The sequence below is a fragment of the Streptomyces chryseus genome, from assembly GCF_014650755.1.
Taxonomy (GTDB): domain Bacteria; phylum Actinomycetota; class Actinomycetes; order Streptomycetales; family Streptomycetaceae; genus Streptomyces; species Streptomyces chryseus.
Window position 1 is genome coordinate 1 of record NZ_BMVO01000012.1, and the last position, 199,182, is coordinate 199,182.

Annotated in this window: 178 protein-coding genes, 2 tRNA genes and 2 pseudogenes; 105 read left to right on the forward strand and 77 right to left on the reverse strand. The window is 71.7% G+C overall.

Going from position 1 to position 199,182, the window contains the following annotated elements:
- Window positions 1-86: 86 nt before the first annotated feature.
- Window positions 87-1,076: a type IV toxin-antitoxin system AbiEi family antitoxin domain-containing protein gene (locus IE185_RS18880; RefSeq protein WP_229843593.1), complete on the reverse strand. Its 990-nt coding sequence runs from the start codon at window positions 1,074-1,076 to the stop codon at window positions 87-89.
- Window positions 1,077-1,520: 444 nt separating this feature from the next.
- Between IE185_RS18880 and IE185_RS18885 the strand changes: the two genes are divergently transcribed.
- From IE185_RS18885 to IE185_RS18895, 3 genes are all read left to right on the forward strand, one after another.
- On the forward strand, window positions 1,521-2,117 hold the full coding sequence (locus IE185_RS18885; protein WP_189715599.1) for a hypothetical protein: 597 nt from the start codon (window positions 1,521-1,523) through the stop codon (window positions 2,115-2,117).
- Between the two features lie 73 nt (window positions 2,118-2,190).
- Entirely contained in the window at window positions 2,191-3,891 is a 1,701-nt protein-coding gene (locus IE185_RS18890; protein ID WP_138899082.1) for a polymorphic toxin-type HINT domain-containing protein, read from the forward strand.
- Between the two features lie 176 nt (window positions 3,892-4,067).
- On the forward strand, window positions 4,068-4,442 hold the full coding sequence (locus tag IE185_RS18895) for an immunity protein CdiI family protein (RefSeq protein ID WP_138899081.1): 375 nt from the start codon (window positions 4,068-4,070) through the stop codon (window positions 4,440-4,442).
- Window positions 4,443-4,532: 90 nt separating this feature from the next.
- Here IE185_RS18895 and IE185_RS18900 read toward each other — a convergent pair whose 3' ends face one another.
- Window positions 4,533-5,048, reverse strand: coding sequence for a DUF192 domain-containing protein (locus IE185_RS18900; protein WP_189715601.1), 516 nt, complete (start codon window positions 5,046-5,048; stop codon window positions 4,533-4,535).
- 159 nt (window positions 5,049-5,207) lie between these two features.
- On the opposite strand from IE185_RS18900, the gene IE185_RS18905 reads away from it, so the two are divergent.
- The 3 genes from IE185_RS18905 (at window position 5,208) to IE185_RS18915 (ending at window position 7,914) form a co-directional block, all read left to right on the forward strand.
- Window positions 5,208-6,014: a prepilin peptidase gene (locus IE185_RS18905; RefSeq protein WP_138899299.1), complete on the forward strand. Its 807-nt coding sequence runs from the start codon at window positions 5,208-5,210 to the stop codon at window positions 6,012-6,014.
- Between the two features lie 213 nt (window positions 6,015-6,227).
- The gene (locus tag IE185_RS18910; protein ID WP_138899300.1) at window positions 6,228-7,346 is read left to right on the forward strand and encodes a baeRF3 domain-containing protein; all 1,119 of its coding nucleotides are present in this window, start codon (window positions 6,228-6,230) and stop codon (window positions 7,344-7,346) included.
- A gap of 172 nt (window positions 7,347-7,518) precedes the next feature.
- Window positions 7,519-7,914 carry a winged helix-turn-helix transcriptional regulator gene (locus IE185_RS18915; RefSeq protein WP_138910037.1) on the forward strand — a complete coding sequence of 132 codons (396 nt, stop codon included), beginning with the start codon at window positions 7,519-7,521 and terminating at the stop codon, window positions 7,912-7,914.
- 359 nt (window positions 7,915-8,273) lie between these two features.
- Here IE185_RS18915 and mgrA read toward each other — a convergent pair whose 3' ends face one another.
- Window positions 8,274-9,311, reverse strand: a complete 1,038-nt coding sequence (mgrA, locus tag IE185_RS18920; protein WP_138895771.1) for an L-glyceraldehyde 3-phosphate reductase — start codon at window positions 9,309-9,311, stop codon at window positions 8,274-8,276.
- Between the two features lie 169 nt (window positions 9,312-9,480).
- On the opposite strand from mgrA, the gene IE185_RS18925 reads away from it, so the two are divergent.
- The 5 genes from IE185_RS18925 (at window position 9,481) to IE185_RS18945 (ending at window position 15,264) form a co-directional block, all read left to right on the forward strand.
- Window positions 9,481-10,242, forward strand: coding sequence for an isoprenyl transferase (locus tag IE185_RS18925; RefSeq protein ID WP_138895772.1), 762 nt, complete (start codon window positions 9,481-9,483; stop codon window positions 10,240-10,242).
- Window positions 10,243-10,547: 305 nt separating this feature from the next.
- Window positions 10,548-11,870, forward strand: coding sequence for an RNA 5'-3' helicase PhoH2 (gene phoH2, locus IE185_RS18930; protein ID WP_138895773.1), 1,323 nt, complete (start codon window positions 10,548-10,550; stop codon window positions 11,868-11,870).
- 417 nt (window positions 11,871-12,287) lie between these two features.
- Window positions 12,288-13,034, forward strand: coding sequence for an aggregation-promoting factor C-terminal-like domain-containing protein (locus IE185_RS18935; protein ID WP_138895774.1), 747 nt, complete (start codon window positions 12,288-12,290; stop codon window positions 13,032-13,034).
- 128 nt (window positions 13,035-13,162) lie between these two features.
- Window positions 13,163-14,533: an AI-2E family transporter gene (locus tag IE185_RS18940; RefSeq protein ID WP_138895775.1), complete on the forward strand. Its 1,371-nt coding sequence runs from the start codon at window positions 13,163-13,165 to the stop codon at window positions 14,531-14,533.
- Window positions 14,530-15,264, forward strand: a complete 735-nt coding sequence (locus IE185_RS18945) for a hypothetical protein (RefSeq protein ID WP_138895776.1) — start codon at window positions 14,530-14,532, stop codon at window positions 15,262-15,264. The genes IE185_RS18940 and IE185_RS18945 overlap by 4 nt, the downstream gene beginning before the upstream one ends.
- A gap of 62 nt (window positions 15,265-15,326) precedes the next feature.
- Here IE185_RS18945 and IE185_RS18950 read toward each other — a convergent pair whose 3' ends face one another.
- Both IE185_RS18950 and IE185_RS18955 read right to left on the reverse strand, forming a co-directional pair.
- Complete coding sequence (locus IE185_RS18950; RefSeq protein ID WP_138895777.1) at window positions 15,327-15,860, reverse strand: alkyl hydroperoxide reductase; 534 nt, start codon at window positions 15,858-15,860, stop codon at window positions 15,327-15,329.
- A gap of 5 nt (window positions 15,861-15,865) precedes the next feature.
- The gene (locus IE185_RS18955; RefSeq protein WP_093799289.1) at window positions 15,866-16,420 is read right to left on the reverse strand and encodes a peroxiredoxin; all 555 of its coding nucleotides are present in this window, start codon (window positions 16,418-16,420) and stop codon (window positions 15,866-15,868) included.
- A gap of 141 nt (window positions 16,421-16,561) precedes the next feature.
- On the opposite strand from IE185_RS18955, the gene IE185_RS18960 reads away from it, so the two are divergent.
- A complete protein-coding gene (locus IE185_RS18960; protein WP_138895782.1) occupies window positions 16,562-17,545 on the forward strand; it encodes a LysR substrate-binding domain-containing protein in 984 nt (327 codons plus the stop codon).
- A 108-nt stretch (window positions 17,546-17,653) separates the two neighbouring features.
- Here the strand turns inward: IE185_RS18960 and IE185_RS18965 are convergent, their stop codons facing one another.
- The 3 genes from IE185_RS18965 to IE185_RS18975 form a co-directional block, all read right to left on the reverse strand.
- Window positions 17,654-18,178: a PadR family transcriptional regulator gene (locus IE185_RS18965; RefSeq protein WP_138895778.1), complete on the reverse strand. Its 525-nt coding sequence runs from the start codon at window positions 18,176-18,178 to the stop codon at window positions 17,654-17,656.
- A 160-nt stretch (window positions 18,179-18,338) separates the two neighbouring features.
- Complete coding sequence (locus IE185_RS18970) at window positions 18,339-18,596, reverse strand: type II toxin-antitoxin system antitoxin (RefSeq protein ID WP_138895779.1); 258 nt, start codon at window positions 18,594-18,596, stop codon at window positions 18,339-18,341.
- Window positions 18,593-19,522, reverse strand: a complete 930-nt coding sequence (locus tag IE185_RS18975) for an SPFH domain-containing protein (RefSeq protein ID WP_138895780.1) — start codon at window positions 19,520-19,522, stop codon at window positions 18,593-18,595. The genes IE185_RS18970 and IE185_RS18975 overlap by 4 nt, the downstream gene beginning before the upstream one ends.
- A gap of 254 nt (window positions 19,523-19,776) precedes the next feature.
- Here IE185_RS18975 and IE185_RS18980 point away from each other — a divergent pair, with 254 nt between their 5' ends.
- Entirely contained in the window at window positions 19,777-22,083 is a 2,307-nt protein-coding gene (locus tag IE185_RS18980) for a transglycosylase domain-containing protein (RefSeq protein WP_189715603.1), read from the forward strand.
- A gap of 88 nt (window positions 22,084-22,171) precedes the next feature.
- Here IE185_RS18980 and IE185_RS18985 read toward each other — a convergent pair whose 3' ends face one another.
- The 3 genes from IE185_RS18985 to IE185_RS18995 all read right to left on the reverse strand — a co-directional run bounded on the left by IE185_RS18985 (window position 22,172) and on the right by IE185_RS18995 (window position 26,462).
- Window positions 22,172-24,022, reverse strand: a complete 1,851-nt coding sequence (locus tag IE185_RS18985; protein ID WP_138895867.1) for an ATP-binding SpoIIE family protein phosphatase — start codon at window positions 24,020-24,022, stop codon at window positions 22,172-22,174.
- A gap of 262 nt (window positions 24,023-24,284) precedes the next feature.
- On the reverse strand, window positions 24,285-24,959 hold the full coding sequence (fomD, locus tag IE185_RS18990) for a cytidylyl-2-hydroxypropylphosphonate hydrolase (protein ID WP_138895866.1): 675 nt from the start codon (window positions 24,957-24,959) through the stop codon (window positions 24,285-24,287).
- 99 nt (window positions 24,960-25,058) lie between these two features.
- Window positions 25,059-26,462 carry a class II fumarate hydratase gene (locus IE185_RS18995; RefSeq protein ID WP_138895865.1) on the reverse strand — a complete coding sequence of 468 codons (1,404 nt, stop codon included), beginning with the start codon at window positions 26,460-26,462 and terminating at the stop codon, window positions 25,059-25,061.
- A 106-nt stretch (window positions 26,463-26,568) separates the two neighbouring features.
- On the opposite strand from IE185_RS18995, the gene IE185_RS19000 reads away from it, so the two are divergent.
- Window positions 26,569-28,092: a ricin-type beta-trefoil lectin domain protein gene (locus tag IE185_RS19000; RefSeq protein WP_138895864.1), complete on the forward strand. Its 1,524-nt coding sequence runs from the start codon at window positions 26,569-26,571 to the stop codon at window positions 28,090-28,092.
- A 64-nt stretch (window positions 28,093-28,156) separates the two neighbouring features.
- On the opposite strand, the gene IE185_RS19005 is transcribed toward IE185_RS19000, so the two are convergent.
- On the reverse strand, window positions 28,157-29,833 hold the full coding sequence (locus tag IE185_RS19005) for a fumarate hydratase (protein WP_138895863.1): 1,677 nt from the start codon (window positions 29,831-29,833) through the stop codon (window positions 28,157-28,159).
- A 150-nt stretch (window positions 29,834-29,983) separates the two neighbouring features.
- Between IE185_RS19005 and IE185_RS19010 the strand changes: the two genes are divergently transcribed.
- Together IE185_RS19010 and IE185_RS19015 are read left to right on the forward strand one after the other, a co-directional pair.
- On the forward strand, window positions 29,984-30,664 hold the full coding sequence (locus tag IE185_RS19010; RefSeq protein ID WP_138895862.1) for a DUF1707 SHOCT-like domain-containing protein: 681 nt from the start codon (window positions 29,984-29,986) through the stop codon (window positions 30,662-30,664).
- 91 nt (window positions 30,665-30,755) lie between these two features.
- On the forward strand, window positions 30,756-31,124 hold the full coding sequence (locus IE185_RS19015) for a WhiB family transcriptional regulator (protein ID WP_138895861.1): 369 nt from the start codon (window positions 30,756-30,758) through the stop codon (window positions 31,122-31,124).
- An 86-nt stretch (window positions 31,125-31,210) separates the two neighbouring features.
- Here IE185_RS19015 and glpX read toward each other — a convergent pair whose 3' ends face one another.
- Window positions 31,211-32,242 (reverse strand): class II fructose-bisphosphatase, encoded by a 1,032-nt coding sequence (gene glpX / locus IE185_RS19020; RefSeq protein WP_138895860.1) that lies wholly within the window; start codon window positions 32,240-32,242, stop codon window positions 31,211-31,213.
- Between the two features lie 161 nt (window positions 32,243-32,403).
- Here glpX and IE185_RS19025 point away from each other — a divergent pair, with 161 nt between their 5' ends.
- A complete protein-coding gene (locus IE185_RS19025) occupies window positions 32,404-32,928 on the forward strand; it encodes a DUF4245 domain-containing protein (RefSeq protein WP_138895859.1) in 525 nt (174 codons plus the stop codon).
- 92 nt (window positions 32,929-33,020) lie between these two features.
- Here IE185_RS19025 and IE185_RS19030 read toward each other — a convergent pair whose 3' ends face one another.
- From IE185_RS19030 to IE185_RS19045, 4 genes and pseudogenes are all read right to left on the reverse strand, one after another.
- A complete protein-coding gene (locus IE185_RS19030; RefSeq protein WP_138895858.1) occupies window positions 33,021-33,611 on the reverse strand; it encodes a malonic semialdehyde reductase in 591 nt (196 codons plus the stop codon).
- A 151-nt stretch (window positions 33,612-33,762) separates the two neighbouring features.
- Window positions 33,763-33,975: an exodeoxyribonuclease VII small subunit gene (locus IE185_RS19035; protein ID WP_138895857.1), complete on the reverse strand. Its 213-nt coding sequence runs from the start codon at window positions 33,973-33,975 to the stop codon at window positions 33,763-33,765.
- 63 nt (window positions 33,976-34,038) lie between these two features.
- The gene (gene xseA, locus IE185_RS19040; RefSeq protein WP_138908454.1) at window positions 34,039-35,247 is read right to left on the reverse strand and encodes an exodeoxyribonuclease VII large subunit; all 1,209 of its coding nucleotides are present in this window, start codon (window positions 35,245-35,247) and stop codon (window positions 34,039-34,041) included.
- A 9-nt stretch (window positions 35,248-35,256) separates the two neighbouring features.
- A pseudogene (locus IE185_RS19045) lies at window positions 35,257-36,631 on the reverse strand (APC family permease).
- An 87-nt stretch (window positions 36,632-36,718) separates the two neighbouring features.
- On the opposite strand from IE185_RS19045, the gene IE185_RS19050 reads away from it, so the two are divergent.
- Window positions 36,719-37,708 carry a 4-hydroxy-3-methylbut-2-enyl diphosphate reductase gene (locus IE185_RS19050; protein WP_138897954.1) on the forward strand — a complete coding sequence of 330 codons (990 nt, stop codon included), beginning with the start codon at window positions 36,719-36,721 and terminating at the stop codon, window positions 37,706-37,708.
- A 95-nt stretch (window positions 37,709-37,803) separates the two neighbouring features.
- The gene (gene ppgK, locus IE185_RS19055) at window positions 37,804-38,544 is read left to right on the forward strand and encodes a polyphosphate--glucose phosphotransferase (RefSeq protein ID WP_138897955.1); all 741 of its coding nucleotides are present in this window, start codon (window positions 37,804-37,806) and stop codon (window positions 38,542-38,544) included.
- Window positions 38,545-38,649: 105 nt separating this feature from the next.
- Here the strand turns inward: ppgK and IE185_RS19060 are convergent, their stop codons facing one another.
- On the reverse strand, window positions 38,650-39,243 hold the full coding sequence (locus IE185_RS19060) for a DUF6542 domain-containing protein (protein ID WP_138897956.1): 594 nt from the start codon (window positions 39,241-39,243) through the stop codon (window positions 38,650-38,652).
- A 228-nt stretch (window positions 39,244-39,471) separates the two neighbouring features.
- On the opposite strand from IE185_RS19060, the gene ychF reads away from it, so the two are divergent.
- Complete coding sequence (ychF, locus tag IE185_RS19065) at window positions 39,472-40,560, forward strand: redox-regulated ATPase YchF (protein ID WP_138897957.1); 1,089 nt, start codon at window positions 39,472-39,474, stop codon at window positions 40,558-40,560.
- 123 nt (window positions 40,561-40,683) lie between these two features.
- Here the strand turns inward: ychF and IE185_RS34010 are convergent, their stop codons facing one another.
- Complete coding sequence (locus tag IE185_RS34010) at window positions 40,684-41,205, reverse strand: RNaseH domain-containing protein (protein WP_170198382.1); 522 nt, start codon at window positions 41,203-41,205, stop codon at window positions 40,684-40,686.
- A 58-nt stretch (window positions 41,206-41,263) separates the two neighbouring features.
- On the opposite strand from IE185_RS34010, the gene IE185_RS19075 reads away from it, so the two are divergent.
- Window positions 41,264-42,682: an ATP-binding protein gene (locus tag IE185_RS19075; RefSeq protein ID WP_189715609.1), complete on the forward strand. Its 1,419-nt coding sequence runs from the start codon at window positions 41,264-41,266 to the stop codon at window positions 42,680-42,682.
- A gap of 329 nt (window positions 42,683-43,011) precedes the next feature.
- Here IE185_RS19075 and IE185_RS19080 read toward each other — a convergent pair whose 3' ends face one another.
- The 3 genes and pseudogenes from IE185_RS19080 to IE185_RS19090 form a co-directional block, all read right to left on the reverse strand.
- The gene (locus IE185_RS19080; RefSeq protein ID WP_138899298.1) at window positions 43,012-43,593 is read right to left on the reverse strand and encodes a Uma2 family endonuclease; all 582 of its coding nucleotides are present in this window, start codon (window positions 43,591-43,593) and stop codon (window positions 43,012-43,014) included.
- Between the two features lie 406 nt (window positions 43,594-43,999).
- A pseudogene (locus IE185_RS19085) lies at window positions 44,000-45,250 on the reverse strand (serine hydrolase domain-containing protein).
- A 132-nt stretch (window positions 45,251-45,382) separates the two neighbouring features.
- Entirely contained in the window at window positions 45,383-45,997 is a 615-nt protein-coding gene (locus tag IE185_RS19090; protein WP_138898324.1) for an antibiotic biosynthesis monooxygenase, read from the reverse strand.
- A 251-nt stretch (window positions 45,998-46,248) separates the two neighbouring features.
- Here IE185_RS19090 and IE185_RS19095 point away from each other — a divergent pair, with 251 nt between their 5' ends.
- Window positions 46,249-47,322, forward strand: coding sequence for a class I SAM-dependent methyltransferase (locus tag IE185_RS19095; protein ID WP_138898325.1), 1,074 nt, complete (start codon window positions 46,249-46,251; stop codon window positions 47,320-47,322).
- 56 nt (window positions 47,323-47,378) lie between these two features.
- Here the strand turns inward: IE185_RS19095 and IE185_RS19100 are convergent, their stop codons facing one another.
- Window positions 47,379-47,810 carry a nuclear transport factor 2 family protein gene (locus IE185_RS19100; RefSeq protein ID WP_138898326.1) on the reverse strand — a complete coding sequence of 144 codons (432 nt, stop codon included), beginning with the start codon at window positions 47,808-47,810 and terminating at the stop codon, window positions 47,379-47,381.
- Window positions 47,811-47,948: 138 nt separating this feature from the next.
- On the reverse strand, window positions 47,949-49,202 hold the full coding sequence (locus tag IE185_RS19105) for an MFS transporter (RefSeq protein WP_189715611.1): 1,254 nt from the start codon (window positions 49,200-49,202) through the stop codon (window positions 47,949-47,951).
- Between the two features lie 113 nt (window positions 49,203-49,315).
- Here IE185_RS19105 and IE185_RS19110 point away from each other — a divergent pair, with 113 nt between their 5' ends.
- Window positions 49,316-49,828, forward strand: a complete 513-nt coding sequence (locus IE185_RS19110) for a MarR family winged helix-turn-helix transcriptional regulator (protein WP_138898332.1) — start codon at window positions 49,316-49,318, stop codon at window positions 49,826-49,828.
- Window positions 49,829-49,921: 93 nt separating this feature from the next.
- Here the strand turns inward: IE185_RS19110 and IE185_RS19115 are convergent, their stop codons facing one another.
- Window positions 49,922-51,094: a pyridoxal-phosphate dependent enzyme gene (locus tag IE185_RS19115; RefSeq protein ID WP_138898333.1), complete on the reverse strand. Its 1,173-nt coding sequence runs from the start codon at window positions 51,092-51,094 to the stop codon at window positions 49,922-49,924.
- A gap of 252 nt (window positions 51,095-51,346) precedes the next feature.
- On the opposite strand from IE185_RS19115, the gene IE185_RS19120 reads away from it, so the two are divergent.
- From IE185_RS19120 to IE185_RS19145, 6 genes are all read left to right on the forward strand, one after another.
- Window positions 51,347-52,918 (forward strand): S8 family peptidase, encoded by a 1,572-nt coding sequence (locus tag IE185_RS19120; RefSeq protein ID WP_138898334.1) that lies wholly within the window; start codon window positions 51,347-51,349, stop codon window positions 52,916-52,918.
- 339 nt (window positions 52,919-53,257) lie between these two features.
- Window positions 53,258-54,010, forward strand: a complete 753-nt coding sequence (locus tag IE185_RS19125) for a GntR family transcriptional regulator (RefSeq protein ID WP_138898335.1) — start codon at window positions 53,258-53,260, stop codon at window positions 54,008-54,010.
- 316 nt (window positions 54,011-54,326) lie between these two features.
- Complete coding sequence (locus IE185_RS19130) at window positions 54,327-54,506, forward strand: SPOR domain-containing protein (protein ID WP_138898313.1); 180 nt, start codon at window positions 54,327-54,329, stop codon at window positions 54,504-54,506.
- A gap of 43 nt (window positions 54,507-54,549) precedes the next feature.
- Window positions 54,550-54,969 carry a (deoxy)nucleoside triphosphate pyrophosphohydrolase gene (locus IE185_RS19135; protein ID WP_138898312.1) on the forward strand — a complete coding sequence of 140 codons (420 nt, stop codon included), beginning with the start codon at window positions 54,550-54,552 and terminating at the stop codon, window positions 54,967-54,969.
- 158 nt (window positions 54,970-55,127) lie between these two features.
- On the forward strand, window positions 55,128-55,556 hold the full coding sequence (locus tag IE185_RS19140) for an ATP-binding protein (RefSeq protein WP_138898315.1): 429 nt from the start codon (window positions 55,128-55,130) through the stop codon (window positions 55,554-55,556).
- 189 nt (window positions 55,557-55,745) lie between these two features.
- A complete protein-coding gene (locus IE185_RS19145; RefSeq protein WP_373303742.1) occupies window positions 55,746-58,265 on the forward strand; it encodes a SpoIIE family protein phosphatase in 2,520 nt (839 codons plus the stop codon).
- Between the two features lie 50 nt (window positions 58,266-58,315).
- Here the strand turns inward: IE185_RS19145 and IE185_RS19150 are convergent, their stop codons facing one another.
- The 7 genes from IE185_RS19150 to IE185_RS19180 form a co-directional block, all read right to left on the reverse strand.
- A complete protein-coding gene (locus IE185_RS19150; RefSeq protein ID WP_138909513.1) occupies window positions 58,316-59,026 on the reverse strand; it encodes a PspA/IM30 family protein in 711 nt (236 codons plus the stop codon).
- A gap of 86 nt (window positions 59,027-59,112) precedes the next feature.
- Window positions 59,113-61,182, reverse strand: a complete 2,070-nt coding sequence (locus IE185_RS19155; RefSeq protein ID WP_189715648.1) for a TPM domain-containing protein — start codon at window positions 61,180-61,182, stop codon at window positions 59,113-59,115.
- A 130-nt stretch (window positions 61,183-61,312) separates the two neighbouring features.
- Window positions 61,313-62,158, reverse strand: coding sequence for an arylamine N-acetyltransferase family protein (locus IE185_RS19160; RefSeq protein ID WP_138896846.1), 846 nt, complete (start codon window positions 62,156-62,158; stop codon window positions 61,313-61,315).
- Window positions 62,159-62,239: 81 nt separating this feature from the next.
- Entirely contained in the window at window positions 62,240-63,010 is a 771-nt protein-coding gene (locus IE185_RS19165; protein WP_138896845.1) for a succinate dehydrogenase/fumarate reductase iron-sulfur subunit, read from the reverse strand.
- The gene (locus IE185_RS19170) at window positions 63,007-64,983 is read right to left on the reverse strand and encodes a fumarate reductase/succinate dehydrogenase flavoprotein subunit (RefSeq protein ID WP_138896844.1); all 1,977 of its coding nucleotides are present in this window, start codon (window positions 64,981-64,983) and stop codon (window positions 63,007-63,009) included. The genes IE185_RS19165 and IE185_RS19170 overlap by 4 nt, the downstream gene beginning before the upstream one ends.
- A gap of 21 nt (window positions 64,984-65,004) precedes the next feature.
- Window positions 65,005-65,832 (reverse strand): succinate dehydrogenase subunit SdhC, encoded by an 828-nt coding sequence (gene sdhC, locus IE185_RS19175; RefSeq protein WP_138896843.1) that lies wholly within the window; start codon window positions 65,830-65,832, stop codon window positions 65,005-65,007.
- 59 nt (window positions 65,833-65,891) lie between these two features.
- Window positions 65,892-66,185: an Rv0250c family protein gene (locus tag IE185_RS19180; protein WP_138896842.1), complete on the reverse strand. Its 294-nt coding sequence runs from the start codon at window positions 66,183-66,185 to the stop codon at window positions 65,892-65,894.
- A gap of 303 nt (window positions 66,186-66,488) precedes the next feature.
- On the opposite strand from IE185_RS19180, the gene IE185_RS19185 reads away from it, so the two are divergent.
- From IE185_RS19185 to IE185_RS19240, 12 genes are all read left to right on the forward strand, one after another.
- On the forward strand, window positions 66,489-68,822 hold the full coding sequence (locus tag IE185_RS19185) for an ABC transporter family substrate-binding protein (RefSeq protein WP_138896841.1): 2,334 nt from the start codon (window positions 66,489-66,491) through the stop codon (window positions 68,820-68,822).
- Between the two features lie 315 nt (window positions 68,823-69,137).
- Window positions 69,138-71,009, forward strand: a complete 1,872-nt coding sequence (gene typA, locus IE185_RS19190) for a translational GTPase TypA (protein ID WP_069927112.1) — start codon at window positions 69,138-69,140, stop codon at window positions 71,007-71,009.
- Between the two features lie 465 nt (window positions 71,010-71,474).
- Window positions 71,475-73,091 carry a peptide ABC transporter substrate-binding protein gene (locus tag IE185_RS19195; protein WP_138897165.1) on the forward strand — a complete coding sequence of 539 codons (1,617 nt, stop codon included), beginning with the start codon at window positions 71,475-71,477 and terminating at the stop codon, window positions 73,089-73,091.
- Window positions 73,092-73,215: 124 nt separating this feature from the next.
- Window positions 73,216-74,145: an ABC transporter permease gene (locus IE185_RS19200; protein WP_138897166.1), complete on the forward strand. Its 930-nt coding sequence runs from the start codon at window positions 73,216-73,218 to the stop codon at window positions 74,143-74,145.
- A complete protein-coding gene (locus IE185_RS19205; RefSeq protein WP_138897167.1) occupies window positions 74,138-75,079 on the forward strand; it encodes an ABC transporter permease in 942 nt (313 codons plus the stop codon). The genes IE185_RS19200 and IE185_RS19205 overlap by 8 nt, the downstream gene beginning before the upstream one ends.
- A 15-nt stretch (window positions 75,080-75,094) precedes the next feature.
- On the forward strand, window positions 75,095-76,153 hold the full coding sequence (locus IE185_RS19210; protein ID WP_138897168.1) for an ABC transporter ATP-binding protein: 1,059 nt from the start codon (window positions 75,095-75,097) through the stop codon (window positions 76,151-76,153).
- A complete protein-coding gene (locus IE185_RS19215; protein ID WP_138897169.1) occupies window positions 76,146-77,297 on the forward strand; it encodes an ABC transporter ATP-binding protein in 1,152 nt (383 codons plus the stop codon). The genes IE185_RS19210 and IE185_RS19215 overlap by 8 nt, the downstream gene beginning before the upstream one ends.
- A 185-nt stretch (window positions 77,298-77,482) precedes the next feature.
- A complete protein-coding gene (locus tag IE185_RS19220) occupies window positions 77,483-79,105 on the forward strand; it encodes a peptide ABC transporter substrate-binding protein (RefSeq protein ID WP_138896467.1) in 1,623 nt (540 codons plus the stop codon).
- A gap of 42 nt (window positions 79,106-79,147) precedes the next feature.
- The gene (locus tag IE185_RS19225) at window positions 79,148-80,071 is read left to right on the forward strand and encodes an ABC transporter permease (protein WP_138896459.1); all 924 of its coding nucleotides are present in this window, start codon (window positions 79,148-79,150) and stop codon (window positions 80,069-80,071) included.
- Window positions 80,064-81,044: an ABC transporter permease gene (locus IE185_RS19230; RefSeq protein ID WP_138896460.1), complete on the forward strand. Its 981-nt coding sequence runs from the start codon at window positions 80,064-80,066 to the stop codon at window positions 81,042-81,044. Before IE185_RS19225 ends, IE185_RS19230 begins: the two co-directional genes overlap by 8 nt.
- 11 nt (window positions 81,045-81,055) lie before the next feature.
- Window positions 81,056-82,066: an ABC transporter ATP-binding protein gene (locus tag IE185_RS19235; protein WP_138896461.1), complete on the forward strand. Its 1,011-nt coding sequence runs from the start codon at window positions 81,056-81,058 to the stop codon at window positions 82,064-82,066.
- Window positions 82,059-83,120 (forward strand): ABC transporter ATP-binding protein, encoded by a 1,062-nt coding sequence (locus IE185_RS19240; RefSeq protein WP_138896462.1) that lies wholly within the window; start codon window positions 82,059-82,061, stop codon window positions 83,118-83,120. The genes IE185_RS19235 and IE185_RS19240 overlap by 8 nt, the downstream gene beginning before the upstream one ends.
- A 194-nt stretch (window positions 83,121-83,314) precedes the next feature.
- On the opposite strand, the gene IE185_RS19245 is transcribed toward IE185_RS19240, so the two are convergent.
- Entirely contained in the window at window positions 83,315-85,444 is a 2,130-nt protein-coding gene (locus IE185_RS19245; protein WP_138896463.1) for a S9 family peptidase, read from the reverse strand.
- Window positions 85,445-85,611: 167 nt separating this feature from the next.
- On the opposite strand from IE185_RS19245, the gene IE185_RS19250 reads away from it, so the two are divergent.
- From IE185_RS19250 to IE185_RS19265, 4 genes are all read left to right on the forward strand, one after another.
- Window positions 85,612-85,806, forward strand: coding sequence for a hypothetical protein (locus IE185_RS19250; RefSeq protein WP_138896464.1), 195 nt, complete (start codon window positions 85,612-85,614; stop codon window positions 85,804-85,806).
- A 24-nt stretch (window positions 85,807-85,830) separates the two neighbouring features.
- On the forward strand, window positions 85,831-86,712 hold the full coding sequence (gene mshB, locus IE185_RS19255; protein WP_138896465.1) for an N-acetyl-1-D-myo-inositol-2-amino-2-deoxy-alpha-D-glucopyranoside deacetylase: 882 nt from the start codon (window positions 85,831-85,833) through the stop codon (window positions 86,710-86,712).
- Complete coding sequence (locus IE185_RS19260) at window positions 86,709-87,083, forward strand: DUF6113 family protein (RefSeq protein WP_138896466.1); 375 nt, start codon at window positions 86,709-86,711, stop codon at window positions 87,081-87,083. Before mshB ends, IE185_RS19260 begins: the two co-directional genes overlap by 4 nt.
- Before the next feature lie 167 nt (window positions 87,084-87,250).
- Entirely contained in the window at window positions 87,251-89,263 is a 2,013-nt protein-coding gene (locus IE185_RS19265) for a peptidoglycan binding domain-containing protein (protein WP_189715613.1), read from the forward strand.
- On the opposite strand, the gene IE185_RS19270 is transcribed toward IE185_RS19265, so the two are convergent.
- Window positions 89,260-90,930 carry a phytoene desaturase family protein gene (locus IE185_RS19270; protein WP_189715615.1) on the reverse strand — a complete coding sequence of 557 codons (1,671 nt, stop codon included), beginning with the start codon at window positions 90,928-90,930 and terminating at the stop codon, window positions 89,260-89,262. The genes IE185_RS19265 and IE185_RS19270 overlap by 4 nt on opposite strands.
- Complete coding sequence (locus tag IE185_RS19275) at window positions 90,927-91,910, reverse strand: ACP S-malonyltransferase (RefSeq protein WP_170198387.1); 984 nt, start codon at window positions 91,908-91,910, stop codon at window positions 90,927-90,929. Before IE185_RS19275 ends, IE185_RS19270 begins: the two co-directional genes overlap by 4 nt.
- A 285-nt stretch (window positions 91,911-92,195) precedes the next feature.
- Here IE185_RS19275 and IE185_RS19280 point away from each other — a divergent pair, with 285 nt between their 5' ends.
- The 5 genes from IE185_RS19280 to IE185_RS19300 all read left to right on the forward strand — a co-directional run bounded on the left by IE185_RS19280 (window position 92,196) and on the right by IE185_RS19300 (window position 95,745).
- A complete protein-coding gene (locus IE185_RS19280; protein WP_138898027.1) occupies window positions 92,196-92,471 on the forward strand; it encodes an acyl carrier protein in 276 nt (91 codons plus the stop codon).
- Window positions 92,464-93,696 (forward strand): beta-ketoacyl-[acyl-carrier-protein] synthase family protein, encoded by a 1,233-nt coding sequence (locus IE185_RS19285; RefSeq protein ID WP_138898028.1) that lies wholly within the window; start codon window positions 92,464-92,466, stop codon window positions 93,694-93,696. The genes IE185_RS19280 and IE185_RS19285 overlap by 8 nt, the downstream gene beginning before the upstream one ends.
- On the forward strand, window positions 93,693-94,829 hold the full coding sequence (locus IE185_RS19290) for a beta-ketoacyl synthase N-terminal-like domain-containing protein (protein WP_138898029.1): 1,137 nt from the start codon (window positions 93,693-93,695) through the stop codon (window positions 94,827-94,829). The genes IE185_RS19285 and IE185_RS19290 overlap by 4 nt, the downstream gene beginning before the upstream one ends.
- Before the next feature lie 95 nt (window positions 94,830-94,924).
- On the forward strand, window positions 94,925-95,329 hold the full coding sequence (locus IE185_RS19295) for an FAS1-like dehydratase domain-containing protein (protein ID WP_138898030.1): 405 nt from the start codon (window positions 94,925-94,927) through the stop codon (window positions 95,327-95,329).
- The gene (locus tag IE185_RS19300) at window positions 95,326-95,745 is read left to right on the forward strand and encodes a MaoC/PaaZ C-terminal domain-containing protein (protein ID WP_138898031.1); all 420 of its coding nucleotides are present in this window, start codon (window positions 95,326-95,328) and stop codon (window positions 95,743-95,745) included. Before IE185_RS19295 ends, IE185_RS19300 begins: the two co-directional genes overlap by 4 nt.
- 73 nt (window positions 95,746-95,818) lie before the next feature.
- Here the strand turns inward: IE185_RS19300 and IE185_RS19305 are convergent, their stop codons facing one another.
- From IE185_RS19305 to IE185_RS19320, 4 genes are read right to left on the reverse strand one after another with little or no spacing between them, the layout of a single operon-like run.
- Window positions 95,819-96,262 (reverse strand): ester cyclase, encoded by a 444-nt coding sequence (locus tag IE185_RS19305; protein ID WP_208766370.1) that lies wholly within the window; start codon window positions 96,260-96,262, stop codon window positions 95,819-95,821.
- A 44-nt stretch (window positions 96,263-96,306) separates the two neighbouring features.
- Entirely contained in the window at window positions 96,307-97,011 is a 705-nt protein-coding gene (gene fabG / locus IE185_RS19310; RefSeq protein ID WP_138907366.1) for a 3-oxoacyl-ACP reductase FabG, read from the reverse strand.
- Window positions 97,012-97,015: 4 nt separating this feature from the next.
- Window positions 97,016-97,717, reverse strand: coding sequence for an HAD family hydrolase (locus tag IE185_RS19315; protein ID WP_229843594.1), 702 nt, complete (start codon window positions 97,715-97,717; stop codon window positions 97,016-97,018).
- Window positions 97,714-98,706: an AfsA-related hotdog domain-containing protein gene (locus tag IE185_RS19320; protein ID WP_138897051.1), complete on the reverse strand. Its 993-nt coding sequence runs from the start codon at window positions 98,704-98,706 to the stop codon at window positions 97,714-97,716. Before IE185_RS19320 ends, IE185_RS19315 begins: the two co-directional genes overlap by 4 nt.
- A gap of 144 nt (window positions 98,707-98,850) precedes the next feature.
- Here IE185_RS19320 and IE185_RS19325 point away from each other — a divergent pair, with 144 nt between their 5' ends.
- Window positions 98,851-99,492: a MerR family transcriptional regulator gene (locus IE185_RS19325; RefSeq protein WP_138897050.1), complete on the forward strand. Its 642-nt coding sequence runs from the start codon at window positions 98,851-98,853 to the stop codon at window positions 99,490-99,492.
- Window positions 99,493-99,540: 48 nt separating this feature from the next.
- Here IE185_RS19325 and IE185_RS19330 read toward each other — a convergent pair whose 3' ends face one another.
- Window positions 99,541-100,170 (reverse strand): class I SAM-dependent methyltransferase, encoded by a 630-nt coding sequence (locus tag IE185_RS19330; RefSeq protein WP_170198352.1) that lies wholly within the window; start codon window positions 100,168-100,170, stop codon window positions 99,541-99,543.
- Window positions 100,171-100,432: 262 nt separating this feature from the next.
- Between IE185_RS19330 and IE185_RS19335 the strand changes: the two genes are divergently transcribed.
- From IE185_RS19335 to IE185_RS19355, 5 genes are all read left to right on the forward strand, one after another.
- Window positions 100,433-101,074: a DedA family protein gene (locus IE185_RS19335; RefSeq protein WP_138897049.1), complete on the forward strand. Its 642-nt coding sequence runs from the start codon at window positions 100,433-100,435 to the stop codon at window positions 101,072-101,074.
- A 122-nt stretch (window positions 101,075-101,196) separates the two neighbouring features.
- Entirely contained in the window at window positions 101,197-102,630 is a 1,434-nt protein-coding gene (locus tag IE185_RS19340) for an MFS transporter (protein ID WP_229843595.1), read from the forward strand.
- A 51-nt stretch (window positions 102,631-102,681) separates the two neighbouring features.
- Window positions 102,682-104,892, forward strand: coding sequence for an MMPL family transporter (locus IE185_RS19345; RefSeq protein WP_138897047.1), 2,211 nt, complete (start codon window positions 102,682-102,684; stop codon window positions 104,890-104,892).
- Complete coding sequence (locus IE185_RS19350; RefSeq protein WP_189715617.1) at window positions 104,889-105,821, forward strand: hypothetical protein; 933 nt, start codon at window positions 104,889-104,891, stop codon at window positions 105,819-105,821. Before IE185_RS19345 ends, IE185_RS19350 begins: the two co-directional genes overlap by 4 nt.
- Window positions 105,818-107,005, forward strand: a complete 1,188-nt coding sequence (locus IE185_RS19355; protein WP_138897439.1) for a lactonase family protein — start codon at window positions 105,818-105,820, stop codon at window positions 107,003-107,005. Before IE185_RS19350 ends, IE185_RS19355 begins: the two co-directional genes overlap by 4 nt.
- A gap of 76 nt (window positions 107,006-107,081) precedes the next feature.
- Here the strand turns inward: IE185_RS19355 and IE185_RS19360 are convergent, their stop codons facing one another.
- From IE185_RS19360 to IE185_RS19395, 8 genes are all read right to left on the reverse strand, one after another.
- Complete coding sequence (locus IE185_RS19360) at window positions 107,082-107,777, reverse strand: 4'-phosphopantetheinyl transferase family protein (RefSeq protein WP_138897440.1); 696 nt, start codon at window positions 107,775-107,777, stop codon at window positions 107,082-107,084.
- Window positions 107,774-108,559, reverse strand: a complete 786-nt coding sequence (locus tag IE185_RS19365) for an AfsR/SARP family transcriptional regulator (RefSeq protein ID WP_170198362.1) — start codon at window positions 108,557-108,559, stop codon at window positions 107,774-107,776. The genes IE185_RS19360 and IE185_RS19365 overlap by 4 nt, the downstream gene beginning before the upstream one ends.
- A 67-nt stretch (window positions 108,560-108,626) precedes the next feature.
- Window positions 108,627-109,586, reverse strand: a complete 960-nt coding sequence (locus tag IE185_RS19370) for a UbiA family prenyltransferase (RefSeq protein WP_170198363.1) — start codon at window positions 109,584-109,586, stop codon at window positions 108,627-108,629.
- Window positions 109,587-109,698: 112 nt separating this feature from the next.
- Entirely contained in the window at window positions 109,699-110,367 is a 669-nt protein-coding gene (locus IE185_RS19375; RefSeq protein WP_138897443.1) for a response regulator, read from the reverse strand.
- Window positions 110,330-111,220, reverse strand: coding sequence for a sensor histidine kinase (locus tag IE185_RS19380; RefSeq protein ID WP_167518947.1), 891 nt, complete (start codon window positions 111,218-111,220; stop codon window positions 110,330-110,332). The genes IE185_RS19375 and IE185_RS19380 overlap by 38 nt, the downstream gene beginning before the upstream one ends.
- A 502-nt stretch (window positions 111,221-111,722) precedes the next feature.
- Complete coding sequence (locus IE185_RS19385) at window positions 111,723-112,343, reverse strand: MerR family transcriptional regulator (protein WP_138897445.1); 621 nt, start codon at window positions 112,341-112,343, stop codon at window positions 111,723-111,725.
- Between the two features lie 143 nt (window positions 112,344-112,486).
- Window positions 112,487-113,320: a transglutaminase family protein gene (locus IE185_RS19390; protein ID WP_189715619.1), complete on the reverse strand. Its 834-nt coding sequence runs from the start codon at window positions 113,318-113,320 to the stop codon at window positions 112,487-112,489.
- 17 nt (window positions 113,321-113,337) lie between these two features.
- Complete coding sequence (locus IE185_RS19395; RefSeq protein WP_138897591.1) at window positions 113,338-114,333, reverse strand: GNAT family N-acetyltransferase; 996 nt, start codon at window positions 114,331-114,333, stop codon at window positions 113,338-113,340.
- 141 nt (window positions 114,334-114,474) lie between these two features.
- On the opposite strand from IE185_RS19395, the gene fdxA reads away from it, so the two are divergent.
- Together fdxA and IE185_RS19405 are read left to right on the forward strand one after the other, a co-directional pair.
- On the forward strand, window positions 114,475-114,795 hold the full coding sequence (gene fdxA / locus IE185_RS19400) for a ferredoxin (protein ID WP_018089397.1): 321 nt from the start codon (window positions 114,475-114,477) through the stop codon (window positions 114,793-114,795).
- A 105-nt stretch (window positions 114,796-114,900) separates the two neighbouring features.
- Entirely contained in the window at window positions 114,901-116,001 is a 1,101-nt protein-coding gene (locus IE185_RS19405) for a bifunctional succinyldiaminopimelate transaminase/glutamate-prephenate aminotransferase (RefSeq protein ID WP_138897590.1), read from the forward strand.
- A gap of 71 nt (window positions 116,002-116,072) precedes the next feature.
- On the opposite strand, the gene IE185_RS19410 is transcribed toward IE185_RS19405, so the two are convergent.
- Window positions 116,073-116,516 (reverse strand): ATP-binding protein, encoded by a 444-nt coding sequence (locus tag IE185_RS19410; RefSeq protein WP_138897589.1) that lies wholly within the window; start codon window positions 116,514-116,516, stop codon window positions 116,073-116,075.
- Window positions 116,517-116,805: 289 nt separating this feature from the next.
- Window positions 116,806-117,774 (reverse strand): heavy metal transporter, encoded by a 969-nt coding sequence (locus tag IE185_RS19415; protein WP_138897588.1) that lies wholly within the window; start codon window positions 117,772-117,774, stop codon window positions 116,806-116,808.
- An 85-nt stretch (window positions 117,775-117,859) separates the two neighbouring features.
- Here IE185_RS19415 and dapE point away from each other — a divergent pair, with 85 nt between their 5' ends.
- The gene (gene dapE / locus IE185_RS19420) at window positions 117,860-118,939 is read left to right on the forward strand and encodes a succinyl-diaminopimelate desuccinylase (RefSeq protein WP_138897587.1); all 1,080 of its coding nucleotides are present in this window, start codon (window positions 117,860-117,862) and stop codon (window positions 118,937-118,939) included.
- Between the two features lie 69 nt (window positions 118,940-119,008).
- Window positions 119,009-119,758: an LOG family protein gene (locus IE185_RS19425; protein ID WP_189715621.1), complete on the forward strand. Its 750-nt coding sequence runs from the start codon at window positions 119,009-119,011 to the stop codon at window positions 119,756-119,758.
- Between the two features lie 111 nt (window positions 119,759-119,869).
- On the opposite strand, the gene folP is transcribed toward IE185_RS19425, so the two are convergent.
- A complete protein-coding gene (gene folP / locus IE185_RS19430) occupies window positions 119,870-120,730 on the reverse strand; it encodes a dihydropteroate synthase (RefSeq protein WP_138908493.1) in 861 nt (286 codons plus the stop codon).
- Window positions 120,731-120,836: 106 nt separating this feature from the next.
- Here folP and IE185_RS19435 point away from each other — a divergent pair, with 106 nt between their 5' ends.
- Window positions 120,837-121,217, forward strand: a complete 381-nt coding sequence (locus IE185_RS19435) for a DivIVA domain-containing protein (protein ID WP_229843596.1) — start codon at window positions 120,837-120,839, stop codon at window positions 121,215-121,217.
- A 50-nt stretch (window positions 121,218-121,267) separates the two neighbouring features.
- Complete coding sequence (locus IE185_RS19440; RefSeq protein ID WP_138897917.1) at window positions 121,268-121,822, forward strand: DNA-3-methyladenine glycosylase I; 555 nt, start codon at window positions 121,268-121,270, stop codon at window positions 121,820-121,822.
- On the opposite strand, the gene chcB is transcribed toward IE185_RS19440, so the two are convergent.
- Entirely contained in the window at window positions 121,807-122,607 is an 801-nt protein-coding gene (chcB, locus tag IE185_RS19445) for a 2-cyclohexenylcarbonyl CoA isomerase (protein WP_138897914.1), read from the reverse strand. The genes IE185_RS19440 and chcB overlap by 16 nt on opposite strands.
- 314 nt (window positions 122,608-122,921) lie before the next feature.
- Between chcB and IE185_RS19450 the strand changes: the two genes are divergently transcribed.
- The gene (locus IE185_RS19450) at window positions 122,922-123,089 is read left to right on the forward strand and encodes a DUF3117 domain-containing protein (RefSeq protein WP_003966491.1); all 168 of its coding nucleotides are present in this window, start codon (window positions 122,922-122,924) and stop codon (window positions 123,087-123,089) included.
- Between the two features lie 105 nt (window positions 123,090-123,194).
- Here the strand turns inward: IE185_RS19450 and IE185_RS19455 are convergent, their stop codons facing one another.
- Window positions 123,195-123,860 (reverse strand): O-methyltransferase, encoded by a 666-nt coding sequence (locus tag IE185_RS19455; protein WP_138897913.1) that lies wholly within the window; start codon window positions 123,858-123,860, stop codon window positions 123,195-123,197.
- Between the two features lie 139 nt (window positions 123,861-123,999).
- Here IE185_RS19455 and sigE point away from each other — a divergent pair, with 139 nt between their 5' ends.
- The 5 genes from sigE (at window position 124,000) to IE185_RS19480 (ending at window position 129,081) form a co-directional block, all read left to right on the forward strand.
- Window positions 124,000-124,779 (forward strand): RNA polymerase sigma factor SigE, encoded by a 780-nt coding sequence (gene sigE, locus IE185_RS19460; protein ID WP_189715657.1) that lies wholly within the window; start codon window positions 124,000-124,002, stop codon window positions 124,777-124,779.
- Entirely contained in the window at window positions 124,776-125,735 is a 960-nt protein-coding gene (locus IE185_RS19465; RefSeq protein WP_138897912.1) for an anti-sigma factor family protein, read from the forward strand. The genes sigE and IE185_RS19465 overlap by 4 nt, the downstream gene beginning before the upstream one ends.
- A 94-nt stretch (window positions 125,736-125,829) precedes the next feature.
- Complete coding sequence (locus tag IE185_RS19470; RefSeq protein ID WP_189715623.1) at window positions 125,830-127,650, forward strand: S1C family serine protease; 1,821 nt, start codon at window positions 125,830-125,832, stop codon at window positions 127,648-127,650.
- Window positions 127,651-127,801: 151 nt separating this feature from the next.
- On the forward strand, window positions 127,802-128,281 hold the full coding sequence (locus IE185_RS19475; RefSeq protein ID WP_138897671.1) for a sec-independent translocase: 480 nt from the start codon (window positions 127,802-127,804) through the stop codon (window positions 128,279-128,281).
- 119 nt (window positions 128,282-128,400) lie between these two features.
- The gene (locus IE185_RS19480; protein ID WP_138897672.1) at window positions 128,401-129,081 is read left to right on the forward strand and encodes a hypothetical protein; all 681 of its coding nucleotides are present in this window, start codon (window positions 128,401-128,403) and stop codon (window positions 129,079-129,081) included.
- A 108-nt stretch (window positions 129,082-129,189) separates the two neighbouring features.
- On the opposite strand, the gene IE185_RS19485 is transcribed toward IE185_RS19480, so the two are convergent.
- From IE185_RS19485 to IE185_RS19495, 3 genes are read right to left on the reverse strand one after another with little or no spacing between them, the layout of a single operon-like run.
- Window positions 129,190-130,323: an Mrp/NBP35 family ATP-binding protein gene (locus tag IE185_RS19485; protein ID WP_069930473.1), complete on the reverse strand. Its 1,134-nt coding sequence runs from the start codon at window positions 130,321-130,323 to the stop codon at window positions 129,190-129,192.
- A 43-nt stretch (window positions 130,324-130,366) separates the two neighbouring features.
- A complete protein-coding gene (locus tag IE185_RS19490) occupies window positions 130,367-130,954 on the reverse strand; it encodes a DUF1003 domain-containing protein (protein WP_138897673.1) in 588 nt (195 codons plus the stop codon).
- The gene (locus IE185_RS19495; protein WP_138897674.1) at window positions 130,944-132,245 is read right to left on the reverse strand and encodes a magnesium transporter MgtE N-terminal domain-containing protein; all 1,302 of its coding nucleotides are present in this window, start codon (window positions 132,243-132,245) and stop codon (window positions 130,944-130,946) included. Before IE185_RS19495 ends, IE185_RS19490 begins: the two co-directional genes overlap by 11 nt.
- A 173-nt stretch (window positions 132,246-132,418) precedes the next feature.
- Here IE185_RS19495 and IE185_RS19500 point away from each other — a divergent pair, with 173 nt between their 5' ends.
- On the forward strand, window positions 132,419-133,180 hold the full coding sequence (locus tag IE185_RS19500; protein ID WP_189715625.1) for a hypothetical protein: 762 nt from the start codon (window positions 132,419-132,421) through the stop codon (window positions 133,178-133,180).
- On the opposite strand, the gene IE185_RS19505 is transcribed toward IE185_RS19500, so the two are convergent.
- Window positions 133,177-133,692, reverse strand: coding sequence for a hypothetical protein (locus IE185_RS19505; RefSeq protein WP_138910047.1), 516 nt, complete (start codon window positions 133,690-133,692; stop codon window positions 133,177-133,179). The genes IE185_RS19500 and IE185_RS19505 overlap by 4 nt on opposite strands.
- 176 nt (window positions 133,693-133,868) lie before the next feature.
- Between IE185_RS19505 and IE185_RS19510 the strand changes: the two genes are divergently transcribed.
- Entirely contained in the window at window positions 133,869-134,807 is a 939-nt protein-coding gene (locus tag IE185_RS19510) for a DMT family transporter (RefSeq protein ID WP_189715627.1), read from the forward strand.
- On the opposite strand, the gene IE185_RS19515 is transcribed toward IE185_RS19510, so the two are convergent.
- The gene (locus IE185_RS19515) at window positions 134,785-135,900 is read right to left on the reverse strand and encodes a magnesium and cobalt transport protein CorA (protein ID WP_138899214.1); all 1,116 of its coding nucleotides are present in this window, start codon (window positions 135,898-135,900) and stop codon (window positions 134,785-134,787) included. The two genes, IE185_RS19510 and IE185_RS19515, sit on opposite strands and share 23 nt — an antisense overlap.
- 462 nt (window positions 135,901-136,362) lie before the next feature.
- Between IE185_RS19515 and IE185_RS19520 the strand changes: the two genes are divergently transcribed.
- A complete protein-coding gene (locus tag IE185_RS19520) occupies window positions 136,363-136,947 on the forward strand; it encodes a suppressor of fused domain protein (protein ID WP_138897819.1) in 585 nt (194 codons plus the stop codon).
- Window positions 136,948-136,960: 13 nt separating this feature from the next.
- Here IE185_RS19520 and IE185_RS19525 read toward each other — a convergent pair whose 3' ends face one another.
- On the reverse strand, window positions 136,961-138,193 hold the full coding sequence (locus IE185_RS19525; protein WP_138897818.1) for an MFS transporter: 1,233 nt from the start codon (window positions 138,191-138,193) through the stop codon (window positions 136,961-136,963).
- A gap of 157 nt (window positions 138,194-138,350) precedes the next feature.
- Here IE185_RS19525 and IE185_RS19530 point away from each other — a divergent pair, with 157 nt between their 5' ends.
- From IE185_RS19530 to IE185_RS19540, 3 genes are all read left to right on the forward strand, one after another.
- Window positions 138,351-138,989, forward strand: coding sequence for a DUF6758 family protein (locus IE185_RS19530; protein WP_138897817.1), 639 nt, complete (start codon window positions 138,351-138,353; stop codon window positions 138,987-138,989).
- 99 nt (window positions 138,990-139,088) lie between these two features.
- The gene (locus tag IE185_RS19535) at window positions 139,089-139,955 is read left to right on the forward strand and encodes a PHP domain-containing protein (protein ID WP_138897816.1); all 867 of its coding nucleotides are present in this window, start codon (window positions 139,089-139,091) and stop codon (window positions 139,953-139,955) included.
- Window positions 139,956-140,019: 64 nt separating this feature from the next.
- Window positions 140,020-140,625, forward strand: coding sequence for a MarC family protein (locus IE185_RS19540; protein ID WP_138897815.1), 606 nt, complete (start codon window positions 140,020-140,022; stop codon window positions 140,623-140,625).
- A gap of 98 nt (window positions 140,626-140,723) precedes the next feature.
- Here IE185_RS19540 and IE185_RS19545 read toward each other — a convergent pair whose 3' ends face one another.
- Complete coding sequence (locus tag IE185_RS19545; RefSeq protein ID WP_167519084.1) at window positions 140,724-140,876, reverse strand: DUF8834 family protein; 153 nt, start codon at window positions 140,874-140,876, stop codon at window positions 140,724-140,726.
- Between the two features lie 202 nt (window positions 140,877-141,078).
- Between IE185_RS19545 and IE185_RS19550 the strand changes: the two genes are divergently transcribed.
- Entirely contained in the window at window positions 141,079-141,996 is a 918-nt protein-coding gene (locus IE185_RS19550; RefSeq protein ID WP_138897814.1) for an NYN domain-containing protein, read from the forward strand.
- 36 nt (window positions 141,997-142,032) lie between these two features.
- Here IE185_RS19550 and IE185_RS19555 read toward each other — a convergent pair whose 3' ends face one another.
- Window positions 142,033-142,872: an alpha/beta fold hydrolase gene (locus IE185_RS19555; protein WP_189715629.1), complete on the reverse strand. Its 840-nt coding sequence runs from the start codon at window positions 142,870-142,872 to the stop codon at window positions 142,033-142,035.
- 82 nt (window positions 142,873-142,954) lie between these two features.
- Window positions 142,955-144,958, reverse strand: a complete 2,004-nt coding sequence (locus IE185_RS19560; protein WP_308432782.1) for a DEAD/DEAH box helicase — start codon at window positions 144,956-144,958, stop codon at window positions 142,955-142,957.
- A 474-nt stretch (window positions 144,959-145,432) separates the two neighbouring features.
- On the opposite strand from IE185_RS19560, the gene IE185_RS19565 reads away from it, so the two are divergent.
- Entirely contained in the window at window positions 145,433-146,173 is a 741-nt protein-coding gene (locus IE185_RS19565) for a ferritin-like fold-containing protein (protein ID WP_069930471.1), read from the forward strand.
- Window positions 146,174-146,189: 16 nt separating this feature from the next.
- Here the strand turns inward: IE185_RS19565 and IE185_RS19570 are convergent, their stop codons facing one another.
- The 4 genes from IE185_RS19570 to IE185_RS19585 all read right to left on the reverse strand — a co-directional run bounded on the left by IE185_RS19570 (window position 146,190) and on the right by IE185_RS19585 (window position 148,229).
- Complete coding sequence (locus tag IE185_RS19570) at window positions 146,190-146,456, reverse strand: hypothetical protein (RefSeq protein ID WP_138896380.1); 267 nt, start codon at window positions 146,454-146,456, stop codon at window positions 146,190-146,192.
- A 303-nt stretch (window positions 146,457-146,759) separates the two neighbouring features.
- Complete coding sequence (locus IE185_RS19575) at window positions 146,760-146,987, reverse strand: DUF3107 domain-containing protein (RefSeq protein ID WP_189715631.1); 228 nt, start codon at window positions 146,985-146,987, stop codon at window positions 146,760-146,762.
- 179 nt (window positions 146,988-147,166) lie between these two features.
- Window positions 147,167-147,805: a TetR/AcrR family transcriptional regulator gene (locus IE185_RS19580; protein ID WP_069930470.1), complete on the reverse strand. Its 639-nt coding sequence runs from the start codon at window positions 147,803-147,805 to the stop codon at window positions 147,167-147,169.
- A 196-nt stretch (window positions 147,806-148,001) separates the two neighbouring features.
- The gene (locus tag IE185_RS19585) at window positions 148,002-148,229 is read right to left on the reverse strand and encodes a hypothetical protein (protein WP_138896378.1); all 228 of its coding nucleotides are present in this window, start codon (window positions 148,227-148,229) and stop codon (window positions 148,002-148,004) included.
- Between the two features lie 115 nt (window positions 148,230-148,344).
- On the opposite strand from IE185_RS19585, the gene IE185_RS19590 reads away from it, so the two are divergent.
- The 7 genes from IE185_RS19590 (at window position 148,345) to moeZ (ending at window position 157,179) form a co-directional block, all read left to right on the forward strand.
- On the forward strand, window positions 148,345-149,310 hold the full coding sequence (locus tag IE185_RS19590) for an alpha/beta fold hydrolase (protein ID WP_138896377.1): 966 nt from the start codon (window positions 148,345-148,347) through the stop codon (window positions 149,308-149,310).
- 8 nt (window positions 149,311-149,318) lie between these two features.
- Entirely contained in the window at window positions 149,319-150,698 is a 1,380-nt protein-coding gene (locus IE185_RS19595) for a DUF3152 domain-containing protein (protein ID WP_138896376.1), read from the forward strand.
- A 220-nt stretch (window positions 150,699-150,918) separates the two neighbouring features.
- Complete coding sequence (pelF, locus tag IE185_RS19600; RefSeq protein ID WP_138896375.1) at window positions 150,919-152,601, forward strand: GT4 family glycosyltransferase PelF; 1,683 nt, start codon at window positions 150,919-150,921, stop codon at window positions 152,599-152,601.
- Between the two features lie 64 nt (window positions 152,602-152,665).
- Window positions 152,666-154,030: a hypothetical protein gene (locus IE185_RS19605; protein ID WP_138896374.1), complete on the forward strand. Its 1,365-nt coding sequence runs from the start codon at window positions 152,666-152,668 to the stop codon at window positions 154,028-154,030.
- Between the two features lie 144 nt (window positions 154,031-154,174).
- The gene (locus IE185_RS19610) at window positions 154,175-155,185 is read left to right on the forward strand and encodes an SDR family oxidoreductase (protein WP_138897880.1); all 1,011 of its coding nucleotides are present in this window, start codon (window positions 154,175-154,177) and stop codon (window positions 155,183-155,185) included.
- Window positions 155,173-155,937 carry a spherulation-specific family 4 protein gene (locus IE185_RS19615; RefSeq protein ID WP_138897881.1) on the forward strand — a complete coding sequence of 255 codons (765 nt, stop codon included), beginning with the start codon at window positions 155,173-155,175 and terminating at the stop codon, window positions 155,935-155,937. Before IE185_RS19610 ends, IE185_RS19615 begins: the two co-directional genes overlap by 13 nt.
- A gap of 63 nt (window positions 155,938-156,000) precedes the next feature.
- Window positions 156,001-157,179, forward strand: a complete 1,179-nt coding sequence (gene moeZ, locus IE185_RS19620; RefSeq protein WP_138897882.1) for an adenylyltransferase/sulfurtransferase MoeZ — start codon at window positions 156,001-156,003, stop codon at window positions 157,177-157,179.
- 138 nt (window positions 157,180-157,317) lie between these two features.
- On the opposite strand, the gene IE185_RS19625 is transcribed toward moeZ, so the two are convergent.
- The 5 genes from IE185_RS19625 to IE185_RS19645 form a co-directional block, all read right to left on the reverse strand.
- Window positions 157,318-158,118, reverse strand: a complete 801-nt coding sequence (locus tag IE185_RS19625; protein WP_138897883.1) for a ParB/RepB/Spo0J family partition protein — start codon at window positions 158,116-158,118, stop codon at window positions 157,318-157,320.
- A complete protein-coding gene (locus IE185_RS19630; protein WP_208766388.1) occupies window positions 158,118-158,885 on the reverse strand; it encodes a nucleotide-binding protein in 768 nt (255 codons plus the stop codon). The genes IE185_RS19625 and IE185_RS19630 overlap by 1 nt, the downstream gene beginning before the upstream one ends.
- Before the next feature lie 107 nt (window positions 158,886-158,992).
- Window positions 158,993-160,600, reverse strand: a complete 1,608-nt coding sequence (locus tag IE185_RS19635; protein WP_189715632.1) for an alpha/beta hydrolase — start codon at window positions 160,598-160,600, stop codon at window positions 158,993-158,995.
- A gap of 109 nt (window positions 160,601-160,709) precedes the next feature.
- On the reverse strand, window positions 160,710-162,272 hold the full coding sequence (locus tag IE185_RS19640; protein WP_138896149.1) for an alpha/beta hydrolase: 1,563 nt from the start codon (window positions 162,270-162,272) through the stop codon (window positions 160,710-160,712).
- 124 nt (window positions 162,273-162,396) lie between these two features.
- Entirely contained in the window at window positions 162,397-164,991 is a 2,595-nt protein-coding gene (locus tag IE185_RS19645) for a lysylphosphatidylglycerol synthase transmembrane domain-containing protein (RefSeq protein ID WP_138896150.1), read from the reverse strand.
- A gap of 242 nt (window positions 164,992-165,233) precedes the next feature.
- On the opposite strand from IE185_RS19645, the gene IE185_RS19650 reads away from it, so the two are divergent.
- The 5 genes from IE185_RS19650 (at window position 165,234) to nudC (ending at window position 176,067) form a co-directional block, all read left to right on the forward strand.
- Window positions 165,234-165,647 carry an MGMT family protein gene (locus IE185_RS19650; protein WP_138896153.1) on the forward strand — a complete coding sequence of 138 codons (414 nt, stop codon included), beginning with the start codon at window positions 165,234-165,236 and terminating at the stop codon, window positions 165,645-165,647.
- A 350-nt stretch (window positions 165,648-165,997) separates the two neighbouring features.
- Window positions 165,998-169,585 carry a UvrD-helicase domain-containing protein gene (locus IE185_RS19655; RefSeq protein WP_229843598.1) on the forward strand — a complete coding sequence of 1,196 codons (3,588 nt, stop codon included), beginning with the start codon at window positions 165,998-166,000 and terminating at the stop codon, window positions 169,583-169,585.
- Between the two features lie 68 nt (window positions 169,586-169,653).
- On the forward strand, window positions 169,654-173,511 hold the full coding sequence (locus IE185_RS19660) for a UvrD-helicase domain-containing protein (protein WP_189715634.1): 3,858 nt from the start codon (window positions 169,654-169,656) through the stop codon (window positions 173,509-173,511).
- Window positions 173,512-173,521: 10 nt separating this feature from the next.
- Window positions 173,522-174,922, forward strand: a complete 1,401-nt coding sequence (locus IE185_RS19665; RefSeq protein WP_138897846.1) for a dipeptidase — start codon at window positions 173,522-173,524, stop codon at window positions 174,920-174,922.
- A 170-nt stretch (window positions 174,923-175,092) separates the two neighbouring features.
- Window positions 175,093-176,067, forward strand: a complete 975-nt coding sequence (gene nudC / locus IE185_RS19670; protein ID WP_138897849.1) for an NAD(+) diphosphatase — start codon at window positions 175,093-175,095, stop codon at window positions 176,065-176,067.
- Between the two features lie 108 nt (window positions 176,068-176,175).
- Here the strand turns inward: nudC and IE185_RS19675 are convergent, their stop codons facing one another.
- A complete protein-coding gene (locus IE185_RS19675; RefSeq protein WP_138897847.1) occupies window positions 176,176-176,430 on the reverse strand; it encodes a mycoredoxin in 255 nt (84 codons plus the stop codon).
- A gap of 152 nt (window positions 176,431-176,582) precedes the next feature.
- Between IE185_RS19675 and IE185_RS19680 the strand changes: the two genes are divergently transcribed.
- The 5 genes from IE185_RS19680 (at window position 176,583) to IE185_RS19700 (ending at window position 180,450) form a co-directional block, all read left to right on the forward strand.
- The gene (locus tag IE185_RS19680) at window positions 176,583-178,769 is read left to right on the forward strand and encodes an ATP-dependent DNA helicase UvrD2 (RefSeq protein WP_189715636.1); all 2,187 of its coding nucleotides are present in this window, start codon (window positions 176,583-176,585) and stop codon (window positions 178,767-178,769) included.
- Window positions 178,770-178,967: 198 nt separating this feature from the next.
- Window positions 178,968-179,246, forward strand: coding sequence for a hypothetical protein (locus IE185_RS19685; RefSeq protein ID WP_138897850.1), 279 nt, complete (start codon window positions 178,968-178,970; stop codon window positions 179,244-179,246).
- Between the two features lie 158 nt (window positions 179,247-179,404).
- On the forward strand, window positions 179,405-179,782 hold the full coding sequence (locus IE185_RS19690; RefSeq protein WP_138904456.1) for a WhiB family transcriptional regulator: 378 nt from the start codon (window positions 179,405-179,407) through the stop codon (window positions 179,780-179,782).
- Window positions 179,779-180,102, forward strand: a complete 324-nt coding sequence (locus IE185_RS19695) for a putative WhiB-interacting protein (RefSeq protein WP_138899603.1) — start codon at window positions 179,779-179,781, stop codon at window positions 180,100-180,102. The genes IE185_RS19690 and IE185_RS19695 overlap by 4 nt, the downstream gene beginning before the upstream one ends.
- A 120-nt stretch (window positions 180,103-180,222) precedes the next feature.
- Entirely contained in the window at window positions 180,223-180,450 is a 228-nt protein-coding gene (locus IE185_RS19700) for a hypothetical protein (protein ID WP_138899604.1), read from the forward strand.
- Window positions 180,451-180,493: 43 nt separating this feature from the next.
- On the opposite strand, the gene IE185_RS19705 is transcribed toward IE185_RS19700, so the two are convergent.
- Together IE185_RS19705 and IE185_RS19710 are read right to left on the reverse strand one after the other, a co-directional pair.
- Window positions 180,494-181,957 (reverse strand): ABC1 kinase family protein, encoded by a 1,464-nt coding sequence (locus IE185_RS19705; RefSeq protein WP_189715638.1) that lies wholly within the window; start codon window positions 181,955-181,957, stop codon window positions 180,494-180,496.
- Window positions 181,958-181,999: 42 nt separating this feature from the next.
- Window positions 182,000-183,145 carry a ThiF family adenylyltransferase gene (locus IE185_RS19710; protein ID WP_189715640.1) on the reverse strand — a complete coding sequence of 382 codons (1,146 nt, stop codon included), beginning with the start codon at window positions 183,143-183,145 and terminating at the stop codon, window positions 182,000-182,002.
- Window positions 183,146-183,371: 226 nt separating this feature from the next.
- On the opposite strand from IE185_RS19710, the gene IE185_RS19715 reads away from it, so the two are divergent.
- The 4 genes from IE185_RS19715 (at window position 183,372) to IE185_RS19730 (ending at window position 187,135) form a co-directional block, all read left to right on the forward strand.
- Window positions 183,372-183,947, forward strand: a complete 576-nt coding sequence (locus tag IE185_RS19715; protein ID WP_138899458.1) for a M48 metallopeptidase family protein — start codon at window positions 183,372-183,374, stop codon at window positions 183,945-183,947.
- Window positions 183,948-184,054: 107 nt separating this feature from the next.
- Entirely contained in the window at window positions 184,055-185,668 is a 1,614-nt protein-coding gene (locus tag IE185_RS19720) for a TerD family protein (protein WP_189715642.1), read from the forward strand.
- Between the two features lie 11 nt (window positions 185,669-185,679).
- On the forward strand, window positions 185,680-186,360 hold the full coding sequence (locus tag IE185_RS19725; protein WP_138895832.1) for an AIM24 family protein: 681 nt from the start codon (window positions 185,680-185,682) through the stop codon (window positions 186,358-186,360).
- A 19-nt stretch (window positions 186,361-186,379) separates the two neighbouring features.
- On the forward strand, window positions 186,380-187,135 hold the full coding sequence (locus IE185_RS19730; RefSeq protein ID WP_138895833.1) for an AIM24 family protein: 756 nt from the start codon (window positions 186,380-186,382) through the stop codon (window positions 187,133-187,135).
- A gap of 71 nt (window positions 187,136-187,206) precedes the next feature.
- Here the strand turns inward: IE185_RS19730 and IE185_RS19735 are convergent, their stop codons facing one another.
- Window positions 187,207-187,728 carry an NUDIX hydrolase gene (locus IE185_RS19735; protein ID WP_138895834.1) on the reverse strand — a complete coding sequence of 174 codons (522 nt, stop codon included), beginning with the start codon at window positions 187,726-187,728 and terminating at the stop codon, window positions 187,207-187,209.
- A complete protein-coding gene (locus IE185_RS19740) occupies window positions 187,725-189,185 on the reverse strand; it encodes a zinc-dependent metalloprotease (protein ID WP_138895835.1) in 1,461 nt (486 codons plus the stop codon). Before IE185_RS19740 ends, IE185_RS19735 begins: the two co-directional genes overlap by 4 nt.
- A gap of 191 nt (window positions 189,186-189,376) precedes the next feature.
- Here IE185_RS19740 and IE185_RS19745 point away from each other — a divergent pair, with 191 nt between their 5' ends.
- From IE185_RS19745 to IE185_RS19760, 4 genes are all read left to right on the forward strand, one after another.
- Window positions 189,377-190,510 carry an SDR family oxidoreductase gene (locus tag IE185_RS19745; RefSeq protein WP_138895836.1) on the forward strand — a complete coding sequence of 378 codons (1,134 nt, stop codon included), beginning with the start codon at window positions 189,377-189,379 and terminating at the stop codon, window positions 190,508-190,510.
- Window positions 190,511-190,590: 80 nt separating this feature from the next.
- On the forward strand, window positions 190,591-191,052 hold the full coding sequence (locus IE185_RS19750; protein ID WP_138895837.1) for a molybdenum cofactor biosynthesis protein MoaE: 462 nt from the start codon (window positions 190,591-190,593) through the stop codon (window positions 191,050-191,052).
- A gap of 140 nt (window positions 191,053-191,192) precedes the next feature.
- The gene (locus tag IE185_RS19755; protein WP_167518880.1) at window positions 191,193-191,363 is read left to right on the forward strand and encodes a hypothetical protein; all 171 of its coding nucleotides are present in this window, start codon (window positions 191,193-191,195) and stop codon (window positions 191,361-191,363) included.
- Window positions 191,364-191,462: 99 nt separating this feature from the next.
- Complete coding sequence (locus IE185_RS19760) at window positions 191,463-192,551, forward strand: YlbL family protein (protein ID WP_138895838.1); 1,089 nt, start codon at window positions 191,463-191,465, stop codon at window positions 192,549-192,551.
- Window positions 192,552-192,583: 32 nt separating this feature from the next.
- On the opposite strand, the gene IE185_RS19765 is transcribed toward IE185_RS19760, so the two are convergent.
- Complete coding sequence (locus IE185_RS19765) at window positions 192,584-193,141, reverse strand: PPA1309 family protein (RefSeq protein ID WP_167518879.1); 558 nt, start codon at window positions 193,139-193,141, stop codon at window positions 192,584-192,586.
- A 136-nt stretch (window positions 193,142-193,277) separates the two neighbouring features.
- Between IE185_RS19765 and IE185_RS19770 the strand changes: the two genes are divergently transcribed.
- The 4 genes from IE185_RS19770 (at window position 193,278) to IE185_RS19785 (ending at window position 198,961) form a co-directional block, all read left to right on the forward strand.
- Window positions 193,278-196,205, forward strand: a complete 2,928-nt coding sequence (locus IE185_RS19770; RefSeq protein ID WP_138895841.1) for a UPF0182 family membrane protein — start codon at window positions 193,278-193,280, stop codon at window positions 196,203-196,205.
- Between the two features lie 42 nt (window positions 196,206-196,247).
- Window positions 196,248-196,321: transfer RNA gene (locus tag IE185_RS19775), tRNA-Met, on the forward strand.
- Window positions 196,322-196,534: 213 nt separating this feature from the next.
- Window positions 196,535-198,757: a tetratricopeptide repeat protein gene (locus IE185_RS19780; RefSeq protein ID WP_189715644.1), complete on the forward strand. Its 2,223-nt coding sequence runs from the start codon at window positions 196,535-196,537 to the stop codon at window positions 198,755-198,757.
- Between the two features lie 130 nt (window positions 198,758-198,887).
- Window positions 198,888-198,961: transfer RNA gene (locus IE185_RS19785), tRNA-Met, on the forward strand.
- Window positions 198,962-199,182 lie beyond the last annotated feature (221 nt).

The window sequence follows — 199,182 nt, forward strand, 5'->3', positions numbered from 1 at the left end:
TGAAGCGCCAGGGACGGCCCGAGAACCACCCCGCCGAACAACCAGTGGTACGCCCCCACCCACCCCCCCCAGAAGCAACCCGCCGTTCACCCGGCAAGTTCGTCCCCGCTCCTCGCCAGTGTCAGCGCGTGGCGGATGTGCTCGATCATCGTGTCCGGGCGCAGGTAGACGTCCATCGCCGTGAACCGCAGAGACCGGCGGATGAGTCGGCACAGGATGAGTTCGTTGTAGCGGCGTACGTCTCGATCGTGGGCCGCTCGGTCGCCGTGGTACGCGTAACCCTCGATCTCCACTGCCACGCCCTCAGCCCGGAACAGGAAGTCGACCGATCGGCGTCTCCCACCCAGCGGCCTCACCTGCGCCTGAAGCTCAGGGTGCAACCCCGCGTCGTGCATGTGCAGGCGGGCGACGGTCTCGGCGGGCGAACCGCTCCTGCGGTCCGCCAGCGCGAGCAACGCACGTCCTCTGCGCACGCCCCGCTGTGGGCCTGCCTCCAAGGCGGCGGCCACCGCGCCGAGGTGCGTGAACGCGGGGCGGTTCGCCTGCGGGTCGGCCGCCGACGGGCGGATGGACACCGCGGACTCGACAGCGACCAGCGCCTCCTCCCTGGGGCTCGACCGCAGCAGGTCCGCGAGCGTGCGAGTGACCTTCGTGACGCGGACGTCCGAGACGTACGTCGTGGATTCCTCGGGCAACAACGACCGGTGCACGCGCGCATGGGGCAGCGGCACGGCCGACTTCTCCGCAGGGGCCGTGAACTCCAGTCGGCCACCCGCCTGATCGTTCGCCGTCGTCCACGGCAACTCGATCTCGTGCAGCCACGCGGCAGTCCGGTGGCTAGCGGCCCATCGTGGGTGCGCCAGCAGAATCGCCCGTAACCACACCATCCGGTCCACCACCACTGCCGGCTCCGTCCAGCATCCCCGACGCACCTGCGTCCACCCCTGCCCTCTCAGCGCGCGGCGAATGCGGGACGGTGACCACCCCAGCCGTACGGCTTGGCGTGTCAGCAGCACGCCGCCCTGGCGGTGCGCCAGCGCGGTCAGTGCGGCCATCTCCCCGGTTGTGCGTGTCATGTCGTCGAGCGTCCCAGGCACCTCCCAGGTCCGCGACCCCTGTGGATAAGTCACGCTGCGGCGCCAATTGGGTCCGTGGGCCCAGGCCAGGGCGCCCCGGTCGTTGTTACCGTGCGATCAGTAGTCGTACCCGTACTCGTACCCGTACCCGTACTCGTTGGTCAGCGGTCATACGCACAGGAGCGGTGAGGCGTGAAGGCACGTTCGGTACGTTCAATCCCTTCGGCACGTCGAACGGCTGCCGCCGCCGCAGCAGCGGCAGTTCTGTGTCTCACCACCGCGTGCGGTGGTGAACCCGCCAGCAGTGACGGCAAGGGCAGCCGAGCGAATCCACGCACATCCACACCCGCCCCTGCCTCGACCACCTCCACCACCTCCACCTCCACCTCCCCCACCCCCACCCCCACCCCCACCAACAAGCCCGTCATCAGCACCGGAGTCACCTTGACCGAGGGCGAGTTGAAGAAGGTCGCCCTCACGAGCCGCGACGTACCCGACTTCTCCGTCACGCCGATGCCGCTGCCGATGCCCACACCGACGCAGGGCTCCCACGCAACAGGCACCGAGCGCGCCGAGCAGCCCGAGTGCCAGCCGCTCGCCGCCGTCATCAACGGTGCCCCCGAGCCGGCCCCCTCCGCCGCCGTACACCGCACGCTCATGAGCAAGAAGGAAGAGAACAGGGACGACCAGACGGTCGTCACCGAGATCCTCACCTCGTACCCCAAGGGCAGAGCCGCTCAAGTCCTCCAGGGCGTCAGCAAAGCAATCCGCGCATGCGCCGACGGCTTCAGGACCACAGGCGGCGGCGACGGTCCCTCCACCTACACCGAGGTCAAGCCGCTGCCCGCGCCCAAGGCCGGGCAGGAGGCCCTGGCCTACCAAGTGACCGGGGCTTTCGATGGCCCCGACGTGCCGCTCGTCTTCCAGCTCGTACAGACCGGGTCGACGGTCGTCATCCTTTACGCCGCCAACTACATCGACGGGAAGACACCCGAGATCCCCGCCCTGATCGCCACGGCCCAGGCGGCCAAACTCCCTTGACGCCCGGTATTTGAGCCCGGGTTGGGCCCGTGGGCCCATGCTCGTCAACCACCCGTTCCGTACGGTCGCGGGCATGGCACCCCACTTCGGCCGACCCCGCAGGCGACGTCGCCAACCACGCACCGAGGCGCGCTTGTTGGGGCTGCGCAAGGCGCAGTCGGGGCAGACGACGCTGGAGTACGCGGCTCTGGTGCTGGTCGTCGCCGCCATCGTCGGTGCGCTCGTCGCCACCGGCCTCGGGCAGACGATCGCCCAGCAGGTGGGTGCGGCGGTGTGCCGGGTCACGGGGGCCGGCGACTGCGAGGGCGGCGATCCACAGGCGGGAGACCGCGACGGCCAGGGTTCCGGCGACGGGGACACCGACGGAGCGGGCGACAGCGACGGGGACAACGCCACGGACGCCGACGCCGACGCCGACGCCGACGCCGACGCCGACGCCGACGCCGACGGCGACGGCGACGCAACAAAGTCCCCCGAGCAGATCGCGTACGAGAAGGCCCTCAAAGAGCTCCAGGACGCCAAGAACGCCGAGCAGAGCGACGCCGAGAAAGCCGAACAAGCCGAACAAGCCGCAAAGGAACTCGGCAAGATCCTCGCCGAGGAGCTCGGCATCACCGACGCCGTCGACTGTGTCACCAAGGGCGACGCCGGGGCGTGCACGGACACCCTCATCAACGTCCTGACCAGCCTGATCGGCGGAGCCGTCGGCAAGCTGGCGGCGAAGTACGGGGCGCCGTGGAAGTGGAAGAAGGCCGCCGAGCTCATCCGGAAGCTGAAGAAGCACGGCGACGATCTGTACGACGGCCTCACCGGCATGGTGAAGAACCGCAAGCGCGTCAAGGAGGCCCAGGACAAACTCGCCGACGCCCAACGGAAGCTCGACGAGAAGAAACCCGACCAAGCGAAACCCGATGAACCAAAACCCGACCAGCCCGACAAGAAGCCCATCACGTGTGCCGGCGCCCACAGCTTCCTGCCCGGCACCCCGGTGCTCCTCGCCGACGGCTCCCGCGCGCCCATCGAGACCGTGCGCGTCGGCGACCGCGTCACCGTGACCGATCCCGTCAGCGGGGTGACGACCAGCCGCCGGGTCACGCACACCATCACGACGTACGACGACAAGCACTTCACCCGTCTGACCGTCCGGACCCCCGCGGGGCTCCGGTCCGTCACGGCCACGGACACGCACCCGTTCTGGCTGACCGGCGCCGGTGCACACCGTTGGGCCGACGCCGGCGACATCAGGCCCGGGGCGAGTCTGCGTGCCTCCGACGGCAGTGCCCTGCCCGTCACGACGGTCGCGCACCACACCCGCCGGCAGACGACGCACGACCTCACCGTCGCCGGGATCCACACGTACTACGTCGGTGTCGGGAGCCGGAACGCCCTCGTCCACAACAACGACTGCGTGGACAAGGAACTCCTCGACGAGATGAAGGAGACGGGCGTCAAGTTCGACCCGGAGAAGGTCATCAGGGCCGAGCGCAACGCCGATGGGAAGATCGTGTTCCTGGAGGAGGGCAACTCGCGGGCCGGCCTCAAGCACATCCTCGAAGAGCACGCCGATGATTTCGAGCGGAGCGGAATCGCCCGGGAGGACATTCCCGATCTCGTGATGCAGGCTGCCACCAAGGGGAAGAAGGTCGGTACGCAGGGCAAGGGGGACGGTCGGCCGATCTACGAGGTCGAGTTCAAGGGACAGAAGCGAAGGGTGGCGGTGACGGTGGGGAACAACGGATTCGTCGTCGGCGCCAACCCGAAGAGCGCGGGCTGACGGTCGACGGGTCAACGGTCGACGGGTCGACGGGTCGACGGGTCGACGGGTCAACGGTCGACGGGTCGACGGGTCGACGGGTCGACGGGTCGACGGTCGACAGGTCAACGGTCGACGGGGCAACAGGTCAACGGGCCGGCGGGTCGGACGAATGGGCGACGGGTATGAGTGCGGAAGTGCGAGCAGCGACCGAATCAGCACGAGCATCAGGACCGGAGGTCGTACGTCAGGTGCGGCTGGCGGCCGACTACGACTGTCACCCGGTGTGGGTGCGCGGCAGCGACGGCATCAGCGACAACGTCGCACCCGGTGACCTGCCGGTGGATCAGGGCCTCGCGGAGGACCTGGAGCGCTGGGGGGACGCGTACGACGCGACACTGAACCGCGACGACCCCGTGACGTCCGGCTTCCCGACCCCGCAGGACGAGGCGGCGTTCGCCGAACGTGGCGCGACGCTCGCGCGCGAGCTGGCGCGGCAACTGGGGGCGGCCTGGCGGGTCACGTACTACGACCCGAGGCTCTCGGAGGACGTGCCGTACGGGCCGGAGTAGCAGGGGCGTGCGGGGAAGGCGTCCGCTCGGGTGAACGCCGTGACGGACTGCGGGCGCGCCCGGGAAGCGAGAGCGGCCCGGCGTCACCCGTCACGGCTCCCCGCCGTCCCCGTCGTCCCCGCGGACCTCACCCGCGTCCCCCACACGCGCCTGCCCACGTGCCGCCACGCCCGCCTGCCCACGTGCCGCCACGCGTACCCCGACCCGCACGCCCCGCCGCACGCCCCACTTCTCCAGCGCCCCCGCCTCCGCCTCCAGCACGTGGCGTGCCCGGAGGCGGGGCAGGCCCAGGCGGCCCGGGGGCATCCTCCGTACCGCGACGACCCGGAAGTCACGGTCCAGGTACGCCACATCCAGCGCGAAGCGCATCCCGAACGTGTGCACGCTGCTCGCCGGGGTCAGCAGCATCGTGCCCGTGATTCCGTCCCGCCCCAGCAGCCCTCGTGTACGGGCTCGCCTGGACGCCGCGATCTCGACCGGTACGGCCAACGGCGCGCGGCCCCGAGCCGCCTCACCACCTCCGCCCACCCGACCAGCCGCGCCACCCTCACCACCCCGACCGACCTCCACCGTCAACGTGCCGGTTTCGTCCACCCATCGCCCCATCCCTCGACGGTAGCCCTGCCCCAGCCCCACCCCCATCGGTGTCCCCCACCCCATCGGCGTTCCCACCCACCCCCCGGCCCCCTCGGTGGGCTCCCCCTGGGCCCTCCATAGGCCCACGGACCCATGCCCCCGCCCCCGCCCCCGCCTAGGCTCCCTCACGTGTACGTCACGCTGATCGCGGCTGCCGCCCTCTGGGGCGCCGCCACCGGACTGCTCGTGCCCCGCGCCGCCTACCGGCTCGCCGTCGAGCCGGAGGAGGCGTGGCGTGCGGCGTGCCCGGCCGGGCATCCGTTCGCCGGGCCGGCGCGCGGCTGGCTCGGCACGGCGCGCTGCGCGCGGTGCGCGGCGGTGGTGGGGGTGACCGCGTCGGTACGTACTCCGGACGGCGCATCGCACCACCGGTCCGCCCCGGCGCCGTACGCGCCCACCGTGCGCCCGGCTGCCGTCACCGCCGTCGTGTGCGTGCTGCTCGCCGCCGCGACCGGGGTGCGGCCCGAGCTGGGGGTGTGGCTGCTGCTTGCGCCGTTCGGGGTGCTTCTGGCGGTCGTGGACCGGCGCGTCCACCGGCTGCCCGACGTACTGACCCTGCCGCTCGCCGGCGCGACCGCCGCCCTGCTCGGCCTGGCCGAGCTGCTGCCCGGGGACGGCGGGTCGTGGCCGACCGCCCTGCTCGGCGGCGTCGCCCTCGGCGGCGGTTACTTCCTCCTCTTCCTCATCAACCCCAACGGCATGGGCTTCGGCGACGTGAAACTGGCCGTCGCCCTGGGGACCGCGCTGGGTTGGTACGGATGGCCGGTGTTCTTCGCCGGGGCTTTCGCAGGCTTCCTGTTCGGCGCGGCGTACGGCTTCGGGCTCGTCGTCCTGCGACGCGCCGGGCGCAGGACCGCGATCCCGTTCGGCCCCTTCATGATCGCGGGGACTCTGGCGGGGCTGGTGCTGGGCGCACTCGCCACTTCAGCCGTCTGAGCGCGCGCGCCGACCACGCAATCGTGAGAAGTTGCCATGAGACGTGTGTAACGCGCGCAATGCAGGCAATGCTCGCAGTGAACGCACGTACGTACACAGGCAAGCACGCACACCCGCATACACCTAAGCAGCCACGCAAGCACGCACGGGCAGGCGCCACAGCAAGCCGCCTGCCCGCGATCCACAGCCGCAGTCGCAGCCAGGAGTGCACGAATGACGCAGCCGACCCGCCCCACCCCGGAACTGCTCGCCGAACTGCGCAAGCCCCGCCCGTATCCGGCGGTGTCGGTCACGCTGCCCACACACCGGCACTGGCCGGAGAGTCAGCAGGACCACATCCGCCTGCGCAACCTCCTCACCGAGGCCGAGAAGCGCCTCGGTGAGGACCCCGAGGTGTCGAAGGCCACGGCGTCCGCCGTGTCGCAGCAACTCGCCGCCGCGGCGGACGCGCTCGACCCGGAGTACTTCGGTGACGGGCTCGTCGTCTACGCCTCGCCCGAGGAGCACCGGAGCTTCCTCGTGGGCGGGTCCGTGCCCGAGCGCATCGTCATCAACACGACGTACCTCACCCGCAACCTGGTCGCCCTGGCCGCGCGCGAGCGGGAGTACCTGGTCCTCGTGCTCAGTACGGGCGAGGTGCGGCTGTGGCGCGGACGCGGCGAGGAGGTGACCGAGGACGTCGACTCGGGCTACCCGGTCATCACCTCGGGCGCCGAGCGCGACGGAGCGCCCAGCCGTGACGGCGGCCAGTGGGCGAGCCAGGACTTCCGCAACATGCTCGCAAAGGCGGACCGGAAGCTCACCGCCGTGCTCCAGGGAAACCGGCTGCCGGTCGTCCTGGTCGGGCTGCCGCAGCAGGTCGCGGCGTACCGCGAGGTCAGCCACCACGGTCAGGCGCTCGCCGCCGAGCTGGAGTCGGGCGGACTGCTGAACACCACGCCCGCGGAGATGTCCGCCCAGCTGGCGCCGGTCCGCCAGGCCCTCGCCGAGGCCGACACGGCCCGGGCGATGCGCGGCCTCGACGAGGCGCGCAGCGGCAAGCGGTACTCGGCGGGCGTGCAGGACGTGTGGCAGGCGGCGTGGGAGGGGCGCGTGGCGCTGCTCGTCGTCGAGGAGGGGCTGCGGGTGACCGCCCGGCCGGAGACGGTGGAGGGCGCCGAACGGGCGACGCTCACCCTCCAGGCGCCGGGGGAGGAGAGCTCGCCGGGTATGGAGGACGACATCATCGACTCGGTGGTGGAAACGGTGCTGTCGGCGGACGGCGAGGTCATCTTCGTACCGGACGAGTCCCTGGCGGACGCGCACGGCATCGCGGCGGCACTCCGCTACTGACCCTTCGGCGGGCAGAGACAGCCGCGCGGGGCCGGGGAACACCCCGGCCCCGCGCGGCTTCCCCTGCCCCCATCACCCCAGCCCTCACCCCACGGCGGCCTGACGACGTGCCGGGCCGGCCCACGGGGCCGACCACGACCCGGCTGCGCCGACAGCCGCTCCCGTACAGTCGATGCCCCTTGGCGACAGCCGGTACGGACCAGAGGAGTTGGCAGTGAGCAAGGACACCGGGCCTTACGTCTGCGGTCTCGACGCCGCGATGGACGTGGTCGGCGGCAAGTGGAAGGCCCTGATCCTCTGGGCGCTGCACGACGGGGGCACCCTCCGCTTCGGGCAGCTCAAGCGCCAGGTGCCCGGTGTCAGCGAGAAGATGCTGATTCAGCACCTGCGGGAGCTGGAGGCGGACGGCATCGTCCACCGCGAGGTGTACCGGGAGGTCCCGCCGCGCGTCGAGTACTCGCTCACCGAGATGGGGGAGGCACTCAACACCGCTCTCGGCCCGCTCGGCGCCTGGGCCCATCAGTACATGGATCAGATCCTGGCGGCCAAGCAGCGCGACGTCGCGTAAGCGGAGCGTCAAGTCCGGTCCCCTCGCCGGGTTAGCTCTTCGGGGGGACCGGGGGCGGTCCGCAGAAGCGTATTTTCCCTAGTGCCGACTGGGCTCAGGGGGTGCATGCAGGACCCTTGGAAAAATCACGGACGACTTTCGGAGCGGCGTGGGCGCCAGCACCCTTTACGAAGGGTTATGGTGGAAACCCCCCCTCGGGCCGGTCCGTATCCCCCCCACGGACCGGCCCGTTTTTTGTGCCGTCACACCCGAGCCAGGCCCCCGAGCCCGGCCCTCAAGCCAGGCCGAGCCCGGCCCCCGAGCCAACCCCGGCCCTTGTGCAGGCCTCAAGCCAGGCCCCGAGCCAGGCCCCCGACCCCTCAGCCCCGCCCGGCCCAGATGTTCGTTCCGGCCGTGTCGATCGCGAAGGTGTCGATCTCCTTCAGCTCCTCGTCGGACAGCGCGGGCCCGCCCAGCGCCGCCACGTTCTCCTCCAGCTGCTTCACGCTCGACGCGCCGATCAGCGCCGACGTCATCCGCGGGTCGCGCAGCACCCAGGACAGCGCCAGCTGGGCCAGCGACTGGCCGCGCCGCCGCGCGATGTCGTTCAGGCCGTTGAGGCGGCGTACGACCTCGTCGGACAGCAGGCCGGGGTCGAGCGACTTGCCCTGCGTGGCACGCGAGCCCTCCGGGATGCCGTTCAGGTACTTGCCGGTGAGCAGGCCCTGGGCCAGCGGCACGAAGGAGATGCACCCCATGCCGGCCTCCTCCAGCGTGTCCAGCAGGCCGTCGTCCTCCGTCCAGCGGTTGATCATCGAGTACGACGGCTGATGGATCAGCGCCGGTACGCCCATGTCCCGCAGCAGCCCGGCTGCCTGGGCCGTCTGCTCGGCGCTGTACGACGAGACGCCGGCGTACAGCGCCTTGCCCTGGCGCACCGCGGTGGCCAGCGCTCCCATCGTCTCCTCGAGCGGGGTCTCCGGGTCGAAGCGGTGCGAGTAGAAGATGTCGACGTACTCCACGCCCATCCGGGCGAGCGAGGCGTCGAGCGAGGACAGCAGGTACTTGCGGGACCCCCACTCGCCGTACGGGCCGGGGTGCATCAGGTAGCCGGCCTTCGTGGAGATGATCAGCTCGTCGCGGTACGGCGCGAAGTCCTGCGCGAAGATCTTTCCGAAGTTCAGCTCGGCGGAGCCGGCCGGCGGGCCGTAGTTGTTGGCCAGGTCGAAGTGCGTCACGCCGAGGTCGAACGCGCGGCGCAGGATCGCGCGCTGGGTGTCCAGCGGGCGGTCGTCGCCGAAGTTGTGCCAGAGGCCGAGCGAGACGGCGGGCAGCTTGAGCCCGCTGCGGCCGGTGCGCCGGTACTCCATGGAGTCGTAACGGTCACCGGCGGCGAGGTACGAAGGGGAATCAGTCACATTCCTCTCCTTATCACGGACTTGTGACCGACCGGGTTGGGCCGCCGAGACGCCCGCGCAGTAGTGTGGCCGCTTCGGGACCGCACGTGTCCGGCTGGGGGAGCCGCGCGTGCCGCGTATTGGTCCCAGGGACGTACCGAACCCGCACGACGCCACGAGGTGAGACCCAGTGAACCTGCGCGACCTGGTGTACAGGCTCTACGCACGCCGGGTGGAAGGCCGCCTCGATCACGACCAGGTGCCCAAGCACATCGGCGTGATCCTCGACGGCAACCGGCGCTGGGCCAAGGCTTCCGGCGGCACCACCGAGCAGGGCCACAAGGCGGGTGCGAGCAAGATCCAGGAGCTCCTCGGCTGGTGTGCCGAGACCGACGTCGAGGTCGTCACGCTCTGGATGCTCTCCACCGAGAACCTGGACCGCGCGGAGGCGGAGCTGACGCCGCTGCTCGGCATCATCGAGGGCGCGGTCCGCGACCTCGCCGCCGACGGCCGCTGGCGGGTGCACCACGTCGGGACGCTGGACGTCCTGCCCGCCCGTACGCAGGCGGTGCTCAAGGAGGCCGAGCAGGCCACGGTCGGCAACGAGGGGATACTCGTCAACGTCGCCGTGGGCTACGGCGGCCGCCAGGAGATCGCCGACGCCGTGCGTTCGCTCCTGCTGGAGCACGCGCAGAAGGGCACCTCCCTGGAGGAGGTCGCCGAGATCGTCGACGTCGAGCGCATCTCGGAGCACCTCTACACGCGCGGCCAGCCCGACCCGGACCTGGTGATCCGTACGAGTGGCGAGCAGCGGCTCTCGGGCTTCATGCTCTGGCAGAGCGCCCACTCGGAGTACTACTTCTGCGAAGTCTTCTGGCCCGCCTTCCGCAAGGTCGACTTCCTGCGTGCCCTGCGCGACTACGCGGCCCGCCACCGGCGTTACGGGTCCTGACGGGGGCCGCTCTCGGGGCCGCTGACGGGCCGGGAGAAGTTCCGCCTCACGACGTGTCATATGCCATGGCATGGCAGCGGGTGTTCGAGGGAATACCCCTTCCAGGTCGACGTCCGGTCCACGGACGCCGTATCTCAGTGAGCGGCAAGTCCGCTCGCCCGGGAGGCCCGTTGCACCAGGACGACCACGCGCTGAGTGTGGACGAAGCGGAGGGCCGGAGTTCGGCCCGCGCATCGTGGCCGAGTCCGGTTCCACCGCTCGCGACGCCGTCGCACCCGACCTCAGCCGAGGGGGTACGTCCTTCCGTGGTGACCAGTACAAAGCGCCGCATGCCCGACAGGCGCACTTACGTTCTCGACACCAGCGTCCTGCTGGCCGACCCGAACGCCATGACCCGGTTCGACGAGCACGAGGTCGTGCTCCCGATCGTCGTGGTCACGGAGTTGGAGGCCAAGAGGCACCATCCGGAACTCGGCTACTTCGCCCGGCAGGCCCTGCGCCTGCTCGACGACTGCCGCGTGCGGTACGGACGTCTCGATGCCCCCATTCCCGTGGGCGACCTGGGCGGAACGGTACGTGTCGAGCTCAACCACTCCGATCCCGGCGTGCTTCCGGCCGGCTATCGATTGGGGGACAACGACTCAAGGATCCTGGCGGTGGCGCGCAGCCTCCAGGCCGAAGGGTTCGACGTCACTGTCGTGTCGAAAGACCTGCCGCTGAGGATCAAGGCGTCCTCGGTCGGCCTGCTCGCCGAGGAGTACCGCGCCGAGCTCGCCATCACCGACTCCGGCTGGACCGGGATGGCGGAACTGTCGCTCACGGCCGAGCAGGTGGATCTGCTCTTCACCGAGGAGACGGTGTACGAACCGGCCGCCGCCGACCTTCCCGTACATACGGGCCTGGTGATCCAGTCCGAGCGCGGCAAGGCGCTGGGCCGGGTCACCGCCGAGGGGACGATCAGGCTCGTACGCGGCGACCGGGAGGCCTTCGGCATCCACGGGCGCAGCGCCGAGCAGCGGATAGCGCTGGACCTGCTCCTGGACCCGGACGTCGGGATCGTCTCGATGGGCGGCCGGGCCGGCACCGGCAAGTCGGCGCTGGCGCTCTGCGCGGGTCTGGAGGCCGTGCTGGAGCGCCGGCAGCACAAGAAGGTGATGGTCTTCCGGCCGCTGTACGCGGTCGGCGGCCAGGAGCTCGGCTACCTGCCGGGGTCCGAGTCCGAGAAGATGAGCCCCTGGGCGCAGGCGGTCTTCGACACGCTGTCGGCCGTGGCGGGCCGCGAGGTGATCGAGGAAGTGCTGGGGCGCGGCATGCTCGAAGTACTGCCGCTCACGCACATCCGGGGCCGCTCGCTGCACGACGCGTTCGTGATCGTGGACGAGGCCCAGTCGCTGGAACGGAACGTCCTATTGACCGTTCTGTCCCGGATCGGGGCGAATTCGCGTGTGGTGCTGACCCATGACGTCGCGCAGCGCGACAACCTGCGGGTCGGCCGGTACGACGGTGTGGTCGCCGTCGTCGAGAAGTTGAAGGGCCATCCGCTCTTCGCCCATGTCACCCTCACCCGCTCGGAGCGGTCGCAGATCGCCGCGCTGGTGACCGAAATGCTGGAGGACGTGCACCTCTGACCCCATAGCGGTCTCCCATCTGATCCCATAAGGGGACAAGGGAGTTGGCGCCGTCCGGCAGGACGCAGAATCCTAGCCGGGCGGCGTCCTGCTGCGCTCATGCTTCCGTAAAACTTCTGGTGTAGACGGCGTGTGAGCTTTCCCACGCAACGAAGAATTGCTTCGTGGCGTCTGCTTCGGGCAGAGTCTTGCTTCCGTCAGGCCCCGCATACGGCACACCCGCATCTTCAGGGATGCAGCACCACACAACTCAACAGCCGTCGCCGTATGCCGCCCGAGTTACCACGCGGCGCTCCCGCAAAGGAGTTGCCCACCGGGTCCGCGCCTCCCGTGACCTAGCGTTAGGGGGAGGCCAGTGCCAGGGGCACGATTGCGTCCGCGAGGTCACCCGAGCGGGCACTGCTGGAAGGAAACCGTGTGAGCCGGATTTCGGTCCGGGGATTCGCCGTGGCTTCGGCTACCGCGGTCACCACTGTCGGCGCCGTTGTGGGCGTCGCCTCGGGCGACACTCAGCCCTCGAACGACAACTTCGAGGCGACCGCAGCCGACACGACGCTCCTCGCAGACATCCCTGCCGGCCAGCAGGCCCAGGTGCAGACCGCGTCCCTGACGCAGCAGGCCGACGCGCAGGCCTACGCCGCCGACGTGACCGCGAAGAAGTCCGCGGAGGAATCGGCCCGTCTCCAGGCCGCCAAGGACGCCAAGTCCAAGAAGGAGGCCGCCGAGGCGAAGGCCGAGGCCGCCGCCGAGGCCAAGGCGAAGGCGAAGGCGAAGGCCGAAGCCGAGGCGAAGGAGCGCGAGGAGGAGAAGCAGGCCACGGCCAGCCGCTCCGCCACGCGTGACGCCTCCAGCTTCGCCGCCAAGGGCTCGTACACCGTCGCCGAGGTCCAGGCCATGGCGCGGCAGATGGTCCCCGGCGACCAGTTCCAGTGCTTCAGCAACATCGTGAACCACGAGTCCACGTGGAACTACCAGGCACAGAACCCTTCGTCCGGTGCCTACGGCCTCGTGCAGGCGCTGCCCGGCTCCAAGATGTCGTCCGCGGGCGCCGACTGGCAGACCAACCCGGCCACCCAGATCAAGTGGGGTCTGAACTACATGGACGAGCGCTACGGCAGCCCCTGCGGCGCGTGGTCGTTCTGGCAGGCCAACAACTGGTACTAGGTCCCAGCGGTCGTTCGACTTCGCGGAGCCCCTCACCGTCCTACGGTGAGGGGCTCCGCGCGTGTACCGTCGGGGGAGGGTGTCTCCCCGGGGGGAGCGAGAGTGCGACGGGGAGAAGAGAGAGCGACATGTCTACACAGCAGCCGGGGCCGCAGCCGGGGCCGGGATGGCTCAGCCGTACGGGCGCGAAACTCACCCGCATGGGAGAGCTGCTGAACGAGCGCCGTGCCGCGGCCGAGGCGGAGTCCGCCGACGGAGTGGGCGTCCGGGGCGTGGCGTCGTACGGACCGGGCGCCGACGGCGGCGGCATCGACCACGTCCCCGCACCGCCCTCCTACGCTCCCGCCGTGGCCGCGCGACCCGAGCCCGTCGACGCCGTTCCGTGGGGGATGCGCGTCGCGGCCGAGGCCGGCTGGCGGTTGCTCGTCCTGGCGGGCACGCTCTGGGTCCTGATGAAGGTCATCAGCGCCGTACAGCTGGTGGTCCTCGCCTTCGTCGCGGCCCTGCTCGTCACCGCGATGCTCCAGCCCACCGTCGCCCGTCTGCGGCGGGTCGGGCTGCCGCGCGGGCTCGCCACTGCCGTCACCGCGGTCCTCGGCTTCGTCGTCATGGGGCTGGTCGGCTGGTTCGTGGTGTGGCAGGTCATGGAGAACCTCGACAACCTCTCCGACCGCCTCAAGGACGGCATCGAGGAGCTCAAGCGCTGGCTGCTCAACAGCCCGTTCCATGTCACCGAGGACCAGATCAACGACGTCGCGAAGAACCTGAGCGACGCGGTCGGCACCAACACCGAGGAGATCACCTCGGCGGGCCTGCAGGGCGTCACGGTGATGGTCGAGTTCCTCACCGGGATTCTGCTCGCGATGTTCTCGACGCTCTTCCTGCTGTACGACGGGAAGCGCATCTGGCAGTGGACGCTGCGGCTGGTGCCCGCGCAGGCCCGGCCCGGCGTCGCGGGCGCGGGGCCGCGCGCCTGGCGCACGCTCACCGCGTACGTGCGGGGCACAGTGATCGTCGCGCTGATCGACGCGATCTTCATCGGCCTCGGCATCTGGTTCCTCGACGTACCGATGGCCGTGCCGCTCGCCGTCTTCATCTTCCTGTTCGCCTTCATCCCGCTCGTCGGCGCGGTCATGTCGGGCGCGCTGGCGGTCGTCGTGGCGCTGGTGACGCAGGGGGTGTTCACGGCGCTGATGGTGCTGGCCGTCGTGCTGGCCGTCCAGCAGATCGAGGGCCATGTGCTCCAGCCGTTCATCCTCGGCCGCGCGGTGCGGGTGCACCCGCTGGCCGTCGTCCTCGCGGTCGCGGCGGGCGGCCTCGTCGCCGGCATCGGCGGCGCGGTGGTCGCGGTGCCGCTGGTGGCGGTGACCAATACGGTGGTCGGCTACCTGCGGGCGTACAGCATGGAGACCGCTCTGCGCGCGGCTCCCGAGCCGGGGCCCGAGGTGGTGCCGCAACCGGCCGCGGCCCAGGGTGAGACGGTGGCGGTACAGGAGTGATCTCCGAGCCGGAAATGGTGGGCGACTCCGCGGCGTGGCCGCAGTCCGAGACCGCGACGAGCGAGGACCGCTCGCCCTCGCCGCGCGGGCGCAGGCCGTGGCTGTGGGCCGTGGGCGGCGCGGTGACGGCCTCGGCGGTGTGGGCGGGCGGGCTGTACGCGTACGGACCGGGCGCCGGCGTCGACACGCGCGGCTACCGGGTGGCCGAGGGCCTGTGCGCGAAGGTGAAGCTGAGCGCCCTGTCGGCGGACCTCGGAAAGCGGGCAGAGGATCCGGCGGAGATGGTCGACGAGCACAGCGCCCTGGACAAGATCATGTGCGGCTACCACTTCGAATCGACGGCGAAGCAGCCACCGGGGGTCTCGGTGCAGTACAAAGTCGAGGTCGTCCTGGAGACGCACAAGAAGACCGACCCGGAGCCCGAGTTCGAGGCGCTGGTCAACCAGCCCAGCTGGTTGGACGGGCTGCCGCCCCGGCCCGAGGAGGTGCCCGCCCTCGGTGAGAAGGCGTTCCTGACCGGCATGGGCGAGGACGAGGACCCGCGGCTGCGGGTCCTGGACGGCGGAGCGGTGCTCTCCCTGGAGGTCGGCGCCGAGGTCGGTTACGACGAGGACTACTACGAGGAGCAGGGGGCGGACATGGAGGACATCACTCCCGACCTGTCGGCGATGCCGCCGCTCATGGTGGAGGACATGCGGGAGCTCATGTCCGTCTTCAAGGGCACGTCCTGACGCACGCGCGAGGGGCCCCGCGGACGCGATGTCCGCGGGGCCCCTTGTCTGCGTACTGCCTGCTACTCGGCCATGAGGGCTTCGGAGTCGATGGTGACGCCGACGGCCTGGATCACCGATGCGATCTTGACCGCTTCCTGGATGGTCTCGCGCTCGACGCCCGCCTTGCGCAGGACCTGCTCGTGCGAGTCGAGGCACTGGCCGCAGCCGTTGATCGCGGAGACCGCGAGCGACCACAGCTCGAAGTCGACCTTCTCGACGCCCGGGTTGCCGATGACGTTCATCCGCAGACCGGCGCGCAGCGTCCCGTACTCCGGGTCGGAGAGCAGGTGGCGCGTGCGGTAGAAGACGTTGTTCATCGCCATGATCGCGGCGGCGGACTTGGCGGCCTGGTACGCCTCGGGCTTGAGGTTGGCCTTCGCCTCCGGCTCCAGCTCACGCAGCACCCTGGGCGAGCGCGAGGCGATCGCACAGGCCAGGACGGTGCCCCACAGCTGCTGCTGCGGGAGGTCGCTGTTGCCGATGACCGAGCCGAGGTTCAGGCGCAGGTCCTTGGCGTAGTCCGGTACGGCGGACTTCAGTTCGTCGAGTGCCATGTCAGTCACTCACCCGACAGCAGGGCGACGGGGTCGAGGGTGTTCTCGCCCTTGGTCCAGTTGCACGGGCACAGCTCGTCCGTCTGGAGCGCGTCGAGGACCCGGAGGACCTCCTTGGGGTTACGGCCCACGGAACCGGCGGTCACCATCGTGAACTGGATCTCGTTGTTCGGGTCGACGATGAAGACGGCGCGCTGCGCGAAGCCGTCCTCGCCCTCGATGCCGAGGTCACGCATGAGCTCGTGCTTCGAGTCGGCCAGCATCGGGAACGGCAGGTCGGTCAGGTCCGGGTGGTCCTTGCGCCAGGCGTGGTGCACGAACTCGGAGTCACCGGAGAAGCCGAGGACCTGCGCGTCGCGGTCGGCGAACTCGTCGTTCAGCTTGCCGAAGGCGGCGATCTCGGTGGGGCAGACGAAGGTGAAGTCCTTGGGCCACGCGAAGACGACGCGCCACTTGCCCTCGTAGGACTTGTGGTTGATCTGCTCGAACTCCTTGCCGGCCTCGAGGGAGACACAGGCGGTGAGGTCGTACGTGGGGAACTGGTCACCAACAGTGAGCACGCGCGCTCCTTGCAGAGAGGGAAATCCCGATTCAGGGGTTTCCTGGGGGTTGGACGGATCCCCACAGTGACACAGGAAGCATTGATCGCAGAAATAGCTAGACTGGCTTGATCCGATCGGAGGTGGTTATCAGTGGCCAGTGTGAAGGGGAACGGCGTCAGCCCCGTCGTCGGCGTCGGCGGCACCAGGGGCAAGCAGCCCAGTCTGTCGCAGCTGCGCGCGTTCGCCGCCGTGGCGGAGTACCTGCACTTCAGGGACGCGGCCGCCGCGATCGGCATGAGCCAGCCGGCTCTGTCGGGGGCGGTCTCCGCGCTGGAGGACGCGCTGGGGGTGCAACTCGTCGAGCGTACGACGCGCAAGGTGCTGCTGTCTCCGGCGGGGGAGCGGCTCGCGGTGCGGGCGCGGGCCGTGCTGGACGCGGTGGGCGAGCTGATGGAGGAGGCGGAGGCGGTACGGGCGCCCTTCACCGGGGTGCTCAGGATCGGGGTGATCCCGACCGTGGCGCCGTACCTGCTGCCGACGGTGCTCACGCTCGTGCACGAGCGGTATCCGGAACTGGATCTCCAGGTGCACGAGGAGCAGACGTCGTCGCTGCTGGAGGGGCTGGCGGTGGGACGGCTCGACCTGCTGCTGCTCGCGGTGCCGCTGGGGGTGCCGGGGGTGGCCGAACTGCCCCTGTTCGACGAGGACTTCGTCCTGGTGACGCCGCGGGATCACTGGCTCGGCGGCCGGGAGGACATCCCGCGCGACGCGCTCAAAGAGCTGCATCTGCTGCTGCTCGACGAGGGGCACTGCCTGCGGGACCAGGCCCTCGACATCTGCCGGGAGGCGGGCCGTACGGAGGGTGCGCCGGTCACGACGACGGCGGCGGGCCTGTCCACGCTGGTGCAGCTGGTGGCGGGCGGGCTCGGTGTGACGCTGCTGCCGCGCACGGCGGTGACGGTGGAGACGGAACGCAACGACCGGCTGGTGACGGGGTACTTCGCCGACCCGGCGCCGTCGCGTCGCGTGGCGCTGGCGATGCGGACGGGGGCGGCGCGTCAGAGCGAGTTCGAGACGTTCGCGCAGGCGCTGCGGGAGGCGATGCGGCGGTTGCCCGTGCGGGTGGTGGCGGGCGGCAGGTGAGCGGCCGGGGTCACGCCCGTCGTACGGGATGCTCCCGGAGCGCGGCGTGACGATCCCGGCCCGGCAGCGGGGCGGCGTCGGCTTGGCCGGCGTGGCGACCGGCGGCCGTCATGCGCGTACCTCCGAGGCGAGCCTGTCGAGGCGCCCGGCGGCGAGTTCCAGCCAGCGCACGTCGGCTTCCAGGTGGAAGAGGGCGTGTTCGCACAGGAGCTGGTCGGCGAGATCGCCCCGGCGCTTGCGCTCGGTGAGGGCGCGCATCAGGCGCATGTGCTCGGCGCGCTGCGCGTCGAGGAGGCCGGTGGCGCTGCGCCCGGTCAGGAGCGCGAGGACGACCTTCGTGTAGAGCGTCGACTGGAGGTACGGCTCGGGCTTCTCCGGTCGCGCGAGCCACTGCTCGACGTCGGTGACGCCGGCTTCGGTGATGGCGTACCGCTTGCGCTCGGGGCCGCCGCCGGATTCCACGCTGTCGACTTCGACGAGGCCGTTCTTCAGGAGGCGGGACATGGTCGCGTAGACCTGGCCGTAGTGGAGGGGGCGGTCGTGGCCGAACCTGTCGTCGAAGGCGCGCTTGAGGTCGTAGCCGTGGCGGGGGCCGGATTCCAGCAGCCCGAGGAGGGTGTGGCCGATTGACATGTGGCGCACAGTATACAAGAGGTATACATGCGGTGCATAGCCGGCCGGTGGGGGACCGCGTTGCGTGCGACCGGTCGGCTTCGAAGGCCAGGAGCGCGGGACCGCGTGAGCGTATGCGGCGGGCCGCCGCCCAGGCGGGTACCGGCCCGCCGCATACGCCCTACTCCTCCCCGGGCTCCGGGGGACCGGGCGGCGCCTTGGGGGGGCGTCCGCGCCGGGCGATCGGACCGGCGCCGCCCGGGAGCCGGCCGGACTCCGACAGTGCCCGGCGCAGTACGAACTCGATCTGCGCGTTCGCGCTGCGCAGCTCGTCCGACGCCCACCGGGCCAGCGCGTCGTACACCGCCGGATCCAGCCGCAGCAGCACCTGCTTGCGCTGCTGCGGCGGCCGCTTCCGCTGCGGGGCCTCGTCCGTCACTGGTAGAGCGTGCCGGTGTTGAGCACCGGCTGCGCGGCCCGGTCGCCGCACAGCACCACCATCAGGTTGCTCACCATCGCCGCCCGGCGCTCGGAGTCCATCTCGACGATGTCCTGCTCGGTGATCCGGTTGAGGGCCATCTCGACCATCCCCACCGCGCCCTCGACGATCAGCTTGCGCGCCGCGACGACCGCCCCTGCCTGCTGCCGCTGAAGCATCGCCGAGGCGATCTCCGGCGCGTACGCGAGGTGGGTGAAGCGGGACTCGATGATGTGGACGCCGGCCGCCTCGACCCGCGCGTGCAGCTCGACCGCGAGCTTCTCGGTGATCTCCTCGGCGTTGCCGCGCAGCGACAGGCCCTCCTCGTCGTGGGCGTCGTACGGGTACTCGATCGCGATGTGGCGCACGGCGGCCTCCGTCTGGGTGGAGACGAACTCCAGGAAGTCGTCGACCTCGAACGTCGCCTGCGCCGTGTCCTCGACCTTCCAGACCACGACCGCCGCCAGCTCGATCGGGTTGCCGTACGCGTCGTTGACCTTGAGGATCGCCGTCTCGTGATTCCTGATCCGGGTCGAGATCTTCGAGCGGGTGGTGAGCGGGTTGACCCAGCGCAGCCCGTCGGTGCGGATGGTGCCGCGGTAGCGCCCGAAGAGCTGGACGACGCGGGCCTCACCCGGCGCCACCATGTTGAGACCGCACATCGCGAGGAACGCGGCGAAGGCGACCACGACCCCCGTGACGATCAGTGCGACCTTCGGGCCGGTCGTCGCCATGGTGGCGCCGGTGGCGACGAGGCCCGCCCCCGCGAGCAGTCCCAGCAGTCCCAGCAGCAGCGCCAGGCCGCCCCCGATGCTGTGGGCGGCCCTTTCGCGTACGCGTGGAGAGGGCATCTCGGGCAGGTCGGCCGGTGCGGATGTGCTGGTCATGGACATGGGTCCCCCGGTTTCGTGCGGTGCGATCGTGGTTCGACCGCTCTAGCAAAGTGATATCACTTTTTCGGCGTCCGTAAACCCGTGCGAGCCCTCTGGCAACCCTGGAGCCCTCTCGTGAGTCGGTTCCAGAGAGACGGGTGCTGATTGTCACGTACGGAAAAAACCGGATCAGCAGTCCTTTGTCCGCAGGTGCGGTGTTAGCTTTCTGAGCTGACATCCGGGGGCTCGATGAGCGGAGTTACGGAGTAATGGGCCGAGCAGAAGCGCGAAAGGACCGGAAGCGCGGTGCGCGCCGGGCGAAGAAGGCAGGAGGCATACGCCGCTTCTTCACGTGGAAGAAGGTGCTGGGCACCTTCTTCGGGCTCTGCCTGCTCATGATGGGCGTCTTCGTGGCCCTGTACATATGGGTCCCGGTGCCGGCCGCCAACGCCGAGGCGAAGCTGCAGAGCAACGTCTACAGGTACAGCGACGGCACGATCATGGCCCGGTCCGGCCACGTCAACCGTGAGATCCTTCCGCTCGCCAAGATCCCCAAGGACGTCCAGACCGCCTTCGTCGCCGCCGAGAACCAGAACTTCTACAAGGACTCAGGCGTCGACTTCAAGGGCACCGCCCGCGGTCTGCTCAACACCGTCACGGGCAAGGGCAAGCAGGGTGGCTCGACGATCACCCAGCAGTACGTCAAGAACTACTACCTGACCCAGGACCAGACGGTCACCCGCAAGCTCAGGGAGCTTGTGATCTCCATCAAGGTGGACCGGAAGTACAAGAAGCAGGACATCCTGGCCGGGTATCTGAACACCAGCTACTTCGGACGCGGCGCGTACGGCATCCAGGCCGCGGCCCAGGCGTACTACCGCGTCGACGCCGAGAAGCTGAGCGTCGAGCAGGGCGCGTACCTCGCGGCACTCCTCCAGGCGCCGAGTCAGTACGACTGGGCAGTGGCCAGCGACACCAGCAAGAAGCTGGTCACGGAGCGCTGGAACTACGTACTCGACAACATGATCGAGATGAACGAGCTGGACCAGGCCGAACGCGACGGCATGACGTTCAAGAAGCCGAGGGCTCCCAAGGGCGCCGCCGGCATGGAGGGCCAGACCGGTTACATGGTCGACGCCGCGAAGGCCGAGCTGAGGAAGCAGGGTGTCAGCGAGGCCGACTTCGACGCGGGCGGCTGGACGATCACGCTCAACATCGACAAGAAGCGCCAGAAGGCCCTGGAGAAGGCGGTCGAGCGGCAGCTGGAGTCCAAGCTCGACCGCAAGAAGAACAAGGTCGACGCGACGCTCCAGGCCGGCGCGACCTCGGTCGACCCGAAGACCGGCAAGGTGGTCGCGATGTACGGCGGCCAGGACGCCACGAAGCACTGGACATCGAACGCCACCCGCTCCGACTACCAGCCCGCCTCGACGTTCAAGCCCGTCGTCCTCGCCGCCGCCCTGGAGAACAACTCCAAGACGCAGGACGGCAAGCCGATCACCCCCAGCACCATCTACGACGGCACCAGCAAGCGCCCCGTGAAGGGCAGCACCACCCCCTTCGCCCCGCAGAACGACCTGGGCAGGAGCTTCGGCCCCATCTCGGTCCAGCAGGCCATGCAGAACTCGGTCAACTCCGTCTTCGCGCAGATGCTCGTGGACGTCGGCGCGCCGCGCGTGAAGGAGACCGCGCTCGACATGGGCATGGAGGACAAGGGCGGCTTCGACGAGCGTCCCGCCATGTCGCTCGGTGTCATGGGCGCCAGCACGATGGACATGGCGAGCGTCTACGCCACGCTCGACAACCACGGCAAGAAGGTCACGCCGAGCATCGTGAAGTCGGCCGAGCACAAGGACCGCGAGGGCGGCCGGGTCGACCTGCCCGAGCCGACCGAGGAGCAGGTCATCGACCGCTCGACGGCGGACAGCGTGACCAAGGTGCTCACCGGAGTGGTCAAGAGCGGTACGGGCACCCGGGCGAGCAACCCGAACTACAACGCGGCCGGCAAGACCGGCACGTCGGAGAAGAACCGGTCCGCCTGGTTCGTGGGCTACACCCCCGAACTGTCCACCGCCGTGGCCCTGTTCGGTGAGTCCCCGGACGGCGGCAGGCAGGTCTCCCTCACCGGTACGGCCAACGCCGGCCGCGCCAGCGGCGGCGGCTTCCCCGCCATGATCTGGTCGGACTACACCCTCGGCGCCCTCGGCGGCGGCTCCGACGCCGACTTCGACCTGGAGATCGACCCGGACGACGCCTACGTGCCCCCGCCGAGCGACACCCCGGACCCGACCCCCACGCCGAGCAAGACCCCGACCACCCCGAGCAAGACCCCGACGACGCCGAGCACGCCGCCGACGACGCCGTCCACCACCCCGCCGACGACGCCGCCCACGACGCCTTCGTCGTCCCCGCCGCCGATCACGATCGGCCCGCCGGACCCCGGCGGTGACACCGAGGGCTCCGACGGCGGAGCGGACGGCGGCGCCGACGGGGGAGCCGACGGAGGGGCCGACGGCGGCGCGGACGGGGGTGCGGACGGCGGCCTCGACAGCGACCTCGGGCCGCCCCGCCCCTGACCGGTACGGCACACGACCGCGGCGGGCACCCCCTCGGAGAGGGTGCCCGCCGCGGTGCGTACAGACCGGCTGAAGGTGCCTGCGGAAGCTACGGGCGCGTCGCCAGCTCGAACCAGACCACCTTGCCGGACGACAGGCGCGTGGCGCCCCACCGTCTCGCCAGCCGGTTCACCAGGAACAGGCCGCGCCCGCCCTCGTCCGTGTCCCGCGCCCGCCGCTGTCTCGGCAGCTGCGGGGCGTCGTCGCCGACCTCGCAGCGCAGTACGTCCGTGCGCAGCAGCCGCAGGGTCACGGGCCGCTCGGCGTACCGCACCGCGTTCGTCACCACCTCGCTGACCAGCAGTTCCACCGAGTCGCTCAGCTCCTCCAGGTCCCAGCGCGCCAGCGCGCGCCGCGCCAGCCTGCGGGCCCGGCCGGGCGCCTGCTCCTCCGGCTCCAGGAACCAGTACGCGACGTCGCTGGGCGCGATGCCGTCGAAGCGGGCCGCGAGCAGCGCGATGTCGTCGTCCCGGTCACCGGGCCCGAGCATGTCGAGTACGTCGTCGCACAGGGCCTCAAGGGGCGGGGAGTGATCCGGTCCCGTCAACTGCGCCGTGGCCGCGAGACGTTCGCGCAGCTGCTCTATGCCCGTCCACACGTCCCGCAGCCGGGACTCGACGAGCCCGTCGGTGTAGAGCAGCAGCGTGGCGCCCGCCGGGGCGTCCAGCTCGACGGCCTCGAAGTCGACCCCGCCGACCCCGATGGGCGCGCCCGGCGGCACCCGCAGCACCTCGGCGCGACCGCCGAGGTGGAGCAGGATGGGCGGCGGATGGCCCGCGTTGGCGATGGTGATCCGGTGCGCGACCGGGTCGTACACCGCGTACAGGCAGGTCGCCATGCGGTCCTGGCCGAGCCGCTGCGCCTGCTCGTCGAGGTGGTGCAGCACCTCCTGCGGCGGCAGGTCGAGGCCGGCCAGGGTCTGCGCCGTCGTCCGCAGCTGGCCCATGATCGCGGCCGAGGTCATGGAGTGGCCCATGACGTCGCCGACGACCAGCGCGACGCGGCTGCCCGGCAGCGGGATCGCGTCGTACCAGTCACCGCCGACGCGCGCCGTCTCGGCGGCCGGCAGGTAGCGGGAGGCCAACTTGACGCCGGTCGGCTGCGGCAGTGAGTCGGGCAGCATGGTGCGCTGGAGCTCGTCGGCGATGTACGCCTCGCGCCCGTACAGCACGGCCTTGTCGATGCCGAGGGCCGTGTGCGTGGCGAGCTGGGCGGCGACCAGCAGGTCGTTCGCCTCGAACGCGGGACGCTCCGGCCGGCGCAGGAACACGGCCGCGCCGATCACGCGGCGCCGGCCGCGCAGCGGCGCGAGGATCGCCCGGCGCCCGGACGGCAGGCTCATGGCCTCGCCGAGCAGCTCGGACAGGGCCACCCGCGCGGACGACGTGTCGCCGAACACCGGACGTACGCCCCTGAGCACCTCGGCCAGCGCGCCGCCGCTGCGCACCTCGCACAGCTGCGGCGCGGGCAGCGGCTCGACCTGGAGGTCGATCTCCTCGGCCCCCTCGTCCGCTAAACGCAGCCGGTCGGTGCGGCGCAGGCGCAGCATGAACGGTACGGCGGGGCGCTCGTCGCCGACCGGCAGCGGGTCGCGCAGATAGACCAGGATCGCGTCGGTGAAGGTCGGCACGGACGCCCGGCACAGGCCGAGCACGATCTCGTCGAGGTCGATCCCACGAGCGATCCGCCGCGTCGCCGCGCCGACGAACCGCAGCCGGTCGCCCTCGCTCCTGGCCGTCGCGGCCGGCTCCGGGGTCCCGTCACCCGCGGCCGGCACGGGAGCGGGCATGGGGCTCGGCACCGACGGCGGAACCTCCTCCTGCCGCGGCCGGGTGCGCTCGTGCGGCCTGGCGACCAGGGGCTGCCGGCCTTCGTGCGAGGTGGACTGGTGCTCCGTCACGCGTGGGGTTCCGTCCGTCCGGGGAGCTTGTGCGATGCAATCGCTTTGTGTGGCGATATACCCGCTCTGCGGGCGGCCTCGACAGGGCGGTGGCCCCCGAACCCGGCGGACTTGCTCTCCGGCACGGCTCCACCCCCCTGTGATGACATACGGTCAGGTTCAGCGCCCGGACCGCCAGTTGCCTGCGGTACCGGTGCGCTCAGTGCGCTCAGTGTTGCGGAAGGCGATCCTACGTTTGACCCATGGGGGCCTATCAAGGGTCTCACGGAGCCGTGTGAACAGGAGTGCGGTCCCAGTCATCCGGCAGCCGGGGAACGGCCCATCGCGGATCGGGCCGCCAGTTCTCCCAGCCGTCGCGGAACGGCGCGCCCCACGCGGTGATCAGGCCGACCGCCGCGCGCCCCGCCTCACGTACCCGCCCGGCCTGTTCCTCGCTCAGCAGCCCCACCCGGCGCGCCTGCTCGAACTCGTCCTCGTCGAGCCAGTTCCAGGCGCGGTCCGGGTGCACGGAGATGTCCAGGAAGTGGTCCTCGGAGTCGACGCCGCCCGTCCAGCGGGTGCGCGGCTCCTCCAGGTTCACGTACCAGTTCTTGAACCGCCAGCCGGGCTCCCAGAACAGCCACACCGACCAGGGGTCGCCCGGCCGCGCCAGCTTCAGCACGCCGGTGCCCCACCACCGCGAGGTGGTGGTGGTCCGGGGCGCCGTGTACCGGGTGGCGAGAGGCTCCTCGTGCACGGGCTTGCCGTCCGCGAGCACCGGCCGGACGCACTGGGTGCCCGGCGCCATCCACACCGCCAGCAGTTCGTCGGTGTCGCGCACGACCGTGACGGGGCGGCAGATGTGGATCCGGTCGTCGGCATTGCCGCGATAGCGCCAGAGGATGTGGTCCCCCGGCGCCCAACGCGCCCTGCCCGCACCGCCCGCCGTATCTGTCATGAGCAGATCTTAGGAGTACCGGCCACGGACTGCTGCGGCCGAGGTCACGGGTGCGCCGTCGCCGGACCACCACCTGGTCACAGCCGGGTCATGCCCAGCTCACGGCCGGGTCATGCGCAGCACGTCCAGCGCTTCGTCGAGCTGCTGCTCGGTCAGGTCGCCCCGCTCGACGTACCCGGACTCCAGGACCACTTCGCGGATGGTCTTGCGCTCGGCGAGGGACTTCTTGACGACCTTCGCGGCCTCCTCGTAGCCGATGTACTGGTTGAGCGGGGTGACGACCGACGGCGACGACTCGGCGTACTCACGCGCGCGTTCGACGTGCGCGGTGATCCCGTCGATCGTGCGGTCGGCCAGCAGCCGCGAGGCGTTGGCGAGCAGCCGCACCGACTCCAGCAGGTTCTTCGCCATCACCGGGAGCATGACGTTCAGCTCGAAGTTGCCCGCCGCGCCGGCCACGGCGACCGTCGTGTCGTTGCCCGTCACCTGGGCCGCGACCATCAGCACGGCCTCGGGAACGACCGGATTCACCTTGCCTGGCATGATCGACGAGCCCGGCTGGAGGTCGGGAAGGCTGATCTCGGCCAATCCGGTGCGCGGACCCGACGCCATCCAGCGCAGGTCGTTGGAGATCTTGGTGAGGGAGACCGCGATCGTACGGAGCTGGCCGGACGTCTCGACGAGTCCGTCCCGCGCGCCCTGCGCCTCGAAGTGGTCGCGGGCCTCGGTGAGCGGCAGTCCCGTGGTGCGGGCGACCTCGGCGATGACGGCGGCCGAGAAGCCGGGCGGGGTGTTGATCCCGGTGCCCACGGCCGTACCGCCCAGGGGGAGTTCCGCCAGGCGGGGGAGGGAGGCCCGCAGGCGCTCGACGCCGTACCGCACGGCTGCGGCGTATCCGCCGAACTCCTGGCCGAGGGTGACCGGCGTGGCGTCCATCAGGTGCGTACGACCGGACTTGACCACGTCCGCGAACTCCGCCGCCTTGCGCTCCAGTGCGGCCCCGAGGTGGTCGAGGGCGGGGATCAGGTCGCCCGTCACGGCGGCGGTCGCCGCGATGTGGATGGACGACGGGAACACGTCGTTGGACGACTGCGAGGCGTTGACATGGTCGTTGGGGTGGACCGGGCGGCCGAGGCGCTCGGTGGCGAGCGTGGCGACGACCTCGTTCATGTTCATGTTGGAGGACGTGCCGGAACCGGTCTGGAAGACGTCGACGGGGAAGTGCTCGTCCCAGCGCCCCCGCGCGACCTCCTCGGCCGCGTCGCGGACCGCCTGCGCGATGTCCTTGTCCAGTACGCCCAGTTCGGCGTTGACCAGGGCGGCAGCCGCCTTGATGCGGGCCAGGGCCTCGATGTGGGCGCGCTCCAGACGTTGTCCGGAGAGGGGGAAGTTCTGCACGGCCCGCTGGGTCTGGGCGCGCCACTTGGCGTGCGCCGGCACCCGTACCTCGCCCATCGAGTCGTGCTCGACCCGGTACTCGCCCTGCTGTTCGTCGCTCGTCATGATCACGTACCTCCTGGAGAAGTTGAGCACTTGTCTTGTTCTGCGTATTCCCAAGTCGCCTACCGGCCAGTAAATACCGGGGGTAACAACAAACCGGGGAGGCGCAATGCAGCGCACACGGCTCAGACTTCGCTCTGCGGTCGCGGCCGCCGCCGCACTGGCGGCGGCCATGGGGGGCGGCCTGGTGGCGACGGCCCCCGCCACCGCCGCCGACAGGGCCGCGTCGGCTTCCGCACCGCTTCCGGCCGAACTGGAGGCCGTACGGGCCGCCGAGGCCGTGAAGCTGTACGGCAGTCCGGCCGAGCGGCCGATGGACCAGCGCAAGACCGGGCTCATCTCGCTCGGCGACAGCGAGATCTCCGGTGAGGGAGTCGGCACGTACGAACCCGGCACCAACGGGCCCGACAACTGGTGCCACCGCTCGCCGGACGCCGCGATCCACCGCACCGGCATCCCGGCCGACGTCACGTACAACGTCTCCTGCTCGGGCGCGTACACCGGAAACATCCGGATCGGCGGGAGCAAGCAGTACGCCGACGAGCTGGTCCAGAGCGACAACCTGGCCGTGAAGGCCCGCAACACCCGCATCAAGATGGTGCTGCTGGTCGCCGGCGCGAACGACGACCTCCAGTTCGGGCCGGTGATGACCGACTGCGTCACGCGCTGGCTGACGTTCCAGGGTGCCTGCGCGCCCAAGTACGCGCCCGGCTGGCAGGCCCGCGTCGACGCGCTCGTGCCCAAGGTCGAGCAGACGGTCCGCGACCTGCGGACGGTCATGCGCGACGCCGGGTACGCCGACGGCGACTACAAGATGGTCGTGATGGGCTACCCGAGCCCCATCGGCCCCGACGTCTACGACAACCCGAACTTCCCCGGCAAGATCCCGGGCGGCTGCGCGGGGTACGACTCCGACGCGGCCTGGGGCCGCGACACCGCGGTCTCCACGTTCGAACGCGGGATGCGCAGGGCGGCGGCGAACACGGCCTCCGTCTACCTCGACAACTCCCGCCTCTTCCACGGCCACGAGGTCTGCATGGACGACCCCTGGGCGCGCGGCCTCTACATCGACCTCTCCAAGCCCGGCCTGCCGGACTCGAACTCGGTCCGCCAGTCCTTCCACCCGAACATCCGCGGCCACGCGGCCTTCGCGTCCTGCCTCACCCAGCTCTACGGCTCCACTGTGCGGGAAGCGAGCTGCGCGGACCCGGCGAGCACCGGAAAGCCGGTGCTCTTCGCCGGGGCGTGGGACGACGCGTACAAGCCGCTGAGGAACGAGGGGACGGGGACCTGCGCCGACGTGCCCGGGGCGGCGACCCGCAACGGCACGGCGGTCGGCGGCTGGGACTGCCACGGCGGCCGCAACCAGGGCTGGTGGTACGACACCGCGCAGAAGTCGGTCCGTACGGAACTGACCCACGACCGGTGCCTGGACGTGCCCGGCGCCAAGTACCAGGCAGGCGCGGGCCTGGTCCTGTGGAACTGCTCGGGCGCGGCGAACCAGCAGTTCGTGCGTGACGGGTCCACGATCCGCCCGGCGGCCTCCACGGGCCTGTGCGTGACGCTCGCGGCGGCCAAGGACCCGCTGCGGCTCCAGCCCTGCACGGGAGCGGCGAACCAGCGGTTCGCCTGAAACCGGACGGCGCCTGTCCCCGTACGCGCGCCGCGCACGGGGACAGGCGCCGTCGTGCCGCGGCTCAGGCCAGGCCGGGACCCCGGACCGGGATCGAGGTGAACGTCGGGGCCGGGGCCGGCTCGGTGAAGAAGTCGTTGCCCTTGTCGTCGACCACGATGAACGCGGGGAAGTCCTCGACCTCGATCCGCCAGACCGCCTCCATGCCGAGCTCCTCGTACTCGACGACCTCGACCTTCTTGATGCAGTCCTGCGCGAGCCGCGCAGCGGGGCCGCCGATCGAGCCCAGGTAGAAGCCGCCGTGCGTCCCGCACGCGTCCGTCACCTGCTTCGAGCGGTTGCCCTTGGCGAGCATGACCTTGGAGCCGCCCGCCGCCTGGAACTGCTCGACGTAGGAGTCCATGCGGCCGGCCGTCGTCGGGCCGAAGGACCCGGACGCGTACCCCTCGGGGGTCTTGGCCGGACCGGCGTAGTACACCGGGTGGTCCTTCAGGTACTGCGGCATCTCCTCGCCCGCGTCCAGCCGCTCCTTGATCTTCGCGTGCGCGATGTCACGGGCGACGACGAGCGGTCCGGTGAGGGAGAGGCGGGTCTTGACGGGGTACTTGGTGAGCTCGGCGAGCACCTCGTCCATCGGCCGGTTCAGGTCGATCTCGACGACATCGCCCTCCTCGGAGAGCTGCTCGTCGGTGGTGTCCGGCAGGAAGCGCGCCGGGTCCTTCTCCAGCTGCTCCAGGAAGACGCCCTCGGCGGTGATCTTCGCGACGGCCTGGCGGTCCGCCGAGCAGGACACGGCGATCGCGACGGGCAGCGAGGCGCCGTGGCGCGGCAGGCGCACCACGCGCACGTCGTGGCAGAAGTACTTGCCGCCGAACTGCGCGCCGATGCCGATCCGCTGCGTCAGCTCGAAGACCTTCTCCTCCAGCTCCTTGTCGCGGAAGCCGTGGCCGGTCGGGGAGCCCTCGGTGGGCAGCTCGTCCAGGTAGTGCGCGGAGGCGTACTTCGCGGTCTTGAGCGCGAACTCGGCGGACGTGCCGCCGACGACGATCGCCAGGTGGTACGGCGGGCACGCGGCCGTACCGAGCGAGCGGATCTTCTCCTCCAGGAACTTCATCATGGAGGTCTCGTTGAGGACCGCCTTCGTCTCCTGGTAGAGGAAGGACTTGTTGGCGGAGCCGCCGCCCTTCGCCATGAAGAGGAACTTGTACGCGCCGCCGTCGGTCGCGTACAGCTCGATCTGCGCGGGCAGGTTCGAGCCGGTGTTCTTCTCCTCCCACATGTTCAGCGGGGCCATCTGCGAGTACCGCAGGTTGAGCTTGGTGTAGGCGTCGAAGACGCCGTGCGAGAGGGCTTCCTCGTCGCCGCCCTCGGTGAGGACGTTCTGGCCGCGCTTGCCCATGACGATCGCGGTGCCGGTGTCCTGGCACATCGGCAGGACGCCCGCCGCAGCGATGTTCGCGTTCTTCAGCAGGTCCAGGGCCACGAACTTGTCGTTCGAGGACGCCTCGGGGTCGTCGACGATCCGGCGCAGCTGGGCCAGGTGCGCGGGCCGCAGGTAGTGCGAGATGTCGTGCATCGCCTCGGCGGCCAGGGTGCGCAGCGCCTCGGGGGCGACCTTGAGGAACGTACGGCCGTCGGCCTCGAAGGTGGAGACACCCTCGGCGGTCACCAGGCGATAGGGCGTGGTGTCCTCTCCCAGGGGGAGCAGATCGGAGTACGCAAACTCTGGCATTTCGGCCATTCCTCAACTCGGCAGACGGCAACTGGCCTCCATTGGCGCAGCCCGTCCACCAGCGTAAGACTCCCGCCGGGCGCCGGGTCTGTGAGGTAAGGCTCAGTTGGCGCACGCGCGCACTAGTCGCGATCTATCGCGTTTGGGTACGCTGGGGCGGTGGACCTCGAGAAGCACGCCCAGCAGCAGCCGCCCGCCCCGCCGTTGCCGGCCGAGCCGGCCCTCCGCGCGTCCGACGCGGACCGCGACCGGATCGCGGACATCCTGCGCGACGCCGTGGCCGAGGGCAGGCTGACCGCCGAGGAGCACGCCGAGCGCGTCGAATCGGTCTACCGCGCCAAGACCGTGGCCGAACTGGAGCCGCTGGTCCAGGACCTGCCCGCGCCCGGCGGCGGCGCCCGGCCCGCGCCGGCCCCGGCGGCGTACGACCCGGTCGATCCCTCGGCGCCGGCCGCGGCGGAGAACCTGGTCGCCGTCTTCAGCAGCTCGACGCGCAAGGGGCGCTGGCGGATCGGCCGCAGGACGAACGCCTTCGCGCTCTTCGGCAGCGTCGAGATCGACCTGACGGAGGCGCTTTTCGGCCAGCGGCTCACCGTGATCAACGCGACCTCGCTGTTCGGCAACGTCGAGGTGCGCGTCCCCGAGAACATCACGCTGCGCGGCGGCGGTACGGGGATCTTCGGCAACTTCGAGGTCGACACCCTCGAAGCGCACGACCCGGAGGCTCCGGTCGTGGTCATCAACGGCTACTCGGTGTTCGGCAACATCGAGGCCAAGCCCAAGCGCGGGAAGCGCGTCGCGGACCTCCACGGTCGCGTGCGCAAACACCTCGGGCACTGACGCGTTCGAAACCCTGTGCATAGGCGCGCGCACAGCGGGTAGGGACTGCTGCATCGCTGCTCGCTCCCGAAGCCGTCGTCAGGAGTAGACCGTGCTGCATCCGCCGCATCAGTCCCTGCAGGTCGCCGCCGTTCCGTCGCAGCGCGCGCCGGCCCGGGAACAGGCCGGCCCCTGGCACTCGGAGGCGGTGTGCCGCCGCGACGAAGCCGGGCTCTTCTTCGCACCGTCGAAGGAGCCGACGGCCGCGCGGCTGGCCCGGGAGGAAGCCGCGAAGCGGGTGTGCGCGAGGTGCCCGGTCATGGTCGAGTGCCGGGAGCACGCCCTGCTCCAGCCCGAGCCGTACGGCGTCTGGGGCGGCCTGACCGCCGCCGAACGGCGGGTGGTGCTGGCACGGCGCAGGCGGCGCGAGATGGAACTGAAGGCATCCTCGCCCGGCGGCCGGATCGCCGCCGCCGGCTGACGCGAGCGAGACAGGAAGCGAGAAAGAAAAGGGGCGCCCCCGCCGCACGGCCGGGCCGCCCCTTTCTCGTTCCGCTACGGTCCCGCCTACTTCGCGCGGTCGAAGTCGATGGCGCTGTAGGCGCGCAGCTTCGACAGGCGGTGGGTCGAGTCGATCTGGCGGATCGTGCCCGACTTGGAGCGCATCACCAGGGACTGCGTGGTGGCGGTCTCGGAGCGGTAGCGGACGCCGCGCAGCAGCTCGCCGTCCGTGATGCCGGTGGCGACGAAGAACACGTTGTCGCCGCTGACCAGGTCGTTCGTGTGCAGTACGCGGTCCAGGTCGTGGCCCGCGTCGAGCGCCTTCTGACGCTCGGCCTCGTCCTTGGGCCACAGCTTGCCCTGGATCGTGCCGCCGAGGCACTTGATGGCGCAGGCCGAGATGATGCCCTCGGGGGTGCCGCCGATGCCCATGAGCAGGTCGACGCCGGTGCCCTCGCGCACGGCCATGACCGACCCCGCGACGTCGCCGTCCGAGATGAACTTGATGCGCGCGCCCGTCTCGCGGATCTCCTTGACGATGCCCTCGTGGCGGGGGCGGTCGAGGATCATCACGGTGACGTCCTCGGGCGCCGAGTGCTTGGCCTTGGCGACCCGGCGGATGTTGACGGAGACGGGGGCGTTGATGTCGACGAAGTCGGCGGCCTCCGGGCCCGTGACGAGCTTCTCCATGTAGAAGACCGCGGACGGGTCGAACATGGTGCCGCGGTCGGCGGCGGCCAGCACGGCGATGGCGTTGGGCATGCCCTTGGCGTTGAGGGTGGTGCCGTCGATCGGGTCGACGGCGATGTCGACCTCGGCCCCGGTGCCGTCGCCCACGCGCTCCCCGTTGAAGAGCATCGGGGCTTCGTCCTTCTCGCCCTCACCGATGACGACGATGCCGTTCATCGATACGGTCGAGACGAGCGTCCGCATGGCCTTCACCGCTGCGCCGTCCGCGCCGATCTTGTCACCGCGGCCGACCCACCGCCCGGCGGCCATGGCGGCGGCCTCGGTGACCCGGACGAGCTCCAGGGCCAGGTTGCGGTCGGGGGCCTCGGGCGAGACCTCGAGCTGAGACGGAAGATGGTGCTCGGTCATCGGAGCGCACCTTTCTGTACGGCGACGGCCGGAGTGGAGAGGGTGGTGCCGACTCTATCGGTACGTCGACAAAATGAGCAGAGGGGGGCACGTATGAGCGGCATATCGGGACGAGATGCCCCTCGCGCGGGGCGTCGACCGGCATGGGGGACCATGGGGGCGTGGCAGGTATGAAAGGCAAGCAGACGGTCCGGGACATGGTGCTGTCGATGGCGGCGATCGGCGTCGTCGTCGCCGGTGTGTACACCCTCGTCCCGCACGACGACTCGGCGGACCCGGTGAAGCCGGTCGACTACCGGGTCGAGCTCATCACGGCCCGGCGCGCGGCGCCGTACCCGGTGGCCGCCCCGGTGGGGCTCCCCGAGACGTGGAAGCCGACGTCGGTCTCGTACGACCGGCAGGAGTCCGACGCCTGGCACCTCGGGTTCCTCGACCCGGACCGGGAGTACATCGCGGTCGAGCAGTCGAGCGGGCCGGTGGAGAAGTTCGTCCACGAGGTCAGCCAGAAGGCGACGAAGACCGAGAAGACCCTGCGGGTGGGCGACGAGACCTGGCAGCGCTGGGAGGGCCCGAAGTACGACGCGCTGGTGCGCGAGGAGAAGGGCGCGACGACCGTGGTCACGGGGACGGCGTCGCAGAAGCGGCTGGCCGAGATGGCCGGGGCGCTGGAAGCGAAGAAGTCCTGATCGACGCTTGTGCGACATCGGCGCTCGTACGTACGACGAAGCCGCCGCACCCCGAGGGTGCGGCGGCTTCGTCGTACGTACGACCGGCTCGATCAGACGGTGGTGATGACGTCGTCGTAGGACAGGCGAGGGGAGCGCGGGAACCACGCGTCGTCGCCCGGCTTGCCGATGTTGACGATCATCAGCGGGGTGTGGTCGTCGTCCAGGAACTCCTTCTGGACGCCGGCGTGGTCGAAGCCGGTCATCGGGCCCGCGGCCAGGCCGGCGGCGCGGACGCCGACGATGAAGTACGCGGCCTGCAGGGCGGCGTTGAGGCCGGCGGCGGACTCACGGGCCGGACGCGTCGAGAAGAAGATGTCGCGCGCCTGCGGGAAGTGCGGGAAGAGGTCCGGCAGCTCGTGGTGGAACTCGTTGTCGGCGGCGAGGATCGCGACCAGCGGGGCGGCGGCGGTCTTCGCCTGGTTGCCCTCGGCCAGGTGCGGGACGAGGCGCTCGCGGGCCTCGGGGGTGCGGACCAGGACGATGCGCAGCGGCGTCTGGTTGAACGCGGTCGGGCCGAACTTGACCAGGTCGTAGATCGCCTGGACCTGCTCGTCGGTCACCGGCTCGTCCGTGAACGTGTTCGCGGTGCGGGCCTCGCGGAAGAGGAGGTCCTGGGCGGCGGGGTCAAGTACGAGAGACATGCGGTTTGCCTTCCGGGCGGCGGCGGGGGATCAAGCTATGACCTCACCGTAGGCGAAAGTAGGTTAACTTTCAACTAAAGCGGGACTATGGTGTCTCGCCTCACAGCGACCGAGTGCCCCCGCGTATTCCCGCGCGCCGCCAGAGAGCTCCTCAACTCCCCTCGGCGAGCGACGCGTCCAGGCGGGCCCTGGCCCCGTCGAGCCAGCGCCGGCAGACCTTCGCCAGCTCCTCGCCGCGCTCCCAGAGCGCCAGCGACTCCTCCAGCGTCGTACCGCCCGCTTCCAGCCGTCGTACGACGTCGATCAGCTCGTCCCGGGCCTGCTCGTACCCGAGCGTCGTCGCTGCTTCGTCCGTTTCTGCCATGTGATCCACCTTAGGTAGGAGCGGGAAAAGACTGCGGCCGGGCGACCCCGGCCGGTGGCGGTGTCACTCCGCGACGCGCACCGCGAACTCGCCCTCGGCCACCCGCGCCCGCAGCCCGTCACCGGCCGCGACCTCGTCGGGGGAGCGGACCACCCCGCCGTCCGCCCTCTGGAGCACCGCGTACCCCCGCTCCAAAGTCGCCGCCGGGGACAGAGCCACCACCCGGGCCCGGGTGTGGGACAGCTCGGAGTCGGCGCGGTCCAGCAGGTGGCCCAGCGTGCGCCGGCTGCGCGCCACCAGGGCGTCGAGCTCCGCCGCGCGGTCGTCCACCATCCGCTGCGGCCGCTCCATCACCGGCCTGGCGAGCGCGTGCGCCAGCCCCCGCTCCTCGCGGTCCAGCAGCCCCCGCACGGTCCGCAGCGCCCGGTCGCGCAGCAACTGCACGCGGTCCAGCTCCTCGCCGACGTCCGGCACGACCTTCTTCGCCGCGTCCGTCGGCGTCGACGCCCGCAGGTCCGCCACCAGATCGAGCAGCGGCGAGTCCGGCTCGTGCCCGATCGCGGAGACCACCGGCGTACGGCAGCCGGACACCGTCCGTACGAGCTGCTCGTCGGAGAACGGCAGCAGGTCCTCGACGCTGCCGCCGCCCCGCGCCACGATGATCACGTCGACCTCCGGCAGGTCGTCCAGCTCCTTGACGGCCTGGACGACCTGCGCGACGGCGCTCACCCCCTGCACCGCCACGTTGCGCACCTCGAAGCGGACGGCCGGCCAGCGCCGGCGCGCGTTCTCCAGGACGTCGCGCTCGGCCGCCGAGGCCCGGCCCGTGACCAGGCCGATCCGCTGCGGCAGGAACGGCAGCGGCCTCTTGCGGTCGAGCGCGAACAGCCCCTCGCCCGCCAGCGCCTTCTTCAACTGCTCCAGCCGCGCGAGCAGTTCGCCGATGCCCACGGGCTTCATCTCCGTCGCCCGCAGCGACAGCTGCCCGCGCGGCGCGTACCACTCGGGCTTCGCGTGCACCACGACCCGCGCGCCCTCCGCCACCACGTCCGCGATCGGGTCGAAGACCTGCCGGAAGCACGTCACGCCCACCGAGATGTCGTGCGAGGGGTCGCGCAGCGTCAGGAAGACGACCCCGGCGCCGGGCCTGCGCGAGATCTGCGTGATCTGTCCCTCCACCCACACCGCGCCGAGCCGGTCGATCCACCCGCCGATCAGGCGCGAGACCTGACCGACCGGCAGCGGGGCGTCCGCGGACGTATTCAGAGCCATGTACGAAGGCTAGCCGTCGGCACTGACACCGTGGCCGGTCCGACGCCCGCGCTGCACGGCCACCACGACCAGGCCCACCCCCAGCCACGCCGCCCCCACGACCTGCGCCGTCCCGGACGCCTCCACGATCACCGCGACCGCCACCGCAGCGCCCAGCACCGGCAGCAGCACGTGCCGCCACCACACCGGCAGCCCTTCCATGCGCCGTACGGCGAACCAGCTCACCACCGACGCGTGCAGCAGCACGAACGCCGTCAGCGCCCCGATGTCGACCACCGACACCAGGTGGTCGAGACCGTCGTCGCGCCGCGACGCCCACACCGCCGCCATCAGCGTCACCACGGCCGCGAGCCCCAACGCGAGGCGCGGCACCCCCGAAGCGGCGTCGACGTTCGCCAGGACGCGCGGCAGCCGCCGCTCCCTGGTCATCGCGAACAGCAACCGCCCGGCCGCCGCCTGCCCCGCCAGCGCCGCGAACGCCGCGCCGACCGCCTTGCTCACCGCGACCAGATCGCCCAGCCAGGTCCCGACCGAGGCGTCGACCGCGTCGTAGAACGCCGTCCCCCGCTTCCCCGGCGCCGCGGCCAGCTCCGCGGCGGTCACCGGCTGGAGCAGCGCCGCCAGATAGGTCTGCGCCACGAAGAGGAATCCGGCCAGGGCCAGACAGCAGAGCACCGCCCGCGCCACCTTCGCGGAGCCCCCCGTCACCTCCTCCGCGAACGACGCGATCGCGTCGAACCCGAGGTACGACAGCACCGCCACCGACACCGCGCCCAGCGCCGCCGCGAGCGAGAAGCCGCCCAGGGAGCCGTCCGCGGACAGCGGCGACAGCCAGCCTCGCCGCGCGCCGTCCTGCGCGAGCACCACGACCGCGGCCACCACGAACACCAGCAGCACCACGATCTCCATGGCCAGCACCGCGAAGCCCACGCGCGCGGCCGCCCGTACGCCGTACATGTTCAGCCCGGTCGTCACCACCACCGCGAGCGCCGTCCACACCCACGGGGGAGACGGACGGCACGAGCGCGTGCATCGCGATGCCGGAGAAGAGGTACGCGACGGCCGGGATCAGCACGTAGTCCAGCACCGCCATCCACCCGGCGACGAACCCCGGGCCCTATCCGAGCGCCTTGCGGGCGTACGCGAAGACCGAGCCCGCCTGGGGGACCACCCGGACCATCTGGGCGTAACTGAACGCGGTGAACGCCATGGCGACCGTGGCGACGACGTAGACCAGCGCCACCGCGCCGTGCGACTTGGCGTCGAGCGTGCCGAAGACGCCGACGGGCGCCATCGGGGCGATGAACAGCAGCCCGTAGACGACGAGATCCCGGAATCCGAGGCTCCGCCGCAGTCCCGTCGTCTCCGTCAGGGTCTGAGCCATCGCGCCTCCGCACGTCGGGATACGTAGGGCCAGGCGATCAGTCTTGATCACGGAGGCGACCTTTGGCGTCCGTGGCGCGGCCTTACGATGGGGAACATGACTGCTACCGCCGCCCGTCGTGTCCTTCTCGCCGCTCCCCGTGGCTACTGCGCGGGCGTGGACCGTGCCGTGATCGCCGTGGAGAAGGCCCTGGAGCAGTACGGGGCGCCGATCTACGTGCGGCACGAGATCGTCCACAACAAGTACGTCGTGCAGACCCTGGAGAAGAAGGGCGCGATCTTCGTCGACGTGACGGCGGAGGTCCCCGAGGGCTCGATCGTCATGTTCTCGGCGCACGGCGTCGCGCCGACCGTGCACGCGGAGGCCGCGGAGCGCAAGCTCGCGACGATCGACGCGACCTGCCCGCTGGTCACCAAGGTCCACAAGGAAGCGGTCCGCTTCGCCAAGGAGGACTACGACATCCTCCTGATCGGCCACGAGGGCCACGAAGAGGTCATCGGCACCTCCGGCGAGGCCCCCGACCACATCACGCTGGTCGACGGCCCCGAGGACGTCGCCAACGTCTCCGTACGGGACGAGTCGAAGGTCGTCTGGCTGTCCCAGACCACGCTCTCCGTCGACGAGACGATGGAGACGGTCGACGCGCTGAAGCAGAAGTTCCCCAACCTGCTCTCGCCCCCGAGTGACGACATCTGCTACGCCACGCAGAACCGCCAGATCGCGGTGAAGAAGCTGGCCGAGGACGCGCAGCTCGTCATTGTCGTGGGCTCGAAGAACTCCTCCAACTCGATCCGCATGGTCGAGGTCGCCCTCGACGCGGGCGCCCCCGCGGCGCACCTGGTCGACTTCGCGGACGAGATCGACGAGGCATGGCTGGAAGGCGTCACGACGGTCGGCCTGACCTCCGGCGCGTCGGTTCCCGACGTGCTCGTCGACGGCGTACTGGAGTGGCTGGCCGAGCGCGGGTACGGCGACGTGGAGACCGTGAAGACAGCCGACGAGTCGATCACCTTCTCGCTGCCGAAGGAGCTGCGCCGGGATCTGCGCGCGGAAGCTGCGCGCCTCGCCGGCACGTGACGTCCGGCTCCGAGTAGCGACGCCAGGCCCTCGGAAAGCGACGTCCGGCACGATCTCCGCCGCCCCGGCCGGTGCCACACCGTAACGTTGTGTCCATGAACGTGTTCGGAGTGGACATCGGCGGATCCGGCATCAAGGGCGCTCCCGTGAACCTGGAGCGCGGCGACCTGGCGGAACCGCGGCACAAGGTACTGACCCCGCACCCGGCCACACCGGACGACGTGGCCGGGTGTGTGCGGGAGGTCGTCGGGAACTTCGGCTGGAACGGGCCGGTCGGCATCACCTTCCCCGGTGTGGTCACGGACGGGGTGACCCGTACCGCGGCGAACGTCGACAAGGGCTGGATCGACGTCGACGCGCGGGCCCTGCTCGGGGACCGCCTGGGGCTGCCCGTCACCGTCCTCAACGACGCCGACGCGGCCGGTGTGGCCGAGATGACGTTCGGCGCGGGCGCGGGCCGCAAGGGCGTGGTCTTCCTGCTGACGTTCGGTACGGGCATCGGCAGCGCGCTGTTCATCGACGGCAAGCTCGTCCCCAACACCGAGCTCGGCCACCTTGAGCTGAACGGCCACGACGCGGAGAAGCACGCCTCCACGAAGGCCAAGGAGGACGAGGACCTGAGCTGGCAGCACTGGGCGCACCGGGTGCAGAAGTACCTGGCGCACGTCGAGATGCTGTTCTCGCCGGAGCTGTTCATCATCGGCGGCGGGGTCAGCCGCAAGGCCGAGAAGTTCCTGCCGCTGATCGAGGGCGTCCGCGCCGAGATCGTCCCGGCGCAGCTGCAGAACAACGCGGGGATCGTCGGCGCGGCCATGGCGGCGGGCGCGAGCAGCTAGCGCCGCGCCGCAGCCGGTCCACCGGCTCGGCTGCTCCACCGGCCTGGCTGGTTCGGCTGATCCACCGGGCCCCTGCTCCGCCAGGCCGGCTGCCCCGGGGCTCCGCTACTCCACCGGGTCCGGGGTTCCGCGGCGGGCGGCGCGCCGGGCGGCGGCGTGAGCGGCCGCCTGGGCCGCCCGCCGCCGCGCCATCAGCCGCACCTTGCGTACGGTCGCGATGACCCCGGCGACGAGCGTGCCGCCGTACAGCCAGCCCGCGTGCACGGCGAGCGCCGTGACCACCGCCATGAGCCGGCTGCCGAACCCGCCGGCCCCGCCGGCGATCGGCACCAGGCCGACGGCGAAGGCGATGGGTACGGCGATCGGCGCGGTGACCAGGTCGGCGGGCCGCACCCACAGTGCGGTCAGGGCGCTGACCGGCAGGAACAGCAGCCCGTACACGATCGGCGAACCGTCGAACAGCAGCTGGTCGAGACCGCCTAGCACCAGCATCACGGCTGCGGCGAACAGCCCGCTGCCCAGCCCGGTCAGCCGCGGGTTCGGCAGCCGTCGCAGGGCCAGCACGACGGGCGGGACCGGACGCGCCGGTCTCGCCGCCACCCGGTAGACGGCGGCACCGTCGGCGGACCCGCCCGGGGGGAGCAGGGGGGTCTGCGACCGCTGCTGGGGACGAGGGGGACGTGCCCTGTGTTGCTCCACCCGGACAACGTAGGTCGCGGGGAGGGAGGAATCAGGCGCAGGACACGCCCTTTGGCCGACCTTGGCCGTGCGTTCGATGCGCACGTGGCCGATCGGGGCCCCTTGCGCGCGCCCGCCGGCCCACTTCGGGCCCCCGCCGGGTTCCCGTCGTCGGCCTCGCGCCGCTCGCCCGTAAACTGGGGGATCGGTCCACTCCCGGGCCAGTCCTCACTTCAGGAAGTCGCCAACGTGTCGCTCACGATCGGAATCGTCGGCCTGCCGAATGTCGGCAAGTCGACCCTGTTCAACGCCCTGACCAAGAACGACGTGCTGGCGGCCAACTACCCGTTCGCCACCATCGAGCCGAACGTCGGCGTGGTCGGGGTCCCCGACCCCCGCCTGGCGAAGCTCGCCGAGATCTTCAACTCGCAGAAGATCCTCCCGGCCACGGTCGACTTCGTCGACATCGCCGGCATCGTCCGGGGCGCCTCGGAGGGTGAGGGCCTGGGCAACAAGTTCCTGGCGAACATCCGCGAGTCGGACGCGATCTGCCAGGTCATCCGTGCCTTCAAGGACGAGAACGTCGTACACGTCGACGGCAAGGTCTCGCCGAAGGACGACATCGAGACGATCAACACCGAGCTGATCCTCGCGGACCTCCAGTCGGTCGAGAAGGCGGTCCCCCGCCTGACGAAGGAGTCGCGCCTCCAGAAGGAGAAGGTCGCGGTCCTGGCGGCGGTCGAGGAGGCCCAGAAGATCCTCGAAGCGGGCACCACCCTCTTCGCCGCCGGCATCACCGCCGGCACGGAGAAGGGGCAGCTCCTCCACGAGCTCCACCTCCTCACCACCAAGCCCTTCCTCTACGTCTTCAACGTCGACGAGGACGAGCTGGTCGACGAGGACTTCAAGAACGAGCAGCGCGCCCTGGTCGCCCCCGCCGAGGCGATCTTCCTCAACGCGAAGATCGAGTCCGAGCTGATCGAGCTCGACGACGACGAGGCCCTGGAGCTCCTGCAGTCCATGGGCCAGGAGGAGCCCGGCCTCGCCACCCTGGGCCGCGTCGGCTTCGACACCCTGGGCCTCCAGACCTACCTGACGGCAGGCCCCAAGGAGACCCGCGCCTGGACCATCAAGAAGGGCGCGACGGCCCCCGAGGCGGCCGGTGTGATCCACACCGACTTCCAGAAGGGCTTCATCAAGGCCGAGGTCATCTCCTTCGCCGACCTGGTCGAAACCGGCTCGGTGGCCGAGGCCCGCGCGAAGGGCAAGGCCCGCATGGAGGGCAAGGAGTACGTCATGCAGGACGGCGACGTGGTGGAGTTCCGCTTCAACGTGTAGCGGGTGACTTGCCACCACGTCGATGATCTGGCAAACATGCAGGTCAGAAGGGGTCCAGCCTTTCGGGGTTGGGCCCCTGGTTAATTTCCGTGCTGGGATGGTGCTGGGATGCCTGACCCGTCGTCACCTGTCATCACCCCTGGTCGGCCCTACCGTGCTGGGATAGTGCTGGGATGCCAGTGAGGCTCCCGTGCTGGTTCGTGGGCCACAGCCCCGTAGGAGGGGTTGCGGGGCAGTCGAGCAGCCTGCGCTCACACTTTCTTCACGGCTCCGAAGGCTTTCGCGAAAACAAAATCCGCACCTGCACTGTTTGGCTGCGTACAAGGGGACGGGGCAGCGGGAGCGGTCGGACCAGGCGATGGTCCGGTGACACAAGCGCGCGGTCGCCCGTGCAAGCATCGTCCGGTCGACCCCACCGGCCACACCGACTGGATAGGAGATACCGCGCGAAGCTCGCCCGGCCGGGCTCCTCGTGGCGGACGACCTCCAGGGCTCGGCTGACGACCGAGGACACGGCGAGGGCCGGGGAGGCGCCGTATGGGATGCCGGTTTTGGCCCCTGCTTTGCGCGACCGGCCCGATGTCGCACGGCCCTCGAAACGCAGGTCAATGACTCGTGATCGTGGGCGACAACCGGCGAAGCCATCTACTAACGTCTATGTTACTAACGTTGACGTTAGTAACATGCGTGGAGGTCGGCGGACATGGTGGACTTTGTAGGTCGTCGGCAGGAGCTGGCGACACTGGAGCGAGAGCTGCAGAAAGTGGCGGCAGGGGTTGGCGGGGAGCGACCCGGTCGGTGCGTGATGTTGTGTGGGCGGCGCCGGGTGGGTAAGTCGCGGCTGGTCGAGCGGTTTGCGGAGCGCTCCGGGGTCCCATTCTTGTTCTACGCGGCGACCGGTGCGTCCCCTAGAGATGATCTTGCACGGCTCGCCCGGGACGCCCAGGCATCGACGCTGCCGATGGCGCGGCTCGTGGCCGCCGCACGGCCGGAGAGCTGGGACGCCGCGTTCGACGTGCTGGTTGCGGCGCTGCCCGCCGACCGGCCGAGCGTGCTGATCATCGACGAGGTGCCATACCTGATGGATGCCGATGGCGCCTTTGAGGGGATGCTGCAACGGGCCTGGGACCGGGTGCTGGAGACCAAGCCAGTGCTGCTGGTCCTCATCGGCTCCGATCTGTCGATGATGGAGGCCCTGAACAGCTACGGACGCCCCTTCCATCAACGCGGCCGGGAGATGGTGCTAGGACCACTGAACCCCGCCGAGGTGGGGCAGATGCTCGGGTTGGAACCGGCGGAAGCCTTCGACGCCGCGCTGGTCACCGGCGGGCTGCCGCTGATCTGCGCGGAGTGGCCGCTAGGTGCAGGGCTGTGGGACTTCCTCGGCGAGGCGCTGAGCGACCCGGTCTCGGCCCTACTGGTATCGGCCGAGCGCTCGCTGGCTGCCGAATTCCCTCCGCAGGCTCAGGCGCGTACGGTGCTGGCGGCTATCGGCAGTGGCGAGCGGACCTTCACCAACATCGCCCGTGCAGCCGGCGGAATCGGGGCTACGCCCCTGCAGCGAGCGCTGGAGCTGCTTACGGACAAGCGGATCGTCGCTGCGGAGCTGCCCGTATCGCTGCGTCCGTCGAAGGATCGCCGCTACCGGGTGACAGATCCCTACCTGCGGTTTTGGCTGCACCTGCTCGGCCCGTCCATGGAGGAGATCGAGCGGGGGCGTGGCGATCTGACCTTGGCGCGCATCCGGGAGAACTGGACCAGCTGGCGCGGCCGAGCCGTCGAGCCCCTTGTCCGCGAGGCCCTGGCGCGGATACTGCCCGATGACAGGCTGCCCGCGGCCTCCGCAGTGGGCGGCTATTGGACCCGTACCAACGACGTCGAGATCGATATCGTCGGGGCGGACCGCGCCCCCATTGCCAAGGAACTGCTCTTCGTCGGCTCCATCAAGTGGCTGGAGCAGTCGCCCTTCGATCGGCACGACCTGGCAGCTCTCCATCGACATCGGGCCGCCCTCACTGGCGAACCTGTTCCAGTCGTGGCGGTCTCGCGCAGCGGAGTCGACTGTCCGGGGCTCGATGCCGCCTACGGCCCTGGCGATTTGCTGACCGCCTGGCCGCGGTGAGTGGCGGATGGCGGGCGAGGCAAGGGAGTTGGGCAGCACGATCCGGCCGGAGACGTGGCGGAGAAGTCCCACAGACCTCGGCCCCTTGCCGGCGCTGTTGTGTAGCGTTGGCGATCCTGAGCCTTCTCGTACTTCGTCGCGGATCCCGTGCTGGGATGGTGCTGGGATGACGCCGAATTCCTGCAGGTCAAAGGCTCGTGGTGGAGTTCCCGCTTCAACGTGTAGCGGGTGACATGGCACACAGGGTGGAACTCCCGCTCCGGTGACCTGGCCGGACGCCCATGTCGCAGCGCGAGCGTGGCTCGGCGCGCCGGGCGAACGGTCCAGGGTCAGCTGCTTCGGGGCGGTGTGAGCTTGTCGAGGTCCAAGCTGATCTCGAAGGGGACCGGGCGCTGGAGGGTTCCGCGGAAGATGCCGGCGGGCGCGTAGACGCCGGTCGGCTCGTCGAGCTCGTAGACGTGCACAGCGGGGACAGTGTCCTCATCTTCGATGCACCAGTAATGCCGGATGCCGGCCTCGGCGTACTTGCGAAGCTTGACGGTCCGGTCGCGGTGGGCGGATTCCGGCGAGACGACCTCGACGACGAGCTGGACGTCTTCCGGAGCGAACCAGGTGCAGTCGGGGTCGTACGGGGCCGTGGTCACCACGAGGTCCGGTTCGGGGCGGTTGCGGGCATCGAGGCGGATGGTCATCTCTCGGCCGACTCTGCAACCGGCCGGGGCCTGTGTTCTGAGGGCCAACGTCAGGTCGGTGACGATCTCTCCGTGCCACCAGCGCTGGGGCGACATCATGAATACGAGTGCTCCGTCGATCAGCTCGGTGTGGCGCGGTGCTTCCGGGAGGCGGTCGAGGTCCTCCGCGAACCAGCCTTCCGCACGCGGCGGGCGCATCCAGTCGGGCAGTTCGGTCATGAGCCAACCCTAGCGATTGCAGCCGCCGCGAGGGGTGCCGCCCGGCTACTGGGAGGAGGTGGGCGCGCGGCGGAGATGCTGGGGCTCGAACGGAGCCGGGAGGGGTGCTGGTGGCGGGGCGCCGAGACGCGGGTGGGCGTCATCCGGGCCGCACTCGTACCCGGCTCGCCCGGTGCGTCGTACGCCGATCCCGGGAGCCGGGGTGCTGCGGCCGATGGGGGACATCGGCAACCGGAGGGACGGCGGAGCGGCTGAGCCGGACATCGCCCGGAGGCCGCCGCGCCGCTGGTGCCCGAAGGGGTGGCCACCGGTCGCACTCGGTACTTCCTCCGCTCGGGTGGCGACGGGGCGGTCACTTCGGGGCCGGACCCGTCAGGGGCCGGCCCCGGCGTGTGGATGCGGGAGGTCAGATGGCCAGCGGGGCTTTCGGGGCGAGGGCCGCCGCGATGCGCTCGGCCACCTGTTCGGCCACGCTGCCCTCGGGTGTCTTCGCCGTCTTGGTGGCGGAGACCGCGATGGCGAGGCGCTCGGACGGGCGATACGCCTGGATCGCCCCGTAGCCCGCGAACGACGGGTTCTGGAGCACCCAGTCGTTGACCACGATGACACCGAGACCGAAGTGCTTGGCCTTCGTCTGCTTCAGGCAGATCGTGGCCGGGCACTTGGCGGTCGCGTGGCCGAGGCCGACCGTCCCCGGGTCGAGGAAGGTGCGGTGGGCGTGGGGCGGGAGGAGTTCGCCGCTGCCGATGGCGTGCGCCGAACGGGCCAGGTCGCAGATGTGGGTGGTGATGACCGCGCCGGGCGCGGTGGTCCACGACGGGTTCCAGAAGGTGGACTCCTCGTAGATGCCGCGATCGGACGTGAAGGCGTGCAGGACCGGGCGCGGGATGTCGGGGGTGGAGTTGTTCCGCGTGTCGCGCAGGTCCAGCGGACCGATGACCCGCTGCCGCAGCAGCTCGTCGATCGGGGTGTCGGTGATTTTCTCCAGCGCGGCGATCAGGAGTACGTAGTTGGCGTGCGAGTAGCTTCAGTTGGTGCCCGGCTTGTACCAGAACGGGTGGCTGAGGGGGTAGGTGACGAGCTCCTTCGGGGTCCACTGGCGGAACGGGTGCACCTCCAGCGCCGCCAGGAACGCCGGGTCGGTGACGTAGTCGTGGAGGCCGGTGGTGTTGCCGGCCAGCATGCGCAGGGTGATCTTGTCGGCCTGGGGCAGACGGGGCAGCCAGCGCTCCACGGTGTCGTCGAGACCGACCCTCCCCTCCTCGACCAGCTGCAGCAAGGTCGTGCCGATGGAGGAGAAGGCCACCGAGCCGGCCCGGAAGTGCATGTCCGGCTGAGCCGGGACGTCGGCCATGGACTCGCCGAGCGCGTCGGTGAGGACCTCGTTCCCGTCGACGGTGACCCGTAGCTCCACGGACTTCAGGCGGAGGTCGGCCTTGGTCTTGCGGGCGATGTCCCGGATGCGGCGGGCCTCGCCGCCGAGGGGCCCCTCGGTCCGGACGCATGCGCGGCCGTCGCGGCCGTCACGGTTGTCCTGCGGCCCGGCGAACGTGGGTGCCACGGCGGTCTGCAGGGCGACGGCGAGGACGGCGGCGCACAGGGTCCTGCGGGCGCGCGCACGGGGGCGCGTGCGCGGGGAGGGGGAGGTGCGTGTCATGCCCGCACTGTGACGAGAAGAGGGACCGCAATACGGAGAGAGCACTCCGTAACAGCCCAAACCTGCCCATGTGGTGCAGGAGGGTCGTGCCGGCGGTGGCGTGCGCGACCCCCTCGTACGCGCGACAAGGCGTCAGGAGCGTCCGGCCACCCGGGCGACGAGCACCTCGAACTCCTCGATGCTGCGCGTGATCACCCGTGCCTGCGCCGTGGCCTTCTCCCGTACCGCCGCCACCGCCCCGCGCGAAGCCGCCAGCGCCTCGCGGTCGGTGTAGAACGCGCCCACGGAGGCCCGGCCTCCGGCGCGGTCCACCAGCAGCGACACCCCGGCGAAGCCCGGGATCTTCCGCAGTCCGGGCAGGGCGGCCTCGCGGAACGTCTCCACCAGCCGGTCCGTGTCGGCCGGATCGAACTCCAGGCGGACCAGCCGGAACCCCGCACGCGGCCCCAGCGACTCCGGAGGGCTGACGACCGCCGCCTCCCAGCTGTCGGTGGCCACCGTCCCCGCGAACGGCGCGAGCAGCTCGGCGCGGCGCTCGCGCAGGTGGTCGTCGCTGGCCCGCAGGCTCTCCTCGTCCTCCCACCACGACCCCACCAGGAGCTTCCCGAGCTCGCGGTCCACGAACAGGCCCATCCCGCGGTAGCCCGGCTCCTCCGACAGCAGCCTGCGGCCCTCGGTGCTGATGGCTTCGGCCACGCTGTCGAGCCGGGCCGGATCACCTGTCGCGTAAGTGGTGCGAACGTACATGGCGCCCTCTCCTGTGGTCCGGCGGCCTGTCTGCGACACGCCCCGCTCGGCGCGGGAGCCCCTGACGAGCCGCCCGCTGTGCTCCATGCGACGGGTGGAGGCCGCGGGAATCAAGGCGGCGAGGGCGTTCGGGTGACCGCGCGCGCTGTGGAGTGGAGGGCCTGGTCCAACCGGCGGAGCATGGAAGACGGAGCCCGCTCCGGCCCGCGGACCGTCGGTGGTGACCTGGCGGGCGGCAGGAGGACAGTCAGATGACGGAGCAGACGCTCGACCCGGTACGGCAGGAGCAGTTCGCGGAGCGGATGCTTCACCTGCTCAACGACTCCTGCCTGGGGTACCTCTGCAGTCTCGGCCACCGCACGGGGCTCTTCGACGTCATGGCCGGTCTGCCGCCGTCGACGAGCGCGCAGATCGCCGAGGCCACGCGTCTCGACGAGCGGTACGTACGCGAGTGGCTCGGCGGCATGACCGTCGGCGGCTTCGTCGAGTACGACCCGGCGCACGCCACCTACCGGCTGCCGCCCGAGCACGCCGCATCCCTCGTCCGCGCCGCGGGACCCGACAACCTCGCCTCCTTCATGCAGGATTTGGCGCTGCTGGGCAATGTCGAGGACAAGGTGCTCGACTCCTTCCGCCGGGGCGGCGGCGTCCCGTACTCGGCGTACCCCCGCTTCCAGGAGCTCCAGGCCGAGGAGACGGCGCGGGTGTACGACGCGGCGCTCGTCGACGCGATCATCCCGCTGGTGCCCGGCCTCCCGGAGCGGCTGAGCGAGGGCATCGACGCGCTCGACATCGGCACCGGGCAGGGCCACGCCGTGAACGTGCTGGCCCGGGCGTTCCCGGCGAGTCGGTTCCTCGGCGTCGACATCTCCGACACCGGGATCGCGGCGGCGCGCGAGGAGGCGGAGCTGCTGGCGCTCGACAACGCCAGGTTCGTGGTGTCCGACACCGCCGAACTGGCCGGGTCGTACGACCTGATCACGGCCTTCGACGTGATCCACGACCTGGCTCGCCCGGAGCGCGCACTGTCGGCCGTGGCCGGCGCGCTGCGGGAGGACGGGGTGTTCCTGATGGGCGACATCGCCGCCTCCAGCAGGCTGGAGGAGAACCTCGGCCACCCGCTCGGCCCGACCCTCTACACGTTCTCGGTCTTCTACTGCATGACCGTCTCGCTCGGCGAGGGCGGCGCCGGGCTCGGCACGGTCTGGGGCAGGCAGCGGGCGCTGCAGATGCTCGGCGAGGCCGGGTTCGACGATGTGCGGGTGCGTGAGGTGGAGGGCGACATCCTGAATGTCTACTACGTGGCCCGCACGTCCCGCCGCTGAGCCGGCGCCCGGCCTCCGGGCCCGCCGGAGCGGCCCCGGCCCCTGGCGGGGTGACGTCAGACCGGGGCGTTCGGCAGGAGCCCGAGCTGGCCGAGGAAGTCGAGCTGGTCGAAGTAGAGCCGGTAGCTGACGATCTTGCCGTCCCGGACCGTCGCGATGTCGCACCCGCGCACCCTGACGTCCCGGTGCGTCGGCTCCAGGCTCTCGCCGGAAGGCAGCACCAGCGGGCCGGTGTTCCTGCCGGTGAAGAAGCCCTCGTCGATCGCCGTGTCGCCCGACTCGTGCTCGTACACCGACTCGTACACACTGTCCGGCAGTGCGTCCGTCATCTGACGCCAGTACTCACCGATGTTCTCCCGCCCCCGGACCTCCCCGTCGGGGGTGATGGCGACCGCGTCCTCCGCGAAACACTCCATGACGGCTTTCAGATCCGTGCCCGAGGTGAGCGCCTCCGTCAGCCGGTCCATGACTTCCCGTGCCTGCCCCATGATCCACCTCCAGATTCGGTGTGGTGCATATGGCGTGTTCGTCCCATTTTCCCATAGGGAAGCGACGCGTGCGAAGACCTGGCGGGCCCGGGCCGGAGCCGGAGTGCTCGACGGTCGGCGAGGCGGCGGCGGGGGCGGTCAGGTGAGGGTGAGCAGGGCGGCGATCGCCGGGCCGAAGGCGCCACCGAGCTGGTAGCACAGGTTGAACAGCCCGATCACCGTGGGGCGTTGGGACTCCGGGGCGGCCTGGGTCGCGTACACCGCGAGGTTCGCGTTGCCCAACGTGGTCGTGAGCACGGCCGCGGCCGCCGCGAGGAGGAGCAGCGGCGCCCAGGTGCTCACGGCGGCCGTCACCGGCGCCAGCGCGCCCAGGGTGAACAGGAGGGCCAGGACCCTGCGCCGGCCGAGCCGGGCGGAGACCGCGGCGAGGGCGAGGGAGACGAAGGAGCCGGTCAGCAGGGCGACGAGCTGGCCGGTGCCGATGGTGGCGGTGGACCAGTCGGTCCGGGCGGCGAGGAGCTGGGGGACCGCGAAGAGCAGCGTGAAGTACGACGTCGCCAGGGCGCACGCGGGCAGCGCGGCCAGCAGGAAGGCCGGCGTGCGCAGCAGCGCGGCCGGCACGAAGCCGTCGGGGCGGGTGCGGACGTGGGCCGCCAGGGCCGCACCCGCCGCGAGCGCCGCGCCGGCCGCCGGCAGCGGGTGGTGCGGCAGGAGGACCAGTGCGGTCGCCAGCGCCACCAGCAGTGATGCGCCGCGCGCGTCGAAGGGGGTGGCCGGGGGCGGCGTCGTACGGGGAGCTCCCCGGGTCACGGCCGGAAGGGCCGCGAGCGCCAGTACGGAGACGGTGAGTGACACGCGCCAGGAGAACGCGTCGGCCAGCAGGGACCCGAGCAGGGGTCCGGCCGCGCCCAGCACGCCGAACCCGGCGGTGATGACGCCCATCCGGCGCACCGACCCCGCCAGGCTCATGGCCGAGGTGACGAGACCCGCGCCGCCCACCGCCTGCGCCGCCCGGCCCGGCAGGGCGAGCGCCATCCAGGGCGTGAGCGCCACGAGCAGGGTGCCGGACAGGACCAGGACCGTACTCACGCGCAGGGTGGCGCGCAGACCGCGGCGGCGCAGCAGGCTTGCCATCAGCGGGGTGCCGACCGCCATGGCCCACGCGAACACCGTGACGAGCCACGTGACCGACGCCGTCCGGATCCCGAACGCGTCGGCCATGTCGGGAAGGATCAGGACCGGGCTGTTGGCGCCGGCGGCCACGGGCGTGGCGAGGAGCGCGAGCCAGAGGGCCGGGATCTGCCGCGCCGGTGCGGGGCCGGTCGGGGCGGTGGCGGCGGTGGGTGCGACGGCAGGGTGCGCGGGGGACTGGGCGGGGGCGCGTTCGGGCATGGGGACTCCCGTTGGTTCAGGCTTGATAATCTCAACGTTGAGATAAAACAGGCTGCTCCTCTCAACGTCAAGTGTCTTAACGTTGAGATTCCGTACGTTGAAGGGAATGAGGCATGAGCGACGCGGTGGACGCGATCATCGGCCAGTGGGTCGCCGAGCGGCCGGACCTGGAGGACGACCTGTGGCCCGTACAGGTCCTCGGGCGGCTCCAGCGCCTCGGCCGCGTCCTGGACAAGGAGTTCAGGACGTTCGCCGCCCAGCGCGGCCTCGAACTGGGGGAGGTCGACGTCCTCACCACGCTCCAGCGCTCGGGCCCGCCGTACGCGCTGCCGGCCGGGGCGCTCCTCAAGGCCGCCATGGTGACCTCCGGCGCCATCACCAACCGCATCGACCGCATGGAGGCCAAGGGGCTGGTGGAGCGCGTCCGCGAGGAGAGCGGCGGCGACCGGCGCACGGTGCGGATCCGGCTCACCGAGCACGGGCACGAGGTCACCCGCGCGTACATGGCGGACCACCTGGCCAACGAGGCGCGCATGCTCGGCCCGCTGGGCCGCGAGGAGAGCGAGCGCCTCGCCGGTTCGCTGCGCGCGCTGCTGGTGTCCCTCGGGGACACGTCGATCGGCTAGGGGCGGGGCAACGCCCCCGGTCCGCCCCTCGAAGCCCCGCCGGGCAGGGCGCGCCGCTGTCCGGACGAAGCCCCGCCGGGCGAGGCTTCGCGGCTATCCGGCGGCCAGGCCCGTCTTCGCGCCCGCGCCGCACAGGGGGACCACCGTGGCGCCGGCCACCCGGCCCGGGTCCGCGGTGACCGCGGCCCAGCAGGCCGCCGCGGTCGACTCGACGAACAGCCCCCGGGCCGCGAGGTCCAGCTGGGCGGCTCGGATCCGCGGCTCGGTCACGGTCAGGAAGGTGCCGCCCGACTCCCGTACGGCGCGCAGGATCTGCGCGGCGCGCGGGGGCCGCGGGATGGCGATGCCCTCGGCGAGGGTCGGCCGCGCGGGCGCGGGCGACGCGCTGACGGCGAGGTCCTGCGCGCCCGCGTGGAAGGCCGCCGCCAGGGGCGACACCGCCTCGGCCTGTACGGCGACCAGTGCCGGGCGGCGGTCGACGAGCCCGTGGGCGTGCAGCTCGTTGACCGCGAGCCAGGCGCCGAGCAGCAGCGTGCCGTTGCCCACGGGGACGACGAGGGTGTCGGGGAGCCGGCCGCCGAGGTCCTCCCACAGTTCGTAGACGTACGTCTTGGTGCCGTGCAGGAAGAACGGGTTGTGGACGTGGCTCGCGTAGAAGGTGCCGGGCTCGTCGGCCGCCGCCCGGCCGGCGACCGCCGCCGCCTCGCGGTCGCCGGGGACCAGGACGACGTGGGCGCCGTGTGCCCGGATCTGCTCGGTCTTCTTGGGCGAGGTCGCCTCGGGGACGTACACCGCGCAGGGCAGTGCGGCCCGCGCGCAGTACGCCGCGACGGCCGTCCCCGCGTTGCCGCTGCTGTCCGCGACGACGCGGGCCACCCGGCCGGGGCCGAGGCGGCGGGCGAGTTCCACGAGCATGACCGCGCCACGGTCCTTGAAGGACAGCGTCGGCATCAGGAAGTCGAGTTTGGCCGAAACGTGGTCGGTGAGGGGGACGAGCGGAGTGCGGCCTTCCCCGAGCGTCAGGCCGCCCGCCGGTCCGGCGAGCGGCAGCGCCTCTTCGTAACGCCAGAGTGAATTCACCCGGCCCGCGAGGGACTTCAGCGGTACCGGGGAGGAGGGCGCGAAGTCGAGATCCCAGGTGCCGCCGCAGGTGGGACAGCGCCAGGCCGGGGATTCGACCGGAGCGTGTGAGCCGTCGGCCGGGCAGCGGTACGCCAGGGGCGCGGGCCGAGCCGCCGAAGGGGCCGAAGCTGTCGGGGTCCTCATGGCGGAAGCCTAGGCGGCGCGGTGATCCGCGCGGGCTCGTGTCGGCTGTGTGGCAGGCGTATTGCGGGACCGATTTGACTCTTGTGGGATTCCTATGGATGCGTCAATCTTTCGCCTGTCGGCAAGGCGTGGGAAACGACGCGGACTCCGCAGCGTTTGTTTGTCATGCTCCTGTCGTGCCGCCGTACCGCGTACCGCCGCACCGCCGCACCACCCCCCACCAGCGCACCGCCAATGAGGAGGACCCCTCACATGTCCGTGATGCGTAGTTCCCGGCGAAGAGTTGTCGCAGTCAGTGCCACCGCCGTCGCAGCCCTCGCGCTCGGCGCGGCCTCCGCCCTCCCCGCCAGTGCGGCCGACGCCGCCGAAGGGCGGATCCTGAACGCCGGAGCCCCCGGCACCATCGCGGGCAGCTACATCGTGACCCTCGACGAGGCGGCGGCCGACGCCGGTTCGGCGGAGGGCAGGGCGCTGGCCAAGGAGTACGGCGCCAAGATCAAGAAGACGTACACCGCGGCTCTCAACGGGTACGCCGTCGAGCTGTCCGAGGCGCAGGCGAAGAAGTTCGCCGCCGACCCGGCCGTCGACGCCGTCGTGCAGAACCGCACCTTCACCGTCAGCGCGACCCAGCCCAACCCGCCGTCCTGGGGCCTGGACCGCATCGACCAGAAGGCCCTCCCGCTGAACCAGAGCTACACCTACCCGGACACCGCCGGTGAGGGCGTCACGGCGTACGTCATCGACACCGGCGTACGCATCACCCACAGCGACTTCGGCGGCCGTGCCTCCTACGGCTACGACGCCATCGACAACGACAACACCGCGCAGGACGGCCACGGCCACGGCACCCACGTCGCCGGCACGGTCGCGGGCGGCGCGTACGGCGTCGCCAAGAAGGCCAAGGTCGTCGGCGTCCGCGTCCTCAACAACCAGGGCTCGGGTACGACCGCCCAGGTCGTCGCGGGCATCGACTGGGTGACGAAGAACGCCGTGAAGCCGGCCGTCGCGAACATGAGCCTCGGCGGCGGCGCCGACGCCGCCCTCGACACGGCCGTACGCAACTCCATAGCCTCCGGCGTCACCTACGCGGTCGCCGCCGGCAACGAGAGCACCGACGCCTCCACCAAGTCGCCCGCCCGGGTGGCCGAGGCGATCACGGTCGGCGCCACCACCAACACGGACGCCAAGGCCAGCTACTCCAACTACGGCAGCATCCTCGACATCTTCGCGCCGGGCTCGTCGATCACCTCGGCCTGGAACACCAGCGACTCGGCGACGAACTCCATCTCCGGTACGTCGATGGCCTCCCCGCACGTCGCCGGCGCGGCCGCCCTGTACCTCGCGGCCAACAAGACCGCCACCCCGGCCCAGGTCTCCGGCGCGCTGACCTCGGCCGCCACCACGGGCGTCGTGACGAGCCCGGGAACCGGTTCGCCGAACCGTCTGCTGTACGTCGGCACCGGCACGACCCCGCCGCCCGGCAAGAAGTTCGAGAACCTCACCGACTACGCGATCAGCGACAACGCCACCGCCGAGTCCCCGGTCACCGTCAGCGGCATCACGGGCAACGCGCCCGCGACGCTGAGCGTGCCGGTCGACATCAAGCACACGTACATCGGTGACCTCAAGGTCGACCTGATCGCCCCCGACGGCACGGCGTACCCCCTCAAGGGCTACGGCACCGGTGGCAGCAGCGACAACCTGATCACCACGTACACGGTCAACGCCTCGTCCGAGGTGGCCAACGGCACGTGGAAGCTGCGGGTCAGCGACAACGCGGCGTACGACACGGGCAAGATCGACTCGTGGGCGCTGCAGTTCTGACGCGCTGAACGGATGAGCGGGGGCGGTCGCCGGGGCGGCCGCCCCTTGCGCGCGCCCGTACACCGGCCTGCCCCTGCCCCCGCCCGTCCGCGAGCCGACGCGCCGCGTACGCCCGGGCCCTGACGCTGCGTCGTCGGACTGGGGTGCGGCGGGCGGAGAAGGGGGCGAAGCCACGCGGAGGCCGACTCGGGTCGCGGGGCGGGGTTCCGTCCGCTATACCCCCGTAAGCCCCTGCGTAAAGACAAGTCATCACTTCGGGTGAAACTTTGGCCTGCGCTTGCGGTCAACAACCCACGGTTGCCAGGCTGTTGCTGTCTGTCAACCTGATGGGAGTGGCCAGTGACATTCGGTGAGCAGCCGGCCTATCTGCGCGTCGCCGGCGATCTGCGGCAGAAGATCGTCGACGGTTCCCTGCCACCTCACACTCGGCTCCCGTCGCAGGCCCGCATCCGCCAGGAGTACGGCGTCTCCGACACCGTGGCGCTGGAGGCCCGGAAGGTCCTGATGGCGGAAGGCCTGGTGGAAGGCCGTTCCGGCTCCGGTACGTACGTACGGGAGCAGCCCGTCCCGCGCCGCGTCTCCCGAGGGGGCTATCGCGGGACGGTGCCGCCCACGCCCTTCCGGCAGGAGCAGTCGGAGGCCGGCGCGCGCGGCACCTGGGAATCCAGCAGCGAGCAGGAGGAGGCCGCCGCGTCCATCGCCAAGCGGCTCGGCGTCCAGGAGGGCGACCGGGTGATGCGCACGCGGTACGTCTTCAGGGACGCGGGCGAGGCGATGATGCTCTCCACCTCCTGGGAGCCCCTGGCGGTGACGGGGCGTACGCCCGTGATGCTGCCGGAGGAGGGGCCGCTGGCCGGCTGCGGCGTCGTCGAGCGGATGGCGGCCATCGACATCGTCGTGGACAACGTGGTGGAGGAGGTCGGCACGCGCCCCGGGCTCGCCGAGGAGCTGCTGCGGCTCGGCGGCGTCCCGGGGCACGCGGTGCTGGTCATCGAGCGGACGTACTACGCGTCCGGGATGGCGGTGGAGACGGCCGACGTGGTGGTCCCGGCCGACCGCTACCGGATCGCCTACCACCTGCCCGTGAAGTGACCGGGGGCGGGCCGGGTGCGGTGGCGGCCGGATGGGCGGGCAACGGGCAACGGGCCCCGGGCGGAAGGGAGTTCGGGGTGGCGGGCGGCCGGCGGCTGACTCCGCGGTAGCGGTGGGCCGGCGTCCGGGGGCGCGCCGAGGCGTGGGGGGAGGGGCGCACTTTTCGGGGTGCGCCCCCTTCGGCATGGCTGGATGCGTACCTCTTTGTGTAAATGCGTATCCGCTGAGTAAAGGTCAGGCGTACGCTCGGGCATATGCGGATTGCGGTTTCCTGGAGATCCTTAGAGGCGAGTGCACCGGCGGACAGGAGCGCGAAGTGAACGACAGCGGCGCTGTGCTCCCCTGGCTGGTCATACGGCAGGACGACAACGGCAACCGTTACCGCGTCGGCCGGTACGCGACGAGGGCCGAGGCGCAGAAGATGGCCGACAGCCTCGACGCCCGCGGCCACAAGCAGCTCTACTGGGTCGAGCGGATAGGGCAGAGCGTCCAGTAGGACCACCATGCGCCGGGCGCTGTGGACGCCGTAGGCTCCGGCCATGACTGATCGTGTCGTGGTGGTGGGCGCCGCCCTGTTCGACGAGGGCCGGCTGCTGGCCGCGCGTCGCAGCGCCCCGCCCGAGCTGGCCGGCCGCTGGGAGCTGCCCGGCGGCAAGGTGGAGCCCGGTGAGACCCCGCCGCAGGCGCTCGTACGGGAACTGCGCGAAGAGCTGGGCGTCGAGGCGGACGCCGTGGAGCGCATCCCCGGCGAGTGGCCGCTCAAGCCCGGCTACGTCCTGCACGTGTGGACCGCCCGGCTGCTGTCCGGCACGCCCCGCCCCCTCCAGGACCACGACGACCTGCGCTGGCTCGGTCCGCACGAGGCGGACAGCGTGGACTGGCTCCCCCAGGACCGCCCCGCCGTCGCCGAGGCGGTGCGCCGTCTGAGCGCGCTGCCGGGGTCCGCCGCGCAGGCCTGACGCCGCGTCGCCGGGCCCCGCTGCCCGGGGCGTGCGAGGAACGTCCGTACGCCGTTCGTGCCACAGTGCGTCCGGGTCGGGGATAGCCGCGACCGTATATCGGGTATGTGCTGATTAACCCCCCGAAATGGGACGCGGGCCTGCGGCGGATCTGGGATGTGGTCGGCGTGATCGACACCGACGGCGAATGCGCCGATTGGACGTTCCCTGCTGAGCCCGACGCCGTCCGCCACGCCCGCCACGCCGTCCGCGACGCGCTGCGCGCCTGGGGCCTGCCCGACACCGTCGGCGACATCACCGTCCTGCTGGTCAGTGAGCTGGTGACCAATTCCTTGCGGTACACCTCCGGTCCGATCGGCGTCCGCCTCCTGCGGCCCGACGCCGACGGCCGCGCGCCGGGCGTACGCCCCGTACTGGTGGTCGAGGTCTCGGACCCCCTTCCGGATCTGCCCCTGGAGCGGGTCGCGAACGCCGATGACGAGGGAGGACGCGGTTTGCAGCTGGTGGCCTGCTCCACGCGGCGCTGGGGCACCAGACGTGGCAGAACGGGCAAGACGGTGTGGTTCGAGCTGGCTCTCCCTGGTTAGAAGACTGAAGGGACAACGATCACTCGGCGCCTCTCTTCCCCGGCTGAAAAGGAACGAGACCGTGCTGTGATCGTGAACGCCGTGCAGGTTGTGACCGTAGTGCTGAATACTGCGGGAAGGACCGGTCCGGTGCGTTGAGCTGGAGGGGACGGTCGCGTGAACGAGATATCAGCGGCAGCGGGCGAAGTGATGTGGCAGAACAGCCCGCCCGGCTCCATCTACGACTACATAAGAGTCGCGTCGTTCTCGATCGGCCCGGGAGGGCTGGTCGAGCAGTGGAGCAAGCGGGCCGAGGAGCTGTTCGGCCTGCCCGCGTCCGATGTCGTCGGCAGGGATCCGGTCGATGCCTTCATGCCCCCCGAGCTGCGGACACGGGGCCGCCGCCGGCTCGCCGAGATCCTCGACGGCAAGGAGTGGACGGGCTTCGTCCCGTTCCGGATGCCCGACGGGGAAGGCGCCGGGGCGCCAGCGCACGGCATGGCGGAGATCTATGTGATGCCCAGCGCCACGGCCGACGGCGAGCAGGCCGCGCTCTGTCTCGTCGTCGACGTACGCGCCGTACGCCGGATCGAGACCGATCTCGCCGCCTCGCAGGCCATATTCGGCCAATCTCCCTTCGGCTTCCTGCTGTTCGGTACGGACTTCACCGTGCAGCGCGCCAACAAGCGTTTCGCCACCGTCTTCGGCGGCGCCGTCGAGGACCACCGAGGCCGCACCGTCCACGACTACCTGGCCCCCGCCGAGGCCGGCCGCATGACCGCCGCCCTGGAGCGGGTCCTGGAGACCGGCGAGGCCGTCACCGACATGCAGCTCGTCGGCACCGCCCCGGGCGAGGCCGAGCGCCGGCACTGGTCCGTCAACCTCTACCGGGTGCACAGCGGAGCCGGCCGGCCCGTCGGGGTGGCCGGGCTCGCCACCGACGTGACCCGTCGTCACGTCGCCGCCCGCGAGGCCGCCGACGCCCGCCGCAACCTCGCCCTGCTGAACGAGGCCGGCGCCCGCATAGGCAACTCCCTCGACCTGGAGACCACCGCCCGCGAACTCCTCGACGTGGCCGTACCCGGCTTCTGCGACCTCGCGTCCGTCGACCTCTACCAAGGTCTCCTGGCCGGCGACGAAACCCCGCCGGGCCGGGCCGACGGCAGCGCCGAGCTGCGCCGTGTCGCCTTCGCCAGCGCGGTCTCCGAAGGCCCGCTGGCCGCCCCCGACTGCGTCGCGGACGACGACGCGCCGGGGCCCACCGAGGTCGGCGACGTGCACCGGTACCCGTTCAACTCGCCCTGCGGGAGCGCCCTGCGCACCGCTCGCGTCCAGACCGTGCCGGGCGAGGACGGCAGTCTCGTCCACACGACGCTCGCCGTGCCGATGGTCGCCCACGACACCGTCGTCGGCCTCGCGCAGTTCTCCCGTACGAAGGGCAGCGAGCCCTTCGGCGAACGCGACCTGGCCCTCGCCACCGAGCTCGCCGCCCGCGCCGCCGTCTGCATCGACAACGCCCGCCTCTACCGGCGCGAGCACGAACGCGCCCTGATCCTCCAGCGCAGCCTGCTGCCGCCCGGCGACCCGGAGGCGGCCGGCCTCGACATCGCCTGCCGCTACCTGCCCGGCAACACCGCCACCGAAGTGGGCGGCGACTGGTTCGACGTCATCGAACTGCCGGGCCACCGCACGGCCCTGGTCGTCGGCGACGTCATGGGACGCGGCCTGCGCGCGGCCGTCGCGATGGGCGAGCTGCGCACGGCGGTACGGACCCTGGCGCTGCTGGACCTCGAACCCGCCGAAGTGCTCTCCGCCCTCGACGAGATCGCCCGGGGCCTCGGCACGCCCAGCGGCGCGCAGCACGCCTCGCGCGCCTCCCACAAGGCGCGGGAGGCCGACCTGTCCGAGGTCTACCTGGCGACCTGCGTGTACGCCGTCTACGACCCGGTCACCCGCCGCTGCACGTTCGCCAACGCCGGTCACCTGCCGCCCGTGCTCGTCGAACCGGGCGAGGAGGCGCTGCTGCTCGACGTGCCGCCGGGGATGCCGCTCGGGGTCGGCGGCGAGCCGTTCGAGGAGGTCGAGGTCGAGGTGCCGGAAGGCGCGCTGCTCGCGCTCTACACCGACGGGCTCGTCGAGTCGCGGGACCACCCGCTGGACGAGGGCCTGATGGCGTTCCGCGCGGCCCTCACCGATCCGGCGCACCCGCTGGAGGACGTCTGCGACCACGTACTGAACACCCTCGACACCCGGCACGGCGAGGACGACATCGCCCTGCTGATGGCCCGCATCCAGGGGATGCCGGCCGAGTCCGTCGGCGACTGGTCGCTGCCGCGCGAGCCGCGCTCGGTCGGCCGGGCCAGGGAGCTGGCACGGGCGCAACTCGTCACCTGGGGCCTCGAAGATCTGGTGGACACCACGGAGTTGCTGGTCAGCGAGCTCGTCACCAACGCGCTGCGGTACGGCGAGGGCGACATCAGGCTCCGGCTGCTCCTCGACCGTACGCTCGTCTGCGAGGTCTGGGACGCCGGGCTCGTGCAGCCGCGCCGGCGCCGGGCCCGCGACACCGACGAGGGCGGGCGCGGGCTCCAGCTGGTGGGGCTGCTCAGCGCCGCGTGGGGTTCACGGCGCACCCCGCGCGGGAAGACGGTCTGGTTCGAACTCGCGCTGCCGACGGGGGAGGCGGACAAGGGCGAACTCAGTGTCGACCAGCTGCTGAGCCTGTTCTGACGGCGGCCGCCGGGCCCGGGCCGGCCGCCGGCCTCTGCTGAGGACGCCGGTCAGCGGGCCTTCATGGCGGCCAGCCTGGCCTCGATCTCGGCGTCGTCGCCCAGGCTGTCCAGCTGTTCGAACTGGGCGTCCAGGGACGACGCGGCCAGCTCCTGCTTGCCCATGGCCCGCGCCTCCTCGCGGCGCACCTTCTCCTCGAAGCGGCCCAGCTCGCTCGTCGGGTCCAGGACGTCGACGCTCTTCACGGCGTCCATCATGCGGTTCTGCGCCTGCGCGGACTTCGCCCGGGCCACCAGCTCGTCGCGCTTGGAGGTCAGCTCCGTGAGCTTCGTCTTCATCTGGACCAGACCGGCCTTGAGCTTGTCGACGACCTCGGTCTGCATCGTGATGACCGGCTCGGCCGCCTTCGCCTCCTTCTCCGACTGGAGCTGGCGCTGGAGCGCGACCTTGGCCAGGTTGTCGAACCTGTCCGCCTCCGCCGCCGGTCCCGAGCCGCGCAGTTCGTCGGCCTTCCTGCTGGCGGCGAGTGCCTTGACCCCCCACTCCCTGGCCGCGTCGACGTCCTCCTGGTGGTCCAGTTCCAGCAGCCGCAGATTGCCGATGGTGGTCGCGACGGCCTCCTCCGCCTCCGCGATGTTGGCCGTGTAGTCGCGGATCAGCTGGTCCAGCATCTTCTGCGGGTCCTCGGCCTGGTCGAGGAGGCCGTGGATGTTGGCCCGCGCCAGCTGGGTCACGCGGCCGAGGATGGTCTGCTTCGTCATGCGCGTCTCCTTGACGTCCCTGGTTGTCGTCGGGTGCCTGTGGGTGCCGCTGGACGGCCCCGGCTGCCGGGCGGTCGGCGCGTACGTCAGAACCGGCCGCCGCCGCCCCGGCGCCCCCGCGTGCCGCCGCCGCCGAAACTGCCGGGCCCGCGGCCGAAGCCCCCGCCGCCTCCGCCGAAGCCGCCGCCCCCGCTCCAGCCGCCGCCGCCACGGCCGCCGCCCAGCAGGCCGCCGAGCAGGATGCCGCCGAGTACGGCCCCGTCCAGGCCCCCGCCGCCCGGGCGCCCGCCCGTGATCCCGCCGCCGAAGTCCGCGAAGCCGCCGCCCAGTTCGTCGGCGTAGCCCCGTACGTCCTGTTCGGCCAGGCTCTGCGCCTGCCGGGCCAGCGCGTCCGCCTGCTGGACCTCGGCGAGCGCGCCCGGCGCGTCGGACTCCGCGAGCGCCGCCGAACGTTCGAGGTGCCGGCGCGCCTCCGCGAGGCGGGTGCGGGCCTGACTGCCGACCGCGCCCCGGTTCGTCGTGATGTAGTCGGCGGCCGCGCCGATCGTGGAGCGGGCGGCGAGCGCGGCCTGGTCGAGCAGCGCGCGGGCCCGGCGCGCCGTCGTCTCGCGCTCGCGCGCCCCCGCCAGGGCCTCGTCCAGTACCGCGTCGGCCTCCTCGACGCGGCGCAGGGCGTCGATCGGGTCGTAGCGCCCCGACTGCTTCTCCCGCTGTACGTCGGCGACGACCGACTCGGCGCGGGCGATCCGCCCCCGCAGGTCCGCCGTCGCGCCCCCGCCCTCCAGCAGGCCGCGCGCGTCGGCCAGATCGGTCCCGGTCTCGGTCAGTGCTCCGGGCAGCTTGCCGGCAGCCTCGGCCAGCTCGCGCGCCCGGCGGTCGACGGCGTCGACGAGCGTGGCGGCCTGGCCGACGGCGCCCTCGGCCGCCCGTACGAACACGGCGGCCTTCCCGGTGTCGCCCGCGTCGACGGCCTGCCGGGCCTCGGTGAGGCTGGTGGTCGCGAAGGCGAGCCGGTCCTTGGCCTGCCCGGCGTGGCCGGTGACCGGCGCGGCGGCGGAGTCGGCGTACCGCTGCCGCATGGCGCTCAGCATGGCCTCGGCCGTGCCCGTACGGCCGACGAGGTCGCGGAAGGCCGCCTCGGCGGCGGCGAGCGCCTGCGGGGCGTTGCGTTCCAGCGCCCGCAACCGGTCGAAGGAGTCGGACTCCGCGTCGAGCCGGCGGTTGGCCTCGGCGCAGCGGGCGATGATCTCGTCGAGCATGCGGCGGCGGGTCGCGTCGTCCTCGGGATGGGCGTCGTCGAGCTGCTGGCGCAGCCGGAAGGCGACGGCGAGTTCGCTCCTCGCGTACGCGAGCGCCTCGCCGAAGGGGCGGGCCGCCTCCTCGCCGAACTGCGCGGCGGCGAAGCCCAGTTCCTCGTCACTGGTGTGGATCGCGTCGTCGGCCCCGACCAGTTCCCGCTTGGCCCGCGCGTCGAGCTCGGGCAGCGGAGTCTGCGGCTCCGGCGCCGGCGGGGCGTGCTGGGCGGGTGTGGTGCGGGTGGTCGCGCGCCTTCTGCGCCGGGCGTACGTGTACGCCGCCAGTGCGCCGGCCGCGCCGACCACGACCACGGGCAGCACCAGGTCGCCGGCGCCGCCCGCACCGTCGTCCGGGCCGCCCCCGGGGTCGGCCGGGCCCGGGGTGATGTCCGGCACCGGGACGGGCCGCCCGGCGAGCACGGCGGCGTACCCGTCGGCGGCGCCGATCGCCGCGCCGGCCCAGTCGTTCTGCCGCAGGGCGGGCTCGATGGCGGTCCGCGCGACGTCGTCGAGCTCGGAGTCGGTCAGACGCGAGTCCTGGTCGACGGAGTAGGCGTACTGCCGGTCGTGGGTGGCGACGGCGAGCAGCGCGTCGTCGCGGCCCAGGCCGTTGCGTTCGGCGGTGTCGTCGGCCCAGCTCTGCGGGGACCTGCCGGAGAAGTCACGGACGTACGCGACGAAGAGCTGGACGCGGCGGGTGTCGTAGAGCCGGTCCAGTGCTTCTACGACGTCGTTCGTACGCTCGCCGAGCGCGTCCACGCGGTCCGTGACCTGGCCCTGGCGGGAGAGGCCGATGGGGTCCTCGGCGCGGGCGACAGCGCCGGGCAGGGCGACGGACAGGGCCAGGCAGGACGCGGTCATCAGGGTGCTGAGCAGGAGTCCTGCGGCGGCGGTTCGCGTCACGCTTGCGAGGTTATGTCCGCATTGCGTCGCTCGCGACCGGACGGCGGGCGCGCCCCGTCCGGGGGCGCGCCCGCGAGGTGCCGGTGGCTCAGGCCAGCTTCGTCACGAGCAGGGCCGCGTCGTCCGGCGTCAGGTCGACGCCGAACACGTCCGACAGGACCTTCGGCACCTCCCGCGGCTCCAGCTCCCGCACCTCCGGCTTCTCGCCGGGCCTGGACGTGATCAGCGTGCGGTTGTCCAGGAGGTGCAGGCGGTCGGGGTGCACGCGCTGGACGAACGGCCGGTAGCTGAAGGGAGAGTGCGAGCTCGTCGCGATGAAGTGGTTGGCCATCGCGAAGTCCACCGGGTACTGCGGGTCGAGCGTGAAGGTGTGCCGCGCCATCCACCCGTCGCCCGTCTCGTCCTTCTGGCCCTCGTCCGCCGGCTGGTAGAGCGTCCACCCCTGCGCGCCCGGCGTGACCTCCCCCCTGCGCAGCCGGTACGTCCACACGCCGTCGGTCGCCTCGGCCCCCTCGGCCGTCATCTCGATCGGCTCCAGCGGGCTCGCGCCGAAGCCGACGTCGCAGAGCCACCGCCGCCCGTCGATGTCGACGACCAGCATGGCGTGCGTGGTGGGCAGCATCTTCGGCGCGCCCATCCGGATCCGGCCCAGCACCGCGAAGAACGTGAAGCCGAGCCGCTCCAGGGCCGCGGCGTACAGCGAGGCGTGCTCGAAGCAGTAGCCGCCGCGCGCGTTGCCGATCATCTTGCGCCGCAGTGCGCCGAGGTCGAGCGGGACGTCCCCGCGCAGCACCGCGTCGAGGTTCTCCCAGCGCACGTTCAGCACGTGCGCGCGGTGCAGCGCGCGCAGCGTCTCCAGCGTGGGGGAGCGGTCCCCCTCGTACCCCAGGTGTGCCAGGTAGGCGTCCAGATCGAGTGCGTCACCGTTCCACATGCGTACGTTCCCCGTCGTCTCGTCCGTCGCGCGCGCCGCCTTCCGGCGCGTGCGACAGATGAAGCGTGGGGCGCGGGACCTCTATTCCGAACGCCGGAAGATCTTGTCACCCAGCCAGACCAGCGGGTCGTACTTGCGGTCGGCCGCCCGCTCCTTCAAGGGGATCAGCGCGTTGTCGGTGATCTTGATGTTCTCGGGGCAGACCTCCGTGCAGCACTTGGTGATGTTGCAGTACCCGAGCCCGTGCTCGTCCTGCGCGGTCTTCCTGCGGTCGAGGCCGGCCCCGGCGGCCGCGTCCAGCGGATGCATGTCGAGTTCGGCGATCCGCATCAGGAACCTGGGGCCCGCGAAGGCCGCCTTGTTCTCCTCGTGGTCGCGCACCACGTGGCAGGTGTCCTGGCACAGGAAGCACTCGATGCACTTGCGGAACTCCTGCGGGCGCTCCACGTCGATCTGCTGCATCCGGTAGTCGCCCGCCGCGACCCCCGGAGGCGGTACGAAGGCGGGCACCTCCCGCGCCTTGGTGTAGTTGAAGGACACGTCCGTCACCAGATCGCGTACGACGGGAAACGCCCGCAGCGGTGTGACGGTGATCGTCTCCTCGGGCGAGAAGACCGACATCCGCGTCATGCACAGCAGCCGGGGCCGTCCGTTGATCTCCGCGCTGCACGAACCGCACTTGCCCGCCTTGCAGTTCCAGCGCACCGCGAGGTCCGACGCCTGCGTGGCCTGGAGGCGGTGGATGATGTCGAGGACGACCTCGCCCTCGTTGACCTCGACCGCGAAGTCCTCCAGGGCCCCGCCGTCCGCGTCGCCGCGCCAGACCCTGAAGGCCGCCGTGTAGCTGCTCATCCGTGGAGCTCCTCTTCGGCGAGGTACTTGACCAGCTCTTCCTTCTCGAACAGGCCGAGCAGATCGGGGCGGATGGGTTCGGTGGTCTCCCGGGCGAGAGCGATCAGCCCCTGCGGCGGGCCGGCCGGCGCCAGGCCGCCCGACACGTCCGTCAGCCGGCACAGCAGGTTGACCCGCCGCCACTCCCGCTCCATCGCCGGGCAGTCCTCGCGGGTGTGACCGCCCCGGCTCTCGGTACGCTCCAGGGCCGCCCGCGCCACGCACTCGCTGACCAGCAGCATGTTCCGCAGGTCCAGGGCCAGGTGCCAGCCCGGGTTGAACTGCCGGTGGCCCTCGACCCCGGCCCGCTGGGCCCGTACCCGCAGGCCGGCCAGCTTCTCCAGGGCCTGCTCCATCTCCGGCGCGCGCCTGATGATGCCGACCAGGTCGTTCATCGTCTGCTGGAGTTCCTGGTGGAGCGTGTACGGGTTCTCCGGCGGGCGTCCGTCCGGCTCGCCCGGCTCGGGGCCCTCCGCGCTGAAGGGGCGCAGCGCCTCGGCGGCCGCCGCGTCCACCTGGGCGGAGTCCGGCCGCGGACGCGCGGTCCCCTCGCCGGCCGCGATGGCGTACTGCGCGGCGTGCAGCCCCGCCCGGCGCCCGAAGACCAGCAGGTCGGAGAGCGAGTTGCCACCGAGCCGGTTGGAGCCGTGCATGCCGCCGGCCACCTCGCCCGCCGCGTACAGGCCCGGGACGTCCCGGGTGGCGGCGGTGTCGGAGTCGACGGCGACGCCGCCCATCACGTAGTGGCAGGTCGGACCGACCTCCATCGCCTCGGCGGTGATGTCGACGTCCGCCAGCTCCTTGAACTGGTGGTACATCGACGGCAGCCGGCGCCGGATCGTCTCGGCCGGCATGCGCGTCGACACGTCGAGGAAGACGCCGCCGTGCGGGGAGCCGCGCCCGGCCTTGACCTCGGAGTTGATGGCGCGCGCGACCTCGTCGCGGGGGAGCAGCTCGGGGGGACGCCGGTTGTTGTCCGGGTCCTCGTACCAGCGGTCGCCCTCCTCCTCGGTCTGCGCGTACTTCTCCTTGAAGATGTCGGGGATGTAGTCGAACATGAACCGCTTGCCGTCGGAGTTGCGCAGGACGCCGCCGTCGCCGCGCACCGACTCGGTGACGAGGATGCCCTTCACCGACGGCGGCCAGACCATGCCGGTCGGATGGAACTGCACGAACTCCATGTTGAGCAGCGGCGCGCCCGCGAGCAGCGCCAGCGCGTGGCCGTCGCCCGTGTACTCCCACGAGTTCGACGTCACCTTGAAGGACTTGCCGATGCCGCCGGTGGCCAGCACCACGGCCGGGGCCTCCAGCACGAAGAAGCGGCCGGACTCGCGCTCGTAGCAGAAGGTCCCCGCGACCCGGTCCTCGCCCGCGGCGGAGCCGCTGTCGGACACAGTCTTCAGGACGCGTGTCACCGTGCATTCCTGGAAGACCTTGAGCCGGGCCTCGTAGTCGCCGAACTCGTGGAAGTCCTCCTGCTGGAGCGAGACGATCTTCTGCTGGAGCGTGCGGATCAGCTCCAGGCCGGTCCGGTCGCCGACGTGCGCCAGGCGCGGGTACTCGTGCCCGCCGAAGTTGCGCTGCGAGATCTTCCCGTCCGGCGTGCGGTCGAACAGCGCGCCCCAGGTCTCCAGCTCCCACACCCGGTCCGGCGCCTCGCGCGCGTGCAGCTCCGCCATCCGCCACTGGTTGAGGAACTTGCCGCCGCGCAGGGTGTCGCGGAAGTGGACCTGCCAGTTGTCGCCGGAGTTCACGTTGCCCATGGACGCGGCGATGCCGCCCTCGGCCATCACCGTGTGCGCCTTGCCGAACAGGGACTTGCAGATGACCGCGGTACGGGCCCCCTGCTCCCGCGCCTCGATGGCGGCGCGCAGTCCGGCGCCGCCCGCGCCGACCACGACGACGTCCCACCCCTGCCGTTCGAGCTGCGTCATCAAACACCCTTCATCAGTCGTCTAGAACAGCCGCGGGTCGTCGAAGGCGCCGGACGCCACCAGGTAGACGTAGAAGTCGGCGAGGGCGACGCTGATCAGCGAGGCCCAGGCGAGCTGCATGTGGCGGGCGTTGAGCCGGCCGACCCAGCCCCACAGCCGGTAGCGCACCGGGTGCTTGGAGAAGTGCCGGAGCCGGCCGCCGACGATGTGCCGGCAGGAGTGGCAGGAGAAGGTGTAGGCCCAGATCAGCACGATGTTGACCAGGAAGACGATCGTGCCCAGACCCATGTGGCCCCACGCATAGGTCTCGTCGCGGAAGGCGAGCACGGTGTCGTACGTGAGGATCCCGGCGACGGGGACGGCGGCGTAGAAGAAGTACCGGTGGATGTTCTGGAGGATCAGCGGGAAGCGGGTCTCGCCGCTGTACGTCCGGTGCGGCTCGGCGACCGCGCAGGCCGGCGGCGAGGCCCAGAAGCCCCGGTAGTAGGCCTTGCGGTAGTAGTAACAGGTCAGCCGGAAGCCGAGCGGGAAGATCAGGATCAGCAGGGCGGGGGACAGGCCCCACCAGCTGCCGAAGATCTCCCAGTTGGGTCCGCCCTTCATCGGTACGCAGTTCTCCGCCAGGCACGGCGAGTAGAACGGCGAGACGTAGGGCGCCGCGTAGTAGTCGGCGTTCGCGAAGGCCCGCCAGGTCGAGTAGACGATGAAGGCGAGCAGCCCGGCGGCGGTCGCCGCGGGCGCCAGCCACCAGCGGTCCGTCCGCAGATGGCGGGGCGCGATCGCGGCGCGTGAGGCGTCGTGGACGCCCTGGGCGCCCGTACGGGGCTGGGGTTCTGTGCCAGTGGCCAACGAAGACTCCGTATGGAGCGGGCTGTCGGGACAGGACGGGCCGGGGGCGACGGGTACGGCTAGGGCGCGTGCCGGTCGCGTGCGCCGAGGCCCTCGTCGTCCGAGTCGGTCCACAGCGCGCTGTTGTACGGAGCGTCGGAGATCGACACCAGATCGGGACGGGCGTCGGGCCGGCGCAGGGTGGGAGCTGCCGCACTCAGCAGGGCCAGGCTCTCGCGGAGATGGCCGGCGTCCGTGCGCACCCGCCGGATCTCCAGGCTGCCGCCGCCGACCTGTTGCTCCAGCCGCTCGACCGACTGGACCAGGTTGTCGAGGCAGCGCTGTACCGCTGCCAGGTCGTCTTGCAGGGACATGTGGTGCCCTCATTTCCACGGTGGCGCGTGGTGACGCTCATGCGCCTGCGAGTGTCGCGCGTCACATCCCCGTTTGTGAAGGGATGTGCAGCGATTCTCGGCGCGCGACCCTCCGTGCGCCCCCTTCTGTTGGGCCGCACGGGTGGGTTCGAGCGCTTCGCCGCCGTGTCTGCGACGGCGCACGCGCGGGGTCCTTTTCAGTGGAGCGGTAGTTGATGTGATCACCATCATAAGCCGCCAAATGTGAAAAACCGGGCCCATTCCGACAGGGAGTGGGCCGGGCCGGCCCTGGAGGTACCAGCCATGTCCCACGTCGGCGTCCCACGCGGGGAGGCAGCCCCGGCAAGCCCCCGCAGGCCCGAGCGGTCGCGAGCGGCCCGCTGCCTCGCGCTCGTCACCGCCGGTGTGCTCGGGCTGCCTGCCCTGGCGGGCTGCTCCTCCGGCGACGAGGAGACGCGGGGGGTCACCGTGCCCCAGGACATCGCCCCGGCCGGGCGGGAGCAGGTGGCCGACGGGGGCACGGTGCGCTGGGCCGTCGACACGACGCCCGCGACCCTCAACACCTTCCAGGCCGACGCCGACGCCTCCACCACGCGCGTAGCCGGCGCCGTACTGCCCTCGCTCTTCACCCTCGACGAGCGCGGGCGCCCGCAGCGCAACCCCGACTACCTGGAGTCCGCGGAGATCGTCGAGCGCGAACCCAAGCAGGTCGTGCTCTACAAGCTGAACCAGCAGGCGGTGTGGAGCGACGGCCGGGAGATCGGGGCGCCCGACTTCGTGGCGCAGTGGCGCGCGCTCAACGGCCGGGACACGGCGTACTGGACCGCCCGCAACGCCGGCTACGAGCGCATCGAGCGGATCGAGCGCGGCGCCAGCGACCTGGAGGTCCGGGTCACCTTCGCCAAGCCGTACGCGGACTGGCGCTCGCTCTTCACGCCGCTCTACCCGAAGGACGTGATGGGCCGCCCCGACTCCTTCAACGACGGGGCCCGCGCCAAGCTCAAGCAGACGGCGGGCCCCTTCATGCTCAAGGAGCTGGACCGCGCGGCAGGCCGGACCACCCTCGTGCGCAACCCCCGCTGGTGGGGACAGCCCTCGAAGCTCGACACGCTCGTCTTCCGCACGGTGACGCGCGACAAGCGCACCGCCGCGCTCGCCGCCGGAGAGCTCGACATCGCCGACATCGGCCGCGGCACCGCCGACCGCCTCGCCCTGGCCGCACGCGACGCCGGAGCCAAGGGGCAGCAGCTGAACCACGGCCCGGGCGCCGCCGTCACCCCCGCCTCCGCGCTCCGATCATGGGCGGTGGCGCACGGCTCGTCCGAGGAGCTCGCCGAGGCCGAGATCCAGGCCCGCGGGAAGTCGCGTGAGGCGATCGAACGGTACGCAGGTGAGCAGAGCGCGCTGCGCGGCTTCGTCATCCGCAAGTCCCTCGAACCGGCCTACACGCAGCTCGCGCTGAACGGCACGTCCGGCCCCCTCACCGACGACCGGGTACGCCGCGCGGTGGCCCGCGCCATCGACCGCCGCGCGCTCGCCGAGGCCGTACTGAAGCCGCTCGGGCTGCCCGCGCACCCGCTCGGCAGCCACTTGGCGCTGGCCGGCCAGGACGCGTACGCCGACAGCAGCGGCGCGCTGGGCGACCAGGACACCCAGGCCGCCCAGGCGCTGCTCGCGGACGCGGGCTGGAAGCCGGGCGGGGCGGCGACCGGACGCGAGCCAGACGGCGCGAAGGCGGGCAGCGCGGCGGAAAAGAAGGAGAAGAAAAAGCAGAGCGAAGCCGACGACGGCATGTACATCGTCGGCGACGAGGGCGACGGCGACTCCAAGCCCCGCGGCCGCTCCTACGGCACGGAGTCCGGTGCGTACGTCCTCACCCCGGCCCCGGCCGCGGCCCTCCAGGGACGGGCCCTGCGCATGCAGGCACGTTTCATCAGCGCCAAGGGCAGCGCCAAGGGCAGCGCGGACGGCAGGCGCACCGAGGAGAACGCCGACGGCAAGAAGAGGGGCGGCGTCGCCGGCGCCTACGCCCCGCAGGGCACGGCCGCCCCCCGGGCCAAGGACGCCGCCAAGGGCCCGCTCGGCAAGGACGGCAAGGCGCTGACCTTGCGTTTCGTGCTTCCGTCCGGACCCGGATCGGAGTCGCTGCGTACCGTCGGCGAGAAGATCTCCGGGATGCTGGAGCGCGTCGGCGTACGCACCGAGATGGTCAAGGTCTCCGACGACAGCTACTTCAAGGACCACATCGCCTCGGGCGACTACGACCTGGCCCTCTACTCCTGGCCGGCCACCGCCTACCCGGCCACCGACGCCCGCCCCATCTTCGCGAAGCCGGAGCCGGCCGCCGACGGGACGCTGGTGGTCGAGCAGAACTACACGCGCGTCGGCACGGACCACATCGACCAGCTCTTCGACCAGGCCATGACGGAACTGGACGAGAAGGCCGCCCGCGACCTGGTGAAACGGGCGGACGCCCGGATCTGGGCGGCGGCCGGGTCCATCCCGCTCTTCCAGCGTCCCGAGCTGGTGGCGGTCAAGCCGGGCCTCGCCAACGCCGGCGCCTTCGGCTTCGCCGCCCCCCGGTATCAGGACATCGGCTTCAAGAAGGCAGAAACCGCCGGGCGGGGGAAGAACTAGCTGGTCAGAACCCTCAGGATTGGCTCAAGTCCCTTGCCCGCCGGTGCCCCGGCGGGCAAGGTGCTGTGTGCCCCTTGACCCGGCGCCGCTCCACATCCTCACCCCCACGTGCACAGCAGAAAAAACCTTCCCCGCCACAGCTCCGCCCGCCCCTCGGAGCCCCGCGGCGGGGCCGGTAACGATCGCCCGGGAAGCCCGCGCGGCTCGCTCCCCGTACCATGGGGGGTAGCCGTGGCGCGACCGCCCGGCGGGCGTATGAGGAAACGAACCGAATACGACGCCCGATCCCACGATCGAGAGAAGCGCAACTCACCCATGCCCACGCGCCACGACATCCGTAACGTAGCCATCGTCGCCCACGTCGACCACGGCAAGACCACGCTGGTCGACGCCATGCTCAAGCAGGCGGGCGCCTTCGCCGCGCACGCCGCCGAGAGCCTCGACGACCGCATGATGGACTCGAACGACCTGGAGCGTGAGAAGGGCATCACGATCCTGGCCAAGAACACGGCCGTCAAGTACCACCCCAAGGATGGCGGCGACGTCATCACCATCAACATCATCGACACCCCCGGCCACGCCGACTTCGGTGGTGAGGTCGAGCGCGGCCTGTCGATGGTCGACGCGGTCGTCCTGCTGGTCGACGCCTCCGAGGGCCCGCTGCCGCAGACGCGCTTCGTGCTCCGCAAGGCGCTCCAGGCCCGGATGCCCGTCATCCTCTGCATCAACAAGACGGACCGTCCCGACTCCCGGATCGACGAGGTCGTCAACGAGACCTACGACCTGTTCCTGGACCTGGACGCGGACGAGGACCAGATCGAGTTCCCGATCGTCTACGCCTGCGCCCGTGACGGCGTCGCCTCGCTGACCAAGCCGGAGGACGGCACCGTCCCGGCCGACAGCGAGAACCTCCAGCCGTTCTTCGACACGATCCTGTCGCACGTGCCGGCCCCCGAGTACGACGACGCCGCCCCGCTCCAGGCGCACGTCACCAACCTCGACGCCGACAACTTCCTCGGCCGTATCGCGCTGTGCCGTGTCGAGCAGGGCGAGCTGCGCAAGGGCCAGACCGTCACGTGGATCAAGCGCGACGGCACGATGTCCAACGTCCGCATCACCGAGCTGCTGATGACCGAGGCGCTCACCCGCAAGCCGGCCGAGAAGGCCGGTCCGGGCGACATCTGCGCCATCGCCGGTATCCCGGACATCATGATCGGTGAGACCCTCGCCGACCCCGAGAACCCGATCGCGCTGCCGCTCATCACGGTCGACGAGCCGGCGATCTCCATGACCATCGGTACGAACACCTCGCCGCTGGTCGGCAAGGGCGGCAAGGGCCACAAGGTCACCGCCCGCCAGGTGAAGGACCGCCTGGACAAGGAGCTCATCGGCAACGTCTCGCTCCGCGTCCTGGACACCGAGCGCCCCGACGCCTGGGAGGTCCAGGGCCGCGGTGAGCTCGCGCTGGCCATCCTGGTCGAGCAGATGCGCCGCGAGGGCTTCGAGCTGACCGTCGGCAAGCCCGAGGTCGTCGTCAAGATGGTCGACGGCAAGAAGTACGAGCCGATCGAGCGCATGACGATCGACTCGCCCGAGGAGCACCTCGGCGCCATCACGCAGCTCATGGCGACCCGCAAGGGCCGTATGGAGACCATGACGAACCACGGTTCGGGCTGGATCCGCATGGAGTGGATCGTCCCGTCGCGCGGCCTCATCGGCTTCCGTACGGAGTTCCTGACGCAGACCCGCGGTACGGGCATCGCGCACTCCATCTTCGAGGGCCACGAGCCGTGGTTCGGCGAGCTGCGCACCCGTAACAACGGCTCGCTGGTGGCCGACCGCGCCGGTACGGTGACCCCCTTCGCGATGATCAACCTCCAGGAGCGCGGTGTCATCTTCCTCGACGCCGGCACCGAGGTCTACGAGGGCATGATCATTGGTGAGAACTCGCGTTCCGACGACATGGACGTGAACATCACCAAGGAGAAGAAGCTCACCAACATGCGTGCGGCTTCCGCGGACAACACGGAGAACGTGGTGCCGCCGCGCAAGCTCTCGCTGGAGCAGTCGCTGGAGTTCTGCCGCGACGACGAGTGCATCGAGGTCACCCCGGAGACCGTGCGTATCCGCAAGGTCGTCCTGGACCAGAAGGAGCGCGGCCGTACGGCTTCGCGCGCCAAGCGCTGACCCGGGGGCCTCACGGCCGACCGAGCGTGCCTGAAGGCCGGTTCTCGTCCCTCTGCGGGGTGACGGGAACCGGCCTTCCGGTGTATCGGGATCTTCGGCGGGGCAGGACACCACCCGACGCCCTGTCAACCGCATTTCGTGAGACGGGTGTCCGGATACCGGTCACCACTCTCCGGAAGCTGCGTCAACAGTCCGTTTCGCACGTGTCTGTCTGTGATCGCTTTGTCCGGATTTCGGGCAGGTGCGCCCAGTCGATGTTGTCAAAACGAGACCCTTTAAGTGTGGTTTACCGGTCGGGGTTACTTAATAGTTGGCTCCATTGAGCTCGGGTCAATGGGTCACGCACTGTGGGGAGTGCCGACTCACGAGCACACTCGGGGTACATGCGACTCATCGCCGTCAGGGGTGTCGGCGACGTCTGCGTACCCCTCTTGTAGTGATCAGTGGACTCATGAGGAGGAACCCATGCGCGGTGCCAAGAGCGCCAAGTGGGTCGCAGGTGCGATAGTCGTGGCTCTGTCGGCAACGGCGTGCGGTGGCTCGGACAGCGGCGACACGGATGCCAAGGAAAAGGGCAAGCCGGCCGGCTACGTCTCGATCGACGTCGGCGAGCCGCAGAAGCCGCTGATTCCGGCCGACACGAACGAGTCGCTCGGCAGCTACGTCATCCAGTCGCTGTTCACGCAGCTGCTCGACTTCGACGCCAACGGCGAGATCGTCTACACGAACGCCGAGTCGGTCGAGACCAAGGACTCGAAGACGTGGACCGTCAAGCTCAAGAAGGGCTGGAAGTTCCACAACGGCGAGGCTGTCACTTCCGAGTCCTACATCAAGGCCTGGAACTGGTACGCCAACATCAAGAACAAGCAGCAGAACGCGTTCTGGTTCGAGGACATCAAGGGCTACGACGACGTCCACCCGGCCAAGGGCGAGCCGAAGGCCGACGCGATGTCCGGCCTGAAGGCCGTGGACGACACCACGTTCACGATCGAGCTGTCGAAGCCGGTCCCGTACTTCAACTACAAGCTCGGCTACACGACTTGGGCCCCGCTGCCCGAGAAGTTCTACGCCGACCCGAAGGCGTTCGGCCAGAAGCCCATCGGCAACGGCCCCTACGTCTTCGAGAAGTGGGACCACAAGAAGCTCATCCAGGTCAAGGCCAACCCGGACTACCAGGGTCCGAACAAGGCCCAGAACAAGGGTGTCCTCTTCAAGAACTACGCGACCGTCGAGGCCGCGTACCAGGACCTCCTGTCCGGCAACCTGGACATGATCCGCCAGATCGGCCCGAAGGACCTGCCGAAGTACAAGCAGGACCTGGGCGACCGCGCGATCGACCAGGAGTACGCGGCGATGCAGTCCATCGTCCCGACCTTCTACAGCAAGACCTTCAAGAACATCGACCCGAAGGTCCTGCAGGGTCTGTCGATGGGCATCGACCGCGAGACGATCACCAAGACGGTGCTCAACGGTTCGCGTACGCCGGCCACGAGCTTCACGCCGAAGGGCGTCGAGGGCAACCAGGTCCTCGACACCGACGTGTTCAAGTTCGACAAGGACAAGGCGAAGAAGCTCGTCACCGAGGGCGGCGGCGTTCCGGGCAACAAGATCTGGATCCAGTACAACGCCGACGGTGGCCACAAGGAGTGGGTGACCGCGGTCTGCGAGTCCATCCGCAACTCCACCGGGGTCGAGTGCCTCCCGGACGCGAAGCCGGACTTCCAGACAGACCTCGAGGCGCGTGACAACGACGAGGTCAAGTCCTTCTACCGCGGTGGCTGGGTGGCCGACTACCCGCTGAACGTCAACTTCATGCGGGAGCTGTACGGCACGACCGCCGAGGCGAACAACGGCCGCTTCTCCGACAAGAAGATCGACGCCGCGTTCAAGAAGGGCGACAACGCCAAGTCCCTGGAAGAGTCGATCAAGCTCTACCAGGACGCCGAGAAGATGGTGCTCGCGGAGATGCCCGCCATCCCGCTGTGGCAGTACCGCACCAACGGTGGACACTCGAAGGCTGTCGACAACGTGAAGGTCGACTTCCACGGTGACTACGAAGTCACCGGCGTCACCGTCAAGTAGTTCGCAGCCTGCGGGCCACCCCCCACTCGGTCAGTACCCGCCACCGCACCGGCGGTAGGCACGGGGGCCGTTCCCTCGATCAGGGAGCGGCCCCCGTGCCGCAGTTATCCACACGGAGGCAAACATGGGGCGTTATGTCGCGCGGCGACTGCTCCAGATGATCCCGGTCTTCATCGGGTCAACCTTGCTGGTCTTTTTGATGATGTACGCCCTGCCCGGCGACCCCGTGCGCGCGCTCGCCGGCGAGCAGGCCGTGGATCAAGCGCAGATCGCCCAGGTCAAGAAGGACCTCGGGCTCGATCTGCCGATCTGGCAGCAGTACTGGAACTACCTGGCCGGCCTGTTCCAGGGTGACTTCGGCACCCAGATCGCCACCCAGCGTCCGGTCGCCGACGTGATCGCGGACGCGTTCCCGATCACCGTCCGGCTGACCCTGTTCGCCTTCGCCTTCACGGTGATCGCCGGCATCTCCATGGGAGTGTTCGCCGGTCTGAAGGCCGACACCTTCAGGGACCGGGGACTGCTGGTGCTGACGCTCCTGCTGATCTCCGTGCCGTCCTTCGTACTCGCCTTCCTCGCCCAGTACTTCTTCGCCCACGAGCTGGGCTGGGTCGAACCCGTGGTGAGCGCCGCCGCGGATTCGCAGGAGCTGATCCTGCCCGCAGTGGTTCTCGGTTCGCTGTCCCTCGCGTACGTCGCCAGGCTCACCCGTACCTCGGTCGCGGAGAACCTGCGCTCGGACTACATGCGCACGGCGGTCGCCAAGGGCCTGCCCAAGCGCCGCATCATCGGCGTCCACCTGATGCGCAACTCCATGATCCCCGTGGTCACCTTCCTCGGCACCGACATCGGCACCCTGATGGGCGGCGCGGTCGTGACGGAGGGCATCTTCAACGTCCAGGGCGTCGGTTACAACGTCTTCCAGGCGCTGAAGTCGCGCGAGGGTTCCACGGTGGTGGGCATCGTCACTCTCATCGTGGTCGTCTATCTCGTCAGCAGCCTGATCGTCGACCTGCTCTACGCGGTCCTGGACCCGAGGATCCGTTATGCCTGAGGCGCTCGAAACCCCCGTCAAGGACGCGACCCAGCCGGGCAGCGTGCCGGCTGCCGAGAGCAAGCCGGAGAAGGCCCGCAGTCTGTGGTCGGACGCCTGGCACGACCTGCGGCGCAACCCGCTGTTCGTGGTCTCCGCGGTCCTCATCGTCGTCCTGCTGACGATCGCCGTGTTCCCGGGCCTGTTCACCAGCGCCGACCCCCGGCACGCGGACCTCGCCAACCACTACCTGCAGAAGCCGAAGTGGGGCAACTTCTTCGCCCCGGACTGGTTCGGCTACGACGTCCAGGGCCGCTCGATCTACGCCCGCGTCATCTACGGCGCCCGCGCCTCGATCGCCGTGGGCGTCCTCGTGACCCTCCTCGTCACCGTCGTCGGTACGGTGACGGGCATGCTCGCCGGTTACTTCGGCGGCTGGATCGACACGTTGCTGTCCCGCGTCACGGACATCTTCTTCGGTATCCCGTTCATCCTCGGCGCGATGGTGGTCCTCACCTCCTTCGAGGAGCGTCACGTGTACGTCGTGATCCTGGCGCTCGCGTTCCTCGGCTGGACCCAGATCGCGCGGGTCGCCCGCGGCTCGGTCATCACCATCAAGCAGGCCGACTACGTGATGGCGGCGAAGGCGCTCGGCGCCTCCACCACGCGCATCCTGCTCCGGCACATCCTGCCCAACGCGATAGCCCCGGTGATCGTGGTCGCCACCATCGCGCTCGGTGGCTACATCTCGGCCGAGGCCACGCTGTCCTTCCTGGGCATCGGTCTCGCCGAGCCGACCGTCTCGTGGGGTGTCGACATCTCGTCGGGCCAGGAGCAGCTGCGCAACGCGGCCTTCGTCCTGATCATCCCGTCGATCATGGTGTCGATCACTGTCCTGGCCTTCATCATGCTCGGCGATGCGGTACGCAACGCCCTCGACCCCAAGCTGCGCTGAGGGAGGCGTACGTACATGACCATCATCGACAAGACGGCGGATGTTCCCGCCCCCCGAGGTTCGACGGAGAACAGCGGACCGCTGCTCGACGTCCGTGACCTGCACGTGGAGTTCAAGACCCGCGACGGCGTCGTCAAGGCCGTCAACGGCGTCAACTACAGCGTCAGCGCCGGTGAGACGCTCGCCGTGCTCGGCGAGTCCGGCTCCGGCAAGTCCGTGACGGCGCAGGCCATCATGGGCATCCTCGACATGCCGCCCGGCCGCATCCCGCAGGGAGAGATCCTCTTCCGCGGCGAGGACATGCTGACCATGGGGTACGAGGAGCGGCGCAAGATCCGTGGTCAGAAGATCGCGATGATCTTCCAGGACGCGCTGTCGTCGCTGAACCCCGTGCTGACCGTGGGCTACCAGCTCGCCGAGATGTTCCGCGTGCACCAGGGCCTGTCCAAGAAGGACGCCAAGGCCAAGGCCATCGATCTGATGGACCGCGTGCGCATCCCGGCGGCGAAGGAGCGGGTCAACGACTACCCGCACCAGTTCTCCGGCGGCATGCGCCAGCGCATCATGATCGCGATGGCGCTGGCCCTGGAGCCGGACCTGATCATCGCGGACGAGCCCACCACGGCGCTCGACGTGACCGTCCAGGCCCAGGTCATGGACCTGCTCGCGGAGCTTCAGCGCGAGTACAACATGGGCCTGATCCTGATCACCCACGACCTCGGCGTCGTCGCCGACGTCGCGGACAAGATCGCGGTCATGTACGCGGGCCGGATCGTCGAGACCGCACCGGTCCACGAGCTGTACAAGCGCCCCGCGCACCCGTACACGCGTGGTCTGCTGGACTCGATCCCGCGCCTGGACCAGAAGGGCCAGGAGCTCTACGCGATCAAGGGCCTGCCGCCCAACCTGCTGAAGATCCCGACCGGTTGCGCGTTCAACCCGCGCTGCCCCAAGGCGCAGGACATCTGCCGCACCGACGTGCCGCCGCTGCTGTCGGTGACCGAGCGGGACGGCGGCGAGCTGCCGGGGCGCCACAGTGCGTGCCATTTCTGGAAGGAGCAGATCCATGGCTGAGCTGAAGAAGAACGACGAGGCTGCCGTGGACGCGACCCCCAACGTCATGCCGGTCGAGACCGTCGACGCCTCCACCACCCAGGAGGCCGTCGCCGCGATCGAGGCCCCGGTCGAGCGCGGGGAGCCGATCCTCCAGGTGCGCAACCTGGTCAAGCACTTCCCGCTGACCCAGGGCATCCTGTTCAAGAAGCAGATCGGCGCGGTCAAGGCCGTCGACGGGATCTCCTTCGACCTGTACCAGGGCGAGACCCTCGGCATCGTGGGCGAGTCCGGCTGTGGCAAGTCCACGGTCGCCAAGCTCCTGATGACGCTGGAGACGGCGACGGCCGGCGAGGTCTTCTTCAAGGGCCAGGACATCACCAAGCTGTCCGGGCGCGCGCTGAAGGCGGTCCGCCGCAACATCCAGATGGTGTTCCAGGACCCGTACACGTCGCTCAACCCCCGCATGACGGTGGGCGACATCATCGGTGAGCCGTACGACATCCACCCGGAGGTCGCACCCAAGGGCGACCGGCGCCGCAAGGTCCAGGAGCTCCTGGACGTGGTGGGCCTGAACCCGGAGTACATCAACCGGTACCCGCACCAGTTCTCCGGCGGCCAGCGCCAGCGCATCGGCATCGCCCGCGGCCTCGCGCTCCAGCCGGAGATCATCATCTGCGACGAGCCGGTGTCGGCGCTGGACGTGTCCGTCCAGGCGCAGGTCATCAACCTGATGGAGAAGCTCCAGGACGAGTTCAACCTGTCCTACCTCTTCATCGCGCACGACCTGTCGATCGTCCGGCACATCTCGGACCGGGTCGGCGTCATGTACCTCGGCAAGATGGCCGAGATCGGTACGGACACGCAGATCTACGACCACCCGACGCACCCCTACACCCAGGCGCTGCTGTCGGCGGTCCCGGTCCCCGACCCGGAGGCCCGCGAGGGCCGCGAGCGGATCATTCTCACCGGTGACGTCCCGTCGCCGGCGAACCCGCCGTCCGGCTGCCGTTTCCGTACCCGCTGCTGGAAGGCGCAGGACAAGTGCGCCGAGGAGGTGCCGCTGCTCGCGGTGCCCGAGCGCTTCAAGTCCTCGGCCACCCCGGCGGCCCACGAGTCGGCCTGCCACTTCGCGGAGGAGAAGGACGTCGTGCACGCGGCGTAGTGCTCCAGGCGGTACGTACACGGGGCGCCCCGGACCGACTCGGTCCGGGGCGCCTTCGGCTGTCCGGGTGGGCGGGAACACCTGGTCGGGCCCGGCGCGCGAACGGGTCCCGTTGAAGTGCGGTATGGGGGCCTCTGGGGTGGTATGGGTGCTACGTGAGACCTGAAGACCCTAGGAGGGACTCCATGCGCGGAGCCGCGCTCGCCCAGTGGACGGCCTGCGCCGTGGCCGTAGCCCTCGCGGCGACGGCCTGCGGCGGTGGTGACAACGGCGGCGGCGCGTCGGGGGTGGTCCGTTCGTCCTGGGGCGATCCGGCGAACCCGCTGGAGCCCGCGAACACCAACGAGGTGCAGGGCGGCAAGGTCCTCGACATGCTCTTCCGCGGTCTCAAGCGGTACGACCCGAAGACCGGCGAGGCCAAGGACATGCTCGCCGAGAAGATCGTCACCACGGACTCGCGCGACTTCACGGTCACCGTGAAGGACGGCTGGACGTTCAGCAACGGCGAGAAGGTCACCGCCAAGTCCTTCGTCGACGCCTGGAACTACGGCGCGCACCTGGAGAACAACCAGCGCAACGCCTACTTCTTCGGCTACATCGAGGGGTACGACAAGGTCCACCCCGAGAAGGGCAGGGCCACCGCCGACACCCTCTCCGGCCTGCGGGTCAAGGACGCGCGGACGTTCACCGTCCGGCTGACCCAGAAGTTCTCCACCTGGCCCGAGACGCTCGGTTACGCCGCCTTCGCCCCGCTCCCCAGGGCGTTCTTCGACGACCACGACGCCTGGCTCGCCAAGCCCGTCGGCAACGGCCCGTACACCGTCGAGTCGTACGCCAGGGGTTCGCAGATGACCATGCGCAAGTGGGGGGAGTACCCGGGCCCCGACAAGGCGCGCAACGGCGGCGTGGACCTCCAGGTCTTCACCGACAACAACACCGCCTACACCGCCCTCACCGCGGGCAACCTGGACCTCGTCGACGACGTACCGGCCTCCCAGCTGAAGAACGTCCGGGCCGACCTCGGCGACCGGTACATCAACTCCCCGGCCGGCATCATCCAGACCCTCGCCTTCCCCTACTACGACGACCGGTGGAACGCCGACGGGATGGAGAAGGTCCGCAAGGGCCTGTCCATGGCGATCAACCGGCAGCAGATCACCGAAACGATCTTCCAGAGGACCCGTACCCCCGCCAAGGACTGGACGTCACCGGTCCTCGCGGCGGAGGGCGGCTTCGACGACGCGCTGTGCGGCGAGGCGTGCGAGTTCAAACCGGCCGAGGCGAAGAAGCTGGTCGCCGAGGGCGGCGGCATCCCCGGCGGCACGCTCAAGATCACCTTCAACGCGGACACCGGGTCCCACCGCGAGTGGGTCGACGCCGTCTGCAACAGCATCAACAACGCGCTGGGCAACGACAGGGCGTGCACGGGCAATCCGGTCGGCACCTTCGCCGACTTCCGCAGCCAGATCACCGACCGCAAGATGACGGGCCCCTTCCGGGCCGGCTGGCAGATGGACTACCCGCTGGTCCAGAACTTCCTCCAGCCGCTGTACTACACGAACGCCTCGTCCAACGACGGCAAGTGGACCAACGAGGAGTTCGACGGGCTCATCGACGAGGCCAACGCCGAGTCCGACCCGGTGAAGGCAGTCGAGAAGTTCAAGGCGGCGGAGAAGGTCGCACGCGACCAGATGGCCGCCATCCCGCTCTGGTACCAGAACGGCAGCGCCGGCTACTCCGACCGGATCTCCAACGTGGCCCTCAACCCCTTCAGCGTCCCCGTCTACAACGAGATCACGGTCAACTGACACCGGGCCAGGAGTAGGCGCCCCCTTCTGAGGAGCCCGCCAATGGGACGTTATGTGATCCGGCGTCTGCTGCAGATGATCCCGGTCTTCTTCGGCGCCACCCTGCTCATCTTCCTGATGGTCAACGTCATGGGCGACCCCGTCGCGGGCCTCTGCGGCGACCGCGAGTGCGACCCCGCGACCGCCGCCCGGCTGCGAGCGGAGTTCGGCCTCGACCAGCCCGTGTGGCAGCAGTACGCGACGTACATGGGCAACGTCTTCAGCGGCGACTTCGGGACCGCCTTCAACGGGCAGAGGGTCACCGAGCTGATGGCCGGCGCGTTCCCCGTCACCATCCGGCTGACCCTCGTCGCGATCGTCTTCGAGATCGTCATCGGCATCAGCCTCGGCGTGCTCACCGGCCTGCGCCGCGGCCGCCCCGTCGACACCGGCGTACTGCTGATGACCCTCGTCGTCATCTCGATCCCGACCTTCGTCACCGGGCTGCTGCTCCAGCTGCTGCTCGGCGTGAAGTGGGGCCTCGTGAAGCCGGCCGTGTCGTCCGCGGCCACGGTCGACGAACTCCTGGTCCCCGGCCTGGTGCTGGCCTCCGTGTCCCTGGCGTACGTCACCCGGCTCACCAGGACGTCCGTCGCCGAGAACTCCCGCGCCGACTACGTCCGCACCGCCGTCGCCAAGGGACTGCCCAGGCGGCGGGTCGTCTCGCGCCATCTGCTGCGCAACTCGCTGATCCCCGTCGTCACCTTCATCGGCACGGACGTGGGCGCCCTGATGGGCGGCGCGATCGTCACCGAGCGGATCTTCAACATCCACGGCGTCGGCTACCAGCTCTACCAGGGCATCCTGCGCCAGAGCTCCCAGACCGTCGTCGGGTTCGTCACCGTCCTGGTGCTCGTCTTCCTGCTGGCGAACCTGCTCGTCGACATCCTGTACGCCGTACTCGACCCGAGGATCCGGTATGCCTGAGCCCCTCTACGAGCCCGACACGGCGATCTCGGCGGGCGGAGCCGGGGGAGCGACGGACTTCGCCGTGGACGAGGGCGAGACGCTGGAGAAGAGGCCCGACGGCGGGCCGCAGGGCGCCGGCCCCGGCAAGCCGCGCAGTCTGTGGTCCGACGCCTGGCGCGATCTGCGCCGCAACCCGGTCTTCATCGTCTCCGGGCTCGTCATCGCCTTCCTCGTCGTCATCTCGCTCTGGCCGTCCCTCATCGCGAGCGGCAACCCGCTCCAGTGCGACCTGGCCAGGGCCCAGGAGGGCTCCCAGCCCGGCCATCCCTTCGGCTTCGACGGCCAGGGCTGCGACGTCTACACGCGCACGGTCTACGGAGCCAGGACCTCGGTCACCGTCGGCGTCTGCGCCACCCTCGGCGTCGCCCTGCTCGGCAGCGTCCTCGGCGGGCTCGCCGGCTTCTTCGGCGGCGGCTGGGACGCCCTGCTGTCCCGCATCACCGACGTCTTCTTCGGCATCCCGGTCGTCCTCGGCGGCCTCGTCTTCCTGTCCGTCGTCACCAGCACCACCGTCTGGCCGGTGATCGGCTTCATCGTGCTGCTCGGGTGGCCGCAGATCGCCCGCATCGCCCGCGGCTCGGTCATCACCGCCAAACAGAACGACTACGTGCAGGCGGCGCGGGCGCTCGGCGCGAGCAACGCGCGGATGCTGCTGCGGCACGTCACCCCCAACGCCGTCGCCCCGGTCATCGTCGTGGCGACCATCGCCCTCGGTACGTACATCTCGCTGGAGGCGACCCTCTCGTACCTCGGCGTCGGCCTGAAGCCACCGACGGTGTCCTGGGGCATCGACCTCTCCGCCGCCTCGCCGTACGTCCGCAACGCCCCGCACATGCTGCTCTGGCCGGCGGGCGCGCTCGCGGTCACCGTGCTCGCGTTCATCATGCTCGGCGACGCGGTGCGCGACGCCCTCGATCCGAAGCTGCGCTGAGGAGCCCGCCCATGACCGCCGCACCCGCCTCCTTCGAACCGTCCCCCGCGCTGCTCGAAGTGCGCGACCTGCACGTGGAGTTCCGTACGCGCGACGGGGTCGCCAGAGCCGTCAACGGCGTCACCTACTCCGTCGCCGAGGGCGAGACGCTCGCCGTGCTGGGCGAGTCCGGCTCGGGCAAGTCCGTCACCGCGCAGGCCGTCATGGGCATCCTCGACATGCCGCCGGGGAGGATCACGGGCGGCGAGATCCTCTTCCAGGGCCGTGACCTGCTCAAACTCAAGGAGGACGAGCGGCGCGAGGTCAGGGGCCGGGAGATGGCCATGATCTTCCAGGACGCGCTGTCCTCCCTCAACCCCGTGCTCAGCGTGGGCGAGCAACTGGGCGAGATGTTCGTCGTCCACCGGGGGATGTCCCGGAAGGACGCGAGGAACAAGGCCGTCGAGCTGATGGACCGGGTCCGCATCCCGGCGGCCCGGGAGCGGGTCGGGCAGTACCCGCACCAGTTCTCCGGCGGCATGCGCCAGCGCATCATGATCGCGATGGCGCTGGCCCTCGAACCCGCGCTGATCATCGCGGACGAACCGACGACCGCGCTGGACGTGACCGTGCAGGCCCAGGTCATGGACCTGCTCGCGGAGTTGCAGCGCGAACTCGCCATGGGGCTCATCCTCATCACCCACGACCTGGGCGTCGTCGCGGACGTCGCCGACAGGATCGCCGTCATGTACGCGGGGCGGATCGTGGAGACCGCGCCGGTGCACGACATCTACAAGGCGCCGGCCCACCCGTACACCAAGGGCCTGCTCGAATCCATCCCGCGCCTCGACCAGAAGGGCCAGGAGCTGTACGCCATCAAGGGCCTGCCGCCGAACCTCCTGCACATCCCGCCCGGCTGCGCCTTCCACCCGCGCTGCCCGCTGGGCCGTGACATGTGCCGGACCGACGAGCCGCCGCTGTACGACGTACCGGACGGGCGCGGCAGCGCCTGCCACTTCTGGCAGGAGGCGCACCATGGCTGAGCCGGCCCGGCAGACCGAGGCGATCCTCGAAGTACGCGGGCTGCACAAGCACTACCCGCTCACCCAGGGCATCGTCTTCAAGAAGCAGGTCGGGGCGGTCAGGGCGGTCGACGGCGTCGACCTCGACCTGGCGGCGGGCGAGACGCTCGGCATCGTGGGGGAGTCGGGCTGCGGCAAGTCGACGCTCGCCAGGCTGCTCGTCCACCTGGAGCGGCCGACGGCCGGGGTGATCCGCTACAAGGGCGAGGACATCACGAAGCTGTCGGGGCGGGCGCTGAAGGCGGTGCGGCGCAACATCCAGATGGTGTTCCAGGACCCGTACACCTCGCTCAACCCCCGGATGACCGTGGGCGACATCATCGGTGAGCCGTACGAGATCCATCCCGAGGTGGCGCCCAAGGGCGACCGGCGGCAGAAGGTCCAGGACCTGCTCGATGTCGTCGGGCTGAACCCGGAGTACATCAACCGCTATCCGCACCAGTTCAGCGGCGGTCAGCGCCAGCGCATCGGCATCGCGCGCGGGCTGGCGCTCCAGCCGGAGATCATCGTGGCGGACGAGCCGGTCTCCGCGCTGGACGTGTCGGTCCAGGCGCAGGTCGTCAACCTGCTGGACAAGCTGCAGAACGAGTTCGGTCTGAGTTACGTCTTCATCGCCCACGACCTGTCGATCGTGCGGCACATCTCCGACCGGGTGGGGGTGATGTACCTGGGGCGGATCGTCGAGATCGGCAAGGACGCCGAGATCTACGACCACCCCACGCACCCCTACACGCAGGCGCTGCTGTCCGCCGTACCGGTGCCGGACCCGACGGCGCGCGAGCACCGCGAGCGGATCCTGCTGACCGGCGACGTCCCGTCGCCCGCGAACATCCCCTCCGGCTGCCGGTTTCGCACCCGGTGCTGGAAGGCGCGGCAGCGGTGCGCTCAGGAGGTGCCGCTGCTTGCGGTGCCGGCGGTGTTCCGGGACGACAGGTCGCCGGCGGCGCACGACTCGGCGTGCCACTTCGCGGAGGAGAAGCACGTGGTGCCGCTGGAGCCGGGGCCGGTGACGTGAGTGACCGTCAAGCCCGTTAACACACGGGCAACTTGAGCGAATCATCTCCGATATGCGGACGCGCCATGCTGTACAGCGTACGGCCGTGCGGGTGCCGTTGCCCGGCCGGGGGCGCCACCATGTCGCCCCCGGCCGGGTGCCCCCTTCCGGGGGCTTCCCGGGCTCCCCTGCGGACGGGCGGAGGCCCCAGGGGCCTACTTCACCCCCAGCGACCGTCGCAGGAAGTCCACCTGGAGCAGCAGCAGGTTCTCCGCCACCTGCTCCTGCGGCGTCATGTGCGTCACCCCGGACAGCGGCAGCACCTCGTGCGGCCGCCCGGCGGCCAGCAGCGCCGACGACAAGCGCAGCGTGTGTGCCATCACCACGTTGTCGTCCGCGAGGCCGTGGACGATCATCAGCGGCCGGTGCACGTCGGCCGGCTGCGACAATCCGTCGTCGGTGACGAGCGAGTTGGCGGCGTACACCTGCGGCTGGTCGCCCGGATCCCCGAGGTAGCGCTCGGTGTAGTGCGTGTCGTACAGCCGCCAGTCGGTGACGGGCGCCCCCGCGATCCCCGCGTGGAAGACGTCGGGGCGGCGCAGTACCGCGAGCGCCGCCAGGTATCCGCCGTACGACCAGCCCCGGATCGCGACCCGGCCGAGATCCAGCGGGAAGTCACCGGCCAGCGCGTGCAGCGCCTCGACCTGGTCGTCGAGCGTGAGCGTGAACGCGTCCCTGATCTCCTTCTCCCAGCCGGGGGAGTGCCCGGGCGTCCCCCGTCCGTCGGCGACGATCACCGCGAAGCCCTGGTCGGCGAACCACTGGGACGTGAGGTACGCGTTGTGCGCGGCAACGACGCGCCGCGCGTGCGGTCCTCCGTACGGGTCCATCAGCACCGGAAGCGGCCCGTCTGCCTCCGTATGGCCCGTGGGGAGCAGAACGGCGCACGGAATCCGCCGCGCGCCCCCCTCCAGGAGCCGCACGCGCGCCGTCAGGACGGGCTCCTCGGCGTACGACGCCACCACCACCTCACGCCTGCCGTCGCGCAGCACCCGCACCACCGTGCCGCTGCGTTCCGGCCGCGCCGAAGCCAGTACGGTCACCCCGCCCGACCGCACCGCGGAGTGCACTCCCGGGCCCTGCGAAAGCCGCTCCACGCCCAGCTCGTTCACCCGGTAGACGTGCACCTCACCCGTTTCCGGACCGGCGGCCTCCGCCCCGGCCGAGGCGGAGACCAGCACGTCGTCGCCCGAGACGTCCAGGACCGCCCGCACCTGCAACTGCGGCCCGGTCAGCGCCCGGTCGCCGACGGTCAGCACCCGCGCCCCGCCCTCGTCCGCGATCCGCACGAGCCGCCCGTCCGGCGCCCAGACCGGTACGCCGTCGAAAAGTTCCAGCCACACCGCGTCCTCGTCCACATGCACGGTCCGCGTCGCACCGGTCGCGGGATCCACCGCCAGATACAACTGGCCGCGCTGGTCGCGCGACTGCACGAGCAGCAGCGGAGCCCCCGCTTCCGACCAGTGGACCCGCGCCAGGTAGGGGAACCGGGCGCGGTCCCACACCACCTCGGTGCGCTCCGCCCCCTCGTCCAGGCCGTACAGGAACAGCCGCACCTGCGCGTTGGGCGTCCCCGCCGCCGGGTACGCGACCCGCGCGGGCTCACTGTGCGGGTTGGCCGGATCCGAGATCCACCAGCGCTCCACGGCCGCGTCGTCCGCGCGGGCGACCAGCAGCCGGTCCGACTCCGGCGACCACCAGAAGCCGCGCGAGCGGCCCATCTCCTCGGCCGCCACGAACTCCGCCAGGCCGTACGTCGTGCCCTCGTCCTCCGGCTCGGCGAGCGCCCGGTCGCCGTCGCCCTCGGCCCCGATCACCCGCAGGGCGCCCCCGGCGACGTACGCGACGTGCAGGCCGTCCGGCGAGGGCCGGGGGTCGAGCACCGGACCCGCCGCCGGCAGCTCGCGCGCGGTCCCGGCCCGCAGCTCCGCCGCGAACAGCCGCCCGGACAGCCCGAACGCCGCCAGCTCGACCGCCGCGTCCACGGCGTAGCCGACGATCCCGGCGGAGCCCTCCCGGCTGCGCTCGCGCCGCGCCTTCTCCCGCGCCGACAGCTTCTCGGCGGCGCCGCCGAGAAGCTCTCCGGGGTCGGCCGCGATGCGCTCCCGCGCGCCCCCCTCCAGGTCGAGCACCCAGAGCCGGTTCGCCCGGTCGGTGCCGGACGAGGACCGCAGGAACACCACACGAGCCCCGTCCGGCGACACGGTGAACGCCCGTGGCGCCCCCAGGGTGAAGCGCTGCGTCCTCGCGTGCTGGCGGGGGAAGGAGAGCTGATTCGACGTCATATGCCCGAAGCTACCGTCCGATGGCAACTCCATGCGCCCCTCGTGCTGCCGTGCACCGATCAATGCGTACGCACGGATAGTTATGATCCGTAGCGCTTGGTGGGTATGAACCTGCTGGCGAATGTCCGCATGCCCGTTTCGACCCGATTAAGTGGAGGTGAACCGCCGTGGCACTCTCGATTTCGGCGGTAGTGCTGTTGGCGATCATCGTCATCCTGATGGTCCGGAAATCGGGTCTCAAAGCCGGACACGCGGTGGTCTGCGTACTCCTCGGCTTCTACCTCGCCAGCTCGTCCATCGCACCCACGATCAACGAACTGACCACGAACGTGGCCGGGATGATCGGCGGCATCAAGTTCTGAGCGCGGCCTCGTAGGGTGGTCCCCATGACGGACCACCCAGCCCGTCGTCTGCTTCTGGTGCACGCGCACCCCGACGACGAGTCGATCAACAACGGCGCCACCATGGCCAGGTACGCCGCCGAGGGCGCCGGGGTCACCCTGGTGACCTGCACCCTCGGCGAGGAGGGCGAGGTCATCCCGCCCGCCCTCGCGCACCTGGCCGCCGACCGCGACGACACCCTCGGCGCCCACCGCGTCGCCGAACTGGCCGCCGCGATGAAGGAACTGGGGGTCACCGACCACCGCTTCCTCGGCGGCCCCGGCCGGTTCCGCGACTCCGGGATGACGGGCGCCCCGCAGAACCACCGCGAGGGCGCCTTCTGGGCCGCGCCGGTGGACGAGGCGGCCGCGTACCTGGTCGAGGTGATCCGTTCCGTGTGCCCGCAGGTCCTCGTCACCTACGACCCGGACGGCGGCTACGGCCACCCGGACCACATCCAGGCGCACCGCGTCGCCATGCGCGCCGCCGACCTCGCGGCCGAGCCGGACTTCCGTCCGGACCTCGGAACCCCCCACGCGATCGCCAAGATCTACTGGAACCGGGTGCCGCGCGCCTACGCACAGGACGGCTTCGCCCGCCTGCGCGCGGCCACCGTGAGCTTCCCCGGCACCGGCGCCGTGGACGACATCCCGGGCGTGGTCGACGACGCGGTGATCACCACCGAGATCGACGGCACCGCGTACGCCGCCGCGAAGACCGCCGCGATGCGCGCCCACGCCACCCAGATCACCGTGGAGGGCGACTTCTTCGCCCTCTCCAACAACCTCGGCCAGCCCGTCCTGATCACGGAGTACTACCAACTGGTACGCGGTGAACGGCCCGTCGGCGGCCGCGAGAGCGACCTCTTCGCGGGAGTGACGTCATGACCACGACCCCGGCGCGCATCGGCGCCTACGTCCTGCTCCTCGTGCTGGGCGCGCTCACCGGCGCGGCGGGCGTCCTCGTCCACGCGGCGTGGTTCCCCGGCGGCCTGCTGCTGGCCCTGCTCGCCGCGGCGGGACTCTTCTGCGGCGGCCTGTACGCCACGGGAACCCGGTCCGGCGTCGGCGCGGCGGCCGCCGGATGGCTCCTGGCCATCGTCCTGCTGACCGTCAGCCGCCCCGAGGGCGACCTGCTCATCGGCGGCAGCTCCGTGTCGTACGCCTTCATGCTGGGCGGCATGGCCGTGGCTGTGATCTGCGCCACGATGCTGCGGGCGCCGTCAGGGGGCGCGGTGAGCGCCCGACTTGGCAAATGACGTACCACTTGAGTCGGTGAGCCCGTCGTCCACGCGTGGCCGCCACCAGCCCGTCGCCAAGGGGGCGGGGCACGTGTCGGCGGCGGCCAGTATGGTGGTGCGCGCCGCCGAGCCGCCCGCAGTACCAGGTAAGAGCGGGCGAGCGGAGCTAACCGGGAGAACCTGCCTTGAGTCGTGAAACTGACAGTTCGTCCTCCGGCCCCCAGGGGCGTGGCGGAGCCGCGTACCCCTCGGGTACGCCGCCGTACGGATCCCGCCAGTATCCGTCGTCGCACCCCGGGCAGGACGGTCCGGAGGGCCCCGAGGCCGCCGGACAGGCGGAACCGGACGAGCCCAGGACCGAGACCACGCTGACCACGCGCATCCGGATCAACATCCCCGGGTCGCGGCCGATCCCTCCGGTCGTCATGCGCACGCCCATGGGCGACGTGGAGCCGCCGTCCTCGCCCGCGAACGGCGAGCGCACCGGCAGCACGCCGCGCCCGCCCGAGCCCGGGCGGGACACCGCGCCGCGCGACGAGCCGGTTTCCGGCCCGGCCGCCGGCTCTGGTGCCGGTTCCGGTTCCGGTTCCGGCGAGGACAAGCCGCCGGCCAGCGACTGGTTCGCGCCGCGCAAGTCGTCGGCCGCCCCCGCCCCCGCCGCACCCGCGCCGGAACAGGGCGGCGGGCAGCGTTCCGACCTCCCGTACTTCACGCCGGAGGAGCCGCAGCGGCAGAGCGCCCCGGCGCCCCTGCCGCGCCGCAGCCCCGGCGGTTCGGCGGGCGCCCCGGCCGCCGGCGCCGGCCCGGTCGGCCCCCTGGGCCCCGTGGGCCCGTCGGGCCCGACCACCGGTCCGGCCACCGGCAGCGCGACGTTCCCCGGCCCGTCCATCGGCGGCCCCACGGTGGGCGGCTCGCCGTTCGACGGCCCCGGTTCCGCTTCTGGCGCGGGCGTACGTCCGCAGGGCCCGGCGGGCCCCCCTGTGTCGGGCCCGCCGCGCATGAGCGACGACACGGCGGTCCTGACCCCGCAGAACCCGGCAGCGGGCCCCCCGGCGGGCGGCAACGTCTCCGGTGACACGCTGACCAGCGGCATCCCCGTGGTCCAGCCGGCAAACCGGCACTCGCCGTTCGCACCGCCGCAGGGCGACGCCCGCTTCGGTCCGGACCTGACGGCGCCCCTCCCCGGCGACCCGGTGGCCGCGCCCGAGCACGTGCGTGCCACACCGCCCCCCACTCCCTCCGCCCCCGCCAAGAAGGGCCGCTCCAAGCTGGTCCTGGTGGCCGTGGGCGTCGCGGCGGCGGGCGCGGTGGCGTACGGCGCGGGGCTCCTGATGAACCACTCCGACGTACCGAAGGGCACCACGGTCCTCGGCGTCGACATCGGCGGCGGGACGAAGGAGGAAGCGGTCGGCAAGCTCGAAGCCGCCCTCGGCAAGCGCGCCGCCACCCCGCTGCGGCTCACCGTGGACGGGAAGGCGACCCAGCTCCCGCCGTCCAACGCGGGCCTCACCCTGGACAGCCAGGCGACCGTGCGCGGCGCCGCGGGCAGCGACTACAACCCCGTCTCCGTGATCGGTTCCCTCTTCGGCGGCGAGCGCGTCGCCGAGCCGGTGATCCCGGTCGACGAGGAGAAGCTGAGCGTCGCGCTGGCCGACCTGGCGGGCACCTCGGGCTCGGCCAGCGAGGGCACGATCAAGTTCGTACCCGGCAAGGCGGTCGCCGTACCGGGCAAGGCGGGCAAGCAGCTCGACGTCGGCCGCTCCATGGTCCGGGTCAGGGACGCCTACCGCGCCCAGGTGGAGACCGGCAGGCCGAACACGGTGGAGCTGCCCGTCGCCACGAAGAACCCGACGATCGGCAAGGACGAACTGGACCGGGCGATGAAGGAGTTCGCCCAGCCCGCGATGTCCGACCTGATCACGATCAAGGCGGGCGGCAAGCAGATCCAGTTCGGACCGGCCAAGTCGCTGCCGAAGATCCTCTCCATGAAGCCGATCGACGGCCGACTGGTGGAGGTCTACAACAAGCCGGCGATCGAGCAGCTCCTGGAGGGCGTGTTCGACGGCGTACAGATCACCAAGGGCGACGGCAAGAAGCACCCGGTCACCGCGGACGACGTGGCCTTCGCCATGCGCACCGCGCTGCTGGGCAAGACCCCGGCGGAGCGGGTCACGGAGATCAGCCTCAACCCGAGCTAGGAGGCGAGGGGCCTGTCGTCGCCGCGCGAGGCGTCCAGCGGGTCCCAGCCGGGGCGGCGTTCCGGGAGCAGCGCGGCGTCGCCCAGGGTGGCTCCGCCGTGCACCTCGTGCATCAGCCGGCGGCCGAGGATCTGGCCGGCGCAGGCGATGCCGCTGACGGCGGACCCGGTGATCCCGTTCCCGTAGCGGGTGTTGGCGCCGGCGACGTACAGCCCTTCGACGAAGGTCGCGGTGTCCGGGCGGGCCCCGGCGCTGCCCCAGTGCGCCATGCCGAACGGGGTGCCGCCGGTGGAGTGCGTGTACCGCTCGTGGGTGAGCGGCGTCGCGGTCTCCAGATGCGTGATGTGGCCGCGGAACGGGCCGAGGGCCTCCTCGGCCGCGTCCAGCACCGCCTCGGTGAGCCGGGCCTTCTCGGCCTGGTACGCGGGATTGCGGCGGTACTTCTCACCGTCGGCCGGCCCCGCGGTGAACCCCCACCGTTCGAAACCGGGGGGACACAGGGTCATCAGCTGGAAGTTGGAGTGGCCCGGCGGGCAGATCCGGCGCGTGACGGGGTCCTTGCCGGAGGCGAACGAGGCGAAGAGGAAGTCGGCTTCGCCGCGGGGCACGGAAGCGCCGTCCCCGGCGGCGCGCAGGTCCCGGTAGAACCGTTCGATGTCGTCGCCCCGGTACCACCACACATTGGCGTGCTGCTCGATGTCGACGTCCAGCGCGACGTACACGGCCGCCCAGGGCAGGGCCATCCGCGCGTCGCGGGTCTTCGCGGCGAGCCGGCGCGGCAGCCGCTCCTCACCGACGAGCCCGAGCATCGTCCGCCGGTAGTCGGCGTTGGACACCACCACCGGCGCCACCGCGCGGCTTCCGTCGGCGAGTTCGACGCCCTGGGCCCGCCCGCCCTCGACCGTGATCCGGCTGACCGTGCTGTAGGTGCGCAGGGCGCCGCCGTGCGCCCGGATGACCTCCAGCAGCCCGGCGGCCAGGGTCTGGCCGCCGCCCTCCGGGTAGTACGCGCCCCGCACGTAGTGGTCGGTCACCGTCGCGTGCAGGGCGACGGTCGCCTCGTCGGGGGCCATGCCGTAGTTGGGGGACTGGGCGGCCAGCAGCGTCCGGGCGCGGGTGGACAGCGCGCAGTGCGTGAAGAGCTCCGCGAGCGTACGCCGCCCCCAGGCCACCGACTGCGGTGCGTGTTGGGCCAGATCGGCCATCGGGACGTCCTCGGCGGCGACGATCGCGTCCCGTCGCTCCGCGCCCAGGGCGGACACGACGGCCAGGAAGGTGTCGATGCCCGCCGCGTCCCCGGGGCACGCCTCGTGCAGCCGCTTGCGGTACGTCTCCCAGTCGGCCGGCATGTCCAGCGTGGCTCCCGGGATCACGATGCGGTCGAAGCCGTCCGGGTCCATCTCCCGGTAGCGCAGCCGCCCGCGCAGGCCGAGGCCGTTCAGGATCGCGGGGAGCAGGCCGTCGGAGCCGCAGTCGCCGAGATAGTGCACCCCGACGTCGAACTCGTACGCCCGGCGCCTGCGGAACACGTGGCTGTTGCCGCCCGCGACGCCGCCCTGTTCGGCGACGAGCACCCGCTTGCCGGCGACCGCGAGGTAGGCGGCGCACACGAGGCCGCCGATGCCCGAGCCCACGACGATCGCGTCCCAGCGTTCGGCGGCGCTCACGCGGCGCCCCGCACGGAGGAGCGCGGCGAAGCCGTCACCGAGGACGTCAGGGGGGACGGCGCGGGCACGGCCACCAGCTGACCCGGCTCGGCGATCGACAGGCGCGACACCTGCGGGGTGATCTTGCGGGCGAGCCCGGTGAGCGTACGGCCGGGGCCGATCTCCACGAACATGTCGCAGTACAGCTCGTCGGCCATCGTGCGGACCGAGTCCGCCCAGCGCACCGGTTCGGTGATCTGCCGGCCGAGCCGCTGCGGCCAGGCGCCGGCGCCCCGGTGCGGGCGCGCGTCCACGTTCGACACCACCGGCGCGCGGCCCGGCCGGAACTCGGCGTCCTGCACCGTCCGCGCGAACGCGCGCGCCGCGAGCCGCATCAGGGGCGTGTGGAAGGCGCCGCCCACCGGGATCGACAGGATCCGCAGCGCGCCCAGTTCCTGGGCCGACTCCACGCACCGGGAGACCGCCCCGGCCTCACCGGAGACGACGCTCTGCTGCGGGGAGTTCAGGTTGGCCACCCACACCTGTCCGCCCTCGTCACGGACACCCGCCGCGGCCTTCTCCACGTCTTCCGGGGCCAGGCCGAGGACCACGGCCATGGTGCCGGGTTCGGACGCGCACGCCTCGCGCATCGCCTCGCCCCGCGCGGCGACCAGCTTCACGCCGTCGTCGAAGCCGGTGATCCCGGCGGCCACCAGGGCCGCGTACTCGCCCAGGCTGTGGCCGGCGCACACGAGCGGCCGCCTGGCGGCGGGCAGCGCGTGCCGGACCTCGTGCAGGATCACCATTTCCAGGACGAAGGTGGCCAGCTGCGCGTTGTCCGTACGGCGCAGTTCCTCCTCGTCCGCGTGCAGCAGCAGGTGGACGACGTCACGCCCGGACACCTCGGCCGCGCGCTCCGCCAGGAACCAGCCGGGCCGGCCCGCCCAGGGGCGCCCCATCCCGGGCTGCTGCGCGCCCTGGCCGGGGAATATCAATGCCAAACGTGGACCGCTCATCGTGGCTTCTCCCGTCTCCAGCCGAATCTCCTGAGATCCGAGCAACGGAAATGGTGCCAGCGGGATTTGAAAGGCGCATGGAGGGCAGATAAAAGCCCCGAGGCGGATCCGCGGCAGATCTTGAAACGCCCCGCTATCACTTTCGGGGAATGCGGTGTTTCCTTCGTGCGACGGCTCTTGCTGTCCCCGGTCCGGGCCGCTTACGTTCCTCTCGTCTTGCCCCGCGACAGCGGAAACGGCCCGCGACGGCGGAAAAACGAGAGGTAGACCATGACCCAGCAGACTGTGGCAACAGCGGCCGACTTCCACGAGCAGGTGAGCCAGATCGTCATCGAGGAGCTGGAGCTCGAGGAGGGCGAACTCACCGACAACGGCCATTTCATCGACGACTACGACAGCGACTCGCTGTCGCTCATCACCGTCGTCTCCCGAATTGAGAAGGAATTGGGAGTCGTCATTCCCAAGACCGAACTCGGCGAGCTGGTGAACCTGTTCCTTCTCGTCGACGCCGTCGCTCAGCACGCCGCGGAGAGCGTCAATGGCTGAGCTTTCCGCAGCGCCACGGCGCCGGGTGGTCATCACCGGACTCGGCGCCGTGTCACCGGTGGGGATCGGCGCGGACGTCTTCGCGGCCGCCGTCCGGGCCGGTGTCGACGGCACCGCGCCCATACAGAGCTTCGACGCGAGCGGCTTCCCGCGCCGGCGGGCGGGCGAGGTCACCGACTTCGAGCCCACCGACCACCTCAAGCGCCTCGACCCCGCGGCATGGGGCCGCAGCGGCCTGCTGGCCGCCGCGGCCGCCCGGCTCGCCGTGGCGGACGCCGAGATCGACGAGGAGCAGCTGGAGCGGGGCCGGGCCGGGGCGATCATGGGCACCACCAGCGGTGAGTCCGCCGTCGTCCAGGAGCTCGCCGAGCAGTGGGTCGCCGGCGGGCTGGAATCCCTCGACGGCGGCCTGGCCGGACAGACCCCGGCCGCCCGGATCGCCAACGCGGTCAGCGCCGAACTGCGGCTGCACGGCGAGACCCAGACCATCCCGACAGCGTGCTCGGCCAGCAACTACGCGCTCGGGTACGCCTACGACCTGGTGCGCAGCGGCGAGGCGGACGTGATGCTGGCGGGCGGCGCCGACGCCGTCAACCGGCTCACCCACGCCGGGTTCTACGCCCTCGGCGCCATGGCCGAGGACCTGCCCCGCCCGTTCGCCGCCGACCGCACCGGCATCCTCACCGGTGAGGGCGGCGCCGTACTCCTCCTGGAGACACTGGAGGGCGCGCGGGCGCGCGGGGCCCGCGTCTACGCCGAGATCCTCGGTTACGCCGCGAACTGCGACGCCGCCCACATGGTGCACCCCGACGCGACCAGCATCGCCGCGTGCATCCGGGCGGCCCACCGCAACGCCGGCGTCGAGCCGGAGCAGATCGACTACATCTGCGCCCACGGCACCGGCACCCCGACCAACGACACCACCGAGGTGGCGGCGGCCCGCGAGGTGTTCGGCACGCGCATCCCGCCGATCAGCTCCATCAAGTCGATGCTGGGCCACACCATGGGCGCGGCCAGCGGGTTCGGCGCCATCGCCTGCTGCAAGGCACTGGAGCAGGACTTCCTGCCGCCCACCGCGAACGTCACCGAGGCGGACCCCGTGCTCGGCGAGGGCGTGGACTGCGTACCGGGCACCGGCCGCGAGGCCCGTCTGGACATCGTGCAGAACCACGGGTTCGCGTTCGGCGGCAACAACGTCATCACCATTCTCGGGAGGGTCTCGTGACCACGGCGACCGCCACAGCGGACGCGCCCCTGACGCCTGCGGCCACCCGGCCGCTGTACGTCACCAGTGCAGGCGTCGTCTCCTCGGCCGGTCACGGCCTCGCCGCCCTCGCCGGGCTGCTGCGCCGGGGCGCCGGGCCGGCCGAGGAGCCGTCCGGCGAGGGCGCGGCGGCGTACCCGCCCCGGCCGGTACGCGCCGTCGAAGGCTTCGACGTGAAGGCGCACCTGGGGCGCAAGGGCACCAAGTACCTGGACCGGCTCACCTCCTTCGGCCTGGTGGCGTGCAAGGAGGCCATCGAGGGCATGAACCCCGCCGAGGTCGCGGGGGACCGTACCGGCGTGGTCCTGGCGACCAACACCGGCTCCGTCTCCAGCCACAGCGGCCTGCTGTACGACACGCTGACGCTGGACAAGCCGTACCTGGTCAACCCCGGCCAGTTCCCCAATACGGTCATGAACTGCGCCGCCGGGCAGGTCGCCATCCGCAACGGTCTGCGGGGGCTCAACGCCACCGTGGCCGGCGGTCAGAGCGCCTCGCTGCTCGCCTTCCGGCACGCGCGTCTCGCTCTCACCCTGGACCGCGCCGACCGGCTGCTGGTGGGGGGCGCCGAGGAGCTCAGTGCCCCGGCGGCGTGGGCCTGGCACCGTACCGGAGTGCTGAAGGGCGAGGCCGCGCTCGGCGAGGGCTGCGCGGTGTTCACGGTGCAGCAGGGGGCACCGGCGGACGACTCGGACGTACTGGCCGAACTGCTCGCCTGCGAGGTGCGCTTCACGCCCGACGCGCGGGACTACGCCGACGGCCTCGCGCACGTCGTCACCCGCGCCCTGGACCGCAGTGGAATCCGCCCGCAGGAGGTGGCCGTCGTCTCCCTCGGCGCCGCCCACCACCGCGGTCTGGAGCGGATCGAGGAGCGCGGTGTGCGGACCGCGCTCGGGGGCGGCGGGCTGCCGCGCACCGTACGGGTCGCCGACGTGCTCGGCGAGACGTACAGCGCGAGCGGTGCGATGCAGCTCGCCGCCCTGCTCGCCCTGTGGCAGGCCGAGCCGCCGGCCGGGCGGACGACCGCCCTGGTCACCTCGGTCGGCCGGGACGGCAACGCGGCCGCGATGGTGGTGCGCAGCCCGCTGCGGTGACCACCCCCAGGACAGCAGCGGCGCCCGTGATTCCCCCCACGGGCGCCGCTGCACGTTTGTTTGCCCCTCTCCACCCACGAAAGGAACACCGCGTCATGAACCTGTCCTACGCCGGGCGGAGTTACCCGCCCACCGAGCCCTACGAGGTCGGCCGGGAGAAGATCCGTGAGTTCGCCCTCGCGGTCGGATCGGAGCCCGGCGACGGGCGCACCGCGCCCCCCACCTTCCCCATCGTGCTGTCGATGCACGCCGAGAAGCAGGTCGTCGACGACCCGGACTTCGGCTTCGACTTCTCCCGCGTCGTCCACCGCGACCAGCGGTTCGAGTCGGTGCGCCCGGTGCGGTCCGGCGACCGGCTGACCGTCACCGTCGAGGTGGTCGCCGCGGACACGGTCGACGGGAACGACGTCGTGACCCTGCGCGGTCACATCCGCGAGGCGGACGGCGGAGCCCCCGTGTGCACCACGACCTCGACGCTGGTCTCGCGGGGCGAGCGATGACGGCCACCGGCGAGACGCTTCCCCGCCGCACCTTCCGCGTCACGCGCGGCGATCTGGTGCGGTACGCCGCCGCGTCCGGCGACCACAACCCGATCCACTGGTCGGACTCCCGGGCCGCGGCCGTCGGGCTGCCCGGCGTCATCGCGCACGGGATGCTGAGCATGGGCCTGGTGGCCACGGCCGTCACCGACTGGGCGGGCGAGGGCGCGTCGGTCCGTGAGTACAGCACCCGGTTCAGCCGCCCCGTGCTGGTGCCGGACACCGACGAGGGAGTGACGCTCACCGTCGACGGCAAGGTCGCCGAGCTGCGGCCGGACGGCACGATGCGGGTCGATCTGACGGTGAGCTGCGGCGGCGCGAAGGTGCTGGCGCGGACCCGGGCCCTGCTGGTGCCGGGCGCCGTGGCGGGGACCTGAGAGGGGCCCGTACGGCACGAACGGACCGCCGGTCCCCGAGGGGGCCGGCGGTCCGTGTGCGGAGCGGGGGCGGTCAGGCCTGGGTGCCGGCGGCCGGCAGCTTCAGCTCGACGGCGCCTATCTGGGCGAGCAGGAACAGGTCCTGGCGGCACGCCCAGTGCTCGTGGACGAGACCGTCGTCACCGACGCGGTAGATGTGGATGTGCTCGACGTCCACCTTGTTGCCGGTGGCCTCGAAGCCGAGGAAGTTGCCGGTGTGGATGCCGGTGAACCGCACCCGGATGACGGCCTTGTCGCCGTCCGCGAAGCTGTCGATGTGGTCCCACGCGGCCTCGGAGAACACGCTGTTCATCCAGCGCGCGGTGCCGAGGTAGCCGCGGGGGCCGCCGGGGGTGCCGGGCGGGGCCTCGTAGTCGACGAAGTCCGGGGCGACGAGCTCCAGGGCGACCTTCTCGTCCAGGTCGTTGAAGATCTTGCCCATCTGCTGGGCGATCTCCAGCACGGTGGCGTTGGACATGGGTTTCCTTCCTTGGGAGGGGCGGTGGGGACGGTGCGGGGGGTTCAGTGGCCGACGCCGAGGCCGCCGGTGACCGGGATGATCCCTGCCGTGACGTACGACGCCTCCTCGCTGGCGAGGAACCGCACCACGTGGGCGACCTCGTCGGGCCGGCCGGCCCGGAACAGGGAGGTCTGGCCGAGGACGTGCTCCCGGCGCGCGTCGGTGACGTCCTTGACCATGTCGGTCTCGATCAGGCCGGGGGAGACCATGTTGACCGTGACGTTCCGCTTGCCGACCTCACGGGCGAGCGAGCGGCCGAAACCGATCAGGCCGGCCTTGGAGGCGGCGTAGTTGGTCTGGCCCGGCGCGCCGGCCAGCGCGCTCATCGAGGTCATGAACACGACGCGGCCCCAGCGGGCCTTGAGCATGTCCGGTACGACCTCCTTGGCCACCGTGACGCCGGACATCAGGTTGGTCTCGATCACGCTGCGGAAGTCGTCGTCCTCCATGCCGACCAGCAGCTGGTCACGCGTGATCCCGGCGTTGGAGACCAGCACCTGGATGGGTCCGAACTGGCTTCTGGCCTCGTCGGCGGCGCGGCGTACGGAAGCGGGGTCCGTCACGTCGCAGCGGACACCGAACAGCCCCTCGGGCGGTTCGCCCGAGCGGTAGGTGACGGTGACCTTGTCGCCCTGGGCGGCGAACACCCGGGCGGTGGCGAGGCCGATGCCCCGGTTCCCGCCGGTGATGAACACGGAACGGCTCACGGAATCAGTTCCCTTCTGCGGCGTGTGTGGCAGGTACGGCTTCCAGGGCGGGCGAGTCGCCGGCGGCGGTCAGCAGGGCGTCCAGCCGCTCGACCGCTTCGGCGGTCCCGGTGAAGTGGATCGCGGTCCAGCCGGCCGCCTCGGCCCCCGCGCAGTTGTGCGCGAGGTCGTCGACGAGCACGCACCGCCCGGCCGGCACTCCCGCCCGCTCGGCGGCGAGCGCGAACATGGCGGGCGAGGGCTTGCGGTGGCCGGCCTCGAAGGACAGGAGTACGTCGTCGAAGAGCTCGTCCGGGTCGACCATCCGGCGCCAGTGCGCGTCCCAGGTCGGCACCATGTTGGAGAGCATCCCGACGAAGGCGCCGCGGGCGCGGGCCAGGCGCAGCGCCGAGACCCAGGCGAGGTTCGTCTCGCGGCCGTCGAACCACGCGTCGGCGAGCGTCGTCAGCCGCAGGCCGCGCACGCCGTGGTCGGCGGCGAGCACCTCGGAGACCTGGTCGAGCCACTCCTCCTCGCTCACCAGCGGGGTGTCGATCGGTTCCATGATGTCGGCGGTGCCGTAGCGGGCCGTCACCTTCACCAGCGCCTCCTGCAGCGCCGCGGGCTCGATGCCCTGCCCGGCGCAGAAGGTCCCCATGGTGTGGGAGATGGGCGGGGTCAGTACCCCGCCGAAGTCGGTCCAGACGGCGAGGCGTTCAGGGCTCACAGCTCACTCCCGGAGGCAAGGGTCACGGTGACCCGGGCGATCTCGGCGTCGCCCTGGTGGAAGCGCACCGGCACCTCGCCGCGGCCGCCGGCCGGCGCGGGCCGGGGCGCGGCGGCCCGTACCGGCTCGTCCAGTTCGGCGAAGCGCGAGAAGCGGGCCTCGAAGCCGACGGCGTACGTCGCCAGGGGGTCGTCCACGGTCAGGAGGGCCAGCTGCCGGGCAGCTTCCACCAGGGTCATGGCCGGCAGGTGGTCGTAGACGTGGTCGAACAGCGCCCGGTTGGCGAACCTCGGGGTGACCTCGGCGGCCACGCCCGACGGTGAGGTCTCGGCGTGGGACAGCACGACGTTGAGCGGGTTGCCGCGGCCCACCCGGGCGGGCTCCACCCGGGCGCCGTCGCCGGCGGCGGGGTCCTGGTCGGGGAAGTCGGAGGTGAGGGGGGCCGGTGTGCCGCGCTGGCTGTGCCGCAGCACCTCGTTCTCGTGCCGGTTGATGAAGAGCACGTCCATCTCGTGCTCGCCCACCTCGGTGTCCCCGATCCAGAAGCGCTGGGCGACCTTGCCCTTGCGGTAGCGCCCGCGCCGGGTGGGCTTCCCGATGTAGTCGGTGTCGATGCGCAGTCGCCCGGGCTCGGCGCCGACCAGCAGCTCCCCGAGCCCCGACAGGGACAGCCGGAAGGAGTCGACGATCATCATGGTGCCCTCGGACAGTCCGATGTGCGTGTGCGAACCGGCGATCGCCGCCTGCCGTCCCGATTCCAGCAGCAGCAGGGCGTCGTACAGGGCGGGCCGCTGGAGGTGGTCGCTGTAGTAGCCGTGGATCAGCGGCAGCTGCACCGCCGCGCGCACCTTCTTGAGGGCCAGCGGGAGGATGTCCGTGACGAAGACCTCGGACACCGCGGCCCGGTGCACCAGCGAGCGGTCGACGGTGCGGCCGTAACTGAGCTCGACGGTTGCCGAAGGAATCTCCGGGGCCGTTTGTGTTGTCATACCTGTTCCTTTGGAATCGGGTACCGGTACGAAGACCCTCGCAGCTACGGATGAAGCCGTGGTCGAGCGCGAATTCAAGCGCGATAAAAGAAGGGAATTGGCAGGAGGGCCGGGAGGGTTGTTGCGGCCGGTTATGCTCGGGGGATGCGTATTGGAGAGCTGGCGCGGCGTACCGGAGTTCCGGTTCCGACCATCAAGTACTACCTGCGGGAGGGCCTGCTGCCGGCAGGTGAGCGCACCAGCCCGAACCAGGTGCAGTACGCGGACGCGCACGTACGCAGGCTGAAGCTCATCCGCGCCATGCTGGAGGTCGGCGGGCTGTCCATCGTGGCCGCCCGCGACGTGCTCGCCGAGGTCGACTCCCCGGCCCGTTCGGTCCACGGCATGCTCGGCGCCGCCCAGTCGGCGGTCACCAGGATCGCGACGGTCCGCGGCACCGACGAGGAGCGGCAGAAGGCGGAGCGCGAGGTGTCCGAACTGGTGCGGCGGCACGGCTGGTCGGCCAAGCCGGAGAACCCGGGATGGCGGGCGCTGGTCCAGATCGTCATGACGTACCGGGACCTGGAGCGCGGCGACCTGCTCGACCTGCTCGACGGGTACGCCGAGGCCGCCGGCGGTCTGGCCACCGCCGAACTGGCCGCCCTGGCGAAGGTGCCCAGCGTCGACGGCAAGGTGGAGAGCGCGGTGCTCGGTACGGTCCTGGGGGACACCGCGATGGCGGCGCTGCGCCGGATCGCCCAGGAGGACGCCTCGCACCGGATCCAGCGCCGGCCGCACTCCGCCTAGCGGGCCGGCCGCACGCCGCTCGGCCCGCCCGCTCCGGGACCGGCGGGCTCAGCCGATGTACGCCGTGCGGGCCACCGGCGCCAGGTGGTGCACCCGGGCCGGCGGCAGGTTGCCCAGGACCGTCTCGGTGGCGAAGGAGTGACCGCGCAGGGTCCGGCCCACGACGGACTGGACCGCGAGCGTGCGTTCGCGCGCCGCGCCGGTGGTGAACGCCCGGCGTAAGCGCGGGACTCCGGCGTACGCGAAGAACGACAGCGTGCCGCCGGGGCGCAGCGCGCCGAGGAGCCGGTCGAAGATGTCCTGCGCGGTCCCGGCGTCGAAGTTCGCGAACGGCAGACCGCACACGATCGTGTCGTACGAGCCGAGTTCGTGCTCCTGCACGAGGCCGGTCAGCAGGCGCAGCCGCCGCTCGTGCCCGTAGGCGCGGGCCAGCATGGCGGCGAACCGGGGGTTCGCCTCGACGAGGTCGAGGGTGTCCAGCCGGCCGAGCGCGGCGGTGATGTGCCGGGTGACGGCGCCCGTCCCCGGCCCGACCTCCAGCACCGCGCGCGGCCGGTCGGGGGAGGACACCACGTGGCGGGTCAGCGCTCTGGCGAGCTGCGGGCTGCTGGGGGCGATGGCTCCCGTGTCCCGGCGGGTCCGGGCGAACTCCCGGAAGAACAGCGTCACGTCCGTCATGGCCTCTCCTGTGTCCTGGGCCGCGCCCCTGGTGCGACACCGCGGTGTCGCTGACAACCAGAGATGATAGTGCAACTATCGATAGTGTGGGTTATGGTTGTGGGGAGTGGCCGGGAGGTCGTGGCCTCCGCGCCGTGACACCGACGCTAGTGGGGCTGTGACCAGCGGTCATGGCTCACCAACGATCCGGCGGATGCCTCCAAAGGAGCATTGCGCCACCCGACTTGAGCGCCTCCGCACGCGGCGGCACGAGGGGCACACCATGGACTTCGCAACGCTCGTCTCATGGGTCGACATCACTTCCGGCCTGACGAACCGCCTGGCGGGAGCGGCGTGCTGGGCCTACGCGATCCTCGCGATCACGACCCTCCCGCCGCTGCTGCCCAACGCGGCGCTGCTCATCACCGGCGGCATGCTCGCCGCCCGGGGCGAGATGTCCCTGACCCTCGTCCTGCTGTCGGTGGCCGGCAGCGCCCTGCTCGGGGACCTGCTGATCCACCGGTTCGGCTGGTCCGCGGGGGAGACGGTGCGCCGCCGGGTGTCCGCCCGCAAGCGCCAGGGTGAACTCTTCGACTGGGCCTCGGGGCGCATCCAGCGCGGCGGCATCCCCTTCGTGGTCGGCGTGCGCTTCCTGCCCAGCGGACGGCTGCTCGGCGGCCTGGCGGCGGGCGCCGCCGGCTACCCCGCCCGCGAGTTCGCGATCGGCGCGGCCCTGGCCGAGGCGGTGTGGGCCGCGTACTCGGTCGGCGTCGGCTACTTCGGCGGCGCGCTGAGCGACGACCCGGTGGTGTCGGTCGCCATCGGGCTCGGGCTCTCGCTCGCGGTGGGCGGCGTCGCCTGGTGCGCCCAGCGCCGTACCGCGGTGCCCGTCGTCACGGAAGCGAGTGCCTCGAAAGAGGCATGACCTGTTCCTCCTAACGCGAATGTCTCTCTTTCCCCGCCCTTGAAATGCTCGCGTTGTCGCTCTGCCGAATTGCCGCGCCGACAAAGAATCCGGAGGCTGATGTGTCGCAAAAGAATGCAGCGGTGCCGTGGGCACTGCTGGCCACATCGGTTCCGATGTTCATGGTGTCGCTCGACAATCTCGTGGTCACCAACGCCCTCGCGGACATCGCCCGTGACTTCCGTACGACGCAGCCCGAGCTCCAGTGGGTCGTGAACGGCTATGTGCTGCCGTTCGCGGGCCTGTTGCTGGCCGGCGCCGCGCTCGGCGACCGCATCGGCCGCCGCAAGATGTTCGCCTGGGGCATCGCGCTGTTCACGGTCGCCTCCGCCGCCTGCGCGCTGGCCGGCTCCATCGGCGAACTGGTCGCCGCACGCGTCGCGCAGGGCGCCGGCGCCGCGATGATCCTGCCGGTCTCCCTGACCCTGGCGGTCGCCGCCGTCACCGAGAAGCGGCGCAACCTGGCGGTCGGCGTCTGGGGCGGGGTCAACGGCCTCGGCATCGCGTTCGGCCCGCTGGCCGGCGGTCTCGTGACCCAGGGCCTGGACTGGACGTGGATCTTCTGGCTCAACGTACCGGTCGGCGCGGTCGCCGTGCCGCTGACGCTCTGGGCGATCAGGGAGAGCAAGGGCGTCCAGCGCCACCTCGACGTCACCGGCATGACACTCGTCGCCGCAGCCGTGGTCGCCGCCGTCTGGGGCGTCGTACAGGCGGCGGAGTACGGCTGGAGCCACCGGGGCGCGGTGCTGGGCCTGGGGGCCGCCGCCGTGCTGCTGGCCGCCTTCGTCGTCTGGGAACGCCGCACGAGCCGCCCGCTCGTGCCGCTGCGCATGTACCGGCTCCCGGCCTTCCTGCTCAGCAACGTCGTGTCCCTGACCATGTACTTCGGAGTCTTCGGCTCCATCTTCTTCCTCGCGCAGTTCATGCAGGGACCCATGGGTTACTCGCCCTTCGAGGCGGGTCTTCGCACCCTGCCCTGGACCGCCGCCCCCATGGCCGTGGTCCCGGCGGCGAGCCTGCTGGTGGACCGGATCGGCGGCGGCGTGCTCCAGGCGGTGGGCTGCGCCCTGCAGGCCGCGGCGCTCGCCTGGTTCGCGCTGATTCTGGGCCCCGGACTGTCGTACGCGGCGATGGTGGCCCCCATGGCGCTGGCCGGCGTGGGCATGGGCCTGGTGTTCGCCGCCAACCCCGCCACCGTGATCGCCTCCGTCGACGAGAGCGAGCACAACACGGCGTCCGGCGTGAACAACACCGTCCGGGAGTTCGGCGGGGCCCTGGGCATCGCCGTGCTCACCACGGTGTTCACCCACTCCGCCGGGCACGCCGTGGGCGGCCGGCAGGCCGCGGCGGCGGAGTTCACCGCCGGGCTGCAGTCGGCGCTGTGGCTCGGCGCCGGCGTCGTCGCGCTGGGCGCGGTCGCCGCGCTGCTGATCCGCCACCCCCGGCGCGGGCCCGCGGCAGGAGGGCCGCACCCGCAGCCGCGTCCTCGGAGCACCGAGTTCGCGGCCGCCGAATGACCGAATGAGTTACGCCCCCGGGCGCCAGCGTCTCGTATCAACGGAGGAAAAATGTTTGCCGCCATCGGGAAATTCACCGCACGGCGCCGGAAATGGGTGGTCGTCGCGGCAGTGGCCTTCACGCTGTTCGCCGGCGTCTGGGGCACCGGGGTGTTCGGGTCCTTCACCGGAGGCGCCGGATTCGACGATCCGGCCAGTGAATCCGTCGCCGCCGACAAGGTGCTCGACGGACCGCTCGGACGCGAGTCGAACGACCTGATCGTCCTGTACGAGGACAAGGACCGCACCGTCGACGACCCCGCGTTCTCCGACGGGGTGAGCAAGGCGCTCGCCGGCGTGCCGCGTGAGGACGTCGAGCGGCTGAGTTCGTTCTGGGAACCCGGCTCGCAGGACAAGGCGGCCTACGTCTCCAAGGACCGGCACGCGATGTACGCCACCGTGCAGTTCACCTCCGACGTGGACCAGGAGCAGGTCGAGGCGCTCGGCAAGCTCAAGGAGTCCTTCGAGGTTCCGGGACTGACGGTCCGTTACGGCGGGGTCGCGGCCATGACCGAGCAGGTCAACACGCTCACCGGCTCCGACATCGCCCGGGCCGAGATGCTCTCCGTACCGATCCTGCTGGTGCTGCTGGTCCTCATCTTCCGCAGCGCGGTCGCGGCGCTGCTGCCGCTCGCCGTCGGAACCTTCGTCGCCCTCGGCTCCTTCGTCGTGCTGCGCGTCCTGACGATGTTCACCGAGATCTCCAGCACCGTCATCAACGTCATCACCATCCTCGGCCTCGGCCTGGCGATCGACTACGCGCTCTTCCTGGTCAACCGCTACCGCGAGGAACTGCACGCGGGCGCCGACGTGGACACCGCCGTCCACCGCGCCACCGCCACCGCCGGGCGCACCGTCGCCTTCTCCGGCCTCGCCGTCGCCATCTCCTTCGCGGGCCTGACCCTGTTCCCCTCCCGCTTCCTCAGCTCCATGGGGTACGCGGCCGTGGCCGTGGTCGCCTTCGCCGTCGTCGGCTCGCTGACCCTGCTGCCCGCCCTGCTGCGCTACACCGGCCACCGCATCGACAAGTGGCGCATCCCGCTGCCCGGCGGCCGTCGCCGGGCTCCCGTGGCCGAGACGAACGGCCGCTGGTACCGCACCGCCCACGCCGTGATGCGCAAGCCGCTGCTGTCGACGCTCGCGATCGTCGCCGTCCTGGTGGGTCTCGGCGCCCCGCTGCTCGGCGTCAACTGGGCCCGGCCGGGCGAGTGGGTGCTGCCGTCCGACGCCGACGCGAAGATCGTCAGCAAGCAGCTGAGCCAGGACTTCGACGTCAACCCGGCCCAGATCATGACCGCCGTCGTACGCTTCGACGCCCCTGCCGCGCCGCGGCGCTCCGGCATCGACGCCTACGCCAAGGAACTGGCCGCCGTCGACGGCATCTCGGAGGCGCGGACCACCGCGATCGAGGGCAACGACGCCCGGGTGACCCTGCGCTACACGCCCGACCCCATGTCGGCGCGGTCGAACGACATGGTGCACGACGTCCGGGCGGTCGCACCGCCCGCCGGCGCCTCCACGACGCAGGTCACCGGCATGCCGGCCTCCCGCGTCGACATCGTCGCCATGATCGGCGAACGGCTGCCCTGGATGGCCCTGTTCGTGGCCGTCGTCTCGTTCCTGGTGCTCTTCCTGGCCTTCGGCTCCCTGCTGCTGCCGCTCAAGTCCGTCGTACTGAACCTGTTGTCGCTCCTGGCCGCCTTCGGCGCGATCAAGTGGATCTTCCAGGACGGGCACCTGTCCGGGCTTCTCGGGTTCGAGGCGATCGGCGCGGTGGACGCCAACTTCCCCGTGCTCGTCGTGGCGATCGCGTTCGGCCTGGCCATGGACTACGAGGTGTTCCTGCTCTCCCGGGTCCGTGAGGAGTGGGAGTTCAGCGGCGACCCGGTCGAGTCGGTCGCCCTCGGCGTCCAGCGCACCGCGAAGATCATCACGAGTGCCGCGCTGCTGCTGGTCGTGGTGGTCGGCGGCTTCATGACCTCGTCGATCCTCTTCATGAAGATGATCGGCGTGGGCCTGGTGATCGCGGTGATCGTCGACGCCACGATCGTACGGGCCCTGCTGGTGCCGGCCACGATGGCCCTGATGGGCAAGTGGGCCTGGTGGGCCCCCGCGCCGCTGGCCCGCTGGTGGTCCAAGTACGGCATCCGCGAGTCGGATTCCGACCCCCTGCCCCGGCGGAGCGCCGTGCCCGCCGACCCCAAGGCGGGTGCCCTGCGATGACCGCGGCCCGCTCCGGGCCCCGGGCGAACGGGCCCGCGGCCACCACCGAGGCCCCCACCGGGCCGGACCCGGCCCTGAGCCGGCCCGCCGCGGCGGGGGAGGGGACGGCGGGTGCGCGTCCCGGCCCCCGAGAGGCCGGCCCGGTGTCCGCCCGTACCGGGGCCGGCGGCGGGCCCGAAACCACCGCGGCGCAGGACTTCGGGGCGGCCGGAGTCGTCGCGGCCGGCGTCACCGCCGTGCTGGCCGCGCTGTTCGGGGACTGGGGGGCCTGGTCCAGCCCGTTCGGGGCCGGCTCCTCGTGGTTCCCGATGCCCTGGGGGGTCACCACGGGACCGCCCGTGCTGCTGGTCACGATCGCCGGCGTCCTGATCGCGCGGGCCGGCGCCCCCTCGTTCGCCCGTACCTGGGCCCATACGGCCGCCGGACTCGCCGCGGCCACCGGCCTCCTGGTGCTCGTACTGGAACCCCTCGGTCCGCAGACCGCCTGGGACGCGCTCGCCGAGGCCGCCCACGCCGGCCTCTTCGGGGTCGCACTCGGCTGGGTCCCGGCGCTCGCCGCACTCGCCGTCACCGGCCGCCGGCCCCGGCGCCGTACGGGCCTGGCACCGTACGTCTGGTTCACCCTCGTCGGCGCGGTCCTGCCCCTGCTGGCCCTGACGGCGGGGCTGGCCGCGGCCTCCCCCGTCCACAGCGCCCTGTGCACGGCCACCGAGTGCGTCAGCCCCCGGGCGCGACTGCTGTTCACCGGCGAGCTCTCACTGCGCCTCGCCCTGCCCGCCTGGGCCGCGGGCGTCGCGGTACTGGCCCTGGCCCGGCGCGCCGACCGGGTCCGGCGGCTGCGCGGCGGGTGGCAGGTGCTGCTCGCGACGGCCGCCGGCGGAATCGCCGTCCTCCTCTCCCCGGGCCTCGTCTTCGGAGCATCCGTATGAACCTGTCGTACGACCGGCGCCGCGTCCTCTCCCTCGGGGCGGCCGGCGCCCTGGCCGCCGTCGGCTGGACCGGCGGGAGCGCCACCACCGGCGGCGGCCCGCGACCGCGCGCCCGGCGGGCGTACATCGGCGGGTTCACCCTCGGCGAGTACGGCCTGCCGGGTCTGCCCGGCATCGGGATCGCGGCCGTGCGCCGGGACGGCCGGCTCGAACTCACCGGCTGGCGCGAGGGAATCGAGAACCCCTCCTTCCTCACCCTCTCCCCGGACCGCCGCGTCCTGTACGCCGTCAGCCAGCTCCCCGGCGGCGCCACCGGCGCCCTCCACGCCTTCCGGATCGCCGGTGACCGGCTCGTTCCGCTCGGCCGGCCCCGGTCCAGCCACGGCGCGGCCCCGGTCCACCTCGCCGTCCACCCGGCCGGGCGGTTCCTGCTCACCGCCAACTACGACTCCGGGCACCTCGCGGTCCTCGCGCTGGACGCCGCCGGCGCGCTCGGCGAGGCCGTCGACGTGGTGGCCCACCGCGGCCGGGGCCCCCACCCCGTGGAACAGCGCGGGCCCCATCCGCACATGATCGCCTTCGACCCGGCCGGCCGCCGGGTGCTCGTACCCGACAAGGGCGACGACCACATCCACGTCTACGACTTCGACACCCGCACCGGTCGGCTGACGCTCGCCCAACGGACCCCGATCGGCCGCCGCACCGGCCCCCGCCACCTCGTCTTCCACCCCTCGGGGCGGATCGCGTACGTCACCAACGAACTGGGCCACTCGGTCACCGTCCTGACCTACGACCCGGACGACGGAACGCTGCGCCCCGTCTCGCACGCCTCGGTCGCCCCGCCCGGTCTCGACCCGCGCAACGCGCCCTCCGCGCTGCACCTCACCCGCGACGGCGGGCTGCTCGTCACCACCGACCGGGGCCTGGACACCGTCGAGACCTTCCGTGTCGGCGGCGGCGGCCGCACCCTCACCCTGCTCGAATCGCAGCCGGTCACGGCCAAGGCCCCCGGCACCCGCTGGCCCCGCGACATCGCCCTGGACCGCTCGGACCGCTTCGTGTACGCCGCCAACCAGGCGGGCCAGTCGGTCACCGCGTTCCGCCTCGACCCGTCCGACGGGCGGCTGCGCCCGATCGGCCCGCCGCTCCGGGTGGCCAGCCCTTCCTGCGTCCTGCTCCTGTGAGGCGGCGCGGCAGGGAACACGACAGCGGCCCCGGGTCCGGACCCGGGGCCGCTGTCGTGTCCGTACCCTGCCGCCGTCACCCGCTCGTCGCCGCGCACCGGGCCGGCCACCGCCAGTCCGCCACGCGCACCCGGGCGTCGGGGCTGGCGCCGGCCACCGACGCCGCGTACCCCGCGGGGCTGCGCACGCTCCGCACGAACCAGTCGTGTCCCGAGCCCGGGACCACCGCCGCGCGCCACGAGCCGAAGGCCTGGCCGGTGTAGCGAGGGGGAGTGCGGCTGAGGCCCGTACCGGCCGCCTTGACCAGGGCCTCGGCGCGCGTCCACTGCTCGAATCCGTGGGTGCCGCGCCCGCCCGACACGCACGGGACCGCGGACCAGTCCATGTGCGGCCTGATGCGCTCGATGTCGACGCCCACCGGCACCCCGGGGTCGTCGCAGACCGCGACCAGCGCGTAGCCCCCGGAGTGGGACAGGCTCGCCGAGAGCACCGTGCCGTCCGGCCCGTACGGGACCGGCTTGCCGTGCCGGTCGTCGCCGCAGCGCGCGCAGTGCCGCCGGAAGGCCACCTCCTGCGGGGCGACCCCGAGCCGCTGCCCGAGGATCACGCGGTACGCGTGGTGGACGGTGCGGTACCGCACCTGGTCCCGCTCGCGCCGCAGCCGCGCCATCCGCTCGCGCTCCGCCGCGTCGAGGACGGCGTACGCCTCCTGCGGGGGCGTCGCCCCCGGCCGGCTGCGCACCGTCCAGATGTGGATGCCGACCGCGCTCACGCCGCTGAACCGCCCGCCAGGATGTGGTGCTGCAGCTGGCGCAGGTCCTCGGAGGGCTCCAGGCCCAGCTCCTGCGCCAGGACCGTCCGTACGTCGTGGAAGGCGCGCAGCGCGTCGCCCCGGCGGCCCGAGCGGTGCAGGGCGTCGATCAGCCGGGCGTGCATCCACTCGTTGAGCGGATGCGTCGCGACCAGCCGGCGCAGTTCCGGCACCAGCTCCCGGTGCCGGCCGAGCCCCATCGCCGCTTCGATGCGCAACTCCTGGGCGCGCACCCGCAGGTCCTCGATCCGGGCCGCGTGCCCGGCGAGCACCCGCCCCTGCGCCACGTCGGCGAGCGTGCGCCCGCGCCACAGCCCGAGCGCCGCGTCGAACCGCTGGAGGGCGCTCTCCCGGTTGCCCGCCCGCATCTCGGCGCGCCCCTGCCCGTACAGCCGGGTGAACACGTCGAGGTCGAGCTGGCCGGGTGCCGGCCGCAGGGAGTAGCCGGTGGCCTCGGTGCTGATGACCCCGCGCATCGCCTCGGCGCCCAGGGCGCGCTCCAGCTCCTGGCGCAGGTGGTAGACGTGCGTCCGTACGGTGCTGACGGCGGTGGACGGCGGTGAGCCGTCCCACAACTCCTCGACCAGCGTGTCCACTTCGACGATGTCGTGCGCGCGCACCGCGAGCAGGGCGAGCAGGTTGCGCACCTTGGGCCCGCGGGGCCGGTGCACCGTCGGGCCGTAGTGGCCCTCCAAGGGCCCCAGTATGCGGAAACCGGCTGTGAAACCTCTGATGTCGCTCATCGTGCATCCCCGTTCTGCGTTGTGTTCCCCATCGGCTCCGGTCCGGTCCACGCCCTGGTGGGGCGGGTCAGACAGCCGGCTGAGCGAGTGTGACGAGATGCGCCACATGTTGCGTGATCATGAAGATTCGGTACGGCAGACGCCTGCGGGAGCGGGAGTCGCCGGGGCGGGCGGTGAGCGCGGCGGCGGCCAGGGCCACCGCACCGGCCAGCACCACGCCGGCGGGGGCCAGCAGGTCCGGCAGCCCGAACGCGACGGCGGACGCCAGCAGGGCTGCGCCGATGGCGACCGCGCTGACCGAGACGATGAACGCGGTGACGCGGCCGCCCCACAGCACGGTCCAGTTGCGCCGGCCGTGCTTGGCATCGCCCCGCGTGTCGGAGAAGTCCTTCGCCACGGCGCCGACCAGGCCCATCCACAGCGTCATCGCGACGGCGAGGACGACCAGGTCGGCCGTGAGCGGCGCGGCTCCCGCGAGCCATCCGGCGAAGTAGGTGAGGCCGCCGGCGGCGGCGACCACCGCGATGGTGTCCGGAGTGCGGCTCTTGAGGGACAGGCGGGGGGAGGAGTACGCGTACCCCAGCGCGATCATGCCGAGGGTGACCACGAACATGACGGGGCCGAGGGTGGCCGCGCCGGTCAGGGCGAAGGCGGCCAGCGCCCACGCGGCGCGCCGGGCGTGGACGACGGACAGGTTCCCGTGCGCGATCGGGCGGCGCGAGCCGTTGGCGCGGTCCTCCCGGACGTCCGTCACCCCGTTGTAGAGGTAGGAGAAGGCGACCGATGCGATCCACACCAGTGAGCCGAGGATCAGGGTGGAGGGGGCCGCCGTGACCGAGGTCAGGCCGGCCGTTCCCGCCACCAGGAATCGTGCTAGGAAAATGATCAGTACGGCGGGCCGGGTCTCCTGCGCACAGAGCAGCAGAAAGCGCGCGCCGCGGGCGCGCGTGGATTCCGTCGTACGCGGATAGGTCGCTTCGCGGGGGGTAATAGGAGGGCGAGACTTCGCGGGCATCGCTATCGGCATGGCATTCACGCTATGTCGTGTGCCGACGGCGGCACAGACAACCATGGGGTTAGAGGGCATACCCCCTAAGGGGTATTCACGGCGGCGCCCCTTTCCTGCCCCGGCCGGTGCGTCAGGGTCTTCTGATCAGCTGGGCGTCGACTGCTTTGTTCACGGCGTCGATACGGGAGACGGCGCCGAGTTTTTCGAAGATGTTCCGAAGGTGACGCTTGACAGTTCCCTCGGTAATGCGCAACTTGCTGGAAATCTGACGGTTGCTCAGAGCCGCCGCCGCGTGGACGAGGACTTCCCGTTCCCGGGGTGAGAGCGTCTGTTTCGTCTCGCTGAACACGGATTCCGAAATTCCGCTCCGTGGCACGGCAATGGTGATGTTGAGCGCCTGTGCGGCCGCGTTGCGGATCGCCAGAAGAAGTGACTCCCGGGGCACGCTCTTGTGCAGATAACCGCGTGCGCCCCGGGCGATGAGTTCCTGTACCAGCTGGGGCTCGTGATACATCGTCAGCATCAGGACGTGCAGATCGGGAAAACGTTCCGTCAGTTCACTCACGACGGCGGGCGCGTCGTGGTCCGGCATTTCGACGTCGAGCAGGATCACCTGGGCGCGCGTCCGCTCGATCAGGTCACCGAGCCCCTTGGAGGTGTCCACGTCCGCCACCACGTGGAGATCCGGTTCGGTGTTGATCAGTTCGCACAGGGCGCTGCGCAGCAGCGAGTGGTCGTCGACGGCGATGATGCGGATGGGCTCAGTCGCCGGCCGGGTGTCGTGGCCCGTCGTCTGCATGATCCTCCTCAGTGACGGGGACCGAGAGCTCGACGGCTGTACCGGCCCCCGGGGTGCTGGTGATGGAGACCTCTCCGCCGAGCAGCTGCGCCCGCTCGTACAGGGAGGAGAGGCCGTTGCCCTGTTGGGTCGCGGGCGAGAAACCCACGCCGTCGTCCAGCACGGTCGCCCGCACGTGGCGGGCGTCGACCTGTACGTCGATCGTGACGCGGCTGGCCGAGGCGTGGGCCAGGGAGTTGCGCAGGCACTCGCGCAGCATGAGGAACAGGTCGTCGCAGAGCGCGGACGGCAGCCGGTCCTCGGGGTCGCCCACCTTGACCTCCACGGCGGGCACCTCGACCGCCATGGCCGTCACGAAGGCGCACAGTGCGACCTGGAGGGAGCGGGTGGTGTCGCTGCGGGTGCGGAGCTCGGTGACGATGTCCCGGGTCGTGTAGAGCGTCTCCAGGATGGCCTGCTTGAGGCTGCTGAGCCGCACGTCCGTCGGCGACGAGGAGTTCTGGGTGAGCTCGAACAGCTCCAGCTGCCGCAGCGCCAGGCTGGCCGAGCTGCCGATCCGGTCGTGGATCTCGCGCGCCATGCCGTGGCGGCCCTGCTGGGCGGCGTCGCGCACGACGTCGAGCAGGAACAGCTCCTGGCCGGTGGAGCCCTCCTCCAGTCGCCGGGTGATGGCGGCCTGGAGGGTGGGAAGGATCTTCATCAGGTAGTGCTCGGAGCCGGGGCTGCCCTCGAAGACGCGCCCCAGGAAGTCCAGCGTGAGCTTGAAGAACAGCGACCCCGCGCGCACCGAGTACACCGGCGGGATTCCCTGGGAGATCCGGGCCCCGCCCAGCTTGCGGGTCTTGCTGGTCAACAGGGGATTGAGAGGGGCGGAGGTCCCGTGGCGCAGCGTATGGACGCATTCCGCCAGGATGTGCCGTCCTTGCTCACGGCAGGTGAGCCAGGCCTCCGCGTTCATCCCCAGGGGATTCTTCTGTTCGATCAGAAGCTGCCGGTAGGCGTCGAGAAGTTCGGGTTCGAGCGCCAGTAACTCCGCCGCGAGTCTCGACCCTTGAGACCCGGCCCGATCATCCAATGCGTCCTGGCACGACACGCTGCTCACGCTAACCCCCCCCGGGCTGATTTCCGAAGTCGCACTTTGCGCAACTCGACTTCTTCGTCAAGGGGAAAGGGCTTCGAAGATCAGTTTGATCATGCCTCTTGCGTCAGTGGTTGTCAAGTTGAATAAGTTCGCCGCGAGATGTCAACTCGGCCTGCACGCAATGGTTCTGAGCCCCGGGCCGATCTGGGGGAAAGGGCTTTCGGGTTAATGGTCCGGACGGCTTCGCCGACCCCTCGGCTGCACTGACTTCTTGTCAATTGGGTTGCGTCTCCTCCTGTTCGGCAAGAGATGAATAATGTTCATGTACGAGCCTGTGCAGCGCGGACAGCGCGACATCCCCCAGTACGGCGCAGGTCACCATGCTGGCGGTGGCGCTGTCGGGGTCCGGCTGCCGCCGTTGCAGCGCCACCTCCGCCTCACCGACGCGCTCCAGTGCGTCGGCGTAGGTGTCGAGCAGCCGCACGAGGTCGTCCTGTTCCAGCCATTCGCACGCGACCAGCACCTGGGTGAGGGTGTGCCACGCCGGATTCTCGGCGTTCACCCGCCAGTTGCGCGCCTCGGCGAACCGCTCCGCGCGTTCCCGCGCCCGGGTCCACTCGCCCTCCTCGGAGGCCGTACCGCGCACGGGCAGGGCGTACTGCACGGTTTCCAGGATGTCGTGCAACGAGTGCGGCGAGGCGTCGATGCGGCGCAGGATGTCCCGGACCACGGAGTACGGGACGCCACCGACGTCCAGCAGGGTCTTGATCAGCGCGATCCGGCGGACGTGCCGCTCGTCGTACGCGGGCTCGGCACGGAACAGCTCCATGTGGACGTACATCTGGAGCGCCCGGACGGGGACGCCTGTCTGGCGGCTCAGCTCTGAAAGCGGCACACCTCACCACCTTCTGGATCTGGTCGGGGTTGCCGGGACCCTATGCAGGCCGCGGCCCCGCCTACAAGCCCCCGCACACCACCGCGGCTCCCACTGCCTCGAAAGGCACAGTGCCGCTCACCCCATGGACACAGGGACGGTGCTCAGTTCAGCCGGGCCCGTGCCGCTTTCGCCCGGCGCCGGACCGTCTCCGCCGACGCGGGGTCCACCGTCTCCACGACGTCCGCGTACGCCTCCAGCTCCGCCGCGCCGCCCAGGAAGTCGCCGCGCTGCACCAGAAGCTGCGCCCGCTCGTACCGCAGGCGCGCCGCGTGCGACGGCAGCAGCAGGGACAGCTCCACCGCCCACAGCTGGACGTCCGTGCGCTCCGGGCGGGCCGACGCCCACGCCCGGATGTTGTTCAGGATCCGCAGCACGATCTCCAGCGGATCCGCCGGCACCAGCATCGCGGGGCCCAGCGGCTCCCCGGTGGCCCCCGCCACCAGCAGCTCCGCGTCCGCCCCCGTCAGCAGCCGCCCCCCGTCGAACGGGTCGGCCAGCACCTGCTCGTCCCGGGAGCCGAAGCCGACGACGAAGTGCCCCGGCAGCGCGACCCCGTACACCGGCGCGCCCGCCCGCCGCGCCACCTCGATCCACACCACCGACAGGAGGATCGGCAGCCCGCGCCGCCGCCGCAGCACCTCGTGCAGGAGCGAGGACTCCAGCCGCTGGTAGTCCCCGGGCGTCCCCCCGAACCCGCAGCGCGTCCCCAGGACGCCGGCCAGGGCCGACGCCCACTCCCGGGCCCCGCCGGGGCGGTACGGCAGGAGACCCGCCAGCCGGTCGAGCTCGATCTCGGCCGCGTCCATCCCCGCCTCGTCCAGCGAGGAGTCCGCCTCCGCGCCCACCAGCAGGCACAGCAGCGCGAGGTCCGGGCGCTCGGACCGGGCCTCCTCGGCGAACCGCTGACGGCGTTCGGCTCCGGTGGGTCGTCGCATACGCGTCTCGTACCGCCCTACGCCGGTCGGAAGTGGTGGTAGCTGTGATGGGTCGCGAAGCCCATGCCGTCGTACAGCGCCCGCGCGCCCTCGTTGCCGGCCTCGACCTGGAGCCAGGCGGCCGACGCGCCCTCGTCCAGCGCCCGCCGCGCCAACGCCGTCATCACCGCGCTCCCCAGCCCCTGGCGCCGGTACGCCGGGTCGACCTCGACCGCCATGAACCCGGCCCACCGCCCGTCCACGACGCACCGCCCGATCGCCGCCGGCGTCCGGCCCTCGCCGGGGACGGACGCGAACCACACCGACGGTCCGCTCTCCAGCACCCGCACCACGTGCGGCCCCGGCTCCTCGAACCGCTGGTACCGGGCGAGCCAGTCCGCGTCGCACGCCCGGGTGAGCCGGACCCGCGACACGTCCGCGTCCAGATCCCCGATCGGGGCGAGCGCGGCGACCCGTACCTGCGCGGTGACCTCCAGGGACCACCCGAGGCGCTCCAGTTCGGCGGCGAGACGCTCCTGCGTGCCCTCGGCGCCGGTGGAGACCTGGACGTACGCGGGAAGCCCCCGGGCGGCGTACCACCCGCGTACGCGCTCCAGCGCAGCGCCGACCGGCATCCCCGGATCTCCGAGCGGCAGCGCCGAGTTGGCACGCCGGGTGAAGCCGCCGGCGGCGCGCAGCAGCCACTGGCCGAGCGGCTCGCTCTCGACCGGCTGCCAGGCGCGCGCGCAGACCCGCGCCAGCTCCTCGAAGGTCGCCGCGGGACCGCGCCGCCGGGCCGGCGCCGAGGGCACGACCTTGCCCGCGACCAGCGTGGATTCCGCGATCCGGACCGACTCGCCGTCCCGGCGTGTGATCGACAGCACGCCGCTGTCCCAGGATGTGAGAACGCCAACCGTGTCGGTGAACTTCGCCCCCGGCGCTCCGGTCCCGCCGACCCGCCTGACTGATACACGTTTGCCCACGTCAGCAGGCGAAATACGGACCTCGAGTCGTCCGCCGGTAGTGAATTCCACAGCTGTGTCCGCCCCTCCTGTTCGGATCGTGCCCGGGAACGGAGATACTAGAGGCGGGCATCGACGACGCCGCGCTCCCGCGCGCCACGTGGACGGAGCCGCAGATCGGCCCGCCGCGCCCTATCGAGGAGGAACGACAGCGTGACCTACGTCATCGCGCAGCCTTGTGTCGACGTCAAGGACAAGGCGTGCATCGAGGAGTGCCCGGTCGACTGCATCTACGAGGGCTCCAGGTCCTTGTACATCCACCCGGACGAATGCGTCGACTGTGGTGCCTGTGAGCCGGTCTGCCCGGTCGAGGCCATCTTCTACGAGGACGACACCCCGGAGGAGTGGAAGGACTACTACAAGGCGAACGTCGAGTTCTTCGACGAGCTCGGCTCGCCCGGTGGTGCTTCCAAGCTCGGTCTGATCGAGCGCGACCACCCCTTCATCGCAGCGCTCCCGCCGCAGAACCAGTAAGCGGCGAGGCAAGTGCGCCGCCCCGGTCCCGTACGGCCTGTCGCCGTACGGGACCGAGGCGTTTCCAGAGCCCGCGCCCGTACGAGCACGAGAAAGCGACCCACCGTGTCCGCAGTCACTGACCGCCTGCCCACCTTCCCCTGGGACAAGCTGGAGCCGTACAAGGCGACGGCGGCCGCCCACCCGGACGGCATCGTGGACCTGTCCGTCGGCACCCCCGTCGACCCGGTTCCCGAGCTGATCCGGCGGGCCCTCGTCGCGGCGGCGGACTCCCCGGGTTATCCGACGGTGTGGGGCACGGTCGCGCTGCGGGACGCGCTCACCGGGTGGGTCGAGCGGCGCCTCGGCGCGCGCGGCGTGGCGCACACCAACGTGCTGCCCGTCGTCGGCTCGAAGGAGCTGGTGGCCTGGCTGCCGACGCAGCTGGGGCTCGGCCCCGGCGACCAGGTGGCGTACCCCCGGCTCGCGTACCCGACGTACGAGGTGGGCGCGCGGCTGGCACGCGCCGAGCCGGTCGTCTACGACGACCCGGTCGCGGACCTCGACCCGGCCCGCGTCAAGCTGCTCTGGCTCAACTCGCCCTCCAATCCGACCGGCCGCGTGCTGGCCAAGGACGAGCTGATCCGGACCGTCGCCTGGGCGCGTGAGCACGGGGTGCTGGTCTTCAGCGACGAGTGCTACCTGGAGCTGGGCTGGGAGGCCGAGCCCGTGTCCGTACTGCACCCGGACGTCTGCGGCGGTACGTACGAGGGTCTGGTCGCCGTCCACTCCCTCTCGAAGCGGTCCAACCTGGCGGGCTACCGCGCCGCGTTCCTGGCGGGCGACGCCGGCGTCCTCGGCGACCTGCTGCAGATCCGCAAGCACGGCGGCATGATGACGCCGGCGCCCGTCCAGGCGGCGACGGTCGCGGCGCTCGGAGACGACGCGCACGTGGCGGAGCAGCGGGAGCGGTACGCGGCCCGCCGGGCGGCGCTGCGCGGCGCGCTGGAGGCGCACGGGTTCCGCATCGAGCACAGCGAGGCGAGCCTGTACCTGTGGGCGACGCGCGACGAGCCGTGCTGGGAGACGGTGGCCCACCTGGCGGAGCTGGGCATCCTGGCGGCTCCGGGCGACTTCTACGGGCCCGCCGGAGACCGTTTCGTGCGCGTGGCGTTCACGGCCACCGACGAGCGCGTCGCGGCGGCGGTCAAGCGCCTGGGCGGCTGACTCCTTCCTGTACGTGAGAGGGGCCCCGGGGAGTTCGCACTCCCCGGGGCCCCTCTTCGCGTGCGTACGGACTAGCCGAGCGGCAGGCCCGTGCTGGGCAGGGAGCTGGTCGGCAGGCCGCTGGTGGGCAGCGCGTCGGCGGCGGGCAGGCCGCCGCCCGCCGTCTTGGTGGTGTCGCCGAGGACCTCACCGGCGCTGCCGGCGACGTCACCGGCGGCCTTCTGCGCGGCGGGGGTGGCGGTCTTGCCGGCCTTGCCGACGGTCTTGCCGGCGGCCGGGACGGCCGTCTTGACGGCCTTGCTGCCGGTGTCGCCCGCAGTCTTGGAGCCCTTCTGCGCCGCGCTGTCGACGGAGTCGCCGAGACCGGCGCCGTCCAGGGCGGTCAGGCCGCCCAGGTTGGGGGCGGCGGGGAGGTCAGCGGCGCTCGCGGAGCCGGCCGCACCGACCACGGGGGCTGCGCCGGCCGCGATGAGCAGAGCGGCGCGGGCGATCCGACGGGTCAGGGGGAGAGACATGGTGCTCCTTAGACGGGAGAGACGAGACGGTCTGTCCGACGATCAGACGCCGTGACAACCGCTCGGAGGGCGGGAGAGGTTGCGGTGCACCAAGGTAAAGAGTTTGCAATGCGTCGCATTATCGGCTCCGGATGAACCCGGGCAAACATCCCGTGCCGCGCCGGGGCGTCCGAGCGCGGCTGCCCTTTGTTTTCCGGGGAATCGGGGAATCCGGGGGTGACGGCCCGCAGGCGCGTGCGCACCCCCGCCGGGAAGGGGCCCGCTTACCGCTTTCGAGTGATCGCCCGCACTACTGCGCGGTGGTGATCCGGACCTCTCCGGAGCCGTTGGGCGTGTCGCCGGAGTGCCACGTCCTCCGGGCGTCCCCGGTGGTCCAGGCGCGGCCGGCGTACGCGACCCGTTCGATGCGGAGCTCGGCGGCGTGGGCGACGGCCCAGTGCGCGAGCTCCCAGCCGCGCCGGTCGCCGGCGGCCCCGGGCGCGCCGGCCGCCTGCGCCGGTACGGGGACGGCCACGGTGGCCGCCGCGGGAGTGCCGCCGAGCTTCGCGCTCGCGCCCGCCGCGCCCGCGATGTCCGCCTTGTCCCGGGATCCGCCCGCCTGCGCCTTGGGGAGTACGTCGGGCCCGAAGTCCCGTACCAGCGCGGCCCGTACGTCGGCCGGCTTGCCCGGCTGGGCGTCGCGCGGCCCCGAGCAGGTCAGTGACGCGGGCGCGCGCCCGGTGAGCGCGGCGGCCAGCAGCGCCGCGTCCGGCTCGTGCTTCGCGTACGCCTGCGGGAAACCGCTGCGCTGGACGCGCTGGGCGGCGACGGTCAGCGGCAGGCGTGAGTAGCCGGGGACCTTCTCCAGGTGCTCGTAGAACCTCTCGGACGAGTAACCGGGGTCGAGGATCTGCCGCGGGGTGCCCCACCCCTGCGAGGGGCGCTGCTGGAAGAGGCCGAGCGAGTCGCGGTCGCCGTACTTGATGTTGCGCAGCGCCGACTCCTGGAGCGCGGTCGCGAGCGCGATCGTCACCGCCCGCTCCGGCAGCCCGCGCGAGGTGCCCACGGCGGAGATCGTCGCGGCGTTCACGGCCTGCTCCGGACTGAGCTCGTACGTCGCCCCGTCGCCCTCGGCGGAGCGCACGGTGCAGCGCGGCGCCCCGGCGCCGCCGGTCACGTACTGCGCCACCAGGTACCCGGCCAGCGCGAGCAGCACGGCGAGGCCCGCCGCTGTGCGCAGGACGCGGCCGCGCGTGGTGGAAGTCGTGGACTCAGGCACGCTGCCTAAGGTACTGGAGGCGGATTTCGCCCTTCCCGGGGGACGACCCGGTGTGCTCCGGCCAGTGCCCGCTAGGCTCGGGTCCATGGCCGAAACACCGCTTGACCTCTCCCTGGACGCCCCCGCGCTGACCGCCCGGCTGGTCGACTTCCCGTCGGTGAGCGGCGACGAGAAAGCCCTCGCCGACGCCATCGAGGAGGCGCTGCGCGCCCTGCCGCACCTGACCGTCGACCGGTACGGCAACAACGTGGTGGCCCGTACGCACCTGGGGCGCGCCGAGCGGGTCGTCCTGGCCGGGCACATCGACACCGTGCCGATCGCCGACAACGTGCCCTCCCGGCTCGACGACAACGGTGTCCTGTGGGGCTGCGGTACGAGCGACATGAAGTCCGGGGTCGCCGTCCAGTTGCGCATCGCCGCGACCGTTCCGGCACCCAACCGGGACCTGACCTTCGTCTTCTACGACAACGAAGAGGTCGCCGCGCACCTGAACGGCCTCGGGCACGTCGCCGACGCGCATCCCGACTGGCTGGCGGGCGACTTCGCCGTACTCCTCGAACCGTCCGACGCGCAGGTCGAGGGCGGCTGCCAGGGCACGCTGCGGGTGCTGCTGCGCACGGCGGGGGAGCGGGCCCACTCGGCGCGCGGCTGGATGGGGTCCAACGCGATCCACTCGGCGGCGCCGATCCTGGCCAGGCTGGCGTCGTACGAGCCGAGGCGGCCCATGATCGACGGTCTCGAGTACCACGAGGGGCTCAACGCCGTCGCGATCGAGGGCGGCGTCGCCGGCAACGTGATCCCCGACGTGTGCACGGTGACGGTCAACTTCCGTTACGCGCCCGACCGCACCGAGCAGGAGGCGCTCGCGCACGTGCGCGAGGTCTTCGCGGACTGCGACATCGCGGAGTTCGTCGTGGACGACCACTCCGGGGCGGCCCTGCCCGGCCTCTCGCACCCGGCCGCCGCGGCGTTCATGGCGGCGGTGGGCGGCACGGCGCGGCCCAAGTTCGGCTGGACGGACGTCTCGCGCTTCAGCGCGCTCGGTGTGCCCGCGGTCAACTACGGGCCTGGTGACGCCCTTGTCGCGCACAAGCGCGACGAGCACGTGGCCGTCGAGCGGATCACGCACTGCGAGGAGCGACTTCGCGCCTGGCTGACTGCCTGAATTTCACTGTTCGTCACGTGTGTGGACCTACGCTGACCGGACAATGTTCGGCAGTGGAGGGAGTACGGCATGGCGATTCCTGAAGGGGAGCGGGTCCCGGAAGAGCAGCGTCTGGGACCAGTGGTGCGCCGCGGCGACCAGATCCAGCCGGGCACGACCGACCAGCGACTGCTGGACTCGGACGGTGACACCGGGTGGGTGCACACCGACCCGTGGCGGGTCATGCGGATGCAGGCCGAGCTGGTGGACGGCTTCGGCGCCCTCGCCGAACTGCCGCCCGCCATCAGCGTCTTCGGCTCGGCCCGCACACCGGCCGGTACGCCGGACTACGCGGCGGGAGTGGAGCTCGGCCGGGCGCTGGCGGAAGCCGGGTTCGCGGTGATCACGGGCGGCGGTCCGGGCGCGATGGAGGCGGCGAACAAGGGCGCGCGGGACGCCGGGGGCATCTCGGTCGGCCTCGGCATCGAGCTGCCCTACGAGCAGGGCATCAACCCGCACGTCGACATCGGCGTCAACTTCCGCTACTTCTTCGTCCGCAAGATCATGTTCGTGAAGTACGCGCACGGCTTCGTGGTCCTGCCGGGCGGTCTCGGCACCCTGGACGAGCTCTTCGAGGCCCTGACGCTGGTCCAGACCAGCAAGGTCACGCGCTTCCCGATCGTGCTCTTCGGTACGGCGTACTGGGGTGGCCTGGTCGACTGGCTGCGCGACACCGTGATCGCGCAGGGGAAGGCGTCGGAGAAGGACCTGCTGCTGTTCCACGTGACGGACAGCGTGGAGGAAGCGGTGGCCCTGGTGTCGAAGGAGTCGGAGCGATAAGCCCGTAGCGGCTGCGCGGGGCCCTTCACCCACCCGAGGGGCGGGTGAAGGGCCCCGCCGCAGCGCCGCCGAGACGAGGCCCCCCGCGTCCCCGACCGCCCCCCGGGTCCGTCAGGCCAGCCCGCGCCGGGCGACCGCCGGCGGCCGGTGGCCCGCGATCGACGCCACCATGTCCAGCACCTGCCGCGTCTCCGCGACCTCGTGCACCCGGTAGACCTGGGCCCCCAGCCACGCCGACACCGCCGTCGTGGCGAGCGTGCCGACGAGCCGGTCCTTCACCGGCCGGTCGAGCGTCTCGCCCACGAAGTCCTTGTTGGACAGCGAGACCAGCACCGGCCACCCGGTCTCGACCATCTCGCCGAGCCGCCGCGTCGCCTCCAGGCTGTGCCGGGTGTTCTTCCCGAAGTCGTGTCCCGGGTCGATCAGGATGGCGTCGCGCCGTACGCCCAGCTTCCGCGCGCGCTCCGCCAGTCCGACGGTCACGTCGAGGATGTCCGCCATCACGTCGTCGTACGTGATCCGGTGCGGCCGCGTCCGGGGCTCCGCGCCGCCCGCGTGCGTACACACCAGGCCCACGTCGTGACGGGCCGCCACCTCGGCCAGCCGCGGATCGACGCCGCCCCACGCGTCGTTCAGCAGGTCCGCCCCCGCCTCGCAGACCGCCTCGCCCACCTCGTGCCGCCACGTGTCGACGCTGATCACCACGTCCGGGTGGCGCCGGCGGACCTCGGCCACGAACCCGACGGTGCGCCGCGCCTCCTCGGCCGCGCTCACCTCTTCGCCGGGACCGGCCTTCACCCCGCCGATGTCGATGACGGCGGCGCCCTCCGCGACCGCCTGCTCGACGCGGGCGAGCGCGGGCTCGTCGTGGAACGTCGCACCCTGGTCGTAGAACGAATCAGGGGTCCGGTTCACGATCGCCATGATCACCGGCTCGTGCGCTGCGAACTCGCGCCGTCCCAGCCTGAGCACCGTGTTTCCTCCTTGCGTCGGTCGCCTGCGACCTTAACTGTCGGTGCCGCATGGCACGATCGGGACCGGACAGATTCCGCTTCGCGCGTGGCCCGGGGAGACGCTCGTGTTCTTGTTCTTGGTGGTGGCGATGGTCGTCGTGGTCGCCGCGGTCACCCTCGCCGTGATCGGCGGAGGCGGCGACGACAGCGGCGGCATGCTGCCCGAAGCCGCGCCCGACCAGCTGGTGGACCCACTGCCCGCGACTCGCCCGGTGGGCCGTGCCGACGTCGAGGCGCTGCGCCTGCCGCTGGCCCCGCGCGGTTACCGGATGAGCGAGGTGGACGACGTGCTCGGCCGGCTCGGCGCCGAGCTGGCCGAGCGGGACGCGCGGATCGCGGAGCTGGAGGCCGCGCTGGCCGGCGTCCAGGCCAGAGCCGTCGGCGGTGCGGACCTCTTCAAGGACGCGCCGCCCCGCGACGCGCCGGGAGAGGAGCCGCGGTCGTGATCGGCGGAGTCGAGCCGGGCCCGGACGGCGGCCTGCGCTGCCCGTGGGGCATGGCGACCGAGGAGTACGCCGCCTACCACGACGGTGAGTGGGGCCGCCCGGTGCACGGCGACGACGCCCTGTACGAACGGCTGTGCCTGGAGGCGTTCCAGTCCGGGCTCTCCTGGCTGACGATCCTGCGCCGCCGCGAGGGATTCCGGGCCGCCTTCGCCGGTTTCCGGATCGCGTCGGTGGCCGCCTTCACCGACGAGGACGCCGCACGCCTGCTCGCGGACCCCGGGATCATCCGCAACCGCGCCAAGATCGAGGCGACCCTCGCGAACGCCAGGACGCTCGCCGGCTGGCAGGCCGGCGAGCTGGACGCCCTCATCTGGTCGTACGCGCCGGACCCCGCGACGCGCCCGGCCCCGCGGACGATCTCGGACGTTCCCGCGACCACCGCGGAGTCCGTCGCCCTGTCCAAGGCGCTCAAGAAGCGCGGCATCCGCTTCGTCGGCCCGACGACCGCGTACGCCCTGATGCAGGCGTGCGGTCTGGTCGACGACCACCTCGACCGGTGCGTGGCGCGCGGCGGGGGCTCCCCGGGGCCTCAGCGCCCCAGGTAGCGCGGCTTCTCCTTGGCGATGAACGCCTGGACCGCGATGGAGTGGTCCTCCGACGCGCCCGCCCGCGCCTGGAGTTCGTCCTCCTTCTCCAGGGTCTCGCCCAGGGTGTGGCCCGCGCCGTACGCCATGGACTCCTTCAGCGCGGCGTAGGCGAGCGTGGGGCCGGCGGCCAGGGTGCGGGCGACGGCCTCGGCCTCGGCGGCCAGGTCGGCCGCCGGCACCAGCTTGTTCGCGATGCCCAGGTCGTAGGCCTCCTGCGCGGAGATCGAGCGGGGGAAGAGCAGCAGGTCCGAGGCGCGGCTCTGACCGATCAGGCGCGGCAGCGTCCACGAGACGCCCGAGTCGGCGGCCAGGGCGACCCCCGCGAAGGAGGTGTTGAAGGCGGCCGTGTCGGCGACGACCCGGTAGTCGGCGGCGAAAGCGAAGCCCGCGCCCGCTCCGGCGGCGACGCCGTTGACCCCGGCGACGACCGGCTTCGGCATCTCCGTCAGGGCCCGAACGATGGGGTTGTAGTGCTCGCGCACCGTGCTCATGGTCTGGCCGGAGCCCGTCTCGCGGTCGGCGGCGAGCGAGGCGATGTGCTCCTTGAGGTCCTGGCCCACGCAGAACGCCCGGCCGGCGGCGGTGAGCAGGACCGCCCGTACCGCCCCGTCGGCCGCCGCGGCCTGCACCGCGTCCCTCAGGGCGACCTTGGCCTCGGTGTTCATGGCGTTCATGGCGTCGGGACGATTGATCGTGATCGTCGCGAGTCCGTCGGTCACCTCGTAGAGCACGGTGTCGGCCATCGGTGTGTCCCCTTTTGCGGCTCGGGCAGGCATGTCCAGATCAGCATGGCGGAGATCACGGGGGCTGCACATGTGACCTGCGTCTAACAATGTGAGGTCGCTGGGAGCCCCGCGGCGGCGAAGTATCGCAGGCGGACCCCCGAATTGAGTGGTTTTGAGAGAGCGCGTTGCACAAGCGATGCCGAGCGATGTTGGTCATTGGGTCCCGCCATGCGGGATAATGACCTGGAAGCAATGTGTTCGATGCCGGTGACACAGCTGCCCGACACGGGGCCGCCGGCTGCGATGAGCTGGTTTCAGGAAGGGGAACGAGCATGGCGGCCATGAAGCCGCGAACGGGCGACGGCCCGCTCGAGGTGACCAAGGAGGGGCGGGGCATCGTCATGCGCGTTCCGCTCGAAGGCGGCGGACGACTTGTCGTCGAGCTCACTCCGGATGAGGCCGATGCGCTCGGCGACGCTCTGAAGAAGGTCGTCGGCTGACGCGGAAGCGCCCGAACTTTTCACTGCCCCGGTACGCCGCAAGCGTGCCGGGGCAGTGCTGCGTGTGGGGCGGGCCGGGCGCCGCCGCACGCCGGGCGCGGCGGATCAGCCGCGGCGTACCGCGCAGAGCAGTCCGTCGCCCACCGGGAGCAGCGTGGGGACCAGCCGGTGGCTCTCGCGCACCTCGCGCAGCAGTTCCCGCAGGCGCAGCACCTCCGCGGGCTGCGCCGCCGAATCGACGGTGCGGCCGCCGGCGAAAACGCCCTCGAACACGACGATTCCGCCGGGTCGCAACAGGCGCAACGATTCAGCGAGATAGTCCATGCACTCAAGACGGTCACCGTCGCAGAAGACCAGGTCGTAGCCGCCGTCGGCGAGACGGGGAAGCACGTCGAGGGCGGGCCCGGGGATGAACCGCGAGCGGTTCGCCGCGTAGCCGGCCGCACGGAACGCCTCACGGGCGAACTGCTGCCACTCCGGCTCCGGGTCGACGGTGGTGAGTACGCCGTCGGGCCGCATCCCGTTGAGCAGATAGATGCCCGAGACGCCGGTGCCGGTACCGATCTCGGCCACCGCCTTGGCGTCGGCGGTCGCGGCGAGGAGCCGCAGCGCGGCCCCTGTTCCGGGCGACACCGCGCGCAGTCCTGCCTCCCGGGCCCGATCGCGCGCCCAGTGCAGGGCTTCGTCCTCGGCGACATAGGCGTCGGCGAACGCCCAGTTCGTCTGCCGGTTGGCGGTAATGGCCCTCTCCTGTCCCCGTAGTTGGCGCAACCGTGACTGTATCCGCTGGCGTCGGGAACCCGCAGATGGGACCGGGCGTTGAAAGGGAGCAGGGGGAGACATGGACCAGGACCGCAAGGTTCCAAATTCACGTAAAGACGCTTATCCGGAGCTAACGGGCGAGGTGGCTATGGTAGGGGCTCCACTGGACACCACCAGAGCCGATAGGGGAGGTGCGGCTGCGCCTGTGGATCGGGGAGGAGTGCTGCGGCGCTTTCTCAGGTCGGCGGGTGAGCCGAAATCCGTGACCGACATTGCTGACCGCACACCTTCCACGCATTCCGCGCAGACCGCGACCTTCGCCTCAGATGCGGAATCTCAGGCGTGGACTCCTCCCACCTGGGAGGAGATCGTCAGCACGCACAGTGGTCGCGTCTACCGCCTCGCCTACCGCCTGACCGGTAATCAGCACGACGCCGAGGACCTCACCCAGGAGGTCTTCGTCCGCGTCTTCCGCTCGCTGTCGACGTACACGCCCGGCACGTTCGAGGGCTGGCTGCACCGCATCACGACGAACCTGTTCCTGGACATGGTCCGCCGCAAGCAGCGCATCCGCTTCGACGCGCTCGGCGACGACGCGGCCGAGCGCCTGCCGAGCAGAGAGCCGTCCCCGCAGCAGGTCTTCAACGACACCCACTTCGACGCGGACGTGCAGCAGGCGCTGGACACGCTCGCGCCCGAGTTCCGTGCGGCGGTCGTGCTCTGTGACATCGAGGGCCTGTCGTACGAGGAGATCGCCGCGACGCTCGGGGTCAAGCTCGGGACCGTCCGCAGCCGGATCCACCGCGGCCGCTCCCACCTGCGCAAGGCTCTCCAGCACCGGTCTCCCGAGGCGCGTGCCGAACAGCGCTCGTTCGCGAGCGTCGGTACGGGCGTGTCCGCGGTGGGCGGAGAGGGTGGAGCCGAGTGAGTGGCACCCGACCGACCTCCGCCGAGCAGCACCTCGGGGACCGGCTGGCCGCCCTGGTGGACGGCGAGCTGAGCCACGACGTCCGCGAGCGTGTCCTGTCGCACCTGGCGACCTGCGCCAAGTGCAAGGCCGAGGCCGACGCACAGCGCCGCCTGAAGAGCGTCTTCTCCACCGCCGCACCGCCGCCTCCGTCCGAGGGCCTGCTCGCCCGGCTCCAGGGGCTGCCCGGCGGCGGCCCTGGGGGCGACGACGGCGACGACCCGAGGCCGTTCGGTCCGGGAGGCTTCGGGCACGGAGTCTTCGGCGCGGACACCTCGAGAGGGAGACCCGGCCGGCCCGGCAGCACCTTCGACTTCGGCTACGCCCCGGCCCCCGGACACACCGGCGTGCTTCCCGGCGCCGCCCCCGGCCGTGGCTTCCGGATCCATGACGTGGGCCGCGCGGAGGCGGAGCGTTCGGGCGGGCGCGGCAGACGGCTGGCCTTCGCGGCCGCGAGCGCCGTATCGCTCGCCGCGTTCGCGCTCGGCGGCGCCATGCCGGTCGGCTCCGCGGGCGAGACCACCGCGCGGGGCGGCTCCGGCAACAGCGTCACGCCGCTGCGCGTGGCGGGCCCGAGCGGCGCCGCCACCGAGAACACCCGACGCCGTACGACGGGCAAGAGTCACGGTCTCGTGGCCGCGAGCGCCACGGCCGGCGCCGATGTCGGTGCGAACGACGCCGTGCCGGCCCGGCTCTTCGGAGCGGGACCGGGGCGGGGCGGCGCGCAGGGGCTTTCCCTGGCGCAGCCCTTCCCGGCGCCCCCGCTCACCGGTGAGGTCCCGTTGCCGCTGATACGGCGCTCGGGCTCCGCGCTGTCGCTCGCGTACGACCCGGGCCACCGCCCGGCGTTGAGAGCGGCGCCGTCGCCGCTTCGCCCGGCGACTCCGTTGGCTCCCGGGCTGCCCGTTTCCCCCTGAGGCTGGTTGAATCTCGGGAGGGGTGCCCCGCGAGGGGCACGGACAACGAAGTGGCACAGCCCTGCGGGCGTGCTCGTGGGGTTGCGGGGAGAGCATGAACGAGGGCACGCCCACCGGTCCGAAGGCGAAGTGGTGGAGCCGTCCCGAGCCGGTCCAGGGGGCACCGGAGCGGGCCGAGGCTGCGTCGTCGACGCCTCCCGACGAGGAGCCCCGAGCGGCCGAAGCCGCCGAGCGCGCCCCCAAGGAGGCCGTGCCCGAGCCGTCGTCCGCCGGGCGCGAGCCCGCTGCGGCGGTGCCCGCGCCTTCGTCCGCCGGGGACGTCCCCGCAGCGGCCGGGTCCGCGCAGTCGCCCGCCGAGCACATGCCCGCAGGGGCCGTGCCCGCGCCGTCGTCCGCCGAGGACGTGCCCGCGTCGGCCGGGGCCGCCGTTGCGCGGCCCGCCGGCGCCGGGCCCGTCGACCGGCAGCAGCGTCCGCAGCCGTTGCACGCGCCCGATCCGTACGCCACCCCGCCGTACGGGGGCCCGGGTCCCTGGGCTCCCGCGCCGCCCGTGCAGCGGCCGGTCCCGACCCCGCCCCAGGGCACGTTCGTACCGCCGGGAGCACCGGGCACCCCCGCCGGGTCCACGACGAACGGCGCCGGTGTCCCCACGGCACCGTCACCTCAGCACCACCAGCACGAGCCCCATCGCCAGCCGCAGCCGCACCCCCACCAGCCCTCGCAGTGGCTCCAGTACGACCCCTGGGGCGCCCCCCAGCAGCCGCTGACCCATCCCGGTGACCCGGCGGGCCCCGCCCGGCCGAAGAAGACCCGCCGGGGCACCCTGCTCGTCGGGGCCCTGCTGGTCGCCCTGGTCGCGGGCGGCGTCGGCGGCGGCGTCGGGGCCTACGTCGAACGCAACGGCGGCATCACCCGCGTCGAACTGCCCCAGGCCGGGCCGCAGGACGGCAAGGGCCGCGCGCCCGACAGCGTCGCGGGCATCGCGGCCAGCGCCCTGCCCAGCGTCGTGACCCTGCACGTCAATGGCGTCGGCGAACAGGGCACGGGCACCGGATTCGTACTCGACGCCAAGGGTCACATCCTGACCAACGACCACGTCGTGGAGCCCGCCGGAGCCGACGGCACCATCAACATCACCTTCAGCGGCGGCCAGACCGCGAAGGCGAAGCTCGTCGGCAAGGACAGCGGCTACGACCTCGCGGTCGTCCGGGTCCTCGGGGTCGACGGGCTCAAGCCGCTGCCCCTGGGCAACTCCGAGAACGTCCAGGTGGGCGACCCGGTGGTGGCCATCGGCGCGCCGTTCGACCTCCAGAACACGGTCACCTCCGGCATCATCAGCGCCAAGGAGCGCCCCATCACCGCGGGCGGCGAGAAGGGCGACGGCAGCGACGTCAGCTATGTCAACGCGCTCCAGACCGACGCCCCTATAAACCCGGGCAACTCGGGCGGCCCCCTGGTGGACGCCCAGGCCCGCGTCATCGGCATCAACAGCGCCATACGCGCGGCGGACAGCACCGCCGGCCTGGAAGGCAGCCAGGGCGGCAGCATCGGCCTGGGCTTCGCGATCCCCATCAACCAGGGCAAGCGCGTCGCCGAGGAGCTCATCAACACCGGCAGGGCGACCCACCCGGTCATCGGCGTCACCCTCGACATGAAGTTCACCGGCGACGGTGCCCGCGTCGGCACCAAGGGCGCCGACGGTCCCGCGGTGACACCCGGCGGCCCCGGCGCCCGCGCCGGGATCCGGCCCCGCGACGTCATCACCGAGGTCAACGGCCAGAAGGTGCACAACGGCCAGGAGCTGATCGTCAAGATCCGCGCCCACCGCCCCGGCGACCGGCTGGAACTGACCGTGGTGCGCTCGGGCAAGGCACGGAAGGTCGGCGTGACCCTCGGATCGGCCGACAGCGACTGAGTACGGGGCCGGGCATCCACACGAGTGTTACGTGAAGGTACCGTCCGGACAGATTGGGCGGGTACCGTGGACCGGGCCCGGACCGGTCCTCTGCCTGCGGCGGGGGAGACCCACCCGACCTGCGGGCGCGGAGAACCCAAGGAGCAACAAGGTGTTCAGTGACATAGGCGCACTCGAGCTGGTGACGCTCGTGGTTCTCGCCGTGCTCGTGTTCGGGCCGGACAAGCTGCCGAAGCTCGTCCAGGACGCCTCGGCGATGATCCGTAAGATCCGCGAGTTCTCCGAGAGCGCCAAGCAGGACATCCGCTCCGAGCTGGGCCCCGAGTTCAAGGACTTCGACTTCGAGGACCTGAATCCGAAGACGTTCGTCCGCAAGCAGCTGATGGAGAACGACGACCTCGGTCTCAAGGAGATCCGCAGCAGCTTCGACCTCAAGAGCGAGATGGCGGAGGTCGCGGACGCCGTGAACGGGCGCGAGCGCCCCACGCCGTCCGGCGCGGCGAACGGCACGGCCGGTTCCGTCGGCAAGGCGAACCTGTCGAAGGACTCCACCGGCACCCCCGACCTGCTCAAGAAGAGCGAAACGCCCGCTCAGAGCGAGCGCCCGCCGTTCGACGCCGACGCCACCTGAACCCCGCCCTTCCCGACGAGCCGCACCAAGGTGGCTATCCTCCATCTGTCCGGATGTGAGGACGCCCGAGGGGGGCGGGCCGTATCCGGACGCCACGGATCAAGGAGGCGGCCGGACAGATGGAGACCACGAGTCGGGTCGGAGCGCAGGGAGCATCCCTCGCGCCCAGCACGTCCACAGCGGAGGGGGTGCCAGCAGCCCGGCGTACGGTCGACGGCTATCTGCGCGCCCCCTTCCCCTGGTACGGACTGGACGACGCGTTCACCGGACCCCGCTGGCTGATGCAGGTCGGCACGGCGGCGGACGGCACGGTGCAGCACGGTTCCACGGGGCACGGAGAGGAGCCGACGATACGGCCGACCACCGACGAGGCCCAGGAGAAGGAGCGCTTCGCGGTCGTCGTGACCGTCGCCAGCAGCCCCGTGCGGCGCAGCGGTGACGGTACGGGCGTCCTGGAGGCCACGTCGGTCTCCTCCGCCGCCTGGCTGGCCGGTTCGGGCCTGCTGTCGTCGACCTGGCCCGCCCAGCTCGACCACTCGCTGCGCGACGACTGGCTGGACCAGCAGACCGAGACGGCCTTCGAGCTGGCCGACGACCTGTCGGGACCGGCCTGGACGACGCTGTCGCTGCCGGTGGACGGCGTACCGGCGTCCTTCCACTACCGCGAGTCGGAGTACGGCTGGGTGCTCGCGGGCGCCGGAGAGGGCGGCGTGATTCTCGGGGCGTACGGGCGCGGCATGAGCGCGTACGGCCTCGGCTTCTCGGTGATCAAGGACATCACGGCGTACGACCAGGGCTGACCACCCGTCGCACGACGCACGGCGAAGGGGGCGCCGCTCACTCGGAGCGGCGCCCCCTCCCGGGTGCCCGTGCCGTCCGCCTCAAGGGCCGAGGCGGACCGCGTCACATCAGAACTTGTTGCGCGGGGTGATGCCCAGCGACATGCCCGACAGGCCGCGCGCGCGGCCGCCCAGCTTGCCCGCGATCGTGCGCAGCGCGGCACCGGCCGGCGAGTCCGGGTCGGTCAGCACGACGGGCTTGCCCTCGTCGCCGCCCTCCCGCAGCCGTACGTCGATCGGGATGGAGCCCAGCACCGGCACGTTGGCGCCGGTCGTCTTCGTGAGGCCCTCGGCGACCTTCTGGCCACCGCCGGTGCCGAAGACGTCGACCATCTCGTCGCAGTGCGGGCAGGGCAGGCCCGACATGTTCTCGACGACGCCGACGATCTTCTGGTGGGTCTGCACGGCGATGGAGCCGGCCCGCTCGGCGACCTCGGCGGCGGCCTGCTGAGGCGTCGTCACGACCAGGATCTCGGCGTTCGGCACGAGCTGCGCCACCGAGATGGCGATGTCGCCGGTGCCCGGCGGCAGGTCGAGCAGCAGGACGTCCAGGTCGCCCCAGTACACGTCCGCGAGGAACTGCTGGAGGGCCCGGTGCAGCATCGGACCTCGCCACACCACGGGCGCGTTGCCCGGGGTGAACATCCCGATGGAGATGACCTTCACGCCGTGCGCCGACGGCGGCATGATCATGTTCTCGACCTGGGTGGGCCTGCCGTCCACGCCCAGCATGCGCGGCACGCTGTGTCCGTAGATGTCCGCGTCGACGACGCCGACCTTCAGCCCGTCGGCGGCCATCGCCGCGGCCAGGTTGACGGTGACCGAGGACTTGCCGACGCCGCCCTTGCCGGACGCCACCGCGTACACCCGCGTCAGCGAACCGGGCTGGGCGAAGGGCACCTCGCGCTCGGCGGTGCCGCCGCGCAGCGCGCCCGCCAGTTCCTTGCGCTGCTCGTCGCTCATCACGTCGAGCTCGACGGAGACGCTGGTCACACCCTCGACGCGCTCGACCGCCTCCCGTACGTTGGTGGTGATCGTTTCGCGCATCGGACAGCCGGAGACGGTGAGATAGACCGTGACGGCAACTGCGCCATCTGCCCCGATCTCAACCGATTTGACCATGCCGAGTTCAGTGATCGGTTTGTGGATCTCGGGGTCGTTCACCGTCGCCAGTGCTTCGCGCACCGCGTCTTCCATAGCCATACCGTGATGGTACGGCGCGTACCGCCGCCCCGGGAAAGCCCTGTCAGCGGTCGGATTCGTCACTCTCGTAAGGGGCTTCCGGCGGGAATAGGGAGCGCCGCTCCTCCAGCTCCTTGACCAGGTCCGCGAACTCGGAGCGGATCCAGTCGCGGGTGGCGACCTCGCCGAGCCCCATCCGCAGCGCCGCGATCTCCCGCGTGAGGTACTCGGTGTCCGCGATGGACCGCTCGTTCTGCTTGCGGTCCTGCTCGTGGGTGACCCGGTCGCGGTCGTCCTGGCGGTTCTGCGCCAGGAGGATCAGCGGGGCGGCGTACGACGCCTGGAGGGACAGCATCAGCGTCAGGAAGATGAACGGGTACTCGTCCCAGCGCAGGGCGGGCGGCGCGAAGATGTTCCAGACCACCCACAGGGCGATGGTCAGGGTCATCCAGACCAGGAAGCGCCCCGTGCCCAGGAAGCGCGCGATCCGCTCCGAGAACCGGCCGAACGCCTCCGGGTCGTACTCCGGCAGCAGCCGCTTGCGCGCCGGCCTCGGCTGGTCGAGGCGCACCCGGGAGGCGCGCGGCAGCGCGCTCGCGCCCGTCGCGCTGCGCCCGCGCTCCCTCGGCTCGGCGCCCCGGTCAGTACCCACGGACGGCCTCCCCGCCCGGCACGGTCCCCGGCGTCTGCGGCGGGTCGTGGAACTCCGTCTCGCGCCAGTCGTCGGGCAGCAGGTGGTCGAGCACGTCGTCGACCGTGACCGCGCCGAGCAGCGAGCCGCTCTCGTCCACGACCGGGGCGGAGACCATGTTGTACGCCGCCAAGTAGCTCGTCACCGCGGGCAGCGGCGTGCCGGGCGACAGCGGCGGCAGGTCGGACTCCACCACCGAGCCGACCAGCGTCCCGGGCGGCTCGCGCAGCATCCGCTGGAAGTGCACCGTCCCCAGGTACTTGCCCGTCGGCGTCTCGTCCGGCGGCCGGCAGACGTACACCTGCGCGGCCAGCGCGGGGGAGAGGTCCTGCTGCCGTACGCGGGCCAGGGCGTCCGCGATGGTGGCGTCGGGCCGCAGCACGATCGGTTCGGTCGTCATCAGACCGCCGGCCGTGCGCTCCTCGTACGCCAGGAGGCGCCGTACGTCGGCCGCGTCGTCCGGTCGCATCAGCATCAGCAGCCGCTCCTTGTCCTCCTCGGGCAGCTCGGACAGCAGGTCGGCGGCGTCGTCCGGGTCCATCGCCTCCAGGACGTCGGCCGCCCGCTCCTCCTTGAGCTTGCCGAGGATCTCCACCTGGTCGTCGTCGGGCAGCTCCTCCAGTACGTCGGCGAGCCGGTCGTCGTCCAGCGCCGCGGCCACCTCGGCGCGGCGCTTGGGCGTCAGGTGGTGCAGGGCGTTGGCCAGGTCGGCGGGGCGCAGCTGCTCGAAGGTGGCCAGGAGGCTCTCGGCCCCCTGCCCGTGCTCCTCCAAGGAGAAGCCGGTGACGCCGGACCACTCGACGGTCAGCGTCTCCCCGCGCCGCCGCAGCGCGCCGCCCTTGCCCTTGCGGACGAAGACCTTGTCGATCTCCCAGTCGCGGCGGGCGGGCAGCTGGACGATCGACACGTCGAGGACCGTGACCTCCTCGCCGGTCTCCACGAGCCGCACCCGGCGGTCGAGGAGTTCGCCGAGGACGAGCCGCTCGGTCGGGCGCTGCTCGAAGCGGCGCATGTTGACCACGCCCGTCGTGATGACCTGTCCGGACTCAACGCCCGTCACGCGGGTCATGGGGAGGAAGATCCGGCGCCGGCTCACCACCTCGACGACCATGCCGAGCAGCCGCGGCGGCCTGCTGCCGACGCGCAGCATCGCGACCAGGTCGCGCACGCGGCCGACCTGGTCGCCGTTCGGGTCGAAGACGGCGATGCCCGCGAGATGCGAGACGAAGACCCGGGGGGCGCCTGATGCCATGAGGGTGCGCCTCCCTTTGTGCACAAGTAGGGGCCGTAACGGGTTCAGGCTAGCCCGTGCCCGTCGGTGCCGCTCCAACGGGGCGTCCGGACGGCTCTCTGCCGGACGGCGTAGACGGCACGGGTACGCTGCCTGCTGCCACCCCGGACACCCGCATGAGAGGCAGTGCGCTTGTGACTGCATTTCCCCCGGCCGCCCGAGCCCGCCGGGCCGCCCTGATCGGCGTCGTGTGCGCCGGGCTGACCGCGGTGCTCACCGCCTGCGGTGAGGAACCGGTGGACCCGGACAAGGGGACCAACGGGGTGGGGAGACTCTCGGCGCCGGCCATCGAGGCCAAGGCGCGGAACGCGGCGCGGGAGGCGGAGTCGGTACGGCTCTCGGGCACCGTCGTCAGCAAGGGGCGCTCGTACAAGCTGGACATGCGCCTGAAGGAGGACGGCGGCACGGGGTCGGTGACGTCGAAGGGCAGCACGTTCGAGCTGCTGCGCATCGACGACGAGCTGTTCATGAAGGCCGGCGCGGACTTCTGGGACAACGGCGGGCAGCCCTCCGGGTCCGACGAGGCCGCCGGAAAGCTGGAGGACAAGTACGTCAAGGTCCCCGACGACGACCCGGTCTACGACCAGCTGCGCGGCTTCACGGACAAGGACGTCCTGCTCGACGGCCTGCTCGGACTGCACGGCAAGCTCGGCAAGGGCGAGCGGCCGAAGGTCGGCGGCGTCCGTACGATCGAGGTCACCGGCGGCAAGGGAACCGGCGGAACGCTCGCCGTGTCGCTGCTCGGCACCCCGTATCCGCTGAAGCTGGAGCGGGCGGGCGGGGCGGGCGTGGTGCGGCTCGCCGACTGGGACAAGGAGTTCGCGCTGGAGGCGCCGGGCAAGGGGGAGACGGTCGACTACGGCGGCCAGCTCCCCAAGAGTTCGGACGCGTCCTAGCTCCTCTTCTTCGTCTTCCGCTTCAGCAGGAGGCGGGGAAGCGCGGCCGGTACGGGAAGCCGGGTCGTCGCACCGGTCGGCAGGGGCACGGCGGCGAGCGATCCGTCGGGCAGGCCGGTGGTCGCGCCCTGCGGCTCCAGGCGCAGTACGCGGCACTCGCGGGCCCAGCGCTCGGTCATCTGCTCGGCGTCGGGTGCGTTCAGGCGCTTGCCCTTGAGCTCGGCGACGGCCGCCTTCCAGAGCTCGGAGCCGGCCGGGTGCTCGGTGACGGCGGCGGTCCAGGTGACGAGCCGGCCGCCCTTGTCCTTGCTGCGTACGGTGACTTCGGCGCTCGCGCCGTCGGCCAGCCCGGGGAACGGCTGCTCGCCGGGGCCGTCTCCCACGACGTAGGCGGCGCCGTCGTGCCAGACGTGCCAGAGCGAGCGGGCGGGGCCGGTGCCTCGTACCCAGATGAGGCCGGACTTCTTGGTGGCCTCCTCGACGAGGGCCTGGTCGAGCAAGGTCTGCGTCATGCGGCTCAGCCTAGGCCCCGTGTCCCGCGCGGCCCTTCCCCACCCCGCCCTTCCCGGACGGCACGGCCCCTCCGGCACGGCCGGCCCCGGCCCTGCCCGATTCGTCCCGCCCCCGGCGGCGAAGTGGGCTGCCCGGACAGTTCCGTAACCCGTCCAAGCCCCTTACGGTGATCCCCGTGCCCGCAACAGCCCGCCGCACCGACGGCGTCACGTCCCCCGCGCTCGCCCCGCCGCCCCCCGGCCTCCCCGCCGCTCCCCGCGTCGACCTCGTCCTGCTCGGCGTCGCCGTCGCGAGCGTGTCGTTCTCCGCGCCGCTCATCGCGGCGACCGCCGCCCCCGCGCTGGCCATCGCGTTCTGGCGCAACGCCATGGCGGTCGGCGTCCTGAGCCCGCTCGTGCTGCTCAAGCACCGCGCCGAACTGCGCCGCATCGGCCGCAGGCCGCTGCTGCTCGCCGTCGCCGCCGGCGCGCTGCTCGCCCTGCACTTCGGGCTCTGGCTGCCCAGCCTGCGGATGACCTCCGTGGCGTCCTCGACCGCGCTGTGCACCACCACCCCGATCTGGACGACGATCGTGCTGCGGATGCGCGGCCACCGGCCGCCGCGCATGGTGTGGGCCGGCACCGTGCTCGCCGTCGTCGGCGTCGTCATCCTGACCGGCGTCGACATGACGCTGTCCCCGCGCGCGCTCGCGGGCGACGCCCTCGCCCTGGGGGGCGGCATCGCGGCCGCCGGGTACGTCCTGCTCGGGGCCGAGGTGCGGCGGACGGTGAGCACCACGGCGTACACCTACGTCTGCTACTCCACGACCGCCCTGATCCTGCTGGTCACCTGTCTGGTGGCGGGCGCCGACCTCGGCGGGTACAGCGCCACCACCTGGCTCCAGCTGGCCGCGCTCACCGCCGCCGCCCAGCTCCTCGGCCACTCCCTGCTCAACCGTGTCGTGAGCACCCTGGGCCCCTCCGTCACCTCGACGGCGATCCTCCTGGAGACCCCGGGCGCCGCCCTGATCGCCGCGCTCTGGCTCGGTCAGCAGCCGCCGACGGCCGCCTACCCGGCGCTGGCGGTGATCCTGGCCGGTCTCGCGCTCGTGGTCAGAGCCAGCCGTTCCGCTTGAGTGTGCGGTGGATGCTGACACAGACGACGACGATGGAGCCGAGGACGAGCGGATAGCCGTAGCGCCAGTGCAGCTCCGGCATGTGGTCGAAGTTCATGCCGTAGACCCCGCAGATCATCGTCGGTACGGCCACGATCGCCGCCCAGGACGTGATCTTGCGCATGTCCTCGTTCTGGGCGACGGTCGCCTGCGCCAGGTTGGCCTGGAGGATCGAGTTCAGCAGCTCGTCGAAGCCGACGACCTCCTCGTGCACGCGCGCGAGGTGGTCGGCGACGTCACGGAAGTACTTCTGGATGTCCGGGTCGACCAGCCGCATCGGCCGCTCGCTGAGCTGCTGCATCGGCCGCAGCAGCGGTGCGACGGCCCGCTTGAACTCCAGGACCTCCCGCTTGAGCTGGTAGATCCGGCCCGCGTCCGAGCCGCGCGGACTGCCTTTGGCCGGTGCCGAGAAGACATCGATCTCGACCTCGTCGATGTCGTCCTGCACGGCCGCCGCCACCGCGATGTACCCGTCGACGACATGGTCGGCGATCGAGTGCAGCACCGCCGAGGGCCCCTTGGCCAGCAGCTCCGGATCGTCCTGCAGCCGGTGGCGCAGCGCGCGCAGCGAGCCCTTGCCGCCGTGCCGCACGGTGATGACGAAGTCCTTGCCGGTGAAGCACATCACCTCACCGGTCTCCACGACCTCGCTGGTCGCGGTCAGTTCGGTGTGCTCGACGTAGTGGATCGTCTTGAAGACGGTGAACAGGGTGTCGTCGTACCGCTCCAGCTTGGGCCGCTGGTGTGCGTGTACGGCGTCCTCCACGGCCAGCGGGTGCAGCCCGAACTCGGCCGCGATACCGGCGAATTCCTCCTCGGTCGGCTCGTGCAGACCGATCCAGGCGAAGCCGCCGCCCTCCCGGACGCGGATCATCGCCTCGTGCGGGGTGAGGCATTCGGCGTCCTTCACCCGGCGCCCGTCGCGGTAGACGGCGCAGTCCACGACCGCGCTGCTCGCGGACGGGTCTCGGGTGGCGTCGTAACCGCTGTACACGGCGCTGCTCTTGCGCAGGGACGGACGGACCGCTGCGCGCAGGTCACGGATCATCGACATGGCGGGGCTCCTTCACGGAGAAGCCGTCTGCGAGGCATGGCACTGCCCGGAATGGAGACGTGCGGGCCACGGCGTCGGGGCGGCCGTACGTCGGCAAAGCGGGCGGCACCGCAAGGACGCGGTGACGGCGTTCGCTCAGACACGGATCAGGCAAAAACGAAGTGCTCTTCCGTCGTGCGAAATGCCGTGAGCCCCATGGGTTTCACCGGCTGGCGACCGGGTACGAAGGGGCTCAGGCCCCGGGGAACACTGACGGTGCGGAAGAGCGGTTGGTACTGCCGGGACGACTTCGATCCACCGCAGCCCCACCTCCTCCGGCCGGTCCCCCGTGGGGGATGACGTGATGTCGGGGCTCGAAAGCCACGCTTCTGCGTGCTGCCCTGACCAGCGGCCAAGACTATCAGCCCACTGTTGTGTCAAGTCCCTCCCTTGCCCCCTCCCCACGCGACTTATGCTCGCGGCATGGGAGATGTTCTTGCGCTGGTCGAAGCCCGTTTGCGTACGACGCTGGGCGAACCGGACGCGCGCGCCGCTGTCACGTTCCTCGGTACGGACCGGATGGAGGTACTGCGTTTCGTCGACGGCGACGTCATCCGCTACGCCACGCTCGGCATGTCGGCCCAGCCGATGGCCGACCCGACCGCCGTCCTGGCCGATCCGGTCAAGGGCCCGCGCGCCGAGCTGGTCCTGTCGGTACGGGCCGGGCTCGCCGACACCGACAAGGCGCTGCGCCCGCTCGCGGTCCTTGCGGCGTCTCCGCAGGTCGAGGGCGTGATCGTGGCCCCCGGGGCGTCGCTGGACCTCGGGGAGCCGTTGTGGCCGGGGGCGCCCTTCAGCTCCGTACTGGTCGCGGAGTCCGGCGGCCTGGTCGAGGACCTGGAGCTGGACGCCCCGATGGACCCGGTGCGCTTCCTGCCGCTGCTGCCGATGACGCCGAACGAGGCGGCGTGGAAGCGGGTCAAGGGAGCGCAGGAGCTCCAGGAACGCTGGCTGTCGCACGGCACGGACCTGCGCGACCCGCTGCGCGCCTCCGTGCCGCTCGACTGACCTCCACGGCCGGTCAGTTGGCGAAGGTTGAGCCCCCGTCCTCGGTGGCGTGCGCCGGGGCCGTTTCCCCGGCGCGGCGGACCAGCGACGTACGCCGTGCCCACATGACGACGGCCCCGGCGACCGCCGCCACGGCGGCGACCACGAACGGGATGTGCGGGTCGGTCCACTCCTCGATCTTGGGGGCGAGGAAGGGCGCCGCAGCCGCCGCGAACCAGCGGACGAAGTTGTATCCGGCGCTGGCGACCGGCCGGGGCGCGTCCGACACGCCCAGGGCCAGTTCGGTGTAGACGGTGTTGTTCATGCCGATGAACGCGCCGGAGACGACCGTGCAGACGACCGCCACGGTGTGGTCGCCGTACCCGAGGACCAGCAGGTCGGCGGCGAGCAGCAGCAGGGAGCCGCCGAGCACCCTGAGCGAGCCGAAGCGCCGTTGCAGGCGCGGCGCGACGAGCACCGAGAAGACGGCGAGCAGCAGGCCCCAGGCGAAGAAGACCGCGCCCGACCGGTACGGCGTCATGTCCAGCACGAAGGGCGTGAAGGCCAGCACCGTGAAGAACGCGTAGTTGTAGAAGAACGCCGAGGCGGCGACGGACGCGAGCCCGCCGTGGCCGAGCGCCCTGACCGGGTCGAGCAGCGAGGTCCCGAGGGCCGGCTTCGGCTGCTCCGCGAGGAACGCGGTGATGGCGACGAAGCCGATGGCCATGAGGGCGGCCGTACCGAAGAAGGGGTAGCGCCAGCTCGCGTTGCCGAGCGCGGCGCCGAGCAGCGGGCCGCAGGCCATGCCGAGGCCGAGCGCCGACTCGTACAGCAGGATGGCCGCCGCGCTGCCGCCGGCCGCCGCTCCGACGATCACGGCGAGCGCGGTCGACACGAAGAGCGCGTTGCCCAGGCCCCAGCCCGCGCGGAAGCCCACGAGTTCGCCGACGGAGCCGGAGGTCCCCGACAGGGCGGCGAACACGACGACCAGGGCGAGGCCCGCGAGCAGCGTCCTGCGGCCGCCGATGCGGCTGGAGACGAAGCCGGTGACCAGCATCGCCACCGCCGTGATCAGGAAGTACGAGGTGAAGAGCAGCGACACCTGGCTCGCCGTCGCGTCCAGCCCCTTGGCGATGGACGGCAGGATCGGGTCCACCAGGCCGATGCCCATGAACGCGACCACGGACGCGCCCGCCGTCGCCCATACGGCCCTGGGCTGGCGCAGGATGCTGCCGGCTCCCTCGTCGAAGGGATCCTCTCCGTGCATGACGCCTCCACTCTCCGCTAGCTCGTTGCCCTGTGCGCAGAATAAGTTAGATTCTCTAATGAATGCAAGCTACATCTAAATCTCCCCGGACAAGGGCACGCTCCGGACGGGTGATCGTCCTTGACGCGGGGACGGCCGGGGAGGACCGTTGGGGCCTATGAGGGGCGAACCCAGTTGCCCGAAGTGCGGTGGCCGGGTCAGGGCGCCCGGTCTCTTTGCCGACTCCTGGCAGTGCGATGTGCACGGGACGGTGCACCCGCTGCAGCCCGTGGTGCCACCCAGCGTCGAGGCGCTCACGGTGGCCGTGAAACGCGCCAAGGTCCCGGTGTGGATGCCCTGGCCGCTTCCGGTCGGCTGGCTGTTCACGGGGGTGACCTGCGCGGGTGACGACCGCGGCGGCTCGCGGGCCACCGTGGTCGCCTGCTCGGGACCCGGGCCGCTCGGCGGCCTCGGCGAGATGCTGCTCGTCGCGGAGGAGCTGGGTGTCGGTCTCGGCGCGCGTTACGCCGGTGTGGAGGGCCCGGACCCCGGGACGTACATGAGCATGGACAAGCCGCCGCAGGCCAAGCTGATGGCGGCCGGCCGGCCCACCCCGCTGTGGCATCTGTCCGGCGTACCCGACGATCGCGCGGTCTTCGCGGGCGAGGCGTGCGGCCTGTGGCTGTGGGCCGTCGTCTGGCCGGAGCAGTCGGGGCTGATGATGTACGACGAGCTGATACTGACCGATCTGCGCGACGCGGGCGCGGAGGTGGACCTCGTACCGTGCGGGGCGCTGTCGCCCAGGCTGCTGGCCTGACCAGGGCTGCGGGGGCCGGCGCGGGCGGACCCGGGGGTGTTCGATTCCCGGCTATCCTGGACCGGTCCCCCGTCCCGCCGAGCCCCGGAGTCCCGCGTCGTGCGCATCGACCTGCACACCCACTCCACGGCTTCGGACGGCACGGACACCCCCGCCGAGCTGATGCGCAACGCGGCGGCGGCCGGACTGGACGTCGTGGCGCTCACCGATCACGACTCCACGCGCGGCCACGCCGAGGCGATCGCCGCGCTCCCGGACGGGCTGACCCTCGTCACCGGCGCCGAACTCTCCTGCCGTCTCGACGGCATCGGGCTGCACATGCTGGCGTACCTCTTCGACCCCGACGAACCCGAGCTGGCGCGCGAGCGCGAGCTGGTGCGCGACGACCGGGTGCCCCGCGCGCGGGCCATGGTCGGCAAGCTGCGGGAGCTGGGCGTTCCGGTCGAGTGGGACCAGGTGGCCCGTATCGCCGGGGACGGCTCCGTCGGCCGCCCGCACATCGCGTCCGCCCTGGTGGAGATCGGCGTTGTCGAGACCGTCTCCGACGCCTTCACTCCCGAGTGGCTGGCCAACGGCGGGCGCGCGTACGTCGACAAGCACGAGCTCGACCCGTTCGACGCGATCCGCCTCGTCAAGGCGGCCGGCGGCGTCACCGTCTTCGCCCACCCCGGCGCCGTCCAGCGCGGCGACACCGTCCCCGAGAGCGCGATAGCGGCGCTCGCCGCCGCGGGTCTCGACGGCATCGAGGTCGACCACATGGACCACGACGAGCCGGCCCGCGCGCGCCTGCGCGGCCTCGCCGCCGACCTCCGGCTGCTGGTCACCGGGTCCAGCGACTACCACGGCAGCCGCAAGACCGTACGGCTCGGGGAGTACACCACGGACCCCGAGATCTACGGCGAGATCACGCGGCGCGCGACCGGCGCGTTCCCCGTGCCGGGCGCGGGCGGAAGCCGCCGCCCGTAACCGCGCTTCCCTTCGCGGCCCCTTCGTCTCCCTCGTAAGACCCCTCTTCTCGCAAGGCCTCACTGTGCTCGACTTCGCTGTCTTCGGATCCCTCTTTCTCACGCTTTTCGTGATTATGGACCCCCCTGGGATCACCCCGATCTTCCTTGCCCTGACCTCGGGCCGGCCTGCCAAGGTGCAGCGCAGGATGGCCTGGCAGGCCGTCGCTGTCGCCTTCGGCGTGATCGCCGTCTTCGGAGTGCTCGGCCAGCAGATCCTCGACTACCTGCACGTGTCCGTGCCCGCGCTGATGATCGCGGGCGGCCTGCTGCTGCTCCTGATCGCGCTCGACCTCCTGACCGGCAAGACCGACGAGCCGACGCAGACCAAGGACGTCAACGTCGCCCTCGTGCCGCTGGGCATGCCGCTGCTCGCCGGCCCCGGTGCGATCGTCTCCGTCATCCTGGCCGTCCAGCACGCCGGGAGCGTCAAGAGCCAAATCTCGGTCTGGGCGGCGATCGTCGCGATGCACGTGGTCCTGTGGCTGACCATGCGCTACTCGCTGGTGATCATCCGCGTGATCAAGGACGGCGGCGTGGTGCTGGTGACGCGTCTCGCGGGCATGATGCTGTCCGCGATCGCGGTGCAGCAGATCATCAACGGCGTCACGCAGGTGATCCGGGGCAGCTGACCCCGGATCCCGGACGGCCGGCCCGCCCCGGACGCACGAGCGCCCCCGTACACGCTGTACGGGGGCGCTTTCACCTCAAAACAAACCACTACAGAGTGTTATGAAGCCGAGGTCTCGGCCGGGCGGATATAGATGCGCTGGCCGACGGAGGCGGCCTGCTGCACGATCCGGTTGACGGAGGCGGCGTCCACGACGTTGCTGTCGACGGCCGAACCGTCGACGTCGTCCAGGCGCATGATTTCGAAGCGCAAGGCTTCTCCCTTCGTCTGATCCTCCTGCTGGAGAACTGTGTGTGGGAACGCGGGGCCGGGCGCCTCGCGTTCTCTCCTGATGACAACTGTCTGCCCACTCCAGTCATTCCCTACGCTAAAGAAAATTTTCGACACTCTAAATACCGACCGGTAGGCCCACCGGTTGTGCCCGCTCGCTCACGCCACGGACAATGAGAGCCGTATGGACGACGCACAGCCTTCGGGCCCCACCGAACTCGCCAGGGTCACCGCCCGCCTGGAGCGCACCAACGAGCTGCTCCAGCGCATGCTGGTCGAGGTGGCGAAGACCCCTTCCACGCACGCGATCTTCGTCGACGCCGGATACGTCTACGCGGCGGCCGGGCTGCTCGTGACCGGGACCGAGGACCGCAGGTCCTTCGACCTCGACGCGGAAGGGATCATCGAAGCCTTCATCGACAAGGCCCGCACGATCTTCGCGGACAGCAGGCTGCTGCGGGTGTACTGGTACGACGGAGCCAGGCGACGCATCCACACCACCGAGCAGCAGTCGATCGCCGAGCTGCCCGACGTCAAGGTGCGCCTGGGCAACCTCAACGCCAACAATCAGCAGAAGGGCGTCGACTCCCTGATCCGTACGGACCTCGAATCGCTCGCGCGGCACCGCGCGATCAGCGACGCGGCCCTGGTGGGCGGCGACGAGGACCTCGTCTCGGCGGTCGAGGCGGCCCAGGGGTACGGCGCGCGGGTCCACCTGTGGGGCATCGAGGCGGGAGAGGGGCGCAACCAGGCGGAACCGCTCCTGTGGGAGGTCGACAGCCAGCGCACGTTCGACCTCGACTTCTGCAAGCCGTACGTCACGCGCCGCCCGGTGACGACGTACGAGAACGAGGGCGCGCCGAGGCCGACCCGCGAGGACGTCCGGTTCATCGGCGCGCAGATCGCGGCGGCCTGGATCGGGGCGCGCGGCCGTGAGTCACTGGCCGACCTGCTGCCGGGCCATCCGTACCTGCCCGGGTCCGTGGACCAGGAACTCCTGGTGGAGGCGGAGCGGCTGCTCCAGCGCTCCCTGCGCGGGCACGCGGACCTGCGGCGGGCGCTGCGGGACGGCTTCTGGCAGCACCTTCAGGCCCAGTACTAGTCCGCGCCCGGCCCCTCCCGGTGCCCACGCCCGGCGCTAGAGCGAGTCCCAGAACCCCGCGAGCGCCTTCGCGGTCTCCTCCGGCCGGTCGGTGTTGGGCGAGTGCTCGGCCCCCTCGATCACCGACCGGTACGCGCCGAGCCGCTCGGCCATGTCGTCGATCAGCGGCACCGGCCAGGTGTCGTCCGAGGTCCCCGACAGCACGTGCACCGGGAGCCCCACGGCCGCGAGTGCGGCCACCCGGTCCGGCTCACCGGTCAACTGCCGTCCCGTCGCGATGAGCTGAGCGGGGTTGTGCCGCAGCCAGCGGGCGCGCAGGGCCGCGCCGTCGAGGTCGGCGTCCTCCGGCGGGTCCAGCGCCCGCATGGCTTCCCAGACCTGATCCATCGTCATGGTTTCCAGCGCCTGCGTCAGCAGTGCGATCTTCTGCCGCTGGGCCGCCGAAACCTCGGCCGGCCCCGAGGACACGAGGGTCAGCGACGCGAACGGCGAGGCGTCGAACAGCACGGCGGCGCGGGCGATCTGGCCGCCGAGCGAGTGCCCGACGAGATGTACGGGCCGGCCGGCAGCCTCCGCCTGGGCGAGCACGTCCAGCCCCAACTCGGCCTGGGCGTAGCCCACTTCGTCAGCGGGTCCCTCGGACTCGTACTGGCCGCGCCCGTCGACCGCGACGGCCCGGTAGCCCGCCTCCGCGAGGGGCACCAGCATCGCGATGAAGTCTTCCTTGCTGCCGGTGTATCCGGGCAGCAGCAGCGCGGTTCCTCTGGGCTCGGCGTGCCGGGGCCCGGCTTCGAGCGCGGCGAACACGCCGCGCGAGGTGCGCAGCGGGAGCGCGCGGGTGCCGGGGGGCGGGGTGAAGGTGGGCGGCCTGCTCATGCGACGAGGCTAACGCGCCGATGGCCCGGCCCCGCGAACGGGGACCGGGCCATCGGAGGTTTGCTCAACCGTGCTGCGTCGCTCAGCTCTCCGGCTGGGCGGCGGCGGCGCGGGTGCGGCGGCGCGGTGCCTTGGCCGGTGCGGCCTCGGCGGTGGCGGGCGCCTCCGTGACGGCCTCGGCCGTCTTGGCGGTGCGCGTACGGCGGCGGGGAGCCTTGGGGGCGTCGGGCTCCGTGGCGGGCGCGGGGACCTGGACCTCGGCGGTGTCGACGGCCGCGGCGGCGCGGGTGCGGCGGCGCGGTGCCTTGGCCGGTGCGGCCTCCGCCTCGGCGGTCGCGGGCGCCTCCGTGACGGCCTCGGCCTCGGCGGTCGCGGGCGCCTCGGTGACGGCCTCGGCCGTCTTGGCGGTGCGCGTACGGCGGCGGGGAGCCTTGGGGGCGTCGGCCTCCGTGGCGGGCGCGGGGACCTGGACCTCGGCGGTGTCGACGGCCGCAGCGGCGCGGGTGCGGCGGCGCGGTGCCTTGGCCGGTGCGGCCTCCGCCTCGGCGGTCGCGGGCGCCTCCGTGACGGCCTCGGCCGTCTTGGCGGCACGCGTACGACGGCGGGGAGCCTTCGGGGCCTCGGGCTCCGCGGCAGGCGCGGGGACCGGGGCCTCCACCGTCTCCACGACGGCCTCGGCCGAGCGGGTGCGACGACGACGGCGCGGCGTGCGCGGCTCGGCGGGAGCCTCGGCGGTCGCCGTGTCCGCGGGAGCCTGCGACACCGCTGTCGCCTCGTCGGCCGACACCGACGCGCCGCCCCGCGTGCGGCGACGTTGACGCGGCGTACGCGGGGCACGCTCCTCGACGACCGCGGGCGCGGCGGCGGCCGGCGCGGACCTGCGTCCGCGGCCACCCGTCTCGCCGAGGTCCTCGACCTCTTCCGCGCGCAGCCCGGCGCGGGTCCGGTCGGCCCGGGGCAGTATGCCCTTGGTGCCGGCCGGGATGCTCAGGATCTCGTACAGGTGAGCCGACGTGGAGTACGTCTCCTCCGGCTCGTCGAACGGCAGGTCCAGCGCCTTGTTGATGAGCTTCCAGCGCGGGATGTCGTCCCAGTCGACCAGCGTGACGGCGATGCCCTTCGCGCCCGCGCGGCCGGTGCGGCCGACGCGGTGCAGGTACGTCTTCTCGTCCTCGGGCGACTGGTAGTTGATGACGTGCGTCACACCTTCGACGTCGATGCCGCGCGCGGCGACGTCGGTGCAGACCAGCACGTCGACCTTTCCGTTGCGGAACGCCCGCAGCGCCTGCTCGCGCGCGCCCTGGCCGAGGTCGCCGTGGACCGCGCCGGAGGCGAAGCCGCGCTTCTCGAGCTGCTCGGCGATGTCGGCGGCGGTGCGCTTCGTACGGCAGAAGATCATCGCGAGTCCGCGGCCGTCGGCCTGGAGGATGCGGGAGACGAGCTCCGGCTTGTCCATGTTGTGCGCGCGGAAGACGTGCTGCGTGATGTTCGCGACGGTCGCGCCCTCGTCGTCGGGCGACGTGGCGCTGATGTGCGTCGGCTGCGCCATGTACTTGCGGGCCAGGCCGATGACGGCGCCCGGCATGGTCGCCGAGAACAGCATCGTCTGGCGCTTCGGCGGCAGCATCTTCATGATCTTCTCGACGTCGGGCAGGAAGCCCAGGTCGAGCATCTCGTCGGCCTCGTCGAGCACGAGCGAACGCACGTGGGAGAGGTCGAGCTTCTTCTGGCCCGCCAGGTCGAGCAGGCGTCCGGGCGTGCCGACGACGATGTCGACGCCCTTCTTGAGCGCCTCGACCTGCGGCTCGTACGCACGGCCGCCGTAGATGGCGAGCACGCGGACGTTGCGCACCTTGCCGGCGGTCAGCAGGTCGTTGGTGACCTGCTGGCACAGCTCGCGGGTGGGGACGACGACGAGTGCCTGCGGGGCCTCGGTCAGCTTCTCGGGCGTTGCCCGGCCGGCCTCGACGTCCGCGGGGACGGTCACGCGCTCCAGCAGCGGCAGGCCGAAACCGAGCGTCTTGCCGGTGCCGGTCTTCGCCTGGCCGATGACGTCGCTGCCGGAAAGCGCGACGGGGAGCGTCATCTCCTGGATGGGAAAGGGGGACGTGATGCCGACGGCCTCAAGGGCCTCGGCGGTCTCGGAAAGGATCCCGAGGTCTCGGAACGTAGTCAGGGTGCTGCCTCTTCTGTGAGACGCGACGCGAGGCGAACGATGGGGGTCGTACCGTGCCTGGTTCTCTTCCGGCCGGAATTACGGGCCGGGGGCGCGGGACCACATGCCGTCGCTCAAGCGCTCATGTCGCTGAGGGGGCCCCTCATCTTGCGGTCGTACGCCTTGGTACGCCCCGCGTGGAGGGCTGTCGGGTCGGAGCCGATCGGGCCACCGACCGGGCATCCTCATTCAATTGCGCCGCGAAGTGCCCTGGGCACTCTGCTAGCGCTTTACCACTGTACCCCGAAATCGCGCAGGTGTGTCGGTACGATTTACCGGATCGGGGGGAGACCGGTGGCTGACCAGACCCTTACGCCCCCGGAAGGGCGGGCTATTGTGCCGTTCATGGAGACGCCTGACAACGCCACTGCACCCGAAGAGACTCCCCGGACCGGTATCGCCGCCCAGGACTGGGCGACGGCGTCCACCGAGCCGAACTACCACGCCGCGGTCGTGGACCTGCTGGGCGCGCTCGCGTACGGGGAGCTGGCCGCCTTCGAGCGCCTCGCCGAGGACGCCAAGCTGGCCCCGACGCTGGCCGACAAGGCCGAGCTGGCGAAGATGGCGTCGGCGGAGTTCCACCACTTCGAGCGGCTGCGGGACCGGCTGACCGCGATCGACGAGGAGCCGACGGCGGCCATGGAGCCCTTCGCCAAGGCGCTCGACGACTTCCACCGCCAGACCGCGCCGTCCGACTGGCTGGAGGGCCTGGTCAAGGCGTACGTCGGCGACTCGATCGCCAGCGACTTCTACCGCGAGGTCGCGGAGCGGCTCGACTCGGACACCCGGGCCCTGGTGCTCGCCGTGCTCGACGACACGGGCCACGGGAACTTCGCGGTGGAGAAGGTGCGCGCCGCGATCGAGGCCGACCCGCGCTGCGGCGGCCGGCTCGCGCTGTGGGCACGCAGACTGATGGGCGAGGCGCTCTCGCAGGCCCAGCGGGTGGTGGCCGACCGTGACGCGCTCTCCACGATGCTCGTGGGCGGCGTCGCCGACGGCTTCGACCTGGCCGAGGTCGGCCGGATGTTCTCGCGGATCACCGAGGCCCACACCAAGCGCATGGCCGCGCTCGGCCTGGCGGCGTAGCGCCGACGAGCGGACGCTACGCCGCCGCCGAACGGCGGATGCGGCCCCTGGGGCGGATGAGGAGCGAGAGCAGAACCGCGCCCACCGCCACCGCGCCGATCAGCGTCGCCACGACATGACCCGGGCCGAGTGCGGAGTGGGTGACGTACGCACCGAACAGGGCACCGAGCGGCCCCGCGGCCAGCACGACGCGCCGCGAGGGCAGCCGGTCGGCGAGCCGGTGGACAGCCGCCCAGGCCAGGGCGAAGCCGAGGGCTAGGGAGCCGAGAGCTTCCAGCAGGATCATGTGGGTTCCTCCCGTGCGGCCAGGGTGCGAATGGGTCGTAGCCCGTACTACCCCCGCCTCGCGGAAGGCAACCCTCCACAGGCCCGCCGAACAGGTCCGCGCACGACGTCCGGGCATGACGTCCGCTCACGTCGAGCGCACGTCGAGCGCGCACGTCGAACGACGGGGACGCGCGGGACGCGGGCGTTCGCGGCACCCCCGCACGCACAGACGGAACCGGCCCGGTGGGATGTCCCACCGGGCCGGTTCCGTCTGCGGTGATGCTGTGCGGAGCCGCTGATGCCGGCCCGCGTCCGACGCCTACAGCGCGCCGAAGCCCACCCTGCGCGTCGCCGGCTCGCCGATCTCCACGTAGGCGATCCGGTCGGCGGGAACGAGGACCGTACGGCCCTTGTCGTCCTTGAGGCTGAGCAGCTGCGCCTTGCCGGCCAGCGCGTCGGACACCGCGCGCTCGACCTCCTCGGCGGACTGCCCGCTCTCCAGAACGATCTCCCGGGGCGCGTGCTGCACGCCGATCTTGACCTCCACGGCTATGTCCCTCCGACGGTCAGTGCTGTGGTGCGCGGTCGTCGCGCCGTACGCAGCACACATTAGCCCGGTGAGGGGACACGGAACGCTCCGACGTCGCACGCCAGAAGCGAACACGGATCGGGAACAGGCCCCGGCCGCGTCCCGCGACGGACCGTTTCAGGCCCGCGCAGGCCGCCTCAGTGCTCGCTGCCGTGCAGCGGGAAGCCCGCGATGCCGCGCCAGGCGAGCGACGTCAGGAGCTGCACCGCGGTGTCGCGCGGGATCGTGCTGCCGCTGGAGAGCCAGTAGCGGGCGACCACCTGCGACACCCCGCCGAGTCCGACGGCGAGCAGCATCGACTCGTCCTTGGACAGACCGGTGTCCTCGGCGATGACCTCGCTGATCGCCTCGGCGCACTGGAGCGAGACCCGGTCGACCCGCTCGCGCACCGCCGGCTCGTTGGTCAGGTCCGACTCGAAGACCAGGCGGAACGCCCCGCCCTCGTCCTGGACGTACGCGAAATAGGCGTCCATCGTCGCGGCCACGCGCAGCTTGTTGTCCGTGGTCGAGGCGAGGGCGGTGCGCACCGCCTGGAGCAGCGACTCGCAGTGCTGGTCCAGGAGGGCAAGGTACAGCTCGAGCTTTCCCGGGAAGTGCTGGTACAGGACCGGCTTGCTCACACCGGCGCGCTCGGCGATGTCGTCCATCGCCGCCGAGTGGTACCCCTGCGCGACAAAGACCTCCTGCGCCGCGCCCAGAAGTTGATTGCGTCGGGCTCGGCGGGGCAGGCGTGTGCCGCGTGGGCGTGCCGCCTCTGTCTGCTCGGTGGCTGTCACGCCGCCTCCCATGTCTTTCAGTGTCGCGGCCTTTCAACAGCACGGCCGTTCCGTGCGCCGTGTGCGCCGCGCCCGCCATCGTACTTTTGGGTCATGCGGGAGCGCGCGGTGCGGACGGAGAATTTCACGGACCGGACGGCCGGGGAAGGCCGATCACGTGCCGATCGGTCGCCGGACGGGGCTTCGCACGGCCCCGTCAGCGGTAGTCGTCCTCGTCCACGGCGACCACACGGGCCTGCTCGGCGGCGTCCGCGTCGGCCGCCTCCCCGGTGTCGATGCCGGTCGGACGGTCGTCGTACGCCTGCTGCCACTCCGTGCGCTGCTCCGCGGCGTCCGCCTCGGAGGCGTCGTTGTCGAGCACGGCGGGTTCGTCGGGGGTCTCCTCCTCGGCGAAGGTCTCGGGGTCGGTCGGATCGACGGACATGCGGGGCCGCCTTTCGAGAGGAAGCGGGGGCGGTCGCGTACCCCCTTTGCTCCGAGGGTAGATCTGTGACGGCGAACACACGATTCAGTGCGTGATCGTCTCGTAACATTGCCGCATGTCTTCGACCGAGCTGCCCGGGACCAGCCTCGCCGCCGCCACCGCGGTGCCGCGGGTCAGCGCCGTGCGGGTCGCCGAGGGGGAGAAGCTGCGCTCCGTCACCCTGCCGGGGCTGACGCTGAACGTGCGCTCCCGGCCCCCGGCGCGCACCGGACTGTCGCCCGCGCTGTACGTGCACGGGCTCGGCGGGTCCTCCCAGAACTGGTCGGCGCTGATGCCGCTGCTCGCCGACGCCGTGGACGGCGAGGCGGTCGACCTGCCCGGCTTCGGGGACTCCCCGCCGCCCGACGACGGCAACTACTCGGTCAGCGGGCTGGCGCGCGCCTGCATCCGTCTGCTCGACGCGGGCGGACGCGGACCGGTCCACCTCTTCGGCAACTCGCTGGGCGGCGCGGTCGCCACCCGCGTCGCCGCCGTCCGGCCCGACCTGGTCCGCACGCTCACACTCGTCTCGCCCGCCCTGCCGGAGTTGCGGGTGCAGCGCACGGCGGTGCCGACGGGGCTGCTCGCGGTGCCGGGCATCGCCTCGCTGTTCGCCCGGCTCAGCAAGGACTGGACCGCCGAGCAGCGCACACGCGGGGTGATGGCGCTCTGTTACGGCGATCCCCAGGCGGTCACGCCCGAGGCGTTCGAGCACGCCGTGGAAGAGATGAAGCGACGGCTGGAACTGCCGTACTTCTGGGACGCGATGACGCGTTCGGCGCGGGGCATCGTCGACGCGTACACCCTGGGCGGACAGCACAGTCTGTGGCGGCAGGCGGAGCGGGTGCTCGCGCCGACGCTGCTCGTGTACGGAGGACGGGACCAGCTCGTGTCGTACCGTATGGCGCGCAGGGCCGCCGCGGCGTTCCGCGACTCGCGGCTGCTGACCCTGCCCGACGCGGGGCACGTGGCGATGATGGAATATCCGGAGACGGTCGCGAACGCCGTCCGGGAACTGATCAATGACAGCGGCAGGAGCTGATCCGGCGCGTGGGACGTCATAGTCGCCGAGGCCCCGCACCCAAGGGGGCCGCCGAGAAGCCCGCCATACCGGGCCGCGGCCTGCCGGCCGAAGCAGGACCGGACACGGCGGGGTACGACGTCGCGCCGGCCCCCGGACCAAAGCCGCAGGCGCGGCAGCAGCGGTACGGCGGCACTCCGGCTCACGGGGTGCCGCAGGTGCGCGGCGGCCATCCCGAGCAGCGGGAGGCCGGCGGCGGCTGGGGCGCCGCGCCCGGCGGCCGGTACGGCGACTGGCAGGGGGCGCCGCGGGGGCCGCAGGGACCGCCCGCCGCGCAGGCGCCGACGCAAGCGCAGGCTTTCGCGCGATCACAGGCACCGGCGCACACACCGGCGCAGGGCACCGCTCAGGCGCGGTACGCGGCGGCCGGGGCGCGGATCCCCGGACCGCGGCAGGAGTTCGTCGAGGCGTTCGACGCCCCGCCCCGGGTTCCGTCGCAGGCCGGCCCGTCCGGCCCGGCCGACGGCCGGGAGCGGGACGAGGCCGCCGGTGCCGGTGACGACGGGCGCGACGGCGGCGACCTCCAGGACGCCGCACCGGCCAAGGGCGGCAAGGGCCGGACCTTCACCGGGATCGCGGCGGCCGCCGTCACGACCGTCCTCGCCGTCGTCGTGGCCGGACAGGTCGCCCAGGGCGAGCAGGAGCCCGTCGCGTCCCCGGCCGCCGGCGACCGGAGCACCCGCGAGAGCGACGCCTCGCGTTCGGAGCCCCGGCCGACGCCCTCGCGGGCAGTGGCGGGCGCTCCGGCGACGTACGCGCAGCAGATGGCCCGGACGTACCCGATCGACCCGAAGCTGAAGGGCAAGGGTGACTTTCAGGCCATCGGCGGCTTCGACAAGGCACCGGGCAAGGGGCAGAAGTACTCCTATCGGGTGGACGTCGAGAAGGGGCTCGGACTTGACGGCGCGGTCTTCGCCCGTGCCGTGCAGGAGACCCTCAACGACGACCGGAGCTGGGCGCACGACGGCGCCATGACGTTCGAACGGATCTCCTCCGGGCGGCCCGACTTCGTGGTCACGCTCGCGAGTCCCGGCACCACGGGAGAGTGGTGCGCCAAGTCCGGCCTCGACACGCTGTCCGGCAACGTGTCGTGCGACTCGGCGGCGACGGAGCGCGTCATGATCAACGCGTTCCGGTGGGCGCAGGGGGCCGACACCTTCGGCAAGGACAAGATGTTCGCGTACCGGCAGATGCTCATCAACCACGAGGTCGGCCACCGGCTCGGGCACGGCCACAAGAACTGCGAGACGCCCGGCGAACTCGCACCGATCATGCAGCAGCAGACGAAGTCGCTCGACATCGGCGGCATCGAATGCAAGCCCAACCCCTGGGTGTTTCCCGGCAGTTGAGAGGCCTCTGTGCGCAGGCCGCAACCTGACACCGCGTAACCGAAGAGCCCTCTAGCGCGACAGAACGCGACGGCGAGGCGAAAGTTACGCGCGTTCACCCCTTTTGGTGGTGCGATGGACAACCGTCCGTCGCGTCACCGCCCTGTCCGCATACGGTCGGTCCCGCTGCGAGTCGCCGGACCAACGGCGGCCGCCCACAAGGGAGATCGGGGGTGCGCTCGTGCGGATCGGACTGCTGACGGAGGGTGGCTACCCGTACGCGACGGGTGAGTCCAGGCTCTGGTGCGACCGGCTCGTGCGCGGGCTCGCGCAGCACGAATTCGACCTGTACGCCCTGAGCCGCAGCGCCCGCCAGGAGGCGCTCGGCTGGATGCCGCTGCCGCCCCAGGTGCAGCGCGTGCGGACCGCGCCGCTGTGGGCGCCCGAGGACGACGCCGCGACGTACGGCCGACGCGAACGGCGCCGCTTCGCCGGGCACTTCCGCGAGCTGGCCGACGCGATCTGCTCGCCGGACGACGCGGACGCCGGCGACCGGTTCGCCGCCGGTCTCTACGGCCTCGCCGAGCTGGCGGGGGAGCAGGGCGGCCTGCACGCCGCCCTGCGCTCCGAGGTCGCCGTACGCGTCCTGGAGGCCGCCTGCCGCGCGCCCGGCGCGAACAGCGCCGTCCACGCCGCGAAGGTGCCGGACTACCTGGAGTGCGTCGATCTGCTGGAGCGCGCCCTGCGCCCGCTGTCCCTCGACTGGTACGACGAACGGAGCCTCGGCGCCGTCGATCTGTGCCATGCGGCCTCGGGCGGGTCCGCCGCCCTGCCGGGCCTGCTGGGCAAACGCTTCTTCGGCGTACCGCTGCTGGTCACCGAGTACGGCGTACAGCTGCGCGCGCACTACCTCGCCGCCGGCGACGCGGCCCGCAGCGCCCCCGTACGGGCCCTGCTCGCGTCCTTCCATGGCAAGCTCGCCGCCGAGGTGTACGAGAAGGCGACCCTGGTCACGCCCGGCAACACGCACGCCAGGCGGTGGCAGGAGCGGTGCGGCGCCGACCGCGCGAAGCTGCGCACGGTCTACCCCGGCATGGAGTCGGACCGCTTCGCGGCGGTGGGGGAGGGCGCCGACGGAGGCGACCCCCGCACCCTGGTCTGGGTCGGCCGCGTCGAGCCGGCCAAGGACCTCGTCTCGCTGCTGCACGCCTTCGCCGAGGTGCGCAGGGCCGAGCCGCAGGCCCGGCTGCGCGTCGTCCACAGCCGGCACGCCCAGGGCGCCGAGGCCGCCGCGTACCTCGCGCACTGCGAGGCGCTCGCCGCCCAGCTCTTCCCCGACGAGGCCGCCGACGCGCACGCCGTCGGCGACAACCCGGTCTCCTTCGAGGAGATCGGCGGCCCCGAGGTGCCCGACCTGGCCGACGCCTACGCGGCGGGCGGCGTGGTCGTGCTCTCCAGCGTCGTCGAGGGCTTCCCGGTCAGCCTGGTCGAGGCGATGTTCTGCGGCCGGGCCACGGTCTCCACGGACGTCGGCGCGGTCGTCGAAGTCATCGGCGGTACGGGCCTGGTGGTCCCGCCGCGCAACCCCCGCGCTCTGGCCGAGGCGTGCGTGGCGCTGATGCGCGACCCGCAGCGGCGCGAACGGCTGGGAGCGGCGGCGCGCGCACGCGCCCTCGAACTCTTCACCGTCGAGCAGAATCTCGCGGCATTTCGCGGCATCTACCTGGAGCTGATCTCGCACTGCCCGGTACGCCGCGAAGTGGTGGGAGCGGACGGCGAACCCGCGCTCTTCGCCAACCCGGCGGAAGCACACGTGCCGGTCCGCTGGGCGAGCGTCGGGACCGCCGCCCCGAGCTGGGCGGACGCCGCTGAGCCGGCGCACCGGGTGGGCGCCGGGTCGGGGCCCGGGGAGCGCGATGTCTGAGCGAAGCGGCCGGCAGGACCCGGCGAGACCCGTCACCACGACCGTCACCGCAGGAGGCCCGCCGATGAGCGCGACCCGTATCCCGGCCCTTCCCGGCGGGGGCGCGTGCGACACGCCCCGTACGCCCGTGAGCCCCGGCGCGTGGGGCCACGACGCGCCGCTCCCGGCGCCCGCGGCCGCCGCTCCCGGTCGCGCCGGGGCAGCGGCACCGCCCCGCCGTGGGCCGGCCGACCCGGTCCGGGCGCTCATGCACCGGCACCGGGAGCTGTGCGAACGCGCCGTCGATCCGCTGGAGATCGCCGCGGGGCTCGAAGCGCACGGGGTGACCGACAGGACCGCCGCGCGCTTCCGCCACCGGGACGTCTTCGCCCTCGCGGAGGAGCTGTACGCCCGCGTGCCGCGCGCCGGTGACGGCGCGGGAACGGCCCCCGCGCACGAGGCCCCCGCGCACGCCGGGTGGATCGGGTACGCGCTGCTGCCCGGCGTCGTGTGCGCGCTGACCGCCGCGGGGCTCGAACTCACCGAGGGGCGGGCCTGGTTGGCGGTCGGCGCGACCGGCGTACTGGTCGTGGCCGTGACCCTCGCGCTGTGCCTGCGCCGGGGGCCCCTGCGGGCCGAGGGGCGCACGGCGCCCGCCGCACGCCTGTGGGTGTGCTGGCTGCTGGGGTACGCCGTCCTCGGCGACGGGCTGCTCACGCGGCTCCTCGCGGGCGGCCCCGGCGGACCGTGGCCGGTGCGGACGACCACGCTCGTCGCCCTGGCCGTCGCTCTCGCGCCCGCCGCCTGGTGCGCGCACCGCCTCGCCGCGCAGGCACGGCGCAAGCTCGCCGCCAGCCGCGGCACCGAGGACTTCGGGGCGTCGGTACGTCCGCTCGTCCTCGGTCTCACCGGCCTCTTCGTGTGCGTGCTCGGCGCTCTCCACCTCGCGGTCGGCGCGGTCGCGGGAGCCGGGGCGACCGGCGGCGGAAGCGGCGGGGCCGTCCTGGCGGCCGGTGCGGCCCTGGGCACGCTGCTCCTCCTCGCCCGGCTGCTCACCGTCCACGGCTTCCCCCGGCCCGCCTCCGCCGGGCTCGCGGCCGCCGCCGCGGTGCAGATCGGCGCGGTGTGCGCCGTACTCGCGGCCCGTCTGCCCGGCTGCGGGTTCCTCGCCGGGCCCGTCGAGCGCCTCGTCGCCGCCGGGGGAGCGGCGGCCGTCCCGGCCGTCGCCTGCGCCGTCGCCGCGCTCGCCCTCCTCGTCCACGCCACGGTGGCCCTCTCCCGCGCCTCGGCCCACGCCGACCGTGCCCGCACGAGCGCCGCCGCCCCCGCGCGGCGGCCGGAGGGCCGGCCCGGAGCGGACGACCGCCACGGACCCGGACCGCAGGGACCGGACGGCCGCCACGGATCGGACGGCCGCCCCCGCGCCGGCCTGCGCCACGGGCCGCACTGACCGTACCGATCCGCCCCGAGGTCTCCCGCGGAGCCGACGCCGCGGGCGTACACCGCAGCACTCACCCCGCCCCACCCCGAAGGAGAACGTGACCATGACCCCCCAACCCCCATCTTCAGCCGGTCGGCACCGAGGGGACGCGCGATGAGGGTGCTGCTGCTGGGTGCCAACGGATATCTCGGCCGCTTCGTCGCCGACCGGCTGCTCGCCGACCCGGCGGTGCAGCTCACCGCCCTCGGGCGCGGTGACGACGCCGACGTACGCTTCGACCTCGCCACCGGGAGTCCCGGCGCGCTGACCCGGTTCCTGGACGCCGTGCACCCCGGTGTCGTCATCAACTGCGCGGGCGCGACCCGTGGCGGCGCCCGCGACCTGACCCGGCACAACACCGTCGCCGTCGCGACCGTCTGCGAGGCCCTGCGCCGCAGCGGCTGCGGGGCGCGGCTCGTGCAGCTGGGGTGCGCCGCCGAGTACGGGCCCTCGCAGCCGGGGTCCTCCACCGCCGAGGACGCCGTACCCCGCCCCGGCGGCCCGTACGGCGTCAGCAAGCTCGCCGCCACCGAGCTGGTGCTCGGCTCCGGACTCGACGCCGTCGTGCTCCGGGTCTTCTCACCGGTCGGACCCGGCACCCCCGCGGGTTCGCCGCTCGGGCGGCTCGCCGAGGCGATGCGGCGCGCGATGCAGGCGGGGGACGGCGAGCTGAAGCTCAGCGGACTCGGTGTCCAGCGCGACTTCGTCGACGTGCGCGACGTGGCGCGCGCCGTGCACGCCGCCTCGCTCTCCGCCGCGCAGGGCGCGATCAACATCGGCACCGGGCGCGCGGTCCGGCTGCGGGACGCCGCCGCCGTCCTGGCCCGGGTCGCGGGCTACGGCGGCGCGCTGCACGAACTGGACGCGCCGTCCGGCTACGTGCCGGGGAGCGCCGCCGCGGCTGCGCGCAACGGGGGAGTGGGCGGCGTGCTCGCCTCCGTCGGCCCCCAGCGCGGCGAGATGGCCCCGGAGCACGTGGGTGCCCCGTACCCGTACCCGGACGGCTGCGGCAGCTGGCAGCAGGCCGATGTGCGCACCGCGCGCGACCGCCTCGGCTGGCGGCCCCGCATCAACCTGGAGGAGTCGCTCGCGGACATCTGGATGGAGGCGGCATGCCGCATCTGACCACGCCCCGGCGGCAGTCGGCGGCGACCGCGGCCGACCGGATGGGCGTCGGGGTCCCCGGATACGCCCACCCGCTCGTCGCCCCCGTCGAGTGGGGTGAACTCAGCCGGCCGGGGGCGCCGTTGGACTGGGTGGCGCTCAACGTGGCCAACGGCCCGGGGCAGCGCCCCGACCCGCACTGCCTGGAGGCGGCGGGCCGCCTGCGCAATGCCGGTGTCCCCCTGCTCGGGCGGCTCGACGTGGCGTACGGGGCGCGCTCCTTCGGCGAGCTCGTCTCCGACGGGCACCGGTTCCGCGACTGGTACCGGGTCGACGGCTTCTATCTGGACCGCTGTCCCACCGACCGGACGGACCTGCCGGGCGTCCGGCGCCTGACCGCCATGCTGTCCGGGCTGGCCGAGGGCGGCTGCCGCCTGGTCCTCGGCCACGGCACGCACCCGTACCCCGGCTATGCGGAGACGGCCGACCAGCTGGTGACGTTCTCCGGGCCGTGGACGGACTACCGCTGGTCACAGGTGGCGGAGTGGACGGCGGACTACCCGCCGGAGCGCTTCTGCCACCTGGTTCACGGGCTGCCGCGCACGCACCTGGAGGAGGCCGTCCGCATCGCCCGCTGGCAGGGCGCCGGAACGGTCTTCCTGACGGACCGGACCGTCACCGGCGACCTCGACGGACAGAACGCCGCATTCGAGACACTGCCCGGCTACTGGGACGAAATCGTCTCGCGGATCGGACCGGGTGTCTCGGAATGAGAAGGGGCGTGGCAGTGTTACGCGGAGAACAACCGTACTGATTGACCGACCTACGGAGTCCCCGTGTCGCTGCCACCCCTGGTCGAGCCCGCTGCCGAGCTCACTGTTGATGAGGTTCGCAGGTACTCCCGCCACCTGATCATCCCGGACGTCGGGATGGACGGGCAGAAGCGGCTGAAGAACGCCAAGGTCCTCGCCGTGGGCGCCGGCGGTCTGGGTTCGCCCGCGCTGATGTACCTCGCCGCGGCCGGCGTCGGCACGCTCGGCATCGTGGAGTTCGACGAGGTCGACGAGTCGAACCTGCAGCGCCAGATCATCCACAGCCAGGCCGACATCGGCCGCTCGAAGGCCGAGTCCGCCCGCGACTCGGTCCTCGGCATCAACCCCTACGTGAACGTCGTCCTGCACGAAGAGCGGCTCGAAGCCGACAACGTGATGGAGATCTTCTCCCAGTACGACCTGATCGTCGACGGCACCGACAACTTCGCGACCCGCTACCTGGTCAACGACGCGTGCGTGCTGCTCAACAAGCCGTACGTCTGGGGCTCGATCTACCGCTTCGACGGCCAGGCGTCGGTGTTCTGGTCCGAGCACGGCCCGTGCTACCGCTGCCTCTACCCCGAGCCCCCGCCGCCGGGCATGGTCCCGTCCTGCGCCGAGGGCGGCGTGCTGGGCGTGCTCTGCGCGTCCATCGGGTCGATCCAGGTCAACGAGGCCATCAAGCTCCTCGCCGGCATCGGCGAGCCGCTGGTCGGCCGACTGATGATCTACGACGCCCTGGAGATGCAGTACCGCCAGGTCAAGGTCCGCAAGGACCCCGACTGCGCGGTCTGCGGCGCGAACCCGACCGTCACCGAGCTCATCGACTACGAGGCCTTCTGCGGCGTCGTGTCCGAGGAGGCGCAGGAGGCGGCGCTCGGCTCCACGATCACTCCCCGGCAGCTCAAGGAGTGGATCGACGCCGACGAGAAGATCGACATCATCGACGTCCGCGAGGTCAACGAGTACGAGATCGTCTCGATCCCCGGCGCGCGGCTGATCCCGAAGAACGAGTTCCTGATGGGCAGCGCCCTCCAGGACCTCCCGCAGGACCGGAAGATCGTCCTGCACTGCAAGACGGGTGTCCGCAGTGCGGAGGTCCTCGCGGTGCTGAAGTCCGCGGGCTTCGCCGACGCGGTGCACGTCGGTGGCGGCGTCATCGGCTGGGTCAACCAGATCGAGCCGGAGAAGCCGATCTACTAGGCCGCCCGGCCGGCCGGGCGCCCACGCGCGCCTGCCCGGCTCCGCGCCTGCCTGGCTCCGGGCCTGCCGCGCCCGCCTGTCGAACGCCGAGGGGCCGCCCCGCACACCACGTGCGGGGCGGCCCCTCGGCGTTCGACCTCAGTGTCCGGTGGCCAGCAGCTCGGCCACCCTTTCGAGGGCGGCGGGCGCCAGGTTGCGGCGCAGTGCCTCGACCAGTTCTTCCGGGGTGCTCCGGGTGTCGAGGGTGATTACGCCGTAATCGCGTCGCCGCCGCGCCTTCGGCACCGGTACGGGCGCGTCCTGCGTGCTGCCCGGCAGCTGCTGCTCGTCGCGCGGCAGGCGTGCGATCCGCCGGGCGTCCTCGACCGACACCCGGCCATCGGCCAGTGCCTCCTGCAGGTCCTCCCGCAGCCGCATCAACGACAGCCGCTGCGAGACGAACCCCTGGGTCTTGCCGATCCGGGCGGCCACCTCCCGCTGCGAGTAGCCGTACGCGGTGATCAGGCCCTGGATGGCCTGCGCCTGCTCCAGCTCGGTGAGGTCGTCGCGCTGCACGTTCTCGATCAGCGCGTCCTCGTCGGTGCGCGTCGCGTCCTCCCGTACGAGCACCGGCACCTCGCGCAGCCCGGCGAGCCGGGCGGCGGCGAGCCTGCGGTGGCCGTGCAGGACGACGTACGGGGCGTCGCCGACGGCCGCCTCGTGCTGCGGGTGCACGGCGAGGAACGCGCCCCGGGAGACGACGCCGAGGGCCTGGAGCACGCCCCGCTCGCGCAGCGTCTGGGCCAGGCCGTCCAGGTCGCGCAGCTCGTGGCGCGGGTTGTCGGGGTTCTCGGCGAGGTCCGTGACGGGGACGGTCAGCGGGTACGTGTCCCGCCCGGCCGACGGCACGGGAGCGTCGCCCGGTGTGAGCAGGGTGGCGAGGTCGGTGCGGCGGCCCATCAGCGCACCACCGCCCTCTTGGCGGCGCGGGTGCGGCGCTTCGGCCCGGCCGGGGCGGGGATCACCGCGAGGCCGACCTCCAGGGCGAGCCGGAAGAAGTCCTCGCGGGCCTGGAGTGCGACGCGGTTGGCTCCGTACTGGGTGACGACCAGGCCGTCGGCGGAGGCGCGGGTGTGCAGCTTGTAGTGGCGTACGACGGTGCGCGCGAGCGGCCAGTCCTGCGCCTCGACGAACGCGCGGGTCTGGTCGAGGTCCGCCTTGCCGTCGCGAGGGTCCCAGTTGTTGATGACCACGCGGAACGGCAGCCCGCGCGGCTTCACGACGCGCTCGATGGTCCGCTGCGTGGGCTGGAAGCCCAGCGGCTCCGGCTCGATGGGCACGATGACGTCGTGCGCGCTGTCGAGGACGGCGCGCAGCGCGTCGGCGGCGGGCCCTTTCCCGAGGGGGTCGTCGCCGTCGGTCTCCGCGAGGTCGAGCCAGCCGGGCGTGTCCACGAAGACGTGCTGGGCGGAGGGGATGCGCGCGAGCGCGGCGAGGCCGGGGAGGTCGTCGTGCGCCTGGACGAAGTCGAACGGCAGGCCGTCGCCGACCCGCTCCGACCACCAGACGGCGGACCCCTGCGGGTCGATCGAGACCGCGACGACGGGCGGCTGCCCGCCCTTGGTCCCGGCCCCGAGCACGTCGGCGGTGACGGCGGCGAGGTTGACGGCGAGCGTGGATTTACCGACGCCGCCCTTCTGATTGAGAATCACGTGTACGTGGGCCACGACCACTCTCCCTGTTTCGCGCAAATCCGACATTCGGGATGTACGGTCACTGTGGCAGTGGTGCGCTGACAGGGGCCGCGTACACGCCGGAGCGCGGTCCGTTCGCGCTACGAGCAGGTGGTGTCGTTCGCCGGGACCCTGCCGTTCAGGAAGTAGGCGTCCACGGCGCGCCCTATGCAGCGGTTGCCCGTCAGGTACGCGCCGTGGCCCTCGCCCTCGTACGTGAGCTGCACGCCCACGCCGTCGCCCAGCTCCTCGACCATCCGCAGTGAACCCTCGTACGGGGTGGCCGCGTCGCCCTTGCCGCCGATCACCAGCAGCGGGGGCGCGCCCGGCGCGCCGACCTCGGGGGTCACGTGCTCGCCCACGACCGGCCATGAGGCGCACCAGCCGGCCAGGTCCCACGCCAGGTAGGGGCCGAAGACGGGGGAGACCTTCCGGAAGTCCGCGAGGTGGGTCGCCCGGACCTCGGCGCCGCTCACCCGGCCCTTGGCGTCGGCGCAGTGAATGGCGCGCTGGGCGTGCTGGTCCGTGCCGTACCGCCCGGCCGTGTCACGGTTGTTGTACGCGTCGGCGAGCCGCAGCAGGGTCCTGCCGTCGCCGTTCTCCGCCTCGCGCAGGGCGCGGGTGAGCGTCGGCCGGCTGTCCTCGCTGTAGAGCTGGGACATGATGCCGGTGAGGGCGAGGCTCTGCGTGAGCGGACGGCCCGCGGCGGCCGGCAGCGGTCTCTCGTCGAGCCGGTCGAGCAGGCGCACCACGCGCTCGGTGCCGGCCCCTGCGCTGGTGCCGGTGCTGCGGAAGTAGCTGTCCAGGGCGCGCTGGAAGCCCAGGGCCTGGTTGCGCGAGTGGCGGACGAAGTCGGCGGACGGGTCGACGACCGCGTCCAGCACCATGCGCCCGACGCGGCCCGGGAAGAGGTGGGCGTACGTGCCGCCCAGCTCCGTGCCGTAGGAGAAGCCGAAGTAGTTCAGCTTCCTGTCACCGAGGACCTGGCGGATGAGGTCCATGTCGCGGGCGGCGTTGCTCGTTCCGACGTACGGCAGGACCTTTCCGGAGCGCTCGGCGCAGCCCGCCCCGAACGCGGCCGAGTCGTCGAGGTAGGCCCGCTCCTCGGCCGGTGTGTCGGGGGTGGAGTCCAGCCGGAACGACGCCTCGGTCTGCCGGTCGTCCCGGCAGACGACGGCGGAACTCGCGGCCACGCCGCGCGGGTCGAAGCCGACCAGGTCGTAGCGGGTGTGCAGGGGGGTGAAGCTCGGCGCGTGGCCGGGCATGTCCGCCACCCCCGAGCCGCCGGGCCCGCCGAAGTTGAACAGGAGGGAGCCGAGGCGCCGGTCGCTGTCGGTGGCCTTCGAGCGGATCAGCGCGATGCCGATCGTCGCCCCGTCCGGCGCGCGGTGGTCCAGGGGCGCGGTGAGGGTCGCGCACCGCCACGCGCCGCCGGGCGGCCGGGCGCCGCTGCCGGCCCCGCGAGGTGCGGAGCACGGCTTCCAGTCGAGCCGCTGGCCGGTGAGCCGGGCGGGCGGAGCGGGCAGGCGCTCGTCGGCCTCGTCGCCGGTGGCCCGGGCGGTGGGAGCGGCCGACGTGGGGCGTGGGGCCGCAGGCGTGGGGGTGGGATCGGCCGCGCCGGCGGAGCCGCCGCTGCCACATCCGGTGGCCGTGCCCGCCAGGAGGAGCGCGGCGGCTGCCAGGGCGGCCGCCCGTACGAGATGCGCCATGGTGGCCCCCACCGGATCCCAGGACTGGAGAACAGATTCGACAGCAGATTCGCCATCCTAGGCGGCCCCACTGACAGTCCAGGTCCCACGGAAGTTCCCGTCCGCACGCCTACGGACACACCGTCCCGTCGGCCGGCACCTCGCCCCTCAGCAGGTACGCGTCCACCGCCCGCTGCACACACGCGTCGCCGCCGTTGTACGCCCCGTGGCCCTCGCCCTTGTACGTCAGCTCGACGCCGACGCCCTTGCCGAGCTCGTCGGCCATCTTCTTGGCGCCCGCGTAGGGCGTCGCCGGATCGCCGGTGGTCCCGATGACGAGGATGGGCGCCGAGCCCGGCGCGCTCACATCGGGGGTCTCCGCCTGGCCCTCCACCGGCCAGGCGGAGCAGCCCAGCAGCCCCCAGCCCATGAAATCGCCGAATACGGGCGACGCCTCGCGGAACCGGGGGAGCCGCGCCGTGGTCTCTTCCAGGTCGAAACGCGCCTTGTCGTCCACGCAGTTGATGGCGGCGTTCGCGGCGCCGATGTTGCTGTACGTACCGTCGGGGTTCCGGCCGTTCAGGGAGTCGGAGAGAGTCAGCAGCAGCTCGCCGTTGCCGCCGTCCGCGTCGTTGAGGCCCTGCTCCAGGTACTGCCAGTACTCCTTGGAGTAGAGCGTCTGGACGATGCCGTTGGTGGCGTGCGTCTGGGTCAGCTTGCGGTCACCGATGCCCTTGACGGGCTTCTCGTCGAGCCGCTTGAGCAGGCCGATGACGAAGTCCTCGATCTCCTTCACGCTGTTGCCGGGCAGCGTGCACTCGTCCCCGCGCTCGACGCAGTCCTTGGCGAAGTTGTCCAGGGCGAGCTGGAAGCCCTTGGTCTGGCCGAGCGACCCCTGTTCGGAGTTCTGGGTGGGGTCGACCACGGCGTCGAAGACCGCCCTGCCGACCTTCTCCGGGAACAAGTGGGCGTAGACGCCGCCCAGTTCGGTGCCGTACGAGATGCCGAAGTAGTGCAGCTTGTCGTCGCCGAGGGCCTGGCGCACGCGGTCCAGGTCACGGGCGGCGTTGGTGGTGCCGACGTATGGGAGGTCCTCGCCCGAGTTCTCCTCGCAGGCGGCGGCGTACGTCGCCAGGCCCTCGGTGAACGTCTTCTCCTCGGCGGCGTCGTCCGGGGTGCTGTCCTGGGCGTAGTACTCGTCGAGCTCCTTGTCGTCCTGGCACTGGACGCCCACGCTGCGGCCGACGCCGCGCGGGTCGAAGCTGACCAGGTCGTAGCGGGAACGCAGCCGCTCGTAGTCCGCCGCCAAGGAGGGCAGGCCGGTCACGCCCGAGCCGCCGGGGCCGCCGAAGTTGAAGACGAGGGAGCCGATGCGGTTCCGCGGGTCGCGGGCCTTCGCGCGGATCAGCGCCAGCTCGATCGTGTCGCCGTCGGGCTTGGCGTAGTCGCGCGGGACGTCCATGAAGGCGCACTGCCAGGTGCCGCCGCCGGGCAGGGGCGAGGGGGAGGTGCCGCCGCCCTCCGCCGCCGACGGGGCGGGGCAGTCCGTCCAGTCCAGCCGCTGGGTCGCGAGACCGGTCTCGCCGCTTGTGTCCTTCCCCTGGTCACCGTCGTCGGAACAGCCGGCGAGGGACACGAGAACAGCGGTGGCGGCGAGGACGGCCGTGGCACGCAGGGCGGCGGAAGTCGGCATGCGTCCATCGTGCGACGGGGTGCGGGAGCGTGCGCCCCGGGAGCGCCATTCGGACGGCGCCCGCACGCGCGCGTGCGGCGTAGGTACGCGCGGGCTCGGGCGGCGTACGTGAGCGCCGCCGTCCCTAGAGCTGGCCCTTGCGGGTCAGGTGGTTGAAGAACAGCCAGCCCGGCAGCACCGGCAGCCAGAACGTCAGCAGCCGGTACAGCAGCACGGCCGACGTCGCGACCCCGCCCCCGAGCCCCGCGAGCGTCAGGGCCGCGATGAGCGCGCCCTCGACCGCGCCGACACCGCCGGGCGTCGGCACGGCGGAACCCAGGGCGTTGGCGGTCAGGAAGACGACGGCGATGGTGGCGTAACTGAGCTGGACGTCGCTGTCGAAGGCGCGGACCGAGGCGTCCAGGCACATCACGAAGGCCGCCGTCAGCAGCAGCATCCCGCCGATGCCCGTGACCAGCTTCTGCGGCCGCTGGAGTACGTCGAGCATGCGCGGCACCACACCCGCGAACAGCGAACGCACCCGGGTGACCACGAACCTGCGCAGGAACGGTACGGCTGTCACCACCAGCGCCAGCACGGCCGCCGTCAGCAGCCCGGCGATCACCGTCCTGGACGGCGAGAGCGTGGGGGTGTGCTGGGTGCCCGTCACGTAGCCGAAGACCATCAGCAGCGAGATGTGGCTGGCGAGACCGAAGAGCTGCGACGCGCCGACACTCGCCACCGCGAGCCCGGGGCGTACCCCGGCGCGCTGGAGGAAGCGCGTGTTGAGCGCCACGCCGCCGATGGCCGCGGGCGCGACCAGCTTCACGAAGGAGCCGGCCACCTGCGCCCCGACGGTGCGCCAGAAGGGCACCTTCTCGGGTACGAAGCCCAGCAGGCTCATCGCAGCGGCCGGATAGCTCAGCACGGAGAACAGCACGGCCACCGCGGCCCACCGCCAGTCCGCCGTCGCGATCGCGTCGCTGACGTCGTTGGCCATCAGCGTGGAGATCAGGAAGTACGCGACGAACGCGCCCGCGATGATGCTGACAAGGGTGCGCGGCCTGATGCGTTCGAGGCGGGCCGGCTCGACGAGCGCCTGCGGGCGGATGAGCAGCACCTGATGGCGGATCTGCGACAGCAGGTCCTCTTCCCGCGCCTGCTCCAACGCCTCCTCTATGGCGTCCTTCTCGGCCTTCTTCTCCGCCCGTACGTCCTTGCGCCCGGCGGACGGCACCGGCTCGTCGGCGCCCCGCTCGGCCTTGGCGGCGTGCGAGGCCTCGATCACCGCTTCGCGCTCCCGCTGCGACCGCTCGCGCGCCAGCCTGCGCAGCGTCGCGCGCGTGGAGCGGCTCAGCGCGATCGGCTGGAGCAGCGGCAGGCTGTCGGCGACCGCGTCGGGGCCCAGGACCTCCACGGCGGCGGCCACCGCCCGCTCGGCGCCGGCGCGCAGCCCGAGCGTGGTCAGGAGCTGGGCGACATCCATCCGCAGGACGACATCGCCCGCGGCGATCTCACCACCGCGCAGATCGGTCAGGATCACCCTGCCGGAACGATCCACCAGGATCGCGTCGCCGACCAGTCTGCGGTGGGCGATACGGCGCGACTGGAGGGCCTTGACCTGCCGCCAGGCCCCGCGCAGCAGCTCGTCGGTGATCTCCTCGTCGGGCAGCGAGTCCAGCGAGCGGCCGCCCAGGTGCTGGTACACCAGCATCACGGCGTCCGGGCCGAGCTCGGACGTGGCGATCAGCTTCGGCGCGTTGGCCCCGGCGGCGATGGCGGCGTACGCGAGCAGCGCCTCCTGCTCCAGGGCCTGGCGCAGCGACTGGATCGAGCGGCGCTGGGTGATGCCGCGCAGCGTCACCTGGCGCCACACGCGGTAGAAGAACCCCTGCGCCTGCTGCTCACGGTCGACGACGGTGACGTCGAGCGGCGGCCCGTCCTCCAGGGTGACGAGATAGCGGCGGCCGCGGTCGCCCTGCTCCGCCGAGTCGGGCACGTCCTCGGCGCGCATGGCGGTCACCGGGCGGAAGCCGACGTGCCGCAGGCCCGCGAGGAGCGTCTGCCCGGTGGGCCGTACGTTCGGTGATCCGACGGCGTAGAGCGTCCCGTACGCGACCGTCCAGCCGATCAGCACGGTCACGATGATCGAGAACGGTGTGGTCTGGCGGCCGACCAGCACCGCGAACGAGTTGAGCAGCAGCACCGCCCACAGCGCCACGCGCCAGCGCGGCCTGCGGGCCATGCCCACCGCCGTCATGTAGGCGATGACGGGGGCGAGGTAACCGTGCACGGGATCGGTGAGTTCCCCACTCGCCGTCGCCTGGGTGAGCGCTTCCCTGATCGTCGCGGGAGCGCTGTCGGACACCCATAGGTCGGTGGCGAGTGCCACACCGTGCGCGAGCACGGCCGCGAGCACGCCGTCCGCGATCCGCAGTCCGTCGCGCTTGACGAGCCGCTCGATCGCGAAGGCGACCGGGAGGATCAGCACGGCGATGCTGGAGATCAGACCGGCCAGTTTGATGAAGACGTCCGGGGTCTGGCCCGTGCCCTTGCTGATGTCCTCCTCGAGCCCGGACGCGGTGCCGTGCGCGAAGGCCGCGATGGCGAGCACGCAGATGATGCCGAGCACGCCGGCGAGCAGTCGTACCAGGTCGGAGGGGCGGTGCACGCGGGCGGAGAGCAGCGGCTCGTCGCCGGAGACGCGGTCGATGTGGTTGCCTTCGGGCCCGTTGTCCATGGTCTCGGTGGGCCTTTCGGGAGCGTCAGGGTGCGACGGTGCGCCAGGGGTGCTCGCCACCGGGGGAGGCTGCACGCCCTGCTCCTTCGTCGCTTCTTCTTGATCTCGTATCACCTGTCACCGCCCGGATGATGGTGGCATGACCGGATGACAGAGGGGGGCATCAGGGTGCATTGCGGGGGCGTGCGGTGATTTGAGTACGCCCCATGGAGCAGCGTCCGCTGTCGGTGCCGTGGTGCAGGATGGACCGGATGAGCGACGAGCCGGAAGCCCCCGAACTCCCCGAGTACGCCGAACGCGTGCTGGAGGTCGCGGAGATGATTCCACCCGGCCGTGTGATGACGTACGGGGACGTCGCCGAGTGGCTGGAGGAGGGCGGCCCGCGCCAGGTGGGGCGGGTCATGGCGCTCTACGGCGGTGCCGCGCCCTGGTGGCGGGTGGTGCGTTCCGACGGCGTACTGCTGCCCGGACACGAACCGCGGGCCCTGGGGCACTACCGCGCGGAGGGAACGCCGCTGCGGACAGCCTCCCGGCAGTCCGGGACCCACGTACCGCGGCTGGACATGAAGCGGGCGCGGTGGGACGGCGGAACGGCCGACTCCGGCGGAACGGCTCACTCCGGCGGAAGTGCACAACCTCACACGACTCACACCTGACAGCTTCCTGCATTCGGAGCCGCTACGGGTGAATCCGTTACGGGACAGGGCGCGGGGCGGGCCTCCGGAAGAGGCACCGGGCGGGACGGGAGGCGGACTCGCTGCGTCCCGGGCGCCGACTGGCGTAGCGTCGTCGGAACGCGGCACACGCCCACCGTCCGTCCCGCGGGCACCGCGCCACGCGCGGGACGGCACGTCACCCCGTACACCCACCAGGACCGGCGATCCACGTGAGCTCCTCCCTTCCCCCGGGTACCCCAGGTACCGCAGGTGCCTCCGGTACCGCGGGCTCCGCCTGGCATCCGCCGCACCTCCAGGCGCGGCAGCGGACTCCGGGCGCGTACCGGCTGGTGCGTACCAGGCCGGGCCCGGTGGACCCCCCCCTTCTGGACGCACGACAGCGTGCCGCGGTTGACCATGCCGGCGGACCGCTGCTGGTCCTCGCCGGACCGGGCACCGGCAAGACCACGACGCTGGTGGAGGCGGTCGCCGCGCGCATCGCCAAGGGAGCCGACCCGGAGCGCGTCCTGGTGCTCACCTTCAGCCGCAAGGCGGCGGTGGAACTGCGCGACCGGATGGCGCTGCGCCTCGGCGGCGCGTACGGGCCGCAGGCGACCACCTTCCACTCGTTCTGCTACGCCCTGGTCCGCGCGCACCAGGACAGCGACCTCTTCAGCGAGCCCCTGCGGCTGCTCTCCGGCCCCGAGCAGGACGTCGTCGTACGCGAGCTGCTGGCGGGCCACGTCGAGCTGGAGCGGGACGGCCGGACCGCCCCCGTCCACTGGCCGGACGAGCTGCGGGCCTGCCTCACGACGCGCGGCTTCGCCGACGAGGTCCGCGCGGTACTGGCGCGCAGCCGCGAGCTGGGGCTCGGCCCCGACTCCCTGGGGGCCTTCGCGGCGCGCACCGGACGGCCCGACTGGAAGGCCGCGGCGGCCTTCCTCGCCGAGTACCTGGACGTACTCGACATGCAGGGCGTCCTCGACTACGCCGAGCTGGTCCACCGCGCGGTGCTGCTCGCCGAGCGGGCGGAACTGACCGGCCGGCTCAGCGCGCGGTACGACGCCGTCTTCGTGGACGAGTACCAGGACACCGACCCCGCGCAGGTACGCCTCCTGCGAGCGCTGGCCGGGTCGGGCCGCACCCTGGTGGCTTTCGGCGACCCGGACCAGTCGATCTACGCGTTCCGGGGAGCGGACGTCGGCGGCATCCTCGACTTTCCCGACACGTTCCGGGGAACGAACGGAAACCCTTCCCCGGTGGAGGTGCTGACGACCTCCCGCCGCTCGGGCGCCGGTCTCCTGGCGGCCACTCGTCTGCTCACCCGCCGGATGCCCCTGACGCGCCTGCCGGCCGAGAAGGTACGGGCGCACAGGGACCTCGCTCCGGTCCGCGAGGGGGGCCGCACGGAGGTCTACACGTACCCGACGGCGGGCACCGAGCTCGACAACATCGCGGACATCCTGCGCCGTGCCCACCTGGAGGAGGGCGTGCCGTGGAGCGAGATGGCGGTCCTGGTGCGGGCCGGCGGTCGTACGATCCCCGCCGTACGACGCGCCCTGACCTCTGCGGGCGTCCCGCTGGAGATCGACGGCGACGACCTGGCCCTGCGCCACGAGCCGGCCGTGACCCCTCTGCTGACGGCCCTGCGGGCAGTGGCCGAGGCGGCGCTCACGGCACCGGAGCGCCTCACCGACGAAGCGGACCCCGCGGCAGCCGGCCCCCGCGAGGCCGACGCGCCGGCCCCGCCCGGGACCCTGCCCGGGGCCGAGGGCAGTGAACTGGACGGCTCCGGGGGCGCGTCCGGGGCCGAGGCCGAGGGCGAGACCGGGACCGGCTCCGGCTCCGAGATCGAGACCGGCTCCGGGGCCGAGTCCGAATCCGAGTCAGCGACCGAGATCGAGGCCGAGTCCGGCTCCGAGACCGACACCGAGTTCGGCTCCGAGGCCGAGTCCGGCTCCGCGATCGAGCCCGGGACCGACGCCGGGGTCCAGTCCGAGCCCGGGGTCCAGCCCGAGGCCGGTGGCCAAGCCGCTGGAAGCCGCACCCCGGCGGTCACCACGTGGCTCAGCACCGAGGTCGCCGCCGAGCTGCTCGCCTCGCCGCTCGCCGGGATGGACACCGCCGACCTCCGCCGTCTGGGCCGCGCCCTGCGCGACGAGGAGCGCGCCGCCGGGAACCGGCTCCCGCCGCCCTCCGACGAACTGCTCGCCCGCGCCGTCGCCGAACCCGAGCGCCTGGCCGCCCACGACCCGGCGTACGCGCGCGGTGCCCAGCGTCTCGGCGCGCTCCTGCGCAGGGCCCGCACCCTCCTGGAAGCCGGCGGCACCGCCGAAGAGGCGCTCTGGGAGCTGTGGAACGGCACCTCCTGGCCGGGGCGCCTCGAACGCGCCGCCCTGCGCGGCGGCGCGGCCGGCCGCAACGCCGACCGCGACCTCGACGCCGTCTGCGCGCTCTTCGACACGGCGGCCCGCGCCGAGGAACGCTCCGGCGGCCGCGGCGCCCTCAACTTCCTGGAGGAGCTCGACGCCCAGGACATCGCCGCCGACACCCTCAGCAAGCGCGCCGCACGCCCCGACGCCGTACGCCTGATGACCGCCCACCGGTCGAAGGGGCTGGAGTGGCGCCTGGTCGTCGTGGCGGGCGTACAGGAGGGCCTGTGGCCGGACCTGCGCCGCCGGGGTTCCCTGCTCGAAGCGGACCGGATCGGCCGCGACGGCCTCGCGGAGCCCCTCACCCCGGGCGCCCTCCTCGCCGAGGAACGCCGCCTCTTCTACGTCGCCGCCACCCGCGCCCGCGACCGCCTCGTCGTCACCGCCGTCAAGGCCCCCGCCGACGACGGCGACCAGCCTTCCCGCTTCCTCACCGAACTCGGCGTCGAACCGAAGGACGTCACGGGCCGGCCCCGCCGCCCCCTCGCCGTAGCGGCCCTGGTGGCCGAACTGCGCGCCACCACGGTCGACCCCGAGGCGACGCCCGCCCTGCGGGACGCCGCCGCCCGCCGGCTGGCCAGGCTGGCGGCGCTCGCGGACGAGGACGGCCAGCCGCTGGTGCCCTCGGCGCACCCGTACCGCTGGTGGGGCCTGTACGACCCGACGCACAGCGTCGTCCCGCTGCGCGACCGCGACCAGCCCGTGGCGCTCTCGGGAAGCGCTCTGGACCAGCTCGCGAACACGTGCTCCCTCCAGTGGTTCCTGGGACGCGAGGTGAAGGCGGACGCTCCCGCGACCGCGGCCCAGGGCTTCGGCAACGTCGTGCACGTCCTGGCCGACGAGGTCGCCTCCGGCCGTACGCCCGCCGACCTCGCCGTACTCATGGAACGCCTCGACTCCGTCTGGGACGCCCTCGCCTTCGACGCCCCCTGGAAGTCGCAGCAGGAGAAGGAGCACGCGCGCGTGGCGCTCGAACGCTTCCTCCAGTGGCACGTCATGGACCGTGGCGGCCGCACCCCGGTCGCCACCGAGCACGACTTCGACGTGACCCTGGAGGCGGGCGGCGCGTACGAGGTCCGCATCCGCGGTTCCATGGACCGCGTGGAGACGGACGCCGAGGGACGCGCGTACGTCGTCGACTTCAAGACGGGCAAGGCGGCCCCCACGCGCGAGGAGGTGGCCCGCCACCCGCAGCTCGCGGTCTACCAGCTCGCCGTACGGGAAGGAGCCGTGGACGAGGCGTTCGCGGAAACGCGCCCCGAGCCGGGCGGAGCCGAACTCGTACAACTGCGCCAGGCGGCCGCGAAGAAGGACGGCGGGGACGCGCTCCCCAGGATCCAGGCACAGGAGCCCCTCGCGGGGGAGTGGGTCGGCGACCTCCTCGCCACCGCCGCCGGGCGCGTACTCGACGAGCGCTTCGGCCCGGCGACCGGCCAGCACTGCACGCACTGCGCGTTCCGCGCCTCGTGCAGCGCGCAGCCCGAGGGCCGCCACGTCGTCGAGTAGCACCGGCGCCCGCGTAGCGCCCCGCTCACGGTCCGTCGTTGTCAGTGGGGGCGGATAGCCTCTCTGGGGTGTCAGCCCGAATCACCGACCCCGAAGAGCTCAAAGAGCTCCTCGGCATCCCGTTCACCCCGGAGCAGATGGCGTGCATCGTCGCACCGCCCGCTCCGCAGGTCATCGTGGCCGGAGCCGGTTCGGGCAAGACGACCGTCATGGCCGCGCGCGTGGTGTGGCTCGTCGGCACGGGGCAGGTCGCGCCCGAGCAGGTGCTGGGGCTCACCTTCACCAACAAGGCGGCCGGTGAGCTCGCCGAGCGCGTGCGAAAGGCGCTGATGCGGGCCGGGGTGACCGACCCCGACGTCATCGACCCCGACAACCCTCCCGGCGAGCCCCGCATCTCGACGTACCACGCGTTCGCCGGGCAGCTCCTCGCCGAGCACGGCCTGCGCATCGGCCTCGAACCGACGGCCCGCCTCCTCGCCGACGCGACCCGCTACCAGCTCGCCGCGCGGGTCCTGCGGGAGGCGCCCGGACCGTACCCGGCGCTCACGAAGTCGTTCCCGGCGCTGGTCAGCGACCTGCTGGCGCTGGACGCCGAGCTGGCCGAGCACCTTGTGAAGCCGGGCCGGCTCGCCGCGTACGACACCGGGCTGCTGAACACCCTGGCGTCCGTCAAGCTCTCCAACGCCGACCTGCGCAAGGTCCCCGAGGCAGCCGCCGCCCGTCTCGAACTGCTCGACCTCACCGCCCGCTACCGCGAGGCCAAGCGCAGCCGCGACCTCCTCGACTTCGGCGACCAGATCGCGCTCTCCGCGGAGCTGGCGCTCACCAGCGAGGAAGCCGGCCGGATCCTGCGCGACGAGTTCCGGGTGGTCCTGCTCGACGAGTACCAGGACACGTCCGTCGCCCAGCGCCTGCTCCTCTCGGGGCTGTTCGGCGGCGGCACCGGGCACGCGGTGACGGCGGTCGGCGACCCCTGCCAGGCGATCTACGGCTGGCGTGGCGCGTCCGTGGCCAACCTCGACGACTTCCCCGCGCACTTCCCGTACGCCGACGGGAGCCCCGCCGCCCGCTTCTCGCTCAGCGAGAACCGCCGCAGCGGCGGCCGCCTCCTCGACCTCGCCAACGGCCTCGCCGTCCCCCTGCGCGCCATGCACGAGGGCGTGGAGGCCCTGCGTCCGGCCCCGGGTGCGGAGCGCGACGGCTCCGTCCGCTGCGCCCTGCTCCCCACCCACGCGGACGAGATCGCATGGCTGGCCGACTCGATAGCCCACCTCGTCCGTACGGGGAAGGAGCCGGGCGAGATCGCCGTCCTGTGCCGTACGGCGGGCGACTTCGCTCAGATCCAGGGCGCGCTCGTGGCCCGCGACGTCCCCGTCGAGGTGGTCGGCCTCTCCGGGCTGCTCCACCTCCCGGAGGTCGCGGACCTCGTCGCGGTGTGCGAGGTGCTCCAGGATCCGGGCGCCAATGCCTCGCTCGTACGCGTCCTCACCGGCCCGCGCTGGCGCATCGGCCCGCGCGACCTGGCGCTGCTCGGGCGCCGGGCGCGCCTGCTCGTGCACCGGGCGCCGGGTGCTGACGCGGACGCCGACCCCGACGGGAGGCTGGCGGAGGCGGTCGAGGGGGTGGACCCGGCGGAGGTCGTCTCCCTCGCGGACGCGCTCGACACGTTCCTGGAGTCGGGCGGCGGTCCGGACGACGGCCTGCCCTTCTCCGCCGACGCCCGGGTCCGTTTCGCCCGCCTGGCGGCCGAGCTGCGCGACCTGCGGCGTTCGCTCGCGGACCCGCTCATGGACGTACTGCACCGGGTGCTCGCCACGACCGGCCTCGAAGTGGAACTGTCCGCGTCCCCGCACGCCCTGGCCGCCCGCCGCCGCGAGACGCTGAGCAACTTCCTGGACACCGCGGCTGGGTTCGCGGCGCTCGACGGCGAGGCGAACCTGCTGGCCTTCCTCGGCTTCCTGCGGACCGCCGTCCAGTACGAGAAGGGCCTGGACAACGCCCTGCCCGGCGGCGAGAACACGGTCAAGGTCCTCACCGCCCACAAGTCCAAGGGCCTGGAGTGGGACGTCGTCGCGGTGCCGGGCCTGGTCACGGGCCACTTCCCGAGCGAGCAGTCCCGCGACGCGTGGACGTCCCAGGCGAAGGTCCTCCCGCACGCGCTGCGCGGCGACGCGAAGACGCTCCCCGACGTCGTCGACTGGGACGCGAAGGGCCTCAAGTCCTTCAAGGACGCGATGAAGGCCCACCAGCACACGGAGGAGCTGCGCCTCGGGTACGTCACCTTCACGCGCCCGCGTTCGCTGCTGCTCGGCTCGGGCCACTGGTGGGGCCCGACGCAGAAGAAGCCGCGCGGCCCCTCCGGCTTCCTGCGGGCGCTGTACGACCACTGCGCGGCCGGATTCGGCGAGATCGAGGCGTGGGCGGACGAGCCGGCGGAGGGTGAGGAGAACCCGGCCCTGAGCGAGTCGGCGGCGGACCGGGCCTGGCCGCTGCCGCTGGACCCGACGTCGCTGGCCCGCCGCCGCCGGGCGGCGGAGACGGTCATGGAACACCTGCGGAGCCTGGCGGCGGCGGCGGACGACGCCCCGGGGGCAGCGGCGGAGCCCCCGGCCGCCTTCGACGAGCCCGTGGAGCCGGAGTTCGAGGACGGCTTCGCGCCGGAGTACGCCGCGGAGCCGGCCGACTGGGACACCCTGCTCACCGAACGCCCGACGCGGACCCCCGACCCCGCGCCGGCCGCCGCCGGTGCGCCGGCCGAGGTGAAGGACCACCCGCAGCCCGATGCCGATGCGGCAGCCGGGGCCGCAGCGGACACGGAGGACGGGCCGGCCGACGCCCGTGTCGCGTCGGACCACGCCACCGCGACGAGCCGCAGCGACGAGGCCGAGGAGGCCCACGCCCGCGCCGAGCCCGCGACCGGCACGGCCGACGACGACGTGAACCCTGCCGACCGCGAAACCTGGTCGCGGTCCTCCCTCCCTCCCGGCGCCGTCCCCGCCGCCCGGACGCACTCGCGCGCGGAAACGCTCGGCGGCGAGTACGCGAGGGTCGCGCCGTCCCCGCCGCACCACGACGCCGCGCCCGCCCGCCCCCACCCCACCGACCCCCCCGGCACGCCGTCGGCGGGGCCGACCGGCGCCCCGCCCTCCGGTGTCCGCGGCGCGGCACACACCGGAGGGCCCGCCTCTCCCTTCCGGGAGAGCCCCCCGCAGGCCCCTCTCACCCCCGAAGAGGCACGCGCGGTCGCCTCCTGGGACCGGGATCTCGACGCCCTCGCCGGTGAGCTCCGCCGGGCCCGGGCCACCACCCGCGACGTTCCCGTACCGCCCTCCCTCACCGCCTCCCAGCTCCTGCGGCTCGCCGCCGACCCCGACGGCTTCGCCCAGGAGCTCGCCCGCCCCATGCCGCGCCCGCCCCAGCCCGCCGCCCGGCGCGGGACGCGGTTCCACGCGTGGGTGGAGTCCCGCTTCGAGGAGCTGCCGCTGCCCATGCTCGGCCCGGACGAGCTGCCCGGCGGTGACGAGACCGAGATCGAGATCGCGGACGAGCGCGACCTGGCCGCGCTCAAGGAGGCGTTCGAGCGCACGCCGTACGCGCGCCGCACCCCGTACCGCGTCGAGGCGCCCTTCCACCTCACCCTCGCGGGCCGGGTCGTCCGTGGCCGCATAGACGCCGTGTACCGCGACGAGGAGACCGGCGCGTACGAGATCGTCGACTGGAAGACCAGCCGCACCCGCGCCGCCGACCCCCTCCAGCTCGCCGTCTACCGGCTCGCCTGGGCGGAGCAGTACGACCTTCCCCTCGAATCGGTGGGCGCCGCCTTCCTCTACGTCCGCACGGGTGAGATCGCACGTCCCGCCCGTCTCCCCGGCCGTGCCGAGCTGGAACGGATCCTGCTGGACGAGCCCGGTCCGAGGGCCGGATAGGCTCGGGGCCATGAGCGACACCCCGGACAGCGTCGTCCGCACGTACATAGACACGCACCGTGCGGCCTTCCTCGGCGACCTCGCCGAGTGGCTGCGCATCCCGTCCGTGTCGGCGCGGCCGGACCGTGCCACCGACGTCCGGCGCAGCGCCGAATGGCTGTCCGCGAAGCTCCGGGAGACCGGCTTCCCGGTCGTCGAGATCTGGCCGACAGCGGGCGCCCCGGCGGTCTTCGCCGAGTGGCCCAGCGGCGACCCGACGGCCCCCACCGTGCTGGTCTACGGGCACCACGACGTACAGCCCGCCGCCCGCGAGGACGGCTGGCACACCGACCCGTTCGAGCCGGAGATCGTCGACGGCCGGCTCTACGCCCGCGGCGCCGCCGACGACAAGGGCCAGGTCTTCTTCCACACCCTCGGCGTGCGCGCCCACCTCGCCGCCACCGGCCGCACCGCCCCCGCCGTCAACCTCAAGCTGCTCGTCGAGGGCGAGGAGGAGTCCGGCTCCCCGCACTTCCGCGCGCTCGTCGAGGAGCGCGCACCGCGCCTGACCGCCGACGCCGTGATCGTCTCCGACACCGGCATGTGGTCCGAGGACACCCCGACCGTCTGCACCGGCATGCGCGGCGTGGCCGACTGCGAGATCGAGCTGTACGGCCCCGACCAGGACATCCACTCGGGATCCTTCGGCGGTGCCGTCCCCAACCCGGCCACCGTCGCCGCACGCCTGGTCGCGGCCCTGCACGACGAGGACGAGCGGGTCACGGTCCCCGGTTTCTACGACGGCATCGTCGAGCTCACCGACCGCGAACGGGAGCTCTTCGCGGAGCTGCCCTTCGACGAGGCCGAGTGGCTGCGTACGGCCAAGTCGCGGGCCACCCTCGGCGAGGCGGGCCACACCACGCTCGAGCGCGTCTGGGCCCGCCCGACCGCCGAGGTCAACGGCATCGGCGGCGGCTACCAGGGCCCCGGCGGCAAGACCGTCGTGCCGTCGTCCGCACACCTGAAGCTGTCGTTCCGCCTGGTCGCCGGGCAGGACCCGGACAAGATCGAGTCGGCCGTACGCGACTGGGTCGCCTCCCGCGTCCCGGCCGGGATCCGCCACGAGATCACGTTCGGCGCGGCCACCCGCCCGTGCCTGACGCCGCTCGACCACCCCGCCCTGCAGTCCGTCGTACGGGCCATGGGCCGCGCCTTCGGCCGGAAGATCCTGTTCACGCGCGAGGGAGGCTCGGGGCCCGCCGCCGACCTCCAGGACGTGCTCGGCGCCCCCGTGCTCTTCCTGGGGATCTCCGTACCGTCCGACGGCTGGCACGCGCCCAACGAGAAGGTCGAGCTCGACCTGCTCCTCAAGGGGGTCGAGACCACCGCGTACCTGTGGGGCGACCTCGCGGCGCACTGGCGTGCCTCCTGAACCTCAAGACCGTCCGAATCCACCAGGGGGAGTTGGAAGTACCTGTGAGCACCTCGACCGACCACACGGCACCGACCGCGAGCAGCGGGGCGGACACCCACAGCGCGGCGGACACGGACAGCCGCCGGGCGGGCACGGACGCCCCGGCGAGCACGGACGGCGCGGCGGACATGGTCAGCACGGACGACGCGGGCGGCTCCCGGACCACCGGCCCGGCGGGCATCACGCAGCGGCCGATCGGGCTCACCGCCCCGAGCGGCATCGACCGCGCCGCCCACCACCGCCTCGACGAGGCATGGCTGGCCGCCGCCTGGAGCCACCCCACGACCCGCGTCTTCGTCGTCTCCGGCGGACAGGCGCTCATCGACGACACCCCCGACGGGCGCACCGAACTCGTGATGACCCCGGCCTTCGAGGCCCCCGTCACCGAGACGCACCGGTACTTCCTCGGTACGGACGAGGAGGGCGTCAGCTACTTCGCGCTCCAGAAGGACTCCCTCCCGGGGCGCATGGACCAGTCCGCGCGCGCCGCCGGACTGCGCGAGGCCGGGCTGCTGCTCGGCCCCCGCGACGCGGGCCTGATGGTCCACGCGGTGGCCCTGGAGAACTGGCAGAGGCTGCACCGCTTCTGTTCGCGCTGCGGCGAGCGCACCGTCATCGCGGCGGCCGGGCACATCCGCCGCTGCCAGGCGTGCGGCGCCGAGCACTACCCGCGTACCGACCCCGCCGTGATCATGCTGGTGACCGACGAGGAGGACCGGGCGCTCCTCGGCCGTCAGGTGCACTGGCCGGAAGGCCGGTTCTCGACACTCGCGGGCTTCGTGGAGCCCGGCGAGACCATCGAGGAGTCGGTGGCGCGTGAGGTCTTCGAGGAGGCGGGCGTCACCGTCGGCCGGGTCGACTACGTCGCCAGCCAGCCGTGGCCCTTCCCGTCCAGCCTGATGCTGGGCTTCATGGCGCGCGCCACGTCGTCGGAGATCAACGTGGACGGCGAGGAGATCGAGGAGGCGCGCTGGTTCTCCAGGGACGACCTGCGCGGCGCCATCGAGACCGGCGAGATCCTGCCCCCGTCGGGCATCTCGATCGCCGCCCGCCTGGTGGAGCTCTGGTACGGCGAGCCCCTGCCGCAGCCGCTGAACCCGTAGGCCGGCACACGTCGAGGGCCCCCGCGCGGTGCGCGGGGGCCCTCGACGTGTCCGTACGGCCGCACGGCCTCGCCGGCGTACGGGTCCGGTCCCGCGGGCGGCGGGACCTCAGACGCCCAGCGCCTGCTTGACCTGCGCGAGGCTGGGGTTCGTCATGACCGACTGCTCGCCCTGGTGAGGGATCACGAGCACGGTCGGGACCGTCTGGTTTCCGCCATTGGCCTTCTCGACGAACGCCGCGGATTCGGGGTCCTGCTCGATGTTGATCTCGTTGTACGCGATGCCTTCGCGGTCCATCTGGCTCTTGAGCCGACGGCAGTAGCCGCACCACGTGGTGCTGTACATCGTCACAGTGCCCTGCATGTCCTCGGCGCTCCTTTGCTCGGCTGGGGGGTCCGTAGTCCCAGAGCATCGAACGTACGCGACCGGGCGCCCATTCCCGTACCGGTACGACGAATGCCCCTCCCTGTGGACAACGGGAACGCCCGTCTCTCCCGACCTGGCAGCATGGCTGTGTGACAGCAGCAACGCACTCCTCTCTCTTCCCGCAGGTCCCCGACTCGGCGGACGCGGTGCTCGAAGGGCTCGACCCCGAGCAGCGCCAGGTCGCGGAGGCCCTGCACGGTCCGGTGTGCGTCCTGGCGGGGGCCGGCACCGGCAAGACGCGCGCCATCACGCACCGCATCGCGTACGGCGTGCGCGCCGGGATTCTCCAGCCCGCCAGTGTGCTGGCCGTCACCTTCACCAACCGGGCGGCGGGGGAGATGCGCGGACGGCTCCGCCAGCTCGGCGCGGGCGGCGTGCAGGCGCGGACCTTCCACTCCGCCGCGCTCCGCCAGCTCCAGTACTTCTGGCCGAAAGCGGTCGGTGGCGACCTGCCCCGGCTCGTCGAGCGCAAGATCCAGCTGGTCGCCGAGGCGGCGGCCCGCTGCCGCGTCCGCCTCGACCGCAACGAGCTGCGGGACGTGACGGGCGAGATCGAATGGGCGAAGGTCACCCAGACCGTCCCCGGCGACTACCCGGCCGCGGCCGCGAAGTCGGGCCGCGACACACCCCGGGACGCGGCGGAGATCTCCCAGATCTACGCGATGTACGAGCAGCTCAAGCGCGACCGGTCCATGATCGACTTCGAGGACGTGCTGCTGCTCACCGTCGGCATCCTCCAGGACCGCCACGACATCGCCGACCACGTGCGCAGCCAGTACCAGCACTTCGTGGTGGACGAGTACCAGGACGTCAGCCCGCTCCAGCAGCGCCTGCTCGAACTGTGGCTGGGCGACCGGCCGAACCTGTGCGTCGTCGGCGACGCCAGCCAGACGATCTACTCCTTCACCGGCGCCACCCCCGACCACCTGCTGAACTTCCGCACCAAGCACCCGGACGCCACCGTCGTGAAGCTGGTCCGCGACTACCGGTCGACGCCGCAGGTCGTCCACCTGGCCAACGGCCTGCTGAGCCAGGCGCGCGGCCGCGCCGCCGAGCACCGCCTGGAGCTGATCTCACAGCGGGAGCCGGGCCCCGAGCCCGTCTACGCGGAGTACGCCGACGAGCCCGCCGAGGCCGAGGGCACGGCCCGCCGCATCCGCGACCTCGTCGCCGCCGGCGTCCCGGCCGGCGAGATCGCCGTGCTGTACCGCATCAACGCCCAGTCCGAGGTCTACGAGCAGGCACTGGCCGACGCCGGAGTGCCTTACCAGTTGCGGGGCGCGGAGCGGTTCTTCGAGCGCCAGGAGGTGCGCAAGGCGATCAACGGTCTGCGCAGCGCCGCCCGCTTCGGCAACAACGACCCGCTGCTCGACGACGTGGTCGACCTGCCCTCGCAGACCCGCGCCGTCCTCAGCGGCAACGGCTGGACCACGCAACCGCCCGCCGGCTCCGGCGCGGTCCGCGACCAGTGGGAGTCACTGGCCGCGCTGGTCCGTCTCGCCGAGGACTTCGCCAAGACGAAGCCCACCGCGACGCTCTCCGACCTCGTGGCCGAACTCGACGAGCGCGCGGCCGCCCAGCACGCGCCGACCGTCCAGGGCGTGACCCTCGCCTCCCTGCACTCGGCGAAGGGCCTGGAGTGGGACGCCGTGTTCCTCGTCGGCCTCACCGAGGGCATGATGCCCATCACCTACGCCAAGACCGACGAGCAGGTCGAGGAGGAACGGCGCCTGCTGTATGTCGGAGTCACCCGCGCGCGCCACCACCTGGGCCTGTCCTGGGCACTGTCCCGCTCACCGGGCGGTCGCGCCTCCCGCCGCCCGAGCCGCTTCCTGAACGGGCTGCGCCCCGGCTCCTCCGCCTCCGGCGGCCGTGGCACGGGCGCCCCGCGCACCGGCGGCACCGGTGTGGGCGCGGGCGGCGCCGCCAAGCGCAGGCGCCGCAGCTCGGCCCTGTGCCGCGTGTGCGGCAAGACCCTCACCGACGCCGGCGAGGTGAAACTGATGCGCTGCGAGGACTGCCCGTCCGACATGGACGAGGCGCTGTACGAACGGCTGCGCGACTGGCGGGCCGGCCAGGCCCAGCTTCTCGGCCAGCCGGCGTACTGCGTCTTCACCGACAAGACGCTGATGGCCATCGCCGAGGCCGCGCCGGGCGAGGCAGGGGAACTGGCCGTCATCGCGGGGGTCGGCGCGCGGAAGCTGGAGCGTTTTGGAGCCGATGTGCTGGCTCTCTGCGCAGGTCAGGACCTTGACGGGGCCGACGAGGAGGACTGATTCAAACTCGTCGGAAAAATAGTTTGCGCATGCCCCGGGAATCCCCATAGGTTCTTAACCACGGGAACAGCGACTTCTCTGAAGCCCTGACTCCGTGCTGTACTTATCCGAATACGTAGGGACCGGCCTCGTGCCACCAGGTCCCCGAGACGCCGAGAGGAGGCGAGCCCAGTGACCAGCTTCATCACCTTCACCAAAATGACCGATCGCTCGGTCGCCGCCCCCTGCTCGCTCGGCTCCTCGCTCCGTGGCACCGGTATGTCCGGCGTCTCCGCCGTCCGTCCCGCGTCTCTCGCGAGCCTGCCTGTCCTGGCCCGCAATGAGCGACCGACCGAGGCACCGGAAGCAGCAGTAGCAGCGGCACAGGCGAAGGCCTACGCCTTTGCGGCGGCCGGTGCCGGATTCAAGAAGCAGACGACGCAGCACCACACGATGTGGGCCTTCCGTGGGCTCGAACCCTGGAGTGATCCAGCCTGATCCAGGATCAGGCAGGCGCCTCCAGGGCCGCGGAACCCCACCAGGGATCCGCGGCCCTTCTGTTTTGCCCGAACGGGAAAAACAGAGCGGAGGGGCCTCGGGACAGCAACCGCCTCCCGGCCGACCGGCCGGAACGACTCGACGAGGAACAAACCACCGTGCAACTCGATACGCACGCCCCGTCCGTACCGCCTTCCCAAACGATCACCCCGCCCGGTCTCACGGAGGACTCCGCCTTGACTGCCCCCGCCCCGCTCACCGCGCTCACCGCGCTCGACGACGCCATCGAGAACCTCGGCGTGCCCGTCCCCTGCCGCTCGTACGACCCGGAAGTCTTCTTCGCCGAGTCCCCGGCCGATGTCGAGTACGCCAAGTCGCTCTGCCGCACCTGCCCGCTGGTCGAGGCATGCCTCGCCGGTGCCAAGGAGCGCCGCGAGCCTTGGGGCGTCTGGGGCGGCGAGCTGTTCGTCCAGGGTGTCGTCGTCGCCCGCAAGCGGCCGCGTGGCCGCCCGCGCAAGAACCCGGTCGCGGCATGAACGTCACCGGAACCATCGACCGACCGCATACGCACGATCCCAAGAAGCAGGCCCCGATGACCTCTTCCCCCAGCGAGCCCTTCGGCTCCGCCACCCATGACGTCACCATCACCGGCGCGAACGACTCGCGTCAGAACAGGACCCGCGAGATGCAACTCATCCCAGAAGCCCTGGCCCGTGCCCATATGCAGGAACGCCGACGGGAAGCCGAGGCGGAACACCAGGCCGTGCGCCTGGTCGCCGCCCGGCGGATGCAGCGCCGCGCCGAGCGCGGCGCACTGCGCGCCCGCCGCGCTCTGGCCATGGCGGTCATGCAGTAACACGCAGGCACACAGCAGGCCACAGCAGACGGAACTCCACCGCGGGGGCCGGTCCGAACGGACCGGCCCCCGCGGTGCGTTGCACCGACCACCGCGACGCGTCGGGGATATCGTCACGGAGTGCTGAGTTCTCCCGGGGAGGACCCCCGGAACCCCGAGCAGCCTCCTGAGCCCGCAGAGCCGGGTGACGAGACCGTCGTGTGCTCCCGCTGCGGCAAGCCCGCCGAGAACACGCCACCCACCTGGACCTGCTCCGTGGAGAACGGCCGCCGCCACTACTTCTGCGACGACTGCGCGCGCGCCAACCTCAGGGCGATCGAGGGCAGGCTCGACTCGCCCTGGTGGTGAACGGGCCGGCTCGGGCCCGGCCCACACCCCGCTCGGGCCCCCTTCACGCGCCAGCCACGACCCCGTCCTCTTCGGCCGCCCCGATCTCATCGCCCTCGGCAGCCTCTTCGGCCTCTTCGGCGACGAACCCGGGCAGCCAGTCCTCCAGCTCCTGCCGCAGCCGCACGGTCGCCCCCAACTGGCAGAGGACGCCGATGGTGCTCAAGGTCACGCGGTGGATCAACAGATAGGCCGGCGGCAGGTTGAGCTGCTTGCCCAACTGGTGGGCGGGGGAGCGCACATCGGCGATCCGCGCCGCCTGCTGGCGTATCCAGCTCCGGGTGAACGTGAACTCGTCGACCTGTGCAGGCTCGATGATCGGCAGCAGGTACTCCAGCACCGCCTCCGGGTCGAGGTCGATGGAGTCCTTCACGAAACCCTCCTCGCGGAGCAGCTCGTACACCGCTTCGGCCTCGCCGTCGATCGTCATCCGCAGTGAGGTGCCGATCGTCGCGGGCAGTCCGCCGGGCAGCCGGTCCACGGTGCCGAAGTCCAGCACGCCGAGCCGCCATTGCCCGACCGAGCCGTCCTGACCGTCTTCACCCCCAGCACCGTCCTCACCCCCCGCACCGTCCCCGGCCTCCGTCGCCGCCACCGGCAGCAGCCGGAAGTTGCCCGGGTGAGGGTCCGCGTGGAGCAGGCCGGTGCGGGCCGGCCCCGAGAAGAGGAACCGGGCCAGCAGCTGCCCCGCCCTGTCCCGCTGCTCCGGCGTCCCGTCGGTGATCACATCGGCCATCGGTATGCCGTCGATCCACTCGGTCACCAGAACCTGATCGCTCTGGTGCACCACCTCCGGTACCACCACGTCGGGGTCGTCCGCGAACTGCTCCGCGTGCTGCCGCTGCGCCGCCGCCTCCAGTTCGTAGTCCAGCTCCTCCGAGACCCGGTCCCGCAGCTCGGTGATGAGCGGCTTGATGTCCATCCCCGGAACCAGCGGACCGAGCAGCCGGGCGAACCGGCTCAGTTGGTTCAAGTCGGAGAGCAGCGCCTGTCCGGCCCCCGGGTACTGCACCTTGACGGCCACCTCGCGACCGTCGTGCCACACGGCCCGGTGCACCTGGCCGATCGAGGCCGCGGCCGCCGGCTTGTCGTCGAACTCCATGAACAGATCGCGCCATTCGGCCCCGAGCCGCTCCTCCAGCACCGCGTGCACCGTGCGCGTCGGCATCGGCGGCGCGGCCTCCTGCAGCTTCGTCAGGGCCGCACGGTACGGCCCGGCGACCTCCTCCGGGAGCGCGGACTCGAAGACCGACAGGGCCTGCCCCAACTTCATCGCGCCCCCCTTCAGCTCTCCGAGGACCTTGAACAGCTGGTCCGCCGTGCGCTGTTGCAGCTCGCGGCTCACGATCTCGGCCGACTTGCCGCCGATTCGCTTGCCCAGGCCCCAGGTGGCTCGGCCGGCGAAGCCCAGCGGCAGTGCTGCCAGCTTTGCGGTCCGGGTGACCGCCTTCCGGGGAAGATCAGACATGCGCCCCTCCAAATCCCAGACACCCGTGGCCGCCGGTGACGGTCACCCGGCCATTGTGTCCTGTGGCTCCCCGACGCCCGAGGCGCACTCCCCGTGAGCCTGCCCACCCGCACCGCAGGAACAGTCGCGGTGCGGCGGCATCGGCTCCTGCCGCCAGTCCAGGAGCGGCAGCGAGACCTCCCAGCGGACCCCCGTCGTGGCGGGCAGCTCGCCGTCCAGGAAGGCCAGGGCATGCGCCGCCGCCAGTCCCGCCACCGTGGTCGCGAGCCCGATGTCGCACGCCGGTACGCGCCCGGCCCGGCCGGAGCGCCACTGCGCCAGCATCCGCAGCCACGCCGGATCGCGCTCCGCCCGCGCCAGCGCCATGCAGCCCGCGCACGCGCTCCCGCCCGGCAGCACCAGCGGCCCCACCACCCCCGTCGCCTCGACGACCCCCGCGTAGAGATGGGGCGTCCCCGAACGCAGCCACCGCTCAGCCGCGACGGGATCGGGCGCGTAGGCGGCGGCCCCGTCCCGGGGCGCCACGATCACCAGCGAGAGCCCCGGCTCACCCGCGCCCGAGGTCCCCGCCGCCTCCGCCGCCCGCGGTGGCCGGCCGGGAGTCGCCCGCCGCACCAGCTGCCGCGCCGCCACGTCCCGCCGAGCGCCCACCGACTCCGGGCCCAGCCCGCCCGGCGTGATGTCCCACGGCTCCGTGCACCCGCCGTCCAGCACCTCGACCTGCCCCACGCCCCCCGCGGCCAGCACCGACGCGATCGTCGCGCCGACCCGACCGGCGCCCCGCACCTGAACCCGCATCGCGCGCCGTGCCGCCAGCCTCCGTGCCGCGCCGCCCGGTTCGCAGTGGACGACGGAGAGGGCCGCCAGATCGGGGCGGAGCCGGTCGAACGCCTCGGCGCGCCCCCGCAGCGCGTCCGCCTGCGCGCCGCCCGCCGTCGCGTCGTCGATCAGCCCCGCCGATGTGAGCCTCGCCACCAGCTCGTCCACCCGCCCCTCGGGCAGCCCCATCACCCGGCCCTCCTCCCGCAGCAGCGGAAGGCCGCGCGTCCCGTCGAGCAGCGCGAGGAAACTGCCCGTCGCCGTATCCACCGGACCCACCGTCACCGCGTGCGCGGACGTCATGCCGAATTGCACGGTCTGCCGGTCCCGCCATGCGCGCCGCAGCGCGGGCTTCACCATCGGATGCATATCGCCGCCCCGTTCCTTGCCACAAGACGCGCTCTCGCAAGATCCGTTCTCGCAAGATCCGCTCTCCGCCCTCAGAATGCCCGGCGCGGTCCGAGGGGGACGAAAGTTGTCCACAGGTGCCGGGTATTAGTCGTACGAGTCGTTCCAATGCCGCGCCGGGGAGTGGAACGCGTTCGAACCATCCGGAGGTGGGACTTCCGCCACTGACAGCGGGTAACGTCGTGGCGTGCCCGTCGACCCCCTGCACCGCGCGAAGAACCAGCCGCCCCGCGGCTCGCGGCCGAGCGCTGTCGAGGTCCGCCGAAGCGCCCGCCGCAGCAGGACGGTGTCCGCGTACCGCGAGGGCGACCGCACGATCGTGCTCATCCCCGACCGCATGTCGGAGGCCGAGGAGCAGCGCTGGGTGAGCGTGATGCTCGACAAGCTCGCCGCCCAGGAGAGCAAGCGCGTCTTCGGCGACGCCGAACTCGCCGAGCGCGCCCAGCAGCTGTCCGCCCAGTTCTTCGAAGGCCGGGCGCGCCCGGCGTCCGTGCGCTGGGTGACGAACCAGAACACCCGCTGGGGCTCCTGCACTCCGGCCGAGGGCAGCATCAGGCTTTCGCACCGCCTCCAGGGCATGCCCGAGTACGTCGTCGACTACGTGCTCCTCCACGAGCTCGCCCACCTGCTCGTCCCCGGTCACGGCCCGCGCTTCTGGCAGCTCCTGGAGGCGTACCCGCGCACCGAGCGCGCTCGCGGGTACCTCGAAGGAGTGGTCGCCGCCGAGCGGCTTCCGTACCTGCCGGGCGCACGCACCGAGTGACGCTGGGTGATTCTGTACCGAGTGTGTACCGGCCTGGCCGGATGTCCCCATTCGCGGGTTAGCCTGACGCGACGCATTCACCTCGGGATGGGGGACGGTCGTTACGCATGACCAGGGAATTCCAACGTGGCCACAAGGCCAAAATCAGTGACCTCACAGCGGGTACCGATCTGTACGTAGGTGTGCAGATCGCGGCACCCGGACTCACCTTCGACATCAGCTGTTTCGGGCTCGACGTCAACGAGCAGCTCTCGGACGACCGGTATTTCATTTTCTTCAACCAGCCGAAGTCGCCCGAGGAGTCGATTCAGCAACTCGGCCCGCAGTCGGGCGACACCGAGTCGTTCCGCGTCACGCTGGACCGCATCCCGGCGAACATCCACCGGCTCTCCTTCACCGCGACGATCGACGGCGCGGGACAGATGTCGCAGGTGGGCCCCGGTTACATCCGCATCGTCGCGGGTGGTGAAGAGGTCGTCAGGTACGCCTTCACCGGCTCGGAGTTCACCACCGAACGCGCGGTGATGCTGGGTGACTTCTACCTCAAGGACGTGTGGCGGTTCGCCGCGATCGGCCAGGGCTTCGACGGCGGGCTCGAAGCCCTGCTGAAGAACTTCGGCGGTGAGGTGGCCGAGGAGCAGCCGGCCGCGCAGCCGCAGGCCGCGGCGCCTTCCTTCGCCCCGCCGGCCCAGGCTTCCCAGCCCGCCCCGGCCTTCGGCGCACCCGCCGCCCCGCCGGCCCCGGCGCCCGTCCCGGCCCCCGCGCAGGGCTTCGCCCCGCCGCAGCCGGCCCCGCAGCAGGCCGCGCCCCAGCAGCCGGCCCCGCAGATGTACGCGGCGCCGACCGTCGCGGCGCCGATGGCTCCGCCGCCGCAGGCCGGCCCGGTCGCGCCGCCCGCCCCGGCGCCGTACGGACAGCCGCCCCAGCAGCCGCAGTTCGGCCAGGTCCCCGGGCAGCCGCCCGGCCAGGTCCAGCCGCCCGGCGGCTACGGCCAGCCCGCCCCGTACGGCCAGCCCCAGGGCATGCCCCAAGGCGTCCCCCAGGGCGCCCCGCAGGGCGGCGCCGGGCTCAAGGCGGCCCTCCAGCCGTACCGCGAGGCGCCCACCGGACAGCGCTGGACACCGCAGAACCAGCAGCTCATGCGCGTGGAACTCGGCATGGGCGGTACGCCGATCCTCGCCCGCCAGGGCAGCATGGTGATGTACCAGGGCAAGGTGGACTTCAGCCACAAGGGCGCGGGCTTCACCGGCCGCATCGTCGGCAATGCGACCGGCCAGGAGATGCAGCTGATGCGCTGCTCCGGGCGCGGCCAGGTCTTCCTCGCCGAGAACGGCGCGCACCTGCACCCGATCGAGCTCCAGGGCGACGGCATCTGCGTCTCCGCCGAGAACGTGCTCGCGTTCGACGAGTCGCTCCAGTACGAGGTCCGCCGCATCGAGGGCCACGGCATCCCCGGCGGCGCCCTGTTCACCATGCAGTTCCAGGGAACGGGCACGGTCGTCGTGAAGACGAACGGCGTCCCGGTGGTCCTGCCGGTCACGCCGACCACGTTCGCCGACGCCAACGCGGTCGTCGCGTGGTCCTCGGCCTCCCAGGTCATCCTCTCCAGCCAGGTGCGCCTGCGTCGCAACGCGTACCCGGGTCACAGCGGAGAGACCGTGAACCTCCAGTTCCGGGGAGCGCCCGGGAACTTCATCGTCGTCCAGCCCTACGAGGTCTGAGGGAGCCCGTCATGAATCAGCAACTCGCGGGCTTCGCCCCGACCCCGATCGCGGCCCGTATGGAGAACCACGGGCGCGCGATGCTCAAGGTCGCCATGGCCACCGGCCAGGACCTCTACGCGCGCACCGGCTCGATGGTGGCGTACGAGGGCTTCATCCAGTACGAGCCGAACCCGCCCGCCGTCCGCCAGATCGCGTCCCAGTGGGTCACCGGCGAGGGTGCGCCCGTCATGAAGTGCAGCGGCGACGGTCTGCTCTACCTCGCCGACTACGGCGCGGACGTCGTCGTCATCAACCTCGACAACGACTCGCTCTCGGTCAACGGCAGCAACCTCCTCGCCTTCGACGCGCACCTCCAGTGGGGCGTGGAAAAGGTCAAGGGCATGGCGAAGTTCGCCGGACAGGGCCTGTGGAACGTCGAGATCGTCGGCACCGGCTGGGTCGCCCTGACCTCGCGCGGCACTCCGATCGTCGTCGAGTGCGGTCGCGGCGAGGACGAGACGTACGTCGACCCCGACGCCCTCGTCGCCTGGTCCCCGAACCTCAAGGTCAAGGGCAAGCGCAGCTTCAAGGCGTCCGCCCTGGTCGGGCGCGGCAGCGGAGAGGCCTACCAGATGGCTTTCTCCGGCGAGGGAATCGTCGTCGTACAGCCGAGCGAGGACAGCACCGACCGCCTGCGGGTCCGGGGCTGAGGGGGAGCGAGAACACACCATGCAGAGCCCGCTTTTCAGTCACACCGAGCAGCAGTCCCAGGACCGGTACGCCGTGCAGAACCCGCAGCTCCTGCGGGTCTCGCTGACCGGCCACGACGACGTGCTCGCCCGCAAGGGCGCCATGGTCGCGTACCAGGGGCTGATCGACTTCGACGGCGAGTACCAGTCGAGCGGTCAGCGCCGCGCCCGTGCCAACACCGGTGAGGGCCTCGACCTGATGCGCTGCTCCGGGCAGGGCACCGTCTACCTCGCCAACCTCGCGCAGTACGTCCACCTCGTGGACGTCGACCGCGAGGGCATGACCGTGGACAGCGCCTACGTCCTGGCGCTGGACTCCTCGCTGCACACCGAAGTCATCGCCGTGGACAGCCAGTACGGCATCTCCGGAACGGGCAAGTACCAGCTCAACATCACCGGGCAGGGCAAGGTCGCGCTGATGACCTCGGGCCAGCCTTTGATGCTCCAGGTCACGCCGGACAAGTACGTCAACGCCGACGCCGACGCGATCGTCGCCTGGTCCAGCTCCCTGCGCGTGCAGATGCAGGCCCAGACGCACTCGTCGAACGTGCGCCGCCGGCGCGGCACCACCGGTGAGGGCTGGGAACTCAGCTTCCTCGGCCAGGGATTCGCCCTGGTGCAGCCCAGCGAGGTGATGCCGCCGCAGGACGCCCAGCTGGGCCAGGGCGTCGCCGCGCAGTTCGGCGTCGGACAGCAGGGCGCCCGCGGCCAGAACCAGAACAACGCCTGGAACTGACCCCCTCGGGACACAGGTAAGGGGCGGGCTTCCAAGAGCCCGCCCCTTACCCATCTGCGGATGTACGCCGTCTACAGCGCCGCCCGGGTACGTTCCACCAGCCGCACGACCGACGCGTCGGCCACGCCCGCCACCTCGTCGTACGGGAACCAGCGCAGATCCAGCGACTCCTCGCTGATCGCCTCGACCGCCCCGCCCGGCGCCAGCGCGGCGTACTGCACGTCCAGGTGCCAGTTGCAGGGCGCCGGGATCGGATGCCGGTCCAGCCGCACCGGGCCGCCGGGCAGCAGCGTGAGCCCCGCGATGCCGGACTCCTCCGTGGCCTCGCGCAGCGCGGCGTCGCTCAGCGTCGCGTCCCCGGGCTCGCAGTGGCCGCCCATCTGGAGCCACATGTTCAGCTTGCGGTGCAGCGTCAGCAGCACTTGCCCGCGCTCCGGATCGACGACCAGCGCGCTCGCAGTGAGGTGCCCCGCCTCGCAGGCCTTCCACATCCCGTCGGGGTGCGCCGACAGATGATCGAGGTACGTACGGCGCAGTTCGTCCTGGTCCTCGTAGCTCTTCAGTACGAGGACCGCGTCGTCGTGCAGGCTCACTTGTCGCTGTCGCCCTCTGCGTCGTTCTTGTCCTCGCCGTCCGTGTCCTTCTTCAGGTCCGGCTTGCGCGGGCTGCCTCCGGCCGCCTCGCCGAGCATCTTGTCGATCTCGGAGAAGTCCATCTGCTCGCGGTGCACGAACCCGTCCGGGTCGTCCAGGTCCTCGGCCGTCGGCAGCATGTCCGGGTGCTCCCACAGCGCGTCGCGCCCGTCCAGGCCGCGCGCGTCCGTGAGCGAGGCCCACAGCCGCGCCGCGTCCCGCAGCCGCCGCGGACGCAGCTCGAGGCCGATGAGCGTCGCGAAGGTCTGCTCGGCGGGACCACCGGAGGCGCGGCGCCTGCGCAGCGTCTCCCGCAGCGCGTCCGCCGACGCGAGCCGCGGCTTGGCCGCCTCGTGCACCACGGCGTCCACCCAGCCCTCGACCAGCGCGAGCGCCGTCTCCAGACGGGCCAGCGCCGCCTTCTGCGCGGGGGTGTCCTCCGGCTGGAACATGCCCTGCTGGAGTGCTTCCTGCAGCTGCTCCGGGTGCGACGGATCGAGCTGGCCGACCACGTCCTCCAGCTTCGAGGTGTCGACCTGGATGCCGCGCGCGTATCCCTCGACCGCGCCGAACAGGTGCGAGCGCAGCCACGGCACGTGGGCGAAGAGCCGCTGGTGAGCGGCCTCGCGCAGCGCCAGGTACAACCGCACCTCGTTCTTGTCGACGCCCAGGTCCTTGCCGAACGCCTCGATGTTCAGCGGCAGCAGCGCGGCCTTGCCCGCCGGGCCCAGCGGCAGCCCGACGTCGGTGGAGCCGACCACCTCGCCCGCCAGTACGCCCACGGCCTGCCCGATCTGCTGGCCGAACATCGCGCCGCCCATGGACCGCATCATCCCGAGCAGCGGGCCCGCCATGGCCTGCATCTCCTCGGGCAGTACGTCGCCCATGGCCGCTCCGACGCGCTCGGCGACCGGGTCCACCAGCTGCTGCCACGCGGGCAGGGTCGCCTCGACCCATTCCGCGCGGCTCCACGCCACCGACGTGGCGGCGCCGGAGGGCAGTGAGGTCACGCCGTCCAGCCACAGATCGGCCAGACGCACCGCCTCCTCGACGGCGGACCGCTCGCCGGGGCTCACGCTGGAGTCCTTGGAGCCGTCAGCCGTGCCCTGCGCGACCGTCTGGCGGGCGATGTCCTTGGCCATGCCCCAGTTCACCGGACCGCCCTCGTAGCTGAGCATCTGCCCGAGCTGCTGGAAGGCCGCGCCCAGGTCGTTCGGGTTCAGCGAGCCGAACATCGCGGCGAACGGATTGTCGCCGCCGCCCGGGCCGCCCGCGCCGCCCGGCAGACCGAACCCGCCGAACGGGTTCGCCGGACCCTGGCCACCCTGGCCACCGCCCTCGCTGCCCTTCTTCTTGCCATCGTCGCCGTCCTCCGGCTCCTCCGGCGGAAGGCCGAATCCGAATGGGGTGTCACTCACGGGTTTCCTCGGCTCGTAAGGCCGCCGGCTCAGGCCGGCGGCAGCTGCCCGACATCACCACCCAGCGTAGACACCGGAGCCCGAGAAGGGCTCGGTGCTCCGCCAGGACTCCGCCTGCGGCAGGATGGACGCCACCTGGTCCGTACGCGCCAACGCGTGTACGTACTGAAGACAACCGCTGGAGACGCCTGGTGAGTTCCCCAGATCCGCAGGTTCGCGCATCGCAGAGCGCCGAAGTTCGCCAGAGGCGAAACGACTCGGCCCGGGCCGGCCGTGGCCCCGTCGTCGCGGTCACGGGCGCCGCCTCGGGCATCGGCGCGCTGCTGACCCGGCGCCTTGCCGCGTCCGACGAGATCAAACAGGTCGTGGCGATCGACGAGCGCCGCGGCGACGTGGCCGAGGCGCACTGGCACATCCTGGACGTACGCGACCCGGCCATCGCGGAGAAGCTCAGGGGCGCCGACGTCGTGGTGCACCTCGCACTCGACCTCGACCTGGAGTCGGACCCCGCCGCCCGTACGGCGTACAACGTGCGGGGCACCCAGACGGTGCTCACCGCCGCCGCGGCCGCCGGCGTCCACCGGGTCGTGCTGTGCACCTCGGCCATGGTCTACGGCGCCCTGCCCGACAACGACATCCCGCTGTCCGAGGACGCGGAGCTGCGCGCCACCGCGGAGGCCGCCGGCGTCGGCGACCTGCTGGAGATCGAACGCCTCGGCCGCCGCGCGCCCCGCGCGCACCCCGGCCTGAACGTGACCATGGTGCGCCCCGCGGTCCTGGTCGGCGGTACGGACACCGCCCTCACCCGGTACTTCGAGTCGCCCCGCCTCCTGGTCGTCGCCGGGTCCCGTCCCACCTGGCAGTTCTGCCACGTCGAGGACCTGGTCGCGGCGCTCGAGTACGCCGCGCTGGAGAAGGTCGACGGCGAACTGGCGGTCGGCTGCGACGGCTGGCTGGAACAGGAGGAGGTCGAGGAGCTCAGCGGCATCCGCCGCATGGAGCTGCCCTCCGCGGTCGCCCTGGGCGCCGCCGCCCGCCTGCACCGGATCGGCCTCACGCCGTCCCCGGCCGGCGACCTCGCGTACACGATGCACCCGTGGGTGGTGAGCGTGAGCCGGCTCCACGCGGCGGGCTGGCGGCCGCGGTGGACCAACGAGGAGGTACTGACCGAACTGCTGGAGGAGGTCGCGGGCCGGCACACCGTCGCGGGCCGCCGCCTGGGCCGCAAGGACGCCACAGCCGCCGGCGCCGCGGGCGCCACCGTCGCACTGCTGGGCACGGCCGCGCTGGTACGCCGCGTGCGCAAGGCGCGGGGCCGCATGTAGGACTCTCCATACCAAGGGCCCGTACAGCCGGTCGAAAGCGCTATTCCGCAATGTCAGTGCGGTACGGCACGATGGGCAGCATGGCAGGAACGCATTCCCACCCGGGCGAGCAGGCGGCGCAGGACCCCATCCGGCTGCTGGCGATTCGCGACACCCCGCTCTCGGTCGACGAGATCTTCAGAGCCGTGGGGGACGACGCCGCGGGCGGCACCGCGCTGTTCGTCGGCACCGTGCGCAACCACGACGGCGGCGCCGACGTGGACAGACTGGGCTACTCCTGTCACCCGTCCGCCGAGGACGAACTACGCCGGGTGGCCGAAAAGGTCGCCGCGGATTTCCCCGTGCGCGCCCTGGCGGCCGTCCACCGTGTGGGTGACCTGGAGGTCGGTGACCTCGCCGTGGTCGTGGCGGTCTCCTGTCCCCACCGGGGCGAGGCTTTCGAGGCCTGCCGCAGGCTGATCGACGATCTGAAGCACGAAGTGCCGATCTGGAAGCACCAGACGTTCTCCGACGGCACGGACGAATGGGTCGGAGCCTGCTGAAAGGATCTCCGTCGAAACCTGGGCGGCGCGCAAGCGCCCCGATTTGCGTAACCGGGCCCCTGCCGTGAGCGTTGGACGCACCGGTGGCTAATCTGCTGATCGGCCCAACGCGGTCGGTCCCTAGGGGTCGGGAGGTCGGGATGGCGGCACTCGCGTGGTTGCTGATTCCGCTTTTCGCTGCACTCGGTGCTGCGATATGGGCGAGCTGGACAGCCAGAAACCGGACGGCCGGCGACGTCTCCGAACTCGCCGGCTACGCGCGGTTCCGGGAGGCGATGGAGAAGTCCCATTCCGGTTCCGGCGTCGTCTGACGAAGCGTGAAGCCGACCCGACCGTACGTCCGGGCCCCGTGGTCCCGTACGGACCGGCCCCAGCGGTGTACTGACAGACCCGTCCCGTACTGTCGTTCCATGCCACGCCGCACAGTGACGATGCTCGCCTCCACCCTCATCCTGATCGCGCTGCTGTGCGCGGGCGTCTTCATCAAGGTCCCCTACTCGGAGATGTCCCCCGGGCCCACGTTCGACACGCTCGGCGAGGCCAAGGGCGAGCCGGTGCTCCAGGTCTCCGGTCGCAAGACGTACCCCACGAGCGGCCATCTCAATATGACGACGGTCAGAGTCACCGGCGCGGACTACAGGATGAACCTGGTCGAGGCGGTCTACGGCTGGCTGGCGCACGACAGCGTGGTGGTTCCGCACGACACGCTCTACCCGGACGGCAAGACGGAAGAGCAGTCGACGCAGGAGAACGCCGAGGAGTTCAGCCAGTCCCAGGAGAGCGCCAAGACCGCCGCGCTGCGGGAGCTGGGCATCCCGGTGAAGACCCGGGTCGTGGTGTCGACCGTCCTCAAGGACAGCCCCGCCGAGGGCAGGCTGCACGCGGGCGACGTCATCAAGGCCGTGGACGGTACGGCCGTCAAGGACCCCAAGGACGTGGCCAAGCTCGTCACCCGGCACAAGCCCACCGAGAAGGCCGTCTTCACGATCGTCCCCGCGCAGGACGCCGCCGCGGCGGAGAAGGCGGGCAAGGAGCCGGTCGGCAGCAAGGACGTCGTCGTCACGACGAAGAAGGCCGACGACGACGACCGTGCCGTCGTCGGCATCCAGGCCGGGCCCGACCACACTTTCCCGTTCAGCATCGACATCAAGCTGGTGGACGTCGGCGGTCCCAGCGCCGGCCTGATGTTCTCGCTCGGCATCGTCGACAAGCTCACGCCCGGCCCGCTGACCGGCGGGAAGTTCGTCGCGGGCACCGGCACGATCGACGACGTCGGCAAGGTCGGTCCGATCGGCGGCATCGAGATGAAGACGGTCGGCGCGCGTCAAGCGGGCGCCCAGTACTTCCTCACGCCCGAGGACAACTGCGCGGCGGCGGCCGCCGACATCCCCGACGGCCTCACCCTGGTGAAGGTCAAGGCGATCGACGACGCGAGGAAGTCGCTGGAGAAGATCCGTGGCGGGGACACGACCGGCCTGCCGCGGTGCACGACGGGCTGACCGCCGGCGACCGGCGGTCAGCCCCCGGGCCGCTACGCCTCGAAGGTCGCGGCCAGGGCCTCGGCCAGCCCCGGGACGAGCATGGCTCCGGTGAGCACCTCGGTGGGGGAGTCCTTCTCCCGCAGCCGCAGCGCCGACTCGCGCACGCCGTTGCGCAGCACGGCCACCGTCATGCGGACCTCCTGGCGGTCGGGGTGCTCCGCGACCCACTTCGCCAGCTGGGCCTCGTTCAGTCCCTCGGGCACGGACGCCTCGGCGGACGGCGGGAGCATCAGCCGCTCCACCGTGAGCGCGCAGCCGGCCACCGCGTCGGGCCAGGCGATCGTCGCGAGGAACTCGTCGAGCGGGGTGCCCGACGGGATCTCTTCCTGCTCGACAGGCGTCAGCGTGGCCGCCGGCTCGCCCTCGGCAAGGCCGAGCTGGGCGGCGAGGCCCGGCTCCTGGGCGCGCAGCTGGGCGGTGTCGACGAGGGCGAACAGCCTCGCCGGCTGGTCCCAGCCGAGGCCGGAGGTGTATTCGTCGATTTCGAGCACGGCTCGGGTGAGCGGGCTCGTGGCCATGGGGGGCCCGGAGGGGGAAACGTTGGACATGGTCGACATCCTGCCTCCTTCGGACCCCAAAGCGGGAACTGAGTAAAGCTTCAGTAAGTTGCATGAGTGGGCTCTACGATCGCGGAGCCTGCTTCTACGACAGCGAACTTTCGAGGTGCGCACCTTGGCTTTCCAGATGCCGGACCGCGGCGGAGGCCCGACAGGGCCACGGATCAGAGTCGGCCGCCCGTCCCGGCGTGTCCGGACCCTGCTCATGACTTTGGGCGTCCTGGCCGTCCTGGCCATGGCGTTTGTCATGTTCGCCGGGTTCTGGACGGACTGGCTCTGGTACCGCTCGGTCAACTATTCGTCCGTTTTCACCACCACCCTGTGGACCAAGATCGGGCTCTTCGCCGTCTTCGGGCTGCTGATGGCGCTCGCCGTCGGTGTGAACATCTGGCTCGCGCACCGGCTCCGGCCGCCGCTGAGCGCGATGTCCCTGGAGCAGCAGAACCTGGACCGCTACCGGATGGGCATCGCCCCGTACAAGAAGTGGGTGCTCCTCGGGGTCACCGCTCTGGTCGGGCTGATCGCCGGGGCCTCCGCGTCCGGGCAGTGGCGCACCTGGCTCATGTGGGTCAACGGTGTGTCCTTCGGTCAGAAGGACCCGCAGTTCCAGCTGGACGTGTCGTTCTTCGCGTTCGACCTGCCCTGGTACCGCTTCCTGCTCGGTTTCGGCTTCGCGGCCGCCGTGCTCTCCCTGATCGCCGCCGCGCTCGTGCACTACCTGTACGGCGGGCTGCGGATCACCAGCCCGGGCGCCAGGGCCACCGCAGCGGCCACCGGCCACCTGTCGGTGCTGCTCGGCATCTTCGTGGCGCTGAAGGCCGTCGCGTACTGGCTCGACCGGTACGGGCTCGCGGTGAAGTCGAGCGACTTCAAGGCCACGGGCAACTGGGCCGGCCTGCGCTACGTCGACGCGAACGCCTACCTCCCGGCGAAGACGATCCTCTTCTGCATCGCCGTCATCTGCGCGCTGCTGTTCTTCGCGACGCTGTGGCGCCGCACCTGGCAGCTTCCCGTCATCGGCTTCGGCCTGATGGTGCTCTCGGCGATCCTCATCGGCGGGCTCTACCCGGCGATCGTGCAGAAGTTCCAGGTCCAGCCGAACGAGCAGGCCAAGGAATCGCCGTACATCAAGAAGAACATCGACGCGACGCGCAAGGCGTACGGCATCGACGACGCCAAGGTGGACGACTACCAGGGCGTCGGCGACAGCAAGGACAACTCGCAGCTGCGCAAGGACGCCGACTCGGCGGCCAACTACCGGCTGATCGATCCGAACGTCGTCCCGCCGACCTTCGACCAGCTCCAGCAGGAACGTAAGTACTACCAGTTCCCCACGACCCTGGACGTGGACCGCTACAAGGGCCAGGACACGGTCGTCGGTCTGCGCGAGCTGGACCTCCAGGGCATCCCCAAGCGCAACTGGATCAACGACCACTTCACGTACACCCACGGTTACGGCGTGGTCGCGGCCAAGGGCACGGCGGTCAAGCCGGACACCGAGGGTGCCCCGGACTTCACCGAGTCCGGTCTGCCGACCGAGGGCACGCTCGGCACGTACGAGCAGCGGATCTACTACGGCGAGAAGACCCAGCAGTACTCGATCGTGGGCGGCCCGCAGAAGGAGCTCGACTACGAGAAGAACGGCGAGCCCACCAAGACCACGAGCTACAAGGGCAAGTCCGGGGTCAACCTGTCGAACCCGCTGAACCGCGCCGCGTACGCGGTGTCCTTCAGCGAGCCGCAGATCCTCTACTCGGGAGCCATCGGCGAGGGCTCGCGGATCCTGTACAACCGCACGCCCAAGGAGCGCGTCGAGGCGGTCGCGCCGTGGCTGTCCCTCGACGGCGACGCCTACCCGGCGGTCGTCAACGGACGCGTCCAGTGGATCGTCGACGCGTACACCACCACGAACGGCTACCCCTACGCGTCGCGCACGACGCTCGGGGACACCACGGCGGACTCGCTGTCGCAGACCGACAGCCAGCGCGCGGTGATCGCCCAGCAGAACCAGGTCAACTACATCCGCAACTCGGTGAAGGCCACCGTCGACGCGTACGACGGCACGGTCAAGCTGTACCAGTGGGACACCGAGGACCCGGTCCTCAAGACCTGGATGAAGGCGTTCCCGGACACGGTGAAGCCGAAGGGCGACATCGCGCCCGCCCTGATGGAGCACCTGCGCTACCCGCAGGACCTCTTCAAGGTGCAGCGCGAGCTGCTCACCCGCTACCACGTCGAGAGCCCGTCGCAGTTCTACAGCGGCAGTGACGCGTGGCAGGTGCCGGACGACCCGACGACGGGTGAGAAGAGCTCCGTACCGCCGTACTACCTGAGCCTGAAGATGCCGCAGGAGCAGGACCGCAAGTTCTCGCTCACGACGACGTTCACCCCCAACGGGCGCCCGAACCTCGGTGCGTTCATGGCGGTCGACGCCGACGCGTCGAGCAAGGACTACGGCACGATAAGGCTGTTGAGAGTCACGGGCGACGTGCCGGGTCCGCAGCAGGTGCAGAACCGGCTCAACAGCAACGCCGAAGTCGCGGAGTTCGTCAGGAACATGAAGGGTGCCAACTCGGACATCGAGTACGGCAACCTGCTGACGATCCCGCTGAACGACGGCTTCCTGTACGTCGAGCCGGTGTACGCGCAGGGCAACAACGCCTATCCGCTCCTGAAGAAGGTCGCCGTGTCGTACGGCAGGGAGACCGTCTTCAAGAACACGCTCGGTGAGGCGTTGAACGCCGTCTTCGGCGAGGAGGGTGAGACGCCGCCTCCGCCGGGCGACGGTGACACCACCACGCCGCCGTCCGAGGGCGACGAGTCGCTGCAGAAGGCCATCGAGGACGCCCAGAAGGCGTACGACGAGGGCGAGGCCGCATTGAAGGAGCAGGACTGGACCGCCTACGGCGAGGCCCAGGAGAAGCTCCAGGACGCGCTGCAGCGGGCCGCGGACGCGGGTGCCGAGACCGAGGCGCCGGCCAGCCCGGGCGCCGAGGGCGAGAAGCCCGACAAGGCCGCCGGGCAGGACGAGAAGGGCGACCAGAAGGGCAGCTGAGCTGGGACATCCCCGCGCCGTGGTACTGTTTGAACACAACGGCGCGGGGTGGAGCAGCTCGGTAGCTCGCTGGGCTCATAACCCAGAGGTCGCAGGTTCAAATCCTGTCCCCGCTACTCAGAAGAAGACGAGGGCCCGGATCTCGAAAGAGATCCGGGCCTTTGTTGTGCGCCCGGACCGTCCGTGCGCCCGTGCGAAGCGTCCTTCATGCGGGGGGAGTTGGGGATCAGGCGTTTGGAGTGTCTCTCTGTGGGCATGTCGACAAAACGCCGAAGTGACCTTACTGGCTGCGGTATACCAGGTGTACGCGGGTTGCGGGTGGTGCGACGATGGTTTTTATGGGGGACAGGACAACTCTGTTGGAGACAGGGCGGTTTGTGCAGCGACATCAGGAGCACGCTGTGGACACCGTGGAGACCGCTGAGGACGAGTCCGAGGCGAGGCACCGCCGCGCCGCCGAGAACGGCGACACCGAGTCCATGAGCGTGCTCGGCTCGCTGCTGCTGCGCCGGGGGGACCTCGACGGCGCCGAGCCGTACCTGCGCGCCGCGACCGCCGACGGCGACCGCGCCGCCGCGAACAACCTGGGCGTACTCCTGCACCAGCGCGGATACGCCGACGAGGCGGCCGGCTGGTGGCGCATCGCCGCCGTGGCCGGGTCCGCCGCCGCCGCGCACGCGCTCGGCCGGCACTACCGCGAGCGCGGCGACGAGCCCGCCGCCGAGTACTGGCTGCGCCAGTCCGCCGAGCAGGGGCACGCGCTGGGCGCCTACGCCCTCGCCGACCTCCTGGAGCACCGCAGCGACGTGGGCGCCGAGCGGTGGCTGCGCGCTGCCGCCGAGCAGGGGCACCGGGAAGCGGCGTACCGCCTGGCCCGCACACTGGACCGCCGCGCGGCGGCGGAGGCGCGGACCGGCGTGGGCGCCGCCGGGATCCTCCCGGGTGACGCGGGCACGCCCGGCGGCCGCCGGGACGGCCGCTCCGGCGCCGTCAGGGGCCGCGGCCACCTGGACTTCGACACGGGCACCCGGCACCCCGGCGCGGCCGCGGCCGCGCGTACGGGCTCCGGGCTCGGCCCTTCGGGCACGCGCTACCCCGGCTTCGGCTACGCGGAGGCCGAGGACGGTTCCGGCGCGGTCGCCGGGGAGCTCGAGGGCCCGGTCACCGGTGTGCGCCGGGAGGGTACGGACGCCGACCCGCCGGCCGTGAAGGCCCAGGGCCGGGCCGCCGGCACGGCCGGGGGCCCCGGCACCGGTACGCGCCACGCCGTGGGGAGCGGCCGTACCGGCGCGGGCCCCGGCACCGGGACCCGGCACACCGGGACCGGGGCCGGGGAGCTGCCCCCGGCCGTCGAGGCCGAGCAGTGGTACCGCCAGGCCGCCGCGCGCGGTCACCGGCGCGCCGCCCTGCACCTCGGCGCCATCCTGGAGGAGCGGGGCGAGCTCAAGGAGGCCGGGCGCTGGTACCTCACCTCGGCCAAGGACGGCGAGCCCCGGGCGGCCTGCGCGCTGGGCTTCCTGCTGCGCGACGCCGGGGACGAGGAGAGCGCCGCCGTGTGGTGGCTGCGCGCCGCCCAGGACGGCGACGGCAACGCGGCCAACGCGCTGGGCGCCCTGCACGCCGCGCGCGGCGAGCAGCAGACCGCCGAGCGCTGGTACCGCGCGGCTCTCGACGCCGGTGACGTCAACGGGGCGTACAACCTCGGGCTGCTCTGCGCCGCCCAGGGGCGTACCGCCCAGGCCGACCAGTGGTACCGCCGCGCGGCCTACGCCGGCCACCGCGAGGCCGCCAACGCGCTCGCCATCCTGCTGCTCCAGGGCGGGGACGCGGCCGGCGCCGAGCCCTGGTTCTCCAAGGCCGCCGAGGCCGGCAGCGTCGACGCCGCCTTCAACCTCGGCATCCTCCACGCCGGGCGCGGCGACGACCGTACGGCCTTCGTCTGGTACGAGCGCGCCGCCGCCGCCGGGCACACCGAGGCCGCGCTCCAGGTCGGCATCGCCCTGCTGCGCGACGGCGAGGAGCAGGACGCCGAGCGGCACCTGCGCTGCGCGGCGGGCAGCGGCAGCGCCGAGGCGGCGTTCCGGCTCGCCACGCTGCTCGACAGCCGGCAGCCCCCGGCGGGGCCGCCCGGGCTCGGCGAGACGCTGAACGAGAAGACCGAGTGCGAGGAGTGGTACGAGCGGGCCGCCGAGCAGGGGCACCGCCGCGCCCAGGTACGGGTGGGCATGCTCGCCGCGGGGCGGGGCGACCTGGAGGGCGCCGCGCGCTGGTACCGGGAGGCCGCCGAGGCGGGCAGCCGCAACGGCGCCTTCAACCTCGGGCTGCTGCTGGCCCGCGAGGGGAGCGAGCCGGAGGCCGCCCTGTGGTGGTCCCGGGCCGCGCACGCGGGCCACGGCCGCGCCGCGCTGCGCCTCGCGCTGCTCGCGGCCCGCCACGGCGAGCTGGACGAGGGCGAGCGGTGGTGCGCGCGGGCCGTCGAGCTCGGCCCCGCGGAGGTCGCCGAGCGGGCGGCGCGCCTGCGTGAGGCCCTGCACCAGGAACTCACCGCGTAGGCCGGTGTGGCCACGGCTGCTGGCGGATCGTTTCGCCACTGGCCACCCCCTGGTTCGCCACCGGTCACCGCGGAGACAGGGGAACGGATTTGCGCCGGTCGGCAGGGCGACGTACAGTCGTGTTTACCGACGCGGGGTGGAGCAGCTCGGTAGCTCGCTGGGCTCATAACCCAGAGGTCGCAGGTTCAAATCCTGTCCCCGCTACTGATGAAGTAGCCGAAGGCCCGGATCTCGAAAGAGATCCGGGCCTTCGTCGTACCCGGACCCGTTGTATCCCGTTGTATACGGACACGCGTGCGCGGACGAACGGCGAAGGGCCCGGCACCGGAATTCCGGGACATTGTTGGTTAATTCGGGCCCTGCTTTGCCCGTCGAGCGTCAGCTCGGCGGGGCAAAGTGCTGCGAAGTGGCTGGTGCGGGTGCCG

What these genes read in the sequence shown, in the direction of transcription:
- IE185_RS19615 (WP_138897881.1), top strand. Translation starts at nt 155,173, where the DNA reads ATGCCGCATCTGACCACGCCCCGGCGGCAGTCGGCGGCGACCGCGGCC.
- IE185_RS19285 (WP_138898028.1), top strand. Translation starts at nt 92,464, where the DNA reads ATGGCTGAGCTTTCCGCAGCGCCACGGCGCCGGGTGGTCATCACCGGA.
- IE185_RS19035 (WP_138895857.1), bottom strand. Translation starts at nt 33,975, where the DNA reads ATGGCAGAAACGGACGAAGCAGCGACGACGCTCGGGTACGAGCAGGCC.
- IE185_RS19685 (WP_138897850.1), top strand. Translation starts at nt 178,968, where the DNA reads ATGACCGATCGCTCGGTCGCCGCCCCCTGCTCGCTCGGCTCCTCGCTC.
- IE185_RS19520 (WP_138897819.1), top strand. Translation starts at nt 136,363, where the DNA reads ATGGGAGATGTTCTTGCGCTGGTCGAAGCCCGTTTGCGTACGACGCTG.
- IE185_RS19705 (WP_189715638.1), bottom strand. Translation starts at nt 181,957, where the DNA reads ATGTCTGATCTTCCCCGGAAGGCGGTCACCCGGACCGCAAAGCTGGCA.
- IE185_RS19770 (WP_138895841.1), top strand. Translation starts at nt 193,278, where the DNA reads ATGCCGGACCGCGGCGGAGGCCCGACAGGGCCACGGATCAGAGTCGGC.
- IE185_RS18890 (WP_138899082.1), top strand. Translation starts at nt 2,191, where the DNA reads ATGGCACCCCACTTCGGCCGACCCCGCAGGCGACGTCGCCAACCACGC.
- IE185_RS19210 (WP_138897168.1), top strand. Translation starts at nt 75,095, where the DNA reads ATGACCATCATCGACAAGACGGCGGATGTTCCCGCCCCCCGAGGTTCG.
- IE185_RS19495 (WP_138897674.1), bottom strand. Translation starts at nt 132,245, where the DNA reads ATGGCATCAGGCGCCCCCCGGGTCTTCGTCTCGCATCTCGCGGGCATC.
- IE185_RS19330 (WP_170198352.1), bottom strand. Translation starts at nt 100,170, where the DNA reads ATGACGGACGTGACGCTGTTCTTCCGGGAGTTCGCCCGGACCCGCCGG.
- IE185_RS19675 (WP_138897847.1), bottom strand. Translation starts at nt 176,430, where the DNA reads ATGCAGGGCACTGTGACGATGTACAGCACCACGTGGTGCGGCTACTGC.
- mshB (WP_138896465.1), top strand. Translation starts at nt 85,831, where the DNA reads ATGACGGACCACCCAGCCCGTCGTCTGCTTCTGGTGCACGCGCACCCC.
- IE185_RS19390 (WP_189715619.1), bottom strand. Translation starts at nt 113,320, where the DNA reads ATGCGACGACCCACCGGAGCCGAACGCCGTCAGCGGTTCGCCGAGGAG.
- IE185_RS19560 (WP_308432782.1), bottom strand. Translation starts at nt 144,958, where the DNA reads ATGACGCTCCCCGTCGCGCTTTCCGGCAGCGACGTCATCGGCCAGGCG.
- IE185_RS34010 (WP_170198382.1), bottom strand. Translation starts at nt 41,205, where the DNA reads ATGGCTTCGCCGGTTGTCGCCCACGATCACGAGTCATTGACCTGCGTT.
- ppgK (WP_138897955.1), top strand. Translation starts at nt 37,804, where the DNA reads ATGAACGTGTTCGGAGTGGACATCGGCGGATCCGGCATCAAGGGCGCT.
- IE185_RS19605 (WP_138896374.1), top strand. Translation starts at nt 152,666, where the DNA reads ATGAGCGCGACCCGTATCCCGGCCCTTCCCGGCGGGGGCGCGTGCGAC.
- IE185_RS19565 (WP_069930471.1), top strand. Translation starts at nt 145,433, where the DNA reads ATGGAGACGCCTGACAACGCCACTGCACCCGAAGAGACTCCCCGGACC.
- IE185_RS19120 (WP_138898334.1), top strand. Translation starts at nt 51,347, where the DNA reads ATGTCCGTGATGCGTAGTTCCCGGCGAAGAGTTGTCGCAGTCAGTGCC.
- IE185_RS19645 (WP_138896150.1), bottom strand. Translation starts at nt 164,991, where the DNA reads ATGGACAACGGGCCCGAAGGCAACCACATCGACCGCGTCTCCGGCGAC.
- nudC (WP_138897849.1), top strand. Translation starts at nt 175,093, where the DNA reads ATGGTCAGCACGGACGACGCGGGCGGCTCCCGGACCACCGGCCCGGCG.
- IE185_RS19100 (WP_138898326.1), bottom strand. Translation starts at nt 47,810, where the DNA reads ATGGGGCAGGCACGGGAAGTCATGGACCGGCTGACGGAGGCGCTCACC.
- IE185_RS19710 (WP_189715640.1), bottom strand. Translation starts at nt 183,145, where the DNA reads ATGCATCCGATGGTGAAGCCCGCGCTGCGGCGCGCATGGCGGGACCGG.
- IE185_RS19220 (WP_138896467.1), top strand. Translation starts at nt 77,483, where the DNA reads ATGCGCGGAGCCGCGCTCGCCCAGTGGACGGCCTGCGCCGTGGCCGTA.
- IE185_RS19725 (WP_138895832.1), top strand. Translation starts at nt 185,680, where the DNA reads ATGAATCAGCAACTCGCGGGCTTCGCCCCGACCCCGATCGCGGCCCGT.
- IE185_RS19750 (WP_138895837.1), top strand. Translation starts at nt 190,591, where the DNA reads ATGGCAGGAACGCATTCCCACCCGGGCGAGCAGGCGGCGCAGGACCCC.
- IE185_RS19590 (WP_138896377.1), top strand. Translation starts at nt 148,345, where the DNA reads ATGTCTTCGACCGAGCTGCCCGGGACCAGCCTCGCCGCCGCCACCGCG.
- IE185_RS18965 (WP_138895778.1), bottom strand. Translation starts at nt 18,178, where the DNA reads ATGTCAATCGGCCACACCCTCCTCGGGCTGCTGGAATCCGGCCCCCGC.
- IE185_RS19480 (WP_138897672.1), top strand. Translation starts at nt 128,401, where the DNA reads ATGGAGACCACGAGTCGGGTCGGAGCGCAGGGAGCATCCCTCGCGCCC.
- IE185_RS19150 (WP_138909513.1), bottom strand. Translation starts at nt 59,026, where the DNA reads ATGACGAAGCAGACCATCCTCGGCCGCGTGACCCAGCTGGCGCGGGCC.
- IE185_RS19370 (WP_170198363.1), bottom strand. Translation starts at nt 109,586, where the DNA reads ATGCCGATAGCGATGCCCGCGAAGTCTCGCCCTCCTATTACCCCCCGC.
- IE185_RS19505 (WP_138910047.1), bottom strand. Translation starts at nt 133,692, where the DNA reads ATGACGCAGACCTTGCTCGACCAGGCCCTCGTCGAGGAGGCCACCAAG.
- IE185_RS19215 (WP_138897169.1), top strand. Translation starts at nt 76,146, where the DNA reads ATGGCTGAGCTGAAGAAGAACGACGAGGCTGCCGTGGACGCGACCCCC.
- IE185_RS19295 (WP_138898030.1), top strand. Translation starts at nt 94,925, where the DNA reads ATGAACCTGTCCTACGCCGGGCGGAGTTACCCGCCCACCGAGCCCTAC.
- IE185_RS19355 (WP_138897439.1), top strand. Translation starts at nt 105,818, where the DNA reads ATGAACCTGTCGTACGACCGGCGCCGCGTCCTCTCCCTCGGGGCGGCC.
- IE185_RS19235 (WP_138896461.1), top strand. Translation starts at nt 81,056, where the DNA reads ATGACCGCCGCACCCGCCTCCTTCGAACCGTCCCCCGCGCTGCTCGAA.
- IE185_RS19185 (WP_138896841.1), top strand. Translation starts at nt 66,489, where the DNA reads ATGTCCCACGTCGGCGTCCCACGCGGGGAGGCAGCCCCGGCAAGCCCC.
- IE185_RS19260 (WP_138896466.1), top strand. Translation starts at nt 86,709, where the DNA reads ATGACCACGACCCCGGCGCGCATCGGCGCCTACGTCCTGCTCCTCGTG.
- IE185_RS19325 (WP_138897050.1), top strand. Translation starts at nt 98,851, where the DNA reads ATGCGTATTGGAGAGCTGGCGCGGCGTACCGGAGTTCCGGTTCCGACC.
- IE185_RS19665 (WP_138897846.1), top strand. Translation starts at nt 173,522, where the DNA reads ATGAGCGACACCCCGGACAGCGTCGTCCGCACGTACATAGACACGCAC.
- IE185_RS19090 (WP_138898324.1), bottom strand. Translation starts at nt 45,997, where the DNA reads ATGTACGTTCGCACCACTTACGCGACAGGTGATCCGGCCCGGCTCGAC.
- IE185_RS18950 (WP_138895777.1), bottom strand. Translation starts at nt 15,860, where the DNA reads ATGGCACTCGACGAACTGAAGTCCGCCGTACCGGACTACGCCAAGGAC.
- IE185_RS19485 (WP_069930473.1), bottom strand. Translation starts at nt 130,323, where the DNA reads ATGGCTATGGAAGACGCGGTGCGCGAAGCACTGGCGACGGTGAACGAC.
- IE185_RS19320 (WP_138897051.1), bottom strand. Translation starts at nt 98,706, where the DNA reads ATGACAACACAAACGGCCCCGGAGATTCCTTCGGCAACCGTCGAGCTC.
- IE185_RS19080 (WP_138899298.1), bottom strand. Translation starts at nt 43,593, where the DNA reads ATGACCGAACTGCCCGACTGGATGCGCCCGCCGCGTGCGGAAGGCTGG.
- IE185_RS19440 (WP_138897917.1), top strand. Translation starts at nt 121,268, where the DNA reads ATGGCGACCGAGGAGTACGCCGCCTACCACGACGGTGAGTGGGGCCGC.
- IE185_RS19365 (WP_170198362.1), bottom strand. Translation starts at nt 108,559, where the DNA reads ATGAGCGACATCAGAGGTTTCACAGCCGGTTTCCGCATACTGGGGCCC.
- IE185_RS18910 (WP_138899300.1), top strand. Translation starts at nt 6,228, where the DNA reads ATGACGCAGCCGACCCGCCCCACCCCGGAACTGCTCGCCGAACTGCGC.
- IE185_RS18880 (WP_229843593.1), bottom strand. Translation starts at nt 1,076, where the DNA reads ATGACACGCACAACCGGGGAGATGGCCGCACTGACCGCGCTGGCGCAC.
- IE185_RS19205 (WP_138897167.1), top strand. Translation starts at nt 74,138, where the DNA reads ATGCCTGAGGCGCTCGAAACCCCCGTCAAGGACGCGACCCAGCCGGGC.
- IE185_RS19105 (WP_189715611.1), bottom strand. Translation starts at nt 49,202, where the DNA reads ATGCCCGAACGCGCCCCCGCCCAGTCCCCCGCGCACCCTGCCGTCGCA.
- IE185_RS19410 (WP_138897589.1), bottom strand. Translation starts at nt 116,516, where the DNA reads ATGTCTCTCCCCCTGACCCGTCGGATCGCCCGCGCCGCTCTGCTCATC.
- xseA (WP_138908454.1), bottom strand. Translation starts at nt 35,247, where the DNA reads ATGGCTCTGAATACGTCCGCGGACGCCCCGCTGCCGGTCGGTCAGGTC.
- IE185_RS19155 (WP_189715648.1), bottom strand. Translation starts at nt 61,182, where the DNA reads ATGACCGCGTCCTGCCTGGCCCTGTCCGTCGCCCTGCCCGGCGCTGTC.
- IE185_RS19425 (WP_189715621.1), top strand. Translation starts at nt 119,009, where the DNA reads ATGGCGATTCCTGAAGGGGAGCGGGTCCCGGAAGAGCAGCGTCTGGGA.
- IE185_RS19635 (WP_189715632.1), bottom strand. Translation starts at nt 160,600, where the DNA reads ATGGCGCATCTCGTACGGGCGGCCGCCCTGGCAGCCGCCGCGCTCCTC.
- IE185_RS19555 (WP_189715629.1), bottom strand. Translation starts at nt 142,872, where the DNA reads ATGAGCAGGCCGCCCACCTTCACCCCGCCCCCCGGCACCCGCGCGCTC.
- IE185_RS19115 (WP_138898333.1), bottom strand. Translation starts at nt 51,094, where the DNA reads ATGAGGACCCCGACAGCTTCGGCCCCTTCGGCGGCTCGGCCCGCGCCC.
- IE185_RS19550 (WP_138897814.1), top strand. Translation starts at nt 141,079, where the DNA reads ATGGACGACGCACAGCCTTCGGGCCCCACCGAACTCGCCAGGGTCACC.
- IE185_RS19225 (WP_138896459.1), top strand. Translation starts at nt 79,148, where the DNA reads ATGGGACGTTATGTGATCCGGCGTCTGCTGCAGATGATCCCGGTCTTC.
- IE185_RS18940 (WP_138895775.1), top strand. Translation starts at nt 13,163, where the DNA reads ATGTCTACACAGCAGCCGGGGCCGCAGCCGGGGCCGGGATGGCTCAGC.
- IE185_RS19640 (WP_138896149.1), bottom strand. Translation starts at nt 162,272, where the DNA reads ATGCCGACTTCCGCCGCCCTGCGTGCCACGGCCGTCCTCGCCGCCACC.
- IE185_RS19145 (WP_373303742.1), top strand. Translation starts at nt 55,746, where the DNA reads ATGTGGCAGAACAGCCCGCCCGGCTCCATCTACGACTACATAAGAGTC.
- IE185_RS19135 (WP_138898312.1), top strand. Translation starts at nt 54,550, where the DNA reads ATGACTGATCGTGTCGTGGTGGTGGGCGCCGCCCTGTTCGACGAGGGC.
- chcB (WP_138897914.1), bottom strand. Translation starts at nt 122,607, where the DNA reads ATGGCCGACACCGTGCTCTACGAGGTGACCGACGGACTCGCGACGATC.
- IE185_RS19050 (WP_138897954.1), top strand. Translation starts at nt 36,719, where the DNA reads ATGGGGAACATGACTGCTACCGCCGCCCGTCGTGTCCTTCTCGCCGCT.
- IE185_RS19765 (WP_167518879.1), bottom strand. Translation starts at nt 193,141, where the DNA reads ATGTCCAACGTTTCCCCCTCCGGGCCCCCCATGGCCACGAGCCCGCTC.
- IE185_RS19525 (WP_138897818.1), bottom strand. Translation starts at nt 138,193, where the DNA reads ATGCACGGAGAGGATCCCTTCGACGAGGGAGCCGGCAGCATCCTGCGC.
- dapE (WP_138897587.1), top strand. Translation starts at nt 117,860, where the DNA reads ATGGCCGAAACACCGCTTGACCTCTCCCTGGACGCCCCCGCGCTGACC.
- IE185_RS19585 (WP_138896378.1), bottom strand. Translation starts at nt 148,229, where the DNA reads ATGTCCGTCGATCCGACCGACCCCGAGACCTTCGCCGAGGAGGAGACC.
- IE185_RS19695 (WP_138899603.1), top strand. Translation starts at nt 179,779, where the DNA reads ATGAACGTCACCGGAACCATCGACCGACCGCATACGCACGATCCCAAG.
- IE185_RS19335 (WP_138897049.1), top strand. Translation starts at nt 100,433, where the DNA reads ATGGACTTCGCAACGCTCGTCTCATGGGTCGACATCACTTCCGGCCTG.
- IE185_RS19760 (WP_138895838.1), top strand. Translation starts at nt 191,463, where the DNA reads ATGCCACGCCGCACAGTGACGATGCTCGCCTCCACCCTCATCCTGATC.
- IE185_RS19610 (WP_138897880.1), top strand. Translation starts at nt 154,175, where the DNA reads ATGAGGGTGCTGCTGCTGGGTGCCAACGGATATCTCGGCCGCTTCGTC.
- IE185_RS19345 (WP_138897047.1), top strand. Translation starts at nt 102,682, where the DNA reads ATGTTTGCCGCCATCGGGAAATTCACCGCACGGCGCCGGAAATGGGTG.
- IE185_RS19625 (WP_138897883.1), bottom strand. Translation starts at nt 158,118, where the DNA reads ATGGGCCGCCGCACCGACCTCGCCACCCTGCTCACACCGGGCGACGCT.
- glpX (WP_138895860.1), bottom strand. Translation starts at nt 32,242, where the DNA reads ATGACCGAGCACCATCTTCCGTCTCAGCTCGAGGTCTCGCCCGAGGCC.
- IE185_RS19470 (WP_189715623.1), top strand. Translation starts at nt 125,830, where the DNA reads ATGAACGAGGGCACGCCCACCGGTCCGAAGGCGAAGTGGTGGAGCCGT.
- IE185_RS19305 (WP_208766370.1), bottom strand. Translation starts at nt 96,262, where the DNA reads ATGTCCAACGCCACCGTGCTGGAGATCGCCCAGCAGATGGGCAAGATC.
- IE185_RS18975 (WP_138895780.1), bottom strand. Translation starts at nt 19,522, where the DNA reads ATGACCAGCACATCCGCACCGGCCGACCTGCCCGAGATGCCCTCTCCA.
- IE185_RS19245 (WP_138896463.1), bottom strand. Translation starts at nt 85,444, where the DNA reads ATGACGTCGAATCAGCTCTCCTTCCCCCGCCAGCACGCGAGGACGCAG.
- IE185_RS19000 (WP_138895864.1), top strand. Translation starts at nt 26,569, where the DNA reads ATGCAGCGCACACGGCTCAGACTTCGCTCTGCGGTCGCGGCCGCCGCC.
- IE185_RS19160 (WP_138896846.1), bottom strand. Translation starts at nt 62,158, where the DNA reads ATGTGGAACGGTGACGCACTCGATCTGGACGCCTACCTGGCACACCTG.
- IE185_RS19375 (WP_138897443.1), bottom strand. Translation starts at nt 110,367, where the DNA reads ATGCAGACGACGGGCCACGACACCCGGCCGGCGACTGAGCCCATCCGC.
- IE185_RS19530 (WP_138897817.1), top strand. Translation starts at nt 138,351, where the DNA reads ATGAGGGGCGAACCCAGTTGCCCGAAGTGCGGTGGCCGGGTCAGGGCG.
- IE185_RS19200 (WP_138897166.1), top strand. Translation starts at nt 73,216, where the DNA reads ATGGGGCGTTATGTCGCGCGGCGACTGCTCCAGATGATCCCGGTCTTC.
- IE185_RS18995 (WP_138895865.1), bottom strand. Translation starts at nt 26,462, where the DNA reads ATGACGAGCGACGAACAGCAGGGCGAGTACCGGGTCGAGCACGACTCG.
- IE185_RS19720 (WP_189715642.1), top strand. Translation starts at nt 184,055, where the DNA reads ATGACCAGGGAATTCCAACGTGGCCACAAGGCCAAAATCAGTGACCTC.
- IE185_RS19005 (WP_138895863.1), bottom strand. Translation starts at nt 29,833, where the DNA reads ATGGCCGAAATGCCAGAGTTTGCGTACTCCGATCTGCTCCCCCTGGGA.
- IE185_RS19350 (WP_189715617.1), top strand. Translation starts at nt 104,889, where the DNA reads ATGACCGCGGCCCGCTCCGGGCCCCGGGCGAACGGGCCCGCGGCCACC.
- IE185_RS19095 (WP_138898325.1), top strand. Translation starts at nt 46,249, where the DNA reads ATGACGGAGCAGACGCTCGACCCGGTACGGCAGGAGCAGTTCGCGGAG.
- IE185_RS19075 (WP_189715609.1), top strand. Translation starts at nt 41,264, where the DNA reads ATGGTGGACTTTGTAGGTCGTCGGCAGGAGCTGGCGACACTGGAGCGA.
- fomD (WP_138895866.1), bottom strand. Translation starts at nt 24,959, where the DNA reads ATGACAGATACGGCGGGCGGTGCGGGCAGGGCGCGTTGGGCGCCGGGG.
- IE185_RS19180 (WP_138896842.1), bottom strand. Translation starts at nt 66,185, where the DNA reads ATGTCCCTGCAAGACGACCTGGCAGCGGTACAGCGCTGCCTCGACAAC.
- IE185_RS19280 (WP_138898027.1), top strand. Translation starts at nt 92,196, where the DNA reads ATGACCCAGCAGACTGTGGCAACAGCGGCCGACTTCCACGAGCAGGTG.
- IE185_RS19300 (WP_138898031.1), top strand. Translation starts at nt 95,326, where the DNA reads ATGACGGCCACCGGCGAGACGCTTCCCCGCCGCACCTTCCGCGTCACG.
- IE185_RS18980 (WP_189715603.1), top strand. Translation starts at nt 19,777, where the DNA reads ATGGGCCGAGCAGAAGCGCGAAAGGACCGGAAGCGCGGTGCGCGCCGG.
- IE185_RS19240 (WP_138896462.1), top strand. Translation starts at nt 82,059, where the DNA reads ATGGCTGAGCCGGCCCGGCAGACCGAGGCGATCCTCGAAGTACGCGGG.
- IE185_RS19780 (WP_189715644.1), top strand. Translation starts at nt 196,535, where the DNA reads ATGGTTTTTATGGGGGACAGGACAACTCTGTTGGAGACAGGGCGGTTT.
- IE185_RS18915 (WP_138910037.1), top strand. Translation starts at nt 7,519, where the DNA reads ATGCCCCTTGGCGACAGCCGGTACGGACCAGAGGAGTTGGCAGTGAGC.
- IE185_RS18900 (WP_189715601.1), bottom strand. Translation starts at nt 5,048, where the DNA reads ATGGGGCGATGGGTGGACGAAACCGGCACGTTGACGGTGGAGGTCGGT.
- IE185_RS19170 (WP_138896844.1), bottom strand. Translation starts at nt 64,983, where the DNA reads ATGACGCAGCTCGAACGGCAGGGGTGGGACGTCGTCGTGGTCGGCGCG.
- IE185_RS19515 (WP_138899214.1), bottom strand. Translation starts at nt 135,900, where the DNA reads ATGTCGATGATCCGTGACCTGCGCGCAGCGGTCCGTCCGTCCCTGCGC.
- typA (WP_069927112.1), top strand. Translation starts at nt 69,138, where the DNA reads ATGCCCACGCGCCACGACATCCGTAACGTAGCCATCGTCGCCCACGTC.
- IE185_RS19730 (WP_138895833.1), top strand. Translation starts at nt 186,380, where the DNA reads ATGCAGAGCCCGCTTTTCAGTCACACCGAGCAGCAGTCCCAGGACCGG.
- IE185_RS19650 (WP_138896153.1), top strand. Translation starts at nt 165,234, where the DNA reads ATGGACCGGATGAGCGACGAGCCGGAAGCCCCCGAACTCCCCGAGTAC.
- IE185_RS19110 (WP_138898332.1), top strand. Translation starts at nt 49,316, where the DNA reads ATGAGCGACGCGGTGGACGCGATCATCGGCCAGTGGGTCGCCGAGCGG.
- IE185_RS19195 (WP_138897165.1), top strand. Translation starts at nt 71,475, where the DNA reads ATGCGCGGTGCCAAGAGCGCCAAGTGGGTCGCAGGTGCGATAGTCGTG.
- IE185_RS19030 (WP_138895858.1), bottom strand. Translation starts at nt 33,611, where the DNA reads ATGTCTCTCGTACTTGACCCCGCCGCCCAGGACCTCCTCTTCCGCGAG.
- IE185_RS19230 (WP_138896460.1), top strand. Translation starts at nt 80,064, where the DNA reads ATGCCTGAGCCCCTCTACGAGCCCGACACGGCGATCTCGGCGGGCGGA.
- IE185_RS19450 (WP_003966491.1), top strand. Translation starts at nt 122,922, where the DNA reads ATGGCGGCCATGAAGCCGCGAACGGGCGACGGCCCGCTCGAGGTGACC.
- IE185_RS19755 (WP_167518880.1), top strand. Translation starts at nt 191,193, where the DNA reads ATGGCGGCACTCGCGTGGTTGCTGATTCCGCTTTTCGCTGCACTCGGT.
- sigE (WP_189715657.1), top strand. Translation starts at nt 124,000, where the DNA reads ATGGTAGGGGCTCCACTGGACACCACCAGAGCCGATAGGGGAGGTGCG.
- IE185_RS19165 (WP_138896845.1), bottom strand. Translation starts at nt 63,010, where the DNA reads ATGAGCAGCTACACGGCGGCCTTCAGGGTCTGGCGCGGCGACGCGGAC.